This is a genomic window from Listeria weihenstephanensis (genome assembly GCF_003534205.1).
In the GTDB taxonomy this organism is placed as follows: domain Bacteria; phylum Bacillota; class Bacilli; order Lactobacillales; family Listeriaceae; genus Listeria_A; species Listeria_A weihenstephanensis.
The window spans coordinates 3,203,291-3,406,292 of sequence record NZ_CP011102.1 but is presented as its reverse complement, the minus strand read 5'-3'; the positions used below and the strand labels follow the sequence as shown (position 1 = coordinate 3,406,292).

The 203,002-nt window shown below is 41.1% G+C and carries 159 protein-coding genes, 1 tRNA gene and 1 pseudogene (1 of these 161 only partly in view); 129 read left to right on the top strand and 32 right to left on the bottom strand.

The genetic code is table 11. The features are described from left to right. The first annotated feature begins 174 nt into the window (after positions 1-174). The 3 genes from rnpA to jag are packed head-to-tail and all read left to right on the top strand — an operon-like array spanning position 175 to position 2,051. A complete protein-coding gene (rnpA, locus tag UE46_RS16175; RefSeq protein ID WP_036061009.1) occupies positions 175-528 on the top strand; it encodes a ribonuclease P protein component in 354 nt (117 codons plus the stop codon). 42 nt (positions 529-570) lie between these two features. Next, the gene (gene yidC / locus UE46_RS16170; RefSeq protein ID WP_036061007.1) at positions 571-1,434 is read left to right on the top strand and encodes a membrane protein insertase YidC; all 864 of its coding nucleotides are present in this window, start codon (positions 571-573) and stop codon (positions 1,432-1,434) included. Then, positions 1,431-2,051, top strand: a complete 621-nt coding sequence (gene jag, locus UE46_RS16165) for an RNA-binding cell elongation regulator Jag/EloR (RefSeq protein ID WP_036061004.1) — start codon at positions 1,431-1,433, stop codon at positions 2,049-2,051. The genes yidC and jag overlap by 4 nt, the downstream gene beginning before the upstream one ends. Positions 2,052-2,109: 58 nt before the next feature. Here jag and UE46_RS16160 read toward each other — a convergent pair whose 3' ends face one another. Then, the gene (locus UE46_RS16160; RefSeq protein ID WP_036061002.1) at positions 2,110-4,671 is read right to left on the bottom strand and encodes a metallophosphoesterase; all 2,562 of its coding nucleotides are present in this window, start codon (positions 4,669-4,671) and stop codon (positions 2,110-2,112) included. A gap of 1 nt (position 4,672) precedes the next feature. Continuing rightward, on the bottom strand, positions 4,673-5,932 hold the full coding sequence (locus UE46_RS16155) for a class I SAM-dependent methyltransferase (RefSeq protein ID WP_036060999.1): 1,260 nt from the start codon (positions 5,930-5,932) through the stop codon (positions 4,673-4,675). A 253-nt stretch (positions 5,933-6,185) separates the two neighbouring features. Between UE46_RS16155 and UE46_RS16150 the strand changes: the two genes are divergently transcribed. From UE46_RS16150 to UE46_RS16125, 6 genes are all read left to right on the top strand, one after another. Next, the gene (locus UE46_RS16150) at positions 6,186-6,851 is read left to right on the top strand and encodes an aquaporin (protein WP_036060997.1); all 666 of its coding nucleotides are present in this window, start codon (positions 6,186-6,188) and stop codon (positions 6,849-6,851) included. Positions 6,852-6,965: 114 nt separating this feature from the next. Continuing rightward, entirely contained in the window at positions 6,966-7,388 is a 423-nt protein-coding gene (locus UE46_RS16145; protein ID WP_036060995.1) for a MarR family winged helix-turn-helix transcriptional regulator, read from the top strand. Between the two features lie 11 nt (positions 7,389-7,399). Continuing rightward, the gene (locus UE46_RS16140; protein WP_051492932.1) at positions 7,400-8,548 is read left to right on the top strand and encodes an MFS transporter; all 1,149 of its coding nucleotides are present in this window, start codon (positions 7,400-7,402) and stop codon (positions 8,546-8,548) included. 327 nt (positions 8,549-8,875) lie between these two features. Continuing rightward, the gene (gene serC / locus UE46_RS16135) at positions 8,876-9,964 is read left to right on the top strand and encodes a 3-phosphoserine/phosphohydroxythreonine transaminase (protein WP_036060990.1); all 1,089 of its coding nucleotides are present in this window, start codon (positions 8,876-8,878) and stop codon (positions 9,962-9,964) included. After that, positions 9,957-11,144: a phosphoglycerate dehydrogenase gene (locus UE46_RS16130; protein WP_036060989.1), complete on the top strand. Its 1,188-nt coding sequence runs from the start codon at positions 9,957-9,959 to the stop codon at positions 11,142-11,144. Before serC ends, UE46_RS16130 begins: the two co-directional genes overlap by 8 nt. A gap of 67 nt (positions 11,145-11,211) precedes the next feature. Then, complete coding sequence (locus tag UE46_RS16125) at positions 11,212-12,453, top strand: DUF1015 domain-containing protein (RefSeq protein ID WP_036060987.1); 1,242 nt, start codon at positions 11,212-11,214, stop codon at positions 12,451-12,453. Between the two features lie 68 nt (positions 12,454-12,521). On the opposite strand, the gene UE46_RS16120 is transcribed toward UE46_RS16125, so the two are convergent. Beyond that, positions 12,522-14,759, bottom strand: coding sequence for a glycoside hydrolase family 65 protein (locus UE46_RS16120; protein ID WP_118907786.1), 2,238 nt, complete (start codon positions 14,757-14,759; stop codon positions 12,522-12,524). Between the two features lie 60 nt (positions 14,760-14,819). Beyond that, positions 14,820-17,150 (bottom strand): glycoside hydrolase family 65 protein, encoded by a 2,331-nt coding sequence (locus UE46_RS16115; RefSeq protein WP_118907785.1) that lies wholly within the window; start codon positions 17,148-17,150, stop codon positions 14,820-14,822. 173 nt (positions 17,151-17,323) lie between these two features. Here UE46_RS16115 and UE46_RS16110 point away from each other — a divergent pair, with 173 nt between their 5' ends. Further along, positions 17,324-18,082 carry a DUF1189 family protein gene (locus UE46_RS16110; protein ID WP_036060985.1) on the top strand — a complete coding sequence of 253 codons (759 nt, stop codon included), beginning with the start codon at positions 17,324-17,326 and terminating at the stop codon, positions 18,080-18,082. A 20-nt stretch (positions 18,083-18,102) separates the two neighbouring features. Here the strand turns inward: UE46_RS16110 and UE46_RS16105 are convergent, their stop codons facing one another. Further along, a complete protein-coding gene (locus UE46_RS16105; protein ID WP_036060983.1) occupies positions 18,103-19,116 on the bottom strand; it encodes a LacI family DNA-binding transcriptional regulator in 1,014 nt (337 codons plus the stop codon). 180 nt (positions 19,117-19,296) lie between these two features. On the opposite strand from UE46_RS16105, the gene UE46_RS16100 reads away from it, so the two are divergent. The 7 genes from UE46_RS16100 (at position 19,297) to UE46_RS16070 (ending at position 27,283) form a co-directional block, all read left to right on the top strand. Next, positions 19,297-20,568 (top strand): ABC transporter substrate-binding protein, encoded by a 1,272-nt coding sequence (locus UE46_RS16100; protein ID WP_036060982.1) that lies wholly within the window; start codon positions 19,297-19,299, stop codon positions 20,566-20,568. 436 nt (positions 20,569-21,004) lie between these two features. After that, positions 21,005-21,928, top strand: coding sequence for a carbohydrate ABC transporter permease (locus UE46_RS16095; protein ID WP_036060977.1), 924 nt, complete (start codon positions 21,005-21,007; stop codon positions 21,926-21,928). Continuing rightward, complete coding sequence (locus UE46_RS16090; protein WP_036060976.1) at positions 21,925-22,749, top strand: carbohydrate ABC transporter permease; 825 nt, start codon at positions 21,925-21,927, stop codon at positions 22,747-22,749. Before UE46_RS16095 ends, UE46_RS16090 begins: the two co-directional genes overlap by 4 nt. Before the next feature lie 21 nt (positions 22,750-22,770). Then, positions 22,771-23,430, top strand: coding sequence for a beta-phosphoglucomutase (gene pgmB, locus UE46_RS16085; protein ID WP_036060974.1), 660 nt, complete (start codon positions 22,771-22,773; stop codon positions 23,428-23,430). Positions 23,431-23,670: 240 nt separating this feature from the next. Continuing rightward, positions 23,671-25,965, top strand: a complete 2,295-nt coding sequence (locus UE46_RS16080; protein WP_051492929.1) for a glycosyl hydrolase family 18 protein — start codon at positions 23,671-23,673, stop codon at positions 25,963-25,965. Between the two features lie 72 nt (positions 25,966-26,037). Beyond that, a complete protein-coding gene (locus UE46_RS16075; protein WP_036060973.1) occupies positions 26,038-26,433 on the top strand; it encodes a hypothetical protein in 396 nt (131 codons plus the stop codon). A gap of 115 nt (positions 26,434-26,548) precedes the next feature. After that, positions 26,549-27,283, top strand: coding sequence for a class I SAM-dependent methyltransferase (locus UE46_RS16070; protein WP_118907784.1), 735 nt, complete (start codon positions 26,549-26,551; stop codon positions 27,281-27,283). Positions 27,284-27,331: 48 nt separating this feature from the next. Here the strand turns inward: UE46_RS16070 and UE46_RS16065 are convergent, their stop codons facing one another. Beyond that, positions 27,332-28,252, bottom strand: coding sequence for a helix-turn-helix transcriptional regulator (locus UE46_RS16065; protein WP_036060972.1), 921 nt, complete (start codon positions 28,250-28,252; stop codon positions 27,332-27,334). 104 nt (positions 28,253-28,356) lie between these two features. On the opposite strand from UE46_RS16065, the gene UE46_RS16060 reads away from it, so the two are divergent. Next, positions 28,357-28,776 (top strand): effector binding domain-containing protein, encoded by a 420-nt coding sequence (locus tag UE46_RS16060; RefSeq protein WP_036060971.1) that lies wholly within the window; start codon positions 28,357-28,359, stop codon positions 28,774-28,776. A 52-nt stretch (positions 28,777-28,828) separates the two neighbouring features. On the opposite strand, the gene UE46_RS16055 is transcribed toward UE46_RS16060, so the two are convergent. From UE46_RS16055 to UE46_RS16045, 3 genes are all read right to left on the bottom strand, one after another. After that, entirely contained in the window at positions 28,829-29,659 is an 831-nt protein-coding gene (locus UE46_RS16055) for a DUF3307 domain-containing protein (protein ID WP_118907783.1), read from the bottom strand. Further along, positions 29,652-30,470 carry a hypothetical protein gene (locus tag UE46_RS16050; protein WP_118907782.1) on the bottom strand — a complete coding sequence of 273 codons (819 nt, stop codon included), beginning with the start codon at positions 30,468-30,470 and terminating at the stop codon, positions 29,652-29,654. The genes UE46_RS16055 and UE46_RS16050 overlap by 8 nt, the downstream gene beginning before the upstream one ends. Before the next feature lie 252 nt (positions 30,471-30,722). Next, on the bottom strand, positions 30,723-31,331 hold the full coding sequence (locus tag UE46_RS16045) for a lytic polysaccharide monooxygenase (RefSeq protein ID WP_118907781.1): 609 nt from the start codon (positions 31,329-31,331) through the stop codon (positions 30,723-30,725). Positions 31,332-31,961: 630 nt separating this feature from the next. On the opposite strand from UE46_RS16045, the gene qoxA reads away from it, so the two are divergent. The 4 genes from qoxA to qoxD are packed head-to-tail and all read left to right on the top strand — an operon-like array spanning position 31,962 to position 35,990. Further along, positions 31,962-33,062 (top strand): cytochrome aa3 quinol oxidase subunit II, encoded by a 1,101-nt coding sequence (gene qoxA, locus UE46_RS16040; RefSeq protein WP_036060964.1) that lies wholly within the window; start codon positions 31,962-31,964, stop codon positions 33,060-33,062. An 18-nt stretch (positions 33,063-33,080) separates the two neighbouring features. Next, the gene (qoxB, locus tag UE46_RS16035; RefSeq protein ID WP_036060963.1) at positions 33,081-35,060 is read left to right on the top strand and encodes a cytochrome aa3 quinol oxidase subunit I; all 1,980 of its coding nucleotides are present in this window, start codon (positions 33,081-33,083) and stop codon (positions 35,058-35,060) included. After that, positions 35,048-35,659, top strand: a complete 612-nt coding sequence (gene qoxC, locus UE46_RS16030) for a cytochrome aa3 quinol oxidase subunit III (protein ID WP_036060961.1) — start codon at positions 35,048-35,050, stop codon at positions 35,657-35,659. Before qoxB ends, qoxC begins: the two co-directional genes overlap by 13 nt. Before the next feature lies 1 nt (position 35,660). Further along, positions 35,661-35,990 carry a cytochrome aa3 quinol oxidase subunit IV gene (qoxD, locus tag UE46_RS16025; protein WP_036060958.1) on the top strand — a complete coding sequence of 110 codons (330 nt, stop codon included), beginning with the start codon at positions 35,661-35,663 and terminating at the stop codon, positions 35,988-35,990. 286 nt (positions 35,991-36,276) lie between these two features. On the opposite strand, the gene UE46_RS16020 is transcribed toward qoxD, so the two are convergent. Beyond that, a complete protein-coding gene (locus UE46_RS16020) occupies positions 36,277-37,104 on the bottom strand; it encodes a DeoR/GlpR family DNA-binding transcription regulator (RefSeq protein ID WP_324604086.1) in 828 nt (275 codons plus the stop codon). Between the two features lie 108 nt (positions 37,105-37,212). Between UE46_RS16020 and rhaB the strand changes: the two genes are divergently transcribed. From rhaB to UE46_RS15980, 8 genes are all read left to right on the top strand, one after another. After that, positions 37,213-38,673 (top strand): rhamnulokinase, encoded by a 1,461-nt coding sequence (gene rhaB, locus UE46_RS16015; protein WP_036060952.1) that lies wholly within the window; start codon positions 37,213-37,215, stop codon positions 38,671-38,673. Next, positions 38,674-39,957, top strand: a complete 1,284-nt coding sequence (gene rhaA / locus UE46_RS16010) for an L-rhamnose isomerase (protein ID WP_036060950.1) — start codon at positions 38,674-38,676, stop codon at positions 39,955-39,957. Beyond that, positions 39,950-40,780, top strand: coding sequence for a rhamnulose-1-phosphate aldolase (gene rhaD / locus UE46_RS16005; protein ID WP_036060949.1), 831 nt, complete (start codon positions 39,950-39,952; stop codon positions 40,778-40,780). The genes rhaA and rhaD overlap by 8 nt, the downstream gene beginning before the upstream one ends. 57 nt (positions 40,781-40,837) lie before the next feature. Then, on the top strand, positions 40,838-41,152 hold the full coding sequence (gene rhaM / locus UE46_RS16000) for an L-rhamnose mutarotase (RefSeq protein WP_036060948.1): 315 nt from the start codon (positions 40,838-40,840) through the stop codon (positions 41,150-41,152). 20 nt (positions 41,153-41,172) lie between these two features. Further along, positions 41,173-42,477, top strand: a complete 1,305-nt coding sequence (locus tag UE46_RS15995) for an MFS transporter (RefSeq protein WP_036060947.1) — start codon at positions 41,173-41,175, stop codon at positions 42,475-42,477. Further along, entirely contained in the window at positions 42,470-43,624 is a 1,155-nt protein-coding gene (gene fucO, locus UE46_RS15990; RefSeq protein ID WP_036060945.1) for a lactaldehyde reductase, read from the top strand. The genes UE46_RS15995 and fucO overlap by 8 nt, the downstream gene beginning before the upstream one ends. Positions 43,625-44,912: 1,288 nt before the next feature. After that, entirely contained in the window at positions 44,913-45,755 is an 843-nt protein-coding gene (locus UE46_RS15985) for an LD-carboxypeptidase (RefSeq protein ID WP_036060943.1), read from the top strand. Between the two features lie 279 nt (positions 45,756-46,034). After that, the gene (locus tag UE46_RS15980; RefSeq protein ID WP_118907779.1) at positions 46,035-46,337 is read left to right on the top strand and encodes a hypothetical protein; all 303 of its coding nucleotides are present in this window, start codon (positions 46,035-46,037) and stop codon (positions 46,335-46,337) included. A gap of 361 nt (positions 46,338-46,698) precedes the next feature. Here the strand turns inward: UE46_RS15980 and UE46_RS15975 are convergent, their stop codons facing one another. Further along, positions 46,699-48,162 (bottom strand): helix-turn-helix domain-containing protein, encoded by a 1,464-nt coding sequence (locus UE46_RS15975; RefSeq protein ID WP_036060939.1) that lies wholly within the window; start codon positions 48,160-48,162, stop codon positions 46,699-46,701. Between the two features lie 720 nt (positions 48,163-48,882). On the opposite strand from UE46_RS15975, the gene UE46_RS15970 reads away from it, so the two are divergent. The 14 genes from UE46_RS15970 (at position 48,883) to UE46_RS15905 (ending at position 66,743) form a co-directional block, all read left to right on the top strand. Beyond that, positions 48,883-49,560, top strand: a complete 678-nt coding sequence (locus tag UE46_RS15970; protein ID WP_233231025.1) for a Crp/Fnr family transcriptional regulator — start codon at positions 48,883-48,885, stop codon at positions 49,558-49,560. Positions 49,561-49,665: 105 nt separating this feature from the next. Next, positions 49,666-54,729: an immunoglobulin-like domain-containing protein gene (locus tag UE46_RS15965; RefSeq protein ID WP_118907777.1), complete on the top strand. Its 5,064-nt coding sequence runs from the start codon at positions 49,666-49,668 to the stop codon at positions 54,727-54,729. A gap of 119 nt (positions 54,730-54,848) precedes the next feature. Next, positions 54,849-55,346 carry a DUF4352 domain-containing protein gene (locus UE46_RS15960; RefSeq protein ID WP_233230952.1) on the top strand — a complete coding sequence of 166 codons (498 nt, stop codon included), beginning with the start codon at positions 54,849-54,851 and terminating at the stop codon, positions 55,344-55,346. Positions 55,347-55,374: 28 nt separating this feature from the next. Continuing rightward, entirely contained in the window at positions 55,375-56,661 is a 1,287-nt protein-coding gene (locus UE46_RS15955; RefSeq protein WP_036061342.1) for a nucleotide sugar dehydrogenase, read from the top strand. 14 nt (positions 56,662-56,675) lie between these two features. Further along, on the top strand, positions 56,676-57,404 hold the full coding sequence (locus UE46_RS15950) for a YveK family protein (RefSeq protein ID WP_036061345.1): 729 nt from the start codon (positions 56,676-56,678) through the stop codon (positions 57,402-57,404). A 24-nt stretch (positions 57,405-57,428) separates the two neighbouring features. After that, entirely contained in the window at positions 57,429-58,088 is a 660-nt protein-coding gene (locus UE46_RS15945; protein WP_036061395.1) for a CpsD/CapB family tyrosine-protein kinase, read from the top strand. Between the two features lie 10 nt (positions 58,089-58,098). Then, complete coding sequence (locus UE46_RS15940; protein WP_118907776.1) at positions 58,099-58,749, top strand: sugar transferase; 651 nt, start codon at positions 58,099-58,101, stop codon at positions 58,747-58,749. 24 nt (positions 58,750-58,773) lie between these two features. Then, positions 58,774-59,508 carry a WecB/TagA/CpsF family glycosyltransferase gene (locus UE46_RS15935; protein ID WP_036061346.1) on the top strand — a complete coding sequence of 245 codons (735 nt, stop codon included), beginning with the start codon at positions 58,774-58,776 and terminating at the stop codon, positions 59,506-59,508. Between the two features lies 1 nt (position 59,509). After that, positions 59,510-60,022 (top strand): acyltransferase, encoded by a 513-nt coding sequence (locus tag UE46_RS15930; RefSeq protein WP_036061348.1) that lies wholly within the window; start codon positions 59,510-59,512, stop codon positions 60,020-60,022. Between the two features lie 51 nt (positions 60,023-60,073). After that, a complete protein-coding gene (locus tag UE46_RS15925) occupies positions 60,074-61,150 on the top strand; it encodes a glycosyltransferase family 4 protein (RefSeq protein WP_036061349.1) in 1,077 nt (358 codons plus the stop codon). A gap of 71 nt (positions 61,151-61,221) precedes the next feature. Continuing rightward, entirely contained in the window at positions 61,222-63,000 is a 1,779-nt protein-coding gene (locus tag UE46_RS15920; protein WP_036061351.1) for an asparagine synthase-related protein, read from the top strand. Between the two features lie 79 nt (positions 63,001-63,079). After that, positions 63,080-64,528, top strand: a complete 1,449-nt coding sequence (locus tag UE46_RS15915; protein WP_036061352.1) for a lipopolysaccharide biosynthesis protein — start codon at positions 63,080-63,082, stop codon at positions 64,526-64,528. Positions 64,529-64,883: 355 nt separating this feature from the next. Further along, complete coding sequence (locus UE46_RS15910) at positions 64,884-65,894, top strand: O-antigen ligase family protein (RefSeq protein ID WP_143812899.1); 1,011 nt, start codon at positions 64,884-64,886, stop codon at positions 65,892-65,894. A 288-nt stretch (positions 65,895-66,182) separates the two neighbouring features. After that, positions 66,183-66,743 carry a cyclic nucleotide-binding domain-containing protein gene (locus UE46_RS15905; protein ID WP_036061354.1) on the top strand — a complete coding sequence of 187 codons (561 nt, stop codon included), beginning with the start codon at positions 66,183-66,185 and terminating at the stop codon, positions 66,741-66,743. Positions 66,744-66,906: 163 nt separating this feature from the next. Here UE46_RS15905 and UE46_RS15900 read toward each other — a convergent pair whose 3' ends face one another. After that, positions 66,907-67,794 carry an Rgg/GadR/MutR family transcriptional regulator gene (locus UE46_RS15900; RefSeq protein WP_036061356.1) on the bottom strand — a complete coding sequence of 296 codons (888 nt, stop codon included), beginning with the start codon at positions 67,792-67,794 and terminating at the stop codon, positions 66,907-66,909. Between the two features lie 346 nt (positions 67,795-68,140). Between UE46_RS15900 and UE46_RS15895 the strand changes: the two genes are divergently transcribed. The 7 genes and pseudogenes from UE46_RS15895 to UE46_RS15870 all read left to right on the top strand — a co-directional run bounded on the left by UE46_RS15895 (position 68,141) and on the right by UE46_RS15870 (position 76,777). Beyond that, complete coding sequence (locus tag UE46_RS15895) at positions 68,141-68,548, top strand: hypothetical protein (protein ID WP_036061357.1); 408 nt, start codon at positions 68,141-68,143, stop codon at positions 68,546-68,548. Between the two features lie 285 nt (positions 68,549-68,833). Further along, entirely contained in the window at positions 68,834-69,007 is a 174-nt protein-coding gene (locus tag UE46_RS16390; RefSeq protein WP_233230951.1) for a hypothetical protein, read from the top strand. A gap of 33 nt (positions 69,008-69,040) precedes the next feature. Then, positions 69,041-72,751, top strand: coding sequence for a SpaA isopeptide-forming pilin-related protein (locus tag UE46_RS15890; protein ID WP_051492959.1), 3,711 nt, complete (start codon positions 69,041-69,043; stop codon positions 72,749-72,751). A 102-nt stretch (positions 72,752-72,853) separates the two neighbouring features. Further along, a complete protein-coding gene (locus tag UE46_RS15885) occupies positions 72,854-73,972 on the top strand; it encodes a nitric oxide synthase oxygenase (protein ID WP_051492960.1) in 1,119 nt (372 codons plus the stop codon). Positions 73,973-74,076: 104 nt separating this feature from the next. Then, positions 74,077-74,415 (top strand): hypothetical protein, encoded by a 339-nt coding sequence (locus UE46_RS15880; protein WP_036061360.1) that lies wholly within the window; start codon positions 74,077-74,079, stop codon positions 74,413-74,415. Between the two features lie 196 nt (positions 74,416-74,611). After that, a complete protein-coding gene (locus tag UE46_RS15875) occupies positions 74,612-75,271 on the top strand; it encodes a DedA family protein (protein WP_036061361.1) in 660 nt (219 codons plus the stop codon). A gap of 484 nt (positions 75,272-75,755) precedes the next feature. Continuing rightward, a pseudogene (locus tag UE46_RS15870) lies at positions 75,756-76,777 on the top strand (IS3 family transposase). A 186-nt stretch (positions 76,778-76,963) separates the two neighbouring features. On the opposite strand, the gene UE46_RS15865 reads toward UE46_RS15870, so the two are convergent. Further along, positions 76,964-77,662 carry a Crp/Fnr family transcriptional regulator gene (locus tag UE46_RS15865; RefSeq protein ID WP_118907773.1) on the bottom strand — a complete coding sequence of 233 codons (699 nt, stop codon included), beginning with the start codon at positions 77,660-77,662 and terminating at the stop codon, positions 76,964-76,966. 705 nt (positions 77,663-78,367) lie between these two features. On the opposite strand from UE46_RS15865, the gene UE46_RS15860 reads away from it, so the two are divergent. From UE46_RS15860 to UE46_RS15755, 22 genes are all read left to right on the top strand, one after another. Continuing rightward, positions 78,368-79,051 (top strand): Crp/Fnr family transcriptional regulator, encoded by a 684-nt coding sequence (locus UE46_RS15860; protein ID WP_036061367.1) that lies wholly within the window; start codon positions 78,368-78,370, stop codon positions 79,049-79,051. Between the two features lie 189 nt (positions 79,052-79,240). Beyond that, a complete protein-coding gene (locus UE46_RS15855; RefSeq protein WP_118907772.1) occupies positions 79,241-83,848 on the top strand; it encodes an immunoglobulin-like domain-containing protein in 4,608 nt (1,535 codons plus the stop codon). 359 nt (positions 83,849-84,207) lie between these two features. Further along, entirely contained in the window at positions 84,208-84,699 is a 492-nt protein-coding gene (locus UE46_RS15850; protein ID WP_233230950.1) for a DUF4352 domain-containing protein, read from the top strand. A 29-nt stretch (positions 84,700-84,728) separates the two neighbouring features. Then, entirely contained in the window at positions 84,729-85,997 is a 1,269-nt protein-coding gene (locus UE46_RS15845; RefSeq protein WP_036061371.1) for a nucleotide sugar dehydrogenase, read from the top strand. Positions 85,998-86,012: 15 nt separating this feature from the next. Continuing rightward, a complete protein-coding gene (locus UE46_RS15840) occupies positions 86,013-86,663 on the top strand; it encodes a sugar transferase (protein ID WP_036061373.1) in 651 nt (216 codons plus the stop codon). Positions 86,664-86,683: 20 nt separating this feature from the next. Continuing rightward, a complete protein-coding gene (locus tag UE46_RS15835; protein WP_051492962.1) occupies positions 86,684-87,454 on the top strand; it encodes a WecB/TagA/CpsF family glycosyltransferase in 771 nt (256 codons plus the stop codon). After that, entirely contained in the window at positions 87,423-88,460 is a 1,038-nt protein-coding gene (locus tag UE46_RS15830) for a glycosyltransferase family 4 protein (protein WP_036061374.1), read from the top strand. Before UE46_RS15835 ends, UE46_RS15830 begins: the two co-directional genes overlap by 32 nt. Before the next feature lie 32 nt (positions 88,461-88,492). Beyond that, complete coding sequence (locus UE46_RS15825) at positions 88,493-89,215, top strand: YveK family protein (protein ID WP_118907771.1); 723 nt, start codon at positions 88,493-88,495, stop codon at positions 89,213-89,215. Then, positions 89,205-89,900 (top strand): CpsD/CapB family tyrosine-protein kinase, encoded by a 696-nt coding sequence (locus UE46_RS15820; RefSeq protein ID WP_036061375.1) that lies wholly within the window; start codon positions 89,205-89,207, stop codon positions 89,898-89,900. Before UE46_RS15825 ends, UE46_RS15820 begins: the two co-directional genes overlap by 11 nt. A 33-nt stretch (positions 89,901-89,933) precedes the next feature. Next, positions 89,934-91,325 carry a lipopolysaccharide biosynthesis protein gene (locus UE46_RS15815; RefSeq protein ID WP_051492965.1) on the top strand — a complete coding sequence of 464 codons (1,392 nt, stop codon included), beginning with the start codon at positions 89,934-89,936 and terminating at the stop codon, positions 91,323-91,325. A gap of 25 nt (positions 91,326-91,350) precedes the next feature. After that, complete coding sequence (locus UE46_RS15810) at positions 91,351-92,586, top strand: hypothetical protein (protein WP_036061376.1); 1,236 nt, start codon at positions 91,351-91,353, stop codon at positions 92,584-92,586. After that, entirely contained in the window at positions 92,586-93,170 is a 585-nt protein-coding gene (locus UE46_RS15805) for a Crp/Fnr family transcriptional regulator (protein ID WP_118907770.1), read from the top strand. The genes UE46_RS15810 and UE46_RS15805 overlap by 1 nt, the downstream gene beginning before the upstream one ends. 358 nt (positions 93,171-93,528) lie before the next feature. Then, the gene (locus UE46_RS15800) at positions 93,529-95,832 is read left to right on the top strand and encodes a glycosyl hydrolase family 18 protein (RefSeq protein WP_036061378.1); all 2,304 of its coding nucleotides are present in this window, start codon (positions 93,529-93,531) and stop codon (positions 95,830-95,832) included. A 466-nt stretch (positions 95,833-96,298) separates the two neighbouring features. Next, positions 96,299-96,691: a hypothetical protein gene (locus UE46_RS15795; RefSeq protein ID WP_143812898.1), complete on the top strand. Its 393-nt coding sequence runs from the start codon at positions 96,299-96,301 to the stop codon at positions 96,689-96,691. Between the two features lie 233 nt (positions 96,692-96,924). After that, positions 96,925-97,773 (top strand): aldo/keto reductase, encoded by an 849-nt coding sequence (locus UE46_RS15790; protein ID WP_036061400.1) that lies wholly within the window; start codon positions 96,925-96,927, stop codon positions 97,771-97,773. A gap of 561 nt (positions 97,774-98,334) precedes the next feature. Further along, complete coding sequence (locus UE46_RS15785) at positions 98,335-101,787, top strand: pectate lyase-like adhesive domain-containing protein (protein WP_051492966.1); 3,453 nt, start codon at positions 98,335-98,337, stop codon at positions 101,785-101,787. Between the two features lie 15 nt (positions 101,788-101,802). Next, positions 101,803-102,156 (top strand): LPXTG cell wall anchor domain-containing protein, encoded by a 354-nt coding sequence (locus tag UE46_RS15780; protein WP_036061380.1) that lies wholly within the window; start codon positions 101,803-101,805, stop codon positions 102,154-102,156. Further along, complete coding sequence (locus tag UE46_RS15775; RefSeq protein WP_036061381.1) at positions 102,149-102,865, top strand: WxL domain-containing protein; 717 nt, start codon at positions 102,149-102,151, stop codon at positions 102,863-102,865. The genes UE46_RS15780 and UE46_RS15775 overlap by 8 nt, the downstream gene beginning before the upstream one ends. Positions 102,866-102,897: 32 nt before the next feature. Further along, positions 102,898-103,629, top strand: coding sequence for a WxL domain-containing protein (locus tag UE46_RS15770; RefSeq protein ID WP_036061382.1), 732 nt, complete (start codon positions 102,898-102,900; stop codon positions 103,627-103,629). A 64-nt stretch (positions 103,630-103,693) separates the two neighbouring features. Continuing rightward, positions 103,694-104,434 (top strand): WxL domain-containing protein, encoded by a 741-nt coding sequence (locus UE46_RS15765; RefSeq protein ID WP_036061383.1) that lies wholly within the window; start codon positions 103,694-103,696, stop codon positions 104,432-104,434. 676 nt (positions 104,435-105,110) lie between these two features. Next, entirely contained in the window at positions 105,111-105,854 is a 744-nt protein-coding gene (locus UE46_RS15760; RefSeq protein WP_185426651.1) for a WxL domain-containing protein, read from the top strand. 99 nt (positions 105,855-105,953) lie between these two features. Continuing rightward, on the top strand, positions 105,954-106,922 hold the full coding sequence (locus UE46_RS15755) for a WxLIP family cell surface protein (RefSeq protein WP_077912541.1): 969 nt from the start codon (positions 105,954-105,956) through the stop codon (positions 106,920-106,922). A 78-nt stretch (positions 106,923-107,000) separates the two neighbouring features. On the opposite strand, the gene ahpF is transcribed toward UE46_RS15755, so the two are convergent. The 3 genes from ahpF to UE46_RS15740 all read right to left on the bottom strand — a co-directional run bounded on the left by ahpF (position 107,001) and on the right by UE46_RS15740 (position 116,172). After that, complete coding sequence (gene ahpF / locus UE46_RS15750) at positions 107,001-108,530, bottom strand: alkyl hydroperoxide reductase subunit F (RefSeq protein WP_036061385.1); 1,530 nt, start codon at positions 108,528-108,530, stop codon at positions 107,001-107,003. 2 nt (positions 108,531-108,532) lie between these two features. Continuing rightward, positions 108,533-109,096: an alkyl hydroperoxide reductase subunit C gene (ahpC, locus tag UE46_RS15745; RefSeq protein ID WP_118907768.1), complete on the bottom strand. Its 564-nt coding sequence runs from the start codon at positions 109,094-109,096 to the stop codon at positions 108,533-108,535. Between the two features lie 293 nt (positions 109,097-109,389). After that, positions 109,390-116,172, bottom strand: a complete 6,783-nt coding sequence (locus UE46_RS15740; protein ID WP_233230949.1) for an immunoglobulin-like domain-containing protein — start codon at positions 116,170-116,172, stop codon at positions 109,390-109,392. Between the two features lie 619 nt (positions 116,173-116,791). Between UE46_RS15740 and relB the strand changes: the two genes are divergently transcribed. The 7 genes from relB to rpsR all read left to right on the top strand — a co-directional run bounded on the left by relB (position 116,792) and on the right by rpsR (position 126,321). Continuing rightward, positions 116,792-117,025, top strand: coding sequence for a type II toxin-antitoxin system RelB family antitoxin (gene relB, locus UE46_RS15735; protein ID WP_036061389.1), 234 nt, complete (start codon positions 116,792-116,794; stop codon positions 117,023-117,025). Beyond that, positions 117,022-117,291: a type II toxin-antitoxin system RelE family toxin gene (locus tag UE46_RS15730; RefSeq protein WP_036061391.1), complete on the top strand. Its 270-nt coding sequence runs from the start codon at positions 117,022-117,024 to the stop codon at positions 117,289-117,291. Before relB ends, UE46_RS15730 begins: the two co-directional genes overlap by 4 nt. Positions 117,292-117,596: 305 nt before the next feature. Then, complete coding sequence (locus UE46_RS15725; RefSeq protein ID WP_036061393.1) at positions 117,597-118,223, top strand: NAD(P)H-binding protein; 627 nt, start codon at positions 117,597-117,599, stop codon at positions 118,221-118,223. Positions 118,224-118,816: 593 nt separating this feature from the next. After that, positions 118,817-124,597 carry an Ig-like domain-containing protein gene (locus tag UE46_RS15720; RefSeq protein WP_118907766.1) on the top strand — a complete coding sequence of 1,927 codons (5,781 nt, stop codon included), beginning with the start codon at positions 118,817-118,819 and terminating at the stop codon, positions 124,595-124,597. A 523-nt stretch (positions 124,598-125,120) separates the two neighbouring features. Continuing rightward, on the top strand, positions 125,121-125,414 hold the full coding sequence (gene rpsF, locus UE46_RS15715) for a 30S ribosomal protein S6 (protein WP_036061498.1): 294 nt from the start codon (positions 125,121-125,123) through the stop codon (positions 125,412-125,414). Positions 125,415-125,471: 57 nt separating this feature from the next. After that, complete coding sequence (gene ssb, locus UE46_RS15710) at positions 125,472-126,026, top strand: single-stranded DNA-binding protein (RefSeq protein ID WP_036061497.1); 555 nt, start codon at positions 125,472-125,474, stop codon at positions 126,024-126,026. Between the two features lie 55 nt (positions 126,027-126,081). Then, positions 126,082-126,321 carry a 30S ribosomal protein S18 gene (rpsR, locus tag UE46_RS15705; RefSeq protein WP_036061496.1) on the top strand — a complete coding sequence of 80 codons (240 nt, stop codon included), beginning with the start codon at positions 126,082-126,084 and terminating at the stop codon, positions 126,319-126,321. A 92-nt stretch (positions 126,322-126,413) separates the two neighbouring features. Here the strand turns inward: rpsR and UE46_RS15700 are convergent, their stop codons facing one another. Then, positions 126,414-127,067: a DNA alkylation repair protein gene (locus tag UE46_RS15700; protein WP_118907765.1), complete on the bottom strand. Its 654-nt coding sequence runs from the start codon at positions 127,065-127,067 to the stop codon at positions 126,414-126,416. A 196-nt stretch (positions 127,068-127,263) separates the two neighbouring features. On the opposite strand from UE46_RS15700, the gene UE46_RS15695 reads away from it, so the two are divergent. The 3 genes from UE46_RS15695 (at position 127,264) to UE46_RS15685 (ending at position 130,763) form a co-directional block, all read left to right on the top strand. After that, entirely contained in the window at positions 127,264-128,658 is a 1,395-nt protein-coding gene (locus UE46_RS15695) for an amino acid permease (protein WP_036061495.1), read from the top strand. A gap of 119 nt (positions 128,659-128,777) precedes the next feature. Further along, complete coding sequence (locus UE46_RS15690; RefSeq protein WP_036061494.1) at positions 128,778-129,773, top strand: DUF4003 family protein; 996 nt, start codon at positions 128,778-128,780, stop codon at positions 129,771-129,773. A gap of 72 nt (positions 129,774-129,845) precedes the next feature. Continuing rightward, the gene (locus tag UE46_RS15685) at positions 129,846-130,763 is read left to right on the top strand and encodes an aldo/keto reductase (protein WP_036061493.1); all 918 of its coding nucleotides are present in this window, start codon (positions 129,846-129,848) and stop codon (positions 130,761-130,763) included. Between the two features lie 68 nt (positions 130,764-130,831). On the opposite strand, the gene UE46_RS15680 is transcribed toward UE46_RS15685, so the two are convergent. Then, the gene (locus UE46_RS15680; protein ID WP_051492977.1) at positions 130,832-131,575 is read right to left on the bottom strand and encodes an HNH endonuclease; all 744 of its coding nucleotides are present in this window, start codon (positions 131,573-131,575) and stop codon (positions 130,832-130,834) included. Between the two features lie 92 nt (positions 131,576-131,667). After that, positions 131,668-132,213, bottom strand: a complete 546-nt coding sequence (locus UE46_RS15675) for a TetR/AcrR family transcriptional regulator (protein ID WP_036061492.1) — start codon at positions 132,211-132,213, stop codon at positions 131,668-131,670. A 135-nt stretch (positions 132,214-132,348) separates the two neighbouring features. Here UE46_RS15675 and UE46_RS15670 point away from each other — a divergent pair, with 135 nt between their 5' ends. From UE46_RS15670 to UE46_RS15660, 3 genes are all read left to right on the top strand, one after another. Beyond that, a complete protein-coding gene (locus UE46_RS15670; protein WP_036061491.1) occupies positions 132,349-134,481 on the top strand; it encodes an MMPL family transporter in 2,133 nt (710 codons plus the stop codon). Positions 134,482-134,601: 120 nt separating this feature from the next. Next, positions 134,602-135,489 (top strand): aldo/keto reductase family protein, encoded by an 888-nt coding sequence (locus tag UE46_RS15665; RefSeq protein ID WP_036061490.1) that lies wholly within the window; start codon positions 134,602-134,604, stop codon positions 135,487-135,489. Between the two features lie 277 nt (positions 135,490-135,766). Next, positions 135,767-140,422 (top strand): LPXTG cell wall anchor domain-containing protein, encoded by a 4,656-nt coding sequence (locus UE46_RS15660; RefSeq protein ID WP_051492976.1) that lies wholly within the window; start codon positions 135,767-135,769, stop codon positions 140,420-140,422. A gap of 156 nt (positions 140,423-140,578) precedes the next feature. On the opposite strand, the gene UE46_RS15655 is transcribed toward UE46_RS15660, so the two are convergent. Beyond that, entirely contained in the window at positions 140,579-143,944 is a 3,366-nt protein-coding gene (locus UE46_RS15655; protein WP_118907764.1) for a polysaccharide lyase family 8 super-sandwich domain-containing protein, read from the bottom strand. A 415-nt stretch (positions 143,945-144,359) separates the two neighbouring features. Between UE46_RS15655 and UE46_RS15650 the strand changes: the two genes are divergently transcribed. From UE46_RS15650 to UE46_RS15635, 4 genes are all read left to right on the top strand, one after another. Further along, positions 144,360-146,336: a DHH family phosphoesterase gene (locus tag UE46_RS15650; RefSeq protein WP_036061485.1), complete on the top strand. Its 1,977-nt coding sequence runs from the start codon at positions 144,360-144,362 to the stop codon at positions 146,334-146,336. 1 nt (position 146,337) lies between these two features. Next, positions 146,338-146,787 carry a 50S ribosomal protein L9 gene (gene rplI, locus UE46_RS15645; protein WP_036061484.1) on the top strand — a complete coding sequence of 150 codons (450 nt, stop codon included), beginning with the start codon at positions 146,338-146,340 and terminating at the stop codon, positions 146,785-146,787. A gap of 187 nt (positions 146,788-146,974) precedes the next feature. After that, the gene (gene dnaB, locus UE46_RS15640) at positions 146,975-148,336 is read left to right on the top strand and encodes a replicative DNA helicase (protein ID WP_036061483.1); all 1,362 of its coding nucleotides are present in this window, start codon (positions 146,975-146,977) and stop codon (positions 148,334-148,336) included. A gap of 219 nt (positions 148,337-148,555) precedes the next feature. Then, complete coding sequence (locus UE46_RS15635) at positions 148,556-149,227, top strand: Crp/Fnr family transcriptional regulator (RefSeq protein WP_118907763.1); 672 nt, start codon at positions 148,556-148,558, stop codon at positions 149,225-149,227. Between the two features lie 69 nt (positions 149,228-149,296). Here the strand turns inward: UE46_RS15635 and UE46_RS15630 are convergent, their stop codons facing one another. After that, on the bottom strand, positions 149,297-149,785 hold the full coding sequence (locus UE46_RS15630) for a GNAT family N-acetyltransferase (protein ID WP_036061482.1): 489 nt from the start codon (positions 149,783-149,785) through the stop codon (positions 149,297-149,299). Positions 149,786-150,008: 223 nt separating this feature from the next. Between UE46_RS15630 and UE46_RS15625 the strand changes: the two genes are divergently transcribed. The 6 genes from UE46_RS15625 (at position 150,009) to UE46_RS15600 (ending at position 158,499) form a co-directional block, all read left to right on the top strand. Next, positions 150,009-152,693, top strand: coding sequence for an alpha-mannosidase (locus tag UE46_RS15625; protein WP_036061481.1), 2,685 nt, complete (start codon positions 150,009-150,011; stop codon positions 152,691-152,693). Beyond that, positions 152,690-154,003 (top strand): glycoside hydrolase family 125 protein, encoded by a 1,314-nt coding sequence (locus UE46_RS15620; RefSeq protein ID WP_036061480.1) that lies wholly within the window; start codon positions 152,690-152,692, stop codon positions 154,001-154,003. Before UE46_RS15625 ends, UE46_RS15620 begins: the two co-directional genes overlap by 4 nt. A gap of 61 nt (positions 154,004-154,064) precedes the next feature. Then, entirely contained in the window at positions 154,065-154,700 is a 636-nt protein-coding gene (locus UE46_RS15615) for a YesL family protein (protein WP_036061479.1), read from the top strand. A gap of 24 nt (positions 154,701-154,724) precedes the next feature. Continuing rightward, the gene (locus tag UE46_RS15610; protein WP_118907762.1) at positions 154,725-156,494 is read left to right on the top strand and encodes a sensor histidine kinase; all 1,770 of its coding nucleotides are present in this window, start codon (positions 154,725-154,727) and stop codon (positions 156,492-156,494) included. Then, a complete protein-coding gene (locus tag UE46_RS15605; protein ID WP_036061477.1) occupies positions 156,469-157,974 on the top strand; it encodes a response regulator transcription factor in 1,506 nt (501 codons plus the stop codon). Before UE46_RS15610 ends, UE46_RS15605 begins: the two co-directional genes overlap by 26 nt. Before the next feature lie 66 nt (positions 157,975-158,040). Then, positions 158,041-158,499 carry a universal stress protein gene (locus UE46_RS15600; RefSeq protein WP_077912550.1) on the top strand — a complete coding sequence of 153 codons (459 nt, stop codon included), beginning with the start codon at positions 158,041-158,043 and terminating at the stop codon, positions 158,497-158,499. Positions 158,500-158,764: 265 nt separating this feature from the next. Here UE46_RS15600 and UE46_RS15595 read toward each other — a convergent pair whose 3' ends face one another. After that, positions 158,765-161,611, bottom strand: coding sequence for an immunoglobulin-like domain-containing protein (locus tag UE46_RS15595; protein ID WP_036061475.1), 2,847 nt, complete (start codon positions 161,609-161,611; stop codon positions 158,765-158,767). Between the two features lie 515 nt (positions 161,612-162,126). Between UE46_RS15595 and UE46_RS15590 the strand changes: the two genes are divergently transcribed. Beyond that, on the top strand, positions 162,127-163,380 hold the full coding sequence (locus tag UE46_RS15590) for a transposase (RefSeq protein WP_118907761.1): 1,254 nt from the start codon (positions 162,127-162,129) through the stop codon (positions 163,378-163,380). Between the two features lie 295 nt (positions 163,381-163,675). Here UE46_RS15590 and UE46_RS15585 read toward each other — a convergent pair whose 3' ends face one another. Both UE46_RS15585 and UE46_RS15580 read right to left on the bottom strand, forming a co-directional pair. Continuing rightward, positions 163,676-163,909, bottom strand: a complete 234-nt coding sequence (locus UE46_RS15585; protein ID WP_036063570.1) for an IDEAL domain-containing protein — start codon at positions 163,907-163,909, stop codon at positions 163,676-163,678. A gap of 324 nt (positions 163,910-164,233) precedes the next feature. Then, the gene (locus tag UE46_RS15580) at positions 164,234-164,503 is read right to left on the bottom strand and encodes a zinc ribbon domain-containing protein (RefSeq protein WP_036063573.1); all 270 of its coding nucleotides are present in this window, start codon (positions 164,501-164,503) and stop codon (positions 164,234-164,236) included. A 312-nt stretch (positions 164,504-164,815) separates the two neighbouring features. Here UE46_RS15580 and UE46_RS15575 point away from each other — a divergent pair, with 312 nt between their 5' ends. The 8 genes from UE46_RS15575 (at position 164,816) to UE46_RS15540 (ending at position 173,111) form a co-directional block, all read left to right on the top strand. Then, positions 164,816-165,697 carry an ABC transporter permease gene (locus UE46_RS15575; RefSeq protein WP_411431076.1) on the top strand — a complete coding sequence of 294 codons (882 nt, stop codon included), beginning with the start codon at positions 164,816-164,818 and terminating at the stop codon, positions 165,695-165,697. Between the two features lie 16 nt (positions 165,698-165,713). Further along, positions 165,714-166,688 carry a carbohydrate ABC transporter permease gene (locus UE46_RS15570; RefSeq protein ID WP_036063576.1) on the top strand — a complete coding sequence of 325 codons (975 nt, stop codon included), beginning with the start codon at positions 165,714-165,716 and terminating at the stop codon, positions 166,686-166,688. Positions 166,689-167,226: 538 nt separating this feature from the next. After that, a complete protein-coding gene (locus UE46_RS15565; RefSeq protein WP_036061250.1) occupies positions 167,227-168,687 on the top strand; it encodes an ABC transporter substrate-binding protein in 1,461 nt (486 codons plus the stop codon). Between the two features lie 255 nt (positions 168,688-168,942). Then, positions 168,943-169,308 carry a BlaI/MecI/CopY family transcriptional regulator gene (locus UE46_RS15560; protein WP_036061249.1) on the top strand — a complete coding sequence of 122 codons (366 nt, stop codon included), beginning with the start codon at positions 168,943-168,945 and terminating at the stop codon, positions 169,306-169,308. 6 nt (positions 169,309-169,314) lie between these two features. Then, positions 169,315-171,252, top strand: coding sequence for a M56 family metallopeptidase (locus UE46_RS15555; protein ID WP_143812897.1), 1,938 nt, complete (start codon positions 169,315-169,317; stop codon positions 171,250-171,252). A 356-nt stretch (positions 171,253-171,608) separates the two neighbouring features. Next, positions 171,609-172,358: a DUF975 family protein gene (locus tag UE46_RS15550; protein ID WP_036061248.1), complete on the top strand. Its 750-nt coding sequence runs from the start codon at positions 171,609-171,611 to the stop codon at positions 172,356-172,358. Between the two features lie 25 nt (positions 172,359-172,383). Next, entirely contained in the window at positions 172,384-172,737 is a 354-nt protein-coding gene (locus UE46_RS15545; RefSeq protein ID WP_051492955.1) for an iron chaperone, read from the top strand. A gap of 14 nt (positions 172,738-172,751) precedes the next feature. Continuing rightward, positions 172,752-173,111 carry an MmcQ/YjbR family DNA-binding protein gene (locus UE46_RS15540; protein ID WP_051492954.1) on the top strand — a complete coding sequence of 120 codons (360 nt, stop codon included), beginning with the start codon at positions 172,752-172,754 and terminating at the stop codon, positions 173,109-173,111. A 43-nt stretch (positions 173,112-173,154) separates the two neighbouring features. On the opposite strand, the gene UE46_RS15535 is transcribed toward UE46_RS15540, so the two are convergent. Further along, complete coding sequence (locus UE46_RS15535; protein WP_036061246.1) at positions 173,155-173,730, bottom strand: lipoprotein BA_5634 family protein; 576 nt, start codon at positions 173,728-173,730, stop codon at positions 173,155-173,157. A 279-nt stretch (positions 173,731-174,009) separates the two neighbouring features. Here UE46_RS15535 and UE46_RS15530 point away from each other — a divergent pair, with 279 nt between their 5' ends. After that, positions 174,010-175,299: an adenylosuccinate synthase gene (locus UE46_RS15530; protein WP_036061244.1), complete on the top strand. Its 1,290-nt coding sequence runs from the start codon at positions 174,010-174,012 to the stop codon at positions 175,297-175,299. A 442-nt stretch (positions 175,300-175,741) separates the two neighbouring features. Here the strand turns inward: UE46_RS15530 and UE46_RS15525 are convergent, their stop codons facing one another. Next, a complete protein-coding gene (locus UE46_RS15525) occupies positions 175,742-176,269 on the bottom strand; it encodes a GNAT family N-acetyltransferase (protein ID WP_051492953.1) in 528 nt (175 codons plus the stop codon). A 158-nt stretch (positions 176,270-176,427) separates the two neighbouring features. Here UE46_RS15525 and UE46_RS15520 point away from each other — a divergent pair. Continuing rightward, positions 176,428-176,500: transfer RNA gene (locus tag UE46_RS15520), tRNA-Lys, on the top strand. Positions 176,501-176,725: 225 nt separating this feature from the next. Continuing rightward, entirely contained in the window at positions 176,726-178,087 is a 1,362-nt protein-coding gene (locus UE46_RS16385) for an AbiJ-related protein (protein ID WP_233230948.1), read from the top strand. Between the two features lie 79 nt (positions 178,088-178,166). Here the strand turns inward: UE46_RS16385 and UE46_RS15510 are convergent, their stop codons facing one another. Further along, a complete protein-coding gene (locus UE46_RS15510) occupies positions 178,167-179,237 on the bottom strand; it encodes a tyrosine-type recombinase/integrase (RefSeq protein WP_118907760.1) in 1,071 nt (356 codons plus the stop codon). Positions 179,238-179,517: 280 nt separating this feature from the next. Between UE46_RS15510 and UE46_RS15505 the strand changes: the two genes are divergently transcribed. The 5 genes from UE46_RS15505 to UE46_RS15485 all read left to right on the top strand — a co-directional run bounded on the left by UE46_RS15505 (position 179,518) and on the right by UE46_RS15485 (position 182,874). Continuing rightward, positions 179,518-179,814, top strand: coding sequence for a hypothetical protein (locus UE46_RS15505; RefSeq protein ID WP_036061242.1), 297 nt, complete (start codon positions 179,518-179,520; stop codon positions 179,812-179,814). Positions 179,815-179,833: 19 nt separating this feature from the next. Next, entirely contained in the window at positions 179,834-180,145 is a 312-nt protein-coding gene (locus UE46_RS15500) for a hypothetical protein (protein WP_036061239.1), read from the top strand. Then, positions 180,132-181,568, top strand: coding sequence for a T7SS effector LXG polymorphic toxin (locus tag UE46_RS15495; RefSeq protein WP_036061237.1), 1,437 nt, complete (start codon positions 180,132-180,134; stop codon positions 181,566-181,568). Before UE46_RS15500 ends, UE46_RS15495 begins: the two co-directional genes overlap by 14 nt. Before the next feature lie 14 nt (positions 181,569-181,582). Further along, positions 181,583-181,981 carry a hypothetical protein gene (locus UE46_RS15490; protein WP_036061236.1) on the top strand — a complete coding sequence of 133 codons (399 nt, stop codon included), beginning with the start codon at positions 181,583-181,585 and terminating at the stop codon, positions 181,979-181,981. 65 nt (positions 181,982-182,046) lie between these two features. Next, positions 182,047-182,874, top strand: a complete 828-nt coding sequence (locus UE46_RS15485) for a hypothetical protein (protein WP_143812896.1) — start codon at positions 182,047-182,049, stop codon at positions 182,872-182,874. Positions 182,875-183,353: 479 nt separating this feature from the next. On the opposite strand, the gene UE46_RS15480 is transcribed toward UE46_RS15485, so the two are convergent. The 3 genes from UE46_RS15480 to UE46_RS15470 form a co-directional block, all read right to left on the bottom strand. Beyond that, positions 183,354-183,965 (bottom strand): restriction endonuclease, encoded by a 612-nt coding sequence (locus UE46_RS15480; RefSeq protein WP_118907758.1) that lies wholly within the window; start codon positions 183,963-183,965, stop codon positions 183,354-183,356. Positions 183,966-184,237: 272 nt separating this feature from the next. Next, positions 184,238-184,387: a lmo0937 family membrane protein gene (locus tag UE46_RS15475; RefSeq protein ID WP_118907757.1), complete on the bottom strand. Its 150-nt coding sequence runs from the start codon at positions 184,385-184,387 to the stop codon at positions 184,238-184,240. 90 nt (positions 184,388-184,477) lie between these two features. Next, a complete protein-coding gene (locus UE46_RS15470) occupies positions 184,478-186,076 on the bottom strand; it encodes an SWIM zinc finger family protein (RefSeq protein WP_036061230.1) in 1,599 nt (532 codons plus the stop codon). 97 nt (positions 186,077-186,173) lie between these two features. Here UE46_RS15470 and UE46_RS15465 point away from each other — a divergent pair, with 97 nt between their 5' ends. From UE46_RS15465 to UE46_RS15405, 14 genes are all read left to right on the top strand, one after another. Beyond that, positions 186,174-187,253: an acyltransferase family protein gene (locus tag UE46_RS15465; protein ID WP_118907756.1), complete on the top strand. Its 1,080-nt coding sequence runs from the start codon at positions 186,174-186,176 to the stop codon at positions 187,251-187,253. An 89-nt stretch (positions 187,254-187,342) separates the two neighbouring features. Further along, entirely contained in the window at positions 187,343-187,840 is a 498-nt protein-coding gene (locus UE46_RS15460; RefSeq protein ID WP_051492951.1) for a GNAT family N-acetyltransferase, read from the top strand. A gap of 17 nt (positions 187,841-187,857) precedes the next feature. Next, positions 187,858-188,133, top strand: coding sequence for a hypothetical protein (locus tag UE46_RS15455; protein ID WP_118907755.1), 276 nt, complete (start codon positions 187,858-187,860; stop codon positions 188,131-188,133). Positions 188,134-189,070: 937 nt separating this feature from the next. Next, positions 189,071-190,453, top strand: a complete 1,383-nt coding sequence (locus UE46_RS15450) for an amino acid permease (protein WP_036063173.1) — start codon at positions 189,071-189,073, stop codon at positions 190,451-190,453. 127 nt (positions 190,454-190,580) lie between these two features. Then, positions 190,581-191,585: an inorganic phosphate transporter gene (locus UE46_RS15445; RefSeq protein ID WP_036063171.1), complete on the top strand. Its 1,005-nt coding sequence runs from the start codon at positions 190,581-190,583 to the stop codon at positions 191,583-191,585. A gap of 213 nt (positions 191,586-191,798) precedes the next feature. Continuing rightward, positions 191,799-192,437: an ABC transporter ATP-binding protein gene (locus UE46_RS15440; protein WP_036063169.1), complete on the top strand. Its 639-nt coding sequence runs from the start codon at positions 191,799-191,801 to the stop codon at positions 192,435-192,437. A 2-nt stretch (positions 192,438-192,439) separates the two neighbouring features. Further along, positions 192,440-193,636, top strand: a complete 1,197-nt coding sequence (locus UE46_RS15435) for a hypothetical protein (protein ID WP_036063167.1) — start codon at positions 192,440-192,442, stop codon at positions 193,634-193,636. 24 nt (positions 193,637-193,660) lie between these two features. Beyond that, positions 193,661-193,954 carry a hypothetical protein gene (locus UE46_RS15430; RefSeq protein ID WP_036063164.1) on the top strand — a complete coding sequence of 98 codons (294 nt, stop codon included), beginning with the start codon at positions 193,661-193,663 and terminating at the stop codon, positions 193,952-193,954. Positions 193,955-194,066: 112 nt separating this feature from the next. Next, positions 194,067-194,228 carry a hypothetical protein gene (locus tag UE46_RS16380; protein ID WP_159103126.1) on the top strand — a complete coding sequence of 54 codons (162 nt, stop codon included), beginning with the start codon at positions 194,067-194,069 and terminating at the stop codon, positions 194,226-194,228. A gap of 239 nt (positions 194,229-194,467) precedes the next feature. After that, a complete protein-coding gene (locus tag UE46_RS15425) occupies positions 194,468-196,228 on the top strand; it encodes a CocE/NonD family hydrolase (RefSeq protein WP_036063163.1) in 1,761 nt (586 codons plus the stop codon). A 67-nt stretch (positions 196,229-196,295) separates the two neighbouring features. Beyond that, positions 196,296-197,204, top strand: coding sequence for a LysR family transcriptional regulator (locus tag UE46_RS15420; protein WP_036063189.1), 909 nt, complete (start codon positions 196,296-196,298; stop codon positions 197,202-197,204). A 304-nt stretch (positions 197,205-197,508) separates the two neighbouring features. Beyond that, a complete protein-coding gene (locus tag UE46_RS15415; RefSeq protein ID WP_036063161.1) occupies positions 197,509-198,162 on the top strand; it encodes an ATP-binding cassette domain-containing protein in 654 nt (217 codons plus the stop codon). Then, on the top strand, positions 198,162-199,316 hold the full coding sequence (locus UE46_RS15410) for an SLC5/6 family protein (protein WP_036063159.1): 1,155 nt from the start codon (positions 198,162-198,164) through the stop codon (positions 199,314-199,316). Before UE46_RS15415 ends, UE46_RS15410 begins: the two co-directional genes overlap by 1 nt. Positions 199,317-199,409: 93 nt before the next feature. After that, positions 199,410-199,712, top strand: a complete 303-nt coding sequence (locus tag UE46_RS15405) for a hypothetical protein (protein WP_051493069.1) — start codon at positions 199,410-199,412, stop codon at positions 199,710-199,712. 199 nt (positions 199,713-199,911) lie between these two features. On the opposite strand, the gene UE46_RS15400 is transcribed toward UE46_RS15405, so the two are convergent. Continuing rightward, positions 199,912-200,421 carry a GNAT family N-acetyltransferase gene (locus UE46_RS15400; RefSeq protein ID WP_036063156.1) on the bottom strand — a complete coding sequence of 170 codons (510 nt, stop codon included), beginning with the start codon at positions 200,419-200,421 and terminating at the stop codon, positions 199,912-199,914. A 24-nt stretch (positions 200,422-200,445) separates the two neighbouring features. Continuing rightward, positions 200,446-201,177: a glucosamine-6-phosphate deaminase gene (locus tag UE46_RS15395; protein ID WP_036063183.1), complete on the bottom strand. Its 732-nt coding sequence runs from the start codon at positions 201,175-201,177 to the stop codon at positions 200,446-200,448. 133 nt (positions 201,178-201,310) lie between these two features. Here UE46_RS15395 and UE46_RS15390 point away from each other — a divergent pair, with 133 nt between their 5' ends. Both UE46_RS15390 and UE46_RS15385 read left to right on the top strand, forming a co-directional pair. After that, positions 201,311-202,309 carry an alcohol dehydrogenase gene (locus tag UE46_RS15390; protein WP_036063154.1) on the top strand — a complete coding sequence of 333 codons (999 nt, stop codon included), beginning with the start codon at positions 201,311-201,313 and terminating at the stop codon, positions 202,307-202,309. Positions 202,310-202,663: 354 nt separating this feature from the next. Then, on the top strand, positions 202,664-203,002 hold the beginning of the coding sequence (locus tag UE46_RS15385; protein WP_036063152.1) for a right-handed parallel beta-helix repeat-containing protein. 1,560 nt of this gene lie beyond the right edge of the window; 339 of the gene's 1,899 nt are visible here — the first part of the coding sequence; the start codon lies at positions 202,664-202,666; its stop codon lies beyond the right edge, outside the window.

Below are 203,002 nucleotides of genomic sequence, written 5' to 3'. Positions count from 1 at the left end.
CAGTGGTTTTTTTATTGAGGGGGTAGTAGACCTTAATGAAGAATCGGAGCAGAGTGAACCGTTAATTCATCAGTAACTTCCTATTTAGATAATACAGGAATCGGGGCTGATGGATTAACTGGGGTGCGCGAGGCTCTTTTTAGCAAGATATTTTGGTTAGAAGATGGAGATTTTATGAAAAAAGCATATCGTATTAAAAAAGATGATGAGTTTCAACGTGTATTTAAAAAAGGAAAATCATTCGCGAATCGTCAGTTTGTCGTCTACATATTTAAAAGGGAAGATTTGGCGCATTTTCGAATTGGGCTTTCTGTGAGTAAAAAAATTGGAAACGCTGTCGTACGTAATCATATTAAACGACGTATTAGGCAATCCTTTCATGAATTGAATGAGCAAATCGTTCAAGGTTATGATTATATTATCATCGCCAGAAAACCGGCGGCCAATATGGATTTTCATGAGATTAAGAAAAGTTTGACGCATGTTTTGAAATTGTCAAAAGCTTTGAAGCAAGGTCAAAGGAAATGATTTTATGAAAAAAATACAGGCGGAGAGTGGAGGTAGCACTATTTGAAGAAGAAAATGCAATTGAAGAAGAAGTTGCTCTTAGTGGGATTGATGGTTGGACTTATGGCTGTTTTAGCGGGCTGTGGCGTGTCAACATCACCGATCACATCTGAGTCTACAGGATTTTGGAGCCATTACATTGTCTATCCATTATCAGAAGTAATTATTTGGTTTGCGAATCTATTTGGTGGCAACTACGCGATGGGGATTATCATGACAACTGTTGTGATCCGACTGCTTATTATGCCATTGATGATCAAACAGCTGAAGAGCCAAAAAGCTATGACAGCGATGCAACCGCAAATTAAAGAACTGCAAGAAAAATACAAATCAAAAGATAACGAAACAAAACAAAAGCTACAACAAGAAACAATGCGTCTATATCAAGAGAACAATGCAAATCCAATGATGGGTTGTTTACCGTTATTGATTCAAATGCCGATCTTACTTGGATTCTACCAAGCGATTAGCCGGACAGCCGAGATTAAGACACAGGATTTCTTGTGGATGACACTAGGCGATAAAGATCCGTATTTCATTTTACCGATTTTAGCAGCTCTAACGACATTTATTTCTTCTAAATTGTCGATGATGGGCCAAACACAACAAAATAAATCGATGAACATGATTATCTACTTCATGCCATTGATGATTCTTTTCGCGGGTATCAGTTTACCGTCAGCGTTGGCACTTTACTGGGTTGTCGGAAACGTATTTACGATTTTCCAAACAATGTTAATTAATAATCCATTCAAGGCGAAACGCGAAGCTGCGGCTTTGGAAGAGGCTAAGAAGGAAGAAGAAAGACTTAAAAAGAAAGCAGCGACAATGTCTGCATCGAAAAAGGGAGGTAAGAAGAGAAAGTGAGAGATATAACTGCGCAAGGCCAAACCGTTGAAGAAGCAATTCAAAACGCGTTGAAGGACTTAGGCACAACGCGGGAAAAAGTAGACGTGGAAATCATGGACGCTGGTAAAAAAGGTATTTTCGGAATTGGTTCAAGGCTCGCGATGGTCAAGGTCATCGAGAAACATAACCAAATTGAAACTGCTGTTCAGTATGTGATTGACGTGGCTACAAAAATGGGTGCGGAAGTATCCGTTGATGTCTCTGAACAAGGTAAGGAAGTCAGCATCCAAGTGTCGGGAAATAACCTAGGCCTGCTGATTGGAAAACATGGTCAGACGTTAAACGCATTGCAATATTTGACGCAACTGATCGCCAATAAAGACACAACACAGTACAAAAATGTTGTTGTGAATGTTGGAGATTATCGGGAACGTCGTTATGAAACACTAGCTTTATTGGCTAAGAAAATGGCTGATAAAACTGTAAAGACGCGCCGAGTTGTTCATTTGGAGCCGATGCCTTCGTTTGAAAGAAAGACAATTCATGCGATTTTAAGCGAAGATAAGCGTGTGGAAACACATTCAGAAGGTCGCGAACCATATCGTTATATTGTGATTAAGCCTGTAAAAGGATAAAAAGAAGCTTCTCCGTTTTTCGCGGGGAAGCTTCTTTTTGTATGTTTCACGTGAAACATTATAATCGGGGGTCGATATCGCGTTCTTGTTCCACCTCAAAAAGGAGATTTGCAGCCGTTTCATTGAATTTTTGGTTCGTAGGTGAGATTTCTTCCCAGTTTATTTGGAGTAATTTAGAACCTAGAGACCATTCATTGATCGATGTGCGGAGTTTTTTGTTGATATTTTTCTGTTTGATTAGCTTATTGAACTTATGCGGAAATTGGAAGTCATAGCCGTAAATGATCGACAGGTAATCCATGTTGCGAACCTTCATGTAAGGTGCGATATGTGGCGTCAGTTTTTCAGGTTTGATGACGATTCCTTCCATTTTGTTAGTTAATGTGATGGTATGGAAGTACTTCCAGGCGATGGAAAGGGCGTCAGGTTGCGTTAGATCTAGGACTTCAAATGTATCATCATTCAAAAAGCGATACATTTCAGAAGTGGGCCAAGTTGGGATTTGCTCGGTTCCATCATTATAAATGATTTTCAGTACGGAAAAAGCTTTGTAATCTAGATCTGATTCAGCTCCGTAAATTTCTAATTGTTGTTTGTAGGTGGCTAATGCTTCTTGATGCTTCGCTAAGTTTACATGTGTTTGCTTGATTTGATGTAGCGGTTTGTAGTTTTGATAAAGTTGGGAGCCGTATTTGTCGTTTAGTTGCTTCTTGGTGAGCTGTGTTTGATCGGTTTCAAACTCGCTGATGTTATATTGATCAAGCAACGCGGATAGGCTTTCATCAAAACCATGTGATTGTAAAAAGGATAGCTCTGTTTCTAAGGCGGTTTCGATTGGCTGGAACTGTTTTTCGATGAGTTCTTTGCCCAGTGCTTGCCAAGGAAGTAGTTCGCCGTCTAAAATAAGCATTTGAATGTTGTTTTCCGCCATATATGTTGCAAATTGAGATTGTAGTATTTGGTAAATCGGCGTCAAGTCAATATGAGTTATTTTATAGCCGTTTCGACTGACTGCAAAACTAGATTTTGTATTTTTATGCAAGTAGATGTTGCAGCGGGAGCCCATATATTTAGGCTGAAGAACGACCTCGGAAATGCCTTTTTTTGCAAAATACTCCAGTCCTTTTTCTAGGGATTCTAAATTATTTGTTTCGAGATCTTTAGGTGCTGGCGACATGGTTCCAGATACGAAATTTATCTTGTTTTCGCTAATGTAATGGAGACGGCGTAGTGATTCTGTGTCTAACTCGGAAATCGCGACGGTACGTTTTTGTTTAAATAGTTCGGGTAATTCGCCAGCTAATTGTTGATTCTCGGAGTGGACCGATTTGAAAATAGGCTTGCGGTATTTAAGTGTGACCGCGGTTAGGGTATTGCCATGTGCGCATCCGGTGTCGAGGTGTAGCTTATTTTTGATACGAAACGCTTTTTTTGCAGCTACGTGTCCAAAAATATGATACGGATAATTATTCACAGCATCTTGTTCTAAAAATGCGAGCTGTTCTTGAACAGGTTTGGTGCGATCTAAATGGAAATTACGTTGATGACGCATGGAGTTTCCGTCTAGTTTTCCGATATATTTATTTTGGCAAGGGGAGTGCGTGACATAGAAAGATGCCGTTTCGTCGCCAATATAATGGTAGAAAGGTTGTGCTAAATGGAAGAGATCCTCGAATTTCGCGAAAAGTATAGGATCTGCAACAAGATCAGGAATAGAATCGAAGTAATTATCGACAATTTCTTGATTTGCGCCTTTGATTTCGCCCAAAATATATTTATGAACAAAGTTTTCGTGATTTCCCAGTACAAATAAGAAATATTGCTGGTTTTCATGTAGAAATTCGGTGATTTCACGTGTATTTTTTCCTTTATCGATCCAATCGCCAACTAGAACGATTTTACACGGGCTATGCGTGATTTTATTGTCCTCGATTTGTACACCGTGCTTTTGTAGGAGTGATTTTAGCTCGCTGACACACTCATGAACATCACCAATTATCGTGTAGGTTTCATTTGTCGGCAAAATCGTGTCTAAAAAAGCGGTTTTGTTCGTAATTTTTATAGTGTAATCATCTGGCTGTGTCGTGAAATTCTTGGCACGAACGCGATGAATCTGGTTATAGTTTTCACGCGCAATATGAGGGAGAATATCCTTTTTTAGACGCGTGAGATGGTTTGAAATTAGTTTTTTGGAACGTTCGCTTGTGTAGTAGTCTTCGCGATTTCGATAGTCAAAAAGAATAACTTCGAGATTATAGTTGTTCTTTTTGGCAGTTTCTCGGACTTTTTCGCGGAAATCGGCATGAAGCCCTGTTGTATCTAAAATGACAAATTCGGCGTTGATTGGGAATTTTGTCACTAAATCTAGTTTTTTAAATAACATTTCGAAAGTTTGATCGCTTGCTTCGAGCATAATTTGCGCGTATTTATCGTAGTCCTTTCCGAGCATTTCTTGACGGATCGCATCGGAGGATAGGTATTGAATGTTTGCGGGGAAGTTTTTGTCGGGATCTGAAAATTGGAGTTGTGGTAAGAGTATGTTTCGGGCAAATGTTGATTTTCCGCATTCTGTTGGACCGACAAGCATGAATATCGTGTGTAATTTTGTTTTTAATTCCATGTTAGATTTTCTCCCTTCTTAAAATGGCACCTTGTGTTGTGTGAATACCGTTGACTGCGTCGCCAATCTCGTGGAATTCAAGCGAGATATTATCATCATTAACTACTTCCGTAAGCCATGTTTGAAACTCAGCTGTGCTCATTTCCCAATCATGATCATCATGACGGAAGCCTTCGAGACCATAAAACGTATTGAAATCGCTGTTTGGTGTAGTAATAATGAATGTATCGAAATCGATGGCTTGAATGATGTTGCGGATGAGTTTTTTCGCCATTTTTGTATGCATATGTTCGATAACTTCTGTTAAAATAACATCGACTTTCTCGGTAGGAGCGTTTTCTAGAAAAGTTTCTAGAGATGGGTATGTGATGATGTTATCGAGTTCTTTTTTCGCCGCTTTTTTATTGGTTAGGAGTAGCATTTCTGGGTCAATATCGATCGCGTAGTAATCTAGCTTCGTTTTTGCAGCAAAGTGAATCGCGTAAAAGCCCTCGCCACAGCCAATATCAACTATAACTTTATCAAAATTCAGCTGACTTGCGATAAAATTCCGCCTTTGAACGGCAGTGCCACCGAAATCAAATTGAATATCGTATCTATCCGTTGCTTCAAGTTCGGATTTGAATTTATTGAACGTATTTCGTGTGGTTAGAAAATTATGCACAAATAGGTTACGGATGTAGAACGGTGGATCAGTAATCTGGACACTTTTGATGTATTTGGTAAGTAAGTCGTCCGTGATATCCAGGTATTCTTGACTGAAACCCGCAAAAAACAGGCAAAAGAGATTAGACATATGGATCAGATCATAAAGACTAGATTCCGTTGAGATCGTCACGGCCCAATTTTTATCAGCAAGATGGGTGGTTTCGAAAGTATAGTTAGGCATATATTTTTGAAAAAACTCAATGTAGTGAGAGCGACGGATGTAGAGCATATTAATGTGGAACTGGTGTGTGAATCCTGGAAGGTCTCGCGAGTCACGTTCTTTTAAAGAAAAGAATTCACCTAAAGCATTTAGCGGGAAAATGTTCGAATTGTAGCGGGAAAGATTGAGGTATTCAAAATTCTCATCTCGATACTTTTTATAGGAAATCTCATTATCAGCGTCTTTAAAATAGACATTATAGGTGTCAGGTGAGGAGTACCAACCGTGTGCGGTACCTTTGCGCATTTGACGAAGGATCATACCAGAGTCGGGATTCTTCTTAATAAGGAAAGAAAAGTCTGGATTTGTAGATTTAATTTGAATAATGGCCATTAGGGTCTCCTTTATTTTCAATGTTTCACGTGAAACATGGTAGTATTTTATTTATGAATATTTGGAAGTGCGAGCACCACTTTTGCATCGATACAACATAATTATACACTTTTTCTTAGAAGTAAGCGTTTTTTTAGGTAAATAAATCAATTTCTCCTGAAATGTGCAAAATATTACTAAAATAGTTGTTTACAATTTGCCAATTTAGAGGTATATATAATAAGTGCGTAAATTTTCAAAAGGAGGAGAACACATGAGTAAAAAATTATTTGCTGAATTTATCGGAACTTTTGTTTTGGTTTTATTCGGTACAGGTACTGCTGTTTTAGGCGGCGGAATTGAAGGAATTGGAACGCTTGGAATTGCGATGGCATTTGGTTTGTCAATCGTTGCGATGGCGTACAGCATTGGGACTATTTCTGGATGTCACGTGAATCCAGCTGTTTCCGTTGCGATGTTCTTGAACAAGAGAATTTCAGGTAGCGAGTTAGTAGGATATATTGTGGCGCAAGTAGCAGGTGCGATTGTTGGTACCGTTACATTGCTTTCATTCTTAAATCTTTCTGATATGTCTACAAAAAACTTAGGTCAAAATGGATTTGGAAATATCGGTGCAGGCGGTGCGTTTTTAGTAGAAGCAATTTTAACTTTCGTATTCGTTTTAGTTATCATCGTCGTTACTGGTAAAAAAGGAAATCCTGCGTTCGCTGGTCTAGTTATCGGCTTGACTCTAGTTTTAATTCACTTATTAGGTATTCCGTTGACAGGAACTTCTGTTAACCCGGCTCGTAGTATTGGTCCAGCTTTATTTGCTGGCGGTGAAGCTTTATCTCAATTGTGGGTGTTTATTTTAGCGCCTATCGTTGGTGGTTTAGTCGCTGCGATTGTTGGTAAATTTGCTTTAGATAGTGAAAAATAAGTTTTAATTTAGAGGTGTGATAATGGTTTTATGCTGTTATCATATCTTTTTTGTGATATAGTTGTTATGACAATGATTGTTGTAACAACTTAATTGAGGAAAGGTGAATCTAACATGCGGGAATTTTATGATGGCATTACGTTTCGGACAAATGTGGTGGCGAAAAAGGCTAGTCTTGGATTACAACATGCTTTGGAGCGCTTTGAAGTGACGCCAGAGCAGTGGTCGGTTTTGAATGTGGTGGATCAAAAGGCGCCGATTTCTCAGCGGCATGTGGCTGATTTTGCGGAAAAAGATGCACCGACTGTGAACCGGATTATCGATGTGCTTGTTCGGAAAAATTTGATGACGAAAATGGTGGACGAGAAGGATCGGCGGATTACGTTATTATCTCTTTCTATAGAAGGAAAACAAAAAGTGCAACTGATTCGAAATGTGGTGGAGGAGACGTGTGCGCATTTTTATCAAGGGATATCGGATGTAGAACTTGCAACATATTTGGATATTTTAGCGCGGATTGAAAATAATTTAGAGTGAGAAGGGATTTTTTGAAGGCGAAGTTGTGGACGAAAGATTACGTTATTTTATTGATTTCTAGTTTATTTTTATATATTGGTTTTCAAATTTTCATGCCTACTTTACCGGCGCAGATTATTAAACTTGGAGGTACGGAAACCCAGGCGAGTTTGGCGGTGGGCTTATTTTCGTTGGTAGCTTTATTTATGCGAGTTATTGCAGGAGGGCTAAATGATCGTTTTGGTGCGAAAATAATGATTTTGGTTGGCTTTTTTGTATTGATTGCGGTTACGGTGAATTTTTATTGGTCAACGGTTGTATCGGCGCTTCTGGTGCTACGATTATTTCATGGCGTCGGTTGGGGGATTACAACAACTTCCATTGCGACTGGTGTTTCGACACTTGTGCCACCGAATCGGACGGGGGAAGGTATTGGTTTTTATGGATTGACGACGGCACTTGGGATGTCGCTTGCACCGATTATTGCGATTATTTTGATGAACCAGTTTTCGTTTAATTTTCTGATTGGGTTCTCGATTGTGTTGATGGTATTGGTGTTTATATTGGTAACAAGACTTCAAATGCCAAAACAGGAGATCGTTGTGAAACATAAAATGCAATTGTTCGATAAGGGGGCGTTATTGCCTGCATTGCTGTGCATGTTGATGGCGTTTCCGTTAGGTGGAATTCAGACGTTTATGATGATTTATGGACTGGAATTACACGTGAAAATGGTCTGGATTTTCTTTGTCGGGCAGGCAATTATGGTATTAATAAGTCGTGTTTTTGCAGGGCGATTATATGATTCGAAAGGACATCGGGTCGTTATTATTCCTGGAATCCTACTGATGGGCATTGGATTATGGTGGTTGTCATTTGCAACAGGAGCTTGGACTTTGTTCGGAGCTTCGCTATTCTTCGGTCTCGGTTATGGAATGGTGCAACCTTCATTACAGGCTTTGGCGGTGGATCGTGCGGCACCTGATAAAAAAGGTATCGCAAATGGGACATTTTTGTCAGGGATGGATGTCGGGATGGCGCTTGGTAGTTTTGGACTGAGTTTTATTGCAGCCAATTATAGTTATGCAATGATGTATCGTTGGTCGATTGTGACTTTGGTGATTTTTTTAGCAATATATTTGATTGTATTCCGATCTAGGCGATTATTACCCGGGAAATAATTGTTTAATAAAATTTATTTGAAATAGGGTTGGAAGTAGTGTCACTAGGTTTTTAGCCATATGATGACGCTTTCTTCCGATTTGACAATAAAAACACGCAGAATAAGTTCAATTTGTCTGAAAATATTCGTATTTTCTGATATAATGTATCCAAGTGTTAGGAGTAAGTATTTATTCGTGGGTTTGATTAGACTGTAAATGGGAATGAGATACATAGGTGAACTCCAAAGTAGGCTTTTCGCGACACTTATAAGGCTTGTCACAGTTTTTGTATTAAAAGATCATAGTTGTAGGTTGGAAATACGATTGGAACAGGAGAGATGTTTAGTGAAAAGAGCGTATAATTTTTCAGCAGGACCTGCGATTATGCCCGTACCGGTTTTAGAGAAGGTGCAGGAGGAGTTATTATCGTACAAGGGTTCAGGAATGTCAGTAATGGAATTAAGTCATCGTTCGGATTTGTTTGAGGAAATCCTTGCGGGAGCAGAATCGCTATTGCGTGAATTAATGCACATCCCCGAAAATTACAAAATCTTATTCTTGCAAGGCGGGGCTAGTCTGCAATTCAGCATGGTACCAATGAATTTGATGGCTGGCAAGACGGCTTATTATGTCAATACAGGGTCATGGTCTGAAAAAGCGATAGAGGAAGCGGCTAAAATTGGTGATGTTGAAGTTTTGGCGTCGTCCAAAGATAAGAATTTCAGTTATATTCCAGAGATACCGCGTGTGCCGTCCGATGCGGCTTATTTGCATATTACGACAAATAATACGATTGAGGGTACGGCGATTTTCACACCTCCTGAAACGGGTGATGTGCCGCTTGTCGCGGATATGTCTTCCAATATTTTGTCGAGTGTGTACGATGTGAGCAAGTTTGGCTTGATTTATGCAGGAGCTCAGAAAAACATTGGTCCTGCGGGTCTCACGATCGTTATTGTTCGAGAGGATTTGATTGGAAATGTAGCTGGTTTGCCGGCAATGCTTGATTACGAGGTTCAGACGAAGAATGGTTCGATGTACAATACGCCAGCGACTTTTGCGATTTATGTGTCGAAGTTGGTTTTTGAATGGATTAAGGAGCAAGGTGGCGTGGCGGGAATCGAGGCGCTGAATAGGAAGAAAGCTGGACTTTTATATGATTATTTGGATGCGTCATCGTTGTTCTCGTCTCCTGTAAACAAGGCTGATCGCTCGCTTACGAATGTGCCGTTTGTGACGGGTTCAGCGGATTTAGATGCCTTATTTATTAAAGAAGCGGAGGAACTTCACTTTGAAAATTTGAAGGGACATCGCTCGGTTGGTGGTATGCGCGCAAGTATCTACAATGCATTTCCGTATGAGGGTGTTGAAGCATTGACGACTCTGATGGGAAAATTTGTAGCGACTCATAAAGGGGGAGAAATACATGTTTAATATTCAGACTTTCAATGCGATTGCGAAAGAAGGATTACGTAAGTTCGATGTGGAGAAGTACTTAATTGACGGGAATCAAGTACCGGATGGTATTTTACTGCGAAGTTATGATCTGCATGATTTTGATTTTCCAGAGAGTGTGAAAGCCGTTGCTAGAGCAGGTGCGGGAGTGAACAATATTCCTGTTGACGCATGTTCGGATAAGGGAATCGTGGTTTTCAACACGCCTGGCGCGAATGCAAACGCGGTGAAAGAGCTGGTATTAGCGAGTTTATTTATGGGTGCGCGGCCGATTCTGGAAGGTTCAGAATGGGTGAAAACGCTTGATGGTGAGGATATTGAGAAAAAGGTTGAAGCTGGGAAGAAGAAGTTTGCTGGGACTGAACTGGCTGGGAAACGACTTGGAATCATCGGTTTAGGCGCGATTGGTGCGCTTGTGGCGAATGATGCGTTGGCGCTGGGCATGGATGTTGTCGGTTATGATCCTTATGTTTCGGTCGATACGGCTTGGCGGATTTCGAAGGAAGTGGAACGCGCGATGACGCTGGAGGAAGTTTTAGCAACGTGTGATTATTTGACGGTGCATGTGCCGTTGAAGGATAATACGGCGGGCATGTTCAACCGGGAAACGTTGCAATTGCTGAAACCGAGCGCGGTCTTGCTGAATTTTTCACGTGGGGAATTAGTGGATGAGGATGCGATGGTTGATGCGCTTAATGCTGGCCAATTGCGCATGTACATTACGGATTTTGCGAAAGAATCGTTTATTCAGCATCCGCGCGTGGAAGTATTGCCTCATTTAGGAGCTTCGACGGAAGAAGCGGAGACGAACTGTGCTAAAATGGCAGCGAAGGAATTGGCGTACTTTTTAGAGACTGGAAGCATCAAGAATTCTGTGAACTTTCCAAATGTGGATATGCCTTATAATGGACATCCACGCCTGGCGGTATTTCATCATAATGTACCGAATATGGTTGGACAGGTCACGACGGAACTGGCAAATGGATCGATCAATATTTTGGACATGACGAATCGCAGTAAAGGCGATTATGCGTATACACTGATCGATATGGAAAAAGGTGCGCAGGCGAATTTGGCAGTTGTGGAGAAGAGTCTTGGCGCGATTCCAGGCGTGATTCGTGTTCGTGTGATCGAACCTGCTGGTGTGACGGCTTATTAGGATAAAATGAATAGCTGCGATAGTTTTTCTGTCGTAGCTATTTTTATAAAATAAGGAGGGAATTTTTGTGGTGAAAATTAGAGCTTTTAAGGCGATTAGACCGAGTTCGGATGTCGTGAATGATGTGGCGTCATTGCCGTACGATGTGTTGAATACGGAGGAGGCGCGGGAACTTGGTGATGCGAACCCGTTGTCATTTTTACATATTGATAAGGCGGAGATTGATTTGGCGAAAGATGTATCGCCGTATGATGCTTCGGTTTATGGGCAGGCGTCGGCGAATTTGACGGCGTTTCAGGACAAGGAATGGCTTACGAAGGATGCGACGCCGAAATTATATTTGTATCAACTGGTGATGAATGGGCGACCGCAGACGGGGCTTGTGACGTGTACGGCGATTGATGATTATGTGAGTGGTGCGATCAAGAAACATGAGTTGACGCGTGAGGAGAAGGAGCTTGACCGGATTCGCCATGTGGATGTGACGGATGCGAACACGAGTCCAATCTTCTTGACGTATCGGTCGAATGCGGCGGTTAATGAGGTTGTGGATGCTTGGATTGGTAGTCATGATCCTGTGTATGATTTTGATAGTTTTCATGATGTGACGCATCGGATTTGGACGGTGGATGACGCAGACGTGGTAAATAAGCTTACAGAGGCGTTTGAGGAGATTCCGGCGCTTTATATTGCGGATGGGCATCATCGTACGGAATCGGCTGTGAAGGTAGGATTGAAGCGTCGGGAGGAGTTTCCTGATGCTGGTGCGAACGCAGAATTTAACTTCTTCTTATCGGTGTTATTCCCGCAAGATCAATTGGAGATTCTGGATTATAATCGGGTTGTTGATGTGCCGATTGCGCCTGATTTCTTAGAGCAAATCGCGCTAAAATTCGATGTAGAGAAGGTCGGGAAAGAGGCGTATAAACCAGCGATACCAAACACGTTTGGGATGTATTTGGATGGCGCTTGGTACGGTTTAAAAGTGAAGCCTGAGTTTGCTGGTGGAGACGTGATTGCGAGCTTGGATGTTTCTATTTTGGCGGATCAGGTATTGGAACCGCTGTTTGGTATTAAGGATATTCGTCGTGATGACAGGATTAATTTCGTTGGTGGGATTCGTGGACTTGCGGAGTTAGCGAAGTTGGTGGACGCTGGAAAATATACAGTTGCGTTCTCGATGTATCCGCCGACGATGGATAATCTACTTGATGTTGCAGATGCTGGTGCGATTATGCCACCGAAATCAACTTGGTTTGAGCCGAAGTTATTGAGTGGATTGTTTGTACATGATTTAGAGAGTAAATAATAGATATATGAAAAAGCGCGTTCTAGTTTCGCATTAGAACGCGCTTTTTCGATGTTTCACGTGAAACATTATAATTGAATTGGATTCCCATCAGAAAATAATTGGATGGAATTGCCTTGAATTAGGGTGAAATTTGTCCCAGAGGTTGTCGTTTGAACTTCAATGATGCGACCTTGGAATGTGATGCGGAATTGATAGCCAGTCCATTTGTCAGGTAGGCGTGGTTGGAAATGGAGTTCGCCATTTTTAATTCGTAAGCCAGCAAACCCATAGACAATTGTTAACCAACTTCCAGCCATCGCAGCTGTGTGTACGCCATCTTTTACGTTGTGATGGTAGTCGTCAAGATCCGTTCTAGCTGTATAGTAAAAGAAGGATACCGCTTGCTCCATTCGACCGAGTTCAGCTGCAATAATCGCATGAGTTGCTGGTGAAAGGGATGAATCGTGTGTAGTTAGAGGTTCATAATAGTCATAGTTGACCTGTTTTTCCTCATCTGAAAATCGTTCGCTTTGTAAAACCATCGCAAGAATAAGATCAGCTTGTTTCAAAACCTGTTTTTGATATATTTTCATGGGATGGAAGTGGAGTAATAATGGATATTGATCTTCGCGTGTGGTTTCAAAAGGCCATTTCCCTTTGTTTAAGAAAGAATCATCTTGACCGATTAGTGCAGAATTTGTGCGATGAATATACATATTTTTAGCTGCAAGAGTCCAATTTTTAATCTCTATGTCACTAATGTTGAACTTGATCCGCGCTTCATCGGTAAGTGAGGTGAGCAGGAATTCGAGCTGATCTTTCACCATCATATTTGTATAGGTGTTGTTGTTTATCAGCGCGGTATACTCATCTGGTCCAGTCACACCATTGATTGTAAAGCCACGGCCCTCCACAAAATCACCGTAATCCATGTAAAAACGGCTAGTTTCAATTAGCATCTCAAGGCCTTTTTCATTGAGGAAATCTGTGTCGTTGGTAACCTCAGTATATAATTTCAAGGCATGCATAATATCTGCATTAATATGAATTTGTGCGGTTCCAGCTGGATAATAGGCAGAGGCTTCTTCACCGTTGATAGTACGCCATGGGAAAAGTGCACCGGAACATGCTAGATCGCGAGCTCGTTTTTTGGCATTCGGCAATATACTATAGCGATATTCGAGCAATTTCTTCGCGATTTCGGGTTGGGTAAATGCGAAAAATGGGAAAATGAAAATCTCGGTATCCCAGAAATAATGCCCTTCATAACCTTCACCGGTCACGCCTTTAGCTGCAATATTTGTCCTACCATCGCGCCCAACGGATTGGAGCAAGTGGAAGGCATTGAATCTGAGCGCTTGTTGCAACGCGTCATCGCCAGTAACTCCAATATCAGCCCGATTCCAAAATAGATCAAGATAATCCACTTGTTCTTGTACAAGTTGTGCAAATCCAGCTTTCGAGGCTTTTTCAAGTTCTGTGCAAAGTGTTTGGATATTATCTTTTTCAGAGGTAGCATAACCAATGAATTTTGAGATTTCTATGGATGTTGAACCGTCAAATTGCCATGATTCTGACCAAAAATCTTGTTTTTGCGATACAGAACCTGGAATACTGTGCTTGATACCGCTAGCAATTTCTAGTTTGGAAGAAGTAGTACGCTGAAATAAACCAAGTATACCGCTTTGTTGAATCACTTTTTCTGTGTTTAGAACTTGCCCTGAAAAAGCAGCTCCAGCACGTGGATCGCCATCATGTTCTTGATTTGTTACAGCGCCTTGGAGGGAAGATGTGACTTGGATGTCCGCAGCCATGAAATTTACTGGCTGAATGTTGATTTTAATGGCCGCTACGTGCTTTCTGGTGAATGAGGCTAATCGAGAAAATATGATTTTAAGCTGTTTTCCTGTTTTTTCAGAGGTCCACGTGAATTGTCGCTCGAATAGGCCGGTTTTAAAAGAGAGTTTTCGAGAGTAGTCCGTTATTTTACCGCTGAATAGTGTTATTTTCTCCCCATCTACTGTTATTTCAAACGGTAATGCGTTAGGGACATTTAGAATGGTTTGGTGATTTTCGGCATAACCATAAGCTGCTTCTCCATAAATAATCGGTGCCGTTTCGTAAAAACCATTGATGTAGGTTCCTGGAAGCGTGTGGTTTTCAAGCTCAGGCATGGTTTCTTCGGTGCAACCACGAATCCCGATATAGCCATTCCCGACGGTGAAAATGGTCTCGCTACGTTGGTTTGTTTCTAAAGTATACTCGGATTCGGATACCTGCCAGTTTTCGATTGGATAAATGATACTTGGGTTGATTTTTTTCATATTACACCTCACAAAATTAGTGAAAGGAGCAAGAACCAGATTGGCTTGCTCCTTCAATTTTTAGTTATTTGTAAATGTTGTATTGGCTAAAATTGATATTTCAGTGCCATTTAGTGTTAACTGAACGTCATTATTTGATGTATTTGTTATTTTGATAGTATCTTTTGTGACGTTGATTAGCAAGCGGGAGCCTTTCCAGTAAATCGGAAATTGTAGCGCTGTCCATTTCTCTGGAAGATGCGGGTGTAGGTAGAGTTTACCATCAAGCATACGGACGCCGCCGAAACCGTTAACGACCACTTGCCAAATGCCACCGATTGATGCGGAGTGAATGCCGGGATCACTCGATTTCATGTTCTGACCAAGATCAATGCGACTTGCTTTTTCAAACATGGAGTAAGCCAGTTCTTTATCGCCTAAATCGGATGCTAAAATACTATGTGTGGCGCGGCTCAAGGATGAATCGTGTAGTGTTTTTGGTTCGTAATAATCCCAGTTTGCTTGCTTCACTTCTGGTGAAAATTCGTTTTCTAGTAGGTAAAGGAGAATCATGACGTCGGCTTGTTTTGTGATTTGCATATCGTTGACTTGGTCTAGATTGTACTCTAGGAATAGGGCGCCGACTTGTGAAGCTTCTTTATACGGTGTTAGATCAATGATTTTTTTGGATAAATAAGTGTCGTCTTGAGGGATTACTAACTCGGAATTCGGCTGTGGTAGGTAGAGTTTGCTTGATTTTTCTTGCCATTTTCGGTAGTTGGTTCTTAAGTCCCATTTGCTTGAAAGTGCTTCTAGTAATGCTGGATTTTCTTGTAGTAGTAGGTCGTAATAGTGGATCGCTTTTTCTAAATTCCAGTGTGCCATATAGTTCGTAAAGGCGTTGTTATCGACATGCTCCTTGTATTCATCGGGACCGACAACGCCAGTTATTTCATAGTGATCACTATTTTCTTCGAGACGCGATTGCCAGAAAACTGCTGTGGCAAATAGGAGCTCGTAACCGTGTTTTTCCATGAAATCTTGATCGCCAGTGAATTGGTAATATTGCCAAACAGCGAACGCGATGTCAGCGGTGATATGTTGTTCGATGAAACCAGACCAGATTTTCGTCGGTTCGCCAGTGATGATGTCGGCTGCGCCCCAAACTGGGGTTACTTCACCGTCTTCAAGCCAAGCGGATTCCCACGGGAACATAGCGCCTTCGTAATTGTTCTCTGCTGCTTTGCGGACCGCGCCAGGTATGGAAAGGAAACGATATTCTAGGAGTTGGCGGGCGATTTTTGGATTGGATGTTGTGAAAAATGGTAACACAAAAATTTCGGTATCCCAGAAAGCATGACCTTTATAACCTTCGCCGGAAAGGCCTTTCGCGCCAATATTCATGCGGTTATCATGCGCTGGCGTCATGCCTGTTAGGTGATAAACGGCAAATCGGATCGCAAGTTGGTCGAAATCAACGCCTTCGATTTGAATCGGGTATTGTTCCCAAATGTTAGTGCGCCATGCTTTGCGGTGAGCTTGGAATAAAGTATCGTAGTTTGGAACGGTAGCAAAAGAGGCGAGTGCTGTATCAACGTTTTCCCAATCTCTATCGCGACTTGTATACACGCCAGATATTTTTTCAATGGTGATCGTTTCATTCTTTTTAATCGTTTCTGGTTCAAATGTTGTAAAAATCTTACGACGATCCATGAAAATGGTGTTTTTCGGTGTAAATGTGTCATTTTCTAGGGTGAATTCATGACGGGTAAAATGCGCAAAATCAATATTAGATTCGGTGGTATGTGCTTCAAGTTTCATGATTTTTTGATCGTATAAACGAAGGACGCCTTCTTTGAAATGCTGCGTACCAGTGTTAGTTATTTGACCGTTGATGCCAGAGTTTAATTTTAGCGTAAGGTCTCTTGAAAGAGGTGTAATCGCGACTTTTTGAGCAATAATGTGCTTATTATCTAGGGAGACGAAGCGGGTGAAAAAAAGTTTATACTCGTCACCTGATGGGGAGCGCCAATGGATTTGACGTGATAGCTCGGCATCTTTTAGGTTGAGCGTGCGATCGAAATCTAGAATTTCACCATCTGTGAGCTGGAATGTCTCGCCGTTGAGTGTGAGCGCCATTTCGGTCATATCCGCCGCGTTTGGCAATTCGGTGACTTCTTTATCTCCGAGGAACTTATTGAATGTCCCGGCCACAAAATTACCGCGGACTTCTTTAGAATAGCGTTCTTCTGTCGCTGAACGTAGTCCCATATAGCCATTTCCTAAACTGAAAACGGCTTCGACTTTGCCGAGTGTCTCGGGATTGAAGCGTGTTTCAGTGATGAGCCAATTATTTAATTCTCCTGTACCTTTATCGTATTTTAAAGCCTGAATATCATTTTTTAATAGCATATTAGCATCCTTTCGTAGCACATAATTATAAATGAATGGGTAACGCTTTCTTTTGATTCACATTTTATACGAAACGTTTCGGAAAGTCAAATTAATTTTTATGATTGATTTAAATAATATAATGGTTTAATATGATTTTTAAGAGTAAATAACGTTTTGGATGTGAAGTGGAAATGGGAATAATCGAGCAGTTTCAACAGAGTTTATTTTTCCAATGGAAAGCAATTGGGAAGTGGAAACCTCAAAGTATTTGGAAATCGTTTTTTTATTTGCTGTGTTTGGTGTTGATTTCATCCCTTATTTTGAGTTTTTCTAGTTTTTCGAAGACGTCAAAATTGGATTATGAGGCACTTTTGACGGAAATGGAGCCATTTGTGTTATCAGAGCAAGGACTGGATTACGATGGGGAGCCTTTGATTGTTCCCGTTCCAGTTTTTGATGTGACGATTATGATTGGAGATGTGACACAGCGGGCGAAGACGGATTATGTTGTGGAGCTGAAAAAGGATGGATTTAAGTTTGGGAAGAATGGTTTGATGTCGCCAAATACTATGCCGTATAGTAGTTTGCCGATTTGGGGAACGCAGGAGAAATATACAAATACAGATGCGTTGAAGTTGTTGCAGGACAATGAATCACAGGTTAAACAGTTGGCGTTTTTCTACCAGTATGTGAAGGCGTTTTTGCAAGTGATTATTAGTGTAGTGCTGATTTTCGTCATCGCATTGGCATCGATCCCATTTGGGCGCAGTGCATCGGTTAGTTACCAGAGGTTGTGGATGTTCGGGGCTTATGGAATGACGCTACCACTTGTGTTGAAGACGATTCTTAAGTTGACGGGATTCTTTATTCCATATTTCGGGATGATCTACTGGTTTGCGGTTATTATTTTCGTGTTTTTGACGGTTAATAAAATAAAGAGGAGCACCTAAACCAGGCGTTCCTCTTTATTTTAATTTTTAGGACCGCTGGATTCGCGGACGATAAGTTCGTTCTGTAAAACTTGATGGTGTTCGCTTGAAGTCTTGTTGATGATCTCTAAAACAAGCGTTGCCGCGGCTTTTCCGAGTTCAAAAGGGCTTTGTGCCACGGTGCTTAGCGAAGGACTGACGTAGCGGGTTAATAAAATATTATCAAAACCGATGATCGAAAGTTCTTCAGGAACGCTAATTTGCAGTTCGCGAGCGGCTTGTAAAACGCCTAATGCCATGATGTCGCTGGCGCAGAATATCGCGGATACATCCTGTGTTGCAAGTAAGAAATTGAGCGCGGTCTGATAGGCTTTCTCTTCTTCAAAATCACCATAACAAATCAGCTTTTCATCATATGTAATGCCGATTTCGGATAGGGCTTCTTGATAAGCTTTGAAACGAATTTCGCTCACATAGGCGTGTTTGTGGCCATTCATGAAGGCGATTTTCTTGTGTCCTAGACGCGATAAATATTTGATTGCTGTCTTCACGCTTTCTTCTTGATCTGATGTGACAAAACCTGTCGAATCGTTTTCAATTGGAATATCAATAAGGACGGTGGGAAGGTTGCTTGCGACGGCCTCTGTTAAGTAAGGATCGTCTTTTTTCAGACCTTGGATCACGACGCCATCTAGGTTTCGTTCGCCGACGACTTGGCTGAATGTTTTGTTGCGCTGCCTGGATGTGGTCGTGCTGATCAAGATCATTTCGTAGTCTATCGTTGCTACATATTCACTTACGCCACACAATACTTCAAATACAAAATTGTCTTTCACACTTTCTCTTTTTAAGTCGGTTACAAGCAGGCCAATGGTTTTGGATTTCTTTGTAACGAGGCTCTGGGCTAGCATGTTTGGGCTGTATTTTAATTTTTGTGCGGAGGCGCGAATGATAGCTCGTGTCTCTTCATTTACATCGCTATAACCGTTGAGTGCACGCGAAACAGTGGTTACAGAAAAACCGGTGTCTTTCGCAATATCTTTGATTGTTGCCAAAACGTTATACCTCCAATTCTAATTACCATTTATCCCTATTTTAGGCGATATTAGCGAAAGTTACAACTCTAAACATTTATTATTTTAAAAATAAGCGCTTGACATCCGAAACGTTTTGGAATAGAATAACGTTAAATGAATACGCTTTCTTAAATTAGATGAAAAGGAGAGGGAATTTTTATGAAAAAGGTTTTAAAGATGTTGGGAGTAATGATGGCTGTTTTTGCATTGGTGTTTACAGTTGCCTGCGGAAATGGAACGAAAGATAAGGCATCAACAGAGGGGAAAACGGTGACGCTAGGGGTTTGGAAAGGTACAGAAGCGGAGAATACAACACGCAAAAAACTTATTGCAGACTTTGAAAAAGAGTCTGGAATTAAGGTGAAAGAGAAGGTTTACAATGACTACGAAACACAACTTCAGACGGATTTAGTTGGTGGAACAGCACCAGACGTATTTTATGTGGATGCTTATCTTGCACCGAGTTTGATTGATAAGAAAGTTCTGGCACCGCTCGACGATTACATTTCGAAGACGAAAGATTTTAATAAAGATGATTTTTATAAACCTGTTTACAGTGCATTTACAGGCGAAGATAAGGCGCAGTATGGCTTGCCGAAAGATTATTCGACACTTGGAATTTTCTATAACGAGAAGATGTTCGCGGATGCTGGGATTGATCCAAATACAATTCCTACAACGGCTGACAAAATGGGGACTTTCCTTGAAAATTTAAAAGCTAAATTGCCGAAAGACGTTGTTCCTAGTGCCTTCACGGCTGACCTTGCTCGCCAAATGTACATCGCGCAAGCATCTGGAGAACCAATTTTAGATAAAGATGGCTACTCTAATCTGGATAATCCAAAAATTATAACAGCATTACAACCACTAGTAGATTGGTATCAAAAAGGCTTGATTAAACGCCCAGCTGATTTGGGACAAGACTGGTCAGGAGACTCATTTGGAGCTGGAAAAGCGGCGATGATGGTCGAAGGAAACTGGGCAATCGCACATTTAGAGCAGAACTTCCCAGATGTGAAATTTGGAACGAAAGAAGTACCAACGATTGATGGTAAAAAAGGAACGATGGTATTCACGGTGAGTTATTCGATGAACGCGGCAGCAAAAGACAAAGATGCAGCGTGGGAATTGATTCAATATTTCACAGGGAAAACAGGCATGAAGACATGGGCAGAGGGCGCATCAGTATTGCCATCACGCCAATCCGTAGCGAAAGAAATGAAAATTGAGACAGATCCGATTTTAAAACCGTTCGTAGCTGGCGCAGAATATGCGACACCATGGCAAGACGGAACGACACTTTCGATTGTTGCAGACCAATACAAAAACATGCTCCCATCAGCGCTCAAAGGCGAAATGACACTGAAAGAAGCGATGACAAAAGCGACGACGAGTGCGAATAATGATATAAAAACACAATTGAAAAACTGAAAAGCGGAAACAGCCCGTTAGCCTCGACAGAATTTGTTAGGGGGCGCAGATAAATCCTTCTCTTGGATTTTTCGGAGGCACCGAAAATTCCGAGAGGCTGGCTGTTGGAGCTAGATCGCCTGAAAAGCGGAAACAGCCCGTTTAGCTCCGAAAAAAACTGGAGCGGCCGCAATAAAAACCCGCACTTGGTTTTTGTGGAGGGTGTGAAGTTTTCGAGGAGTTGGCTGTTGGAGCTAGATCCGAAGGCGCGGAACATGACTCAAGCACGAATCTCGATATTCTATATCCTCGAGAAGCCCAAACTTCCATAAAAAACAGGAGGCAGCTTCCGAACTTGGCGTCTAAGAGCCACTGATGGATTAAATACTTATCACATTCTCAAGTATATCGAAGCTCTAATTTGGCAAGGAATACCTCAACAAAGGGAGTTGAAAAAATGAATCCAAACAAGTCTAAGCGTAAGGCAAAAGAAGCCGCACAAGGTATCTCTTTCATGTTACCAACAATCATTATCATGACCGTTTTCACATTGATACCAATTATCTACGCATTATTCCTATCTTTAAACAAAGTTAGTCTAGTCGGCGAATCCAGCTACCAGTTTGTTGGGCTGAAGAATTATACTAACGCATTCCAAGATGAGCGTGTCTGGATTGCGCTCAAAAACACAGTACGCTATGTTATTATCGTGGTGCCCTGCCAGACGATTTTGGCGTTATTAATGGCGTCATTACTTAATTCGGGAATTAAATTTCAAAATACATTCCGAACGATCTTTTTCCTACCTACGTTAACGTCGAGCTCGGCGCTGACTATGATATTCATGTTTTTATTCAGTTTAACTGGACCAGTCAATAATATTTTAGTTGATTTTGGCATTCTTAGTGAACCGATTAATTTTATTAATGAAACGCAATTCGCGCTTGGTACGATTATGGTGATGAATATTTGGTCTACTGTGCCGTTTTTCATGACGATTTACTTGGCGGGCTTGCAGGATATTCCGAAAACGATGTACGAGGCGGCGCAGGTGGACGGCGCGAATGCTTGGAAACGTTTGACGCGGATTACAGTTCCTCAGATTGCACCGATTACGAATTATGTCCTTTTAATGGGTATTATCGGCTGTTTTCAACTTTTTGACCAAGCATATATCATTTCTGGTGGGAGTGGTGGCCCGAATAACGCCACATTAACGCTTTCACTCATTATTTATCAGTACGCGTTTAAATCGTTCGATACAATGGGGTATGCTTCGGCAATCGCGATTTTACTGACGATTATCATCTTCGTAGTGTCGATGCTCGCGCGGAAGTTGAATAAAGAAGATGTTAATGAGGACGGAGGTGCGGCATCATGAAGATAAAACGTTTTTGGAAAATCTTAACCTACACGTTGCTAATTGGTTACGGATTAGTGACGCTGTACCCGTTCTTATGGGCGGTGATGGCGTCATTCAAACCTTATAGTGAGATCATCGGTGGCGGACTTTCTTTACTACCGAAAGCGCCGACACTTGAAAATTTCAGCTATATTTTCACGCGAGATCCGCTATTTCCGAGGTGGATATTGAACTCATTTATCATCGCAACTTCTGGAACGATCCTAAATATTATTTTTAATAGTATGGCGGGATATGCACTGGCACGACTCAGTTTTCCTGGAAGAAAGCAGATGTTTTTGATTATTTTAGCGGTGATTATGGTCCCAGCGCAAATTTTGCTTATTCCAAACTATTTAATTATGAAATCGATTGGGATTTTGGATACGTATAATGCACTGATTTTACCAGGTGCCATTAACTTCGGTTACATTTTCATGATGCGTCAATTCTTTGTGAACTTCCCGAAAGAGGTCGAGGAAGCCGCGCAAATGGACGGGCTCAGCCGGACGCAGACGTTTTTCCGAATCGTTTTCCCGATGGCTCAAGCGTCGATCGCAACGCAAGGTGTATTTGTATTTCTCGGTTTGTGGAATGAATTCATGAAACCGTTACTCTATATTACATCCCCAGAAAAATACACGTTGACGCTTGGTTTGCAGTCGTTTCAGACGCAAAATGCGACCCAGTGGAATTATATTATGGCGGCCTCGGTTGTCTCGATTATTCCGATTTTGATTTTATACATTGTTTTGAATAAATATTTCATGAAAGGCGTACGTATCGGTGGTGATAAGTAGGCTTTCCAAAAGGAGTTTAGGATGGAAAAGTTAGAAGGCGTTATTTTTGATTTGGATGGTGTTATTACGGATACAGCGGAGTACCATTACCGTGCTTGGAAAAAGCTTGCAGAGCGGCTTGATATAAAGATCGATCGCGTGTTTAATGAGGAATTAAAGGGCGTTAGTCGGATGGATTCTTTAGATCGGATTTTGGAATATGGAGATCGTTTAGCAGATTTTAATGCCACTGAAAAAAATGAGATGGCGGATTGGAAAAATGAGCTGTATAAAGAGACGATCGTGGATATTAAGCCGAGCGATATTTTACCAGGCATGGAAGCTTTTTTGGATGAGCTAAAACAGGCTGGAATTCGTACTGCAGTGGCTTCTGCATCGAAAAATGCCGAGGTGATTTTGCAGTCATTAGGCATACGTGAGCAGTTTGATTTCGTGGTCGATGCAGCGAAAATTGAGAAATCAAAACCAGACCCTGAGATTTTCTTGAAGGCGCTTGAACTGCTCGATTTACCCGCCGATGTTTGTGTCGGTGTGGAGGATGCGGCCGCTGGTGTGGATTCAATCAAAGATGCTGGAATTCGAGCTATCGGGATTGGCGATGCGACAGTTTTGAGACGTGCGGATGTTGTGCTTGCTGGAACGGATGAACTTCGTTTGGAAACTTTAAAATCATTAGTATAGTTATCGAAAACGCTTTTTGTAAGCTCGCGGAAATAGGCGGGATTTGCAAGAGGCGTTTTTAACATTATAATACTGTGGTTTTATCTTTTTAGATGTAATTTTCAGAATAAATATGATAAGATAGAGTAGATTGGGAGTTTATTCGGGACGCTTAAATTGTAAGCGCTGCCTGTTTGTGGAGGTGACCACAAAAAATGGAGGAAACTTGGGGACATTACGGAAAAATTGGGAGGCAAAAAAATGAAAAAGAGGACAAAACAGATTTTTGGGAGTTTGACAGCGATATTACTTGTTTTATCAATTGCTTTATCGGGTATTTTAGGAATCGTAAACACGCCAAAAGTGGCTGCAGCGGAAGCGAAGTCACCGTATCGAAACGTGATGTACTATGGTGATTGGTCGATTACAGAATCTGAAGGTAAGTTCTATCCAAAAGATATTCCAGCTGACAAATTGACACATTTAAATTTTGCATTTATGGATTTTGATAGTGCGGGGAATTTGGTTTTCACAGATAAAGATGCGGCCGTGAGTGCTGCGGTTGGCCAGAAAACAGCGATGGGGGGCATTTTGAATGCGCTTCAAGATTTACGTGCGGCCAATCCAAACTTGAAAATTGGGGTTTCTCTTGGCGGTTGGTCAAAGTCGGGTGATTTTTCTGAAATGGCAGCAAATGATACAGCGCGCGCTAATTTTGTACAGAATGTCATGAAGTTTGTGAAATATACGAACATGGATTTTGTGGATGTGGATTGGGAGTATCCGAATTCGCCTCGTGATGGGGATTTGCTTGATAATAAGGAAGATGAAGGAACGCCAAATGCTGGGCCTGCGGATAAGGCGAATTATGTGACATTGTTGCAGGATTTGCGTACGGCGCTTGATGCACAGGGTGAGACGTTGGATCGGACATATGAGTTGTCTGTAGCTTTGCCAGCGTCGCAGTGGACGATGAGTCAGGGTATTGATATTGAGAAAGTTTTTGAAATTATTGATTTTGGAAACATGATGACGTACGATATGCATGGTGCTTGGGATAGTGTAACTGGGCATCAGACGGCGCTTTATGATAATCCGAATGATCCTTATGCGAACTATGGTTTGTCGGTGGATGGTGTGACGAAATATTTGCAAAGTAAGGGTGTTCCTTCTGAGAAAATCGTGATTGGCGCCGCATTTTACACGCGTGGTTGGAATACGGTGGCAGAGGGCACGAACACGAGTCTGCCGGGCCTATTTCAAGCAGTGGAGCGCACGAATAAAAACGCGGACGGTTCCACGAGTAATGGCGCGAATAATGAAAAACCGCTTGTCGCTGGTGACGGTGGAACGGTTGGCGGGATCTGGTCTTATCGCAGCATTGATACGTTAAAAGCAGTGACGCCAGGCTTGACGGAATACTGGGATGATATCGCTAAAGCACCGTATTTATATAGTAAAGAAACGGGCGCATTTTTCACATATGACAACGTTAAGTCTGTGACAGCCAAGGCGAACTATGTGAAAGAAAATAATTTGGGTGGGGTCATTTCGTGGATGCAATCGCAGGATAAGCCGACAACATCGACAAAACGTGATGAACTAACAACCGCAATTAAAAACGGCATGTTCGGTGCTGGTAATTTGGCAGGTAACGCGTTGCCATATCAGGATTTAGCGGTTGAAATGACTGTGACGCCGTACACGAATGATGGCACAGGCTATGAAATTACGATTACAAATAAAGAGGTTGCAAACGAAACGAGCGATGTTCTAAAACCTATCGAAACAGCAGCGGAAACGATCAAGTTACCGAGATTATACATTCCCATTCGCGATGGTGAAAAATTGATTGCGGCAGATGATAAAGCGGGTGTGGTCAAGGCGGCAAACGGCTATACCGTCGTTGATTTAGCTTCCTCCGATGCACGACTTATTTCACAAGGTGAGAGCTACAAATTCCGTTTAAAATCGAACATTGCCCCAACCGATTTAAAAACAGTCACATTAGCGCAAAGAATGACGGCATCAGGTCAAGAACTTGGCCAGCAGTTAGTTTATGAAGGCGCAGAGGTTCCACCAAAAGTAGAGGACATAGCGGCACCAAGCGTTCCAAGCAATTTACGTGTGGCTAAAGTGACGAGTGAGGAAGTTGTTCTAAATTGGGATGCTTCCAAAGATAACGTTGCAGTGGCGGGTTATAAAGTGTATCGCGATGGTAAAGAAATCGCGACAGTAACAAACCCAACTTACACAGATAAGCAAGTGAAACAAGGCCAGTCATACAGCTATACAGTCAAGGCGTTTGACGCTGCAGGAAATGTCTCGAAAGATAGCAATAAAGTGACGGCGAAAATACTGGTAAATAAAGCTCCAGACAAAGCACCGGATAAAGTCGAAAATGTGAGCCCGGTTGCAGAGCCCAGTCCGAACGCACCAGCAAAAGTAGAACCGAATAGCAGCTTACCACAAACAGGTGATGATTTCCCGTTAGGCTTAGTATTATTGGGAGGCCTGCTGGCAGGGACGACCGCATTTTATTTGAGAAAAAAATAAACACGTAGGCTAGTTGTACTGTTAAAAATGCCTTCCTAAATGGAGGGCATTTTTGCTGTAAGGAGGCGGATTATGAATAAAATTAGCGCAGTTATAATTGTATTATCGCTTTTTTCAATGTTTGGTTGTCAGAGAGATAATGCAACTGTAGAGAGCACAACTTCAAAAAATCCAACTGCGGCAGAAATTTTAAATGCAGATATAGATGCTGATATTTTTCAATTAAATAGTATCGTTTATGAGACAAATATTGATTGGGTCAATGAATTAGAACTGACAAAAAACGTGCAAATCGGTGAAATCAAAACTAGCTTTTCAAAGAAGAAATCAGTGAGGAATTTTGATAATGGTGACGCAACAATTTTAGCTAAAGGCACTAAAGTGTTTAACGTTAAAGAACGTGACGACGTTTTAATCGTGGAAGTAAACGGTGAAACAAAAAAATACTATGCGCTTACTGAAGGGTGAAGTAGCGTAGTTCAAATTGATTCCGCTTAATTCGTCAAAAAAACTGCTGTCCGATTGTTTTTCTGCGATCTACTTTTTGTGATAATATATACATAAAAGAAAGAGGTGCTTCAAGATGAAAGAAAATAAATATGACAATCCTGCTTTTTTTGAGCAGTACAGCAAGATGAGCCGCTCGGTGGACGGTTTAAAAGGAGCGGGAGAATGGCACGAATTCAAAAAAATGATGCCAGATTTCAGTGGGAAACGCGTGCTAGATCTCGGATGTGGATTTGGTTGGCATTGCCTTTATGCGATAGAAAATGGTGCGGAATCAGCAGTTGGTGTCGACATTTCTGAAAATATGTTAGCCGAGGCTCGTAAAAAAACGGATTCTCCGAAAATCAGCTATATCCGTCAAGCGCTCGAGGACATTGATTTCCCGCCTGCAAGTTTTGACGTGGTGATTAGCTCACTTACTTTCCATTATATCGAATCATTTCAAGCGATGTGCGAGAAAATAAATCATAGTTTGGCATCCGGCGGCGAATTCGTGTTTTCCGTTGAGCATCCGGTTTTCACGGCACAAGGGACGCAAGATTGGTACTATGACGAGGATGGGAGTAAATTGCATTGGCCAGTGGATAAATATTTCACGGAAGGTTTGCGGACGGCGAATTTCTTAGGCGAAGATGTGGCGAAATATCATAAAACGTTGACGACATACGTGAACACGCTGCTTGAGACTGGTTTTGAACTCGTGAAATTAGTGGAGCCAGAACCAGATGCGGCCATGTTAAACAGCCATCCAGATATGCCAGATGAGTTGCGTAGACCAATGATGCTACTTGTAGCGGCGCGCAAAAAATAGAGTAAAGCCCACACGATATGAGTTTAATCTATCGCGTGGGCTTAATTCTTAATCATATTTATTTTGAATCTCCTGCAAATACGCCACAAACCCGTCGTAAAAGTCATCTTGATTCTGAATAGTGACATGCACGCCCAACGTTAAAAGGAAACGATAGCCAACCTCATGATTTGGAAGCGTCACCTTAGCTAAAAAGTAAGTTTCGTCTAGCGGCTCGATGGAGTTCACGTTAAACCGAAGCACGATTTGTTCCCGCGCTGTTTTATCAATAATAAGACTAACTTCCTGCATTTCAAAAGGAGGTTGTGTTATTGGCGCATTCAGAGGCTTCACGGTAAATGCCCGACCTTCGAAAGTTTCAGCCGCGACCTCTAAATCAATAATTCGTGACAGTTTGAATGTACGAAAATCCTCGCGCTCCAAGCTATAACCTTGAAGATACCAAGAACGATTCCGAAAAAGTAGGTGATAAGGCTCCACGGAACGCGTTGTTTGATTGCCGTCACGATCAATATAAGTGATGGCCACGAATTGTTGCTTCTTAATGGCTAAATGTAATTTCTCCACTTGCTCATTAAATTCCTGACGCATCGCTAAATTCGAAAAATCGAGCGAAATAGGACTTGCTGGGAGCTCGTTTGAATGGCCAAGCATATTTTTCATTTTTAAAAGTGTTTTTTTGATATCAGTAGAGGAAAGAAGTTGTTCGAATCCACCTAATCCTGTAATAATCGCTGTCAAATCTTCTACGGTGAGTAGTTTTTTATCGACTTTATAGGTTGGCATGATCCCAATACCACCTTTTACCCCTGGCAGCGTATAAATTGGGATATTTGCCATGGCTAGTGTATCTATATCCCGATAAATCGTTCGTTTAGAAACTTCAAACATCGTTGCCATTTCAGAAGCACTAACTAACTCGCGTTGGAGAAGTAACATAATAATCCCGATAAGTCGCTCAATTTTCATTTTATGTTCTCCTTAAATTTTGAATGATGACATACAGTTGTCAACATTTAAATGTTATAGTTACATCATAACAAATTTACAGTAACTTTTGGAGGGAAATAATTATGTCATTTGAAATCGTAGAATTAAACAAAGAAATTTTTTCTGGAAATAAAGTTGAAATCCCAGCATTCGATCCGCAAAAAGGTTTTGCAGTGATGAGTGAAATTAAAGAAAAAGCCGTAGCAGAATTTGCGAAAACGCAAGAAGATTTTGTTGGTATTAATGCAAGTATTGACGATGTACAAACGTATGTTGTAGCAAAATCTGGCGAGGGTAACGGCGAAACATCGTTCGAAATCCCAGCAGGCCAATACGCAAAATTCGTAACCGATGCAAAAGAACGTACGGCGATCGATGGCTTTATTGGTCAATCATACGGTGAAGTTATGCAAAGCGAGACGGTTACAGTGGCAGGTACTTTTAATTTGGAAGACTTAAGAGAAGCAACGTTCACACTGTACATCCCAGTTGCAGCGAAATAAAAAATAGAGCTCCGAGTCAAGCAGGTAATTGCTGATTCGGAGCTTTTTTTGCTCACAGATATAAGACATAATCGAAAAGTAACGCGATTAACACACCGAATATCATACTAAGGAAGTTGCCGATCAAGTAATATTCCGCGAACGACCGGTTATTTTCCAGTTCCTTAAACCGTGCTAGTGTTTTCAAACCAATGATGATCGGAATCGCGGAATAGATTTGTAACACCATGAAAATGAGTAATAGCAATCGTTCTAGACCGCCGATATAACGACCTGCTTTTAATTCTTTATTTGAAACGGCGGGAATTTCTTGATTTTTTGTTAAAATAATTTTGCCATCTAGTTTGGTGACGGCAATGATCTTTTTTTCGGTGTTAAAACCAGGCATCAGCACTTCCAATATATACGGAATTAAATATCCGACAAAATAGACAAGCAGGATGATAAGCGAACTGAGAATGCTAAATTTGTCATATAGGCTCGGGCTGAACGGCATTTGTGAGTTGAGAACAAGGCAGGTAGCGACATATATAATGGCGATATGTAGAATTTGATCAGCTATATACATGAATAATCGAACAATATTGCTGTCATGAAATAGTTTTTCCGTGGGGGCTTTTGCCAGATCGATGAAAAAGTGGGTGATTGAAATACCGATGATCATAGCGAGTAGTAACCAAAAGCTTGTCGTGCGATCGAACCAATAATAGTACACGAAAATAGCGATAAAATACAGGCTAAAATGAAGAGCAATATGCTGCATCAGGATCTTTATTTTATGATTTGAAAAGGCTTCTTTTTTGACGCTAGCCATTTTGTTTGTCTGCAGCATGAAATCCGCTATAAAATGGCATAGAAGTAGTGGGAAAAGTAAGTTAGTCATGACCTGCTCCCTTCATGATTTGTTGTAAATCGAGTAAATAGTTCACAATATCCATCCGCACCTTTTTGTAGAGAAAATAGTCAGAATTAGCGATCAAAACGCTGACACGCGAAGAAATATCCGCTTTGCTAATCGAGTTATAGCCAAGTTCCGTACCAATTTCAATATTACTATAATCAGGATGGCTATCTTTGATACGAAAAAGGTGTTGCTGTTTATCGCTCTTGATTAACTGCTCAAATGCAAGGAAAAAAAGCGCATTCAAAGCACTACCAAACGATTGTGTCTCAGCTAAACAATAGAATTTAAATGGTTGCTTGTTAAAAAAATAGTCCGCTTCACTATAAACTGCGCTCCGCTTTTGAGTGAGGCGTGATTTCATGACAACTTTGGCCTTTTCAGACGCTTCAATCGCGTTAATAATGCTAGTTCCGTTCACAATATTGATATCATGCAAATCCTCTGTTGATGGTGTATCAATATGCCCGATGCCCGCACCAAAATAAAAATGGAGCGTTTCATTGGTTACTGCAGGTATGTTGTTGAAACGGTTTTTAAAATCAGGCGAATAATAAGTTGTAAGGCAATCGCTATAAATATCGAGCAGTAGTTGGAAATTACTAACGCCACCAACGATAGCATCACCATCCTTAATTGTAAAAGGCGTCAATAAATCGTTTGCGTAGTTTGCATTGATAGTATCGGCGAGATAGGTAAGAATGTTTGTCCCATCGTGGAGTGTAGAAAAAGTGGAGCGACTATTACCTATATCGATATACATATAAAGCGCCTCGATTTTTAATAAATTCATTTGACATATTACCTCCTTTATCATATAATATTATGCTTTGAATCACCGTCTTTATATACTCATAACTATATAATAGCATGTTTATATAGTAATTACTATATATTTTTCAGCATTTTTGCCACTCTTTTTTGGTAGTATAAATTTTTTTTTAGAACCGTCAAAAAAAATACAGAAAGAAGCTGGTGACTAGTAACAATATAAATCATTGCTAAAAGTCACCAGCTTCTCGTTTATAATTTTTAAATCATGTGCTTATTTCAAGGTCATTGTTCCGTTATTAATCAAATTAACATCGACTGCTTGATAGAAGGCATTGCCAGTATCCGCAATTTCCCAAACGCCAAGTACAACATAATAACCATTGCGATCAGTTGGTAGTGGAACTTGATGAGTTACTGTTGTTGAGGATGGAACTTCATTGTTAGCGTTAATGGTCGTCAACAATTGAAGGTCACCACGAGTAAGCGGGCTGTTTGGGTTCCAGTCTTTTTTCGTAATATAATATTTATATTCTTTCGTTCTGTGAAGTGCAGTTAGCGTCCAAGTGAAATTATTTTGTCCACCTAAAAGGTCAACGTGGTGCCAACGATCCGGTGTTTGGGCGTCCATTTCTGGAAATTTACCTCCGCCCGCAATCGTGCCATCAGATGGTCCGCCAAGTGGGAAGTTCCCCGTAGCTTCAACACTTTGTGGTTCCCATTGAATTGCGCCGGCATTTTGGTTAATACCCAATTTAGCCAAATAAGCCCGACTTTCCGGTTTTGAGATGTAACCGTGTGCTGACGCGGCAGGTGCAAAGGTCGCGACCAATAATGTAAACGCCACCAAAAATAAAACTGATTTCCCTAAAACTTTCTTCATAGACTAACACTCCTTCTTCTATTTTGAGCCATCTTCCTCGCTCATTACCATATCTACCCTAGTCATTTGAAAAGTAACCCATATATTGTGAAAATGAAGCATTGTATGCAGGGACTAGACCAATTTCTGCATAGGCGCCTAGACACAAAGATCTTATATTCACAGAAGAAAGCGCTTTTACAGATATTAACTATAGGTCAATAGGTTTGTATTGTGATATGCCACACAAAAAAGATTGGCGAGGGCACTTACCTTGTAGATAATAAAGAATATTAGTAACGAATGATTTCTATTAGAGATATATGCTCACATAGTAACGTTTGAGATTGTGAAAAAAATAACTTGTCTCGATGCTTTGAATATAAGTAACAAATACGCTATAATAGTATACGAGTATGCACATGCAGTTTCAAATTCATAATTTCACGCTCTATAAGTTTGTGATATTGTGAGAAATCTACACAATCTAGTTGGCCGTATATTAGATATATTATCAATTAGGGGAAGCTTGCTGACGGGAAATCAGGGAGCAGTATGTCTACAACTATTTGTCGATATACGAAAAGCGAGCTTGTATTTTTGCGCAAAAATACATAGCAACAAACATCAAAAGGAAAGAAGGGGATTCGGGTGTCAAAAATGCTCAAGTCATTGCTACTTACAGTCACGCTAGTCTTTGTTGGACTCCTTAGCGGCTGTGGTGATTTAACGGTACTAGATCCAAAAGGTCCGGTAGCGCAAAGTCAAAGCGATCTAATCATTTATTCGATTATTTTCATGCTTATTATTGTACTAACGATCTTCGTGTTATTTGTAATCATGATTACGAAATACCGCGAGAGAGCAGATCATTCCAACTATGAACCAAACATGCATGGTAGTGCGAAGTTAGAAATTTTATGGACGTTAATTCCGGTTGCGATTGTTATTGCATTAGCTATTCCTACTGTTAAAACAATTTATGCGAACGAAAAAGCACCAGAAGTTACGTCACACAAGGATCCAATTGTTATTTATGCGACTAGCGCAAACTGGAAATGGTTCTTTAGTTATCCAGATCAGTCGATTGAAACTGTAAACTATGTACATATTCCAACGGATCGACCGGTATTATTCAAGCTTACCGCGGCAGACTCGATGACGAGTTTCTGGGTGCCACAACTTGGTGGTCAGAAGTACGCGATGAGTGGTATGACGATGGACTTGTACTTGCAGGCCGACGAAACAGGGACGTTTAAAGGACGTAATTCGAACTTTAACGGAGAAGGTTTTGCTGGACAAGTATTCGATGTTGTCGCACAAAAACCAAAAGATTTTGAGAAGTGGGCGCTTAAAGTGAAGGCGGACTCCCCAACAATCTCGCAAGACCGTTACGACAAATTATTATTACCAGGAAACGTGAAACCACAATCTTATGCAGGCACACATATGGCGTTTGTCGATCCAGCAGCGGACCCAGAGTACGTTTTCTATGCGTATAAACGGTACGGTTTTGAATTAACCAACCCACATGATCCAAACGCAAAAGATACAAGAACAGCCAAGCCAATTTTACCAGCACGTCCAGTTACCATTACTAATCCACGTTTTGAAGATATGGATATGTCTCCGATGATTATCAAAAATGGCACTGGATATAAGAAAGATAAGCATTACGATGAAGAAATGGAAAAAATGGGTAAAGAAATTAAAACCGATGAGGCAACAGATCACGATCAATCGGGACACTAAAAAGGGGGGTATTTCAACATGAGTTTAGATGAATTTATCATCACCGGCGACCCGCTGATTTTAGGAGCCCAAATTTCGATCGCTCTAGTCAGCATTGGTATCGTCGTGTTACTAACTTATACAAAAAAATGGAAATGGCTATTCACTGAATGGATATCTTCCGTTGACCACAAACGCCTTGGGATCATGTATCTTTTGGCAGCAGTACTAATGTTTTTCCGTGGTGGGGTCGATGCATTAATGATCCGTACTCAGCTTGCGATGCCAGGGATGGAGTTTCTTGACGCCCAGCATTACAACGAAGTATTTACAACTCACGGAACAATCATGATCTTATTTATGGCAATGCCGTTCGTTATTGGTTTAATGAATATCGTTGTGCCGCTTCAAATCGGGGCGCGTGACGTAGCATTCCCATTCTTGAACAACTTAAGTTTCTGGACATTCTTTATGGGGGCAATGCTTTTCAATATTTCCTTCGTAATCGGTGGTAGCCCAGCAGCTGGTTGGACAAACTATGCACCACTCGCCGAGGAATTTAGTCCGGGTTATGGGATTAACTTCTACTTACTCGGGGTCCAGATCGCCGGTATTGGTACGCTTATGACCGGGATCAACTTTATGGTTACAATTTTACGGATGCGAACGAAGGGCATGACATTAATGAAAATGCCAATGTTCACGTGGACATCTCTTATAACTTGTTTAATTATCGTATTCGCGTTCCCAGTACTTACTGTGGCGCTAGCTCTAATGACGTTTGACCGTCTATTCGGAACGGCATTCTTTACACTCGCAAATGGCGGAATTCCGATGATGTGGGCCAACCTGTTCTGGGTTTGGGGACATCCGGAAGTATACATTGTTATTTTGCCGGCGTTCGGGATATTCTCCGAGATCATCTCAACATTCTCGAAGAAAAAACTATTCGGTTATCCAGCGATGGTCGCGGCCGTTGTTGTTATTTCTTTACTAAGTTTCCTAGTTTGGGTCCACCACTTCTTTACAATGGGCTCTGGGGCAGCAGTTAACTCGTTCTTCTCGATTACGACGATGATGATTGCGATACCGACCGGGATTAAGATATTCAACTGGCTCTTTACCATGTACAAAGGGCGAATATCCTTCACCACACCGATGCTTTGGTCACTGGCATTCATACCGAACTTTGTTATTGGTGGGGTTACAGGGGTTATGCTCGCGATGGCAGCAGCCGATTATCAATATCACAACACGTATTTCCTAGTATCGCATTTCCATTACGTTTTAATCGCCGGAACCGTATTCTCCTGTTTTGCAGGTTTGATTTACTGGTATCCAAAAATGGTCGGTTATCGCTTGAATGAGAAAATCGGTAAGTGGTTCTTCTGGGTATTTGTGATCGGATTTAACGTATGTTTCTTCCCACAATATTTCCTAGGTCTTGATGGTATGCCACGTCGTATCAGCACATATGTTGAAGGCGACGGCTGGGGTACACTTAACTTTATCTCGTCTGTTGGTGCGTTCCTAATGGGAGCAGCATTCCTAATTCTTTGTTGGAATATCGTTTACAGTTACAAACACTCTAAACGCGAAACAACTGGTGATCCGTGGGATGCGCGTACGCTTGAGTGGGCAACTTCTTCAGCTGTACCGCCAAAATATAACTTCGCTAAATTGCCAGAATGGAACGATCTTGACGATTTCTGGGAGAAAAAACAACGCGGCGAAACATATAATGATGACAAAGCGTATAAACATATTCACATGCCAAACAATACACCACTAGGTTTCATCATGTCAGTATTTTTCTTCATCGCTGGCTTTGGACTAGTTTTCTATTGGTACTGGCTTGGGATCATCGGCGGCCTCGGCGTACTTGCGTGTATGGTTTACCGCTCATTCAAGAAGGATGACGGCTATCATGTCGAAGTACCTGAAATCGTGGCTACCGAAGAACAAGCAGCACGTGAATTTAAAACTGGCATAAAGGAGGGTAACCCATGGAACCTATAAAAGAAAATTCCAGCCTTCCGTTAGAATATCAATCGGAACAAGGTCGTTTAAACATTTTAGGCTTCTGGATTTTCCTAGGCGCCGAGATTGCGTTATTCGGTACATTGTTTGCAACTTATTTTGTAATGTTCAGTGGTGGCTCAAATGCGGGTCACCCACCGTCCGAAATGTTCGAGTTACCGCTCGTTCTAATCATGACATTCTTACTTTTAACGAGTAGTTTTACGTGTGGTCTTGCCATTGGTGAGATGCGCAAAGGTAACGTTAAGCGTCTGATGATTTATTCGATTATCACGCTACTTCTAGGTGCTGGATTCGTAGGTTTTGAGATCTATGAGTTCGCGCATTATGTATCAGAAGGCGTCACACTTAAAGTCGGCTCTTACTGGTCTGCATTCTTCGTTTTACTGGGTACCCATGGTCTCCACGTAACGATTGGTCTGTTCTGGATCGCGTTCATTCTGATCCAAATCAAAATGCGTGGTCTAACACCACAAGCCGCATCAAAAGTATTCATTTCAAGCCTTTATTGGCATTTCCTAGACGTTGTGTGGATTTTCATCTTCACAGGTGTCTATCTGTTAGGGATGGTGAATTAATATGGCGAAAAATAAAGCGAACACGGCACATGCCGAAGAAGGTATTCCGTGGAAACATATCATTGGTTTTGCCTTATCGATCGCGTTAACATTACTAGCTGTCTGGGTTGTATTTGAATCGACGCTTGATAAATCACTAATCATTACGATTATCTTTATCTTCGCGTTCGTTCAAGCGGCTTTGCAATTATTGATGTTCATGCACATGACGGAAGGCCAAAATGGACGTATCCAAGTTGGTAATATCCTATTTGCAGCATTCATTGCGATTGTTATTGTAATGGGATCTTACTGGGTAATGGAGATTGGGCACATGAATCACCTTCTATAAAATTCAGCGGGCCGACAAACGCTCAACTGCGTCGTTAAAGACTGCGTTCCGGTGCTCACGTATAAATATACGCTCTGCTCCGGTACTCGTCTTTTGCCTAGCATCTAAGCATCTGTCGGCCCGCTGAAAGTTTGGTGGGGGCTTCTGGGATGGCGGATTTCGCTGTTCTGGAGGTTTTTTTGTGTTTTGGGAAATGAGGAATGAATAAAAAGGCTAGAGGGTAAGATGGTTCTGAAATCATCTACGCTCTAGCCTTTTTTATGAATCTTAGTGGTGCTCTGTATTGTTAATAAATCAGTGTTACATCTTTTTCCTTCAAGAATTGTTGCCACTCGTGTGTGGGTTCTTGGTCGGTGATGAGGTAGTCGATTTCTGAGATGTCGACGATTTTGATGAAGGCATTTTTGTCGAATTTAGAGGAATCGGCTACTAGTATTACTTTGTTAGCGCGTTCTAGCATGTGATTTTTGATTTCAGCTTCGGGCTCATTGGAATCGGTGATGCCGTTTTCCATGGTGAGGCCTTTGCAGCTGATGATCGCGTAATCCACGAAATAGCGGCTGATTGTGTTGGCGGCGTCGGAGCCGATGAGTGAGTTGGACTTGGTGCGCAGAGTTCCGCCGGTCAGAATAAGGTGGACTTTGAACTTGGAAAGTAAGTCGACTGCTGTGATCGAATTGGTAATGATGGTGAGATTCTCTTTCTCGCGGACGAGTAGGTTCAGCGCTTCAAAAACGGTCGAACTCGTGTCTGCAATGAGCGAATCGCCTGTCTTGATGAGGGATGTTGTTTTTGTTGCGATTTTCTTCTTTTCCTCGACTTTGATGACGTTTCTTGTTGCGTATGGCAGATCTTCGTTTGTATGTTGGCTCAAAGTGGCGCCTCCGTAACTGCGGTCCACGATGCCTTCTTTCTCCAATTTGTCTAAATCACGCCGAATTGTTTCTTCAGATACATTGAAAATTTTAGCTAGTTGGGATACGTGGACTTTCTTGTTTTTCTTTATTTCTGATAGTATTTTGTCTTTTCGCTCGAAAGCAAGCATTTTCATCACATCCTTGTCTATTTCATTGTAAACAATGGTACAATCACAAGCAAGTTTTAATTGAAACACACATAAAAACCACATAAAACTACAAAATAATAAAATTAAATGTTGACTTAATGACTGATTCGGTGTATTCTTGGTTTATAAATTAAAAGTATGAAGGAGGAGGAGCTTTTGAAACATGTGGCTGTAGATGTTGGCGCATCGAGTGGGCGTTTGCTTCTGGGCGAGCTAGTGGCTGGGAAGATAGAGTTAACGGAGATTCATCGCTTTCATAACGGTTTTGTAGAAGTTGATGGTAAATGCATATGGAATATTGATCATATTTTCACAAATATTATGGTTGGCTTGGAAAAATTGAAGAAAACAGGTGTTACGCGATGCACGTTGGGGATTGATACGTGGGCGGTGGACTATTGTTTGTTGGATCAAGAAGGAAAGCGATTACATGAAGTGGTTAGTTATCGTGATAAGCGAACGGATTTTGCGATGGATGCGGTTTTAGCAGAGGTTTCTGCTGCGGATATTTACGCGAAGACAGGGATTCAGTTTTTGCAGTTTAATTCGTTGTATCAATTATATATGGAGGATGCGGGGCTTAAGGCGCGGACGAATGGGGTCATGATGGTGCCTGATTATTTGGGGTATTTATTGACTGGAAAACGTGTGACGGAGGTGACGAACGCTTCTTCTACGCAGATGCTGAATTTACATACGAAACAGTTTGATGTGGATTTGTTGGATTTAGTGGGATTGGATGCTGGGCAGTTTGCGCGGTTTGTGAAGCCGGGTGAGATGTTGGGCAAGATTTCTGCGGAGTGGCATGAGAAGTATGATTTGCCGGATTGTGATGTGATCACGGTTGCAACGCATGATACGGCTTCGGCAGTGCTTGGTGCGCCTGGTGTTGGTGATGATTGGGCGTTCTTGTCGAGTGGGACGTGGTCGCTTCTTGGGGCGGAGTTGGCGAATCCGATTAATAGTGCGGAGGCGTTTGCCGCGAATTACACGAATGAGTGGGGCGCGTATGATACGTTTCGTTTCTTGAAAAACATCATGGGATTGTGGCTCATTCAAGAGGTGGCGCGGATGCAGGATTATGCGTATAGTTATGCAGAGCTTGCGGAATTGGCGGCGCGCGAGGAGCCCTTTGGAGTTTTGATTGGAGTGGATGATTATCGCTTTTTGAACCCAACGGATATGATTGCGGAGATTCAGGCGTATTGTATGGAGACTGGACAGGAAATCCCACAAACACCGGGAAAATTGGCGCGTGTTATTTATGATAGTTTGGCGATTCAGTATGCGATTCAGATTGAGCAGTTGCAGGCTTTAACGGGCCGTGAGATTAAGCATCTCCATATTATTGGTGGTGGCGCGAACATTGCAATTTTGAACCAGTTGACGGCGGATTTGACGGGGATCACAGTGCATGCGGGACCAACCGAGGCGACTGGGCTTGGGAATTTGGCGGTGCAGTTGATTGCGAGTGGCGAGGCTGAGGATATATCGGCGGTTCGGGAGTTGATTCGCAAGTCGACGCCGCTGACTACGTATACGCCGGGTGATGGCGTGAATATGATGGAAATTCGAGCAATGTACAAAAATATATCTGGAAAACAGGAGGCTTTTTAAATGGGAAACGAGAAATTGAAACAGAAATATGAGTGGGCAAAAGAGGAATATGCGAAGTATGGGGTGAATGTAGATGATGTTTTGAAGCGTTTGGCGGATGTGAAAATTTCGATGCATTGTTGGCAAGGTGATGATGTGACAGGGTTTATGAATCCGGATCAAGAGCTGACGGGCGGGATTTCGGTGACGGGTAATTATCCTGGTGCCGCGCATACGCCAGCGCAGTTACGCCAAGATTTGGAGAAGGCGTTTTCGCTAATTCCTGGGAAACATAAGGTGAATCTACACGCGATGTATGTAGATACGGATGAAAAAGTTGATTTGGACGAGATTGAGCCGGCTCATTATGCAAAATGGGTGGATTGGGCGAAGGAGCAAGGTCTTGGTTTAGATTTCAATCCCACATTCTTCTCACATCCTAACTCGGAAGATGGTTTTACGTTGAGTCATCCAGATAAGAAGATTCGCGATTTTTGGATTGAGCATGGGAAGCGGGCTCGGAAAGTTGCGGCTTACTTTGGTGAAGAATTAGGGCAAACTTCAGTCAATAATTTTTGGGTTCCTGATGGTTTCAAGGATAATCCGATTGATCGGTTGGCGCCTCGTAAGCGTTTGATGGAGTCGCTCGATACGATTTTTGCGGAGGAGTTGGACCGGAAGTATACGCTGGACGCTGTGGAAAGTAAGTTGTTTGGACTTGGTGCTGAGGCTTATACGGTGGGATCGCACGAGTTTTACATGGGGTATGGAATTACGCGGAATAAGTTGATTTGTATGGACGCGGGGCATTTCCACCCGACGGAAGTGATTTCGAACAAGCTGTCATCGTTATCTTTGTTTAGTGAGGGAATTCTGTTGCATGTTAGTCGTCCGGTGCGTTGGGACAGCGATCATGTCGTGATTATGGATGATGAATTGCAGGAGATTGGGCGTGAGTTGGTTCGCAATGATTTACTGGGCAAAACGCATATCGGTCTGGATTTCTTCGATGCGACGATTAATCGCGTGGCGGCGTGGGTTATTGGGACGCGAAATACGTTGAAATCCCTTTTGAAAGCAATGCTTGAGCCGACGGAATATCTTCGCAAAATTGAATTGGAAGGCGATTATACATCACGATTGGCGCTGACTGAGGAATTGAAGGACTTTCCTTTTACAGCAGTTTGGGATTATTATTGTGAGGCGCAAAACGTGCCGGTTCGTGAGGCTTGGTTAAAAGAAGTGAAGGATTATGAAGAAAAAGTTTTGGTAAAACGGTCTGAGGAGGCAATTGGAATTGAGTAAAGATATTGTAGCAGCACCATTTGTACAGGAAATGATGAAAGTAACGGCGAATTTATATCGTCTAGGTTGGGATGAGAGAAATGGCGGGAATATCAGTTATCTGCTTACGGAGGCGGAGGTTGGTGAGTATATTAATCCGAACCAAGTGATTCGCACGATTCCGATGATTTTTGACGCGACGGCGCTTGCAGGGAAATATTTCATTGTGACGGGTTCTGGCAAGTATTTCAAAAATGTCATCGATGCGCCTGATGTGAATCTTGGTATTATCCGGGTTTCCGAGACGGGTAAAAGTGTCGAATTACTGTGGGGCTTCACGGATGGTGGCGTGCCAACAAGTGAGTTGCCGGCGCATTTCATGAGCCACATCGAACGCCTGAAAATTGATCCAGAGCACCGTATTATTATGCATAATCATGCGACGAACATTATCGCGATGACATTTACGCATTCGCTGGAAGAACGTGATTTCACGCGTACTTTATGGCAAATGTGTACGGAATGTATCGTCGTTTTCCCAGAAGGTGTCGGGATTTTGCCTTGGATGGTGCCTGGAACGGACGCGATTGGGATGGCAACGGCTGCGAAAATGCGCGAATTCCGATTGGTTATTTGGCCGCATCACGGGATTTTTGGAGCGGGAAGTACGATGGACGAAGTATTTGGTTTGATTGAAACGGCTGAGAAGGCTGCGGAAGTTTATACGTTAGTGCAAGCACAAGGTGGCGCGCGCCAAACGATTACGGATCAACAATTACAAGATTTGGCGGATGCATTTGGCGTCACAGCGAAATCGGGATATTTGCAAGTAGGCGTGAAGTAAATTTTAGCAGGGGAGTGGCGAGTTTGCGCTTCCCTGAATAATAGGAGGAGTCGCAACATGGAAAGAATAGCATCGATTATGTACTTAAAAGACGGTTTTGCGGAGGAATACAAGGCGAGGCACGATGATTTATGGCCAGAAATGGAGCAAGTCCTGAAGGAACACGGCGCGCAGAATTATTCGATTTTCATGGATGATAATACACACGTTTTGTTCGCGTACTTAGAAGTAGAAAATAGAGAAAAATATGACAAAATAGCATCGACTGAAATTTGCAAAAAATGGTGGGCGTATATGGAGCCATTGATGGAAACGAATGATGACAACAGCCCAGTTTCGAAAAATTTAACATCTGTTTTTTATCTTGCGTAACATAAAAAGGAGGAAAAAGTATGGCGAATGCAGGTAAAGGAAGTTTAAAAGCCACTCTTACTGTGTCGATGTCGAATTTTCTGGAGGCTGGATCGATCGTTGCTGCTGCTGGAGGACTAACGTTATGGGTGAATTATTTGAATCTATCGGATGCGTCTGTTGGTTTGCTTGGCGCGGTTAGTGCGAACGGGTTTGGATCGGCAGTTGGTGCCTTTATTGGTGGGGCTTTGGTTGATAAATATGGACGGAAGTTTATCTATAAATATGATTTAATTGTGTATATGATTGGTGTGCTTTTGATAGCGCTATCAATGAATTTCGGTATGTTATTGACAGGGTATATTATCACGGGGATAGCGGTCGGAGCAGCGATTCCAGCGGCTTGGACGTACATCGCGGAGGAAGCACCAGCAAAAGATCGGGCAGCACATGTTGGATATGGGCAGTTGGCTTGGTCGGTAGGGCCTGCTGTGATGCTATTTTTGGCGGTATTAATGGCGCCACTTGGCTTGATGGGAAGTCGAATTATTTTCGGAATGCTGTTTGTAATCGCTCTAATCACGTGGGTTTTACAGCAGCAAATCAATGAATCAACAGTTTGGGAAGATCAGAAGAAAGAGGATGCAAAAGCTGAGAATGTGGGTAAAAAAGTCTCGATTAAGGAGTTATTTACGATTAAGGCGAACCGAAAAGCGATTACGCTCGTGCTCGGTATCTACTTTTTCTGGAATTTAGTTGCAGGCGTCATGGGTTATTTCATGCCGTATATTTATCAAGTGGTTGGCGGATTGACCTCGGCGCACGCGAACTTGTTGCAAGGAACACTGTGGGTATTCACGATTCTTTCGACTTACTTTGTCTTCATTAAATTGGGCGATAAGATGAACCGCAAGCTGTTATTTGGGATTGGCGCCGTCATGGGAATTCTGGCGTGGATTATCTTGACGTTTGGTTCGATGGGAATGACGGAACTGTTGCTATTCATTATTTTGTGGGGTGTTGCGGCTGGTTTTGGAGCGCAAGCGTTTTACGGATTATGGGCTGGCGAACTTTTCAAAACGCAATATCGGGCAAAAGTGCAAGGCATGATGTTTGGATTAGTGCGTGTCGGCGTTGGTTTGATTTCACTAGTCGTGCCAGCTATGATTACGTTCCTAGGATTTAAAGCGGCGGGTATGGTGATGATCGCATTCTTGGTCATTCACTTAATTATTGGACTTATTTTAGCGCCTGAAACGCGAGGTAAAACGCTAAAAGAGATCGAGGAAGAGCGTTATGGCCCAGAGGAGAACAGTATAATCGAGGAGGAACAATTCAATGGTTAACAGAATGATTTTGAACCAAACTTCTTATTTTGGCGCTGGTGCGATAGGGAAAATCACGGATGAGGTCCGAAAATCGGCTTTTCAAAAAGCATTTATCGTGACGGATAAGGCTTTGGTTGAGCATGGAATTGTGCAAAAAGTGACGGCGTTATTGGATGCGGGGCAGTTGCCTTATGTGGTTTTTGATGGCTCGATTCCAAATCCGACGATCGCGGTTGTGAAGACTGGGCTCGTTGCGTTTCAACAGTCAGGCGCGGATTATATCATCGCGATTGGCGGTGGCTCCCCGATTGATACGGCAAAAGCGATTGGGATTATTGCGACGAATCCAACATTTAGCGATGTGCGGAGCCTAGAGGGTGAGGCAAATACGACGAAACCTAGCGTTCCAATTTTTGCAGTGCCTACGACTTCGGGAACGGCGGCGGAAGTGACGATAAACTATGTGATCACGGATGAGGAGCGGCAACGCAAATTTGTTTGTGTGGACCCGCACGATATTCCGCTGGTGGCATTTGTGGATAGCGATATGATGATGTCGATGCCAAAATCACTGTGTGCCGCAACGGGTATGGACGCTTTGACGCACGCTATCGAAGGCTATATCACGAACGCAGCTTGGGAACTCACCGATATGCTACACTTAAAAGCGATTAAAATCATCGCGGGATCGCTTCGTTCATCGGTAAATGGTGACGCAGCTGGACGCGAAAAAATGGCATTGGGGCAGTATATTGCAGGAATGGGATTCTCAAATGTTGGATTAGGTCTGGTGCATGGGATGGCGCATCCGCTCGGGGCCTGGTACGACACGCCTCATGGAGTTGCGAACGCGATTATCTTGCCAACCGTTATGGAGTATAATGCTGCACATACAGGCGAAAAATATCGCGATATCGCCCAAGCCATGGGTGTTGTTGGCACAGAATCCATGTCGCTTGATGAAGCACGAAAAGCAGCTGTTAGAGCGGTTTCTGATCTTTCCAAAGACGTCGGAATCCCGAGTTCATTAAGCGAAGTTGGCGTGAAAGAGCAAGATTTAGAGTCGCTTGCCAAAGATGCCCTAGCCGATGTGTGTACTGGCGGGAATCCAAGGCCAACAAATACGGAAGAAATTCTAGCGTTGTATAAGAAATTACTTTATTAACAAAAATATCCATCACGCCTATCCTGTAATATAGATAATAGCGATTAGTTTATAACTCCTTTTAGAGGAGTTGCAATATTTCTTACCTTAGCTAAAATCGTGTTTTTATTTTCTAAACCAATAAATTGTATGGTAAATGGTTTTGCATGGTGATATCTCTCCCTTGGATTGGATTTCGTCACTTTTATTTTAAAGGATGTTGATATTACCGTGTATTTTTTATCTTGAAACGGGAACAAAAAAATGTTGTGGCAGATTAATTTCTACCCCAACATTTACTATAGAATCCAATTTTGAGTGGTTTTGATAGTTCATTTTAGTCGGTTTTAAATTTTTTTCGACCACTCATGTATATTCCAGTGGTATTTACTAAGAGGAATATTATTAATAAGAGCCGATTTTTATAAATGAGAGAGGCATCATTAGTAAAACATGATACCACAGTTAAAACTAAAAAGAATATACCAAATACGATGAAACCTTCTTCCTCAATCACTCTTGTTAGTAGGTTCGCTTTAGGTGTAAGACTCATTAAACGCCCAGTTTTAGTTAATATATATCTGCCGAGAACAATTACTACGAATAATGCCAGTATATAAAATCTTCCTGTATAGAATATATCACCGTTCTGGTTGAAGGTTGTCCATATGATTAGTACTAACAATATCATACTAAATAAAGAGAAGGTTTCATTAAGAATTTTTTTCACATCTGTTAACTCCCAATCTAATAATTTTTGTTATTGTGATTATATTTTAACATGAAAAACTGGATTTTCAAGCCCAATTTTATATTATGAACTGAAAATTGACTTTTTTCTCAGTAAAGCGGTGTCGCATTTTTATCTTTTAAAAATTGTTACCAATCGCAGGATTCTACTTGTTAAAATAATCTGCGCTTTGAATATTGAACTTATTTTGGTACTAGTGCAATTGAGAAAATCAGGTTTTAACAAGGTGTTTACTGTGACGGATAGTGCTTTAATGGGGTTCAAATTTATAAATAAAATAACGAATTTACTTGATGTAGCTAAACAAATGCCGAAGAAATTTTAGCGTTGTATAAGAAACTACTTTATTAACAAAAATTTCACATTTTCATCTTAGAAAATTCATGACTGTCCTGTAATATAGATTTTGTAGACAACAACAATTACTTTTTAACTCCCTTTTAGAGTAGTTGCATTGTTTCTCACCTTTTTTCATACCTCTCTTAGAAAACGCCAATCCTGACTAACCAGGGTTGGTGTTTTTGTATGCTAAACTAGAGGTGAGTGGAGGTGCGGCTTATGTTGCAAAATGGAGATATGATTGGCTTGGTGGGCTGTTCTAATGGGCGAAAGCGAGAGCAAGAAAAAGATATAGATCGTGTGGAGGAATTGCTTGCCAAGAATTTTGGTTTGAGCCTGATTCGAGCGACAACAATTTTTGAAACAGAAAATAGAATGCCGCAACAGCGCGCGGAAGCCCTCTTAAATATGTATCGAAATCCAGAAATCAAGGCGATTTTCGATATTTCTGGTGGCGATTTAGCGAATGAAATCTTGCCATATCTTGATTTTGAGGTCATTAAAGCGGCGAATAAACCGTTTATCGGATACAGTGATTTAACGGTTGTTTTGAACGCGATTTATGCGAAAACGGGTATTTTAGGTTATAACTATCAATTACTTCATTTGGCGGGAAATGAGTCGGAATTGCAGTTACGCCAGTTCGAAAACACCTTTTTGAAAGGGAAAAAAACGATAATTCCGTATGAAATAATACGAACGGGCACGAAGATGTCAGGCGAGATTATTGGCGGAAATATTCGGTGTTTGTTGAAACTTGCAGGAACGGAGTATCTTCCTAGTCCGACGGGGAAAATTATTCTACTCGAAGCGATGAGCGGGGATCGTAATAAAATCGCGACTTATCTCGCGCAACTAGATCAAATCGGCTATTTAAAAGAAGCAAGTGGCGTTATATTGGGAACCTTTTCAGAAATGGACGAGCTGGGACGAAGTGATGAAGTAGTGGAGATGGTGCAGGAATACGCGAAACGATACGATAAATTTTTGCTGAAAACCCCAGCAGTTGGCCACAACACAGACGCGCATCCCTTGCCATTAGGACAAATACTTGAATTCTAATATAATTCTCATGAAATCCCCGCAAAACTTTCATCGAAGGCCTGTATTATAAAGAGTGTAAAGCAAGGACAGCAATTAGTTTTACTCCCCTTTTTCTAATTGTGGTGTCCCTTTAACAAACTCCCTTTTTTGACCAGCTTCCCCGGCTGGTTTTTTTGCGTTTACTTTGAGATAATGGGAATCTGGGGGGATTTTGATAGGGATAGATAATAAGATGTATGTGGCAAATCATGATGGCGGCAGTTTAGTGAGTTATTATATAGAAGGAGTTGGAGTAACATGGCGTTAGAAATGAGTGTTATCAATAAGTCGCAGAACAAATTAACGCAGAAAGTTTTCGTGTACATAGAAGGACAGCAAGATACGACGAATATAAAGCAATTGGAAAGCGGTGAGATAGACCGAATTGAGATCCCTGTTACAGAAAAAAATATGACCAAGGATATCGTGCTTTCCTATTTGAATACAGACAGCGCAATTATCATTAAAAAAATCGGCCAAATTGAGAGTATGACCCAAATTGTACAGCTAGAAATCACAGATATAACGAGAGAAGGAACGATTAAGTATGATATAACATAAAAAATGAAAGTTTCATAGAATTCTCATGAAAACCCCGGTGAATTTTCATCGATGCACTGTAATATAGAGAATGTAAACAGGACAGCAATTAGTTTTACCCCCCTTTTTCTAATTGCCTCAGTCCTTATAACTCCTTTTTTGAACCAGCTCCCCCCTAGCTGGTTCTTTTTGTTGGGGCTGTTACGAACAAAGAGAGTTACAGCCCCAATATGCATGAGAGCAGAGCGAGCATGTAATCCCCCAGTGGCGTGTTTGAACAAAGAGAGTTACAGCCCCAATATGCATGAGAGCGAAGCGAGCAAGTAAACCTTCAGCGACTGTTGTTACAGCTATACATAATCAACCGCAAAGCCAGGCTGCCTCACCCCTCCAATCTCCCATCCCGAATCCCACTCAACCGCTCCTCCAAACGCATCCAGTCATTCTGCGTAGGTGGGAAATTCCAAACAAAGGCAAGATCAAGATTCGTAGTCACAGTTGTGGTTTCTGTAACGATAAGATCCACATTTTTCGGGATACTTTCAATATTTATCTCGATATTCAAATTCAACTTGCGAAGAATCTGGGATTTTAATTTATTTAGAATCGCATTATCTTGACTTGTAACCAGTGCAATTTCTAGTTTTGGCTCGTATTTTTTCATGGCAAACTTTTCAACAATCAGGACCATGTATTTATAACAAAAATAAATGTCTGGTGCCGCGAATTGCTGGAAATTTTCAGGATTGAATAGTTTTGTTATTATCACTTCTAAATTCGCCCATAGTGCGGGATTCTCTACTTTGAAATAGTCAGCTTGCTTCCGTAAATCGCGGTATATATACAGATGTGGCAGAGATAAGCCGTAAAAATTAACATTAATTAGATCGAGCCACAAATGATCATTTTCTTCTATTACTATATCTGGATACTTTATGGCGAACTCCTCAAGGAAAGCTGCCGCGATTTTATAAGGAAGGGTCTGCTTTTCCCTGTGCCACTCAATGAGTTTGGTCGCCCTTAAACTTCGCGTTTTGGCGTATAAAAGATTACTAATAGAAATAGTTAGATACTTTTCCTCAAGTTCTCTATACTGTTCAGGGACGCTGTTCATCAAGGCCACACCGTGTTTTTTAATAAAATCCACCACTTGCGGAGGCACACAATTTTGTAAAGGCATATCCGCCGTATAACGTTTCTGAGCGTGGCGCATGTACCTCACAGCTAACCGGTAAAGCAATTGCTCTTTTTCGACGGCATTCATGGATATTCGGCTATTCCGTAAAAATTCATTGAGTTGGTACAGTAAAACCTCTCTAGAAATCGAGCGAAACGGCCAAATCCTTCCTCTATATGTCCGCCAATATAAATTATAATAGCATTCTCTAATCCAAATCTCAGGCCCAGTGATTCTCATTGGGTTTGTTTCTATATTTAGGTTAACGGTATGGAGGCTGTTTTCTATATATTTCAACCTCAAATAAAAGGTGCTTTTCGTAAGCAAATGTTGTTCATAAAATTGGCGTGCGCGCAGATGTGGATAATTAAATGTACTGTCTAATATAATATAAGCCATAGATGTAGTCATATATTTTTCAATGATAGCGTCTAAGGAAATGCTATCGGGTTTGTCTAGAAAGGCGCCGGTAGATTTTTTAACAATTAGCTGAGTATTGGGAGCATTTTCAGCTAGATATAATTTTATGTCATCAAGCGCGTTGTAAATAATGCTGGTACTATAATTGAGCGTAGTGGCGAGTTCTGATATTTGCCAGTATTTTCGTTCCTTCCCGAGCAAGCGGATAATATCAACTTCGCGTAGTTCTTTTTCATCCAAAAATTGCATACAAATCTACCGTCCTTTCTACGAATTCTATTTAATAATACCCTTCTCTGCTCTTTTTACGCTTTTTTGACCAGCCACGACAAAAGATTCACAAATTAGTCGAATTTCAAAATCGAGAAGTGCATATATATATAAAACCAATAAAATTTCCCATGTTAAGCTAGAAATATGGCCTGTAATACTGCATTTACATAAAATTTTAGAAAGGGGGCGGAAGTTATTTACCCAGATGACGCTTAATCTCGAAAAAATGTTCTTCTAGAAGTATATTTTTTTAAAAAAGTACATGTAGTGGAACATATTGATACGACTTAGTTAGGCCATGTTTGTCCTATCAATACAAAAAGAAACCTAATTTTTAGGAAAAAATGTAGAAGTAAAGTATTATACTTTGAATGTACTCAAGAGAGGGCATAATGAAAAACTTCTATTAATTTAAAATTTGCAGCAGTCACAAAAAATTCACAGATAGCTTGTGTAGTTGCAACTGTGTTGTGAAATCCAAAAGAATAAGATGTTACACTACAAATAACAACAAGATTATTGAAGTGGACCCGCTTTTGTAAGTCGAAGTTGGGTCAGGATGAAAAGACATAAAAGATTCACAACTTTTTTGGATATCTGCACCATAGTTGAAATATGGAAAACAAGAACGTGTTAAATTAATAAATGTAATCTTTCGTGACTATTCAAGATGTTAGAAAGGAGGAGTCATAATTGGTGTATATTTCAAGTGATACAAGTTTAGACGGGATTATAAAAGAGCTACAGACGAATGCATATGGTGATAATTTAGTACAAGAAGTTACTTTTGATAAAGGGCAACAGATTATCGCACCAGGTAAGACAAATAATGCACTATACATTATAAACTCTGGGATTTCAATCACAACTCAGACAATGAAAGATTCACTGAAGCCAGTCATATCCTTTCTAACAGATGGAGATATTATTGGATTGGAATCATTTTTCAGAAAAAACGAAAGTGTTGTTATGACGCAAGCAACAACATTAACGGGGCTTAGAGCAACGAAGATTGATATGGAATACTTGCTGAATTATTTGGCAAATAGACCATCATTCATGGAATATTTCGCTAATTTAATGACTGAACAATTATACGATTTGTATGAACGTTACATGCAATTGATGCTAGGCCGTGAAGAGCGCTTCGTGAACTCACTTTATGATATTGCAAATAAGCTAGGAGTTTCGGTGGATGAAGGTGTTGAAATACCATCTGTGATCAATACCAAACTTATTGGAGCGTATTGTAATGTGGATCGCAATTTTATACCAAAACAACTTAAGAAAATGATGCAGGAAGGTCAAATTAGCGTCGATGACAAAAGTATTGTCATTAAAAGCATACGCACAAATCGCAATATTCAGTCATAAATATTTTGAATGTAAGGAGGTGTTTATCGTGTGAACCCATAATCGTTCGATGATAGGCAGGCATTTTACAAAAAAAAAAGAAACATAAGAAGGAGAAACATAAACATGAAATTACAACAAAAGGGACCAATTAACGTCCTATCTATGAAGACACTTAAAAAGGCGGCTAAAACAGCGTTAATCGCTACAGTAGTTGCAAGTCAAATAATCACAGTATTACCAACAGGATCACATGCAGCAGAAGCAGCAGGAAGCGCAACTACTGAAAAAGAAGCTCCAAGCGCAGCAGTCGTAGCACAAAAATACGCTCCACTTGGCGCTACATTAGCACTTGATGGCGGTGTAACAGAAAAAAGACAACAAGTTTCAACATTCGCTGAGTTTAAAGCGGCGGCAGAATCAGGAACTGTAAATGTCATTGAAATTACTGGGGATTTCCAATTAGCAAGTAACGTAACAGTAAACAGCAACATGCGTATTGAAGGTAACGGACATACAATTAGTGCTGCGTCTTTCCAAGTTATCATGAAATCTAATTCTATTGTTGATTTAGAAGACTTAATCATGACAAACGTAGGAACAAAAGGTATTTTTACAGGTTTTACATCTACAGCGGCACCAACAGTAAACATTATTGATAGCGTTGAAATTCGCGGTATGATTATGGGCGGAACTGGTAAACTTTCACTTTCTATCGCTGGGAAAAACAACCGTTTAGTCAATGCTGAACGTCAAGGTATGGACGTTGATAGTCTTGAAATTGCTGACAACACGCAAATCGATCAATTAGAAGCATTGGAAACAGCGGTTAAAGTTCGTTCTTCTGGATCAGTAAACATTGGTGACAATGCAATAATCAATATGATGTCAAACAAAGGCTATGCATTTGATGTATCAAATAGTGCTCTTGTAGTTGGTGAAAACACAGTTATTAAATCAGCATCTAAATACGGTACATTAAAAGCTGCAACATTAGTAGTTAAAAATGGCGCAGATTTGACACTAGCATCAGGCGATATCGGTAACGGTATTTATGTTTCTGGTAACATCACAATCGGTGACAATGTGAAAGTTAAAGCAACTGGTACTGGTACTGCAATTTACGCGTACAACACTGGAGCTTCTATCGTTGTAGGTAAAGACGCAGATATCGACGTAGTTAGTGATAACGGCAGTGGTATTTACGGGAACGCAACAATTACATTTGGCGATCGTTCTTCTTTAAAATTAAGAACACATGATAGAGGTATTTACTCAGCAGGAGCAGCAACAATCCGCTTTGGTTCAGTATCTAACCAAAATCCACAACCAGAAGACCGCGTTAAAATTGATATCGATTCTGGCGTTAGTTACGGTATTTACTCTGGCGGACCTATCATCTTTGGAGATAACACAGAAATAGCTATTAAAGCTAAGAGCGATGCTATCTATGCATCTGGTACTTCACGCATTGACTTTGGTGCTAACACATCATCAAACATCACTTCTTCAAGTGGCGACGGCGTTAATGCAGGTGGAATCAAGTTCGGCGATAATTCCACAGCATACATCAAAGCATACACAAACGGCCTTGAAACAACCAACACAAGTGGTGAAGGTATTTCTACAGGTAAAAATGTAAACATGACAATCATTTCTCCAAATCATGATGGTATCTACACATATAAAGATACAACATTTGGCGATAACAACACACTTTCAATCACAGCATTGAACAGCCATGCAATCCACACTCTCTACGGTGGATCAGTTAAATTAGGCGTAGACTCTAACCTATATCTAAATGCTGGAGCTGGCGTAATTCAAGAAGGTAGTGCAGCAGCTACATTTAACGTAGGAAATAACTCACTTGTTAAAATTGAGTCTTCCGATTATGGTATTAAAACATCAGGTTCAATCACCTTTGCAGAAAACTCAAAAGCTAACATCCGTGCAGCATCTGGACAAGGAAACTACCCAGCGATTAAAGCTAACGGTGTTGTTACATTCAATAAAAATACCATGGCTTATATAGAAACACTTTCAAACACATCAACAATGTTATTCGACTTAACAGGAGCACAAAGCTCGAAATTAGTCCTTAATTCACCAAAATATATCGACTTCCGTCAAAATAACAGAGCCGTAGCAGGACATATCGTTCGTGGTTATTCTAGCAGTAATGTAGCTTACCAATCACGTATTGAAATGAACAACATGGCTAAAGTATACGCTTGGGATCATGCAGCAGATTGGTCTAAAGCAACAGGAAGCGAATGGAACACTATCGATAATGTTAGAATTCCATTAATCTATAAAGTTGGAACTACAACAGTAGATTATTACAGTGGTTTAGCGACAGGTGAAAATATCGATGGTTTCAGCCTTTTCGATTACTCACGTGTATCAACAGAAGGTTCAAGCATTGTTGACCGCCCAGTAGTATCACCAATTTTTGAAAATGCTACAACTGTTTCAGGAACAGGTGTTGCAGGCGACGATATCGTTGTAACATTCCCAGACGGTAAAACAGCTAAAACAACGGTTGATAAAGATGGTAACTGGACAGTTGACGTACCAGCAGGAACAACACTAGCGAAAGATCAAAACATTCAAACTTACCAAACAAATGGTGTCAATGACAGCTCACGTGTTACAACAAAAGTACAAGAAGACACTTCAGTTCCAGCAGTACCAACAGTTTCTCCTATCAAAGCAGGCGATACAACACTGAATGGTGAAGCAGTTCCAGGAAACACAGTAACAGTAAAACTTCCTGATGGAACAACAGCAACAGGCGTAGCAGACGTAGATGGTAAATTTGCAATAACAATTCCAGCTCAAAAAGCAGACGCAGTTATTGATGTAACACAAGCAGGCAAAAATGGTCTACCAAGTGATCCAACATCTGTCGTAGTTAAATCTAACGAAAAACCAGTCATTATAGCAAGCGACAAAACAATCAAAGTTGGTGACACGTTCAACGCATTAACAGGCGTAACAGCGACTGACAAAGAAGATGGCAACTTAACAGCAGACATCAAAGTCGTAACAAACACAGTAGATACAACAAAAGCAGGCGTATATTCTGTTGAGTACTCTGTAACAGATTCAGACGGTAACAAAACAACAAAAACAATCAAAGTGACTGTTAACACGAACGACAAACCAGTGATCACAGCGACTGATAAAACAATCAAAGTTGGTGACACGTTCAACGCATTAACAGGCGTAACAGCGACTGACAAAGAAGATGGCAACTTAACAGCAGACATCAAAGTCGTAACAAACACAGTAGATACAACAAAAGCAGGCGTATATTCTGTTGAGTACTCTGTAACAGATTCAGACGGTAACAAAACAACAAAAACAATCACAGTAACAGTCAACACGAACGAAAAACCAGTGATTACAGCGACTGATAAAACAATCAATGTAGGCGACACGTTCGACGCATTAACAGGCGTAACAGCGACTGATAAAGAAGACGGTAACTTAACATCAAGTATCAAAGTTATCACAAACACAGTAGATACAACAAAAGCTGGAACATACACTGTGGAATACAGCGTAACAGATTCAGATAAAAACACAACAACAAAAACAATCACAGTTACAGTTGTTTCCGTAACAGCAGGAACAGTCGTAGTCACTGCACCATATTATGTAGGGTATGATACAACTGTTAAAGCAACCGTTTCTGGTGATGCAACGAAAGTATATCTACAAGTTGGCGACACGAAGTATACAACAGTTCCAGTAAGTGGGAACTTCACGTATTATGCGAAAGACAAAATTACAGCGACAACACAAGACGCGTACATTGTTGCTCTAGACTCAGCAGGTAAAGAATTATCACGTGCTAAAGTAACATTGAAAGACGGCGAGCTACTAAAAGGCACAGTAACACCAAAAGGATTCATTGTTAGTGCGGATAGCTATGTGACAGGAACATATACAGGTTCTGTTACAAAAGTAGCAATTTCGGTTAATGGAACGGTATATCCAGCCGTGGCAGTAACAGGATCAGGCGCTCTTCAATATTACGCAAAAGACAAGATTAAAAACGCATCAGACGTAGTTAAAATGATTGGTTACAACTCAGAAGGTACTATCATTGATACAAAAGACGTATCTGTTGCTGGACCAGAAAGCTTGGTTGGCGCAATCACGATTAACCCAAGTAACTTTGCAATCTCTACCGATTCTTATGTCAAAGGTACATTCACAGGTAATGTGAAAACTGTTTCCCTTGTTGTAAATGGTGTAGAATCAGCAAAAGTTGGCGTGATTGATGGTACAACATGGCAGTATTACGCAAAAGGTAAAATTTTGAGCCCAACAGATGTTGTTCTTGTCAGAGCATACAACGCTGCGGGTATATTAGTAGACACGAAAACATTAAATGTGACTCAAAATCCAGCAGGAGCAAGCACGATCGTACCAGTCGCTTTCAAACTTAAAACAGATACAAATGTTAAAGGTACTTTCACTGGAAGCGTGAAATATGTAGCGCTTAAAGTTGGCGATACTGTTTACAGTAAAGTAGCCGTGGTAGATGGCACTAACTGGCAGTACTATGCAAAAGATAAGATTAAAGATGCGACCACAGCCGTTTCTATCATTGGCTATGACAGCACAGGCACAAAAATTGCAGAAGCACCAGTAACTATCACACCTGAGGGCGGGTCTACACTAACAACAAGCACATACTTGTTAGGTACAGGCGATACGACAGGAACATATACAGGAACAGTGAAATATGTGGCTGTTAAAGTCAATGACACAGAGTATGGCAAAGTCCCTGTTAATGCAGATGGCACGTACACTTACTACATCAAAGATAAAGTAACAAGTAAAGACGATGTTATAACGGTTCTAGCTTACGACTCATCAGGCGTTGTTGTTGCAGAAAAAGGCGTTACAATCGATCCAGGCGTAGCACCAACAATGGAAGCAGATGCCTTCACGATCGGTACAACAAGAAATATCACAGGTACGTTTACAGGCGGTATTAAATATGTTGCTATTAAAGTAGGCGATACAACATACAGCAAAGTCCCAGTAGCAGCAGATGGCACGTACACTTACTATGCGAAGGACAAAATTAAAGACCCAACAGCAAAAGTAACCGTTCTAGGCTATGACGCCGTTGGACTTGCTTTAGAAGTTGAAGTAGCAGTTAACTAAAATTTAGATACAACTCGGTGTGATGACTAAACTTGCTTTAGTCATCACACATTTTAAAAATTAACTTTGAAAAAAATAGCAGTTTTATATAAAAATAAGAGAACATAGAGGAGAATCATATGCTGAAAAAAGTTATGTTAATCGCGATGTCAGGCGCTTGTGCCTTATCACTAGTTGCTTGTTCGGCGACACCAACTAAAGAGGAAACACCAAAAACAACACAAGAAGCAAAATCAGAAAAAGAAAAAACGTATCCAGCTAAAACAGTGAACAATATAGAGATGCAAATCAAAGGTATTGAAACAACGGAGAACGGCAAAGGCGACAAAAATATTGTGCAAATAACCATGAGTTTTAAAAATGAGACCGATAGCAAATACGGTGTCGGCGGCAATGACTTTATTTTCAAATCCGGCGATAAAACGTACCAAGTGAAAGCAGATGCCAACAATATCGGAACAGAAATCGCAGCTGACAAAACAGTGAGCGGAGCCATCAATTTTGAATTGCCGAAAGACGTAAAATCTGGTGAGTTTTCGTATCAACCAGTAACATTCGGAAAAGAAAAACCAAAAGTACTCGCAACATGGAAAATTTCGATTCCAAACAATAAGTAAATTTTAAAATCTATGAGGAGATGATTCTGTGAAAATCGCAGTTATTGGGTTAGGCTATATCGGTTTACCAACGGCTATCATGTTTGCTAATCATGGTCAAAATGTGATAGGTATCGATCTGAAAGAAGATGCGGTAAATATGCTTAACGCAGGAAAAATTCACATTGAGGAACCAGGACTTCAGACAGAGCTAACGAAAGCCTTATTATCTGGGAATTTTAAAGCACAGTTAAATCTAGAGGAATCGGATGTTTTCATTATTGCTGTGCCAACGCCGAATAAGGCGGATGCCTATCTATCGTGTGATTTAACACATGTTGTCGACGCGGTCAGCAAAACGATTCCTTATTTAGAAAAAGGAAATGTCATCATATTAGAGTCTACCATCGCACCACGCACGACAGAAGATGTGGTGAAGCCGATGTTGGAAGAAGCAGGATTTGTTGTTGGGCAAGATATCTTTTTAGTCCATTGTCCCGAGCGTGTGCTACCTGGGAAAATTATTCATGAATTAGTGTATAATAACCGGATTATTGGTGGACTTACACCCGCCTGTATTGAAGCAGGAAAACAGGTGTATGGCGTGTTTGTTCAAGGCGAACTCATCGAAGCAACTGCTGGTGCAGCGGAACTGTCGAAGCTGATGGAAAATACGTACCGCGATGTTAATATTGCCCTTGCGAACGAACTTGCGAAAATTGGCGATACGCTGGGTATCAACGCATTAGAAGTCATCGAGATGGCGAACAAACATCCGCGAGTGAACTTACACTCTCCCGGCCCTGGTGTCGGTGGTCATTGCTTAGCAGTGGATCCATACTTTATTGTCGCAGCGACTCCAGAAAATACACCGCTGATTCAACAAGCCCGCGCGATTAACAGCACGATGCCAGACTTTATTGTAGAAAAAGTAAAAACCTTGATGGCAAATATCGATGGCAAAAAAGTAACGGTTTTCGGCACGACCTATAAAGGTGATGTGGATGATATCCGTGAAAGCCCAGCGCTTGAAATTATACAACTCCTAGAAAAAGAAACAGATTTTGAATTATCCATCTTTGATCCGCATGTAAAAGCACCTTGGATTGAGCCTGATTTTGAGAAAGCAGTAGAAAACGCAGATTTAGTATGTGTTTTAACGGATCATAGTGAGTTCAAAACAGTGACAGCAACTCAATTTGAGAGTATGAAACAGCAATATATTTTCGATACAAAAAATGTTATTCCGGAGTTAGAAAAAGTGGCGATTTACAATATGGGAAACTTATATGATATGCGCAAAAGCAGTAAAAAGTTAGTTCCAATAGCGGAATAGGCCAGGAGGAAACAATGGAAGATAGTTTAAATGTAAAGCAAATATGGGATCTTTTGAAAAAGAATAAATGGATCATTTTCATGAGTACATGTGTGTGCGCCTTGTTGATGAGCGGTTATCTGTATTTCTTCTCCACCCCCATCTACCAAAGCGAAACACAAGTTTTAATCAACCAGTCTGTACCCCAGAATACGATCGTCCAGTCACAAGATGTAGAGGCTAATTTGCAGCTGATCAACACATACACATCTATCATCATGAGTCCGCGGATTTTAGCACAAGTATCAGAGAAAATGGATGATGCATATACCACGAAAGAGCTTGAAGAAATGATTAAAGTAAACAGCACCTCGGATTCACAAGTCATCAAAATTAATGTCGAAAGCGCGGATGCCGCAGATGCTGTAAAAATTGCCAACGAAACGGTCTCTATATTGAGTAAAGATGTTCCTAAAATAATGAAAATAGACAATATTTATACGTTATCTGAGGCAACAATGGACGCGGATGCCGTCCCAGTAAAACCGCATAAAACGTTAATGATTACTGTTGCGATCTTGTCAGGGTTGATTTTGGGCGTGGTTATAACGTTCCTTCGTGATCTATTTGACCGCTCCATTAAAACAGCAGAAGATGTGGAAGAAACGCTCGGCCTTCCCGTACTATCGATGATTAGTGAAATAAAAGATGGTGACTTAGTTGAGAAGGTACTAGGAAGAAAACGTAAGAATCGGAAAGGATAATGTTAAGTGAGTAAACAACAGACGATGAAGAGAAAACTAATTACGGCAACGAATCCAAGTTCCCCAATCGCGGAACAATTCAAAACCCTCCGAGCGAGTATCCATTTTTCGTCCGTCGATAAGGAGTACCGATCCATTTTAGTTACATCACCAGAACCAGAAAGCGGTAAATCGACAGTGTCGGCGAATCTAGCAGTTTGTTATGCCAGGCAGGGTAGTAAAACATTACTAATTGATGCAGACATGCGTAAGCCAACTAGTCATCGGACATTTGGAATTCCTTATAATATTGGGCTATCTGATATGCTCACAAATAACGGAGCAGATTTTGGAGATCTATACCACCCAACAGAAATCGAGAATTTAATGATTTTAACAAGTGGAACGATGGTACCGAATCCGAATGAATTACTTGCTTCTAAGAAAATGGAACGTTTAATTAAGCAGTTTACCGAACAATTTGATCAAATTATTATTGATACCCCACCTATTTTAGCTTCATCTGATGCCCTTGTATTAACCCCCTATGTAGAAGGTGCAATTGTTGTACTTCGCAGTGATAAAACGCTCAAAGAAAGTGCAAAAGTAGCCGTCCAGCAACTTCAAAAAACACATGTTTCAATTATCGGTACGGTTTTAAATCGTGTGAAAAACAATGCAAACAACTATTATTACTATCAATAAGGAGACTACAATGGAATCCATGAAAACCGTGGCTGAGTCCACTAAAAAAGCTACTAAACTTTACCCAATTGTAAAACGAGGTATAGATGTCTTAGGCGCAAGCATTGGCTTACTTCTTTTATCCCCTCTGTTTATTGTATTAGCTTGCATCATTAAGTTCAGTGATTTTAGCGCTCCTGTCTTTTTCAAACAAGAACGGATCGGGAAAGATGGGACGCGGTTCATGATGTATAAGTTCCGGACGATGATTCCGAATGCAGAGGCAAAACTTGCGGAGCTACTTCAGTTCAATGAGGTAGAAGGCGCGATGTTTAAGATGAAAGATGATCCACGCATTACGAAATTAGGACGTTTTTTAAGAAAGACAAGTATCGATGAATTGCCACAACTTGTGAATGTACTAAAAGGCGATATGTCACTTGTTGGACCACGACCACCGCTAGAGCGTGAAGTCGCTGAATATTCTGTACGTGACCTTAGAAGACTAACCATCACGCCAGGCTGTACAGGTTTATGGCAAGTAAGTGGCCGAAACGATGTAAGTTTTGCAGAAATGGTCAATTTAGATTTAGAGTATATTCAAAAAGTTAGTTTTTTATTAGATATGCAGATATTACTCAGAACGGTGCGGGTGATTTTTGTCCCGAATAGCGCCTATTAAGTCAGAGGAGAAGTGAAAGATAGGATGACACGTACTTTTTTGTTAGGTAGTTATGTTGATTCGCTTACGATGCAGGAAACGGTGGATCAAGTAGAAAACATTATTCAGATTGGAAAACCAGTGCAGCATGTGGTGATTAATGCGAGTAAAATCAATTTAATGGCAGAGAACGAGGAACTTGCAAACATTGTGAATGACTCGCCGCTTATTAATGCGGATGGGCAGTCGATTGTATGGGCCATGAAGTTCCTCGGTCATGAAATAGAGGAAAGAGTCACTGGTATTGATTTATTTGAAAATTTAGTTAAAAAAAGTGCTGAAAAAGGATATCGTGTATATTACTTTGGCGCGAAGGAGGACGTTGTACAAGAGGTCGTCCGCTTGCACCAAGAGACATATCCGAATCTGAAGATTGCTGGGTATCGGAATGGATATTTTGATGATACTGAATCAGAAGAGATTGCGCTAGATATCAAAAAATCGAAAGCAGATATTGTCTTTGTCGCTTTTTCTAGCCCTAAGAAAGAACAATGGATTCATATGTATAAGGAAACGATGGGCGTCCCCTTTGTGATGGGCGTTGGCGGTAGCTTTGATATCATTGCTGGTGTAACAAAACGTGCACCACGGTGGATGCAGAAGGTTGGACTAGAATGGTTTTATCGGTTTATACAAGAACCTAGGCGGATGTTTAAGCGCTATTTTGTCGGCAATCTAAGCTTTGTATGGAAAGTCATGAAAGAAAGAAGGCGTAAATAAAATGTTGGCTAAACTCACATTCTCAGTACTTAATTTTTTGCCGATGCCGAATCGACTCGCTTTAGGTCGCTGGATCCGTCACATGAAGAATCAGCTAGCACAGTCTTTCTTTGGAAGTTGTGCGAAAAACAGTAATTTACGACCAAAACTGAAACTGCGCCATCCTAAAAATATTCACATTGGGAAACGTTCGTCTATTGGTGACAACGCGCGGATTATCGCGACGGCAACTGTTCATATAGGTGATGATGTCTTGATGGCGCCAGATGTTGTAATCTTAACCGACACGCATTGTGTGAATGGGAAAGAAAAGATACTAGATAGCGGTACAACGAAAAAACCTGTTTTCATTGGTCATGACGTTTGGATCGGTACACGTGTCACCATTTTAGCAGGAGCCGAGATACCAGATGGGTGTGTCGTTGCTGCAGGAGCGGTTGTCCCAGCCAAAAAATACCCACCATATAGTGTCATTGGCGGTGTGCCAGCTAGAGTGATTAAACAAGAGAGGTAAGAATAAATAAGATGGTACGAAATTTGCTTCTCAGAAGAAAGGAATGAAAGGATGAAAATACTTGTTATTGCGAATATGTTTCCATCAAAAGCATATCCCTCATACGGCATTTTTGTAAAAAAGCATGTAGATATACTCGAAAAGGCTGCAAGTAGCTTAGATACAATCACGATGCAAAAAGAGGTGAGTAAAGGGAAAAAACTTTGGCGATATATCCAATTTTACTTCCAAATTTTCTTCACATTGCTGTTTAAAAAATATGACTTAGTATATCTTCATTATGCTTCACATAGCGCTTTGCCGGTTTTAGGGAGTAAATATTTAAAACGCCGTATAAACCTTACCGTTAATCTCCATGGTAGTGACGTCTTTCCAGAAACACCAATTCAAGAGCGGTTGCAAAAATGGGTGGTGCGACTTTTAAAACAAGCGAATCATGTGGTTGTACCGTCGCAATATTTTAAAGAAGTTGTTATCGACCGTTACAACATCCACTCAGAGAATATCTTGATTTCACCATCAGGCGGAGTGAACCGCACGCTCTTTGCACCACAGGAAACGGATAAAAATAGTGATGTGTTTCAAGTTGGTTATGTCGGGCGTATTGATGTGGATAAAGGCTGGGACGATGCCATCCGTGGATTTAACGAATTTAAACTTCAATCTAGTCGACCAGCACAACTTATTATGGTGGGAAATGGGAAGGAAAATAAGCAAAAAGAAGCACTTATTCAAGAACTGGGACTGGAAGAAGATGTACGCTGTTACGATCTATTACCACAAGAAGCCCTTGTTGCCCTATACAATGAAATGGACGTGTTCGTTTTCCCGAGTAGAAGAGAAGGCGAGAGTTTAGGCCTTGTCGGCATTGAAGCTTTGGCTTGCGGCATTCCCGTGATCGGGAGTCAAATTGCAGGTATTAAAGGATATCTAGTCGAGGGAGAGAACGGTTATTTCACAGAAGCTGGGAACCCGTATTCTATCGCCGAAAAATTACTCGAATTTCATGCCAACAGCGAGGAAGAAAAGCAAACATTAAAAAAGAATGCCTTTCATTCCGCGAGTCCTTACGATCAGGTACAGGTAGAAGAAGATATGTTAGGAATATTAGCCACCTTAATAAAATAAGTCAACTGTTACGATATGTTTTGATCAAAGTTAAAGGAATAACTCATCTAAAGGAAAGAGGTCAATGTAGTATGCCAGGTTTTTTTGGATTTATTTCAAGCAAAGAACAAGCACTAGAAAACGATATTGATATATATGATATTATCGAAAAGAATGACAATCTTATGGAAGAAAAAATGGTTGTCAATACGTCTGGATTATATGGTTATTTTTTCCGGAATACCATCAAAAAATTTGAACAAGATAAGGCTTTTTCTGAGACTGAAGAAGCATGTTTTATTATTGAAGGAGTCATTTTAAATAAACTGGATTTGATAGAAAAATACGAAAGCAAAGAACGCAATATTTCTTCTTTGGTGCAAAAAATGGCTCACAATGCTCCAGAAACTTTTTTTAGTGAGTTTAGAGGTCACTTTTCAGGCGTATTTTTAAATAAAGAAACACACATGTTTAATCTGTACACCAATCATGTGGGTGATGAAGAAATTTTCTATTACCTGGATGAAAAGGAAGATGTTTTATATTTTGGTACAGATTTTGATATTTTGATAAAGCTTATTCATAAACAAACAGGAAAGAATTTTAAACTGAAAACAAATGCAGCATACAGTTTGATCACGCATTCTTATACACTATGCAATGACACGCTTTTTGAAGAAGTGCATCGTTTAACACCAGGGCATTACTTGCAATACTCAGCGAGCGGGATCGAAAAGAAATGTTATTTTGAGCTAACAAACGAAACGATTGATATTACGGAAGAAGAAGCTATGGCTAAGATCGATACACTTTTTAGGAATGCCGTGAGACGATCGTTTGAAAAAGATATGGAATATGGATATAAACATTTAGTCGCATTGAGCGGTGGACTTGATTCTAGAATGACTACATGGGTTGCACACGATATGGGTTACACGAATATGTTAAACTATACGTTTTCGCAAACGGATTATATGGATGAGACTATTCCTAAACAAATAGCCAATAAACTGAAAACCGAGTGGATCTTTAAATCATTGGATAACGGTTTATATCTATACAAGTATTTTGAAGAAGCGATACAAATGTCTGGCGGTAGATGTCAAAGTTGTAGTATCACGCCCACACTAGGTATGGCTAATTCCATCGATTTCGATTCTTTCGGAGTTGTTCATACTGGACATCTAGGTGGCGCTATATTAGGAACTTACTATGAAAAAGGCAAGAAACAGGCATTCCATCCCGGATCAGGGGCCAATTCTACACGCTTAATTAATAAAGTCCAGTATACAGAAGAGAATTCCTTCCATTTACAAGATAAGGAAGTATTTAAACTGTATAATAGAGGATTTACAGGAAATCTTATGGGTTTAAAACCGTTTCAAAAATATACAGAGGCAATCTCTCCATATACGGATGTTGAATTCATGTCTTTTTGTCTGACCCTTCCTTTTGAGTATAGAAAGGGACACGGAATTTACATTAAATGGATCAATAAATATTATCCAGAAGCAGCCAATTTTGTGTATGATAAAGTTGGCGGTAAGATAAACCGGAAATTAATTAATGTGAAGGGTGTGTCTATTCCTTGGACAAGTATTCCTTCCGCATTTGTAAAACTAGTGAAGATTAAGATGGGCGTGAAGCTGAATTCGAAAAAACACATGAATCCGATCGGCTATTGGGTGAAAAATAATAAAGATTTAAGTGATTTTTATCAGAATTCCTTTTATAACAATGTAGACTTGATTAAAAATGAAGAACTAAAGAATGATTGTAAAGATGTATTTGAAACAGGGAATGCGATGGAAAAAGATCAAATTATTACTTTTATGGAATTCCTGAGAAGTATGAATGGCTATATGAAATAGTTTGATGATCCTAGTATAATATATGGGTTTAAAAAGGCATCAGGTTAGCGAAGGTTATTACAGAGAGGAACACTAGGATATGAAAAAAAATAACAGTACACTAAATAAGTTTTTATCGATTTCTGTTGGGAGTTGGATAGCGCTTATTATAGGTTTCATTAGTACACCAATTGCAACAAGGTTAATTTCTCCCGATCAATTTGGTAAAGTATCCATGTTTTTACTTGCTGCTGAAATATTGGGAGCTGTAGCCCTACTAGGAGCAGATCAAAGCTTTAATCGTTTTTTCTACGATGAAGAAGAGGATAAGCGTAAATACTTGTTGCGAACTTGCTTGAAGCTCTCCCTAACTGCATTTGCGATTTTGTCTATCTTCGTATTGTTTTTCTATAAAGAAGTGTCTCATTTTATATTCACCTATACGAGCTTCTGGTTGATACTTCTGCTAATCCTCTTTGCATTTCTCCGTATAATCAGTACTTTTGCTTCTGTAGTCATCAGAATGCAGCAAAAAGGAAAGATTTTTTCCTTAAAACTAGTTTTAAGTAAGTCACTCGAATTTGCAGGAATTTTAATGTTTGCTTTTATGATAGGGAACAAATTTGAAGTGATCATCTATGCCTACATCTTCAGTATGGCGGTCGTTTCTATTATTGTGATTGTGATAGAGCGTGATTTTTGGAATTTCTTCAAGAAAGGAACAACCAAAATCAAAAATAATTCGTCGGCGATTCTTAAATACGGCGCTCCTTTGATGATAACCCTATTAATGTCTATGTTATTCGAATCGATAGACCGGATAGCCATCAAGCAATGGGCTGACTTTACCGAAATTGGATTATATTCTGCAGCCTTTAAAATTATAACGATTCTAAATACACTGCAACTTAATTTCACAGCCTTTTGGGTTCCTCTAAGTTATGAAAAGTTTAAAAAGAATCCAAACGATAAACGCTTTTTTAGAGAAATGCAAGTTATTGTAAGTTTTGCGATGTTAATTATCGCGGTTCTTGTTCTAATGTTTAAAGGTACCATTGTGCATCTGTTGGGAGCAGAATATGGTGGAGCGGCGCAAATTATGCCATTTTTGATATTTGTTCCAGTGATGTATACGATATCAGAGGTCACGGTTGTAGGTATTAATTTCTATAAAAAAACGAAGTTACACATCCTTGTTGTAGGTATTGTATGTTTGTTTGGAGTTATTGGCAACGTACTACTCGTTCCACATCTTGGCGCAGTGGGAGCAGCAATATCCACCGGTTTTGCCTATATACTCTTCTTTTCATTACGAACTTATTTAGCATCTAAATACTTTAAAGTAGGTTACAAGTTGTATCAATTATATACGTGTATTACTTTATTAGTAGGATATGCTTTTTATGCCACTTTTAGTGAGAATGAGATCTACACTTTTCTTATAGGCGTATTCTTATTGATTTTGTTTTCATGGATTTATCGTCAAACTGTTAAAAAAATATGGAGAAAAATGGTGCTAATACTAAAATCATTTTCGCGGATAAAATAAATTAGCTAGGATTATCAGTATTACAAAAATGAGGGGATTTATTTTCATAGAGAAAAAATAAAAATGTTAGGATGTAATTATTATTGAAAAGAAACCACTTAATGTATATGTTTTTATAATACTAACTGTAATTTGTCCGATTGTTGATATGGTTAATGGCTTTTTTCTAGCGTCAGGAAGTTCTGTCCCGGTAGGTATTGCTTATCGCTTTGTCTATATTTTATTTATAATAGGGATGATTATTTTTGAGAAGCTACCTAAGAGTTACTTTACCTATCTAACCATCTTTTTCATACTTGGAAATGTATTGTTATTTCTTATGCAAAGCGTGTTTTTGAATAATAGTTTATCCTGGATGATTGCAGATTTATCTGTTTTTGTGAAATACTTTTTATGGGTGCTCATTCCTTATTATGTGTACCAACGAAAAGCTATTTTTAAAACATTTAGATTTGAAAATATCTTTATTACACTAGGTACTTTACTCACGATAGAATTGTTAATACCCTATTTTCTAGGTGTAGGACGTCAAACGTATGCATCAGCTGAGGCAGGATATAAAGGTTTTTTCTTTGAGCAGAACTCCATCTCATTCGCTTTTATTATAACGCTCACTATGACCACATACGTTCTTATCCAAGCCTTACAAAAAAAGTGGGGGAGTAAGGTACTACTGTTATTTCTTCTTTTTGCTGGAAATGTTTTTTGCTTGTTCCTTCTTGCGACGAAAACAGCCGTTGCATACGCTGTTCTAACGGTTATCTATCTGTTAATTAGAATGATCTTCAAAAAACGTTATTATTCTAATATCCAGCGTGTTTTTGTTTGGGTATTTACGGCTTGTGCTGTGGTATGGATTTTCCTAGCTGGTATCCCAATCGCCTCAGAACTCATTTCTGGAACAGTCACAAGGATGGAATACTTCTATAAAGTCTACAATGGTGATTTACTAAGTCTACTTTTCAGCTCTAGAAATGTCTTTTTAGAAGGTGCAAAAAATCTTTTCTTGAATGATCCTCACTTCTCTTTCACCCTTTTTGGTGGGCAAGGATTTGAATATCGTTTGCAGAATTTTGGACGGTTAGGTCTGGTTGAAATGGACTTCTTTGATTTACTATTTGGTGTAGGAATTTTCGGGACAGCACTTTTTATTTTTATGATGGTATATTTTATCGCATGCTCTTTAAAGCGTGGGGGGAAATCTATTTATACGTTTATGCTGATCGTAACGTTAATTTATATATTTTTTGTGGGGCATATCTTGTTTTCGGCCATAGCAACTACTTTTCTAGGATTGATTTGTGCAGGAATTGTGCTAACGTCTGATAAAAAAACAATGGGAGAGAAAACAAATACGGATGCTTGAGAAATAGAAGCTAGTGTTCTACCTCGTAGCGCCTATTATTGATGCGCTGTATTGAGAGCACAAATCCAATCAGAATACGTCTGGTTGAAGCGTCAATGTCACAGAAAAAAGGAGAGCTTGGCCTTGTTGGTATGGAAGCAATGTCTTGTGGCATTCACGTCCGCGATTCCTTATGATCAATAACATGTGAAAAAAAGACATGCTGGATATATTAGAAGTATTAAAGAAATGAATAATTAAAAGGAACTAAGAAAGATAGCAATAGCATAAAAAAAAGAGGGTGAAAAGATGGAGAATAATAATTTTATAGAGCTCCAAAAAGGGGATAAGTTAGCGGGAAACGGGGAATATATCGTCTTGTCTGGATATTTAGCATGCCATATGTCCAATCACTTGCTACGATTTTTAAGAGAAGGCGAACGCGTGATGTTGGACGATCGGCTTTTGCCAAAGGAGTTGGGATATAGCGCGTGCACGGCAGTTAGACTATTAAAATTAGATAGAAGTATGGCCAGTGTATTAACAGAAGGGCGATATCGGGAGTTTGAGAAAGAACTACTGAGCTTAATGGTGGAGCGTATGGATTTGCTGACGTTACAGAAAAAACAGCGATTAGTCAGAACTCTTTTGAAGTTAGGGAAAGAAGTTGGGGTTTTAGAAGGCGAAAATTGCCGTATTCCGAAAGTCTGGAGTCAATTGGAATTGGCAAGCTATATCAATTGCACGAGGGAATATTTGCTCTGTCAAAAGCGGATATTAAAAGAAGAGGGAGTCATATTAGATAGCTATCAATGGGTGTTGATGGATTGGGATAAATGGGTGGGGAAAGAGTTAAGTCACAGTATTTAGTATCCATACCCATACAAAGAGAAAAAACCAACTAATATAGCTGAATCGGCTACTTTATGTTACGATTCCATCAGGGGGAATATGAACATAGAGGGGTGAGGTTGAATGAAGAAGGCAACAGAAAATTGGTGGATTGGTAACTAAATCTAATGAGAGGAGCGACCTAATAAGCCTTAGCTATCAGGTCGCTATTTACTATTTTCAGCCATTCTTCGTTCCAATTGCGATATAGGTTGGTTTCCTCTAGTAAAATAAGAGCAGAAAAGACATGCTGAGCCTGGCGCTGAGCTTTTTCTTTGTAGCCTTTTATGAACATAATTTCGGATTGACGGTACATGGCTGCGAGCTTCATTAGAGGCTCGTGCTGAATTATGGCGAGCTCTAGTGCATCTGACACGTATACATCTGCTTCGATTAGCCGGCCATTCAACTTCAAAAAAGTAGCCATATTAAGTAGTACACTAACTTTGAGCCCATCCCCCAAACCAAAATAACGGTACTTTTCTATCTGAGTGAGTAGTTGTTTTACAATATTTTTAGCCGTATCGACTTCGAAAATGAAGAAAATATGCGATAAAATGTAAATATCGAGTTCTTGCCAATCATCTTGTTTTTCTAATCGTGTCCAAATAAATTGTACAGTCTCTGTTGGCACGGAAAAATTTTGTGATTGTTGAAATGCAGAAATAGCTTGTAGGACGGCTTGGAGTTCTTTAATATCACGATCATTTTGTATCTTTAAAAATGCTGAAATATCCTGATTTAGCTTGGTAAAAGCATCTTGATATGTGGAGTTTCTGAGACGTTTAAAGTCGTAGATGATTCGCTCTTTTTGCGTTAGTTGGAAGTTGTTTTGGATGTAAACGATCTCATTGTATGGGATTCCTAGGCGCTGTGAAACGAGTAAGATGACTTGATAGCTAGGATTCATGTTGTCAGATTCAATTTTTGAGAGTGCAGAGCGAGAGAGGTCTTCTGAGCAGACTTGGTTTTGGGTTAAATTCAAGTTAATACGCAATTCTTTTAATGTTTGTCCAATTGTTTTTTTCACGTCGCTATCCTCCAATGTTCCAATAGTACACAAAATAAGAAAAATCCAAATTTTATGCTATTATGTTTGTAGGAGGTGAAAGGCTAGTATTGACAACGTGTAAATGTAAGCTATTCTCTAGGGATCAGGTGATAAAAGAGGTATTGCCTAGTGTGATTTACATATAAATGGCCCAGAGTTAGGTTGGGGCACGATTGTGAGTCATAGATTGCTGGAAATGCACATTGCAAATCTGGAAGTTAGATATTAATAGAATGTTTTCATTTGTTATGTAGATTAATTATACTAAAATTGGATTAATTTGCAAAGGTTATGAAAGAGAATATTTTTTGGAGAGGGTATTACTATGAACTTGACGGTATTCAGGGAGGTTGATAATGTGGTTGTTTCGTATAAAAAACGGAGAACGTATACCAATAATGGCTCAATAAATCACAAAAGAAGATCGATGAAGGAGGGGAAGCAGCAACGATTTTTAACGTATGGCACTTTTCAGACGTTGGATCGGGTATATATTAAGTTGCATAGCGGGCAGGAATGGATTGTTGATACGACGAGTCTGGGGGCTCGATACGTGGGTTCGGTTGCTATAAACCTCCAAACAAAGCAGCGTTTACCGTTGAAGGATTTATATTATGAAGTGAGAAATATCCGCACATTTGAGCAGCAGGTTATTGCGAAGCGGAAGCATCCAGGGTGTTGTTTGGTTTTTGAACGTGATTTTTGTGAGTATAGTTTGAAGAGGCGTGGTTAATTTCATATGGATGCGGGAGCTTGGACTTTCGCGGCTAACAGGTGGATGGTACTATATTTGTTAGTTGAATCGTTTGGTGGGAGCACGATAAACCACCGTACCCTCAGGTTGATCGTATATGCCGTAAACGATAAGCAGTATCAGATTTAAAGGAGTGTCACTTGCGATAATGCCGTTTTGGTGGAGCGAGGGCGTGCTGATTTTAAATAGGCTGATACAGGGTTATAGCGTTCCAGAGGCCTTAAACGCTAGCGAGGAAAACCGATAGAAAGGCACGTGGTAAGTATGATGAAAACTGCACCGAAAACGGATCGATATGTATTGATTGAAAGTATTCATTTTGCAACTCATACCCCATTGGAAGTGCTGCAGGAGATGTCATATGAAAATTTAGAAAGGAATTATGTTGTTATTTTTGAACGGGATGAGTTCATGGTGAATAGTTTAGTCGAGATATGAAAATGGGAATTTAAAAGGAGGAAGAACAAGAAAATGATGACTCTAAAATTAAATAAAAAAGGAATTTTGTCATTGCTCACGGTAGTGGCTATTTTTATGCAAATTTTTCTATCGCCGCTTGCTACTGTTGTGGCGTGGGCAAGTGAGAAGGACGCGGGATATGAAGTTGGGACGACGGATTCGGGGAAAGTGATTAAGAGTTCGGTGAAGCCTGGGAAGTCGCTTTTGAAGAGTACGGGGACGTCGAGTGGGGGGAGTTGGAGCTCTTGGTATGATGGGCTGGAGGTATACACGCCGTACATTAGTGTGGACGGAAAAACGGCATTTTGTATTCAAGCTTTTCAAAAATTCCCTGTGAATGAGAATTATACGGAATCGGTGCTCAATGATGAGGCGGTTTATAATATTCTTTATTATGGATATCCGTATAATGGTACGTCCCAAGAGGATTATGTGAATACTTTTGCAGCGCTAAATATATATTATGGTGAATTTAGTAGTGATAAGATTAAGAATGATTCGAGAGTGAAGTATCTACTAGACAAAGCGCGTGATAAAACGGCGCCGCACGGGTCTTTTGATATTAAAAATAAATCGCAGACGGCTTCTTGGAATGAAACGACGAAACGTCAGGAAACTGGTTGGTATGAGACGGTTGCGACGGGAAATAATAATAGTTATACGTTGAATTTGCCGGCGGGAATTAAAGCGGTGACAACGGATGGGCAGGAGTATTCTGGGACGGTTAAGCTTGATATCATGCAGAATTTCAAGTTGGTTGCGGATGCGCGTTATAATGGCACGATTGATTTGAGCATTCCGACGGATATTGTGAATTCAGTGGTGACGAAATTCACGCCGTCTGATAGTGGTTTTCAACAGTTAGTTATGATTGGTGATAAGACGGAGAAGGTGACGCTATCTGGTGTGAAGGCGACTTTTAAAGCGCAGATTGGGGACTTGGAGATTACTAAAAAGGGTAATGATACGAGCTCGCTTTTGCCAAATGCTAAGTATGAGGTGAAAGATGAAACGGGCGCGATAGTTGCTACGCCAACAACGAATGCGGACGGGAAAGTGGTTGTGAAGGACTTGATTCGTGGGGCTTACACGGTGACGGAAACGACGGCGCCGAATGGTTATCTTGTGGCAAGCTCGTCGCAAAATATTACGGTGAGTGTAGATGCGACAAGTCAGGTTACTTTCACCAATATTGCCGTTTTGGGTAAGGCGACGGTAATTAAGCATGACGGGGAAACGGGTGTGATGGCGCAAGGTGACGCTATTTTAGATGGCGCGGAATTTGATATTTTGAATGCAAGTGGCGCGATTGTGGATCATGTTGTTATTGTGAACGGAAAAGCGCAGACGAAGAATTTGCCGCTTGGAAATTATACAGCGAAGGAAACTAAACCTGGTGTGGGTTACAATTTGCAGACGAAAGTTTTTCCTTTTGCATTGACGTATAAAGATCAGAATACGGCGATTGTGTATACGGATAAAATCGCGACGAATGATGTGATTAAGGGTAAAATTGAGATTAATAAATATTCGCATTCTAATGAGGGTGGATCGGGATTCTTAACTGGCTTGGCGGACGCGGAATTCACGATTATTCATAAGGCTAGTGGAAAAGAAGTTGCGAAAGTTACGACGGATGCGAATGGGCATATGATTACGCCAGCGCTTCCGTACGGCCAATATATCGTGAAAGAATCTAAGACGCCGACGGGATTTTTCAAAATTGGTGATTTCGATGTGGAGATTGAAGAGAACAACAAAACATTGACGTTTAACATTGTGGATGGCGATTTTAAGAGCCCGATGAAGATCGTCAAGAAGGATAAAGAAACAGGCAAGAGTATTTTTGAAAGTAGCGCTATCTTCAAAATTAAGGATATGAAAACGGGAAAATGGGTGGAGCAAAAAATCAATTATCCAAAACCTGCGACACTTAGTGAGTTTGAGACAAATGACGAGGGATATCTGATATTACCGACGGAATTGAAGATGGGCGATTATGAATTATACGAAATAAAAGCGCCAAATGGGTATGTTTTGGATAAAACAGCTGTGAAGTTTTCTGTAAATGAGACTACTTTCCAAGATGGACTTGTGACAATTGATGTTGTAAATGAGGCGCAAAAAGCCACACTAAGCATCGAAAAAAATGGAGAAGCTTTGGAAAGTGCGGATAAGAAAACGGGCGAATTTGGCGATCAATATAGTTTTAATTTTGGACAAAAAGCGTTGGCGGGCGTTGAATTTGACCTGATCGCAAAAGAGGATATTATCACGGGAGACGGAACGATTCGCCACTATAAAGGTGATGTTGTAGACCATATTGTTACTGGTGAAAATGGCAAGGTGACGTCAAATGAGCAGTATTTAGGCAAGTACGAGCTTGTCGAAACAAAGGCGCCGTTTGGTTATATTTTGTCCGAAAAACAAGATATTACGTTTGCATATGTAGGGCAAGATATCGAAGTGACGAACCAAGCAAAAGTGATTACGAATACGTGGCAATCGCTTGGAATCAACATTCATAAAGCCGGCGAATTCGTGACAGATTGGCAATTTGGGCACTATTATACGGATACGAAAGCACTGGCGGGCGTGACGTTTGGTGTGTATACGAAAGATGCGATTCAATTAGGCGATAAAGTTCTAGTTCCAGCAAATAGTTTAGTTGCGGTGAGTAAGACGGATAAAGATGGCATCGCGCGCGTGGCGGGGAAATATCCGGTAGCACAATTTTATGCAAAAGAGCTGAAAACGACAGATTCACATGATATGAGTACGCAAAAATTCGATTTTAACTATCAAGCGACGAGTAATAATCCAATGTTTGATGTTCGCGTTCAGGATAGCGACAAGGCGATCGTAAACTATTTGCATAAGGAAACGATTACTTTGAAAAAGCTGAATGAGGTCAGCGCGAAACAAGATGGAACAAGTAAAACGTCTAAATATGAGGCGAGTGCGCAAGGTGCGGTTTTTGGATTGTATAGCGAGCAGGGCGAGCTTTTGCGGACTGTGTCGGTGAATGGCGAAAGTATCGCGAAATTCTTAGATATTCCAGTTGGCACGTATACGATCAAAGAAATAAAGACTTCTTCTGATAAATACAAACTTTCGACGCAAAACTATAAAGTCCTCGTTTCCAAGACGGGGATCTTAGTTACAGATACCACTGGAAAAATAGTGGACGCAGAACAAGGTGTTAATTTTGCAGTGAAAAATGATTTGAAAAAAGGGACTGCTGAGATTAGTAAGCAAGAAATTGGCGGTTCTGGCGAATTACCGGGTGCGGAACTTCAAGTGAAGGGTGAGAACACGGATATTCGTTGGATTTCGACGGACAAACCGAAGATGATTCAGCTGGAGGAAGGTACGTATACGCTGAGTGAAACCTTGCCAAACGATGGATATCAGCTGAACACGGAGGCGATCACGTTTGAAGTAAAGGATGGTAAAGTTACGAAGGTCGTAATGCATAATAAACGGGTTCCGGCGCCAGCGAAGGTTCCTGGGAAACCTGTGGTACCAAAGAGTCAGGTAGTAACAAAAGTTGTGGATGGAAAGATTAGCGCACCAGAAAAAATCGTAGAGGCAGCACCACAAAAGGTAGGAAACTTACCAAAAACGGGTGATACTTCGATGGACTTGCTTGTGATAGCAGGAATTATTTTATTGGTAGGCACAAGTGTTATCGTGATTCAAAAACGTAGAAGAAACGAATAATTTGAAGGAATATTTCTCGGGAAATCGGGGAATATTCCTTTTTGTCATGCTGGAATGTGTTAAAATAAGTACATAATCAAGCTTGAGGAGGAGTCGGCGAATATGAACGCAGAAGAGGCAGTGGAATTCATAACAAAAGCTTACACAGAGTTAACGAAGGATGCGGCGGAACTCCAGAATCGTATCGACGTGGTGCGAGGAGAAATCGCGCAAACTGGTACATACACACATACATTGGAAGAATTAACGATCGGCGCAAAAATGGCGTGGCGCAATAGTAACCGTTGTGTTGGCAGGCTTTTCTGGGATCGCATCCAAGTCGTTGATGCTCGCGCGGCGGGGACTGTATCGGAAATTCGCGATGCCCTTTTTGAGCATATCCGAAAAGCAACGAACGGCGGTCAAATCAGGCCTTTCATCACGATTTTTAAACCAGGTAGCGACGGTCCGCGGATTTGGAATCACCAACTGATTCGGTATGCTGGATACGCGTCGGAAAATGGCGATATTATCGGTGATCCGGCGTCGGTGTCCTTCACGGAAGTCTGCGAAGGGCTCGGCTGGCGTGGCGCGCACACGGAATTCGACATTTTGCCACTCGTCATCCAAGAAAGCGCTGATGCCAAGCCAACCGTCATCGAAATCCCGTCCGAACTCGTGCTTGAAGTCCCAATCGCGCATCCCGATTTCCCGCAAGTCGCCGAGCTTGGCCTGCGCTGGTATGCCGTCCCAATTATCTCCGAAATGAAGCTCGAAATCGGCGGCATCACGTATCAAGCGGCACCGTTCAACGGTTGGTATATGGAAACCGAAATTGGCGCGCGGAATTTCGCGGATGAAGGGCGTTACAACAAGCTCGCCGCCGTCGCCGAAAAACTCGGACTAAACACGAAGCGTCTCGATTCACTATGGAAAGATCGCGCGTTAGTCGAGCTCAACGTCGCTGTCCTCGACTCCTATCACAAAGCCAAAGTCCAGATTGTCGATCACCACACAGCGGCTCGCCAATTCGGCCAATTCGAAACAAACGAGCAAGCCGCAGGGCGCGAAGTCACCGGCGAATGGGCATGGCTTATCCCGCCAGTCTCGCCAGCAACGACGCACATGTTCCATCAGCGCTACCCGAATAAAATCGTCAAACCGAACTTTTTCTATCAAGATGCGCCATTTGAACGCACCGAAATTACCCCAGTAAAACGTGGCGGCTGTCCATTTCATTGAGTTGCCAAATAGTATGTAAAAATGGTAACATGGAAGTATCCAAGGGTTTGCGTTAGCTTATACGCGAAAACGGATAAATATGTCTTTCGAATGGAGTTTTTACGATGAATTTTGCGAAAACATTGGGGATTATTGGAGCATTGCTCGCGATGGGGCTTAGCCTAACCGTTATTTCCGTCGACAGCATTGCACGCGTTTTGGAAGAAGATTCATTGGTATTCACGATTCTGAACTTCGTAGCATTAGCGATGTCATTTGTCGGCTTATTCGGCGCCATTATCATGAACAAAGCACCGCTAAAAGGCGGCGTCATGCTAATCGCTTCGGCCGTAGCCTGCACAATGAGCGTATCGATGATGTTCCTAGTTCCAATCGTATTGCTTTGCGTAGCTGGATTAATTAGCTTGAGCACAGCAGATGACTTAACAGAAGCAAAAGCATAATTTAAGAAAGTAAAATCCGCGCCTCACTCAGAAATTTTGAGTAGACGCGGATTTTGTTTTTTTGTCTGCCGTAATATTGTTAAGTTTATGTAAATAAGTCCGTGGTATGATATAGTATGAACAATAAATATGTTACAATAGAAGCTAACTGTGATTAAACAGAATAGCAGAATTTAAAATAGGACGTGATAGATTCGTGGATATTATCCAGGCGATGATTAGTTTTATCATCCATATTGATCAACATCTAGTTGAAATTATCAATACATTTGGCATTTGGACGTATGTCATTATTTTCTTAATTATATTTGTAGAAACCGGACTCGTTATTTTCCCATTCTTGCCAGGAGATTCCTTACTGTTCGCAGCTGGCGCCTTGGCAGTGTTACCAGGCTCAGAGCTCAATATCATCATCCTGCTCATTGTTTTGTGGGTAGCCGCAGTACTTGGCGACACGGTCAACTACCATATCGGTAAAAAAGTCGGCACCTCGATCCCGCCAGATAGCTGGCTCGGCAAATTCATCAACCAAGAAAAAATGGACAAAGCAGAAGCATTCTTCAATAAACACGGCGGTAAAACAATTTTCATCGCGCGTTTCATGCCATTCATCCGTACTTTCGCGCCATTCGTAGCTGGTGCGAGTCGCATGAATTATCGTTATTTCTTGAATTATAACTTACTAGGCGCAACCGTTTGGGTACTACTTTGTACGATGGCCGGCTATTTCTTCGGGAATATCCCAGTCGTGAAAGAGAACTTCTCACTCGTTGTACTAGGTATTATTTTCGTATCGATCTTGCCGATGATTTTCTCGTTTGTTAAAAGTAAAATGGATAGCAAGAAAGCGAAATAAAAATATTGAAAGCAGGTAGAGTCAGGATTTTGACTTGCCTGTTTTTTGTTTGCCCAGCATGGGCAAACAAAAACGGGTGAAAGTCCCGAGTGCGACCGAGTAGTGGTAAGCACCTAGCCAACAGCAAGGGTGTCCATGGCGACGTGGAATCTGAAGGAAGCTCAAGGCAAATCTCTGGTCCGACGAACAGAAATCACATAGAAGGCGCCATGCAAGGATAAGGTTGCAATAGAAGCCGAAGTCCAATAACTACTAGAAAAAAATTGTATGGTGTAAATGTGGCGGATAGATGGAGAGAAAGAGTTTGCATCTTAACTGGGGAGGTCTCACGACTCTGTCCCAAAAGCTTATAGCCGATATAAGGCTGGATTGTGAGAAGTCAGCAGAAACCATAGTAGTGAAGACGTCTGGATAGGTTATACTAAACTGGACAGAAAAAATAAGGTGTGTACAATAAAAGATAAGCACACTGGAGGAATAGACGATGACAAAAAGAGTAAAGCGAACGTTCACATCCGAATTCAAGAAACAAATGGTGGCATTATATGAGTCAGGGAAGCCTCGTAAAGCTATTATTGAGGAATATGATTTAACGCCTTTGGCACTTGATAAATGGATAAGTCAGAGTCGAACAACAGGTTCTTTTAAAGCAAAAGATAATCTGACATCGGAACAAAAAGAACTCCAAAAACTACGCAAGCGAAATACGCAGTTAGAGATGGAAAATGATATTTTAAAGCAAGCGGCGCTGATATTCGGACGAAAATCCAAGTAATCCAACAAAACCAACATAAATATCCAATAGCAGCGATGTGCCGTGTTTTGGGTGTCTCGAGGAGCACCTATTATTATCAAGCAAGACCGAAAAAATCAGAGGCAGCGTTAGAAAAAGCAGTTGTCGAAGAATTTGATAAAAGTCGTAGAAACTATGGTACTCGAAAATTAAAAGTAGCGACCAATGAAGCACCTATTAAGAATGAGTTAGGACGTCAATTTGAACAAGAAGAGGCACGAAAGGTGCTTGTCACCGATCTTACCTATGTACGAGTGGGTAACAAATGGCACTATGTCTGCTTCATTCTAGATCTATTTAATCGTGAAATTATTGGGCATAGCGCTGGACGGCATAAAACAGCCGCTTTAGTCAAAGAGGCAATGTATCGTATTCCCTTTTCACTTACCAAAGTCCATCTGTTTCATACAGACCACGGAAGTGAGTTTGATAATCAGGAAATGGACGAGCTACTAGACGCTTTTGATATTCAACGTTCGCTAAGTAATAAAGGTTGTCCGTATGACAACGCGGTTGCGGAAAGTACCTACAAATCATTCAAGAAGGAGTTCGTGTATCCCAACCATTTTCAAACATTAGAACAGTTGCAAGTAGAGCTCTTCGATTATGTGAATTGGTGGAATCATATTCGGCTTCACGGGACACTGAATTATCAAAGCCCTGTTAGTTTTCGCATCGCGAACCCCGTTCAGGACAAGAGCAGAACAGGCTAAATTCTGAGATACGGATTTAGCTGCGCAACACCTTATAAATTTTGTTCGAAAAAGGGTTGCCATTCCAGTTCCATCCTTTTTTGTAGGGAGGGGAGTGTAAAATAAACTGCATAAACAATGAACCTAGGATTCATTATTTACACAGTTTATTTTACACTCCCCATACATCAGAATATGGGAGTAGGCCTATAAATCCCACCAGTCATTGGAGCCTAGTAATTCTCGAAGTCGTTTAATGTCGGTAACTATCCATGGTTTTTTAGAAGAAATTAAAATCCCCTCTTCTCTTAATCTTTTCAATACATCAGAGGTATAGGTTTTAGATGTGTAGGATAATTCAGCTAACATCTCATAATTTAAAAAGGCGGGTAACTGTGCTTCATTAGGCTTTGTTCGAATACCGGCTTTTACACAGCGAAGCAACGAAAAATAAATACTGTCTTCGGAGGAAAGACTATGCCTCCTAGTCAATAAAAAGAGGTCATAGCGACTTTCTAATAAATGATTAAGCATAATATAATGCTTGGGATCCTCGGTGATTAAGATTTTTCGGATGTAATCAAAGTCAATTTGCCACCATAAAACGTCAGTGAGTGCGGTAACTGTATACTTTTTTGGAATTTCTTCTAAGAGTATAGGTAGGTTAAACAGTCTGCCTGGAGATAAGATATGAAAATTCTTAGTATAACCATCACTAGTATAATTATATTTAATATACCCACTCTCCACTAAATAGCTGTATTTTAAATCACTGTTAGAGTGAATAATGGTTTTTTTTTGGATGATATGTTGTGTACAATACTGATTAAAGTGAGAATCCTTCTTCAATAGCTTTAAAATTTTGGAAAAAGTTGCGTAAGAACGTATTTCATCTTTACTATACATAGTGTCTTTCCCCTTTCTTTAAAAAGAGCATAAACAATGACGGTCTTTCTTGCTCTATATTGTAACATTATTCAAGTAAATTAACAAAAATAGTGTATTTCTTCTACCCCCTTTCTTTTTTCTTTAAAATTCAGATTGAATGAATTGTCATAGAAAGTTCAATAAAAATAGCTATAACAACAAATAAAGTTCTAATAAATACAAAAATGCAAGGAATTATATATCACTAATTTATTATATTTGCCAAAAATGAAAGTTGATTGAATAAGACGGAGCAGCATGAAAAAGCCATAGGATATATACTAGATTCATACAAGAGAAGGCGACGAGGAGGCGTCGATGAACAATCTCAATATATTACCAATCCCTAGTATTGAAAGAGAAAATACGCAAGTCCAAAATTATGTATCAAATAAGTGCTCCTTGCGAATGTTATAAAGCATGTTGGAGTGAATTGAGTATCTATGTAAGCACACAGTTTTTAGATGTTGCATAGTCCTTTTGAATCAGATCTGTGAAGAGTATTTGAAAAATAAGTGCTGTAAATAAAAGCTCTGTTTGGACACAAAATCTTCGTAATAAAGTTTGCAATACCTTAAATACTTAAGTTTGGTCCGCTTAATAATCATGTTACAATGAACCTTGTTAAGAAATAGACAAGAAATGCTATTCTTACTATGAAATTGTGTCAGGAGTTGATAAAGAATGTCGTATGCAGAATTATTTGATAAAGATGTGATACAGCGCCAATTTAATAATGACCGCTTACTTCAAATCCTGTTAGATGATAGAACATATAAATTAAAACGAACGAAAAATGTTTTACCGAAAAATGAAATTATTCTTGAAGAAAATCAAATGCATGATAAGCTGTATTTTGTAGAGTCTGGTATTTGCAGCGGGTCGAAAGAAAAGCAGCTCATCTATTTTTTTGGACCACACGAGATGCTTGGAATGAACAGTATCTTGCATAATGAAGCTTCGATTTTGACAGTTATTGCGATGACAGAAGTAGTAGTTTGGGAATTTTCCAAACAAGAAGTGATGATGAAACTTATGTATATGCAAGAAGGGATTTTCTACTTGTATCAAGATATTAGGGCTAAAAATGAGGACCTCTTATACAAAATTAAATTGCAAACAGAACCAGCTGAAACACGAATAATCAAGAGTTTAATGGAAATAGGCAGATTATATGGAGAAGAAGATCAAAATAATATAAAGTTACAGAAAGAATTCACTAGAAAGATTATTGCGAATTATTCGAACGTAACAGTTACAACCGTGTATATCATTTGTAAACAATTTGTGGAAGCAGGATTACTAGCACCAAGTTTGCAAATTTGTATAAATAAATCAGCATTGAAGGAGATTATCAACATAATCTAACTTTATCCAGTCATATGAAATGGAGGTTTCTTATTGATGAAACAATGGATATGTACCATGGATACTAGCTAAGGATAGGAAATGCTAGGCGTGAAAGGAGTTGAATAGTTATATGGAGCGACTCTCACTATGCCTTACTATGAGTATTCATGATTGATAAAATAAAAACAAAGAGGAGCAAAGATTACTATGACAAAGCAAAAAACAATGAAAAAAGTGGCAATTGCACTAATTGCTGCGAATGTGGTGGCAAGTACGTTTATTACAACATTACCAGGAATGGCTTTTGCCGCAGAGAATAAGGATCAAGGAACAAGCGTTGGTACACAAGCCGAAACGAAATTACTGAGTGGATTGAAAGCTGGTTTAGGGGCTACGATTCAGAATACAAACTTGCTACAAAACCCTAATTTTGTAGGGCAACCAGTTGATAATGGCATTACCTCATGGACCACTGATGGGAAAGGTGACAATGCTTACCAAGGAGCTTACCTTAAATACAACGGTTCTACCTATATCACATATATGGATACCACTGACTCTTGGAATCACTTTACTCCAAAATCTGATGGAATAGAAATTTCTCATAATAGAAAGATAGATAATGGCTATATAGCATATATTGGGCAAGATGTTGCTGTAACAAAGGGACAATCCTATAAACTTTCAACTGGTTATCAATATATTTCTGGTAGCAAATTAGAAAATTTAGAAATTCGTGTTATTAACTATAATGATAACGGAACGGTTCAGAATCTAAATACTAGTGACTGGGTACCCGTTACTAGTACGACTCGAACTAATTATAGTAAAACGGTTACTGCGACCTCTTCGAAAATTCGTGTAGAATTTAAAGTGATAGGACTAGGAGATGCAATAGGAACTGAAGGAACAGTGAAAGTTTTCAATTCAACCTTCCAAAATACAGACCAAACAGCCCCAACAGCCCCAACAAATACAAGTGACGTGTATACTAATTCAACAACTGTAACAGGAAACGCAGAAGCGAATTCCACCGTATCTGTACAAGCAAACGGCACAGAAATTGGAACAGCGAAGGCAGACGCGAATGGCAATTATACGGTAACCATCCCAAAACAAGCCTATAATACACCACTACAAATTACAGCACAAGACATCGCAGGGAATATCAGCGATCCAGCGACAACAAACGTAAAACAAGCACCTATCGTAACACCAACCATCGAACCACTCACAAGCAAAAACACAACCGCATCTGGAACGGGTGAACCAGGTTCTACACTGACATTTACAGCGAATGGTATCAACTACACAACGACAGTTGCCGCAGATGGCACGTGGAGTGTAGCGATTCCAAAACAAGCCGCGAACACCGTTGTTGAAGCGAACTCTGTTTTGAATGGCGTATCCAGTGGGAAAGCAAACGCAACGGTAACTTACGAAGGTCCATCGACGCCCGTGTTAGATAACGTCACCAACAAATCAACAAAAGTAACAGGTACTGGAACTCCTGGGAATACAATCACTTTGAAAGTCAAAGATGATGATATGACGCTAACGTACACAGGACTAGTCGATGATTTCGGCGACTTCAGCATTCCCATTGACACACCAAATGCAGGTGCAATTGTCGAAGCCATTGCCAAAGATCAAGACGGCGTGTTAAGCGATAAAACAACAACCACCGTACTGGATGCCATCGCACCAGACGCACCAACGGTCCAAGGGTTGACAGATACGTCAACGAAAGTTATCGGAAAAGGCGAGGCAAACTGTGATGTGACAGTGACCCTACCATCTGGTGGAACGATTACAGGCACAACCGATGCCGACGGTAATTTCAGCATCACGATTCCAAAACAAGCGGTTGGAAAAGACGTATCCGTTGCCCTAACAGATGCAGCTGGAAATAAAGGTGCCGCAACTGTTGTAACGGTACAAGCGGACATTCTAGCGAATCCAACGGTGAATCGCGTATCCAACCAAGATACAAAAGTAACCGGTACAGGTGTCGCAGGCGCAACAGTGACTGTAATAGCCAATGGCAAAAACTACACAGGTACCGTGGATGCGAATGGTAACTACGAAGTAGCGATACCAAAATTAGCAGCAGGCCTAGAAGTAGCGGTTCAACAAGCCAAAGCAGGCAAAACAAGCGGTGTTGTGAAAACGATCGTCCAAGATGATCGCACACCAAGCGCACCAAGCGTGAATCCTGTCAAAGATTCGGATACAAAAGCAACAGGAACTGGTACACCTGGAGACACGATTACCGTGAAATTACCAAATGGCAATACAGCATCTGGCGTGGTACCAGCAAACGGTACGTGGTCGATTGATATCCCAGCCCAACCAGCCGGTTCAGAACTAGATGTAACCGCAACAGGACCAAATGGCAAGACAAGTGAACCAACCGAAGTAACCGTAGCCCAATCACCAACAAGCGGTTCGTTAACAACTGGCGACTTCACCATCGGCAAAGACCAATACATCGTTGGAACATACACAGGCGACGTGAAAAACTTCCGCGTAACGATCGGATCTAAAGTGTACACAGGCGGATCTATTGACCCAGTCAAACATACGTATACTTTCTACGCAACGGACAAAGCTGTCGAAGGACCATTCACGATCGCAGCCTTAGATCAATACGGCAACGTTCTAGACACCAAAACAGCGAACATGGTCAAAGTTTCCACACGGACACCAGTCGCACCAACGGTGAATCCAGTCAAAGATTCCGATACAAAAGCAACAGGAACAGGCGTAGCAGGCGACACGATTACTGTGAAAACACCAGCTGGCCAAACCTACACAGGCGTGGTACCAGCCAACGGCACTTGGTCAATCAACATTCCAGCCCAAGCAGCTGGTACAAAACTAGACGTAACAGCAACCACACCAGACAATAAAGTCAGCCCAGCAACAACAGTCACCGTCGCCCAAACACCACAAACAGGCACATTAACAGCGAAGGACTTCACAGTGGGCGTGGATAAAAACATCACGGGAACCTTCACAGGCGACGTGAAAAACTTCCGCGTGACGATTGGTTCTACGGTTTACACAGGCGGTTCTGTCAACGCAGATGGCACGTATAGCTTCTATGCCTTAGACAAAATCACAGCCGCAACAAGCGCACAGACTTATAAAATTGAAGCCCTAGACAAATACGGCAATGTACTCAACACAAAAACAGCTAATATTATCCAAAATGGTGGCAGTGTAACACCAGGAACAGGCACAGTAACCGCAAACGCGTTCGTCATCCACACGGATAAAAACGTCACAGGAACTCTATCCGGCGATGTGAAATCCATCAAACTCGTCTACGATGGCGTCACGTACAGTGGTGGTACGATCTCTGGTAACCAATTCAGCTTCTATGCCCTAGATAAAATTGTCGACAAATCTAAATCTGCACGTATCGATGGCTACGATGCGAACGGCAACAAAATCGCAACAAGCGCGATCGCCCTATCAGACAGCCAAGATTCAAGCTCCACTGTAGGTAAAGGATCAGTGACAGCGAACGATTTCAACGTCGGCGTTGATAAATACATCACAGGTGCTTACACAGGCGACGTTGTATCCATCAAAGTACGCGTCGATGGTACAACTTACACAGGAGGCACACTAAGCGCGGGTCAATATAACTTTTACGCTAGCGACAAAATCACAAGCACAAATCAAGTAGTTTATGTTGACGGCTACGACAAAAACGGTAACAAAATTGCAACATCCATCGTAAGTGTAGCAAAAGTACTGCCAGCAACAACAGGAACCATCACACCAACGGTATTTAAAATTCCAGCAGATAAAACCCTAACAGCGAGCTATACAGGTGATGTGAAATCAGTAGCCGTAACAATCAACGGCACGAAATATACAGGCGGAACCGTAAGCAACGGCACAGTCAGCTTCTACATCGGCGACAAAATCACATCCACAAGTGACGTGGTTAAAATCGAAGCTATTGACGCATACGCTCGTGTCCTAGATACAAAAAATGTAGTCATCCAAAGCTCCGTTGTGATTCCAAATACAGTCACACCAGCAGCCTTCACAATCGGCAGCAGCTATTTGACAGGCACGTACTCTGGTAATGTGAAAACAGTCCAAGTGAAAATCAATGGCACTATGTATTCTGGCGGAACAGTAGCTGACGGTAACATCAATTTCTACATCGGAAACAAAGTAACGTCGACATCAGACAGCGTCATCATCTACGGTTACGATGCAAATGGCACACAAGTAGACATGAAAACAGTCACTGTACTCAATCCAGCAAAAGGTGTAGGAACAGTCACACCAGCCGTTTACACAACACCAGGCGACACAAACCTTGTAGGAACGTACACAGGCGATGTGAAATCCATCATCGTAACGGTCAACGGCACGGACTACACAGGCGGAACACTGGACAACGGTAATTTCACGTTCTGGATGGGCACCAAAGTAACCTCCGCATCGGACGTAGTAACCATCAAAGGTTTAGACGCCAACAAAAACATCATCGACACCAAAACAGTCACCGTGAAAGCCGCAACACCAGCCATAGGAACGATTGCACCAGCAAGTTTCTCCCTAAAAACAAGCGCGGTAACAGGCACATACACAGGTGATGCGAAAGCGATTCGCGTGACAGTCAATGGCACAGCATTAGCCATCGGTGGAACCGTTACAGGTGGCAACTTCAACTATTACGTGGGCATGAAAAATAAAATCACATCGAAAGATGATGTTGTCAAAGTGGCACTTATCGACAAAAATGGACTTGTGATGGACGAACAAAACCTAACTATCGTAGACTAATCAACTAGTGTACAAGGAACGAAAGAGGAGGAAGGGGATGCATACGTATCCCTTCCCTCTAAATGTTCCAATGTAGGTATAAATAGCATGATTCATTCAAGTAACTATCTTTTTTTTAAAATCTATAAAAAGTGGTAGAGTTCATAAAAAGTTCATAAAATGAAGAAGAAAACCGCAATAAAAAAGTATGCACAACATTGCTAGGTATGAAAGAGGTACATTTTCTTGAAATAATACTGGTAGTTGAACATCTAGTCAAAATCCACTAAAAACAGCAAAATCAGAACGGGTGTATACTACATGTATTCTAATAGGATACCTACTAAAACAAGCAAGGTACAGAAAGGAAGATATAACTCATGAAAAAGAAAATGGCGATGATACTCTCGGCTTGCACGCTCGTTGCAGGACTTACAGCTTGCGGAAATACAGCGGATACATCCGATAAAACAAACGATGCCAAAGTAGAACAAAAGCAAGAAAAAAATGAGGTTGGCAAAACAGTCGAAACAAGCGATCTAAATCTACAAGTAAAATCAGTAACAAGCGGCTACGCAGAATCAAAGGACAAATCCAAACAAATGCTCATCGTTGAAATGAACATTAAAAACACCTCCAAACAAGAAAGTGGCGCAGGTGCCGCAGATTTCCGCGTCAAAGCAGATAACGGCAAAACATACGAGGTATATGGCATGGAAGCGAAGAACTTCGGCGCAGCGATTCCAGCAGGAAAATCACTCGTTGGCAAAGGCTACTACGAAATTCCAAAAGACACAAAATCCGTGACATTTTACTACGCACCAGCAGGCGATATCAAAGGGCAATGGACACTGACAGTTCCGGCAAAATAAATTTTAAGAAAAGGTTAGGTGCACAGGATATGAAAATAACAACGATCGGTTTAGGTTATATTGGGCTTCCTACTTCCATTTTATTTGCAACACATGGTCATCAAGTGGTGGGTGTAGACGTGAGCCCGACTGTTGTAGAGAAATTAAATCAAGGGTTTATTCACATCGAAGAAGAAGGATTACAAGCACTATACAATGAGGCACTTGCTGCTGGGAATTTTAAAGCGGAACTGGTACCCGCTCCAGCAGATGCTTATATTGTTGCAGTGCCAACGCCGAACAAAGAGGATCGTTACCAATCTTGTGACTTATCTTATGTAGAATCGGCCATCCAGAGCATTATTCCTTACTTGGCGGTAGGTAATATTGTTATTGTCGAGTCCACGATTGCACCACGTACGATGGAAGATGTCGTGCAACCGATGCTCGAACAGGCTGGATTCACGATTGGTGAGGATCTTTACTTGGCGCATTGTCCAGAGCGTGTGTTACCAGGAAACATCGCCTATGAATTAGTGCATAATCCGCGCATTATCGGTGGCGTGACGCCGAATTGTACAGAGCAGACCAAGGCGGTTTATCAGACGGTCGTGCAAGGTGAGCTAATCGAAGCATCCGCGAGCGAGGCAGAACTCAGCAAATTGATGGAAAATACGTATCGTGATGTCAATATAGCGCTGGCCAATGAACTTGCAAAAATCGGGACAGACTTACACATCAACGCATTAAAAGTAATCGAGATGGCGAATCGTCATCCGCGTGTCAATCTTCATTCCCCAGGCCCAGGCGTTGGAGGGCACTGCTTAGCGGTTGATCCTTACTTCGTCGCAGCGGCTTCTCCTGACTTTTCTCCTCTAATTCAAACGGCGCGCGAAATCAACAGTTCGATGCCAGCTTTTGTGGTAGATGCAACGAAGCAACTGATGCAAGAAGCACCGACGAACAAAATAACGATATTCGGCTTAACGTATAAAGGAAACATTGATGATACGCGAGAAAGCCCAGCGATGGAAATTGCCGAGATGCTAGCGTTTCAAGGTTTTGATGTAGCGACGTACGATCCGCATGTCGTGAGTGCCACGCTAACAATTGAGGAGGCATGTCAAGATAGTTCGCTAATTTTAGTGTTGACTGACCATTTTGAATTTCAAATAATTGATTCTAAAGCGACAGCAAAAATGGCAGCTCCTCGTGTATTGGATACGAAAAATGTTGTAAAGACGTTGGCTAGTGATGTGACACGTATGGATTTCGGTTCGATGTACACTTACATGCAGACTGCGCTCGCAAAACAATAAGGGACGGTGTGAACGATGTATTATGAAGAATTAGATAAAATACAAAAGATAAAGCCGAAGCAAAACAGAAAGCAAGCCAAACTTATTCGTAGTTTTGATATTTTATGTGCCTTGCTTGCGATCTTGATTTCGCTACCTGTGACGCTTGTTATCGCCATTCTTATCAAAGCCGAGAGCTGGCGCGATCCGATTTTCTTCAAGCAAACACGGGTTGGCAAAGACGGGAAAACGTTTGGAATGTATAAATTCCGGTCGATGCACGTGGACGCGGAGGCGAAACTAGAAGCCTTACTTGCGCAAAACGAAATGCAGGGCGCGATGTTTAAAATGAAGAATGATCCACGGATTACACGAGTGGGGCACTTTATTCGGAAGACGAGCTTAGATGAATTTCCGCAATTTTTGAATGTGTTGCGTGGCGAAATGAGTTTTGTTGGACCGCGACCGCCGCTTGCTCGAGAGGTAGCGGAATATAGCGATTACGATATGCAACGACTTGCGATTACGCCTGGTTGTACGGGTTTATGGCAGGTCAGTGGACGGAATACGCTCAGCTTTGAAGAGATGGTCGAACTTGATTTGAAATATATTCGTGAGCAATCCCTGTTGCTAAATATCAAGATTTTATGCTTAACATTTAAAGAATTTGCCGGTAAAGGCATGTAGGAAAGAGGCTGAAATAGAGAATGCGAATTCGGTTACTTGGAAGCGAATTAGATGCGTTAACGATGGAACAGACGGTTGCGAAAGTTGATGAAATTATTCAAATCGGGAAGCCAGTGCAACATGTGGTGATTAATGCGAATAAGATTAATTTGATGCAAAAAGATGCGACATTGCGCGCGATTGTGAACAGTTCACCGCTGATTAATGCGGATGGTGCTTCGATTTTGATGGCCGCTAAGTTGTTAGGTTTAGACGTACCAGAACGTGTGGCGGGTATTGATTTGATGGACGAGGTGCTAAAACTGGCTAATGCGCGGAAATATAAAGTGTTTTTCTTCGGCGCAACGGAGGAAGTGGTTCGTAAAGTGGTGATGGCGAGCAGCAAGAAGTACCGCGATGTGCAGATTGTTGGGCATGAAAATGGGTATTTTGAGGATGCAATGTCGGATCAAATTGCGGATGATATTCGGGAGAGCCAGGCTGATATTGTGTTTGTTGCCTTCTCGAGTCCGAAGAAAGAGTTTTGGATTCATGAGCAGCTGGAACGTATGGATGTGCCATTTGTGATGGGCGTCGGCGGAAGCTTTGATGTGATCGCAGGTAAGACGAAACGGGCGCCGCGTTGGATGCAAAAGAGTGGTTTGGAGTGGTTTTACCGCTTTATTCAGGAGCCGATTCGGATGTTCGAACGCTATATTGGTGGTAACCTCATTTTTCTTGGACATGTGCTAAAGGCGAAAAGGAAAGCAGGAATGAACGATGCGTATCTTAATGATCGGACCGGACGCTGAATCCAAAGGTGGAATCGCGACGGTGATTGCGAATTTTAAACAGCATTTTCAGTCGGAGCAACATGAGATATATTATATGGCGACGTGGAAAGAAGGCACGCTTGCAACACGACTAAAAACGACATGGCAGGCTGTTTTCCAAATTAGACGACGGATCAGGCGGGAAAACATTGATGTAGTTCATGTGCATATGGCGCAAAATGGTAGTTTTTATCGCAAGGCGTTGCTCATTTTGCGGGCGAAGAAGGATTGTAAAGTGGTGCTACACATGCATGCGTCTCAATTTGACGTTTTTTACAATAAAAGTAACAAATTGGCTCGTAAATATATTCGCTATATTTTGAGTAAACCGGATGAAGTCGTGGTTTTGAGTGAGGAATGGGCGGCGTTTTACAATGGTTTGACGGCGGTTCCGGTTCGTGTGATTGAGAATGCGGTCGCGATGCCGATATCGAATAACTACAACCGTGACGCGAAAAATATTGTGATGTTTGGCCGTATCGGCGAGCGTAAAGGCAGCTATGATGTGCTTGCGATTGCGAAAACGATGCAACAACGATTCCCAGATATGCGTTTTTACTTATATGGTGATGGCGAGCTAGAGAAAGTTGCGGCGCAAATCGAGACCGAACAACTCGAGAACGTGATTTTAGGTGGTTGGATTGGCGCGGAGGACAAGGAGCAAATTTTACAAGAAGTGGTTCTGCACATTTTGCCGTCTTATCATGAAGGGCTTCCGATGGCGATTTTGGAAACGATGGCGTATGGGATTCCCAACTTGAGTACTACGGTTGGCGGGATTCCACAAGCAATTCAAGATGGGGAGAATGGGATGTTGATTGAAGCGGGCAATACAGTTCAACTGGAAAGCAAAATGACAGCCTTTTTAGAGGACGGGATGATGCGCGAGAGATATTCCCAAGCGGCGTTTGAAACGATTCAACGACGATTTGCAATACAGGTGTACCAACAAAAATGGGAACAAATCTACACACAGATGAAATAAAAAGTGGGAATGACTAGGTGAGGAGAGAAAAGATGGATAGCTTATTTAGTATAAAAGATATGTTTGCGATTTTGAAGAAGAGTTGGTTATGGATTGTATCCTTTGCGATTGGAGGGCTTTTGACAGCAATACTTGTCACTTACTTCTTTTTAACACCCGTTTATTCTATGAGTAGTCAAGTGTTAGTGTCGCAAACGAGTCAGAATGAAAATGCGATTTCTCAAAATGCAGAGGTGCAAGCGAATCTACAACTTGTGAATACGTATCGTGTGCTTATCAAAAGTCCGCGTGTTCTAAGTGAAGTCGAAAAAAATATGGATGATGCCTACACGCTTACAGAATTAGGCGACAAAATAACTGTAACAACCGAACAGGATTCCCAAGTAATGAATATAACCGTGACGGATAAAGATCCAGAAGTGGCGGCTCAAATAGCGAATGAAACTGCGGAAGCTTTTAAAAAAGTGACACCGAAAGTTATGAAAGTGGATAATATCAATATTTTAGCGGAAGCAAAACCGGCTACAGACACGACGGCAGTGACTCCAAAACCGTTTTTAATTGGGATTCTTGGTCTCCTTGGTGGTGGTTTAATCGGAGTTGTGATTGCTTTCATGCGCAATCTTCTCAGCACTAGTTTTAAAGAAGATAAAGACCTTGAAATGCTTGGTGTACCAATGCTTGGAGCGGTTGGGAAATTGCCAGACTGCCGACCAGGTCATCAGAAAGGAAATGGTGAAAGCGATGAGAAGTAAACAATTTCGTGATAAATCAACGGGCAAGGATAAATTGGTGACTAAATATGAATCCCAATCGGCGTATGCAGAGTCTTTTCGCTACATCCGTGCCAATATTGATTTTGCGGGAATCGATCAAGAATATAAGGCAATGATGATTACGTCCCCCGATCCGGACTCTGGCAAATCGCTTATTTCCAGCAATTTGGCAGTGACATACGCAGCGCTTAACAAAAAAACATTACTTATTGATCTCGATTTACGAAAACCAACAGCTCATAAGATTTTTCCAGAGTGCTATTCTTCGTACGGTTTGACTGGATTTTTGCAAGGAGTCGTTGGGGTAGAAGAGGCGATTGTGCCGTCGGATGTGCCGAATTTATCTGTACTTCCTGTGGGTATTACGCCAGCAGATCCCGCGGCGCTACTTAATTCTGTGAAGATGCAGAAGCTGTATCAGGAACTTTACGCGGAGTACGACCGGATTATTATTGATACGCCACCAGTTATGGCCGTTGCCGATGCACAGACAATAGCTTCATGGGTGGACGGAACGATTTTAATTGTACGAAATAATTATACGAAACAAGAAAATGCCAAAAAAGCGTTGCAAAAATTGGAAGTCGCTGGAACCAAAGTGATTGGAACGATTTTTAATAATACAAACATGAAAATGAAAGCTTACTATTACGGCAATAACTAAAAATCTACGTATGGAAAAGGAATGGCTGGTATTATGCATCGTTATAAAAAACTAGGTTGGAATACATTCATCATTGGGCTGGGTAGTATGGGAAGCAAGTTCATGATCTTTCTTCTCGTTCCGTTCTATACTTTTTACTTATCACCAGCAGAATACGGCCAAGCCGATGTTATCATGATGACCGTCTCGATTTTAATTCCGATTGTGACGCTTAGCATCGCGGACGGTGTGTTTCGCTATACAATGGAAAAAGCAAGTAAAAAGCAGGTGTTTAGTTCCGGGTGCGCCATCCTTTTAATCGCAGGTTTGGTCCTCCTTCTCTTGACACCGCTTTTGAAAAATATCCCACTGATCCAGAATTACTATTGGCTATTTCTCCTTTTGCTGCTCGTTCAGCTGTGGAACACGTTATTTCAACAACAAGTGCGAGCGGATGGGAAATTGATTCTGTATTCCGTTTCGGGTTTACTGATGTCCTTGCTACTACTCATTGCGAACGTCGTATTTTTGAAATATCTGGATCTTGGTGTCGCTGGTTACTTATATGCGAATCTACTCGCGTTTGGCTTCAACACCGTCCTTCTCTTCCTCGGGGCTAAACTGTACCGCCTCTTTTCTTTTCGAGCTATCAACAAAAAATTGCTTAAAAAGATGCTCATCTATTCTCTTCCTCTCATTCCCAACGCGGTTTTGTGGTGGGTCATGCAGGTCTCCGATCGCTACATCTTAACTTTTTTCCTCGGCGTGGCAGCAAATGGGCTCTACACAGTGGCTGCTAAAATCCCTAGCTTATTATCGATGCTAAATACCGTGTTTTTCCAAGCATGGAGCATTACGGCAATTGGGGATAAAATTAAAAGCAATGATGGCTTTTTTGCAGGAGTTTTCACGATTTTCTCCAGTTTGTTTTTTATCACGACAGGAATTATCTTACTGATTGTCCAACCGATGTCGAGTGTTTTATTTTCGAGCGCTTTCCAAAATGTGTGGCAATTTGTCCCGTTCCTGCTTATCGCCGTGACACTATCCAGCTTTTCCAGTTTTTTAGAAGTATCCTATATGGCGGAGAAGAAGACGAAACAATTGGTTCTGACCACGTTAAAAGGTGGCGTTATCAATATTAGTCTATCGTTCTTACTCATCCCATTCATCGGAATTATCGGCGCTTCCATTGCAACGCTTGTCGGCTTCCTTGTCACCTGGTTACTGCGCATGAAGCAAACCCATTTTTTCAAACAAATCGAATTTAAAAGCTTATTTTGGCTAAGTTTCCTGCTACTTTTCTTACAAAGTGTTTATGTATCAGTGTGTGACCTTCCGAATTGGTGGATACAAGGTATGTTTGCGCTGGGACTTCTAGTTTGTCAAGGTCTTGTGATTCGTAAAAAATTAGCTATTCGACGCGCGACGCAACTAGCGGAATAGGTAGAAAGGATGTGGCGAACCCCACATGATGATGTTTATGATTCTCTTTTTATTAGCGATATTCTCCAGTTTATTGGAATCGATGAGTCCTGCACTAAGCTACATTACAGAAATTATTGTCTTTGGCTTCATCGTGGCGGCGGCTATCAAGCTACTTTTTCTTGAAAAAGGACAGGTCAAATCACTAGATGTTTGGGCGATCGTAACGCTTTTATTATGTAGTCTTTTTGGCCTCATTGCTTTTATCCCTAATCTATTCAACGGGGCGCATAATACAATTTTGATGCAAGTATACACTTTTTTCGGTATGACAAAGTTTTTATTGATGTTTTATTGTGGGCGAATATTGCTGAAAAACACGAAATTTAAAAGCACGATACTGTGGATGAAACGTATTGCTTGGAGTTTTAGCCTCGTTTGTTCGGCGGCCTATGTATTGAATTTAGTTTTTCCGATTATGACAGGTTTCGATATTCGCTTCGGCATGTCAACGTATGCCTATGGGTTCGGCCATCCGGCGCCTTTTAGTATGGTCGTGCTTTTATTTACAGTATTGATGGTGTTTTTCTCATTGATTCAAAAAACGCGATTGCCATATGTTTATCTTCTATTAAACTTAGGTTTAGTTTTTACGGCGGGAAGAAGTACAGCAATTGGTATCTATGTATGCTTGTTTCTATTACTGCTATTATTTCCATACATCAAACGTTTACCAGCTTATGTATATGTCTTACTTGGGGGATTTCTTACATGGTTTAGCTGGGAGCGAATTGCGGATCAATTTGGAGCGGGTAATATGGAGGCACGTGGTGTGTTATTACGAACATCTGTTGAGATTGCTGAGAAGCATGCGCCATTTGGAGCGGGACTTGGTATGTTCGGATCGAACGCCTCACGCCTTCATTATTCACCGCTTTATTGGGAATATCAGATATCGCGTGTGTGGGGATTGTCTAGCATTAATCCATCATTCATCACAGATTCATATTGGGCGATGATTATTGGTGAGACTGGTCTACTTGGCGTTATAATTTTAATCGTACTATTTATTGTAACTGTTTTTGCGATTATACGATCTACAAGCGGAGATTTCAAAATTAAATTAATGGTTGTTTTTCCGTTTTTATATGCTTTATGTACAAGTCCAGTGGATACGTTATTAGTATCTGGGAGTATTGTTAGTGTGATGATGGCGGTGTTATACATGATGTCGTTATCTAAAGAAGTAGCTAATGAAGATGATTTTGAGGAGGGTATATAGTGGAAAAACCTACTATTGTAACGTTAAAGAAGGGGGATGTTTTGAGAGAACAAGGGGATTATATTGTTTTGTCGGGATATCTCATTTGCAGACTAAGCAGACAACTTATCAATTTTATGAGTACGGGGGATTTTATTGCGACAGATAATAGTATTTTTCGTTATGAGGCCAGGTCTCAGGTTCAACTTATGCTTATTCAAAATGATGGCATTGGATCAGTACAAGGTCGACGAGAGCTTGTACTACAAGAAAGAATGCTCGCCGTAGTTCGTCGCATGGATGGTTTTTTAGAATCATTGGAACGGAGGCTAATCATTTTATTGCATCAAGCCGGTGAAGAAATAGGCACCGTGACAAAAGACAATACTTGCGAAATTCCTTCCATACTAACACATCAAGAAATAGCGCAATACCTTGGGTGCACGAGGGAGTATCTATGTGGAATGCGAAAAAAAATGATGGCTGTAGGAAAAATTCTTGATAGCAAAGGCTGGATTTTGGCGGAATGGGACGGCTGGCAAGAGGAGGTTAATCCAGTTTATAACATGGGAGAAACCAGAATGGCCAATAGTAGTAAATATTAATACATAAGAAGATTCTCCAGATTCATGGTGGAGTCTTCTTTTTTGAAAGGAAATATAATTTTTCGGAGCAAATTAGTTAAATTTCTATCACTTTACAAGGTAATAATTACAATAATAATCCAACCTGTGTAAAATAAATCCAGACAGTGTAAGTGGTGTGTGTAACATATATTTCTTTTTGAACCGCATTGTTAACGCTTTCTTCTTGGCACGATACTTGCAACTTACATAAGTATCCAGGATTTAGTACACAATAAGAGGGGGATCTAACGGGGGATTTTTGAAATTCTGGGTTTTGAAAAGCAGAGAAAGTAAACTTACCGCAAGCAGAACGTAAAAATTATGAAGAGGTGAAGAAATGAAAAAGGTAACAAAGAGGGTAATTAGTGTAGTCTCAGTGTTGTTGTTAGTCGTTTCGTTATTTGCATCATCCGTTCTAGGTAATGTAGGGAATTCTTCTGTCAAAGCTAAAGCCGCCAGCACAACGGAAACTAGAAATGTTATGTATTATGGAGATTGGTCCATTTGGGGCGGGGAAGGTCAGTTTTATCCGAAAGATATACCAGCAGAGCAATTGACACATCTAAACTTTGCGTTTCTTGATTTCGATAGTAGTGGAAACTTGAAATTCACTGATAAAGATGCGGCAGTTGGCGCACCGGTTGGACAAGATGGAGTTCAATGGGGCGGAGCAAATGCGGGTATTTTAAACGCGTTACAAGATTTAAGAGCGAAAAACCCTAATATGAAGATTGGTGTTTCTATTGGTGGTTGGTCGAAATCTGGTGACTTCTCTGCAATTGGAGAAAATGCTACAGCGCGTGCTAATTTTGTAAGCAATGTTATGAAATTTATCAAATATACAAATATGGATTTCGTGGATCTAGATTGGGAGTACCCAGCATCGGTTCGTGCCGCTGACTTAGTGGATAACAAGAACGATGAAGGAACTCCGAATGCCAAACCTGCGGATAAACAAAACTATATTACGTTACTTCAAGATTTGCGTACTGCTTTAGATAAGCAAGGCGTAGATGTGAAGAAAAAATATGAGTTAACCGTAGCGTTGCCAGCAGCTCAAAGCACACTTGCAAACGGTGTGGACGTAGAGAAACTTTTCAATATTGTTGATTTTGCGAATATCATGACATACGATATGAACGGGGCTTGGACTCCAAATAGTGCGCATCACACAGCGCTTTACGGCAATCCAGCAGATCCTAATTATAACGATGGATTCTCTGTCGATCAAACTGTGAAATATCTGAAGAGTAAAGGTGCAGCATCGAATAAAATCGTTGTCGGCGCGGCATTCTATACACGTGGATGGAACAAGGTTGCAGCAGGCACGAGCACAACGCAACCAGGACTTTTCCAAGCCGCAGAAAAAAATAACAAAGATGCTGATCTCGGTGCAACATATGGCGCGCCAAATGAAAAAGCATTAGCTACTGGTGACGGTGGTCGTGCAGGTGGAGTTTGGGCGTATAAGAGCATCGATGCTTTGAAAGCTAAATCGCCAACGCTAGTCGAGTATTGGGATGACGTGGCAAAAGCGCCATACTTGTACAGTAAAACAACTGGCGAATTCTACACGTATGACAATGTCCGTTCTATTGCAGAAAAAGCGAAATATGTGAAGGATAATAATCTTGGCGGTATGATTTCGTGGATGCAGTCCCAAGATAAAGAAACAACCTCGACAAAACGTGATGAGTTAACAAAAACAATTAAACAAGGATTATTCGGCTCAGCGGCACTTGCTGCTAACCCAATCATCTATTCCAACTTAAACGTTGAAGCAACAGTAGCGCCGTACAGCGAAAATGGCGTTGGTTATGAAATCACAATCAAAAATAAAGAAGTAGCAAACGAAACAAATGAAGTTCTAAAAGCAACTGAATTTGCAGCAGAAACTGTGAAACTACCGAAGTTTTATATTCCTGTCAAAGCTGGCGAAACATTGACATCAGGGGATTATAAAGCAGGCACAGTAGCTACAGCAAATGGCTACACAACCGTCGATTTAGCGTCCGTTTTCGATGGACAAGAAATTCCGCAAGGCGCAACGTATACATTCCGTTTGAAATCGAACCTAACGTCTGTAAACGTGAGCAACATTGCGAATATTTCTCTAACACAACGCATGTCTAAAACAGGTACAGAGCTTGGCAAACAAGTTATTTTTGGTGGAGGCGCGGTTGTTCCTGATCCTAGCGATACAGTAGCACCAACAGCTCCAACGAATTTAGCAACAGTAGCAGCGAACGTGACAGATGTGGCGGTTCCATTAAGTTGGACAGCCGCAACGGATAATGTAGGCGTAGCAGGTTACAAAGTGTATCGCAATGGTACAGAAGTGGCGACTGTTTCTGGAACAACTTATACAGACACAGGACTTACAGCTTCAACAGCTTATTCGTATACTGTAAAAGCGTATGACGCAGCGGGCAACGTTTCGCCAACAAGCGCGACGCTTTCCGTAACAACAAAAGCTGGTACAGTAACACCGCCAGTTGGAACAGGTACGTGGAGTTCTACAGCGGTTTACAATCAAAATGATCAAGTAACTTACAATGGTCATACGTATAAAGCAAAATGGTGGACACAAGGTGATGTGCCAGGGGCTGAACAATGGGGCCCTTGGGAGCTTGTCGCGTGACGACAAACGCTCACTTTCGTCGTTAAAAGCTCCGTTCCGATGCTCACGTACAGTCGTACGCTCCGCTTCGGTACTCGCTTTTGCCTAGAAATTAAGCATTTGTCGTCCCGCTCCAGTTTTGCGGGGGATCGTGATTGGTGATTTATAGAGAAGTGGGAGAGGGAATTTGACTCTCCTGCTTTTTTGAGTTTTGTTTCATTACATGTCGATATTCGCTCTATAATTTGTTTGTAGTTCGCTGATGGAATGGAGTTTTTATATTAAATGCCGGTTTATGGCTTTTTCGAGTAAGAGTTAATTGCACCAGACTACATAAAATCCTAATTAATAATGACAAAAGTGTGAAAAATAGTCGTAAAATGAAAATAAATAAATTTTTGGATGATTATGTTTTAATAATAGCGTGTTAGAATGGAAGCAGACTGAAAAACAAATGTGTGTGTTATATCGATAGTCATCAATTACGTTGTTTAAGTTATTAAAGAAACGTAAAGAGAAAGGAAGAATTATAATAAATAGATCTGCGGAAAGCGCATTAGGGACAATAGGAAGTATTTTTGGCATTTTGATATCAAGTATATTTTTAATAATTACTTTAATCGTTTGGTTCGTTGGGGAAGCAAGTGGTTTTTTTCTGGTAGGCAGAATTATTGTTAGCTTAATAATGCTGATTTTATCTGGAATCGTGCTCAAAAATGTGTTTTCTTTAGAAGCAAATGTCAAATTGACTGGAACAATATTTATAATTATTGGTATGATTGGTTTTATTTTATGTTATCGATATCCTTTGGTTTGGGTAGGCCCAGGCTTAATATTTATTGTTCTTGGTGTAAAATGTTTACGAGGTATGGCGAGATGAACGATTTTATATAGAAAATTTACCTACTAAAATAGTTTTGTCAATGTCGTACATTCCGTGCATGTACTCGTCTTTGTCGTCCCGCTCCAGTTTTGCGGGGGATCGTGATTGGTGATTTATAGAGAAGTGGGAGGAGAACATGGCCTCCTGCTTCTTTTTGTGTTTATTAGTTGGAATATAGGGAGAGGAGGTCTATACTGGAGGGGAATGTTAGTGTGGAAGGAGTTTTTGATATGGAGTTGAGAAGTGCGGATACGAAGGGGTTTCATAATGGACAGGAGATTCCGCTTGTTGGGCTTGGGGTTTGGAAAATGGCGGATGAGCGGGAAGCTGTTGAGGCGATTCAGATTGCTGTGGATGCTGGGTACCGGGCGATTGATACGGCGAAGGTCTATGAGAATGAGGAGTTTGTTGGGCGCGCGATTCGGGAAGTCGATGTCCCACGTGAAACATTAACGATTACGACGAAGCTGTGGAACGCGGATCATGGTTATGATGAGACGTTGCGTGCTTTTGAAACTTCTATGAAAAAATTGCAACTGGATTATCTAGATTTGTATTTGATTCATTGGCCAGTGGGAAGTTATAAGGATTCTTGGCGTGCAATGGAGCGATTGTATAATGAGGGATTGGTGAAATCGATTGGTGTGAGTAATTTTCATCAACATCATTTAGAAAATTTGTTTACGACGGCGAATGAAAAACCAGTGATTGATCAGATCGAAATGCACCCGCTATTATCGCAAAAACCGTTGAGATCTTATTTAGAAAGTCAGGATATTGTGCATGAAGCTTGGTCGCCACTCGCGAAAGGTGGGGAGTTGCTGAATAATCCTGTATTGAAATCAATTGCGGAGGCTCGAGATTTGACGGTTGCGCAGGTGATTTTGCGTTGGCATTTGAATAATGGATCGGTGATTATTCCTAAATCTGTGACACCAGAACGGATTCGTAGCAATATTGATTTATTTGATTTTGATTTGAGTGCTGCGGATATGGAGCAGATTGATGCGCTGAATGAAGACAAACGTACAGGATCCGATCCCGATAGCGAAGAATTCTTAGCGCGTGAGTGGAAATAAGAAATTGTGAATGGGAGTCTATATTTTTCTATCAGGGAAAAATCTGATAGGGAAATAGGCTCCTAATTTTTTTGAAATAAATTTGATGTGGGAAAATAGGGGTGATATATTAGCAGAATTCAAGATATGTTAGTTTTGTTATTAAGATATAAAATAATTTAATATTCGATTTAATTATAAAAAAGCACTTATATATAGGGGTATGTAAATTCACATAGTTTTTAGAAAATAGTGTACTTTATAATTATATCGTTTTCTTCTTATCACGAAAGACTCTTTTTGTCAAATGCAGTATGTGAATTATAAGATGTTTTTTTATCATTTTTGTGTCTAATTTTTGTCTGGAAAAGAGAAAAAAATATCATTTTCGAGCAAAAAGGGTGAATTTTATTACAAATGTGGTATTATAAAGTTGTGAACGAGAGATTGTGAAAAACGGAAAAAATATATTATAAATTGGGTTTGACTATGTATGAATCGGGGAATATTGAATTAAATTATTATTTTTTTATAAAGTACTGAAAAAATAATCTTATTATGAAAAAAGGGGGACAGCTGTCTATGAAGGGGAAAACACATATCGTAAGGACGTTAATTGTGTTTCTTGTCGTGGGACTTATCACACTCGGCCCGCTAGAAAGTTTGGGCGCCATTCTTTCCAACCAGTCAAAAGAGAATACTTACATTGAGATAACAACGGATTTGACCGAAGTGCAATTGGATCAATCTGTTGTTATTAATTTTGACGATAAATCTGGAGATATGGATAACGAGGAAGGTAGTAGTGCGCTCAATTTTGTTATTCCAGAGGGTCTAACTTTTGATGAGGAGAAGACGATTGCTGAGAATGATGGAGTGGACGTTTTCACATTTGATGAGAAAGAGCGGCTCGTGAAAGTAGAGCAAACTGGTGATAAGCCGCTATACTCGGGGAAAATTGTTTTACAAGTGAGTAGTTCGGGTGAATTCCATGTTATTGCAAATAAGGTGATGGACGAACAAACTTACCTCTCCAATGAGTTAGTGATAACAGGTGTGGCTGACGAGAAGAAAGATGCCGAGGATGCGCAAGAAGTTGTGGCACCTAAGAAAGATGCTAATCCAGTTGTAGCGCCTATTGAAGAAGAAACTAAGGCGGAATCGGAGCAAAAAGCAACTGGTCGGGCAGCGAGAGCAGCAGGTGAAATGGATGTTTTTGATGATACGACTTTACGAGCAGCGCTTAACAACAAGGATATTTCAGTCATTAATATAACGCAGGATTTCATGGTTAATGCTAATGGGAACGAAATTAATCAATGGTTTACAACTAGACCGAATCTTGTGATAAACGGGAATAATCATACGGTAGATTTTGCGGGTCTTAGCGCTTACTTCGCTATAAGTCAGGCTGCTCCGATGAATCTGACAATTAAAGATATTAAAATATTCGGACGAAATTATTATGGACCTATCAGACTTACTGGGGTACGCGGTTATGGGAAAATAAGATATGAAAATGTGACCTATACTGGTGCTCAAATCACCGCTTCTTATGAGGCAGATATTGATATTGCTGGACGTGTAGAGTGTCGAATGGTCGCGAGTTATGTGAATTCTCAAGGGATTACAGTACCTACTTTAGCGAGTAATCAAGTGAATTTTGAAGCTACGAATATGAACTTTTTAGAAGGTTCGCATTATATTGGGAATACACTCGATGCTGGGGCGTTTCTACTTTATGCTGGTGGGAATGTAGATGTTGCTAAAAATGCAATTATCGATGTTACGTCTTATGGAAATATCGGTGAGGGGAACTCGATTTATGCGACCGTTGCAACACAAGGGAATATCAGTATCCATGATGGCGGGAAGTTTAATATTAATACGGATTCCGCGAGTGGTCGTGGTGGAATACGTGCGGATGGTGCTAGTAGTAAAATATTAGTGGAATCTGGCGGAGAGCTAAATATTAATACAAAAGGTGTATTGACGCCATCTAGGCATGGTATTTACCTTGGTGATGGTGCTAGTATAACTGTTCAGAATGATGCGAAATTGACGGTGCGATCAGAAAATACAGGAAACTCGGTAACAAATATCGTTAATGCAGGGAATAACAGTAAATTCGTTATTGGTAAAAAAGCAACTTTTAATGTGTATAGTGATGGAACGGGTAATAAACAATTAATTTATATCGGTCTCAATGCCACGTTCCAATTTGCGGATGCGGCGAGTGTTGATTTGAATCTAAATAATACGAATGCTCTCAGCCGCCTCATTTATATGTATGGTAATACTGGGAAACTGAATGTCGATGTTCAGCGGGTACTGGCCTGGAATACGGTGGGATCGACTGGGAACACGGGTGCTACGAAAGAATGGAATCCGATGTATGGCATGAGTATTAGCTACAACGGTGATAACGTTACGACAGCAGCGGGTAGTTCTTTGACAGCAGCTGTTCAAGATGATTTTAGAGCGAATTTCAGAACGCAGAATTTCAAACGTGTCTTGTTTGAGTACATTCCAGATGTTGCGGTCATAATGAATGATTTGACGGATAACAAAACGCAAAACGACAGTCACGTGATTACCGGTGTTACGAATCCGGGCGCTTGGGTAATTTTTAGCGGCTCGACGGTGATTCCAGCGGGAACTGTTCCTGCTCAGAGTATTAATGATGCAACACTTTATCATGTAAAAGCGGATGCTTCTGGGAATTTCACTTATTCATTACCTGCGAATAAATATTTCACGACAGGTGAATCGATCACTGCAACGGCTTATCTAAATGGGAAAAATGCCGCAGCAACCAAGGTCGTAAAAGATGGGACACCGCCTGATGCACCAGTTTTAAATGCGATAAAAGACAAAGATACAACCATTTCAGGAACCGCAGAAGCTAATTCCACGGTTAAAATTTATGGACCAGGAAATGTGTTATTAGCATCTGGTCAAGCTACGGCGCTTGGTGCTTATAGTATCGCGGTGCCAGCGGGAAGTCAGCCGTTAGTTCCGTATGTTGTATATACTGCTAAAGCAACGGATGCCGCGGGAAATGAAAGTGTTGCGTCAAACGCGGTCACTGTCTCTGATACCACGCCACCAACGGCAAGTCCGGTAATACAGGTGGTAAATGTGGGAGAAACGTTCACGACAAATGCCAAATCGCTTGTTCAAAATGTGCAAGATAACGGGGGAAATGGCGATGATAATATCACCTATACGATTACAAAACAACCAGATGTTTCGGTAGTTGGGTATACAACAGCGGAGGTTCAGGTTCGTGATCGTGCGAATAACGCGGTCGTGATTACGATTCCAGTTTTTGTGAAGGATTCATCGATTACAACAAACGATAAAGCGATGCTTCAAGCGCAAGACTTTCTCGTTTTCGGTAAGGATTTCCCTACAACACCAGCAGCTGTAGACCAAATGATTCTTACGCAAGGTAATGTTAAGGCTTGGGCTGTACCAGGTGGTCAGGATATCACATCGCAAGTTCTGGTAACGGATAGAGGTGGTTTATCGAAGACACCTGGAACGTATAACGTGAAAGTTAGCGTAGAAGGCCTTGAAAAAACGGTGGTCGTGACTGTCAAAGCGGGAACATTGGAGTTTAAAGATATCACACAAGATATCTCGTTTGGAACACCAACAATTAGTTCGAAAAAGAAAATTATTGAGCCAGAATCTGATTTGAAAGTGACGGTAGAAGACACACGCGCTGTGATCTCAGATTGGAAGTTATCGGCGAAATTGACGCAAAATTTACAAACGCAAGATGGTGAAGAAGTGGTAAATGCGTTGATTGTACGCCAAAAAGATCAACTCGGTACTATCACGGATATTCCTTTAAATACAACAGCGACACCAGTTTACGAAGATAAGACAGGTATCGAAGGTGTTAAAGTGATCGATATGGCCCCAAACCAAGCTCAAAGTATTTTACTCGACATCGAACCAGGTACGGTAAAAGCAAATAAGGAATACACCACTCAAATTGAATGGACACTCGAAAACGGACCATGATAAGGGGGGAAAACGATGCGAAAAATTATGATGCTTCTTGTCATTACAGCGTTTGGTGCTTTCCTATTTGTTAACCAACCTGTTCTGGCCGCAAGTTATGAGTCAGATGTCGGACTCACTTTTGAAGGATATGAACCGACTACCAACAAGCCAGGTGATAATACAAATAGTGGTGGTGAAACGCCTACTCCAACGGATACAAATACGCCATCAGGTGGCACAGATACGGGCCAAAATAACGGTACCGGTGCGTTGCCCGAAACAGGAGATACCGCTAGTGTGAGTCCAATTATTTTTGGTGCAGGATTTGTTCTTTTGGGAATCTATCTACTGTTTCGGAAGGCAAAAAGGGGGCGGACACATGTATAGCAAATTAAAATGGGTGTTAGTCGTCCCGCTTGTGTTGGCTAGTTTTGGGATGTACAGTGGCGAAACGTTAGCTGCTGCCTATAAATCTAAGGCGGATATGATTTTGGAAGGGAAGGTCGAAATTGTGCCCCCAGTCAATCCTGTTGATCCAACGAAACCGGTAAAACCTGTGAAACCAGGAAAACCGGGAACGCCGGGGCCGCTTAGCATTGACTATGCCTCGAGTATTCAGTTTGGCAAACATAAAATAGCCGATAAAGATGTCACTTTCTACGCTAATTTAGAGCAAGTCATCCAACTTGAAGATGGCAAGCAACTGGAAGTGCCGAACTATGTACAAGTGACGGATGATAGAGGCAATAACGGAGGTTGGCAACTCAATGTAAAACAAGCCAGCCAACTAAAGAATGGTAATCATGTTTTAGAAGGTGCTCAATTGACCCTTTTAAATACAAAGCTCGCTTCACCGTCCCATGGGAATGAACCGATTGTTAATAAAAATATCGAACTTAATCCAGTGAGCGGGGAATCCTCCCAAGTGATGTTTGCGAAGGCGGACCAAGGAACTGGAACATGGGTAAGTATGTTTGGTGGCGACGTAAATGAAGGGAAGAGTAGCATTAAGCTCACTGTTCCTGGAGAAACAAAGAAATATGAAGGCAATTACAGCACCACATTAATCTGGGAGTTATTAGATTCACCAATTTAATAGAAAAAGGGAAACATGAAAGGAGTGACGCCATGAAAAAGGGCATCCAATTGGCCTGTTGCATAACTATTGTGTCAATCGGGACATTGGGAATAGCGATCCAGCCGAGTTTTGCGGCAAGTACCACGTCAAAGGGAGATATTATTTTAGAGCGTGGTACAACGATTCACAAACCAGTTGATCCGACGTTACCAGGTGGTGGGCATGAAATAACGCCAACCGATCCAGACGTCAACCCACCAACGCCAGGCCCGTTAAGTATTGACTACATTTCGAATATCCATTTTGGCAAGCAAAAAATAAGCGGAAATGATATCACGTATTATGCCGATAGCGATCATATTAAGATTAACTCTACTGGTGTAATAAAAGCCGTACCGAACTATATTCAGATCACAGATGATCGCGGAAATAACGCAGGTTGGAAATTAACAGTTAAGCAAGATAGCCCTTTTAAAAATGGAACGCATACTTTAAAAGGCGCGATTTTAAAATTTAACAATCCAAAAGCAGATAGCGTCAAAGTTGGCTCCCTAAACAAGCCGAGGATGAAAGCTATCACACTGGATTCCACTGGTGCAAACGCGTCCGAAGCTATTTCAGCAGCTGAAAACCAAGGCATGGGGACTTGGGTTCACCTGTACGGGGCGAGCGCAGCAATCGGAAAACGAAGTATAACACTTGATGTACCAGGTGAAGTACCGAAAGTAGAAGGACTGTATAAGACGACGCTGACTTGGACATTAGGGGATGTCCCAGATTAAAAAGCGGATGACATGTTCACTAATAAAAGCTTCAACAAATTCAAATTAAAAGGAGATTAAAACAATGAATAAATTAGGGAAATTAGCATTAGCAGGGATTGTAGTACTTGGGGGAACACTTACTTACACGGCACCAACACTGGCAGCAGAAGTAGGATCGACAACTTCAAAAGGGGACATTACGTTCAAGCAAGATGATGGAACAACGCCAACAACACCAACCGATCCGACAGATCCAGGTAAACCGGTAACACCGACCGATCCAGATAAACCAACACCAACAACAGGTCCACTACGTATTGATTACATTTCGAATGTTCATTTTGGTGAACAAGTAATCTCAGGTAGCGATACGACCTACAAAGCAAAATATGATGAAGTTTTAACAAGCGATGGCGTTACGAAGAAATATGTCCCATCGTACGTACAAGTGACAGATAACCGCGGTTCAAACGCAGGTTGGAAATTACAAGTGAGCAACGACCAATTTGTAGCAGGCGCGAACGAATTAACAGGTGCAGTCCTGTCATTTAAAGACGCAAGATTGAACTCGACAAATACAGCAAGACCAGCTAATTTCGCAGCCGTAACCCTATCTGGCAATAGCGTAAACCAAGATGTGATCAACGCACCAGAAGACACAGGGATGGGCGTATGGACAAACACATTCGGAACAGTAACAGGCCAAGATGCAGACTCTGAAAATGATAGCGTAACACTAGCAATCCCAGGAGAAACGAAGAAAGTAGCAAGCAGCAAATACGTGTCGACATTGACATGGACGTTGACAGATACACCGGACTAATAGAAAAGCAGAAACGGCCCGTTAGACCCGAAAAAATTTGTTAGGTGGCGCAGTAAAAGTCCGCTTTCGACTTTTGCGGAGGCACCGAAAATTTCGAGGGGCTGGCCGTTGAAGCTGGATCCTACAAAGAGCAGAAACGGCCCGTTAGACCCGAAAAAATTTGTTAGGGGGCGCAGTAAAAGTCCACTTTCGACTTTTGCGGAGGCACCGAAAATTTCGAGGGACTGGCCGTTGAAGCTGGATCCCACGAAAAGCGTAAGAAGCCCGCTCAGCTCCGAAAAAAACTGGAGCGGCCGCAGTAAAAACCCGATCTTGGTTTTTGTGGAGGGCGTGAAGTTTACGAGGAGTTGGCTTCAGAAGCTAGATCCCACGAAAAGCGTAAGAAGCCCGCTCAGCTCCGAAAAAAACTGGAGCGGCCGCAGTAAAAACCCGATTTTGGTTTTTGTGGAGGGCGTGAAGTTTACGAGGAGTTGGCTTCAGAAGCTAGACCTGAAAGTGCCGTAATCCCAATCAACACCAATTCATTGAGACACCAGCCTTTCAAAATACCAAACTCAGTGGCTTAAGAGCCACTGATGGATTACATTTTCACTCTGTTTACATGCATATTGAGGCGCTAAATCGGCAAGGGGTGCCGTATAATATCTTCAACAAATTCAAAGGGGGAATTTTAAACATGAAACTTTTAAAAGTAGCAACTTTAAGCACGGTAATGGTAGCATCTCTATCCATCACAGGTCTAACTGCATTCGCCGCGGACAACGATACGTCATCTGATGCGAAGGTATTGTTCCAAGCGGATGATACTGGAACGACGACGCCAACCGACCCAACTGATCCGGGGAAACCAGTAACGCCAACTGATCCAGTAAATCCATCGACTGGACCATTGCGCATCGATTTTGCCTCTCAAATAAATTTTGGGGAACAAACGATTTCTGGGGCGGCGAAAGATTATTATGCATTATTCACAGAGCTACAACCAATCGATGATAGTGGTGCTCCCGTAGGCGCTAAAAAATATGTGCCACACTATGTACAAGTGACGGATAACCGAGGCTCCAATGCTGGGTGGAATTTAACGGTATCTGGAACTGCTTTTGAAAACAGTACAGGTGCAGAATTAACAGGTGCGACACTGACTTTGTCGGATGCTAAACTAAGCTCATCGATGGCCCCAACCTTAACGCCAGGAACTGTGACGCCAGAAGTAGTAGTGGGCACGACGCCAGGAATTCTTGTTAGCGCAGAAGCTGATAAAGGGATGGGAACTTGGGTAAATTCATTCGGAACTGTCTCAGGAACGAGTAACACAGATACAAATAAAAGCGTGAAATTACACGTGCCAGCGGAAGCTAAAAAAGTTGCTGGTGAAACGTATACCTCGACGCTAACATGGACAATCAACGATACGCCATGATGATAAAATTTTAAAAGTTCGATCTTGGGCAATGCTGCTTATTTGAAAAGAGCATTGCCCATTTTTGTGGATAGAGATCAAATATAGGTGGTGTAAACGATGAAAAAAAGTGTGCTACTAATGATAGTTACTAGTGTGATATTTGGAGCTACTTTTATACATACGGAAATAGTGCAGGCGGTAAAAACGAATTTCTCCGTGTCGGCAATTATTCCTGATAACCAGATTGATAAGTCAAAAACGTATTTTGATTTACGGGTGGAACCAGGGCAGGTGCAGGTACTTGAAGTTTTGCTGTCAAATGGGCGGGACGATCCGCTAACGGTAGAAACGAGCGCGCGCACGGCGACAACGAATAATAAAGGCTTGGTTGATTATGATAATACCGCGATAAAAAAGGATGAGACATTGAGATATCCCTTCTCGGAAATGGCAGAGCTTCCGAAAGAAGTAACGATTCCAGCCAGGCAAAGCAAGACGTTGAAAGTGAAAGTAACGACGCCTAGCAAGCCATTTAGTGGTGTGATTCTAGGTGGAATTCATATTTCTGAAAAGGATACTCAAATAAAGCGTGATTATATCGTAGGTGTGATTATTTCTGAGAACAGCGCGGAAGTGAAAGCGGATATGAAATTGAATGGGATCAAACTGGCCCAGGATAACCATCGCAACGTGTTGAAAGTCAATTTACAGAATCCGAAACCGATGATTTTACCAAATTTAGCAGTGGATGCGCACGTGTACCGAGAAGGTAGCGAAAAGTTACTTTATGAGACGAAAGAGTATGGATTACGCATGGCGCCGAATTCTAACTTTGATTTCAGTATTAATTGGAATAATCAGAGGTTCCAGCCAGGGAAATATCGCTTGAAGATGGTGATGGCATCGGATAATCGAAGTTGGAAATGGGAGGAACCTTTTGAGATAACAAGCGAGGTAGCAACGAAATTGAACGATACTGCAACGTTAACTGAGTCGAATGATACGATATGGTATATTATTGGGGTGAGCGTGGTTATCTTGCTAGGAATAGTGTATGTATGGCGGCGGCATTCGCGGGAAGATTAAGATTTTAAAATAAGAAGAGGCACGTGAAACCTATTTGTAGCGGTAGGTTTCACGTGTCTCTTTTCGTGTATTAATATTCTAGTTACGAATCATGTAATCAAATGCGCCGAGTGCTGCGGTAGCGCCAGAGCCCATCGAAATAATGATTTGTTTATAGGCGCTGTCTGTGCAATCCCCAGCTGCGAATACACCGGGAACGCTTGTCTCGCCGTGTTTGTTCGTTATAATCTCGCCCATTTTATTACGCTCGATATCGTCTCCAAGCCATTCCGTGTTCGGCGCGAGGCCAATCAAGATGAAGACTCCCTCTACATCCACATGGACTTCTTCGCTTGTTTCGCGGTTCACATATGTGATGCCATCGACTTTATCCTGTCCTGTAATTTCCTTCGTTTGTACGTTTTTCAAAACAGTGACATTTGGTAAGGAATAAAGACGTTTCTGCAAAACTTCGTCGGCTTTTAATTCCGGCATAAATTCGAGTACAGTGACATGCTTCACGGTACCAGCGAGATCGATCGCCGCCTCAATGCCAGAGTTTCCACCGCCGACAACAGCGACATTCTTCCCTTCAAAAAGTGGACCATCACAATGTGGACAATATGCAACGCCTTTATTTTTGAACTCCTGTTCACCAGGAACGCCAACGTTACGCCATCTTGCACCAGTCGAGATAATTGCTGTTTTAGTCGTTAAAATAGCGCCATTTTCGAGCGTTACTTCCACGTTTTCATTCTTCTGAATGCTTTTGGCGCGTACTTGTTTCATCACATCAACGCCGTATTCGTTCACGTGTTCTTCAATCTGCGCAATCAGTTTTGGACCTTCTGTATATTTTGTGCCGATCACGTTCTCGATGCTTAACGTTTCTAAAACTTGACCACCGAATGTATCGGCTACGATTCCAGTTCGAATCCCTTTACGCGCGGCATAAATCGCGGCACTGGCACCTGCTGGACCGCCACCAATAACGAGGACGTCGAACGGTTCTTTATCTTCAAATTCAGAGGCATCTGCTTCGCCTATGATGTTTGTGAGGATTTGCTCGATAGTCATGCGGCCACTCCCAAATAGGGAGCCATTCTCAAAAATAGTCGGTACAGCCATGATATTTTTAGCTTCTACTTCCTCTTTAAACATGCTGCCTTCGATCATTGTATGTGAGATATTCGGGTTCAGTACACTCATGATATTGAGCGCCTGTACGATATCAGGGCAGTTGTGGCACGTCAAACTTACGTAAGATTCAAAATGATGTGGCGCGTTGATTTTTTTAATTTGGGCTGCGACTTCATCACTGATTTTCGGTGGACGGCCACTTACTTGTAGTAATGCTAAGATAAGTGAAGTAAATTCATGTCCAAGCGGAATCCCGGCGAATACAATTCCAAAGTCGGTATCTTCACGTTCGACACTAAAGCTTGGTGTTCTTGGAAGTGAGCCGCGTTCTAAACGGATTTTTGGAGACATATCCGCGATTTCTGTGACGAATTCGAGTAATTTTTGCGAGTTTTCATCTGTTGCGACGCTTACTTTTAAAACAATATTTTGTTCCAGTAAATCCAGATAGCCCGCGAGTTGGTCTTTGATTTCTTTATCTAATGCCATTTTTAAATTTTACCTACTAGGTCTAGGCTTGGTTTCAGTGTATCTGCGCCTTCTTTCCATTTTGCGGGACAAACTTCGCCTGGATTGTTTCGTACGTATTGTGCAGCGCGAATTTTATCAACTAAAGTACTGGCGTCGCGACCAATACCATCTGCGTTAATTTCAATTGTTTGGACAACGCCGTTTGGATCGATGATAAATGTTCCGCGATTTGCCAAACCTTCTTCTTCGTCCAACACGTCGAAAATACGTGAGATTTTATGCGTAGGGTCGCCGATCATGATATATTCGATTTTGCCGATTGCGTCGGAAGAATCGTGCCATGCTTTATGTGTGAAGTGCGTGTCTGTAGAAACAGAGTAAACTTCTACGTCTAGGTCTTGTAATGTCTTATATTGGTCTTGTAAATCCTCTAATTCAGTTGGACAAACGAACGTGAAATCAGCTGGATAAAAACAAACTACGCTCCATTTTCCTTTAAAATTCTCCGATGAAACATCAATAAATTCACCTTGATGGAAAGCTTTTGCATTAAACTCTTCTATTTCTTTACCGATTAATGACATATATAATTCCTCCTTAGATTCTTTTGCTATGTGAAACAGCACACTTAAAATTATCAACTTAATTGGAGGGAATGTCAACAGTTATTTATAATGTTTATTGTTTTGAATTCGATATAAATAAATCGAGTCTGCTTAAACCGCTTTACATCAACAAATTTGATTCGGTATTTATTATTAGTTTTTTATAATACTTTTTATTTTATCAATTAAGGTTTTGTTTTCTCATTTGTGTGCGGATAGATATTTGGAAATTTACTACAAAAAATCCCTGCAAAATTAGCAGGGAGTAAAGATTATTTATATACGACTATATTGCTCGTTTGGAGTATGGTGCCGATTGCGTCATATGCGGTTAGCACGACTATATCGGTTTCGTTTTTGATCAATGTCTTTGCATAGTATTGGAAATCTGGCCCTGGTATTGGAACATTGATCGTTGTTTGTTTCGCGCCATTTACAGTGAGGCTGATTTTGACTATATCGCCCGTATACTGCCCTTTTACGTAGCTATCTACGCCAATTAAGAAAGGATTAGCAGTGATCGTACCGTTTACAGATATGACTGGCACGGTTTTGGTACTTACTGCGACACCAGCTGTATTGTATCCTACGAGTTTTACGATATCTGATGTTTGTTTGATGCTCGTTTTTGCGTAATATTTAATGATTCCATCGGTTACGTTGATGCGTTGCAAGGTAACGTTGTTGACTTGTAGCTCCACTCGTGCGATATCATCGGTGTACGTTCCTGTCACATAGCCGTCTTTACCTAGATTGAAGGCAGACACAGAGTTGATAACGCCAGTCGTTTCTTTAGCTATCGTGACGGTTTTAGTATCTAGAAGTTTACCCGTGTTATCATAACCGGTGATTTTCACGATGTCTGTCTGGTTGCGGATCACGTTGTTTGCGTAATACTTGAAATCTGGCGCAGTGACGCTGATTTTCGTACTTTCCACATTATTCACGGTTAAACTAATTTTCGCGATGTCACCAGATAACTGCCCTGTGATGTAATTATCTTTGCCGATATTAAAAGTAGCGATGGAAGTGATGGCGCCAGTTGTGGTTACTTCCTTGGCAACGATGATTGACTTGGTATCAAGCACTTGACCATCCGTATCATACGCGGTTATTTTCACGACATCGGTTAGGTTACGAATCAGATTGTTCGCGTAATACTTGAAATCGGGTGCGGTAACGCCGATTTTTGTGCCCTCAGTTCCATTCACAGTTAGACTGATTTTCGCGATATCACCAGACAATTGCCCAGTAACATAGTTATCCTTACCTATATAAAAGGTGTTCGGTGTTAGCTGTCCGCTTGTTTGTTTTTGTACGTTTACCTTCGTTTTTTGTAGTTCTTTGCCGTTTGCATCATAGCCAATCGCGTACACAATATCTGTTGTTGCGTTAATTTTCCCTTTTGCGTAATATTGGTACGGTGAGCCTGTCGCGTTGATGATTTGTAGCGATGTTCCATTTATTTCGAGGCCAATTTTAGATACGGCGCCGGTGTATGTCCCTTTTACATAGTTATCTTTTCCGATTGAAAAATCATTCGTTGTAATGCTTCCTGATGTCTTGCTTTTTAGTAATTCTGCGGCTGTATTTAACTGCTTTTGTAGAGCCGCTTTTGCTGTTGTATCGGATACGGCATCGACTGCTTTTTGGGCTGCGTCAATTGCTTTTTGATCGGTTGTATCTTTGAGTGATCCTGATGCGGGATTGTTATCAGCGAACAATTCGGAGACTGCTTTTTTAGCGGCCGCTTCCGTTTTCGCTTGTTCGGCTGCGAGGGCATTATCGATCATTGGCCCCCAGTTATTTGTTGTGAATGCGCGGACGGTAAGCGTTGTTGTTTTGTCGAGTGTCGTTCCAGGCGTGTATTTCGTAGCTTTCGTTGAAACGATGCCGTCTGCTCCCATCGGATCGCTGCCGTCTGTCGTATAGTAAACATCTGTGTTAGCGTTCGGATTGTCGAGTGTTACGCCAGCACTTGTCGTCACGATGTCTACATTTTGCAGTGTATGCGCCATGTTGTATTTCAGCCACATTTCAAGCGAAAATTTCACGCGGTCTGTCATTTGGCTCTGTACTTTCGTTTGCATCGTTAGCCAGTCTTTATAAATGGTACTTCTAGCGCCCATGAAAGCTGCATCGAGTTTGTACGCGGAATCAAGTTCTTTTTGGTTGTCTAGGATGAGTTGCTGTACATTATTTACAGATAAAGGAGCGCCAGTTGTTCCTGTGAAATTACCGTTTGCGGGCCCGATTTGCGCGAGAACTTGGTCTTTTACGAGCGTTTTAAACTCAAGATTTCCGGCTGTTGCTGTAGTACTATCACCAGAAAAACTTCCGAATAAAGCGCCCGCGCCACGTCTGGAAACATAGTCTACATTCCATTTATAGCGATATGTCCCACCACCACCGGCAAGGGCCGATTGGGAAGTTCCAGTACCACCGTTATTATAAAAAGCGCCATCGGTATCATTGATGTTGAATTTCATTTTCGTGCCGCTTCCGTTTAAAATATCGTTGGACACGACGGCGTCTACTTCTTGCTCTGTATCGACAAACATAAATAGAATTTGCGTTTTAATTAAGTCCTCGACATCCACGTAGTTCTTGAATTCTTGGAAATTTTTTGCGGCCGCAACGGCTTTTACTTTCGTCAAAATGTTCGTGTCACCGTCGCCTGATTCGACAATTCCAGGGACAAAATAGCCATCTTGGAACCGGATCTTGGTGTAATCATCATCGTCACCGCCGAAATATTCTTCAAACATGTTCTGTCCAAAGTCTTCGCGCATTGTTTTTACGCCCATATATTTGCCGTTATAGAAGTAATGAACGTATTTTGTGCTTAGCGCAATTTTGCCCATTTGTTTGGCTAGAGTATTGGTAACAGTCTCGTCATAGCGGTTATAGCCTAGGTTGTAAATATCGTTTTGCGGACCGTCTTGGCCTTCTTTAAGCTCTAATTTACTGAATTTATTTACAACAGGGAAGGCATCGCCAGGTACGGGATCAAAGAAGCTGTATTTGGCCTTTTTTGCGCCGTAATCGCGATGGAACTTAACAGAAACGCCTGAGTTGTATTGACCTGCGCTGACTTGTCCAAATTTTTTCGCTCCAGAGTAGCTGAAGAAGTTGGTTCCGCCGCTATTCATATGCGTATCTAAAAATTCGAATGTTCCTGGTGTTTGCGTCGTTGCATTGAGAGCACTCGCGTCACCGGTAACAGAAACGACTGGGAAATCACTCATGCCTTTGGCGTATTCCTCACTTGTGATCGTGTTTTTGAATTGCCATTGATAGCCGCTCGTTACCTCGTTCTTATAGTTGTCGCGGAGAACATAAGTGCTTGAAATGACGCCTGTATTTCCAGCAGCATCGTAGCCGTAAACTTTGACAACGGTCGTTTTATTGATCGTTATCGGACCCGTGTAAGTCGTGCCCTTCGTTGCGCTCGGATCAGATCCGTCTAGTGTGTATTTCAGCGTTGTGCCTGCTTTAGATGAGAGAGTGAGATCAAATCCTGTGTCGTACATGCCACGTTCTTTGCTAAATGTTACAACATAGTTTACCTGGCCATCATTATTTGATTTTCCGAATGTGTCGGAGGTGAATAATGTTAAGTTCTTGCTACCATCTTGCACACGCCCGAATGACTGGTTGTAGGATTGCTTCGTGTATTTGATCGAATCTACGGTCTTCATTTCAGAACCAATTTTAGCAGATAAAACGACGTCGCCACTACCGCCGATTTCGAAGCTCAGATGGTTGTTTCCTAGCTCAGGCGCTTTATCAGAATACAAGACGCGGTATCCTTTTGCGGGAATGAGTAGGTTAGAAAACTCAAATTTATCGAGTGTTTTCGTTTTATCTGTGATGTACATTCCTTTATCTAAAATAACTGGAACATCGTTGTCGTTGTAGAGCTCGATCCATGCTGCTTTGGAATTCGCGGTACCTTCTGATGATAATTCGTTGATGTAGACGTTTTTGATTTTGTCTGGCGTGGTGAGGGCGCCTTCAATGCTTGGGCCTTTTCCAGAGTTTTTATATTTGATAATTAGTCGGGCTGATTTCGCGCTGCCACCTTGGAAAACGCTGCCGATGTAGTTATCGCCGTCAAGACGGAAGGCCATCGCTTGTCCATCTTTCCAACCAGCTAAGCGATTTTCATTGATGATATCTTTGAGGTTTGCAGTACGAACGGTTTGATTCGCAGTTGCAAAAGCGGGCTGACTATATTTCACTGCTAAATTGCCATATTCGCGTGATGTGATGTTACCAACAACGCTCTTATAAGTCTCTGGATTACCCAATTCGGAGCGGATTTCAAGGTTTGAGCTAACCTTATTTGCTGTCGTTGCATCGGTTGTAAATTCCATGTAAGCATCTTCAATTTCTGCTGATTCTGGGATGGTGACATTGGCGAAGCGGAAAGCAGATATGTCTTTATAGGCTGGAACTAGGCTTGCCGCGTAGTATCCGCCAATTCTTAGACTCGCATTAAGCTCTATCGCTTTGGCCGTTCCATACTCTTCGGCGTCATCAGAAGCTGTGGCAACTTGTCCACTGAAATCACCAGAACCAGAGTAATATTCCAAGACTAATTTAGGCGCCATTGCAGAGCTTGATTCATACGAGCGAGCGATGTAAGCACCAGTTTTATCACCATCTACTTTGAATACGAGGTTTTTCAAATCTGGATTAGCAGAACGCATTTCCTCAATTATCGGCGTTAAATCATCGGTGTTTACAAGGTCATTTGCCGCCACTTTCGCAGGTGTCGCTGTTTTGATCGCGCTATTCGTCAGTTTGCGATTATTGAAAGAATCAACGGTTGTCGCAAAAGCATCGCCGTTTCCGATTTCCCCAGTTACTGTAAAATTGGTTGGTGTGCTAGAGGCATCGCGCGTTGTGAAGACGAGATGGGCTTTAGTAATCACGGCATCCTCAGGAATCGAGACATCCGCAAAACGAACAAAAGTGGACTGAGGTACAGCATTTAAAACACCGTTCAAATTGAGTCCAGTACTAGTTGAGTTAACAGACGTAGAGGTCACAGCCGCATCATCCGTGCCTGCTTTGACGGTGTATTCCTTTTTGGCGAGCGGTATACTTTCTGCATCTTCGCGAATCGAGTAGGTATATGATTGAACACCACTATTTTGTTTCGCATTATACGCATAGGCTTTTACCGTCATATTTTTGTCGATCGTGATCGGTTTTGTGTAGGCCGTTCCATTTGTTTCGCTTGGAATCGAGCCATCTGTGGTGTATTTGATCGTGTTAATGCTATCCGTTGTCAGGGTTAAATCGAAAGCTTTCGCATAAATTCCTGTTTTTTGACTAGCCGTAACAGTGACGATTGGAGTAGCGGCATTGTTAGAACTGCCGTAAGTCCCAGGTTTGAAAGTAACTAAGCTAGCATCGCCATCATTAAAACGCCCGATTGTTTCGTTAAAATTCATTTTTCGAACGTCAAAGGAATCGATTGTGTTTGAGCTGTTGTTGTATTTTGTTGATAAATAAAGCTTTGTCGCGCGATCGCCTAATGTGAAATTAGCGGATGCATTATTTTGCGTCCCGTCCGCTTTCACAATACGATATCCTTTCGCGGGGATATAGAGGTTTTTCAACTCTGATTTATCCAAAGTAGCTGCATCATCAGATAGGAAAACATTATTTTGGAAAAGTACAGGAGCGTCATTGTTATTGAAAAGCTCGATCCAGCCAGTATTTTCGGCATCTGTTCCTATACTTGCGACTTCATTGATAAAGACATTTTTGATTTTCGCGGGATCTGTGATTAAGTCATCACTAACAGCTCCATTTTCGCTGTACTTATATTTGATCACGAGTTTTGGCTGGTAAGCTGCGGTGGATCCAGCTTGATAAATACTGCCAATATAGTTGTCACCATCGACCTTGAAGGCAAGCGCACTGCCATTTTCCCAGCCCATTAAGCGCGTTTCATCGATGATATTTTTAAGGTTAGGTGTTCGTACGGCTTGGTTTGCAGTTGTGAAGGATGGTTGTTGGTACTTGATGGTGGAAGAGGTATAGTTTCGTTGACTAATGTTTCCAGCGATGTTGGCATATGTTGCTGGATTGCCAAGTTCGGATGATATGACCATATTGGAAACACGATCTGCGACAGTGGCCCTTGTGGTGAATTCTAGATAGGCATCTTCAATTTCCGCGTTTTCTGGAAGTTCGACATTACCAAAACGGAAGCCGGAAATCTCCTTATTTGCGGGGGTAAGCGTAGTAGAGGCGTAACCGCCAATCTTCATTTCCGCGTTCAACTGGATCGCGTTACTCACGCCAGTTTCTTCCGCATCATCGGAGGTATTGCTAATATTCGCTGTGTAATCACCAGATGGAGAGGTGTATTCGACGATAAGTTTCGGTGCCATCGTTGCATTTGATTCATAAGATCGCATAACGAATGCTCCCAGACCGCTACCTGCTACTTTGAAAACGTAATTTTGAATGTCGGCAGTATTAGCACGCATTTCGTTTAATATAGAAGAAACATCATTTGTATTGAAAACGGTATTCGTCGCAACAACTGGTGTAGTCATGCTTATCGCTGCTTTTGTGAATGTGCGATTGTTAAAGGAAGCAACCGTATTTGTGAATTCAGCCTGTGTTCCGATTTCCCCTGTGATGTTAATTGTCGTAGATTGACTGGCAGACGAGGCATCACGTGTTGTAAATGAGATATAAGCGTTGGAAATTTTCGCGTCGCTAGGGATTGTGACATCAGCAAAACGTAAATAGGTTGCTTGAGGCACGCCGCTTACAACGCCATGTAAATCAAGTCCAGTACTTGTTAAATTCACGGCTGAACCGCTAACTTCTACATCATCTGTCCCTTTTTTAATTGGGTATTCTTTTTTGTGTGAAAATGTTTGTTCATTTTGTGAGATGCTTTCTGTTTTTTGTGGTACGGCAGTTTCCGCGAACACGATGTTTCCGATCGAAGTTGGTACCATTAAGGAAGCGATCATCGCCACCGATAGAACTTTTAATCCAAATTTCTTTTTAAATTTCATGTTTAAAATCATAACTACTTATGCATTATACTCTGATGAGCAGTAGTTATATCCTCCATTCTTTTTGTGAACTTGTTTTCTTTTTAAATCTAATTGTGACGGTGTTTTTTTCTACATGTGGAATTATTTTGTAGGCTGTTTTTCATCTCGATTTTCGGAGTGTCTGAACGTGGAAATTCATATCTGGGGTTAACGCCAGTAATGTTTTAGGTTGTTTTTATTCACCGCTTTCCTATTTGTTTTGACGAGTGGATTACACAGGCAATCCTCCTTGTCTCTACTTATATCTTATCGTGATTTTGCGGAGGGGGTCATCAAAATGGGAACCTTTTTTTAAAATAAAAAATCGGGAGTTCACAAAAAAGACATCATATTTCTAGCGTGAAACCCGGCTTTTTTATTCTTTTTTATGTATTTTTATGCATTAGGAAGAGGCGGTTCATTGGGTGAAAAGGATATGTTTGGCAAGATGGTTTTAGAATAATCAGTTTGCAAAATATATCGAGTTGTCATTATGAGGTCATAGATGCAAGAATTATAACATGAACACAAATGTGTTGAAACACATTTGTGTTCATGTTATAATATATAAAGATAATAACGTAAGGAGGGATTACGCATGGCGACAATAACAGTTCGTGTTTCGGATGTAGAGAAACAATTTTTGGATGAAATGGCGAAGTTTGAAGGAAAGAGTTTATCGGACTTACTGAAGACAACAACACTCGAATCATTAGAAGATGAATATGATGCTCGGGTGGCTGATTATGCCTATGAAGAATATCTAAAGAAGCCTGAATCACGTCCTTTATCTGAACTTATGTCAGAATACGGATTGGATGACGATGAATGAGCTACCAGATTAAGACAACACGTCAATTCGAAAAGCAGTTATCCAAATTAGATAGGCAGGCTAGTCGTACGATTTTAAGATGGTTATCGAAACATATTGACGGCGCGGATAATCCGAGGATAAGTGGCAAGGCGTTGCTAGGTAACTACGCTGGTCAGTGGAGATATCGTATAGGAGATTATCGAGTTATTTGTAAAATTGTTGACGATGAGTTAATTGTACTCGCTTTAGAAGTTGGTCATAGGAAACAAGTCTACAAAAAGTAAAAACCGTGAAATATTACTAAGGTGAAACCTCTATCCCAGCCATGGGATGGGGGTTTCGTTTTGGTGAATCTATGTTTATCAATGTCTGCCTGTATACGACCGATTATTGGTAAGCTATCAAGGTGACAGAGAGAAAAGAAAATTTTGACATAAAACAAGAAGTTGTTTATGATGAAGATATAGAGATGATAGTGTGATGAATGAAACTATCGAGCGTGGTGAAAAGTTACTATTTTTAAACCTCATCAATTATGTGAACGTTTGATCATTGTGATCTCTAATCAAAACGAACGGGGGAATACAGAATGAATATCGTAATTTTAGGTGCTTTTGGACATCTTGGGAAAGCGGTTTATCAACTTTTAGAACCACTGCCGGATGTCAATTTAACATTGTTTGGTAGGGAAAAAGAGAATATAGAGGTAGCTCCGACCACAAAAGTCATTTTTGGCGATGCAACGAATACAGAAGATTTAGAGAGAGTACTTCAAGGCCAAGATATCGTATTTTCCACACTCGGTCCATTTCACGTTGAAACGTTTGCTACTCCGCTTGTTGAAACGATGGAAAAGCTGGGAGTGAAGAGGCTTTTTTGGACTACGCAATTTCAAATTAGACAAGAAACAGTAACGGATGAGAACATTGAGTTAGCGAAGGTTTTCGGATTTGATGAGGAGACAGAAAGAACTTACGTGGCCAATCAACAGCTAGGTGCGAAGATAATTGAAGAAAGTAGCTTGGATTACACATTGCTAATGCCTCATTTCTTTAAATACGATAATACGATCGAAAAAGCGATACTTCAAGATGATGATGAAACTGTAAAAGGCGATCCCATCAGTATTTATAGCTTGGCGATCGTCCTTGCGAATTTGGTTCTCCAACCAGATCGTTATAGTAGAAAAGGCGTTATTATATCAGCGTCAAAATAAAATGGAAGAAGCGAGTCTAAGGGATTGTTCAGATCTTTTAGGCTTTTTTGCGGTGTTCACATTAAAATTGGCCGTTTGAGAGCGTTTTTTCTGGCTGGAACTGTAATAAATATACGCACAGATGACTATATGATTGATGATAAGATACTAATTGGCTTTAAAAAACAGTAATTGCGATTATTTTGTGAACTTTTCAAAGTGAGGATTTCGCAGCGCTTATTAATATAAACGGCTATATTAGAGTTTTTTCGATGAGTTTTAGCCTTATTTTCTTCAATATGATCGTTTGATTATTGTGATTTTTTTTACATTATAAAACTCCATATGTACATTTTGTGAAATATCGCACATATGGATTGCAATTTAAGCGAGAGATACGTTATATTATTTTTGGAAGGGTATGGGAACTTGGTAGGCCTTTCTTGGTGGTTATAGTATTCTTGGTTGAAAAAACGGACAATTCCGATGAATCTAATATATCGGAATAGAACGCTTTTAACTGCGATGTTTGATGCTTGAAAGAGAGAGATGCCAGGTAATACTTGTTTGAATTGAAACGAGCGAGAGGATAAAAAGAAAAGGGAGGAATATCATTGAGAGTATTTAGAAAATCGATTTTATTTTTAATTGTTGCTTTTGCGATGTCTGTCAGTTTTTCGATAACGGCACAAGCGGCACCAGCATCGGAAGCAGAATTTGAGGTTAAACAGCCTTCAGGACAGACGTTTAAAGTGAGGCAACAGGGTGATGAATTCGTCAATTACTTAGTGACACAAACGGGATATATTGTAGAGGAAAAAGCGGACGGATATTGGTATTACACAAGTATTCGGGAATTTATGAGTGGAGAAAAGGAAGCTGCGGAGATTGTAGCGACAGGTCAACGCTATTTGTTGGATACAGTACCTGGAAATGCGATGAAACAAGCAGATGTGACAAAGTATCCGGCTTTAGATTATAAGCGTGAAGTATTGGCACCAAAAACTTTTGAATTACCAAAGGCAAGGACAGCGGTGGACGCTTCATTAGGTTTATCACGTGATCAAAATCTACTTGTTATTCTTGTTTCGTTTAACGATGTGGCGATTCAAAAGACAGAGGCAGATTGGAATACACGCGTTTTTGGAACGGCAAATAATTCACTGAAGCAGTATTATAAAGAAGCGACGGCTGATAAAATCAACATTTTGCCTGCAAAAGAAACATTTGGAACGAGTAATAATGGAGTTGTAAGCGTTAAATTGAACCGGAATCATCCACGAACTACGATTAAAGATAGTACGGGCGTGAATCAGGCTATAACGAAAGATGCTCTGATAGCCGCGGATTCGATGGTCGATTTTTCGCAGTACGATAAAAATGGAAATGGAAAAATAGAGGCTGATGAGCTGCATATCATGACGATTGTTGCGGGGCAAGAGGCTTCGTACAATAGTGGAAGTGGCTCGCAGCTTGTGACGTGGGGACATAAACATGCCCTCCCAGCGACAATAACACCAACGTTAGATGGCAAGGTATTTGGTGATTTTACGCAGTTCGGTGAAATGCAGGGCGCGAACCAAGCGACCATCGGTATTATTGCGCACGAATTTGGTCATGATTTAGGGTTGCCAGATTTATATAATACGGCAGGTATTGGTGGCGGACTAGGCTATTATAGCGTCATGGCCAGCGGTAGTTGGGGTAGGATGGATTATGAATTGCTTGGAGCAAGGCCGCTACATTTTGATGCTTATTCGAAAATGAAACTGGGTGTGGTGACGCCGACGACCATTGCAGTAACAGGGACACACTCCATGGATGTTTTCAGCTTGGATCAGGCAGGACGAAATGTTGTGCGTGTGAATACGGCGAATCCGAAAGAGTATTATTTAATTGAGAATAGACAGTTTAGCGGTTTTGATAGCGCTTTGGCGACGTATGCTAAGTCAGGTGGGGTCGCAATTTATCATGTAAACGAGAAATATGATAAAAACACAGAAATTGGAAAACAACTCGTGACGCTAAAAGAAGCGAATGAAGGAATTATCGGAAGCTCGCAATTAAACGCGAAAATCCAATCCAATTTAGATGGCTTATATTATGTAGGAACAGGCGGTACGAATGTCGCGCAGCAAACGGTGCTTAACAAAACAACGAGACCAGCAGCTGTGCGTAGTGACGGTGAGGCAGCCAATTTTGCTGTGAAAGTGAATTCAGCGAGCAATGCTAAAATGAATATCACGCTAAGCAACCAAGGGCTAGAAGTAGCCGTAAATAAGACCGAAACTGGCGTTGAAAAAGGCGAATCGACCCAACTTTCAGTCAATTTTATGCCTGAAAATACACCGAATAAAGCGGTGACATGGAGTAGCTCAAACACGGCTGTCGCAACGGTGGATGCAACGGGAAAAGTGACGGCGAAAAATGTAGCAGGGACGGCCAATATTACCGTTACATCTACAGCGACAGGCGCTAAGTCGACGTGTGTATTAACGGTAGATGACCATGGTCGTACGTTTGAAACAGCAACGACTATTTCTGATAATGGCAAAACGAGTGGCTTGATTAGTTATGATTATGATGAAGATTATTTTAAATTTGTCCCAACGCAAACGGGATCGTACGAAATGTGGACAGAGGGCGAAACGTATACAGGCCTATCGGGATATCTTTACAACGGCTCGAAAGGACTGCTCGATTACAATCACCGAGGATTCCCAGAAGATGGTACGAACTATCATTTCAAACTCAAGTATGACTTAGTGGCTGGGCAAACGTACTATTTGAGAACGAAATTATATAATGAAGGAACTAGTGAATATACGCTAAATATGAAAGCGCCAGGGGTAACAAGTAGTATATCGGTAACAGGTGTAACCCTAGACAAAGCAACGAGTCAGCTGGAGAAAACGGGCGCGACACAATTGACAGCAACAGTTCTACCGGCAAATGCAACAAATAAAGCCGTAACATGGACGAGCTCAAATACTGCGGTTGCAAGTGTCGATAGTAATGGGAAGATAACGGCTGGAAATACAGCAGGAACAACTGGAATCACGGCGAAGACAACGGATGGCGCGAAAACAGCGAGTCATGTTGTTACAGTTGATGACCATGGCGGTGTATTCGCAACGGCAACGACAATAACAGACAGCAGTTTGACACATGGCCAGATTCTTTTTGCAAATGATCTAGATTACTTCAAGTTTGTGCCAACGAAAACAGGCGCGTACACAATCACGAGTGAGGGTACGACAGACATGGTGGGCGCTCTATATTCTAATGCCCAAGCGCAGTTGGCAACGGATGACGACAGTAACGGAAACCGCCAGTTCAAAATGACACAAACGTTGACAGCGGGCACAACATACTACATCCAAGCTCGTGCATACAGCAGCAATACAGGCGCGTATCAATTACGTATCACACCGCCAGGAATAGGTGTAGAAAGCGTTTCTCTAAACACGGCGACAAGCTCCATCGAAAAAACAGGAACAACACAACTAACAGCGACGGTACTTCCAGCAGATGCGCTAAATAAGGCCGTAACGTGGACCACTTCGAATTCAAGTGTTGCGACAGTTGACACGACTGGAAAAATTACAGCAGGAAACACAGCGGGAACAGCGACGATCACAGCGAAAACAACAGATGGCGCGAAAACAGCAACCCACGTTGTCACAGTTGATGATCATGGCGGTACTTTTGCGACAGCGACAACGGTCACAGATAGCAGTTTAACAGACGGCCAAATTCTTTTCACCAATGACCTGGATTATTTCAAGTTTGTACCAACAAAAACAGGTGTGTACACAATTGTTAGTGAAGGAACGATTGACGTGAAAGGCTATCTATACTCGAGTACGCAAGAACAGTTGGCGTACAACGATGATGGCAATGGTAACGCTCAATTTAAGTTGACGTATAATTTAACAGCAGGACAAACATACTACGTCCAAGCCCGCCATTATAGTACAGGAACAGGCGCTTACAAACTACGCATCACACAACCAGCAATTGGCGTGGAAAGCGTTTCTCTAAACACGGCGACAAGCTCCATCGAAAAAACAGGAACAACACAACTAACAGCGACGGTACTCCCAGCAGATGCGCTAAATAAAGCCGTAACGTGGACCACTTCGAATTCAAGCGTTGCGACAGTTGACACGACTGGAAAAATTACAGCAGGAAACACAGCGGGAACAGCGACGATCACAGCGAAAACAACAGATGGCGCGAAAACAGCAACCCACGTTGTTACAGTCGATGATCATGGCGGTACTTTTGCGACAGCGACAACGGTCACAGATAGCAGTTTAACAGACGGCCAAATTCTTTTCACCAATGACCTGGATTACTTCAAATTTGTACCAACAAAAACTGGCACATATACGATTGTTAGTGAAGGAACGATTGACGTGAAAGGCTATCTATACTCGAGTACGCAAGAACAGTTGGCGTACAACGATGATGGCAATGGTAACGCTCAATTTAAGTTGACGTATGATTTAACAGCAGGACAAACCTATTACGTTCAAGCCCGCCATTACAGTACAGGGACAGGCGCTTACAAACTACGCATCACACAACCAGCAATCGGCGTGGAAAGCGTTTCTCTAAACACGGCGACAAGCTCCATCGAAAAAACAGGAACAACACAACTAACAGCGACGGTACTCCCAGCAGATGCGCTAAATAAAGCCGTAACGTGGACCACTTCGAATTCAAGCGTTGCGACAGTTGACACGACAGGGAAAATCACAGCAGGAAATACACCAGGAACAGCAACTATCACGGCAAAAACGACAGATGGCGCGAAAACAGCGACCCACGTTGTCACAGTTGATGATCATGGCGGTACTTTTGCGACAGCGACAACGGTTGCCAACAATAGTTTAACGAATGGTCAAATTCTTTTCGCGAATGATCTAGATTACTTCAAGTTTGTACCAACGAAAACAGCAAGTTACGCGATCACGAGCGAAGGTACAATCGATATGAAAGGCGTTTTATACTCGAGTACAGAATCGCAACTAACGAGTAACGATGATGGTAATGGAAACTATCAATTTAAGATGACCTACACGCTGACAGCTGGCGAAACGTACTATATTTTAGCGCGTCATTATAGCAGTAGTACAGGTGCCTATCAACTGCGCATTGCAGAAACGACGATACCGGTAACAGGTGTAACGCTAGATGCGACAACAAGTCAGCTAGCCCTGAATGAGACAAAGCAGCTAACGGCAACGATAGCACCAAGCAACGCAACAAATAAAAATGTGACGTGGAGTAGCTCCAATACAGCAGTAGCAACAGTTGATACCGCTGGAAAAATCACATCAAAATCCGCGGGAACAGCAACGATTACCGCAACATCGACAGACGGAAGTAAGCAAGCAACACATACCGTAACAATTACAGACATCAAACCAACACAAGTCCAAATTCAAGCAAAAGATACGAATAAATACGTTGTAAATGGCATACCGAAAAAATTAGCAGCTACAGTTTTACCAGCAGGCGTATCACAAAACATCACGTGGACAAGCAGTAACGCGTCCGCAGTGACCGTTGCAACAGATGGAACGCTGACATATAAAGGTCAAGGTAAAGCCACGATTACAGCAACATCAACTGTCAATACGCTAATGAAAGATACACTAGAAGTTATTGCAGACGACTACTCAGGATTATATAATGAATCACCTTTTTATGAGTTTGGCAAAAACATCACAGGGCGCATCGATTACGGGGAAGACGATTACTTCCAGGGCTACTGGAACAACGACCTCAGCGACCAAGAAATGCTGAAATTCAAGGCACCGGAAACGGGAACCTACAAAATGCACCTATTTGCAACAGACGCTAGCGGTTCAAGAAGTTCGTTCATCCGATTTAAACACTGGAGAGAGAATAATCAAGTATGGACTGACTCAACAGCTCTAACGTTCCCAACAGTGACATTGCAAAAAGACGAAATAATGTATGTCCAAATCACAGCGACAGGACTAGTCGATTTTTGGGGTGAGGGTTATTTAAACGTTACATCGACCGGAGCAAAGTGGAATTTCAAAGTGGATAAAGCAGAGAACATGGGAACTGGTACACAAACAATGTACGCAGATAACAAGCTAATCACCGGAGACACATTAGCGGTTAACGCCACGACCAAGTCATTAACACTAAGTTCAAAATTTGATAGAACAGACCACGGAATCCGCCCAACTTATTGGACATCATCAAACACTGCGATCGCAACAGTGGACCGATACAGTGGCAAAGTAACGATTCTTGGCAAAGGAAAAGTAAACATTACTGTTGAAAATGAATATCTAGGCTTTGGCATGAATACATTCAGTAGTAAACGCGTAACCCTAGACATTCAATAAATAAGTACGAAAATGGACGGACAATTCAGCAAAACGCCTGAAACTATCCGTCCATTTTTTTGCGACAATCCATAGTTGCGATACCGAATAAGCTATGATATAATTATACCTCGTGAGTAATTAAAAATTATTCCTTGCCCGTTTCTAGTTTCGAAGCCGCAAAATGCGTTGGAAAAACTAGAGAGGTTGTTATAATATAAGAGATGAAACGCTTAAAAAAGATTGTAGGTTCTTCTTGTTTTTAAATGGGTAGGACGTAAAATTCTGCTTTAAACAAATCGAGCGAAAGCGTTTGTATTCCGTCAGTTTTGTGGAAGCCGGAAGCGGAGTGTACTCGTGTACATGATGACTGAAAACAGGGAGAGGGTATTTTCCTCGACCATGTAAGAAGTTAAGCGAAGCAAGAATTGCGTAGCCGAACCGGAAGTCCGCAAAATTGGCGGAGTGCGAACGCTTGCCGCCGATTTATATCGCTTATGAAACCAACTTCAGGGCCGCTAAGACCACAAGGAGGTGTAAAGAGATGGCAAGAACATATGAAATTATGTACATTATCCGTCCAAACATTGAAGATGAGGCGAAGAAAGCTGTAGTTGAGCGCTTCGACGGCATTTTAACTGACAATGGTGCGGAGATCATCGAATCGAAGGATTGGGGTAAACGTCGTTTGGCTTATGAAATCGAAGACCATAAAGACGGTTTGTACCAAATCACTCGTATTTCTGCTACTACTGCGGATTCTATCAATGAATTCGACCGTTTAGCAAAAATTTCTGATGATATCATTCGTCACATGATCATTAAAGAAGAAGCTTAATATTCCCGAGATTAGCTCGGATTTTTATGAAAAAAAGAGAGGAGGTTGGTTCTACTTATGATGAACCGTGTTGTATTAGTTGGTCGTCTGACAAAAGATCCTGAATTGCGTTATACTCCTGCTGGCGTTGCAGTTGCGACATTTACACTTGCTGTAAACCGTAACTTTACTAACCAAGCTGGAGAACGTGAAGCAGATTTCATCAATTGTGTTGTTTGGAGAAAACCAGCCGAAAATGTTGCGAACTTCCTTAAAAAAGGTAGTTTAGCTGGCGTTGACGGTAAGGTTCAAACGCGTAATTATGAAGGTCAAGATGGCAAGCGTGTCTATGTAACAGAAATTCTTGCTGAAAGTGTGCAATTCCTAGAGCCCCGCAGTGCAAACGGCGGCGGAAATAGTGGTGGCGGCTACAGCAGTAACAATAATGATGGCGGTGGACAGCAGTCGTACGGTAATAGTACTGGCGGCCAAAGCCAACAGAATGATAATAGCTACGGACAACAGAATCAACAACAACCTCAATCTCAGAGTTACCAAGCACCACGTAACGCTGATCCATTTGCTAGTGATGGCAAGCCAATCGACATTTCAGATGACGATTTGCCGTTCTAATAAACGGGAAAAGCATACGTATCATTGGATTTTAATTTGATAGGAGGAAACTATAATGGCTGGAGGACGCAGAGGCGGACGCCGTCGGAAAAAGGTTTGTTACTTTACTTCGAACGGAATTACGCATATCGACTATAAAGATACTGAGTTACTGAAGAAATTCGTTTCCGAACGTGGAAAAATTCTTCCTCGTCGTGTAACTGGAACGAGCGCTAAATATCAACGTAAATTAACGATTGCTATCAAACGCTCACGCCAAGTAGCATTACTACCATTTGTTGCTGAAGAAAAATAAGATTGATAAAAACCTTCCGAATTTCGGAAGGTTTTTTTATGGCTATGTTCATGATAGGTAAAGAGGTTCTAGCTCGTTATAACGAATCTTACTTATTTAAGTCGTTTATTAACCTCAATCGTAATGAATTCTGGCAGATAGTCAGGAGTACATCCTTTTGACACGACTTGGCCTTTGTAAAGTTCCGTTTTCTCGCCTATTTTAATACAATGAGCACGGTTCTGCTCATCATAAACGCCTATCCAGCCCGCGGTGAAATTCATAGCCCACTGTACTTCTGGTTCTTCCTGCATAATAGTAGCCTCTATTGCAGTTAGCAAGTCTTCGGTGTTATCCGGTGGTGTTTGTCCAGTCCATCTAAGTCGTGCTTGATAATACCAGAAAATGCGTCTTTGAAGGGCGGACGAACTTTTTTCCCAGGACTCCATCAAGGTGATTGTCTTCTTGCTTTTCATGAGTTGATTAGCCATGAGCCAATCCATCAAATTATTTCGCTCAACAAAAGAGTGCGGTTGCATATCCGTATCAAGTCTATTTAAAAAGTCCTGTGTAAGCAATTTTTTGTCCATAATTAGAACTGCTAATAGTCTGGGGCGAAACGCTTCTGTTGACCAAAGTTCCATAGCTAACTCGTGGTCTTTTTTTATATCTTTCGCGATTTTTTTTAAATCACCGAGCTTTGTTTCATTATCAATCTGAGTTAAAATGTTTTCTGCTACGGAAGAGCGTGTTGATTTTTCATCCATTTTTATCAAACTCCTTATATGCTTGTGACAAGCTATATCCTAAAATTTACTTGCTTATATTGTAGCATATCTGAGTATGGGGAACAAAAAAAGACTTATATCATTTAAAGCATTGACGCATGTACGCTTTAAAGGTATGATGGGAATAGGATTAATAAATACATTTTATAACAAACTAATAGGGAGCTACACAATTATGTTTTTAAAATCATTATTTAGAAAAAAACCATTAGAATCACTTATTCATAACAAAAGTAATAGCATTCATTTAAAGAAAACGCTGGGCGCGATGGATTTAATTTTCCTTGGTGTTGGCGCGATTGTTGGGACTGGGATATTTATTTTGCCAGGGACGATTGCGGCGCTTCATTCAGGTCCGGCGATTGTACTATCATTTATCATTGCAGCGCTGGTCTGCGCGCTCGCGGCCTTATGTTACTCGGAATTTTCGTCGGCAGTACCGGTTGCTGGCAGCGCCTATACGTATGGCTATGTCATTTTCGGGGAGTTCATTGCTTGGCTGCTCGGTTGGGCACTTCTGCTTGAATATGGCTTGGCCGTGGCTTCTGTGGCTAGTGGTTGGTCGTCCTACTTCAAAACACTACTGGCTGGATTCCATATCAACATTCCAGACGCGATTTCGGGCGCGTTTGATCCAGCTGCTGGAACGTATATCAACATTCCTGCGATTGCGGTGGTTGGGATTATTGCCTTTTTACTGACGCGCGGTGTTCGTGAATCGACACGGGTCAATGCGTTCATGGTTATTTTGAAAATTAGCGTTATTTTAATATTCATCGTGGTCGGCGTGTTCTACGTGAAGCCGGATAACTGGCAACCGTTCATGCCATTTGGATTTAGTGGCGTACTGAACGGTGCAGCCTTGGTGTTTTTCGCTTATCTCGGATTTGACGCGGTTTCCTCAGCTGCCGAAGAAGTGAAAAATCCGCAGAAAAATATGCCGATTGGGATTATTGGATCGCTACTTGTCTGTACGGTTTTGTACATCGCGGTATCGATTGTATTGACGGGAATTGTTTCGTACAAAGACTTGAACGTCGCTGATCCAGTTGCATTCGCGCTACAAGTCATTAACCAGAACTGGATTGCTGGATTTGTTTCATTGGGCGCGGTTGTTGGGATGCTGACAGTTATTCTCGTGATGCTTTATGGCGGAACGCGCTTGATTTATGCGATGGGACGCGATGGTTTGTTACCGAAAAGTATGGCAAAAATCGATGAGAAAACAAATACACCGATCAAAAGTACTTGGACGTACGCGATTGTTATTATGTTTTTCGCTGGCGTCGTGCCACTGAATCGTTTAGCGGAGCTCGTGAATATGGGAACGTTATTCGCGTTTATGATGGTATCGATTGGGATCATTTTCTTGCGTCGGAATAAATCGATTGCGAGTGGCGGATTTAAAACGCCATTTTACCCAGTGTTGCCAATTGTCTCATTCTTGATGTGTTTATTCTTGATTACGAGACTATCTGTTGCCACTTGGATTGCGTGTGGGATTTGGTTCTTGCTAGGCCTGATTTTGTATTTTGCATATGGACGCAGGAATAGTACGTTGAACAAGTGAGTGAAAAAAATGAGTCTGGGAATTTTGCCTAGATTCATTTTTTTGCGTTTGTAGTCTTTTTCTTCCTTTGGTACAATGGATATATGAAATAACGAGATATCAAAGGAGCGCGATAGTAGATGGCAGATTTGGTTTTTGATAGTGGTAGAATCGTTAGTGATTTATTGGTAAACTTTCAGCAGGTGAAAAATTCGGGCGTGATGGGCGTTGATAAGCGGATTAGATTCTTGGTAGCGCAGCTTTTCACGAGTGAGGGAGAGGTGTTTGACGGCCAGGCATTTAAGGATGTGACGACGCTGTTCAAGAAGCAGTTGGGATTCTTCAATGTGTTAGATGGAGACACGCGGGCATCGCTTGCCGGGCTTTTGTTGGTGAATGGGCAAAATGATGAAAAGACAGTGGCACATGTGATTGATAATTATGAATTGCTCGTGGAAAGTGGATTCAAACGGACAAATTTCACGTATTTTGGCGCGTATTTACTTTTACGGTCGGATAAACCACGTAATGTGGCGGATCGGGCGCGCGATATTTACATGGCTTTGCGGAAGCAGCATCCATTTTTGACGGGGGCGGAAGATGTGACGTCGGCGGTTTTGATGGCACAATTGGATACGCCGCTTTCGGTGGAGCAGTTGACGGAGATTAACGAGTATTATTTTACCGAGTTTAATCGTGCAGGATTCAAAAGAAGTGACAGTTTGCAGTTCTTGGCGGCGACTTCGACGTTGATTTATATGGAACGTGACGCGAATCATGTGAAAAAAGTGGTGCGTTTGGCGGAGGAACTGGAGCGCGCAGATGTGAAAATTCGTCCGATTCATTATGTGACGCTTGGAATTTTGGCGTATGTGCGGGAAAGCACGGAATTGGATGCAGTATTTTTCGATTTGTTAGCGGCGATGCGCGATGAGAGCGGTCTGCGTTGGAATCGCGAATTTTACACGGCGATGGCGCTTAGTTTGTATACAGAGGATCAAGCGCGGAACATGACGCAGGACCAAGTCGAGAGTTTGATGGTATCGGTTCACATTCTGATTGCGATAGAACGGGCGGCAGCGGCAAGTGCAGCAGCGGCGGCGAGTGCAGCGGCAGCAAGTAGCGGAGGTTCTTAATTGACTTCGCCAAGCTAGAGTGTGAAAATGAAAAAGTAAGTGTTTATCAAATAAGACAAAGAGGTGTTTCCATTGAACAAAATTAATCTTGGTAACAGTGGTTTGCTAGTTCCTGAAATCGCGCTTGGTTGTATGCGTATGGCCGATTTATCGAAGGATGATGCATCAAAAATGATCAACACAGCGATGGACGCGGGGATTAATTTCTTCGATCACGCGGATATTTATGGTGGTGGAAAATCAGAAGAAGTTTTCGCGGATGCAGTTGGAATGAACGCATCGGTACGTGAAAAAATGATTTTGCAATCGAAATGCGGTATTCGTCCAGGCATGTTCGATTTCTCAAAAGAACATATTTTAGATTCCGTAGATAATATTCTAAAACGTTTACAAACCGATTATATCGATATTTTACTGCTTCACCGTCCTGATACATTGGTAGAGCCAGAAGAAGTAGCAGAAGCATTTACAGCGCTTAAGAAAAGTGGTAAAGTGCGCGAGTTTGGGGTAAGTAACCAGAATCCGATGCAAATCGAGCTTTTGAGCAAATATGTAGAGCAGAAATTGGTCGCGAATCAGTTGCAACTTAGCATCACCAATACTGGCATGATCGATGCTGGACTTAACGTTAACATGAAAATTGATCGTTCGATTGACCGTGATGGCAGTATTTTAGACTACTGTCGCTTGAAAGATATTACAATCCAAGCTTGGTCACCGTTCCAATTCGGCTTTTTCGAAGGCGTTTTCCTCGATAATCCGGAATTCCCTGAGTTGAACAAAGTAGTTGATCGTATTGCTGCTGAAAAAGGCGTGAAAAATACGGCGATTGCAACGGCGTGGATTTTACGTCATCCGGCGAAGATTCAAACCGTGGTAGGGACGATGAATCCTGAGCGTTTGCAAGCGATTAGCGAAGCATCGAATATCACGCTAACACGTCAAGAATGGTATGAAATTTATTTGGCAGCGGGGAACGAGTTGCCTTGATGATATGAAAAAAGCTACACATGTTTTCTCATCCTGGAAATAGGGCGAAAAAACCATGTGTAGTTTTTTTAATGAAATATTTTCTGCCAAAGAGTACGCTTGGTGTTTGTTTCTATATAATCCGCTAGCAAGACTTGCGTTTTCTGAATAGACGTATCAAGTCGTCCGAACTGACTTTGCGTCGTCTTGCTTGTTTGCTTTATCTGGCTTTCCATTTTCTTGAGCCGCGAGTCTAGCGTCACAAGCCGTTTATCTAAATGCTGGAGTAATACAACGGTATCCGTGATGGTTTTGTTTAATTTTTTTGTATGCGTATAGAAAACGTTGTATTGCTGCGTATCTTTCGGTAAATACGGAATAAATTGTTGGCGCACTAATTTTCGTCTGTGTTGCCATCTTTGAAAAATGTTCATATGGAGGAGCCGTTTCTGGTACAGATGTAAAGAGAGCGAATCTTTGGCGAAATTGCATGTCGCACAGGCACAGACGAGGTTGGTGAACGTCGTTAGTCCGCCTTCACAAGCTGGAATGACATGATCCGCAGTGTCGCCACGCCCGCCACAATAAACGCAAAGTTGCCGATCACGCCTGCGAACCATTCGCTTAATATCAATTTCGCGATAGAAAATATGAATCCGATCTGGCTGAATCATACCAGCGACCCCGCCGCGAATAAGCTGCTTTGCTTCGTCATACGCTATTTTACGCTTACCCTTGTTCTTCGTATGGAGCGCAATGGCCGTGATACTTGCTTGCTTTGTTAGTAATCTGTCGTCATAAAAATAATGAACCCCATCGAAAACTGTCTTCATGTGTAACCTCCTATGCATTATGTCTATTCATGCATTGTACAATGGATAGATAGGAGAGTCAAAATATATTTTGTCTTATTTAAAACGATTCATCATAAATCAAGTTTTACCGGCAAAACGGCTTTAAACAGTGTATCCATATGAGCCCAATCCGCGGGCGTCGCCATCTGTTGCGACCAGTACATGATTGCGCCTAAGTTCGCCGCATAAATATACGTCAATAAGTCTGCAGGAATATCACTAGTGAGCGTTAACTTATCCATGTTCTCCTCGATATCTTTTTGAAACTCCGTCAAGAAAAAAGAAGCCATTGTCTTGAAAAACGTATCATCATTTTTCTGTTTTTCAAGAACCAGTTGCATATCCATATAAACCGTATCAAACCCAGACTGAAACGGGTGATTAATCCGGTCTTTAATATCGAGCGCAAAATAATCCTGAAACTGCTCATGTAAAACATATACTAATAAATCATATTTATCATAAAAATGCTTATAAAAAGTCGTTCGGTGAATCAAAGCCTCTTTGCAAATACTATTCACTGTAACGCTTGCCAGTTCCTGTGTTTCGAGCATTTGCAATAGCGTTTTATAAAGTGCATTTTTCGTTTTTCGCACACGTAAATCCGAATCGTTCATCTACACATCTCCTAAAGTGTTGCTTAACTATACAGACCAAACAATCTGGTTCTTACATTTCATCTCAAAATCGTGTAATATACACTGTATGTCTATAAATATATAATAGCGTGAATTGAAGGAGGAAACAACCAATTGGCAAATTTACTTTACAAACTAGGACAGACCTTTGCGAAACACAAATGGAAAACAATTATTTCCTGGTTTGTTGTTTTAGGAATAATCGTGGCCGTGCTTGGCGTTAAAGGTATTAATTTTACCGACGACATCAAAATGAGTGGTCTAAAATCACTCGATACATCGAATAAAATCGAGGAAGAATTCAAGCAAGATAGTCAAAAAGGTAGCATCCGCGTCGTTTTCAAAAGCGACCAAGAAAAAGGGATTATAACACCTGAATCCCAAGCTGCAATTACGAAAGTTTTAGCAGAAATTAAGAAAAATGACGATAAAATCGAAAGCATCGCGAACCCGTACGAAGCAAAAACAATCAGTCCAGACATGACGACTGCTTTTGCTGATATTAGTTATAGTGTCAGTGCACTCGCGGTAACCGAAAAATCGATCGATAAAGTCAAAGATGCGCTTAAAGGCATGGATGACAAAGATCTTCAAACTGAAATGACAGGTAATGTTATGATTACGCCAATGGACATCGGTGGTTCATCCGAAGCAATCGGTATCGTGGTAGCACTCGTGATTCTAATTATCGCGTTTGGTTCCGTTATCGCAGCTGGATTACCAATTATCACAGCAATTCTGAGCTTAGGAACGAGTGTCGGCATCATTGCGATCATTTCAAGCTACTTCGAAATGCCAAACGTCACGCTGACGCTGGCGGTCATGATTGGCCTCGCCGTCGCGATCGATTACGCGTTATTTATCCTATTTAAATATCGCCAAATCATCCGCACCGAGAAAAATCACTTAAAAGCAGTCGGGCTTGCGACAGGAACAGCAGGTAGCGCCGTTATTTTTGCCGGAATTACCGTTATTATCGCCGTATGTGGTTTATCCCTTGTCGGCATCGAATTCCTGACCGTTATGGGACTCGCGTCTGCACTCAGCGTACTATTCGCCGTGCTTTCCGCGCTAATCCTAATCCCAGCGTTCATCGGCGTTTTCCATAAGAAAATCAAGCCGCAAAAAGAAAAAGCGGGCAAAAAAGGCGACAATATTTGGACGAAATTTGTCGTTGGGAAACCGCTTATCGCGTTCCTAGCAGCAGTTATCGTTCTCGGCGGACTAAGCATCCCGTTCGGCTCGATGGAACTCGGAATCCCAGATAACGGCTCCAAACCGAAAGACTCCACCGAGAAAAAAGCGTACGATATTCTATCCGATAAATTTGGCGAAGGTTTCAACGGGCCATTAGTTATTTTAGCGGATATTAGAGATGACGGTAGCGCGGCGCATTTAACCGAAGTTACGAAGCATATCTCGGGCATGAAAGACGTGGCAATCGTGACGCCGCCAATGCCTAGTGAATCAGGTGACTACGCGCTCATTACCGTTATTCCAAAAACTGGACCGACGAACAATAAAACGACGCAACTCGTTCATGATTTGAGAAGCTACGCAAAAACAGCAGATAGCAAATATGGTATCAACATGGAAGTAACCGGACAAAGCGCGATCAACATCGATATGTCCCAAAAACTCAATGACGCGATTCCAGTTTTCGCAGGGGTTATCGTAGTATTGGCATTCATCTTGTTAACCGTCGTGTTCCGTTCGCTATTGATTCCACTTACAGCCGTACTTGGCTTCGTGCTTTCACTAACGGCAACACTCGGCTTCACAACAATGGTTATGCAAGACGGCGTATTTAGCGAACTATTCGGCATCACCACCACCGGCCCAGTTCTCGCCTTCCTACCAGTCATAACGATCGGTATTCTGTTCGGACTCGCAATGGATTACGAGGTATTCCTCATGTCCCGCGTCCACGAAGAATATACGCTAACAAAAGACAATACCCATTCCATCAAAACCGGCTTGAAAGAGAGTGGCCCAGTCATCATCGCAGCAGCTCTCATCATGTTCTCCGTCTTCATCAGTTTCGTTTTCGCGCCAGACCCGATGATCAAATCAATCGGTATCGCGCTAGGCTTCGGTGTATTATTCGATGCATTCATTGTGCGTCTAACAATCATCCCAGCCCTAACGAAATTATTCGGAAAAGGCTCATGGTATATGCCGAAATGGCTCGATAAAGTGTTGCCATCGATGGATATTGAAGGGCATCATTTGAAGGATAAAAAATAAAATAAAGCTCGTTCAAGTTCGCCACACCTGGCATCTTGAGCGAGCTTTTTGCCTTGACAATCATCACTGTTAGGCGTAATTTTGAGGAGCATGAATAATAAAGAAATGAGATGATGTAGGTTGAGTATTCAAGATTTACCAAAAGTAGGTCTAGGAACGTGGTTATTAACGGATTTCGATGATTTGAAGCAATCGATTCAAACGGCCTGGAAAACGGGATATCGGCATATTGATACGGCTCAGGTTTATAATAATGAATATGATATTGGTGTGATTTTGAAAGCGTTGGGGATTGATCGCTCGGAGTTGTTTTTAACGACGAAAATAGCGCCGCAGAACTATCTCAAACATACAAAAGCGTCTGTATCGGAATCGCTAGCGCGTCTGCAAACGAGTTATGTGGATTTAATATTGCTGCACGCGGAGCTTGGGGAAACTGCGAATCTGGCGGCATATCAGGCTTTGTTGGATTTACAAATGGAAGGTGTCGTCAAGCATGTCGGGGTATCGAATTTTTCGATTTCGGGGATTAAGAAGCTGGTGGAGGAGACGGGGGTTAAGCCGTATTGCAATCAAATTGTCTGCTCACCGACGACGCGCCCGCTGGAACTTGAAGCTTACTGCTTAGAGGAGGGTATTTTGTTAACGGGTTATTCGATTTTGAAGCCTTACACGACGCCAAATCCGTTTTATCCGGACTCTGCTTTGACGTCGGACGAGAAGGTTCAGTTGGATGATTTATGTAAGAAATACGATGTGAATATTGGTCAGTTATTGAATAAATGGGCACTACAGCATGATTATCATGTGATTCCAAAATCAAAAAATCCAAAGCGTGTGGAGGAAAATTATCAGCTAGATTTCGAGATTTTAGCCCCTGATTTGGAGATTATAGACGGGATGAACAGATTTTCAAGCGCTGAGTATCAAGAAAGCGTGAAGCAGTGGGAAAGTCGGGTTACGGAGGAACAATCCGAACAAGGCTTGCTGTACAAAGAGCATTTCTAAAAAATAGAAGCGGGAAACGAGATCGCATCATGGTCTCGTTTTCCGCTTCTATTTTTAAAGGGCTCGCTGAATACAAACCCTACGTAAATGCTATCCGCTGTTTTTTGTTACGTATACAGTTATTATGTAATTTTTAAATTTTGACAGGATTCCGCCCTATATTGCTTGCTATCCCCTCGTGTACCTTGTGTTATGCCGAAAATGTAAAAAAGTTTTCAATGGATTAAAAAAGGGAATGAGTAATTAACATGAACTTATAAAGAGGGGGATACAAAGCATGAAACGTTGGGGAATATTACTTTTTGTGGTGGCGTTGATTTTACAAATTTTTGTGCCGCAATTAGGCTTAGCGGATGAGAAAGAAAAGGCGGGGTCGGAGCTTTCAATAGGGGCCGTTACGTTAGTTGACACGAAAGAGGACGGGCAATCGGTGTTTTCGGTAGAGGCGAAGGTGGAAAATAGTGGGGTAGAGGGAACGACGCAAGAAATCACGGTGTCGGATAACTTAACGCTTAGCTCTAGTCAAAACACAGAAATCGTGAACGAAAATAAAGAGTCTGTCGGAACTTACAGTGTGAAAGAGAATAAGCTTGAGTTGAAGCTAACGCCAGACGCGAATGGCACGGTGAAATTCGAAGTGGTAGGCAAGTATACGGGCGAAAGTACGGCTGACGGAAAAGCACTTATTACTTTTTCTGATGGAAAAACGAGTGGTAGTCAAACGATTGATGTACCAAAATTAGAAACGAAAGAGCAGGAGCCAGCAACGGATGGAGATATAACGAAGGGTGAAGAGAAGCCGGCAACTGATAAGGATGTAGTGAAGGAAAAAGAAGAGCCAGCGACTAAAGATGATGCTGCGCAGAAAAAAGCTGGTAGCACTACAAACGACAAGGTGACGAAAAGTTCGGTTGGGATTCAAGCGGCTGAGCCACAAAACGTGAAGGATATTTTTGCGAGCTTAGGTTATTCGGAAGAGGATTCTACAATTATGACTGGAATGGAAGTTACATATTTTGATGCAGATGGGAATCCTGTGACGGATCCAACGGTTGCTGATACGGTACATTTTTCGTTTACTTGGGCGATTCCTGATGACGTAGGCGCGCAAATTAATGCGGGTGATTATTATATTGTGCAACTTCCTGATAATATACTGATTACGCAAAATCAGACTATTTCATTGAATGAGTACGGCGAGGTTCAAATTACGACAGACGGTCAAGTGAAATTCGTATTTACCGATGCGGTTCATGAGAGTTCTGACGTGAACGGGACGCTGGATTTTGATGCAGCATTTAATCCGGAGAATATCGACGGACCAGGGGATTTGGTGATCGATATTCCACAAGAAGATAAACTACCGCCAGAAACGGTTGTTATCAAGCCGGATACAGATTTGACTGTCGAGAAAAGTGGTCATTTTGATAAAGAGCTGAATCCGGATTATATTACTTGGCAGGTGGACATAAATAAGAGCCTAGACACGATTGATAATGCGGTAGTTGTCGAAGATTTTCCGGCGGGGACTACGTACGAATCGGTTGAGGTTTACAAGGTGGATGTTGATTTATACGGTAATGTTGTCGAGGGAAGCGAAGTACTCCAAACGGGTGGCTACACGGTAGATGCGAATGGGACGGTTACATTTACAGAACCGATTTCCGATGCTTACCGACTAGTTTACACGACGAAAATTGATGATAGCGCGAAACCGTCAGAAGGTGGCGCGGTGCCATTTGTCAACACAGCGACGTTGCAAGGTGATGGCGTTGATATCCCAGCAACAGCAACAGTTACGGCCGATTATGGAAAATTGTTGAATAAAGCGGTAGGGCATTATGATAGCGCGAATCAAGTAGTAGATTGGACGGTACAGTATAACTACGGAGAATTAGATATCCCTGAAAGTGACGCGGTTATTCATGATACTTTTGGCTCGGATCAAATGGTGTTAGTACCTGGTTCTGTGCAGATTAATGAGGTCACGTTCGATGCTGATGGGAATCAAATTCAAGGAGATCCTTACGTGGAAGGGACGGATTATACTATTGTGCCTACTGCGGATGGATTTGATATTGTCTTTTTACATGATGTTGATACAGCGCTAAATATCACGTATGAGACTACATTTGACGGAACTGTCGACAGTAACACGAGTATATCGAATACGGTGACAACAGATACTGGCGGCGAAAGTACGGGGACAGGGTCTGTTACGCAACAAAATATAGTTAAAACGTTGAGTAATGTTAACTATGATACAAAACGTGCATCTTGGAATATTGATGTTAACAAGAACCACTATGAGATGATTGATTGGTCTTTGACAGATCAGTTAAGCCCGGGTTTGACATTGGATACGTCGACTTTCCAAATGAAAGATGTAACTACAGGAGCTACATTAGTTGAGGGAACGGATTATGAACTGGAATATAATACAACGAGTAATCAGTTTACGGTAACGTTTATTGGAGCGCTCGCAGCTGGAACGACGGATGAATTTAAGATTACGTATACGACGGATTACGATACGAATGTGGAAGGTATTGATGACCCGGATCGGATTTTCACGAATGTAGCGACAGGAACGTGGGAAGATAGTAATGGCGATTCACATACGAGTACAGATGATGCGACGTTAAATCCTAAAGATGCGGCGAAGGTCAACGGTTTTAAACGAGGTAGTTATAATGCAACGACGTCACGGATTACGTGGGGTATTGGGTTAAACTATAATACGAATGATTTAGGGGACGCGAAAATTACTGATCCAATCACGGATAATCAGAATTATGTTCCGGATTCGCTGCATATATATAATTATTCGGTTAATCCCGATGGTTCTGTTGAATTAGGTGCAGAAGTTAGTGATTATGACCAATTTACGATTGAGGAACCTTCAGTGGGTAATAATCAGACGCTGACCGTAGAGTATGGTGATAGTATTTCGGGTGCGTATATAGTTGAGTTCCAAACAAGTCTGGAAGGAGAAGTAGTGCATGCAACGTACGATAATGATGCCGTGTTCTCCAATGACACGTATCCAGACAGCACATTGAGTGCGGAAGTATCGATTGCTAATGGGGATAGCTTAGCGAATAAAACTGGATTCCAAGACCAAGATGGTTTCGTAAACTGGGCGGTTACTATTAATCCTAGTTTATCAACACTTGATGACGTCGTCGTAACGGATACACCATCCGATAACCAGGCGATTGACGAAGATTCCATTGTTTTGTATCGGACGACTGTTCAACCGGATGGGACGATTACTAAAGATCCGAATTTGCCATTAGTTGAGGGCGTTGATTACACGGAGACACTAACGACAGACAATTTAACAGGGCAGCAAGTACTCACCGTTTCATTTTTACATGAAATTGATACGGCGTATATTCTCGAATACCGCGCGATGATCTTTATAAGTGATTCGGGAAATACGGTAGCATCGAATCAGGTAACAGTCACTGGTAATAATGAGGAGACGATTAGCGGTGGGGATGGAACGGACGTGCCGATTACAATAACAGACGGATCGGGGACTGCTTCTGGTGTCAAAGGAACAATTAGTTTCCAAAAAGTGGATACGGATGGTAATCCATTAACTGGTGCCGTTTTTGAAATGTTAGACAAAACGAAAGGTGTCGTTCTCAGGGAAAGTGAAGTGGATGCGAACGGTAGCTTAACGTTTGGGAATGTTCCGTATGGCGATTACTTCATTCGGGAAGTACAGGCTCCAGCAGGATATACAGTGAGTGATGCGTTAGCTGCGGGTGTTCCAGTCGCGGTATCGGCGGAGAGTTCCAACCAAGCGAATGTAATACCACTGGTTAACGCGCAAAATAAAGTGACACTGACGAAACAAAATGAGGCGTCACAACCGATTGCGGGTGCGGAATTCAAGCTTGAGATGGAAGGAGACTCTGGCTGGACAGAAATTAATCCAGACACGGACTACGTAACGGATGCTGACGGTCAGTTAGTGATCGAAGGTTTGCTACCGGGTTCGTATCGCCTCATTGAAGAGCAAGCACCTCCAGGCTATATTTTAAACACAACACCAATTCCATTCACCGTTGTGGAAGAAAGTGATGGTCAAATTCCAGACGTTGCGGTAGGACCATTTATTAATTACCAAGGCGATATCGAGTTTGTGAAAACGAATGAGGACGGCAACACGTTGAGCGGTGCAATTTTTGCAGTAAAAGATGCGAATGGTACTGTTGTGAAACGGGCGGTTGCGGGGCCACGAGGAAATGTTAAGGTAAGTGGTTTAGCGCCAGGCTCGTATACAGTGGAGGAAATAAGAGCACCGAGAGGCATGATTAGAAATACCGCGCCAATCCCATTTGTTATAGCCGCTGAAGCAGAAGGCGAGCCCGATGTAGTCGCACTGGGCAACGTGATTAACTACAAAGGCAGTGTCGTCTTGAAAAAAGAAGATAGTTCTGGAAATGCGCTTTCCGGAGCGAAATTCACACTGAAAAATAGTGCGGGCGAGACGCTTCAAACTGATTTGGTATCAAATGATGTCGGGGAAGTCACAGTGGAAGATTTAGCACCAGGCGACTATCAATTTGAAGAAGTAGCTGCTCCGACGGGTTATAAACTTGATAAAAAACCAATTCCATTCGAAGTCGAGGCATCAGCAAATGGTAAACCGGCAACTCTGGAATTAGAGTTTATCAATCAGAAACTGGATAAGTCTGATGATGGTGATGGCGGAACTACTGTAACGCCAAGCGAACCAGGGACTCCTGGTGATCCTGGAACTCCCAGTTCTTCCAAACCGAACAGTGTGACACAAAAAGGCAATATAATATTACCAGAGACAGGAGATAGTAACAATGAGCTGTGGTTCGTAGGTTTTGGCGTATTATTCCTTATCGGTGGTACGGCATTATGGTTATATCGCAGAAAAGTTTCATAAGCATGAAATGATTTTGGTAGGGAAAGAAAGCATAGAGTGCGAGGGGAAGCAAAGTTGTAATAGAATAAAAAAGCCGCGGAGAAATGATGATATCCGCGGTTTTTTGATCCAAATTATTCTTTTCGATAGTGTTAGTGAAAGTTTAAATCTACACTGTTACTTCACGATAACTTTGACCCGATTTGATTCCACACCAGATGCAACGTAGAAAATGACATATACTTCATCGGACGCTTTGAATTTCCCGTTCGCATAGTATCGATAAGGTGAACCAGCTACACCGATTGGCTGTTGTAGTAATGTTCCGTTGACTTCGAGTGCTATTTTGGCGACCCCACCAGTGTAAGAACCTGTCACGTAGCTGTCTTTACCAACTGTGAAGTCATTTACTATTATTGTATCGGGTTTTGATTGAACGTCCACTTTTACTCGAGTCACTTCAACCCCTGATGAATCATAGCCAACCATGTATACTTCAGTGGCTGTTGATTTGATTAGTTTTGCTGCATAGTATTGATAAGCCGAATTAGATACAGGTATTTTTCCGTTAATAACACCGTCTACTTCTAAGGCTACTCTAAATAGATCTCCGGTATAGGTACCTTGCACATAGCTATCTACGCCAATCGTAAATCCAACGGTGGTTAATGTTGCAGGTGTTGGTTTCACAATAATAGGTATTTCTTTTAGTTGATTGCCCTTCGAGTCGTAGCTAATGAGAGATACTGTATCAGTTACGGATGTGATTTTCCCTTTTGCATAGTATTTAAGTGGGTTAGAAGCAGGTATTTTCCCTATAAGGGCACCGTTTATTTGCAACTCTACCTTAGCTACGTCTCCTGTATAGGCTCCTGTCACATAGCTGTCGCCGATTGTAAAGTTGTCTGCTACCAATGTGGAAGGGATTTCTTCAAAAGTGAACTGGAATGATTCGCCTGTTTTTCCTGATGTATCTACAGTGATATCCCAACTATCACCTACTGATGTCACTGTGCCTTTTTCGGATTGTGAGCTGATTCCATTAAAGGACTCTTTAGGAATGGAAAAGTGGATGGAGTTTGCTGCCATAGAAGGATCAGCTAATGTGATTGTTTTTGTTTGTTTATCTTCTTTAGTGGCATAGCGAATCATGATAGAACCAGATGTGTGGGCCTGGCTGTTAAAATTGTGTTTCGTTGCAGCGGGATAGCCAGCTTCTCCTGGGGCGCGGTAGTTCATGATTGCTAAGTCGTGTTCTTTATCGAGTACGCCTTGAACGGTATTTGTGTTAATGGTTACTACGTCATTATTCATTCCAGGTCCAATTTTATTTGAGTTTAGTTCTGTGTCTGTTTTAGAGACGCCTGGTAAAATGACATACGTATAGAATGCATCTGTTGGATTTACTTTATGAGGAATGGTCAGCCCTGCATAAGTCGCTTTTACTTCTGGTGTTCCTTTTCCAGGCTCATATGCTGATGCTAAGTCCGACCAGCGACCAGTTTGTTCCGCTTTATAGGCGTTAACAGAAGTAGCAGCGTCTGGGAAAATATAGCCGATGCGTTGACTCTCTGTAGCGTTATCCAAGTATGCCCATTTTGCATTTTCGAACGTTTTCGTTGGACTAGATAAAGCTATGTTTTGACCATTGACGCTAAAGTTAGTTGCACCGTCCTGTAGCTGTCGATTTTCAACAATTGTTTGTGTATTTAAATTGTTGTCATTGGTTATATTATTTCCCATAGCTACGATTTTGCCGTCTAAGAAGAACCAAGATTTTTTAGCTGCAAGATTACTTTGAGTTACGTCTTTCATGGTGTAATCCATTGTAGCAGAGCCGTATGTTCCGTCTGAAACCCCACCAGTCCAAGATTCTGTGTTGGCATAAATCGGTGTTTTGTCGGTTTTAAGTACTTTGCGGATACTCAAATCAGTGGTAGTGCCCGGTAAACTGGTCATGCCTACAGTTGGATAATAGTTATTCTTGAAAGCATCATCACCGTTGTAAATGGAAAGTGCGCCAGTTCCAGTATACATACCTAGTGTATTAACTCCGTTTATAGATTCAAAAGAAGAGACGTTTTTTGAGAACATGCTCAGCCCAGCAGCGTACCCTTTTTTTTGATCAATCATTTGGTTTGCTCTGGACATCATGATATTTTTTTGAGCTTCTGGATATGCGCTTGAAATTTCCTCATTATTGAGTAATGCCTTGAATGCTTGGGCTTGCGGTATGGATAAATTTTTATAAAAATTAGGTTTCGAAGAGGCGGTTACTATAGAAGATTTGACTAATCTTTCATAATCGCTTTTATATCTTGTATCTGTATTTGCTTGGCTGACGTGATACATATTATAAAGCATCTCATTTGCCTTGTTTTCAGATGTATAGCTTGATTGAGCAATCTGCCTTCCACGAGTCATATCTAGTGTTTCGTTTTTGTACAAAACTGGTTGATACGTTTTATCTAAGATAGTAAACAAGTTTCCGTATCCAGTAAAGTGGTTAAGACCGCTTGTTCCATCGAATAGCTGAAACATACCAGCGCTGCGAGCCAGTATGTCAGAACCATACCCAGTAGTGTAAGGAATAAAACTGTGCTGAATAAAACTACCATCAGGATAAAAACCATCGATGTTCTTTTTCCCTTCGCCTTTAGCATCAATTAAAAGGGCATACTTCATGATTTTAATCCCTAAATCAGCTTGTACATTCCCTTTGTTGTTGATATTTTCAGAATCAAGAATACCTCGCATGAGTAGAACGAAGCCTTTGTTTACACGATTTGCTCCGAAACCTGCTGTGCGCCCCTTTGGATAAAGCTCATTAGTAGAGTCATAGTTATATACTATTGGTGGCTCCAAACCATCGATCGCGGTCAGATATTTTTGAAGAAGTTGCTTATCTATGTCGTCTCTCATAAATGTAAGCGTATTAACAATGGAAAGCGGTGAAGAAATCTGTTTTTCATACCAAACATCTACACCCAATGCTTCACCGTTCTCTGGAGTAAATACCATAGTGCTGTACCAATTCAAGGCATAAATAATCTGATTTCTTAGCTGGTTACTTTTATAGTACGTATCTTCGGAAGGATCAGGTGTCATGTAAAGTGTTGCCATTTTTTCTATCCGTTCAGCTAATTTTGGCCAATTTTTTGCAGATACTGATGGAGCCAGTACGGTATTATGGTCGCTGTCTATAATCTCATCTTTGATATCATCGAAGAGAAGCGGATTCATATTCTCTTTTTTTGTTATATTTGGATACCTTTCATCAACTGTTAGCTTTGGTTCTGTCCAGTGGCTTAAAATCTCTCTCAAATCACTTTTTTTAGTTTGTAAAATTTTTTCTAGGTCAGGATCGGCCAAACCGTTCTGGAAAATATCTTCACCGATTAGGCTTTTTTCCCAGTTAGCGAGTGAGATATTTTTCTCTTCTTTTGTTTGAGTAAATGGACTTAGTTCGTCGGCAAATGTTGTGTTTGTTCCAGTGAATAGTAAAACCAGAGCTAACATTATCGTGATACAGTATTTTTTCATTTTAATCAACCTTCTCCTTTTTAGTAAATTGGGATTTATTAGTCCAGTTTACAGGGGCAATAAGGCTTGATCAATAACATTTAGCTTGCATATTATACATATTTTAACAAAATACATAACTATGTCACGAAAAAGTAGTAAAACTTTATACCAGCGCTCCTTTGGTGCAAGATCTTGAAGGGCGGGCACAAAACAAACATTGTTACATTTTCGCTTCATAGTAACATTCAAAACCCGATTTATGGTATGATTATGATATTATTATCTTCCTGTTGAATGTGGGATATTATTAAAAAGGGGTACTCAGAACTTTTCGTTTCACATAGCAAAATACATAGCGCACAGAACCTCGTTTAGGAAGATTAGAATCTAGTAATTCCAAGGATAATCTAAGAAAGCAAGGGGGATTTAGCAAATGTCAGGCTTTTTTCAAAAAAGGATGCTAAAATATCCATTGTACGGGCTAATAGCGGTTGTACTTGTCCTGACAGTTGTCACTTTTTACTATAAGTGGTGGTTGGCGGTGCTTTTATTTGTTGCTGTTACATCGCTCGTAATATTGTTATTTTTCATGGAACATCGGTTGAATAAAGAGGTACAGGAATATATTTCGAACTTATCATATCGGATTAAGCGCAGTGAAGGTGAGGCGCTGGTTGAGATGCCGATGGGGATTTTACTATATGATGAGAATTATAATGTAGAGTGGTTTAATCCATTTATGGCAAAGTATTTCGGGCAGGATGATAATATTTTGGGGTCGTCGCTTGCGGATGTTGGACCGGAGTTTTTGACGGTTATTCGCGGGGAAGAGGATCGTGGAATTCAGTCGATTGCTTGGCGGGATCATCGTTTTGACACGATTGTGAAGCGGAAAGAGCGCATCATTTATCTGTATGATCGGACGGAATATTATGATCTGAACAAGCGATTCCAAGCGGATAAATCTGTTTTTGCGATTATTTTTCTGGATAATTATGATGAATGGACGCAGGGAATGGATGACCGGAGACGAAGCGCGCTCAATAACTTGGTGACGTCGATGTTGACGAACTGGGCGAAGGAGCATCGAATTTATTTGAAGCGGATTTCATCGGATCGCTTTATGGCCTTTTTGACGGAGGCGCAGTTGGCTACGTTGGAAGAGGAGAAATTCTTGATTCTGGATCGGATCAGGGAGCGGACGTCGAAGCAGAATATTCCGCTTACGCTTAGTATTGGGATTGGTTACAATGAGGATGATTTGATTGACCTCGCCGATCTTGCGCAGTCTGGGCTAGATTTAGCGCTTGGTCGTGGTGGAGATCAGGTCGTGATTAAGCAGCCAGAAGGACAAGTTCGCTTTTATGGCGGTAAGACGAATCCAATGGAAAAAAGGACACGAGTTCGGGCGCGGGTTATCTCGCAAGCGTTGCAGGAACTCATTACACAGAGTGATCAAGTCTTTGTTATGGGGCATCGCTATCCGGATATGGACGTTGTCGGATCAAGTCTTGGCGTGATGAAAGTCGCAGAAATGAACGATCGGCAAGGTTATGTTGTGGTAGAGCCTGGGAAAATGAGTCCAGATGTGGAGCGTTTGATGCGTGAAATCGAGAAGTATCCTGATGTGATTCGCAATATTATCACACCACAGGCCGCGCTTGATATGATTACGGACAAGAGTTTGCTCGTCGTTGTTGATACGCACAAGCCGTCGATGGTTATCAATCAGGAATTGCTTGAAACCGCGGCGCATGTCGTGGTAGTCGATCATCATCGCCGTTCTGAGGAGTTTGTCGAGAATCCAGTGCTTGTCTACATTGAGCCGTACGCTTCATCGACCGCAGAACTTGTGACGGAGCTTTTTGAGTACCAACCAGCAACCGAAAAAGTCGGCAAGATCGAGGCTACAGCGCTCCTTTCAGGGATTGTAGTTGATACAAAAAACTTTACACTGAGGACAGGATCACGTACTTTTGATGCGGCGAGTTATTTACGCTCACTAGGTGCGGACACCGTTCTTGTTCAGCAATTTTTAAAAGAAGATATTGAGACATTTAGGCAACGTAGTCGTTTGGTGGAGTCGCTCGAAATATATCATGACGGCATGGCGATTGCAACGGGCCACGAAGATGAAGTTTTTGGTACTGTTATTGCAGCGCAGGCGGCGGATACCATGCTTTCGATGGAGAGCGTGCAAGCCTCATTCGTGATTACGCTACGACCTGATAAAATGATCGGGATTAGTGCACGTTCACTCGGCGAAATTAATGTCCAAGTTATTATGGAAAAAATGGGCGGTGGCGGACATTTGTCAAACGCTGCAACCCAGTTAAAAAATACAACCGTAATGGAAGCAAAACAACAACTTTTACAAGCCATCGATGCTTATTGGAAGGGAGAAAACTAAGATGAAAGTTATATTTTTAAAAGACGTAAAAGGCACAGCAAAAAAAGGTGAAATCAAAGAGGTAGCAGAGGGTTACGCGCAAAACTTCCTCATTAAAAAGGGCTTAGCGACAGAAGCGACAAACACGAGTATCAGCGCGCTTGAAGGCCAAAAGAAGAAAACTGAAAAAGAAGCAGCGCAAGAACTCGCAGACGCAAAAGCCCTAAAAGATACCGTTGAGAAATTAACGATTGAACTTAAAACAAAATCAGGCGAAGGCGGCCGACTTTTCGGATCAATCACATCCAAACAAATCGCCCAAGCCCTTGAAAAAGACCACAAAATCAAAGTCGATAAACGCAAAATCGAGCTACCAGAACCAATTCGCGCACTAGGACACACAAAAGTTCCCGTGAAACTACACCACGAAGTAGTAGCAACACTAGACGTACACGTTTCCGAAGAAAAATAAAACCATGAACCACTGATAGAACCATGATTTTCACCGCAAAACTAAGCGGGCGCAGGCAAATGTTCAGATTCTAGGCAAAGCCGAGCACTGGAGCGGAGCGTACTGTGGTACGAGAGCACCGGAGCACAGGCTTTAACGACGAAGATGAGCGTTTGCCTGCGCCCGCGTGATTAGGAGGGGATGGGGAGTGGATTTGCAAGATCGCACACCACCTCAAAATATTGAGGCTGAACAAGCCGTTTTAGGAGCCGTTTTTCTGCAACCAGAAGCGCTGATTACGGCCTCCGAAATTTTAATGCCAGATGACTTTTACAGGCAAGCGCATCAACTTATTTTCGAGGCTATGCTTGAACTGAGCGACCAAGGAAAAGCAGTCGATGTCGTTACTATTTATGAAGCGCTAGCCTCCACTGGCAAAATTGAAGACGTCGGTGGCTTGCCTTATTTGACCGAGTTATCCGGTGCGGTTCCGACCGCGGCCAATTTAGAATACTACGCTCATATTGTGGAAGACAAGGCCTTGCTCCGCCGATTGATTCGGACTGCGACTCAAATCGCGTCGGACAGTTACGCACGTGAGGATGAAGTCGAAACACTGATGGACGAAGCTGAAAAGAACATTTTAGAAGTATCTTCCCGTAAAAACGTTGGAGCTTTTAAAAATATTAAAGATGTCCTCGTCAAAACATATGATGATATCGAGGTTCTCCATAATCGGAAAGGGGATATTACCGGTATTCCGAGTGGATTTAGCGCGCTCGACCATATGACTGCGGGCTTCCAGCGTAACGATTTAATTATCGTTGCTGCCCGACCGTCTGTTGGTAAAACTGCCTTTGCACTGAACATTGCACAAAACGTCGCGACTAAAACCGATGAAAATGTTGCGATTTTTAGTTTGGAAATGGGCGCGGAGCAACTCGTTATGCGGATGCTCTGCGCAGAGGGAAATATCAACGCTCAAAATCTTCGTACGGGTGCTTTAACATCAGATGATTGGCAGAAACTCACCATTGCAATGGGAACATTATCCAATTCTGGAATCTATATCGATGATTCGCCAGGCGTACGCGTGAATGAAATCCGTTCAAAATGTCGTCGTTTACAGCAAGAAGCAGGGCTCGGCATGATCGTAATCGATTACTTACAGTTGATTTCAGGAAGTGGCCGAAATGGCGGCGAAAACCGACAACAAGAAGTTTCCGAAATTTCACGTTCTCTAAAAGCTCTAGCACGTGAACTCAAAATTCCGGTTATCGCGCTATCACAGCTATCACGTAGCGTGGAATCGCGCCAAGATAAGCGTCCAATGATGTCCGATATTCGTGAATCTGGTTCGATCGAGCAAGATGCGGATATCGTTGCCTTCCTTTATCGTGACGATTACTACGATCATGAAAGTGAAAATGATGGCACGATAGAAATTATCATTGCCAAACAGCGTAACGGACCAGTTGGGACAGTCCAACTAGCTTTTGTGAAAGAGTATAATAAATTCGTCAACCTTGAAGTGAGGTTTGATGACTCCCAAGTTCCGCATGGAGCCTAGAATATTGTATATATGCTAAATCTGAAGTACACACAAAAAAACACTTTACTCGAGTAAGAGAGTAAAGTGTTTTTTGTGTGCTTTTTTAATTTTCCTAAAAACTGTAACAAAATCTATGCATTTATGGCTTGTAAACAGGAAATATGTTATTTTTTTGCGTTGAAGGGATGGTATTGTTAGAGTACAGTAGAAATTACAAAGAGAGGGGGGAAGGACAGAATGCGAGAAATGTTAGTTGAATTATATAGTTATCGCATGGTTCATCGTAGGTTCAATTATGATAATTTTTTAAATACACTACTAGAAAATCGGATACCGTATGAAAAAAAAATAGTCCCGAAGCAAACGATTTTAATATCAGAAAAAGAGCCAGATCCGTCTGTTTACTTCATTGAGAGTGGCATTGTATCATTGGAACGTGACAAGCAATTAATTTCTTTTTTAGGGTTAAATCAAATTGCGGGTTTGAGTAATACGTTTATTATTGATGAGAGTCTATATACGTTTAAAACGCTAGAAAAGTGCACGTTGTATGTATTTAAACGAGAGGCCATTATTGAGCTATTGCTTAGTATGCAAGAAGGCTGGATTTATCTATATATGAACCATATGAATCATAACAGCTTCTTAGTGGATAAGTGTTTGATGATGCGCGAGCCTAGTGAGATGAAATTAAAACACTGTTTGGCGGAGTTACTACAAAAATATGCCATTATGCAGGATAATGTATTAGCTCTTCCAAAGTGCTTTACAAAAAAAGTTGTTTCAAACTATGCTAATGTTAGCACAAAAACAATGACTCAGATGTGGAAAACATGGAGTGAATCTGGATTTATTGACGGAGAAGCAAACCAGTTTATATTCTATTCTACTGTTTTTTTGCAGGATTAATAGCATATAAAAAGCGCCTATATCTAAGAAGTTTATGAGACTTCTTAGATATAGGCGCTTTTGGCGTATTTAAATAGGAAACGTCATCGTGTAGTCATCCATGATAAATCCTGATCCAACATCAGTCACAATCTCTTTTTCAACGATGAATCCCATTTTTTTGTAGGCTTCGATGGAGCTGGTATTGTATTTATTGACGTACAAGCGAATTGCCGGCAGGTTATTGTCTTTTGCAAAAGCGGTAACTTGAGCGAAAAGTTGTTTACCAATGCCTTGTTTGTGGTGAGCGGGATCGATGTAGAGTTTGCTCAGAAACAGCTCTGCATCCTTTTGGTAGAATGCTGCGTAGCCAACGAATTCGTCAGATTTATAAGCCATGAGGTAGGTTGTTCCGTTCGCCATTTCGCTATAGATCGCTTCGTCAGATTGGAACTTAGTCAACATGTAGTCGATTTGCTCCTCTGTAATGATCGAAGGGTAGTGTTCATGCCAGATTTGATGCGCGAGTTTGGAAATATGTTGGCTATCTTCTTTTGATTTAGCGGTTTTGATATGCACGTTAAAAACTCCTTTATTTCAGTCTGACATCATCGTAGCATATTGGCGAATTATTGGGAAGTAAGCCGTATTTAAAAGGTAGACAAAACACATAAAAATAGACTTATCATAGTAAAAACGCCAGAGTCATTGATTTTCAAAAAACAGACCGATATACTGAAAATGAAAACGAATACAAAAGGCGACGGAAAACTGTTTTGGATATAGGAGAGGGGCAAAATAAATGAAGAAGACAGCGTACATAATTTCACATTCACATTGGGATCGAGAGTGGTTTTTACCGCTAGAAACGCTGCGTTATCGTTTGGTGACTTTGATCGATGAGACGGCGGATTTATTGGAGAATAAGGACGGATTTGAATTCTTTCATATGGATGGGCAGACGATCATGCTGGAGGATTATTTGGCGGTGAAGCCGGATGCGCGGGCGCGGATGGAACGCTTGGTTCGGGACGGGAAACTGCGAGTGGGTCCTTGGTATATGTTGCAAGATGCGTTTTTGACGAGTAGTGAGGCGAATGTTCGGAACCTCGTATACGGGATGCAGGACGCGGAACGCTTTGGTGCTGTGGAGAAAATCGGCTATTTTCCAGATACGTTTGGGATTTATGGCCAGGCGCCACAACTTGTGAAGCAGGCGGGGATTGATTCGGTGATTTTTGGACGTGGTGTGAAGCCGACTGGATTTAATAATCAGGTTTTTGAGGGCGGTTACACGTCGCCGTTTTCTGAGATGTTTTGGAATGCTCCGGATGGATCGCAGGTTCTTGGGGTTTTACTTGCGAATTGGTATTCGAACGGGAATGAGATCCCGGTGGAGCGCGAGGCTGCGAAGGAGTTTTGGGATAAGAAGTTTGCGGATGTGGAGAGTTATGCTTCAACGGATGCGCTGCTGTTTTTGAACGGTTGCGATCATCAGCCGGTGCAGGTGGATTTGCCGGAGGCGCTGGATGTGGCGCGGGAGTTGTATCCGGATATTGACTTTAAGCATAGTAATTTCACGGAGTATGTGGCGGCGCTTCGGGAGGAGTTGCCAGTCGATGATTTGCAGGTGATCGAGGGCGAGCTTACGAATCAGCGGACGGATGGCTGGTCGACGCTTGTGAATACGGCCTCGTCGCGGATGTATTTGAAGCAAGCGAATCAGCGTGTGCAGCAGTTACTTGAGAAGCAGGTGGAGCCGATTGCGGTGATAGCGACGCGGGTTGGGACGGCGTATCCGGAGGAATATCTGAAGTTTACATGGAAATTACTGATGGAAAATCAGATTCATGATAGTATCACGGGATGTAGTTTGGACGCGGTTCACAAGGAGATGGAGACGCGGTTTATGAGGGCGGAGCAAGCGGCGCGCGCGATTCTGGACGATAAGGTGGCGCGGATTGTGAAGCAGGTGAATACGACGGCAAAATTTGATCGGGAGGCTGTGCCGATTGTGGCATTCCATACGTCGGGTTATACGGCGACGCGGGTCGTGACGGTGGATGTGGAGCTGGATCGGACGTACTTTGCGGAGATGCCGTTTGAGGAGATTCCGGCTTATTTGGATGGTTTGCCGAGTGTGACGTTGGAAATTCGTGATGGAGACGGGAATTTGGTGGACGCAGACGTGACGGAGCTTGGGATGCAGTTTGATTATGAGTTGCCAGAGCGAGCTTTCCGCAGACCTTATTTTGCGAGACGCTATCAGGTGAGTTTTGTGGCGGCGGATTTGCCAAGACTCGGATTTGCGACGTATTTTGCAGTGCCAGTTGCGGGTGAAAAAGAGATAATAAGCCTTGAAAATAACGCGAAACACTTGGAAAATCAATTTTTACAGGTGGAAATCGCTGAAAATGGATCATATTCGGTGACTTCGAAGGAAACGGGCCATACTTTTACGGGGCTCGGTGGGTACGTTGATCAGGGCGATATTGGGAATGAATACATGTTCAAGGAAACGGGCGACGAGAAGCGGGTTGGGACGGGAAATTTGATCGCTGAATGTGTCGTTATAAGTGATTCGGCGGTTCGAAAAGTGGTCGAAATAACGCATAAGATGATGTTGCCAGAATCGGCAGACCCAGTTGCTTTTGAGGATGAGAAGGCGCGTGTTGTTTGGCATCCTGGACGGAAGGCGCCACGTTCTGCGGTGCTGAAGGAGTTTGTCGTAACGACGCGTTTGACGCTGGATGCGGACGCAAGGGCTCTGCAGGTGGATGTGAAGATGGAGAATCAGATCGAGGATCACCGCTTACGGGCGATTTTCCCGACTGGAACGAAGCGCGCGACACATTTTAGCGATAGTGTTTTTGAAATTGTTGAACGTCCGAATGAGGTGAGCGAGGAATGGCAAAACCCAAGTAATGATCAGCGGCAGCAAGCGTTTGTGGCGCTCGGAGGCTTGATGGTTGTGAATCGTGGTTTGCCGGAGTACGAAGTTAGCACGGATGGCTCGGAAATTCGCTTGACGTTATTGCGTGCGAACTCGGAAATTGGAGATTGGGGGAACTTCCCGGCCCCTGAGGCACAGTCACTTGGAGAACAAACGGCTCGCTTTTATGTGATGCCATATGTGGAGGAAACGCTAAAAACCGAGGCTGTAAAATGGGCATATGAGTTGCAGATGGATCCGATTGCGGTGCAGGCGATGGGCCAACATGAGGGTGAACTTTCGCCGAGTGAGGATTTTGCTTCATGGGAAGATACGCCAGGACTTGTTTTTTCTAGTTGGAAGCGGGCGACAAGTCAAGATGCGGAAATTTTACGATTTTATAGTGTGGCGGAATCGGTGCGGGAAATGGTGCTTTGGGAAGATATGCGCAAAACGACGATTCTGGAGGAACGAAATATAGACGAAGCGGCGGGAGCCAAATGGTCGGTTGCGCCGAGTGAAATTATAACGTGGAGAAAAGAGGATGAAGCATGACGACGAAAAATGTGCCGAAAAGTTTTCAAAAAATGATCGATCGGGTGGCGGAAGTTTTCCCAGAACATGAAAAATTACAGGAAATGTTTCAGAAATGTTTCTTGAATACGTATACGACAACGCTAACGGAGACAAAAGAAGGATTGCCGTTCGTGATTACGGGAGATATTCCAGCGATGTGGTTGCGCGATTCAACGAGTCAAATTAGACCGTATTTGATGGTGGCGGAAAATGATCCGGAGATGGCGGCGGTGATTGCGGGGCTTGTGAAGCAACAAATGCGTTTTATTCAGCTGGACCCGTATGCGAACGCGTTCAATCAGGAAGCGAATGGGAAAGGTTTTCAGGCAGATAAAACAGAGATGACGCCGCACGTTTGGGAGCGGAAATATGAGATTGATTCGCTGTGTTATCCGATCCAGTTGGGATATTTATTGTGGAAGAGTACAGGAAGTCTCTCGCATTTTGATACAGATTTCCGTCAAGGTGTGGCCGCGATTCTGGATGTTTGGAAAACGGAGCAGCATCACGAAACCGAGTCGCCGTATTCATTTGAACGCATGGATGTGCGCCAATCAGACACGCTGAATCGTGATGGGAAAGGGACAGAAGTCGCGTATACAGGCATGACGTGGAGTGGCTTCCGACCGAGCGATGACGCTTGTTTATATGGTTATCTCGTACCGAGCAATATGTTCGCCGTCACAGTTCTTGGCTATCTAGAAGAAATCAATGCGGCGTGTTGGGAAGATGCGACACTTGCGACACAAATCGGCACGCTCAAAACTGAAATCGAGCAAGGCATCCAAACGCACGCGGTTCAAAATCATCCCTATTATGGCGATATGTACGCGTACGAAGTCGATGGCACAGGCCGCAAAAATTTCATGGATGACGCGAATGTTCCAAGCTTACTCGCAGCGCCGTATCTAGGTTATGGCGATTTCGATGATCCAAAATATTTAGCAACGCGGAAATTCATTTTAAGTCGGGAAAATTCTTTTTACGTGGAGGGAAGTCAGCTTACAGGAATCGGCAGCCCGCACACGCCAGACCATTACGTTTGGCCGATCGCGCTTAGCGTTCAGGGAATGACAGCTACGAATTTGCCTGAGAAATTAGCGATTCTAGACATGCTAGTTGAGGCAGACGGTGATACTGGTTTCATGCACGAAGGCGTCAACGCAAGCAATCATCATGAATATACGCGCGAATGGTTCGCCTGGTCGAATGCCATGTTCAGCGAGTTCGTTCTGAGCCTATGCGGCGTCTGCGTGAAAGGTTCCCCGCTAGCTAAAAATATCAAATAAAAAATATCACGAAGAGTGCGCCGATTTGGCTCGCTCTTTCGTTGTAGGAGATGGACAGACAATGGATAAAGTAGAAAAAATGGATAAATTCTTCGTCGCAAGTCAGTGGTTAATTCGCTTCGTTTGGGCCAATATTATCTGGATGTTCCTTACCGTTCTAGGACTTGGAATATTCGGCTTCATGCCAGCAACCGCGGCTCTTTTTACCGTCACAAGAAAATGGTCGCAAAAAGATATCGATATCGCGATTTGGCCAACCGCTTGGAAGGCATATAAAAAAGCCTTTTTCGAGACTAATATAGCGGGACTTTGTTTTGCAGCAGTCCTCGTCTTTTTATACATCGACTTGCGGATCGTTTTTGCAACGATGAACGGCTTACTATCAACGGCACTATACTTCTTCTTGTTTTTCCTGGTCGCGATGACATTACTCGCACTCGTGAACTATTTTTCCGTGTACGCGCATTTCATTTATCCATTACGCGGCTATATTATCCAATCATTCTTACTCGCTTTCACCAGCTGGAAAACGTCGCTATTACTCATCGCAGGCTTCGGTGTGGCTGTTTATTTGATCGCACAAGTACCAGCGCTAATCCTCTTTATTTCAGGCGTTTTGCCAGCCTATTGGGTGATGAAAGTAAATCTGATTCGTTTTCAGAAAATGCAAGCAAAAATGTCGGTGCAAACAGAGTAAACTATGGCATAATGGGGTCTGGGGGTGTTTTATGAAGTGGGCAAAAACAAGCTAAAACGACGTATTTTTCAGCGTATGTTACTCATTTTTTCGCTAACATCTTTGTTTACCGTGGGGTTATTGCTTTTCTTTATTTCAAGATACTACACGAATATCAAAGTCGATGCGGTGTTACAAGAAACGAAAGCGGTTTCAGAGGCGCAACTCGTTGCAGTAGATCGGAAAGAAGCGGCGCTGGTCGGGATGACGCAGGAGATTTACAAGAATAGCGATCTGATGAATGACGTCCAAATTGCGATGACGCACGATTATGCCGAATATGTGAAGCGGAATATCGATAATTACTATGCTCAACAAGGGTTTTACAGCGTGGATTTACAAAGTTTTCTCCGTTCTTATTTTACATATGATGACGACGTGATTGCGGTACAGCTTGTGTCGGCGGACAAGGAGTTCACCTACACTTTTCCAACGAATTATGGTAAATGGCAACCAATCTACGAAAAATATGGCGAGAAAAAATTACTACAAACGGTATCGCGTAAGGAAAATGTTTTCAAATTGGATGAGAGTCTTGTGTTCAAGCAGGTTATTAATGATCCGAGTACGCTGCAACCACTTGGGACTGTGTTGATGTATACCGACAAGGACTTTCTTAGTAAACTGATTCCAAAGACGAAAGAAGCGACCACGTTTGCCATTATGAATAGCGCGAACGAGAGTATTTATAGTAACCATCCGTTGCCAGACTTAACCACATCAGACCTCGAGCAAGGGTATAAATCAGGTAGCGGCTACATCGAGCAGGTCGAGCAAAAAGCATCGGGAGTTTCAGGACAGATCATCGTTCCAGAGAGCCAGATCGGCGGTATCCCCGTGTTGCAATGGATCTTGTTCGGCGTCGGCGTACTTCTCGTCATCATCTCGATCGCGATCAATTTTTTCATCAGCAAACGGTATTCCAAGCGTATCGAAGTCATTATCGACGGCATGGATCAGATGGAAAAAGGCGAACTGAAGGCCAAACTTCCTGTCGATGAACGCGAAGATGAACTGACGCTAATCAGTCAAAGTTTCAACAAGATGGGTGCCAGTTTGAACGATTACATTAAGCAGGTGTATACGCTTGAAATCGAGGAGCAAAAAGCGCAATTAAAGGCGCTGCAAGGTCAAGTTGAGCCGCATTTTTTGTATAATTCATTGGAGGCAATTCGGATGAACGCGAGGCTTGAGGGCGCGAAGGTGACGAGCAACATGATCTATCACCTGTCCACGTTACTCCGCTACACGGCCGACAATATCGAGATGGTGACGCTCGCCGATGAGGTCAATTACGTCCGCCAATACCTACAATTCATGGAACTCCGCTACCAACAAGAAGTTCCATTTTTCCTAGAAGTCGAGGAACCAATACTTGAACACCCTTTCTTGAAATTCACACTACAACCACTCGTTGAAAACTTCTTCAAGTACGCGCGTCATGAGGATAAACGAACGAGTTTAACATTCAGTGCTAAGCGCGATGGCGACGTACTTGAAGTGAGGATGCGCGACGATGGGCTGGGTATTACGAATGATAAAATGCATCAGATAGAGCGCGATTTAGCGGATGAAAAGGGAGAACCAGGCCGAATTGGTCTTGTGAATATTCATCGCCGAATTCAGCTTTATTTTGGGGAACAATACGGGCTTGCGATTACGAGCATAGAAGGCGAAGGCACCGAAGTGATTCTGCGAGTTCCGTACACATCTGAGGGGAGGAAAAACTATGTTGAAAATGCTTTTAGTAGATGATGAACCGCTGATAGTACAAGGATTGCGGGCTGTGATACAGGAGTTTGATGAGGATATAGAGATTATTGGTACGGCGAAAAATGGGATGGAGGCGCTAACGCACTTCGCGAACGAGCCGTGTGACCTCGTGATTACGGATATTAAGATGCCGAAAATGGACGGATTACAGTTGATTGAAGCGTGGAAAAAGGAACAACCGGAGACGAAATTCATCGTGTTATCGGGATTCCAAGAATTCGAGTACGTGAAACGGGGACTTGCGATTGGGATTGAGAATTATTTGTTAAAACCGCTGAACGAGACGGAATTAATCGAGACGATCACGCAAATTAAGGAAAAAGTAGAAGCTGATTTTCAGCCGACGGGCGATGATGCGGCGTACTATATTTTGCGAGATAACGCGTTGTGGCGCTGGTTGAATAACCGAATTGGGATGGAGGATTGGAAGGAACGGATGGCGTTATACAAAATGCCGCTTGCGACGGAAATGAGGACGGCGCTCATATGGATTCAGCCGATGTATGAGCAGGTAGACCGGACGGCAGACGGTTGGCACAAGTTACAACGCCAGTTACGCGCGGAATATCCGTTCATGTTGCTGAACCCAGAAGAAGAGCTGCTCATTGGTTTGATGGCCGAAGATGAAGCAGGAATTGCAGAGCAGATCACGACGGTATACGAAGAAATCGGCGCGCTTATTGGCGTAGAACAGTGCTTCTTTCTCATGAGTGAAGTTGGAACCGGGACCGCCTATTTTCCAAAAGCATTCCGAGGACTCGAACAGCTACTACAAGAACGGCTCGTCTCCTCTCCCGGCACACTTATTTCAGCAGATAAAATTTTACCGCATCGCTGGCGTCCAAATTTCAGCCAACATCAACTAGCGCGAGCCCTCGTTTTGCAAGAAAAAGAAAAGACGCTAACTTGGCTTGATAACTTTTTCATCGAATGGGAATCACATCTTTACGAAAGCGACCCACATCAAGTCATCCGCGTCCTAAGTGAAGTTGCATTAATGATGTCCGAATCTGATCCAGAGCAGCTACTGACCGCGATTCGCAGACTAGATGGCGCAGCAACACCATGCGAACTGAAACAAACAATGCTCGAACTCATCCACCCGTTTTTTGATCGGAAGCAGCACGATGATAATAGCAAAAGCCCGATCATTCAAAAAATCATTTCGTATGTCGCCGAACATTTTAAAGAAGGCATGTCCCTCAAAACGCTCGGCGCCAAATTTCATATTAACGCCGTTTATCTCGGTCAACTTTTTCAAAAAGAAGCTGGCGTTCATTTCACGGATTACCTCAACCAATATCGCGTCAACCATGCCAAAGAAGTTCTGATGACGACCAAACAGCCCGTGACAGCGATCGCCGAAGAATCAGGATACACTGACATGGCCTATTTTTACCGGCAATTCAAGAAATATACAGGATATACGCCGAACGGATTTCGCAAAAAAGAGAAAGTATAGCGATGAAAATTTGCGAATCGGAAAGTGCGCGACTATAATAGAATTAGTAATAGAAATCTATGTTAGATGGGTGGAAGTATCATGACGGGAAAAATAAGCAAGCGTATATTAGTAACTATTGACGGATCAGAACAATCCAATGATGCATTTCAGGAAGCTATCAGAATTGCGGAATTAGAAAATGCTAGTTTGGTTTTTTTTACGGTGATTCAAGAAATAATGCCGAATAACGAAGAACTCTATTTATCACTTGATGTAAGGCCGGAAATGGACGATGTGTACAAAGCATTAGCTGAAAAAAGACTAGAAGAAATGACTGCTACGATTGATTCCAATCTAGAATATCGAAATGAAACGACACATGGTGATCCGAAACGAAGTATTATCCAATTTGCAAAAGAGAATGATATTGATTTAATCGTTATTGGTGCAACTGGAAGGGGAGCCTTCGAGAGGAAACTGGTTGGCTCTACAACTTCATATGTTGTCAACCATGCGACGTGTAATGTAATGGTAGTAAAATAATGTGAAGGAAGTTCGGAATATAATACTGATAAGTTGTCGATAAGTATTATTTGATAGCTTGAAATATTCCTTGCATGGTTAGAAAAAACTTGTTCTTTATTTTCAGTTACTATGTTGCAGGTGGTGAGGCTCGGATTTATGAAACAAGATTCACGATACCTTGCTTATTTTTGTCCTCATCTTTCTGCTGCACAAAAAAAGGCTACCGACGAAGTGTTTCCATACTTCGTCGGTAGCCTTTAATCAAGTCTTTTATATGATTTTATTATTGGATTGCTACACGAGCTACTTCTTTGTAAGCCATGTTCACAGCTACAATTTCTACTTTATCGGTGGCACTTGTGATGCTTGCAAGACCGCTGACTGTGAATGTGCCATTAGAGATGGCTGCTGATTTCACTACAGTGCCGTTTACAAATAAACGAACGGCAGAGACATCTTTTCCATAAGTGCCTGTAATAGTGCTAGCACCGAATAGATATGGATTGACGTTTAGCGCGTAATCATAGACGGTGTTATCTGTCTTTACAGTGATTGTTTTGCTTGCTACTTCTTTGTATTGTGCATCGACGGCGATAATTTTTACGACATCGGTTGCGTTTGTGATATAGTTGTTGGCACCTGCGATAGTGTAAGTGCCACCTGTTGTTGCGGCTTGTTTCACGACCACACCATTGACGGATAGACGAACTTTTGATACGTTAGTACCCATTGTGCCGTTGATTGTTGTATCTTTGTTTAATGTGAAATTGGCTGGGGCTGTTAGGCTATTGTCTAGTGTGTCAAAACCTGTTTTTGTAACCGTGATACGATTTTTCTCGTTGTACTGAGTATCGACACCTACAACTTCTACTACATCTTCTTTATTTTTGATAAAGCTAGCGATGTTGGTAAATGTATAGTTGCCGTTACTTGTTGTTGCTTGTTGCACGACAACACCATTCACCCAGAGACGTACTTTGGAAATATCTTTACCGTATGTTCCCGTCAGGTTTGCGGAACCTTTGGCATAGCTATTGGCTGTTAGGGATGTGTCTAAAATAGAAGTGCCTTTTGTTTTCACTGTTTTGCGAGCGATTTCGTTGTAAGTCGCGTTTACACCCACGACTTCGACTTTATCGCTTGTCAATTTCACAAAGCTTGGGACTTTATCAAATGTGTAGGTGCCATCTGCGTTTGTTGTAGCTTGAGAAACGACTACATTGTTTACCCATAGGCGGACTTTCGAGACATCTTTGCCGTATTTACCAGTTAATGTGGCATTTCCTAATGTGTAATCATTGGCTGTCAAGCTGTAATCGTAGACTGGATCGCCAGTAACGGCTACGGCTACGCGTGCACGTTCGACATAAGAACCATCAACGCCAACAACTTCAACTTTATCGGTTGGTTTCGTGATGAAGCTGGCGATGTTAGGGAAAGTGAATGCGCCATTGCTTGTCGTTGCTTGAATGATGAGTTTGTCATTCACGAAAAGACGTACTTTGGCAATATTTTTGCCATATGTTCCTGTGAGGTTCGCAGTACCAACTTTATAGCTATTCGCTTTTAGGCTGTAATCAAGAGCTGCTGGGATGAGCGTGCTTGCGCTGGATGTTTTGCCATTTGATGCTTTTGTTACCATTGCGGTAATCGTGGAGCCTGCTACTTGAGGTGTAATGGAGACCAGATAGTTACCATCACTCGCTACTCTACCAGAAGCAATTGTCACAGTACCATTTTTGATGACGATGTCGCTGTTTGCTTCTCCTTTACCAGATACCATTGTAGAATTTGTTGTTAGTCCACCAATCGTAGTAGGAGCGATTTGATTAAACAAGTCATTGGCGTTGGCAATATCCCCTTGTAGTTTTGTTTTGTCTTTGCTTGCTGCTAGGGCGTTTACTTGTGCGCTAGCTGAGTCAATCATCGCTTGTGTTGTGCTATCTTTCAACAGCGTGTTCGTTGGGGCGTTGCTGAATAGGTTATTCACGCTTGCTGTAGCTTGTGCTATTTCTGTTTTTGCGGCCAATTCTTTTTTTGCTTTGTCGATTTGTTTTTGCAATTCGCTACGAACGATTGTATCAGTTGCTGCATTCACTTTATTTTGTGCGGCATCAATCGCTGCTTGATTTGTTGTGTCTTTGATGGAGTTAGCCGGGTTGTTATCGATGAATAGCGCATTGACTGCTGCGATAGTGGCAGGGTCAACAAAGCTACCAACAGTGACTGGAATAGTTGTCGCAATCGCTGTATTAGTGGCAGATGTTACGGTGATATTGGCCTTTCCAGACCCGACTGCTTTCCAGTTCCCGTTACTATCGACAGACATGACGGATGTATCGCTAGAAGAGTAATTAACTACTTGGGATGCGTTGGCTGGTAAGACGCTTGTCGTCATCTTTCCAGTATCCCCTTGTTGTGGATTGGTATTTAATCCAGTTACATTGAAAGTCACAGCTGGTATTGTGTTTAGCGAGATGGGATTAATTGCTCTACCTACATAGCCCATATATACACCTTGAGAATTGTAAAGAGTAAATGATAATAGTAAAATGTCTGGAGAATAATCTTCTGTTGGTATAGTGAAGGCAAAGTTTCCATTGGCATCTGTAAGAGCGACAGGGACGCTACGAAATGGGGCTGCATCTACTAATAGAGTCGTGTTGGGACAATTTTCCAACTTCCCAGTTACTTCTCTAGTAGTTTTATTAAGAATTGGTTGGAAATTCCCGACATTAAAATCATCGACATCTTGTGTTATTGTTGTCCCATTATCGAAAGTCACCTTCACTCGAAAAGATAATTTTCTCGTGCCAATAGAAGTAATAGGGACCGCGTAGTTACCAGAAGCATCAGCCGAACCTGTATATGTGTTGTGCAGTTGCCCCAAAACTGTATCGTAGACTTCAATTGTTACATTCTTTCCAGCATCCGATGGTACATGCCCAGTTACTTGTGTGTCATTTCTTGATACATAGTTCACTGTAGCAGCTGAACTAGCTTGCAAATTGGTTGTTAATTTCTGTTCTGCCGCATGTGTTTGTACTGGAGGTAAAGCTGTGATGATACTGCTTGCTACTACGTTTGTTACAACAAGTGCAAGTGCGATTTTCTTCATATTCTGTTTCATTGTTTGTATTGCTCCTCATTATTATTTATTTTTGTGTCGGAAAACGACTACTTTTTCAGTTTAACATCCTGAATTGCTAAAAAAAATACAGTACTTCTTGTTTTTAGATTTTTTATTTGTCAATATTGTTACATACTTGAACTAATTAAACTAATTTCAAAACTCCTAAGCCATGGGAATCAAGAGATTTGAAGAAACAAAAAAGAGGAATTTACCTATTTTTTTCAAAACCATCACCTTGGACAGTGGAAAGGATTTCTCTCGGGGGAAACTAACTGCAATCGACATAACATGACTATCTTCTTTGCAGATGAAGAAAAACCTTGTCACCCCCCACTCAATGAGAGATCCAACAGGATTCTTTGAAAAAACGGCTTATCTAAACAAATGAACTAAATTCATAACTCCTAAGCCTTGCGGCTCAAGAGGTTTAAAGCAACAAAAAAGAGGAACCTCCCCATTTTTGATATAATGTTAGGTGCGAGCCAAACAAAATCAAAAAGGAGTGATCCCTCATGGCTATTATACACCAACCAACGTTATTTGACATGGAAACTTTATTAACACTAGAACCAATGAAACGATACAGTGAAATTTTCTCCCCATTACCGCTCGTAAAGATCGTACGGTTATTTGATAAACCTACTCGCATGGGAAGACCCTTGAGCCTCAACTATGAAGCGACGTTCAAAGCGCTTGTGATTCGTTATGTAGAAGGCATTCCAACAATCAAAGCACTTGTAAAGCGTTTAAATGAAGATCTTATGTTTAAGATGAATCTTAGATTTCTATACTCGGAACATGTACCATCAGAAGCTTCTTTTTCTCGTTTCACACATGTGTTATCGCAACATGTAGATGTCCTTCAAACAGTAAATCATGTGTTACTGGAACAAATCGATGCCATAAATGGCTTATTTTCAGAGCAATTAGCTATAGATGCGACGCATTTCTCCGCACATGATAAAGCGCATAAAACAGATAACCCAAAGCTACCATCGGTAGCAGAACAATTAACAATGTCATCAGAAGATTTGATGCGAACAATCCCAAATAACCCAACATGGAGCATCAAAAAGAACAGCAAGGGGAAAAATATGTTTTGGTTTGGCTACAAGTTGCATTTAGCTGTTTCAACGACTACCCAATATATCGTGGGCAGTTTACTTTCTGCAGCCTTTGTCTCGGATTCATCTGTTGCAATCCCTCTTTTAAGGCAGGTAACAGCTATTGGTAGTAAACCAAGTTATATGATGATGGACAAAGGTTACGATGTGACGGCAATCTACCACGCGGGCCATCAGTTAAAGATAGAACCAATCATTGATTTTAATCGGCGTCGAGAAATCACGAGTGGAGAAGTGAATGAACACTTTCATCCTACATGTTTTTTAGAATATCCCTACAAATATGATAGTGTAGACAAACGTTATCAAGCGCTGAAGTTTACTAGTCCGCAGGACAAATGCCAAACCTGTCCACTGAGAGATGAAGGTATGTGCCAAAAGGTGATCAAAATAAAGCAAACAACTAATCTTCGGAAATATGCGGTACCTGCGCGTGGAACTCAAGCTTGGGAAAAGCTTTACAGCCTCCGAAGCGCTGTGGAACGAGTAAATGGCTATTTAAAAAATAATTATCAGCTATCCAATGTCCGTTTTAATGGTGGCAAAGCCACGGCCACGCATGTAAGCTTGATCCAGTTAACCTATAATGCCGTCAAATTTGCTGTGGAACGCCTGACAAAAAAACAACTCCTGAACGTTTAAAAATGAAAAATCATAAAATTGGATTCGTCTAATTTCGAATAAAAAGCGACTTATGAAATTGATTCAAATGGATTGTGACACGATATTTCAAAAGGAAGTCAATGAGGTTACTTTGGCTCGAAATAATTGACCTAGAAAATTGCTGAACTATTTGACGCCCATTGAGTATTTTCTGCAGCATGCGGATGTATCTCGCTTAATTTGACAAATAAGAATACAAAAAAGGATAGAACAGCTGTTGATTTTAGATCAACTCTTGTCCCATCCTTATTATTTTTGAAATATATTTGGTGAATTACATACTCAGCTGCTCATCTTGCAATCGTTTCATCCGAGTAGTCAAACGATAAAAACGCCGTCTATTTTGAGTTTCCAAAGCAAGATCAATCTCGTTTTGGATCCGTTCCATCCGCTGTTTCTGCGCGAGCATTGTCATGAAACAGTCGATGAACACATCCATAACGATTCTTTCATTTTCGAGCTCCTTATATTGCTGGGACATTGCTTCAGATATTTTCTTAGCAGACATGACAATCACTCCTTCAAAGTGTATTTTGGAAATTATTAATAGACAATACCACGTTATAAGAAAATTGAAACATTTTTAATTAGCGGAATTCTATATAATGGCATTTTTTAAAAAGGAAGAAATTTTCTTGTTGCAATAAAATATGAAGGAAAAGCGGGAAGGAATGATTGACCTATGACGGAAAAATGAAATCTTTGATGACATGTTGAATAGTCGCATCAACGGCCGTGTTGTGGTTGTTTTATATAAATAACTCTCTATAAAAAAGAGGAGAAACATGTCATGAAAATGGCACGTCTCTCCTCTTTTTTATAGTTGTATATTTTAACGCCAACGCTCTAACTTTTTCAAGAATTTCTTAGTATACATTTTATTGAGAAAAAATTTCCCGACTTTACTCATATCAGATTCCTGAAATCCTTTTAGGCTTATTTCGTAAAACTCGTCAAACGTTGCATCAGGGTTTGTCCAGCTCCCCATTTCATAACATTTCAGACAGTATTTTTCCGAGCGAGTACCATCTTTTTCGGTACCAAATTCTTCGGGTTTATTCATAGGCATGCCGCAACTTTGACACTGTGGTGATTTTGCCATTTTTCATTCCTCCGTTTCATTTATGTTTCAATAGTAGAAGTCTAGTATAGCGTACTCTAGATATGGAAACAATAGGTAGGTTGGAAATTTTCATACAGATATAGCACGGCCCATTAAAGCCACAGAGGAAACGTGCTTGATGGTGAATAAAACACGAATACTAATTTTGTCCACAAATCTATATTTCTCCCACTATTCGCACAACCCTTAAAAAAGGTACACTTAGTATGTTGAAAACACTTACAAAAGCGGGGGTGACACGAATTGAAGAAGTTCTTCAAAAAGCTCTACGCCAATAAAATCTGGTTATTCATGGTTTTACCGGGAGTCGCATGGTTTGTAATCTTTGCGTATTTACCGATGTTTGGAACTGTGATTGCCTTTAAAGATTACCGCGTAGATGGAAACGGTTTCATATCTAGTCTGATGAGTAGTGACTGGGTAGGGTTAGACAATTTTAAGTTTTTATTTAGAACAGATGATGCATTTATTATTACCAGGAATACCGTACTTTATAACTTAGTGTTTATCATCGTTGGACTATTACTTGGCGTGGCTTTAGCGATCGTCTTTAACAGTTTAGTGAACAAACGCATGGCAAAAGTGTATCAAACCGGTATGCTATTTCCGTATTTCTTATCATGGGTTGTTGTAAGTTACTTCCTTTACAGCTTCTTAAGTGAGGATAGTGGACTACTTAATTCGATGATTGTCGCGTTTGGTGGCGACCCGATATCGTGGTATAGCGATCCACAGTATTGGCCATTCATCCTAATTTTCATGAATATTTGGAAGGGTCTCGGTTACGGAAGTATCGTTTATCTGGCTGCGATTGCAGGTATCGATCGAAATTATTACGAAGCCGCGATGATCGATGGCGCTGGCAAATGGCAACAAATTCGCCACGTAACGATTCCAGCCTTAACACCGCTGATTATCATTTTAACCATTCTGAACGTCGGCAAAATTTTCAACTCCGATTTCGGTCTGTTCTACCAGCTTCCGCGAAATTCAGGGCCACTTTTTCCAGTGACGGATGTTATTGATACATACGTTTATCGTGGTTTAACATCACTAGGCGATATTAGTATGAGCGCTGCGGCCGGGCTTTACCAGTCAATTGTTGGCTTTATTCTGGTCATGCTCACAAACTATATCGTGAAGAAAATCGATCCTGAATATGCCCTATTTTAAAACGGAGGTGAGTTAATTGGCAGAACAAATCGAGAAAGTTGAGCAGTTAGAGCAAGTCAATGGCGACCTCCAGCTGCCGAAAAAAGGTAAACGTAAAAAACCTGATGTCGTGGATTTCGGTCCAAATATGAATGTAGCTATGAATATCTTACTTGGATTTCTCGCGATTTTGTGCGTATTTCCATTCTTGTATATCATCGTTATTTCATTCAGTAGTCAAGATTCGCTCGCAACAAACGGATTCCAACTCATTCCAAGCGAGTGGAGCACGGATGCTTATCAATATCTCTGGAATATGAAAGGTCAGCTATTACAATCATACGGCGTAACAATCGTGGTAACCGTGGTCGGAACTATTTTCAGCGTAGCCATGATCGCTCTGTACTCCTACGCGATCTCACGTAAACAATTCGCCTACCGCAAACAATTCACATTTTTCGCCTTCTTCACGATGCTTTTCAGCGGCGGAATGGTGCCAGCATACATCGTTATGACCCAAGTACTCCAACTGAAAAATTCAATCTGGGCACTAATCCTGCCCCTCGCAATGAACGCGTTTTACATCATGATCATGCGAACTTTCTTCATCCGCTCGATTCCAGAGCCGATCTTAGAAGCCGCACGAATCGAAGGCGCAAGCGAACTGCGAATTTTGTGGAAAATTGTTTTACCGTTATCTCTACCAGGAATCGCGACAATCGCCCTTTTCAGCACGCTAGGTTATTGGAACGACTGGTTTAACGCTTCACTATACATCGACAATCCGCAACTCGTTCCACTGCAATCCTTGTTGATGAAAATTGAGAATAACCTAGAGTTCATGCGGCAAAACGCTGATATCGCCTTCACATCCGGCGCTCTAAAAGGCATACCGCAAGATGGCGCAAAAATGGCGATGGTCGTAATTTCAACAGTACCAATCGCGATTACGTATCCGTTTTTCCAAAAATACTTCATCAGCGGACTCACTATCGGCGGCGTCAAAGAATAGCCCAGCGGGCTGAGGAACGCTTATCTACGTCGTTAAAGACTCCGTTCCGGTGCTCATGTACAAATCGTACATTCCGCTCCGGTACTCGCCTTTGCCTAGTATCTAAGCATTCCTCAGCCCGCTGGGGTTTGGCGATGCAAGACGTGTGAAGGACATTAAAAAACTATGACATTAGAACATCAAGACATCAAGACATCAAGACATCAAGACATCAAGACATCAAGACATCAAGACATCAAGACATCAAGACATCAAGACATCAAGACATCAAGACATCAAGACATCAAGACATCAAGACATCAAGACATCAAGACATCAAGACATCAAGACATCAAGACATCAAGACATCAAGACATCAAGACATCAAGACATCAAGACATCAAGACATCAAGACATCAAGACATCAAGACATCAAGACATCAAGACATCAAGACATCAAGATATTTAAACATCAAGATATTTAAACATTTTTAAGGATTTGTGATAAAATGGGGTTCTGAGTTTGGCTTGGAGCCCTGATAAAAAGGGAGGATTTTTGATGAAGAAGAAAATGTTTCTGGTTATGATTTTGAGTGCGATTTTGTTGGTAATGGCGGCTTGTGGTAGTGATAAATCGGCGAGTGGGGATAGTGAGGTTACGCTGAAATGGTACATGATTGGGACGCCTCAGAAGGATCATGATGAGGTGATGAAAGAGGTTAATAAATATACACAAGAGAAGCTTGGCATTGGCGTTGATATGACGCAAATTGACTGGGGCGACTACGGTAGCAGAATGCAGACGATGATTAATTCAGGTGAAAATTTTGATATCGCTTACACGGCTGCGGGAGAGTTTGTTTCCTACGCTCAAAAAGGCGCTTTTATGGATATTTCTAAGTATGTTGATAATGAAGGTAAGAAGATGAAAGCCGAGTTAAATAGCCAGCTTTGGAAAGGGGTGACGATGGACGATAAAGTCTATGGCGTTCCTTCAAACAAAGAAATTGGCGAGCAACAAGTGTATGTTTTCAATAAAAATCTTGTCGATAAATATAAAATGGACGTTTCGAAAGTGAATTCATTCGCCGATCTAGGTCCGCTTTTGAAAACAATCAAGGAAAACGAACCTAATGTGACGCCAATCGGTGGAAACAAAGACTTTAAGCCGGTAACGCCGTTTGATTATTTGATCGACTCAGCGGTTCCGCTACCGTTTGCAGTGGATGAATACAATGACACAGGCAAAATCGTGAATTTTTACGAGCAGCCGGAAACGATTGATATTTTGAAAGTTTTGAATGGGTATTATAAAGATGGTTATGTGAGTAAAGACATTGCGACATCAACGGATCCGTGGTCTTACGAGAAGGATAACTGGTTTGTGCGTATTGAGAAATATCAACCGTACGCTGAATCGATTTGGGATAAGCAAACAAATGGTCAGTATAAAGTTGTGACGCAACCAATCATGAAAACGCCAATCGTGAAAAATAGTTCCGTGACAGGCGCGATTCAAGCGGTGTCTGTAACGTCGAAACATCCGAAAGAAGCTGTGGAATTCTTGAATCTTTTGAACACAGATCCATATTTGCGTAACTTGGTTGACAAAGGAATCGAAGGCACGCATTATAATGAGCTTCCAGATGGCAGTATTGAGGATCTACCAGCACGTGTAGAGCGTTATTCGATGCCAACATACGCGCTTGGAAATCACTTTATTTTGAAGAGATATTCCGATGAGCCAAAAGATAAATGGGAAAAATTCAAAGAGTTTAATGAAGAATCAAAAGCATCGCCAGGACTAGGATTCTATTTTGATCCGAAAAGCGTCCGAACCGAAATCGCCTCAATTACAAATGTGTGTAATGAGTTTGGGCCGGCACTTCTGACTGGGACAGTAGATCCAGACGAGTATATGCCGAAATTTAAGAAGAAGCTAAACGATGCAGGGATGAAGACTGTAATGGCGGAGATGCAGAAACAGTATGACGCGTTTAAGAAAGAGAATAAGCAGTAAGTGATGAGGGCTGTGTTGAGACTGTGGGCAGAAATGCGCGCAGTCTCAATTGTTTCTGCCCCATTATGGTTCTCTAATTCAGCAGCGCCGTTAGACAATAGAAGAACAGCCATCTAATTACTTCCGTTGAGGTGAAGGTTAGATGGCTTATTCTTTGTCTTAAAACTAATTTTCAAACAAATGCTTGACTTTTAAAAACTACAACTGTAGAATGTAATTAACGACAAATGTAGAAAATGAAAGGAGGAGGAAGAAATGAAGCGATTACCAGATGCAGAGTTTGAAATTATGAAGGCTGTTTGGAAAAGCTCGCCGCCAGTATCGACAAATGAAATTATCGCGGTGTTGGATGGTGACAAGCACTGGAAACCGCAGACTGTCCTTACTTTATTAGTGCGCTTGATTGAGCGGGACTTTTTAGAAAGTGAGAAAGTTGGGCGGGAAAGGGTTTACACGCCGATTGTCACCGAGGAGATGTATCTTCAATCGGAGACGGAGCAGTTTATGGATAAGCATTACAATAATTCGCTGGTGGGTCTCGTTAACACGCTGTATAAGGGCGGCGATATGTCAGATGATGATATTGACGAACTAAAAGACTGGCTTTCAAAAAGGAGTTGATAAGATGTGGGGAGAATAACATATAACATACTAGAAGCATCCATTACAATGTCGATTATCATTGTGCTAGTCTTACTATTCCATCACTTCTTTGGTAAGAAATATTCAGCAAAATGGCGCTACTACATTTGGTTTGTTGTGCTAATCGGATTACTATTACCATTTCGATTCGAGTTTGAAAAGGCTTTGATTGAAGCGCCGATTATTACGGCAACCAGCGTGAGTGAGCCGCCAGTGACGGATACTATGAATGAAATAACGAATGTGAACCAGGTAGAAGCAACTACAGTGGTACCAGTAGCAGAGCCGTTTTGGACGCTACCAGTCATCTTATTTAGCATTTGGCTTGCAGGATTCCTCCTTTTTCTTGGCTATAACATTTGGAAACACTATAGCTTTTTGCGAATGGTGAAAAGATGGACAACGCCAGTAACGGACGCCTCTATTTTAGCATTATTTGAACAAGAGAAACGCAATGTAGGGGTGGATTCAAAACATATTGGTATACGCATGTGTAAATTTGAAATTAGTCCGATGTTGATTGGTTTCCGAAAGCCAACGATTTTATTACCGGAAAAACCGATTGACGCAGAGGAAATGGCTCTCATTTTGCGGCATGAACTGGTACATTTTAAACGCAAAGATTTGTGGGTGAACGCAGCACTTTTAGTTGCAACAGCGATCCACTGGTTCAATCCGTTTGTATATCTGATGGGTAAAGCGTTCCAGAATGACTGCGAAGAATCTTGTGATGAAACATTGCTAACCGGCGAAGACATGGAGAAACGAAGAACGTATGGTGAGGCAATTATTGGCCTGATTAGAAATAAAGATGTAAGACAAACAGCACTATCAACTAATTTTTATGGGGGCAAGAGAACATTGAAAAATAGACTAACATCAATCATGGATACAGGTAAGAAGAAAGCAGGCGTGGCGGTACTTTGTCTAGGAGCTACAGCAGCGGCAGTTGTACTATCAGGAAGCCTATTTTTGAACCAAGGTAGCGAAAAAGCGGAAGCCTCAGAAATTTCAGCGGCACGTGCTAAGCAAATCGCCTTAGCAGAAACAGGCGGCGGAACGATTGTGAAATACAGCTTAGATTACGAAAATGGCAAGAAAATGTATGATATCAAAATCGTGAACGGTAACACAGAGTACGAAATGGATATCAGCGCAACCGATTCAAAGATTTACAGTTTTGAGAAGAAAACAATAAAAGCGGCAACAACAAACGCTGCACTCAAAGTAACGCCAGGAAAAGAAATCACAATCGAAAAAGCGAAGCAAATCGCACTAGCGAAATCAGGTGGCGGAACAGTTACGAGCGCGAAAGTTGATTATGAAAATGGCAAGAAAGTCTTTGATATCAAGATTACAAATGGCAACGTGAAGCATGAAATGGACGTTAACGCAACGGATTCAAAAATTTACAGTTATGAAAAAGAAACAATCAGAACTGTAGCTAATAACAATAACGGCACGACAAATAATAAGGCGCAAACAACAACGCCGAAAACAACGACACCACCAAAAACTAACACTACAACACCAAAAGCAACAGAAATTTCAGCTGCAAAAGCGCAACAAATTGCCCTTGGAAAAACGGGTGGCGGACGTGTTACGAAATCGTATGTTGATTATGAAAATGGCCGTAAAGTATACGACATCACAATTGTGAACGGCAACTACGAGTATGATTTGGAAATTGGTGCGACAAATTCAGTTGTATATAGCTTCGATAAAGAAGTAATAAACAAAGCTACAACTCCGCCACCAACAAAACCGTCTACAGGTGGAAGGGCAACTACTAATAATGGAACATATAACAACTCCGATGACGATGATGACCGTTATGATGATGATAAATATGACAACGATGACGACGACAAATATGATAATGATCAAGACGATGACAATGATGATAGGTACGATAACGACTAATATCAAAATCGAGTAATAACTATGAAAACATCTAATTAATTCCTATAAATGGAGTGTTAGATGTTTTTTTATTTTGCTGTCATTGATGAGAAATTGTCGTATAATCTGCTCATTGTTCTATAGGTTATGTGGCTGTTCTTGGCTGCTCTTACAGGATATCTGAATGAGGGGCTATGAAGGATGGGAAATGGAAATAAATGAATTCGACTGTTACGACAATGGAGGTAACAGGTATGATAATGACTAAAATAATAAGGTGGTTTTTCCGATATTCGTTGTTATGAGTCGCCGTTTTGAGATATAATAGTGGTGACTGTTGGCATCAGCAGAATGACTTGAAGATAAGGGGATACATAATGAAAAAGATAGCAAAGCAACGTTTAAAGGGAGTTTATTTTTATTCGGTTATTGTTTGTTTGGTTTATATGTATATTATGGGCGACCTAGGTAGGACCATTTTTGGGTTGGTTTATAAATATACTATGAGCAGCCTAGGTACGACTTTTATCATATTTGGAGACTGGACAAGTTCTATTCCGACACTGGGAGAACTGCTACCAAAATCAAATCTGACATACATTATTTTAGGAGCTCTCTATCTTGTGATAATTTTACCAGTAGTTGCGTCAATTAAATGGTTTTTCTTGGATGTCGCAGATGGGGAAAAGACAAGTTGGCGAGTTATTACAGGAGTTTTTACACGAACGAATTATTTGCGATATTTTCAGGCTAGTTTATTGATTTTGATCTTTGTCGTATGCTGGACATTCCTTTTATTCATATTTGGATTGGTGAAATCATATAGCTATTCCCAGACATTCCGATTAATGCGGGATAATCCTGATTTAGGTGCGCTTGAGGCAATTACGCTAAGTCGTAATCGGATGAGAGGACATAAATTCAATCTTTTCCTGCTACAACTAAGCTTCATTCTTTGGTTTATCATCCCGATTGGCGTTCAAATTGCTGGTATTGCGACGGGAAATCAAAATCTAGAAGTCCTCGCAGGGTTCCTATATTTCGCAATACTTATCTTCATAGGGCCGTATTACCAAACCACGAACGCCGTATTTTATCGTGAAGAGATCAGATACGCCCCCTTGTAAAATTTCAGAGTTAGGAGGAGTTAGCATGATTGAAACCGTAGACCAATATATCGCGGAGTTAGAGCTGGATGAACAACGGAAATGGACGATGACATTTGTTTCGTTTATGCGTGAAAATTATCCGGACTTCGAGGAGAAAATTTCGTATCAGATTCCAACATTTAAGTTTGGAAAGCAATATATTGCATTTTCTAATGCCAAAACTCATTTTTCAGTGCATACGCTGGATTTTGAGTTGGTTTTAGAAATGAAAGATCGACTACCGAATGCGAAATTTGGTAAGGGTTGCGTGAAAGTGAAGTTCAAAGATGATGACTCGATTCCAGAGCTTTTTAAACTTTGTCGGGAAATTGTTGTTCGAAATCAAATAGGAATGTAAGGAGGAATGTGAAGGTGGCAGAATATCCAGGAATTCACGAGGCGGCGCTTAGCTTGAAAGGCGCGACGCACGATTACAAAGAAGAATGGGGCGCCGATCGCTTTTTTGTAGGTGAAAAAATGTTCGCGATGCGTGGAACGAACAAAGAAGGCCGCGATATTCTCACGGTCAAAGTGGAACCGAACCAAGGCGAAATTTTACGGTCTGAAAATGCGGCAGTGATACCGGGCTACTACATGAATAAATCCCACTGGGTATCGGTTTTGCTGGATGAAGAGTCAAATGAGGAATTCCTAGCGAATTTACTTGCACACGGCTACGAACAAGTCTTACGAAAACTCCCGAAATACCGTCAAAAAGAGATAGAAGGATAGCAAAAAGAGATTATCGCAAGCCTAGACCTGCGATAATCTCTTTTTATGAATTAAAATCAACTAATTGCACGCGATCAACATCTTTGAACTTTGTTATATAATCTGCCGCATCTTTTTTCATCGTCACAACGGCGATACTTTCTGCTTTAGCTTTTACGCTTGCCCACATGTTATCAGGAACGACAACGATTTTCTGCGCGTATGCCCTGGAATCTCCGAACGTAACATTACCGCCGTATGTGACCGGTTGCTTCTTACCATCCAGCGTGATTTCTGCCGCATCCTCTTTAGCGAACAGCAACATCTTGCCGTTTGTAGCAGGAAGTTCTTTCAACTTTTCTGTCTCATCAGAATTAATGATTTTTGAGAAAACATCCTCTTTTTGCATTTTTTTCGCGTCACTCTCTTGTAGGAAAATGGTCAACGTTTCATCCGCACCGTCCTGTTTTACCGCGTAAACCTGAGAAGAATCCACGTCCTTCTTGTTGCTTTCAAGCGCCTGAGCAACCTGATCATTACTGCCATACACGATTAATCCTTTGGCCTTGTTAAACATACAACCAGATAAAACTAGTAAAAGTCCACCCAGAACCATTCCAATAAGTAAAAATTTCTTCATAATTATTTTCAACTCCTACAAAATTTGAGCTCTGTTTTAGCTCTTAAACCTATCTTACCGAAGTTCGAGCTCAGGTTCCCTCGATTCGCGTGACATAACGTGTAACTTTTCTTACAATTTTGTAGCACACAGATTATTTACATATAGACGAACGATTTCTGCAATCCTTTTCCAAAACGTTCGATAATTCATTGACTAATGCGAGGACAAACGGTACAATTAGTAGTGGAAAAAGCTTGCGAAATCGAGCTTAAAAGACCAATTAAATGAGGTGTTTAGATGTCTTCAGTTGTTGTTGTAGGAACACAGTGGGGCGATGAAGGAAAAGGGAAGATTACGGATTTTCTTTCCGAGAATGCGGAGGCTATCGCGCGTTACCAAGGCGGTAATAACGCAGGCCATACGATCAAATTTGATGGAGAAACGTACAAATTGCACTTAATCCCATCAGGTATTTTTTACAAAGAGAAGATCAGCGTTATCGGTAACGGGATGGTTGTCGATCCAAAAGCCCTTGTGACAGAGCTAAATTATTTGCACGAAAAAGGCGTAAGTACGGAGAATTTGCGTATTTCGAACCGCGCGCACGTTATTTTGCCGTATCACATTCGCATTGACGAAGCCGACGAAGTCCGTAAAGGCGCAAACAAAATCGGAACTACAAAAAAAGGAATTGGCCCAGCATACATGGACAAAGCCGCTCGCGTAGGTATCCGGATTGTCGATCTTTTGGACAAAGAAACTTTCAAAGAGAAATTAGAGCATAACTTACAAGAGAAAAACCGTTTATTGGAGCGTTTCTATGAGTTAGAGGGCTTTAAAATAGAGGACATTTTAGAAGAGTATTACGAGTACGGTCAACAATTCAAACAATACGTTTGCGATACATCCGTTGTTTTAAACGACGCATTAGACGATGGCAAACGCGTACTTTTCGAAGGCGCACAAGGCGTTATGTTGGATATTGACCAAGGTACGTATCCATTTGTAACATCGAGTAACCCGATTGCTGGTGGCGTTACGATCGGTAGCGGCGTTGGCCCATCGAAAATCAATCACGTTGTCGGAGTAGCAAAAGCTTACACAACACGTGTTGGTGACGGCCCATTCCCGACCGAACTTGATAACGAAATTGGCGATAACATCCGTGAAGTTGGCCGTGAATATGGAACAACAACAGGTCGTCCACGCCGCGTAGGTTGGTTTGACAGCGTAGTCGTTCGCCATGCCCGCCGAGTGAGTGGTTTGACTGATCTTTCATTGACGTTACTTGACGTGTTGACAGGCATTAAGAAATTGCAAGTCTGCGTTGCGTACGAGTTGGATGGCAAGGTTATCGAAGAATTCCCAGCGAGTTTGAAAGAATTAGCTCGTTGTAAACCAGTTTATGAAGAGTTGGACGGTTGGGAAGAAGACATTACAAATGTGAAATCTTTGGATGACCTACCAGCAAACGCCCGTCATTACATGGAACGCATCGCCCAATTAACAGGCGTACAAGTTTCGATGTTCTCTGTTGGGCCAGATCGTTCGCAGACACATGTTGTTAAGAGTGTATGGCGATTATAAAGCTGTTCAGCTCCGAAAAAAACTGGAGTGGCCGCAGTAAAAAGCCGTTCTTGCTTTTTATGGAGGGCGTGAAGTTTTCGAGGAGTTGGCCGTAGAAGCTGGATTGGGTGCATGGAACATGACGGAGTGCAAGGAACGAATGCTCCCTACGTGCGCACTCATATTGAGGCTCTAAGGAAATACAGAACATTTCCTAAGACCCACAACAAAGCTGAAAGAGCCCGTTAGCCTCGACAGAATTTGCTAGAGGGCAAGGAACGAATGCTCGTTGCACTCACACTCATATTGATACTCTAAGGAAACAAAGTACGTCTCCTAAGAGTTATCAACAAATTCCGAGAGGCTGGCTCTAGAAGCTGGATTGGGTGGCACCAAGCACGACGCTAAACAAATCCACATTCAAAATCCAGATTCCCCAAAAAAGAGAAGTTAGGCACATCGCCTAACTTCTCTTTTTGATCGTGTACATAATCTCGTCTCCATCTACAAAATCTGAGTTCAAATGAAAATCCAATTTTTCCAATACCCGCACCGAACTCGCGTTATCCCGATGAGTCACACCATCAATCGCCTGCAACGAAAGCGCGCCAAACCCGTAATCCAGCACCCGCTCCACAGCCTCGCGCATATACCCCGCGCCTTGAAACGCCGGCAACAACTCATACCCTAAATCCGCACGATCCCCATCATTCGAAAAATTCCACAAACAAACAGTCCCGATACATTCATCCGTTTCCTTCAATGCCAAAACCCAAAAAATCGAGGCATTACTATCAATTCCCGCATTCATTTTATCCATATATGCGGCCGTTTCAGTAGTATCAAGATGCAAAGGCCTGTCCTGAAAAGCAGCAACCTCCGCACTCGATTTCAACGCAAAAATAGCCTCAAGATCAGCCGTATTCATGCGTCTTAAAAATAGCCGATCCGTTTCGAAATTAGGAAATGGTTGGAACGATAATGACTTCATGGCAGTTGTCCTCCTAGTTCTTTTGTTTGATCATAAAGTATTTGCGAGCAGAAATCAAGATTGTTCGGCGAAACATTGCGATTGTAACGTGTGAAATGTTTGCCAAGCCAGTGCGAAAGTGCTAGAATAGGTCTTGTCGATAAAATATTATATCGCACGGGTTGTTAGCTCAGTTGGTAGAGCAGCTGACTCTTAATCAGCGGGTCGTGGGTTCGATCCCCTCACAACCCATCTTAGAGCCTCAACGGATATCACGTCTGTTGGGGCTTTTTTGTGCGTAAATTTGTTTGTGAAAATCCTGAAAAATCCTTACAGGGAAAATCTTAGAGAGTTTATGGTATCAAGCTTGTTAGGAGTAATTATAAAATTCACCTGACAAATTGTGTATTATTGGATATAATAGAATTAGCTATATCAAATTACTTAAAGTTGAGTATATAAAGTAAACAAGAGGATGTGAACAATATCGTTTATATTGGACCATTACTAAGAAATAAACTAGTACAAAAATTATTAATAGAAGATATCTATGGAAATAGTGAATTAATCCCCTTTCTAAATAAGGTTTGGGATTTGAAGAATATGCCTGCCAAAGATAAGCGATTTAGAAATTTGGAAGAGGATATTAATCAACATATGATTGCGAATATTGACTATGATGAGGATTTTATGTACTTTACTTTATTAGATATCGAGAACATTAGCGATAGGCAATTCTCTGATTTTCTAGAAGAAATCGTTAGCCCGTATCTTAGAGAAGATGAGAAAGATCAGGATGATTTTGTTAAAATAATTAATTCTTTTATTTCAAAAGTAGGATTTGAAATGAAAGAAAGAGAATATGTAGATGGGTACCCTATTTATAAAATGGGAAGGCTAAGCTCTAATACTGTTATAGAAAATAAAAAACTAACAGAAATAGAATTATTAGAGAAAAAATTTAAGATAGATATCCCTTTTATTGAGGATGCAATCTTCGAGTATGATAGCGAGGATAGTAACATTTTTAGAGCTTTAAAAGGAGTTCAATCTAGCTATTTTGAAAAAGATTATATTGGACTAACTATATACTTAAAAAAAGTTGATGAATGGTTTAATGGAACATTTTCTGATGATAAGGGGCTTATGATAAGCATGTATAAACAAAATCATAAACTAGTCAACGCCCATCTTAAAATTAAAGATTATATAAATAACTTTTCAGATATTGGTAGTAAAAATTTATGTGAACGTCAGAATGTAGCAGAGTATGCTGTGGATTTAATACAGATAAAGGACAAAAAGTTACAAGTTTTTATATCCTCAACTTTTGAAGATTTACAAGATGAGCGACAAAGATGTATAAATGCAGTGCTGGATGCGGGACATATCCCATGTGGAATGGAATTATTTAAATCAGGTAGCGATCAAATTACAACTATAAAAAAGTGGATAGATCAATCAGATGTATATGTACTCATTCTAGGTGGTCGTTACGGGTCTACTATGCCAGATTCTGATATAAGCTATACTCATTGGGAGTTTGATTATGCTCTGAATAGTAATAAAGAAATATTATCAGTTCTCTTAAGCGAAGCATACTTACTTACAAAACAATCGAAAGCAGCAATGAAAAAAATAAAAATCAATCATATCGAGAGCCTTGAAAATCCAAATTATATTAAATTGAAGAATAAGGCTAATACATTGATTCGAGAAGAAATAAATACAATTGAGGAAATAAATGTAGCGGTTTTAAGGAATTTGTGGGACATATCTTATAAATTTGGGAATAAAAATATAGGTTGGGTCAGATTGGAAAATATTGGGTCGCGATGATTGTGTAAGCTTGTTTTATGTATAATAAACAATTATCGGGATAACATCTTGCCTTAAGACTATATCCCGATAATTTAAATTAAAACATCTTATCAAATTTATCACTCATGCTCTTTTGCTTATTTGGGAATAGGTGTCCATAAGTGTCGATAGTTGTAGTAATGCTAGCATGCCCCATCCGTTCTTTTATTGCAGTTATTTCCTCGTGGTTATCAATTAATAATGCAACATGTGAATGCCGAAAATCATGTAGTCTGATAGGTCTGATTCCAGCATCTTTGCAAATTTTCGTAATCTTTTTGGTTCCAAAACATTCACGTATAGGTGTATTTATACTGTATTGAAAAACAGTAATATCCTTCAAATCGGTTATCAAATAGGATTTCAATAAAGCTTCCTGACGCTCTTTCCAGTCTTTAAGCATCTCCGCCAATTTCGCATTAATAGTAATGTAGCGATTACTATTAGTGCTTTTTGGCGTGGTAACGATATTCTCGCCGTTCACCCGAGACATGGTTTTAGAAACGTGAATTTCATTTCGTCCAAAATCAATATCATCCCATTGTAATGCCATCATCTCCCCAGCGCGCATCCCAGTAAGATAAGCTGTAGTGAAGAAGACTTTATCAACATGATCCTTTTCATTAATAGCATCAATAAAGCACTTGAATTCCGCAGTAGTCCAGAATTTCATTTTCTGTTTAACGACTTTTAGTTTCTTGATACCGATACAAGGGTTCCGAATAATAAGGTTATCATCAACAGCGACATCAAAAAGTTTTTTTAGCAAAATCATGTGTTTATTAATACTATTGCTGGATAAACGTGTCTTTTCATCTTCGTTTAATAGCTTATCTCTGAATATTATGCAGTCTTTCTTTTCTATTTTTGAAACCATGCTTCCTTTAAAATAAGGCAGAATTCTATGGTTATAGTAACCTTTTTGTGTACGCACATAGGTTGGTTTTTGATCTACAATATAGTTAGCAAAATATTTATTCCCAATTTGCTCAAATGTTACTTTTAAACTCGTTACTAAGTTATTTTGGAAATATTGCTGTTTATAGTAACTTTCCAAATGCTCGGCTTCTGCCTTGGTTTTAATATTTGTTTTTTTTAATTCGGCGTTGTTTTTGCGCAATGGGATCATATCCTAAGCTCACGTCAATTGTATATCCTGTAACAGTCTTTTTAATTACCATGACAACTCCCCCCCCCTTTTGGAACGTATGTTCTCTTTGTGGGTAAATAAATATTGTAATAAGAGATAGAGTTTTTCTTTATCTATCTTGAAAAAAATACAAACAAGATCTAATAGTGCTGATTGATTTGGGAGGCTTTTCAGAAAATCTAGAACATAGCTTTTTTTATTAATTACGTGTGGTATAATATTTCCATAAGCACTAAAATAAGGAAGGATTGAGTAACAAGTGGCAAAGAAAATACAGTTACCAAGTGGCAGAATATCCGAACATGCGAGTGCAATCCAAACCACGACGAATACCTTGAAACTCCAACCAAAACCAAGCGTATCTTACTCCACAGGTAGTGCCCGCCAGTTAGTGGAAGGTGCTATGGAGTTTGCACAAATGACGGCATCTGCACCAACTGCGTTTCAAAAAGATACAGCGAATTTAAAAAATGTCGAAAAAGCATTCGTCGCGTCGGAAAAAGCATTGGGCGATATGCTACACAATGGAATCGAATGGATGGCAAGTAAAAAATAGGTCAGGGGGATACATAGAAATGCAACCAAGACAACGGGAAGAAGAGATTTGGGAAGAGCAAATCAAGAAAGAGCGACAATTTGAAGAGCTGGAACGACTGTTTGCAAAAACGAAACGAGCGCAAGAACATGTCTTGCATTTATTTCAAGATGCGTGGCAGGGAAATCGATCGCAACAGCGTTTAGGATTGATTGAAGAAACGATGACGGAAGAGTGGCAGAAACGGAAAAAACAGATGTACGCTGTAGATGATACTTTAAAAGAATCACGCCGAGCACATCAACGAGCGCAATTTGCATCGAGAGGGGCTAAGACGCATGCCAAGGATTGAGATTGGAGAAGTACGCTATTTTGTGGAACAGTTTTTGAGAGAAAGTGAGCGCTTACGAGGAGCATTGCAAGATTATCGAAAAGCTGTAGCCAAGCTGTTAGCGGATGATGAAATCAAAGGGGAATTTGTTGACAGTGCGAAAAGTTATTATGAAAAAGTACATTATCCGATTGTAGATACAACAACGGACTGCTTAACCGAAATGGATACGGTTTTGAAGAAATATATTCGAGATTTTGAGACGCAGGTAGATGATTCGTTCGGTTCACGCTTAGATTCGGATAAATTGGATGCCTTATATGCAGAAATTAGGCGATCGGAGAACTTACTAGATGAATTCAACCATGCGATGGAGTCGATGACGGGTGGTTTGAACATCGGGCAACAGATTGGGATGAAGCTGGGTCTTGAGGTATCTATGGGACAAATCAAAGAGGAAATCAAGATTTTAGAACGGTATCTTGATTTTGAGCATAGCCATACGAATATGATGGATGATGTGTTGACGCGGATGTATCAAGTGAAGACAGGCGTGAATGAAATCATGGCAGGAAAAGCGTTCAATGCAACGACACATACATACGATGCCAGTAAAATGCAACTAGGCTGGTTGAATCGTCTGGTACCAGAGAAGAAGCCGAAGAAAACCTATAACTTTGATGATTACACGAAAACGTTGGAGGGGAATTATTGGGTCTTAAGTAAAAATGGTATCACGAATCGCGAATCAGCAGAAGCTAGTATTGCCTACAATGATGGCTTAAAAGATGGTACGATTAAAGTAACATCTGAGGAAACTGGAGATTTTATGACAGATTATATGTTAGATGCAATGAAAGGTATCAATAAGTTGAACCCTGATGTGCCACTAACAAAAATGCAAAGCTTTTCAATCATTTCGTTTGTATTACTAGGTGGTATAACGATGAAAGGTGCAGGTAAAATGATACCTAAAAGTCATCTAGATGTGGCACAGAAAAAGTTGAAGATAAAAGAAGTTGAGCCTATTCAGACGATAGAAAATAGATATCCAAATGAACTACAGTCAGGAAAATCGTTTGACTATGTTTTGAAAAATGGACAAGTTAAAATTAGAGACGGTATAAATGAGGTTGATTTTATTATTGATAGAAGCGGCACACTCCAAGTAGGTAGGGGTCATTCCTATCTAGCTAATGGTGAGGATGTTTTAGCTGCAGGAAAATTAAAGGTTGATTCGTATGGGAATATAAGAAGGATTACTAATGAATCAGGTCATTATGCACCCACTGTTGCACATGCAAAAAATTATGAGCTGATATTTAATGATGCTGGGATTGCGACTAAAAATTCTTGGTTGGAAACTTATCAATTAGAGTTCACGAATTCTGGGTATGTCAATTTAGGGAACTTGAAGAAAATTGAATCTACTAAGCTGAAATAAAGGAGATGATCTCAATGGAAAAAATAACTCAAATGAACGAAGAAATATTTGCTGAGAACTTGTTGAGAGCTACTAATGAATTAAAAGAAAAAATGGGAATTCAAAGTACAGTAAATAAATTTATTATTGAGCCAGTTGAAGAAGAGGGGAAGATGTTGGACGGTGGAGATGAGATGATGAAGCGCTTGGTTTTAACAAAAGAAAACATAGGAGATAAGAAACTCTCAGTTAAAGATGTTGTCGGAGTCCTAGGTGGGCTTTTCCCAAGAGCGCCAATATGGATTAATATTTCTTTTATTGAGGTAGAGGAAGAAACAGCGATTTTTAGGCTAGACACTAGTTTAAGGTTCAGAAAACCAACACTGTTGAGAAACAGCGAAAGTGGACATGCACCTTTTAAAGTGATTTGTTAATTCTGTTTTAGTATCTATATTTCTCATTTAATGAAGATATGTTGAACTACAAGATATTTTTTGTAGTGAGAGGTACTGATATTGATGCAATTATTTTTGGAGGTTATATGACTATATTTCTTACAATTATTGGAGTCCCTATTTTTATCTTCACTGTGATTAGTTTATGTATTGGTGCTACCAATTTTATATTGATATTTTCAGATATATTTACAGGGAATAAATTTTTTCGCTATCAGTACGAGAATAAAAGGAAGGAGTTACAGTACAGAAATAGGTATAACATCCCTGCTATTAATTATATATTCTCTTTTTTTACTCTAACAGCCCTCATGGGTATAATTGGAAAGATGTTTGATATTGATTCAGTTTTGATTGCTTATTCTATTTCGATTTGTGTATATCCAGTTATACTGAACATAGGGATGTATAGAAAAACTAGTAAAATAGAGCAAGGTGTATATTTTAGGAATTTGTTAAAGAATCACAAAAAGTTCTTGCAGTTGTCCTTTTTACCATTAGCTTTTTTAATTACGATAATTGGTTTTTTATTCGCTTCAATGGACAAGATTGAGGGGTTAACAGGATGGACAATGTCGATAGAGAATTTATCTAAAATTATAGAGAGTATATATGATATGGAAAGTGCGGATGTAGATTCCCATTTTTTTCAGCACAGTCTTAAATTATTACTTATAATTTATATTTTTAGTGTTCCACTACAAGTCATAGCCTATTTTTGTAATCAGGTCAGCGAATATATATTTGAATGTGGTAAGGGATATAAAGCGTACTTTATACAGATTTGGAATGGATTTAAATGTATATTGAAACAAGCGGGGGGAAAAAAGAACAAGCAAGGCGATGGTGCGAAGAATAATGGTGAGTTTTAGTTGAGACATGAAGAATAGGTTGTCTGAAATAGTATTCTATACTCAAAAATTCCTAAATCTATAAAAATAACCCCAAAATCCATCAATATTCACAATCAAAACCCACTCACAGCAACATTTGAACCCATAATAATTCTAAAATTCAACTCTTAATCAGCGGGTCGTGGGTTCGATCCCCTCACAACCCATTTTAGAGTACCAAGAGTTTTCGCTGTATGCGGAGGCTCTTTTTAGGTTGCGAAACTGCAAAAAACTGCAAGTTGTAAAAAAATTAAAATAGGCTGTCGATATTATCAGACATACTTTTTTGCCGCTTTGGGAATAAATGACTGTAGATGTACCTCGTAGTTGTAGTACTGGCGTGCCCCATGTGCTCTCTGAGGGTTACTGACTCAATGCTGGCATATATTACTTTATTAAGAAGATAAAAAAGCTATCTAAACATAACGGATAGCTCTTGTATTTTTATGTTAAGGTATTTAATCTATAGCAGCTGTTTTTTTACAACTTAGACAACGATAATAATAACTTTTGGTTTTCGAAGAATTTTCAACGATCATTTTCCCGTTGTTGCAATGCGGGCAAGTGTTAAAATTTTCGATAGAATAGTTATATGATAAGGCTGCTACAAATTCGGGTGATACATTGGATATGAAATTAAATAATTTATCTCGTCCAATTAAGTCTATTTTTAAAGAGTTGGCTTTTTTTATAGTATTTTGAATGAAATAGGTTGTAGTAATTAATTGTAAGTGCTCTGCTTTGTGAATATGTTTTGCTTGTAGCAATTTATTCAAGACATCTTCGCCTATGTTTTTAGTTTTGCTAAGTGGATGTGAATGCTTAATTTGTATTGCTGTCGTAATATTCTTTTTTGTGATAAGTATGTCTGCGCCGCTATCATTGTAACCATCAATAATCTCAGTTTTATAATTTTGATAGTCATAGAGGCGTGCTATTATCTCTGTAAATCTATCATTTTTTGCTTTATCCCTTGATCTAGGTGGATTTACAAAAACATCAATGTCTTCATGGTCGAATTGAAATGGAGATTTTGTCTTTTTAAATAGAGATTCAATAAAATTATTCATGACTGTGTTCCCCCGTTATAATTTCATTTTATAAAATAACTAAATAGCTATCGTATGGTATCAACTTATAACTAAAGGATATCCTAAATTATTACAACTATCAAATGATAAGTGTAAATAACTTGTAGCAATTACGAGAAATAGCATAGAAATTAAGAATTCTCACGTACTAAGGTTAGGAAGTATATCGTGTTTTTTATATTACCCAATCTCAAGCAATCACAAAAAAAGGCCGTCCTGTCCACTTTTCAGCGACAAAACAGCCTTCTACATCAACCATTCCCCGTAATTAAATTCCAAACTAACAATGCCAAAGCTAGAACCAACAATAAATGTATCAACTTTCCGCCAATACGCAGAATCAAGCCAATAACCCAAATCACAAATAAAACGACAATAATAGTCCAAATAATTCCTGACATGTGTAACCTCCTAAGACTTAGTCATCTCTATCTTTACCACTCAGCAAAAAGCTGAAACCTCTGAACTTACGCCTCTACCTACCACTAACCTTATTCAAAATCACTAATTTCCTCAAACAAGGCAGTCCGACGCGGATATTTATCACGAATTTTATCAGCTAACTTCACAGCAAACTCACGGCCAGCTTCTTTCTGATAGCTTCTCAGCAAATGCGCAACCGTCCGGTAACTACTACGATTTGGGTTATTAGTCAAAGGTTTCTCAGCCCAATCGTAGTAGAGCTGATGCGCCTCTTCGTAATAATCGGTAACGAGATCTCCAAAATAAAGCTCCACACGTTCAGGTTGCTTCTGGCAATACGCTAGCAATGCCTCTGAAAGCCCTTCTTGTTGCAGAAAATGGCTGTAAGTACTGGAATAAGGCACCTGTTTATACGCCTCTAATACCCGCTGACGATAACTCTCCCAGTCCGCACAACGCGATTTTAATTTTTCATAACTAAGCGAATTCCCGTGAATATACTGCCACATCAACGTGTCGCAAATTTTCTCCAAGTCCTCTAAATTTTCGTAAACATATAGCCTATCGGCCAACCATTTAGAGCTGTAAGAATCCGAATAATCTATCTCCTCTAGCAAACGCGCCATCTCCTGATAGTTACCATCCTTTTTCGCTCGATCCAACAACCTCCGCAAAAACTCGGATTTCTCACGATGGGCATACATATACTCATAGGCCTCGTTCTCTTCGCCAAATTTGAGCATAATTGCAACAAGAAGTTCTGGCTTTGGATCATAATATTCACTGTCCAGACTCGCAACTTTTTGCTCTAATCGTTTTCGCTGAGCCGCGCTATCGCAAAATTGAATGGACCAAGTGTAGCAAGCATACGCAGGATCAGGCCAATCCTCATACAGTTTTCTCGATCCTTCTTGCATAAGAATGTTAAACAATGTCTTATGATCCGCAATCGGAATCTCAGGTTTATGTAATATCAGGCTATCCACTAACTCTGCAACTTCCAAAGCCACATCAAAAATCTCTCCATTAGAATCATCAGCGAATTGAATCATTCGAGTGCTTTCTCGTTGCGCAAGGAGAGCTAACTTCACCGCAAAAACGAAATCTCCCGTCTCTAATGCATTCTTCGCAGCATCAAGTGTCGCGTATACTCCAAGTAAAGCTTCAGGAAGTAAGTTCCACCGTATGAAATCATCCTGTCCCATAGTATCTGAAATCGCCTTTTTGATTTGCTTCGCATAAAATTCTTCCGTACCTTCAAGTTTTACCGTCTCGACTTTTTTCTTTTTCTCAACTAAGCCAGCCTGTAGTTCTGGATGCGTAATCAGTAGCGTGTAGAGCTTATCTACCAACTGCGCTTTGTCCCAACTTTGTAAAACTTTTTTAATCACGCCAGACTGATAATCTAAAATTTGATAGAAAACAGCGATTTCATGTTTACAAAATAGTTCGGAATCGTGAGGGCAATCGCAAGTGCTCTTTATAATATGGTTGTCCGCATCTAAATCAATAGAAACGTAGTACATATTTGTACCAGCCACGAACGCCTCGAAGCTATCACCATCGCCTTTTTCCAAATTAAAAACCTTATTCCTCTCAAAATAATCCTGTCCACATTCCAGTATTTTCTTAGGGACAAAATTTTCAAAATCGGCTAAACTTATCATTTTGATCACCCTCCTTGTGCTATATTGAGTTTACTATAAATGATGCCAATGCTCAAAGTTTATGTAGTCGCTAAATCCTCCTATATTCCACCTAAATATGGTATGCTTGTACGGGAGGTATATCATGACAAAAGATGTTAAATTAAGCAATGTAAAAGGTTTACTAATTTTCCTAGTCGTATTGGGTCATTTATTATTAATAGTCCGAGGCGGAATGGAGTCATTAATTATATTAATCTACTCTTTCCACATGCCAGCATTTATTTTTTTAAACGGTTACTTTGCGAAAAATGTGAATTGGAAAAAGATATTGAATTTACTCGTACTATACATAATATTTCAATCTTTTTACGCGGTTATCACATATATCACGCATTATGGGGAAGTATTCTCATTCAGGTTTACAACTCCGATTTTTCACCTATGGTACTTAGTCAGTCTATCTTGTTTCTACGCAGTAGCTATCATACTTAATAAAATAGGTAAGTTCAGGATAGGGAGCATATTTATCGTAGTCGTGATTTTGATCATGAGTGTCGGAATTCGTTGGTGGACGACAGGATTTTTGATGGAGCATCCGACTATTTCTGGTCAGTTTCTCTCTCTTCAAAGGACATTTGTATTTTCCCCATTTTTCTTATTAGGTTTCTATATTAATAAAGAGACCATGGGGAAACTCAGCAACTTTTTAGGAACATTTAAATGGAAAGTCTTTCTTAGCTCGCTTTTAATTTTTATAGTCATATACACATTGTCGAGAAATCCACTACAATTTGAAAATGCATTCTATGGTTTTCTGCAATCGAGCGCATTTGCTGATTCGGTCTCACAATTATTAAAAGTGGAATTCCAACAATATATCGTCGCGCTTCTTATGATTGCTATTATATTCATGCTTGTTAATAATCGCGAAAATATACTGACAAAATGGGGAGATAATTCGCTGGTAATCTTCCTTTTCCATCCTGTATTCTTTTTTGTTATCCGGATGCATGCCACTGATTTTCTACATTGGAACATCTTCGTAAAACTTGCTTTTGTGGTTTGCATCTCAATATTAGTATGCAGTTTTTTGGTTGCCATCAGTAGGTACATTCGCTGGTTGCTTTATCCTGTTGATAATATTTTGGAATTTCAAGAGATGAAGAACAAAGAGCTGCTGAAAGAAGAAGTATAATTTGTTGTGGTTTCAGTTAGTCGTGCGGATAGGTTATACTAAGTTGGACAGAACACGAACCAAATACCCTAAAAAAAGGAATGATAAAAATGCCAATCCAAATCACCACTCAAACTGAATCCGACATCCCCGAACTATGGGAAATCGAAAAAAGCGTCATGCTAAAAGGCACTACACCGCATGTCGTCAAAGAAAACGAGTATGAACAATTCAAAAAAGACATCATGACTCAAAACATGTTAGTCGCCAAAAATGAGGACGGCACCGTACTAGGCTCCCTAATTTACCACTATCCAGGTTCAGCACCTTCACGCCAAAGACAATGGCTTTTCGGAATCTCGGTCGCAAAACAAGCGCAAGGCCAAGGTATCGGCAAAATGCTGATTCATCGCCTATTCGAACTCGGCGAACAAAATAACATTGGAAAAATTGCGATGCGTGTCATGGGTGCTAACACGAATGCGATCGAATTTTACAAGCATCTTGGTTTTGTTCAGGAGGCGCATTTTAAGCGGGAATTTTGGGTCGATAATGAATGGATGGATGATTATCAATTTGCTTACTATCTTGATGCACCAAAAAACTAAGAAGCAGGTGAAATCCAATGTTCCAATTTGTCCTAGAACTCCTCACCGCCTTCATCGATGTCGCTCCATTCGGTGATTCTAAAGAAAAACGCGCCAAGCGAATGGTTGCTAAGTTATCCAAAGAATCCTGGTTCGCGAGCTACTACGATCAGCCTGCGTACAAAACCGCGCTTTACCATGACAAAACGATGCGCGACAAACTTAGTTCTTACAAATTCGTGAATAACCTCTATCAAAAAGAAAATTGTCGGCGCGATTTCCTAGCATATTGGGACGAAATCGCCTCACAGTAAGCTTGTTCCCATTCTTCAAACGACATTTCGGCGGTGCTTTCCGCTGTATCCAGCTCCACTGCTGTGATAAGTTCGAGCACATTGCGATCTGGATCTTCGAAATAGATCGAAGCGTGGAGTTGCGGCGCGCAGCCGGTATACCAAAAAACGCGATGACCTCAATGCCTCGGTCGGCCAACCATTTCTTCGATTTACGCATATCCTCCTTCTCTACATAAAAAGCAACGTGCCGAATCGATGCGTGATACGGAATCTCGACCTGCTCACTTTTCCATAATCCCAGCCAACTCTTGCCTTTTTCTAACTATACAAAAGCAACATTTTCCGAAACCGACGCTACTTCAAGGTCAAATTTCTTATAAAAATCCAGTGAAATATCTAACTCCTTCACTGGTAAATGTGCTTCATATAAACCTTTAATCATGTCCAAATCCCCCCTTCATCTTATACAAAACAATAGAGCGTTTCTGCTTAGTATTCAATATTTCTGCCTATTTACGAGGATTGGTATAGGTGCTAAACGATACTTTTTATCGGTAAGCTCAAACAGGTGAAAAGCTAATTTCGATAGATAAATAAACACCGTTAAATTCATTTTTTCACAAACTATATTCGATATTTAAAACAATTAGCCAGATTCTCCCGATATCACTGTCTATTTCATATTTAAATTTCGAATTCGATATATCCTTTATTTATCAATAGTTATAAAGAAAAATAATAATTATAAGGCTTCTTCTTTGTAGATCTTTCTAATTCTGTGGTACAATCAATAATAATGATAGCGTTTACATTGTGAAAAATTACTATGGTGTTTTTGTTATTTTTATTGTATGATTAGAAGGTACCATTCAGAGATGTTATGTCACGTGTTTTAGAGATTTTGCCGAATTGGTCATGTTAATAAATTTGGCGATAAACTAAGGGGGAAGTACATATGTCAGAAGAACAAACGCTAGAGAGAGGCTTGAAAAATCGTCACGTCCAGCTTATTGCAATTGGGGGCGCGATAGGAACTGGGTTGTTTCTTGGTTCTGGGAAGTCGATCCATTTAGCAGGTCCATCGATCCTTTTTGCCTACACGATCACAGGAATTATTTGTTTTTTGATTATGCGAGCGCTCGGTGAATTATTGTTATCGAATTTGAATTATCACTCGTTTGTTGATTTTGTTTTTGATTATCTTGGCAATGGAGCCGCGTTCGTTACAGGTTGGACGTATTGGTTCTGTTGGATTTCGATTGCGATGGCGGATTTGACGGCTGTCGGTCTGTACACCCAATTCTGGTTTCCGAATGTGGCGCAATGGGTTCCAGGATTAATCGCGTTAGTTATTTTGCTCGTGATGAACCTTGCAACCGTGAAGCTGTTCGGCGAAATGGAGTTTTGGTTCGCGCTAATCAAGGTTATTGCAATTTTAGCTCTGATTATCGTTGGTACATTTATGATTATCAAAGGATTTTCAACGGATGCAGGTGCGTCTAGTTTTACGAATCTTTGGAGTCACGGCGGTTGGTTCCCTAACGGTGCAAGCGGCTTTATCCTGTCGTTCCAGATGGTCGTATTCGCCTTTGTGGGTATCGAGCTCGTCGGTCTGATGGCTGGTGAGACGAAAGATCCTGAGAAAGTTATTCCAAAAGCGATCAACAACATTCCAATTCGGATTATTATCTTCTATATTGGTGCGTTAATCGTGATTATGAGTATTTATCCATGGAATGATATTAACCCAGCGCAAAGCCCGTTCGTGCAAGTTTTCGCGGCGTTAGGAATTGCGGCAGCAGCGGCTATCGTTAACTTCGTCGTTCTAACTTCGGCGGCATCTGCGTGTAATAGTGCGGTTTTCAGTACGAGTCGTATGGTTTACTCGCTAGCTAAGGAAAAAAATGCACCGTATCCAATGACAAAACTAACATCTCATAAAGTTCCAGCGAATGCGTTATTCTTCTCAACAATCGTTATTTTGGTGGCGGTTATTCTAAACTACGTGATGCCTGAAGGTGTATTTACGCTAATCACGAGTATTTCAACAGTGTGTTTCTTGTATATTTGGGGAATCACAGTTATCTGTCACTTGAAATATCGCAAAACACGCCCAGAACTTGCGGCGAAAAGTAAATTCAAAATGCCGTTATATCCAGTTGCGAACTACGTTATTCTCGCGTTCCTTGCGTTTATTCTAGTCGTTCTAGCGTTAGCGGAAGATACACGTGTAGCACTATTCGTGACGCCTGTCTGGTTTATACTTTTGATTGGGATTTATTTCATTCGCAAATCAAGAGGGCAAAAGCAAGAAGCTGGTGCGCCAGATTTAGATTAATAACTTGGAAACGTTCCTTTATTGGGGCGTTTTTTTTGGTTTAGTGTGTTAAAACTTGAATTTACTCTATTTCAGGAGCAAAATAGGGTATATACAAATAAATGCGATCAGATTAGGGGAATGTTGAATGGATTCGGTGCTTTTAATTACAATTATAATCGTGATTGTTGGCTTGGCCTTCGATTTCATAAATGGATTTCACGATATTGCGAATGCGGTGGCGACGAGTATATCGACGCGGGCGCTGAAACCTCGTGTGGCGATCGGGATTGCGGCAGTAATGAATTTTCTAGGCGCGATTTCGTTTACGGGTGTGGCTGTAGCGCTGACTTCGGATATTGTTGATCCGTTTGCGCTGAAGAACGGGGAATTTGTTGTTTTGTGCGCGCTAATTTCGGCAGTGATGTGGAATTTGATGACGTGGGTTGCGAAGATGCCGAGTAGTTCTTCACATGCGTTGATCGGATCGATTGCTGGGGCTGCGATTGCTTCTGCAGGTAGTTTTGGCGTGCTAAACTGGGGTGGATTTTCAACGATTATCATTGCGCTGATTGTGTCGCCGATTATTGGTTTTTCAGTCGGTTATTTGATTTATTCGCTGTTCAAATTCATTTTTCGGAATAAAAAGTTGGTGCAGACGAATCGACATTTCCGGATTGCTCAAATTGGGACAACGGCGATGCAAGCCTATGCACACGGAACGAATGATGCGCAGAAAACGATGGGAATCATTACACTGGCGCTGATTGCGAGCGGTTTACAGTCGGATTCCACGATTCCGTTCTGGGTTCAAGTGAGTTGTGCGGCCGCGATGGCGCTCGGTTCCTCGATTGGCGGTTACCGGATTATAAAAACAGTTGGCACAAAAATCATGAAAATTGAGCCTGTGACAGGTGTTGCGGCAGATCTAGGGTCGCTATCGGTGATTATGAGTGCGACGCTGATTCATTTGCCAATTAGTTCGACGCAGGTAATCGATAGCTCACTGATGGGCGTGGGGACGGCGAATCATAAGAAGGAAGTAAACTGGCGTACAGGAAAAAGTATGCTGGTAACTTGGATGATTACATTGCCTTGCGCGGGGATTATGGCGGCGGTTGTGTACTGGATTGCGGCTGCGATATTTTTATGATTGGAAAAGATCAATATAGATTAGATTTCTGGTTTATATTGGCGTCGAGGTTTCATTTATTCATAGGATGGATAGAAAAGTATATGATTCTAATAAAAAAATAGTAGATTTGAAATGCTAGGTAGTTTATACTGTGGCATTTTTTTCTGTCTATAAAAACGAGGAGTGAAATTTTGTGTTATGCTGTTTTCATCAACAGCGAAGAGGTGATGTATGCTAAAAGTAGAGAATTTAACGATGGTCGCCAGGGAGATGCTTTTGAAAGATATGAATGCGGAATTTGAGGGTGGGAAAGCCTATGGAATTGTTGCTACAAATGGTTCTGGAAAAACGACATTGCTCCGAATTTTAGCTGGATTGACAAAGGCGCAAAATGGTACAGTTTATGTAGTGGATAACGGTAAGCGGTTAGAGTTGGTCGCGACACGAAAAAAACTATTTTACTATGAAACTTCAGATTGGTTAGATGGGCATTTATCTGGGCTAGATTATCTTGAGTTTGTGAATGCCAGTTGGGCGGATAATGAGACGAATATTGGTGAGGTTATTCAGTACTGGGATTTAGATGAATTTGTGAGATTGCCAATTCGAAACTATTCTTTAGGCATGAAGCAAAGAATAGTTTTGGCGATGTATGCAGTAAGTAATACGGATTATTGGTTGATGGATGAACCTATGAATGGACTTGATGAAGCCAATCAAAAACGGTTTATAGAATTTATGAGTGAAGCCAAGCAACAAGGGAAATGTATTATCTTCTCATCTCACCAAAATGATAATCTTCATAGTATTTCTGATAAAGTTCATTACATAATTAACAAGGAATGGAGCGATGGTCGGAGGGGATATTGATAATGGCGCAACAAAAGCTATATTTAAAAAAATTCTATAAAAATAAAGGGAATCTAATACCGATAGTTATCTTTGTCGCAGCTATTCTATTTGTCATAGTTATGAATACGCGTGTTGGGGCGGAGAGTAATTTTCTAGCTATGGCGCAGGATGAAATAAAAACGAATAAAGCGATGCGTGATTTAAATGAACAGACAATGAAAGAATTAGCTGAAACAGAGGAAGAAAAGGCAGATTTTAAGGCGAACCAAGATGCAAGTAACATACGAATACAGGAGCAAGAACGGATGGTTAGTTTGTATAAAAATGAGGATTGGTCGGAAGCCTACAAGTGGAAGATTCGATTTTTGAAAGAAGCGTATGGGACGAACGCCAGTGAAGCACAGTTTTCGACAGAACTTAAAGAGGCGATTCTCCGGCAAATTGTTGTTTATGAGAAACTAGAAAAGCTGGATATTAAGGCTGATCAGGAAGATTTAGAGGTACAAGGAGTGACTTTTTTGTATCGCATGCTAGCTAATTTTTTCCCTGTGCTTTTCGTGATAATACTTTGTTTTACGTTAAATACAGTGTTTACCAATCGATTTAGAAATAATCTAGATCGATCATTACTATTCCCGCAAAAATATGTAAGAGGAACATCTGAAAGGCTGCTTTTCGCCTTATCGATAGCAATCTTTTCCTATGTTCTGAGCGGTGTGACGGCATATTTATCAGCGAGCTTATTATCAGGTGCAGGGAGTTTGAAATATCCGATGGCTCTAAATACTGGATCTGAAATAGTAACAAAGCCAGTTGGAGAACTCTTATGGCAGACGGTATGTTTGCAGATTTTAGCTATCGTTGTCGTTATATTAACCATAGATTTTATCAGTAAAATTTGCCGACGCGCAATGCCAACGTTATTTATTTCATTGTTAGTACTGGCCACTCCAGTTCTAGCAGTAGGTAAAATTGAGCCGCTGAACCGGTGGGCGCATTTATTACCGGGTAGTTATTTTAACGCAACATCGATTTGTGATAATACTTTGGCTTTATTGTGTGATAACGGGAATATTACGTTTATAAATGGTATTTTTGTTTTGGTAGCTACGATTGTGGTTTTGCTAGTTTTAATTTATGGGATAGATATTCGTAGGAGAAGTATGATAACGCTAGGTTCAAGTATTAAAAATAGTGAATTACTGAACAATATTTGATCGGTAGAATAAAGGGAGGGTAACATGAATACGAAACGAAATATGTATAAAGTTATATTATCGGCTATTTTATTAGTGGCCTTGGTGTTAGCGATTCAGCCAGGTGCCTACGCTAAAACGGTTCCATATCAAGAACGGTTCGATATCAATTCGATTACAGGTAAAAGAACGTATGTATCTTCTGTATCAAGAGGTGTTTCAAATAACGCATACTGGTATTCCACATCGACTAATAAAGTTAGTAGTGGATGGAATTATAATAGATATGTCTCGGTGCTCACTTACTATGATTCTAGTACTAAGAAATATTATCGGTAAGTAAAGCGGTGGAGGTCCTATATACGGGGTTTTCGCCGCTTTGTTTTGCATTGGCCTTATAAATCTCGCGTGATATAATGAGGTATCACATACAACAAGGAGGAGGACAGGTATGAAAATTTTGGTGATTGGAGTCTATGTTATATTGGTATTAGCAATGCTGGTGGCGCTTGTTTTTGGATGGGCATCAGATAGGGTTTTTAGTATTAGCCTCGTGGTCATTGTTCTCTACGGCATATTTATGAGATTTTATTTAAAAAGAACGAAAACATAGTGAAATACATGAATCAGGCACGGGGGGTCATTTCTCCGTGTTTTTTGGTGCCCAATTATTTTGCTACTTTGGTCGTGACGTTGGATTTCCTGGTAATTTTGAGCATGATATCCGTTTTGTGAATACCACTGATATCCACGCATCAAGTATCCGAAATTGCAATTGTACTTCCGAAACTGGCGGCTGTATAATTTGAGGTGTAGAGAAGATTGATAATATAACTCTTGGAGGTAATACAAATGACTGCAAAAATTACAGAAAAAATGCACTTTAGCCCAGCTTTCGAATATATCGACAATGGTATCGAACACGGCGTCCTTAGCCCATTTGAAACGAAAGAAGTCATCTTGAAAAAAGGCCAATTAATCGCAGAAGGCTTTAAACCACTGACTACAGATATTAGAATGTTAAAAGACGTGCCTGTTAAATTGCGCGACGGTATCACGATTTACACAGATATCTATTTACCAATTACAGAAGAAAAAGTCCCAACTCTCATCGCGTGGAGCCCTTACGGTAAGAGCGCTGGAACTGCACCGCGTTACAAAAACCTTTTCAATATGTTAGGTATGGGGAACGCGTGGAATTCAGGTCTAACGAAATTCGAAGCGCCTGATCCAGCTTACTGGTGTGCGCATGGTTACGCCGTTTGTAATCCAGATATGCGCGGTATCGCTCATAGTGAGGGCGACACAACGATGATCGGTTCCCAGGAGGCAGAAGACGGTTATGATTTAATCGAATGGCTAGCTGCTCAATCTTGGTCGAACGGCAAAACAGCCCTTACCGGAACATCCTATCTAGCCTTTTCACAATGGTATATCGCAGCAGAACAGCCACCACACTTAACTTGTATCAACCCAACAGAAGGTCTTGCGGACGGTTATCGCGATTTAGCTTTTATCGGTGGTATTCCTGATCAAAATTTCATTGAACGCTTGCAAGTAAATCACGTCAGCGCTAAAGGTGCCAAACGTGAAGACTTAGTAAAAGAAATGGGTGCTTATCCAAGGGCTGATGCCGCAATTTGGAAAGACAAAGTTGCCGATGCAAGCAAAATTACTGTCCCAGTTTTCGTTATAGCAAGCTATTCCAACACATTACACACAATGGGTACCTTCCGTTCATGGCGCACACTCGGCTCCACTGAAAAATGGCTTCGTATCCATGATCGTCAAGAATGGCCATATTATTATGATGAAGCTAATACAGAAGAATTGCGCCGCTTCTTTGACTACTATTTACTTGGCAAAGATAACGGTTGGACAAACACACCGACAGTACGCTATTCCCTTCTTGATTTTCATGGTAGCAACCAAACGGATATACCCGCAGAAACGTTCCCACCAGCAGCTAGTGAAAATAAACGCTTCTATATGAATGGTAAATTCCGCGCGTTACAAGAAAATCCAGAATCAGAAGATTTTCCAGTAAAATATGTTTCCAATAGCGTTCCAGGTCGCACTTCCTTCCAAATGACCTTCGACAAAGAAACGCATTTCGTTGGTTATCCAAAAGCGAAATTGTTTATGGAAGTGGACGGTTATGATGATATGGATGTCTTCGTTTGGGTTCAAAAAATCGATAAGCTAGGCAATGTTTTGAGCGAATTCGTTGTTCCAAACCACGGCGCAGCTCTTCAAGATTTCACGCAAGAAGGAGCATCCGCTTTACGTTACAAAGGTCCATGGGGACGTCTTCGTGCTTCGATGCGTCAACTTGATGGCAAAATGGCTACCGATGAAATTCCTGCTTACAGTTTTGACAAAGTGGAGAAACTAGCGCAAGGTGAAATTGTGGAACTAGATATCGTTCTAAGTCCATTAGGTCTATCTTATGAAACCGGAGAAACGTTAAGAGTTGTTATCAGTACAAAAGACGAACTTGGCTCAGTAATGCCAGGAACACCAGGTTGTACGCCAGATAATAAAGGCGTTCACGTGCTTCATACTGGTGGAGAATACGCTTCTTATCTTCAATTACCAGTGATGCCCAAATAACTTGTGAATTCAAGGTGGGAACTTTATAATGAAACTACTACCAATACTAGTTTGGAATGGAGTTATTATGAAGTTAACCACCTTGAATTATTTCGTTAAAGTCGCCACGGAAAGTAGTTTTACAAAAGCTTCTGAAAAGCTGTATATTTCGCAACCAACCTTAAGTAGGCACATACAAGAATTAGAAGCCGAGCTAGGGGTAGCGCTGTTTATTCGACATAGTCACAGCATTAAATTAACAAGTGCCGGGGAGCGATTTTTGACCGAAGTGAATGATATTTTAAAACGAGTGGATAAGTTATCTCATATGTTTGATGCGCAAGTAAGCCAGGATGAAACCAATCAAATTTTAAAAGTGGGGTATTTATCTAATTTCAATATGGGCAAAATGTATGAGTTATTTGAACGTTTTAAAGTCGTCCATCCAAATGTTCAGTTTTTGATGAAACAAGATACGCCGATGAAGCTAGCTGAAGGGCTCGCGGATGGTCAGTATGATTTGGTATTTAACTTATTAACTTATTTTCAAGCGGATGATAACGTTGAAAAAGCAGTTTTCATGGAAAATCAATTACAAATCGCTATGCCTGTTGATCACGCATTGAGTCATGAGAAGAAATTGCGGTTTGCAGATTTAAGCCAGGAAACGTTTGTTTTACTTGAAAGACAGCAGTCACCGGTCATTGTGGATTATGTGGTCGGACAGGGTCTCAAAAATGGATTCAATTTGAAGGCGAGTTCTTATGTGAAGGATCTTGATGAAGGGCTGTCTTTGGTTTCGGTTGGCAAGGGATCGGCTTTCTTGTATTCGGGAATGAATGATGGGACGCTGGAAGATAAGTATCGGATCAAGATTATTGATTTAGAGCGTGATAATGATGACCAGAATATTGTAGTCGCGATGAATAGAGAAAATGAGGCTAGTTTGCTTCGAGCGTTATTTGATTTTATACAGAGTGATCTAGCGGGTGTGTAGAAATAGGAGAACAATGAGAGTTTAAGAGTTACAAATTTAAGCGATTCTATAATAAAATATGGGACTATTTCGCTACAATTAAGATATTTTTACAGAGCGTGTATTAATTACAAATTTAACGCATTTTCCAGACATTAGGCATGGTAAAAATTTAATTACGTATTGACTTAATTTGTAAATAGATATAATATCATATTGAAACCTTTCAAATATAACTCCATAAAAAGTAATCCAATTTGTGATATAAAATATGCCTGTTGTATTGGTGATATACTACTATTGGATGACAGAAAACAGGTGACAAATGCTAAAAATAGAAAATTTAACACTCACTACAAGAGAAAAATTATTAGAAGAAGTAAATGCTGAATTTGAACTAGGCTCAGCTTATGGTTTAGTTGCACCAAATGGGTCAGGAAAGACAACTTTACTTCGTGTTCTAGCTGGGTTAACAAAAGCGGAAGCAGGAAGAATTTATTTAGAAGAGGATAATGAAGTATTAGACTTAGTATCATCAAGAAAAAAGATATTTTATTATGAGACGTCTGATTGGTTAGATAGGCATTTATCCGCATGGGATTATCTTCAGTTCGTTAATGAGAAATGGGCGGATGGAAAAGTGGATATAGAAGAGATTATTAAGTACTGGGATTTAAGCGATTTTGTTAAGTTACCAATTAGAAAGTATTCTTTAGGTATGAAACAAAAGACAGTACTAGCAATGTACGCAGTTAGTAATACAAATTATTGGTTAATGGATGAGCCGATGAATGGGCTTGACGAGGCCAATCAAAAACGGTTTACAGGATTTATGGAAGAATCTAAGAAAAGAGGAACTTGTATTATTTTTTCATCGCATCAAAATGATAGTCTCCACAGTATTTCCGATAAAATTTATTACATATCTAATAAAAAATTGAGCGATACAGCTAGAGAAAAACAGGAGGATTATGACTAATGGGGCAACAAAAATTATTTTTTAAACAGTTTTATAAGAATAAAGGGAACTGGCTACCAATCATTGTCTTCATTGTAGCTATTTTGTTTGTATTAATAATGAACACTCGTGTAAGTGGAGATCGAGATTTCGTTGCCATGGCTCAAGATGAGATACAGGCGAATAAAGAAATACTAACTTTAAATAAACAAACGATGAAAGAATCAGCTAAGACAGAGCGGGATAAAGCAGATTTTGAAGCAAGTGAGAAAGTAAATAAAGCGCGTGTTCAAGAGCAAGAAAAGATGGTGAATCTATATACGGATGAAAAATGGGCGGAAGCGTATAAATTGAAAGTTCATTTACTTAAAGAATCATTCGGATTATATACTGGTGACATAGAGGCCCCTGCTGAGCTTAAAGAATCGATTTATCGGCAAATTGCAATATACACAAAATTAGAACAGCTAGACATTAAATCTGATCAGGAGGATATGGAAACGCAAGGAGCAACATTTTTATATCGGACTTTGACAAATTTTATGCCAGTATTGTTTGTAATAATACTTTGCTTCACATTAAACGTAGCATTTACTGACCGGTTTCGAAATAGTTTGGACCGATCCTTATTATTACCGCAAAAATATGTAAGGGGCACTACTGAGCGCTTATTTTTTGGACTGATACTGGCGCTTTCTTTTTATGTGATTAGTTGCGTGGTTGCTTATTTATCTGCTAGTTTGTTATCAGGACAGGGGAGTTTCGACTATCCAATTGCTATAAATATGAAGTCAGGTATAACGACTAAACCCGTTGGAGAGCTTTTAGCTCAGACTGTATGTTTACAAGTATTGGCTATTATTGTGATTGTTCTAACTTTAGATTTTGTGAGTAAGATGTGTAAACGTGCGATGCCAACACTATTTATTTCGTTACTAGTATTAATTGGGCCAGTGCTTGCGGTTGGGAAAATTGAGCCACTCAGTAAATGGGCGCATATTTTACCTGGTACGTATTTCAATGCAACATCTATAACTAATAATTATTTGTCTATCTTGTGTGATAATGGAAATATTAATTTTGAGAACGGTGTCCTTGTAATGTGTGTTGCTAGTATTGGTTTACTGATATTAAACTACGGGATAGATAGCCGCAGAGGGGTTAACTTAACTTAGAACTTTTTCACAAATAAACTAGTAAAGTATTGACAATTAATTATTTATTGGTATTATTAAGTAGTATCATGATAAAAAAGGAGGTTTGATAATATGAATAATGGTAAAAAAACGGGTTATTTGTATCGAATTCTGTTAGTGGTTGTTTTATTGACAGGTTTGATAGTAGCAGTTCAGCCAGGGGTATATGCAAAATCAGTTCCATACTGGGAGAAATTTGATATTAACTCTTATACTAGTAAGAGGACTACTATTTCTACGCAAAGCAGGACAGTACCTAATAATGCTTATTGGTCCTACACAACTACTAATAAAATTAGTAGTGGATGGAACTATAGTAGATATATTACGCTATTACATTACTATGACGGTACTACCAAAAAATATTATCATTAATTAATAAGCTTTCGGGCTACGGCTAGAAAGTGAACGAAATACTGAAGAATAACCAGACATGATGTATAAAACAAGCAGTATTAGTTTTCGTTTTTATACATATCTCCCGTTATATGATAAAAACATCAATCTACTGAAGTTGCTCTATCTCATTTAAGATAGAGTAACCAATATAGATTGATGTTTTTTTTCATGGATACTACTGAAAATTTTTTAAGAACAACACCATATGCGCTTCATCAAAATACGTGTCATCAAGCTTCAACGCATGTTTTTCCGTACTAAAAACTTCAAATCCTAGTGACGTATATAATGTTTGCGCCATTTTATTCGAGGTAACGACAGATAAATAAACCTGCTCGACTCCCTCCAAACGTTGCGCTTGATCGATCGCGGTTCCAATCAATGCTTTACCGACGCCACTGCCTCGTCTTTCAGGAATGACATACATTGCCACGATATTCGCTCGATGCCGCATTTTCAGTCGTTCTTCCTGAATTAAAGTCACCACGCCAACCAAATGACCTCCGGAAAAAGCGCCAAAAGTTAGCGAATATGGTGATTGAAAGCGAATCTCGTATTTTTGAAGAGCAGTGTATTTCTCTTCTTCAAAACTCGTCGCAAAAGCTGCGGGGCTTTCTTGCAATGCGCGGAGTCTAATTTGGACATAATTATCAACGTCTGCCACAGTTAATAGCCTGATTTCCATATTTTCACCCCTGATTCCAAGTTTTTAATACTTAGTCAGTAACGATCCTGCTGCTTCGTCAATGATAAATACCACATTTGGGTGATTTTGCAAAATAGACGCGGGGCACTCTATGGTAATTGGACCTTCGAGTGTTGCTTTTACAGCCTCAGCTTTCCTTGTGCCAGAAGCGGTTACGAGAATCTGCTCGGCTTCCATCATGTCCGCAAGTCCGAGTGTCAGCATCTGTTCCGGCGCCTCTTCTCGACTAACTTTGTAATAAAGCATTGTACTATTAATCGTCGAATCATCGCTGTCGGCTAAAAATAGGCGTGAGTCAAACGGTGTCCCAGGCTCATTTGCACCTAGATGAGCATTAACGCCAAGACCGAGAATTTGCAAATCACGTTTATTGGCTTGCAAAATCGTATTATAACGGGCAATTTCCTCATCAAAACTAGGTAAGCTGCCGTCTAATAAACCGATTTCGCGTGGTTGTTTTTTGATTTGGTCATAGAATTTTTGATGCATATAATTATGAACGGTGAATGATTGCTCGCGCGGGGCGATAAATTCATCCAGGTTCATCATAAACACTTTTTCAATGTCGATATCATCATTATTGATACCTTCCACGAGTTTTTCAAACATGCCATCATAACTAGCGCCAGTCGTTGTATTGATAACGGGATTTTCATTTGAATCAATCACTGCTTTTACGACCTTATATGCCTCCTGGGACATTTCATCATATGTTTTTGTACGAATAATTTTCATCATGATTCCACCTCTTCCTTTTAGACTAGAATACCGTGTTTTCAGTTATTTTGCAATGTTCCTACTTGCCTTAGAGTTGACTGGAAGGTGTATACTGAAGCTGTTAAATAATTGAAGAAAGAAGTGTGATTAGATGAAAGTTGCACAATTAAACGGGCCAAATCAAGATTATACGATTGTTGAAAGAGAAGTTCCAAATCCAAAAGCAAATCAAGTGCGGATTAAAGTGGAGGCGTGTGGCGTTTGTCATAGTGACAGCATGGTTCGCCATCTTCCTGAAAATATGTACCCGGCGATTCCTGGGCATGAGATTGTTGGGCGTGTGGACGCGGTTGGCAATGGCGTGACGGAATGGAAAGTTGGTCAAAAAGTTGGCGTTGGTTGGCATGGCGGACATTGTTTCCATTGTGAAGCTTGTCGCCGTGGTGATTTTTCGAATTGTTCGGAAGTCCAAACATGTGGAATAAGCTATGATGGTGGCTTTGCAGAGTTTATGGTGGCGTCTCATGACGCGGTCGTTGCGATCCCTGAAGAACTGGATTCTGCGGAGGCTGCTCCTCTACTTTGCGCTGGTATCACGACTTTTAACGCCTTACGAAACAATATTGTTCGCGCGGGAAGCTTAGTTGCGATTCAAGGCGTTGGTGGCCTAGGACATTTGGCGATTCAATACGCGAATAAGTTGGGTTACGAAGTCGTGGCGCTCGCTCGTGGGGAAGAACGCGAAACATTGGCTCGTGAACTCGGTGCGCATCATTATTTTGATACGACGAAAGCCGATTGGAAGGAAAAAGTGAATGCGCTCGGCGGTGTAACTGTAGCGCTCGCGACAGCTCCGAATGCGCAGGCTATTTCTGAATTAACCATGATACTAGCTCCAAACGGCAAAGTGGTGGACGTTGCTGTGCCCGCTGAACCAGTTGAAATTCAAGCAGGAATCATGGTTGGCGGCGGCAAGTCGTTCCAAGGTTGGTATAGCGGAACTCCGATTGATGGCGAAGATACAGCGAAATTCAGCCAGCTTCAAGGCGTTAAGGCTATGATCGAAACCTATCCGCTTGAAAAAATTAATGAAGCCCACGATAAAATGATGGCTGGAAAAACAAGATTCCGCGCTGTTATTGTTTTTTAAAGAGTAATAAAGAACTGAATACGTGTGAAAAAGTCCTTGGTTACGCTTACGAGGGCTTTTTGCCGTTAATTTGTCACATGTATCGAAATGGAAAATCTGGGAATAATGAGTGTGATGCGCGGTTTTTGTTGTGTCAGAAACTCTAATAATAATCAGAATCACTATTTTGGAAATAAACCTGGAATGCTATAAAAGTAAGTTTTTTTTAGTTTGGTCTAAAATGGAGGGATTCAACACATATTGTGCTTTTTTCTTTAAAATATGATTGTTTCTGATTATCTGGCACGGTATACTTTTTATATCTAATCAACTCAATTTGAGTGGTTTTTGAATATTGAAAAGGGAGACGATGTTATGAAGCGGAAAATAATAATTTTTGGAGTTGCGATTTTGTTAGCCTTTATATTTGGAGGCGTAACAAAGACGCAAGCAGCAGAAGTGATTCAAGCAGATCAATTTATGAAGAAAAACGACAAGACGGCCGCAAAAGAAAATGTGCTTGGTTGGGCGAAATTAGTGGAGTCGGTGAACCAGAATGAAACGAATACGACAATTCAATTTGGTGAGGGAAGATACTATTTTGATAACACCTTGAAAATCCCGTCAAATGTCGTGATTAAAGGTGTAACGGCGAATCCAGAAGACAGTCAATTGCTATTTACAGCACCGAAACAGGGGCTCACAACTGAAGCA

What these genes read in the sequence shown, in the direction of transcription:
- rnpA (WP_036061009.1), top strand. Translation starts at nt 175, where the DNA reads ATGAAAAAAGCATATCGTATTAAAAAAGATGATGAGTTTCAACGTGTA.
- UE46_RS16160 (WP_036061002.1), bottom strand. Translation starts at nt 4,671, where the DNA reads ATGGAATTAAAAACAAAATTACACACGATATTCATGCTTGTCGGTCCA.
- UE46_RS16155 (WP_036060999.1), bottom strand. Translation starts at nt 5,932, where the DNA reads ATGGCCATTATTCAAATTAAATCTACAAATCCAGACTTTTCTTTCCTT.
- UE46_RS16150 (WP_036060997.1), top strand. Translation starts at nt 6,186, where the DNA reads ATGAGTAAAAAATTATTTGCTGAATTTATCGGAACTTTTGTTTTGGTT.
- UE46_RS16145 (WP_036060995.1), top strand. Translation starts at nt 6,966, where the DNA reads ATGCGGGAATTTTATGATGGCATTACGTTTCGGACAAATGTGGTGGCG.
- UE46_RS16130 (WP_036060989.1), top strand. Translation starts at nt 9,957, where the DNA reads ATGTTTAATATTCAGACTTTCAATGCGATTGCGAAAGAAGGATTACGT.
- UE46_RS16120 (WP_118907786.1), bottom strand. Translation starts at nt 14,759, where the DNA reads ATGAAAAAAATCAACCCAAGTATCATTTATCCAATCGAAAACTGGCAG.
- UE46_RS16115 (WP_118907785.1), bottom strand. Translation starts at nt 17,150, where the DNA reads ATGCTATTAAAAAATGATATTCAGGCTTTAAAATACGATAAAGGTACA.
- UE46_RS16110 (WP_036060985.1), top strand. Translation starts at nt 17,324, where the DNA reads ATGGGAATAATCGAGCAGTTTCAACAGAGTTTATTTTTCCAATGGAAA.
- UE46_RS16100 (WP_036060982.1), top strand. Translation starts at nt 19,297, where the DNA reads ATGAAAAAGGTTTTAAAGATGTTGGGAGTAATGATGGCTGTTTTTGCA.
- UE46_RS16095 (WP_036060977.1), top strand. Translation starts at nt 21,005, where the DNA reads ATGAATCCAAACAAGTCTAAGCGTAAGGCAAAAGAAGCCGCACAAGGT.
- UE46_RS16090 (WP_036060976.1), top strand. Translation starts at nt 21,925, where the DNA reads ATGAAGATAAAACGTTTTTGGAAAATCTTAACCTACACGTTGCTAATT.
- pgmB (WP_036060974.1), top strand. Translation starts at nt 22,771, where the DNA reads ATGGAAAAGTTAGAAGGCGTTATTTTTGATTTGGATGGTGTTATTACG.
- UE46_RS16080 (WP_051492929.1), top strand. Translation starts at nt 23,671, where the DNA reads ATGAAAAAGAGGACAAAACAGATTTTTGGGAGTTTGACAGCGATATTA.
- UE46_RS16075 (WP_036060973.1), top strand. Translation starts at nt 26,038, where the DNA reads ATGAATAAAATTAGCGCAGTTATAATTGTATTATCGCTTTTTTCAATG.
- UE46_RS16070 (WP_118907784.1), top strand. Translation starts at nt 26,549, where the DNA reads ATGAAAGAAAATAAATATGACAATCCTGCTTTTTTTGAGCAGTACAGC.
- UE46_RS16065 (WP_036060972.1), bottom strand. Translation starts at nt 28,252, where the DNA reads ATGAAAATTGAGCGACTTATCGGGATTATTATGTTACTTCTCCAACGC.
- UE46_RS16060 (WP_036060971.1), top strand. Translation starts at nt 28,357, where the DNA reads ATGTCATTTGAAATCGTAGAATTAAACAAAGAAATTTTTTCTGGAAAT.
- UE46_RS16055 (WP_118907783.1), bottom strand. Translation starts at nt 29,659, where the DNA reads ATGACTAACTTACTTTTCCCACTACTTCTATGCCATTTTATAGCGGAT.
- UE46_RS16050 (WP_118907782.1), bottom strand. Translation starts at nt 30,470, where the DNA reads ATGAATTTATTAAAAATCGAGGCGCTTTATATGTATATCGATATAGGT.
- UE46_RS16045 (WP_118907781.1), bottom strand. Translation starts at nt 31,331, where the DNA reads ATGAAGAAAGTTTTAGGGAAATCAGTTTTATTTTTGGTGGCGTTTACA.
- qoxB (WP_036060963.1), top strand. Translation starts at nt 33,081, where the DNA reads ATGAGTTTAGATGAATTTATCATCACCGGCGACCCGCTGATTTTAGGA.
- qoxC (WP_036060961.1), top strand. Translation starts at nt 35,048, where the DNA reads ATGGAACCTATAAAAGAAAATTCCAGCCTTCCGTTAGAATATCAATCG.
- qoxD (WP_036060958.1), top strand. Translation starts at nt 35,661, where the DNA reads ATGGCGAAAAATAAAGCGAACACGGCACATGCCGAAGAAGGTATTCCG.
- rhaA (WP_036060950.1), top strand. Translation starts at nt 38,674, where the DNA reads ATGGGAAACGAGAAATTGAAACAGAAATATGAGTGGGCAAAAGAGGAA.
- rhaM (WP_036060948.1), top strand. Translation starts at nt 40,838, where the DNA reads ATGGAAAGAATAGCATCGATTATGTACTTAAAAGACGGTTTTGCGGAG.
- UE46_RS15995 (WP_036060947.1), top strand. Translation starts at nt 41,173, where the DNA reads ATGGCGAATGCAGGTAAAGGAAGTTTAAAAGCCACTCTTACTGTGTCG.
- fucO (WP_036060945.1), top strand. Translation starts at nt 42,470, where the DNA reads ATGGTTAACAGAATGATTTTGAACCAAACTTCTTATTTTGGCGCTGGT.
- UE46_RS15985 (WP_036060943.1), top strand. Translation starts at nt 44,913, where the DNA reads ATGTTGCAAAATGGAGATATGATTGGCTTGGTGGGCTGTTCTAATGGG.
- UE46_RS15980 (WP_118907779.1), top strand. Translation starts at nt 46,035, where the DNA reads ATGGCGTTAGAAATGAGTGTTATCAATAAGTCGCAGAACAAATTAACG.
- UE46_RS15975 (WP_036060939.1), bottom strand. Translation starts at nt 48,162, where the DNA reads ATGCAATTTTTGGATGAAAAAGAACTACGCGAAGTTGATATTATCCGC.
- UE46_RS15965 (WP_118907777.1), top strand. Translation starts at nt 49,666, where the DNA reads ATGAAATTACAACAAAAGGGACCAATTAACGTCCTATCTATGAAGACA.
- UE46_RS15960 (WP_233230952.1), top strand. Translation starts at nt 54,849, where the DNA reads ATGCTGAAAAAAGTTATGTTAATCGCGATGTCAGGCGCTTGTGCCTTA.
- UE46_RS15950 (WP_036061345.1), top strand. Translation starts at nt 56,676, where the DNA reads ATGGAAGATAGTTTAAATGTAAAGCAAATATGGGATCTTTTGAAAAAG.
- UE46_RS15945 (WP_036061395.1), top strand. Translation starts at nt 57,429, where the DNA reads ATGAAGAGAAAACTAATTACGGCAACGAATCCAAGTTCCCCAATCGCG.
- UE46_RS15940 (WP_118907776.1), top strand. Translation starts at nt 58,099, where the DNA reads ATGGAATCCATGAAAACCGTGGCTGAGTCCACTAAAAAAGCTACTAAA.
- UE46_RS15935 (WP_036061346.1), top strand. Translation starts at nt 58,774, where the DNA reads ATGACACGTACTTTTTTGTTAGGTAGTTATGTTGATTCGCTTACGATG.
- UE46_RS15930 (WP_036061348.1), top strand. Translation starts at nt 59,510, where the DNA reads ATGTTGGCTAAACTCACATTCTCAGTACTTAATTTTTTGCCGATGCCG.
- UE46_RS15925 (WP_036061349.1), top strand. Translation starts at nt 60,074, where the DNA reads ATGAAAATACTTGTTATTGCGAATATGTTTCCATCAAAAGCATATCCC.
- UE46_RS15920 (WP_036061351.1), top strand. Translation starts at nt 61,222, where the DNA reads ATGCCAGGTTTTTTTGGATTTATTTCAAGCAAAGAACAAGCACTAGAA.
- UE46_RS15915 (WP_036061352.1), top strand. Translation starts at nt 63,080, where the DNA reads ATGAAAAAAAATAACAGTACACTAAATAAGTTTTTATCGATTTCTGTT.
- UE46_RS15910 (WP_143812899.1), top strand. Translation starts at nt 64,884, where the DNA reads ATGATTGCAGATTTATCTGTTTTTGTGAAATACTTTTTATGGGTGCTC.
- UE46_RS15905 (WP_036061354.1), top strand. Translation starts at nt 66,183, where the DNA reads ATGGAGAATAATAATTTTATAGAGCTCCAAAAAGGGGATAAGTTAGCG.
- UE46_RS15895 (WP_036061357.1), top strand. Translation starts at nt 68,141, where the DNA reads ATGAACTTGACGGTATTCAGGGAGGTTGATAATGTGGTTGTTTCGTAT.
- UE46_RS16390 (WP_233230951.1), top strand. Translation starts at nt 68,834, where the DNA reads ATGATGAAAACTGCACCGAAAACGGATCGATATGTATTGATTGAAAGT.
- UE46_RS15890 (WP_051492959.1), top strand. Translation starts at nt 69,041, where the DNA reads ATGATGACTCTAAAATTAAATAAAAAAGGAATTTTGTCATTGCTCACG.
- UE46_RS15885 (WP_051492960.1), top strand. Translation starts at nt 72,854, where the DNA reads ATGAACGCAGAAGAGGCAGTGGAATTCATAACAAAAGCTTACACAGAG.
- UE46_RS15880 (WP_036061360.1), top strand. Translation starts at nt 74,077, where the DNA reads ATGAATTTTGCGAAAACATTGGGGATTATTGGAGCATTGCTCGCGATG.
- UE46_RS15865 (WP_118907773.1), bottom strand. Translation starts at nt 77,662, where the DNA reads ATGTATAGTAAAGATGAAATACGTTCTTACGCAACTTTTTCCAAAATT.
- UE46_RS15860 (WP_036061367.1), top strand. Translation starts at nt 78,368, where the DNA reads ATGTCGTATGCAGAATTATTTGATAAAGATGTGATACAGCGCCAATTT.
- UE46_RS15855 (WP_118907772.1), top strand. Translation starts at nt 79,241, where the DNA reads ATGACAAAGCAAAAAACAATGAAAAAAGTGGCAATTGCACTAATTGCT.
- UE46_RS15850 (WP_233230950.1), top strand. Translation starts at nt 84,208, where the DNA reads ATGAAAAAGAAAATGGCGATGATACTCTCGGCTTGCACGCTCGTTGCA.
- UE46_RS15845 (WP_036061371.1), top strand. Translation starts at nt 84,729, where the DNA reads ATGAAAATAACAACGATCGGTTTAGGTTATATTGGGCTTCCTACTTCC.
- UE46_RS15840 (WP_036061373.1), top strand. Translation starts at nt 86,013, where the DNA reads ATGTATTATGAAGAATTAGATAAAATACAAAAGATAAAGCCGAAGCAA.
- UE46_RS15835 (WP_051492962.1), top strand. Translation starts at nt 86,684, where the DNA reads ATGCGAATTCGGTTACTTGGAAGCGAATTAGATGCGTTAACGATGGAA.
- UE46_RS15830 (WP_036061374.1), top strand. Translation starts at nt 87,423, where the DNA reads ATGCGTATCTTAATGATCGGACCGGACGCTGAATCCAAAGGTGGAATC.
- UE46_RS15825 (WP_118907771.1), top strand. Translation starts at nt 88,493, where the DNA reads ATGGATAGCTTATTTAGTATAAAAGATATGTTTGCGATTTTGAAGAAG.
- UE46_RS15820 (WP_036061375.1), top strand. Translation starts at nt 89,205, where the DNA reads ATGAGAAGTAAACAATTTCGTGATAAATCAACGGGCAAGGATAAATTG.
- UE46_RS15815 (WP_051492965.1), top strand. Translation starts at nt 89,934, where the DNA reads ATGCATCGTTATAAAAAACTAGGTTGGAATACATTCATCATTGGGCTG.
- UE46_RS15810 (WP_036061376.1), top strand. Translation starts at nt 91,351, where the DNA reads ATGATGATGTTTATGATTCTCTTTTTATTAGCGATATTCTCCAGTTTA.
- UE46_RS15800 (WP_036061378.1), top strand. Translation starts at nt 93,529, where the DNA reads ATGAAAAAGGTAACAAAGAGGGTAATTAGTGTAGTCTCAGTGTTGTTG.
- UE46_RS15790 (WP_036061400.1), top strand. Translation starts at nt 96,925, where the DNA reads ATGGAGTTGAGAAGTGCGGATACGAAGGGGTTTCATAATGGACAGGAG.
- UE46_RS15785 (WP_051492966.1), top strand. Translation starts at nt 98,335, where the DNA reads ATGAAGGGGAAAACACATATCGTAAGGACGTTAATTGTGTTTCTTGTC.
- UE46_RS15780 (WP_036061380.1), top strand. Translation starts at nt 101,803, where the DNA reads ATGCGAAAAATTATGATGCTTCTTGTCATTACAGCGTTTGGTGCTTTC.
- UE46_RS15775 (WP_036061381.1), top strand. Translation starts at nt 102,149, where the DNA reads ATGTATAGCAAATTAAAATGGGTGTTAGTCGTCCCGCTTGTGTTGGCT.
- UE46_RS15770 (WP_036061382.1), top strand. Translation starts at nt 102,898, where the DNA reads ATGAAAAAGGGCATCCAATTGGCCTGTTGCATAACTATTGTGTCAATC.
- UE46_RS15765 (WP_036061383.1), top strand. Translation starts at nt 103,694, where the DNA reads ATGAATAAATTAGGGAAATTAGCATTAGCAGGGATTGTAGTACTTGGG.
- UE46_RS15760 (WP_185426651.1), top strand. Translation starts at nt 105,111, where the DNA reads ATGAAACTTTTAAAAGTAGCAACTTTAAGCACGGTAATGGTAGCATCT.
- UE46_RS15755 (WP_077912541.1), top strand. Translation starts at nt 105,954, where the DNA reads ATGAAAAAAAGTGTGCTACTAATGATAGTTACTAGTGTGATATTTGGA.
- ahpF (WP_036061385.1), bottom strand. Translation starts at nt 108,530, where the DNA reads ATGGCATTAGATAAAGAAATCAAAGACCAACTCGCGGGCTATCTGGAT.
- ahpC (WP_118907768.1), bottom strand. Translation starts at nt 109,096, where the DNA reads ATGTCATTAATCGGTAAAGAAATAGAAGAGTTTAATGCAAAAGCTTTC.
- UE46_RS15740 (WP_233230949.1), bottom strand. Translation starts at nt 116,172, where the DNA reads ATGAAATTTAAAAAGAAATTTGGATTAAAAGTTCTATCGGTGGCGATG.
- relB (WP_036061389.1), top strand. Translation starts at nt 116,792, where the DNA reads ATGGCGACAATAACAGTTCGTGTTTCGGATGTAGAGAAACAATTTTTG.
- UE46_RS15730 (WP_036061391.1), top strand. Translation starts at nt 117,022, where the DNA reads ATGAGCTACCAGATTAAGACAACACGTCAATTCGAAAAGCAGTTATCC.
- UE46_RS15725 (WP_036061393.1), top strand. Translation starts at nt 117,597, where the DNA reads ATGAATATCGTAATTTTAGGTGCTTTTGGACATCTTGGGAAAGCGGTT.
- rpsF (WP_036061498.1), top strand. Translation starts at nt 125,121, where the DNA reads ATGGCAAGAACATATGAAATTATGTACATTATCCGTCCAAACATTGAA.
- ssb (WP_036061497.1), top strand. Translation starts at nt 125,472, where the DNA reads ATGATGAACCGTGTTGTATTAGTTGGTCGTCTGACAAAAGATCCTGAA.
- rpsR (WP_036061496.1), top strand. Translation starts at nt 126,082, where the DNA reads ATGGCTGGAGGACGCAGAGGCGGACGCCGTCGGAAAAAGGTTTGTTAC.
- UE46_RS15700 (WP_118907765.1), bottom strand. Translation starts at nt 127,067, where the DNA reads ATGGATGAAAAATCAACACGCTCTTCCGTAGCAGAAAACATTTTAACT.
- UE46_RS15695 (WP_036061495.1), top strand. Translation starts at nt 127,264, where the DNA reads ATGTTTTTAAAATCATTATTTAGAAAAAAACCATTAGAATCACTTATT.
- UE46_RS15690 (WP_036061494.1), top strand. Translation starts at nt 128,778, where the DNA reads ATGGCAGATTTGGTTTTTGATAGTGGTAGAATCGTTAGTGATTTATTG.
- UE46_RS15680 (WP_051492977.1), bottom strand. Translation starts at nt 131,575, where the DNA reads ATGAAGACAGTTTTCGATGGGGTTCATTATTTTTATGACGACAGATTA.
- UE46_RS15675 (WP_036061492.1), bottom strand. Translation starts at nt 132,213, where the DNA reads ATGAACGATTCGGATTTACGTGTGCGAAAAACGAAAAATGCACTTTAT.
- UE46_RS15660 (WP_051492976.1), top strand. Translation starts at nt 135,767, where the DNA reads ATGAAACGTTGGGGAATATTACTTTTTGTGGTGGCGTTGATTTTACAA.
- UE46_RS15655 (WP_118907764.1), bottom strand. Translation starts at nt 143,944, where the DNA reads ATGAAAAAATACTGTATCACGATAATGTTAGCTCTGGTTTTACTATTC.
- UE46_RS15650 (WP_036061485.1), top strand. Translation starts at nt 144,360, where the DNA reads ATGTCAGGCTTTTTTCAAAAAAGGATGCTAAAATATCCATTGTACGGG.
- rplI (WP_036061484.1), top strand. Translation starts at nt 146,338, where the DNA reads ATGAAAGTTATATTTTTAAAAGACGTAAAAGGCACAGCAAAAAAAGGT.
- UE46_RS15635 (WP_118907763.1), top strand. Translation starts at nt 148,556, where the DNA reads ATGCGAGAAATGTTAGTTGAATTATATAGTTATCGCATGGTTCATCGT.
- UE46_RS15625 (WP_036061481.1), top strand. Translation starts at nt 150,009, where the DNA reads ATGAAGAAGACAGCGTACATAATTTCACATTCACATTGGGATCGAGAG.
- UE46_RS15620 (WP_036061480.1), top strand. Translation starts at nt 152,690, where the DNA reads ATGACGACGAAAAATGTGCCGAAAAGTTTTCAAAAAATGATCGATCGG.
- UE46_RS15615 (WP_036061479.1), top strand. Translation starts at nt 154,065, where the DNA reads ATGGATAAAGTAGAAAAAATGGATAAATTCTTCGTCGCAAGTCAGTGG.
- UE46_RS15605 (WP_036061477.1), top strand. Translation starts at nt 156,469, where the DNA reads ATGTTGAAAATGCTTTTAGTAGATGATGAACCGCTGATAGTACAAGGA.
- UE46_RS15600 (WP_077912550.1), top strand. Translation starts at nt 158,041, where the DNA reads ATGGGTGGAAGTATCATGACGGGAAAAATAAGCAAGCGTATATTAGTA.
- UE46_RS15595 (WP_036061475.1), bottom strand. Translation starts at nt 161,611, where the DNA reads ATGAAACAGAATATGAAGAAAATCGCACTTGCACTTGTTGTAACAAAC.
- UE46_RS15590 (WP_118907761.1), top strand. Translation starts at nt 162,127, where the DNA reads ATGGCTATTATACACCAACCAACGTTATTTGACATGGAAACTTTATTA.
- UE46_RS15585 (WP_036063570.1), bottom strand. Translation starts at nt 163,909, where the DNA reads ATGTCTGCTAAGAAAATATCTGAAGCAATGTCCCAGCAATATAAGGAG.
- UE46_RS15580 (WP_036063573.1), bottom strand. Translation starts at nt 164,503, where the DNA reads ATGGCAAAATCACCACAGTGTCAAAGTTGCGGCATGCCTATGAATAAA.
- UE46_RS15575 (WP_411431076.1), top strand. Translation starts at nt 164,816, where the DNA reads ATGGTTTTACCGGGAGTCGCATGGTTTGTAATCTTTGCGTATTTACCG.
- UE46_RS15565 (WP_036061250.1), top strand. Translation starts at nt 167,227, where the DNA reads ATGAAGAAGAAAATGTTTCTGGTTATGATTTTGAGTGCGATTTTGTTG.
- UE46_RS15560 (WP_036061249.1), top strand. Translation starts at nt 168,943, where the DNA reads ATGAAGCGATTACCAGATGCAGAGTTTGAAATTATGAAGGCTGTTTGG.
- UE46_RS15550 (WP_036061248.1), top strand. Translation starts at nt 171,609, where the DNA reads ATGAAAAAGATAGCAAAGCAACGTTTAAAGGGAGTTTATTTTTATTCG.
- UE46_RS15545 (WP_051492955.1), top strand. Translation starts at nt 172,384, where the DNA reads ATGATTGAAACCGTAGACCAATATATCGCGGAGTTAGAGCTGGATGAA.
- UE46_RS15535 (WP_036061246.1), bottom strand. Translation starts at nt 173,730, where the DNA reads ATGAAGAAATTTTTACTTATTGGAATGGTTCTGGGTGGACTTTTACTA.
- UE46_RS15530 (WP_036061244.1), top strand. Translation starts at nt 174,010, where the DNA reads ATGTCTTCAGTTGTTGTTGTAGGAACACAGTGGGGCGATGAAGGAAAA.
- UE46_RS15525 (WP_051492953.1), bottom strand. Translation starts at nt 176,269, where the DNA reads ATGAAGTCATTATCGTTCCAACCATTTCCTAATTTCGAAACGGATCGG.
- UE46_RS15510 (WP_118907760.1), bottom strand. Translation starts at nt 179,237, where the DNA reads ATGATCCCATTGCGCAAAAACAACGCCGAATTAAAAAAAACAAATATT.
- UE46_RS15500 (WP_036061239.1), top strand. Translation starts at nt 179,834, where the DNA reads ATGCAACCAAGACAACGGGAAGAAGAGATTTGGGAAGAGCAAATCAAG.
- UE46_RS15495 (WP_036061237.1), top strand. Translation starts at nt 180,132, where the DNA reads ATGCCAAGGATTGAGATTGGAGAAGTACGCTATTTTGTGGAACAGTTT.
- UE46_RS15490 (WP_036061236.1), top strand. Translation starts at nt 181,583, where the DNA reads ATGGAAAAAATAACTCAAATGAACGAAGAAATATTTGCTGAGAACTTG.
- UE46_RS15480 (WP_118907758.1), bottom strand. Translation starts at nt 183,965, where the DNA reads ATGAATAATTTTATTGAATCTCTATTTAAAAAGACAAAATCTCCATTT.
- UE46_RS15475 (WP_118907757.1), bottom strand. Translation starts at nt 184,387, where the DNA reads ATGTCAGGAATTATTTGGACTATTATTGTCGTTTTATTTGTGATTTGG.
- UE46_RS15470 (WP_036061230.1), bottom strand. Translation starts at nt 186,076, where the DNA reads ATGATAAGTTTAGCCGATTTTGAAAATTTTGTCCCTAAGAAAATACTG.
- UE46_RS15465 (WP_118907756.1), top strand. Translation starts at nt 186,174, where the DNA reads ATGGTATGCTTGTACGGGAGGTATATCATGACAAAAGATGTTAAATTA.
- UE46_RS15460 (WP_051492951.1), top strand. Translation starts at nt 187,343, where the DNA reads ATGCCAATCCAAATCACCACTCAAACTGAATCCGACATCCCCGAACTA.
- UE46_RS15455 (WP_118907755.1), top strand. Translation starts at nt 187,858, where the DNA reads ATGTTCCAATTTGTCCTAGAACTCCTCACCGCCTTCATCGATGTCGCT.
- UE46_RS15450 (WP_036063173.1), top strand. Translation starts at nt 189,071, where the DNA reads ATGTCAGAAGAACAAACGCTAGAGAGAGGCTTGAAAAATCGTCACGTC.
- UE46_RS15445 (WP_036063171.1), top strand. Translation starts at nt 190,581, where the DNA reads ATGGATTCGGTGCTTTTAATTACAATTATAATCGTGATTGTTGGCTTG.
- UE46_RS15440 (WP_036063169.1), top strand. Translation starts at nt 191,799, where the DNA reads ATGCTAAAAGTAGAGAATTTAACGATGGTCGCCAGGGAGATGCTTTTG.
- UE46_RS15435 (WP_036063167.1), top strand. Translation starts at nt 192,440, where the DNA reads ATGGCGCAACAAAAGCTATATTTAAAAAAATTCTATAAAAATAAAGGG.
- UE46_RS15430 (WP_036063164.1), top strand. Translation starts at nt 193,661, where the DNA reads ATGAATACGAAACGAAATATGTATAAAGTTATATTATCGGCTATTTTA.
- UE46_RS16380 (WP_159103126.1), top strand. Translation starts at nt 194,067, where the DNA reads ATGAAAATTTTGGTGATTGGAGTCTATGTTATATTGGTATTAGCAATG.
- UE46_RS15425 (WP_036063163.1), top strand. Translation starts at nt 194,468, where the DNA reads ATGACTGCAAAAATTACAGAAAAAATGCACTTTAGCCCAGCTTTCGAA.
- UE46_RS15420 (WP_036063189.1), top strand. Translation starts at nt 196,296, where the DNA reads ATGAAGTTAACCACCTTGAATTATTTCGTTAAAGTCGCCACGGAAAGT.
- UE46_RS15415 (WP_036063161.1), top strand. Translation starts at nt 197,509, where the DNA reads ATGCTAAAAATAGAAAATTTAACACTCACTACAAGAGAAAAATTATTA.
- UE46_RS15410 (WP_036063159.1), top strand. Translation starts at nt 198,162, where the DNA reads ATGGGGCAACAAAAATTATTTTTTAAACAGTTTTATAAGAATAAAGGG.
- UE46_RS15405 (WP_051493069.1), top strand. Translation starts at nt 199,410, where the DNA reads ATGAATAATGGTAAAAAAACGGGTTATTTGTATCGAATTCTGTTAGTG.
- UE46_RS15400 (WP_036063156.1), bottom strand. Translation starts at nt 200,421, where the DNA reads ATGGAAATCAGGCTATTAACTGTGGCAGACGTTGATAATTATGTCCAA.
- UE46_RS15395 (WP_036063183.1), bottom strand. Translation starts at nt 201,177, where the DNA reads ATGAAAATTATTCGTACAAAAACATATGATGAAATGTCCCAGGAGGCA.
- UE46_RS15390 (WP_036063154.1), top strand. Translation starts at nt 201,311, where the DNA reads ATGAAAGTTGCACAATTAAACGGGCCAAATCAAGATTATACGATTGTT.